The organism is Nocardioides anomalus (genome assembly GCF_011046535.1).
Taxonomy (GTDB): domain Bacteria; phylum Actinomycetota; class Actinomycetes; order Propionibacteriales; family Nocardioidaceae; genus Nocardioides; species Nocardioides anomalus.
In genome coordinates this window covers 4745203-4970984 of the sequence record NZ_CP049257.1, presented here as the reverse complement: position 1 = coordinate 4970984, position 225782 = coordinate 4745203, and the positions used below count along the sequence as shown (strand labels likewise).

The window sequence follows — 225782 nt, the reverse complement described above, 5'->3', positions numbered from 1 at the left end:
TGAAGATCAACATCGACCGCAACTACCTCGACCTGCACTCCGGCACCGCTCCGCCGCCGCCGGCCACGCCGGTCTCGCACTGCGGAGGCAAGCCCGTCGACCTCCCGAACTACCCGCGTCTCAAGGCCCCCACCCGGGGCAAGAAGCCGAACGCCGCCCAGGTGAGCGTGCTCAAGTGCTTCCTCAAGGAGTCCGGCACGTTCAAGGGCAAGGTCAGGGGCGCGTGGAGCCCGCGGCTGACCAAGGCCGTCTTCACCTGGCAGCAGCGGGTCGGGCTCAAGCGGACCGCGATGTTCTCGCGCACCGCGTGGATGACGCTGCTCGCCGCCGGCCCCACCCCGGTGCTCAACCTCGGCTCGTCCGGTGAGGACGTGCGCCGCGTGCAGCGCGCGCTCAACGCCGCCTCGCCGAAGACCGGACTCACGGTCAGCGGCAGCTACGACGCCGCCACCCAGGCCGCCGTCGCGGCGTACCAGGCCAAGAACGGCATCGGCGAGGCCGGCGTCGTGGGCGCCGGCACCTGGGCCGCCCTGCAGAGCGGCAACCGGTAGCGGGACACAGACGTCTGACCAGAGAGCGCGACGGGGGTCGCGCCCGGTCAGCGGGGAAGCGCCAGCCGGGTGAGGGACGGGGGTCCCTCACCCGGCACAGGCGTTGCGTGACAACGCCGGGGCCGCGAGGCTCGTCTACGGACCATGAACCCATCGACCCGCCTCGCCCCGGCGCTCGACGAGCGCCTGACCGGACTTCCTGCGGTGCCGCCCGAGCACTACCTCGGCGCCGGCCGCCGCGCCGTGCGCCGCCGGCGGGTCCGGCGGACCGCGGTGGCGGGCGTCCTCGTGGCGGGGGTGGTCGCGGCCGGAGCCGCCCTGCTCCCGGGCGGTGGCCCGGAGGCCGCCGTCGAGCGCCCGCCCGCGGTGGCGGCGCGCCCGGCGCCCGCCGGGCCGTCGTGGTCGACGCTGCGGGTCGAGGACGGCGTCGGTGGCATCGACAGCTTCACCACCAGTGCGATCCCGTCCTGGGCCTCGGAGTACGGGAACCACGGGCCCGCGGCCATCGCCCCGGACGGCCGGCTCTGGGTCGCGCCCGACGCCACCGTGGTCCGCACCATCGCCGACCCGGTCGTCGGTGACCCGGCGGTCACGCACTCCTACGCCGTCGAGGCGCAGGTCGAGGGCAGCCGCGTGTGGTCGTTCGTCTACCAGGAGGAGGGAGTCCCCGGGACCTTCGGCAGGCTCGACGACCCCGGCCGGTGGACCGTGGACTTCGGGATCTGGGCCGAGAACGAGGCCGCCGGCGTGACCGACGCTCCCGGGGTCGCCGAGCGGCTGGCGTCGTTCGCCGACACCCGCTCCGCCGACCTGGTCCCCGGCCCGGGCGTGACGATGGTGCGCCAGGTCGCGGGGGTCGCCCTGCCCGGGCGTCCGCTCCGGGCGCGGCGGGTCGCGGCGCAGGTGCTCGTCCAGGGACAGACCTGGTTCGTGCTGGGTGTCGGCAAGCGGGACGCGGTCGACTACTACGAGGCCTACGACGCGACGTCCGTCGGCGCGGACGACCTCGACGGGTTCGTGGCCTTCCTCAGCGAGGACGCGTGAACCGTGACGACGCGTCGTACGTCGAGTTCGTCGCCGCCTCCCAGGACCGGCTGCGGCGCATCGCCTACGCGGTGTGCGCCGACGACAACCGGGCCGAGGACGTGCTCCAGGAGGCGCTGGTGAAGCTGTACCTGGCCTGGCCGAAGGTGCGCGACCGCGGAGCCGAGGAGGCCTACGCGCGCCGGGTCATCGTCAACGCCGACCTGGACGACCGGCGCCGCCCGTGGCACCGGCGCCGGCAGCCGGTGGACCACGACGCGCTGCTCGACGTGCCCGCCGCCGCGCGCCTGCCCGTCGGCGAGCGGCTCGACCTGCTCGACGCCGTGCGCCGGCTCCCGGCGATGCAGCGGCGCACCGTGGTGCTCCGGCACTGGCTCGGGCTGTCGGTCGAGGAGACGGCGGCCGAGCTCGGGATCTCCGAGGGCACGGTCAAGAGCCACACCTCGCGCGGGCTGACCCGGCTGGGGGAGCTGCTCGACGACCCTCAGCGGGCGGAGTCGAAGAGCTGAGCGGTCAGCGAGGTGAAGAAGCCGAGCCCGTCGGTGCCGGCGCCGGTGAGCGCCTCGACCGCGTGCTCGGGGTGCGGCATGAGGCCGACGACGTTGCCGCGCTCGTTGGTGATGCCGGCGATGTCGCGCAGCGAGCCGTTGGGGTTGCCGTCGAGGTAGCGGGCCACGACCTGGCCCTCGCCCTCGATGCGGTCCAGCGTCTGCTCGTCGGCGACGAAGCCGCCCTCGCCGTTCTTGAGCACGATGGTGACCTCCTGGCCCTCGGCGTACGCCGACGTCCAGGGGGTGCGGTTGTTCTCGATGCGCAGCCGCTGGTCCTTGCAGACGAACTTGCGGTGGTCGTTGCGGATCAGCGCGCCGGGCAGCAGGTGCGACTCGCAGAGGATCTGGAAGCCGTTGCAGATGCCCAGCACGGGCAGGCCGCGCCCGGCGGCGTCGACCACCGCGCTCATCACCGGCGAGAAGCGCGAGATGGCGCCGCAGCGCAGGTAGTCGCCGTAGGAGAACCCGCCGGGCAGCACCACGGCGTCGACGCCGTGCAGCTCCTCGTCGCCGTGCCACAGCGCGACGGCCTCGTTCCCGCCGACCCGGACGGCGCGCTGCGCGTCGACGTCGTCGAGCGAGCCGGGGAAGGTGACGACGCCGACCCTCACGCCTCCACCCGTACGGTGTAGTTCTCGATCACGGGGTTGGACAGCAGCGTCTCGGCCATCTTCTCGACCTCGCCGAGCACGGCGTCGTCGACGGTGTCCAGCTCGAGCTCGAACCGCTTGCCCTGGCGGACGTCGGTGACGCCGGAGAAGCCGAGCCGGGGCAGGGCGCCGAGCACCGCCTTGCCCTGGGGGTCGAGGATCTCCGGCTTGGGCATGACGTCGACGACGACCTTCGGCACGCGAGGAGTCTATGCGGCTAGTCGGTCGCGTCGGGGTCGAGGATCGTCGCGTCGCCGTAGGACGCCGGCGGGCTGTCGGAGTCGGTGTCCAGCGACTGCGCCTGGACCGACAGGGCCAGCACCGCGGCCGACGCGGTCAGGCCGGCGGTGTGCAGGACGCGGCGGCGTCGGCGCGTGCGCTTGTCCTGCTCTGGGGGCTCCTCCACGCTCACACCCCTGAGGGTGACGGGTGATCCCAAAAGCAGGCTGAGAGCGCTCGCCGGGCCGTCCGGCAGACTGGGGCCATGAGCATGGGCACCCCCTCCGCCGGCCGGGCCGCCGCGTCCGCCTCGCCGCTCGGCCTGGACTTCCCGCAGTCACTCGCGGTCTACGACGACTACGCGGCCGCGCAGAAGACCGTCGACTTCTTGTCCGACAACAAGTTCCCGGTCGAGCAGTGCATGATCGTCGGCACCGACCTCAAGCGCATCGAGCGGATCACCGGCCGGCTCACCACGGGCCGCGTGGCCATCGGTGGCCTGGTCTCCGGCATCTGGCTCGGCCTGTTCGTCGGGCTGGTCCTGTCGCTGTTCTCCGACGGCTCGAGCTGGATCGCCACGGTGCTGGCCACCATGGTCTTCGGCGCCGCGTTCGGCGTGATCTGGGCCCTGGTCGGGTACGCCGCCACGCGCGGCCAGCGCGACTTCTCCTCGGTGACCCAGGTGGTGGCGACCAGGTACGAGGTGCTGGTCGAGCACAAGTCGGCCGCCCAGGCCCGCGAGCTGCTGGCCCAGCTGCCGGGCGCGCTGCCCGACCCGTTCGCCAACTGAGCGGGCGTGTCCGCCTCCCCTCCGCAGGACCCGGAGACGGCTGGCGGCGCTGTCCGCTACTTCGTGCGCACGCTCGCCGAGGACCTGGCGTGGATGCTGGTCCGGCTCGCCCTCGTCGCCGCGGCCGTCGCGGCCGGGGCGGTCGTCGCCGGCTGGCCGGGCGCGGCGGCGGGGCTCCTCGTGGGGCTCGTCCTCGTCGGGCTGGCCTGGGTGCTGCTGGTCGCGCGGGCGACGCGGCGGCGCTAGCCGGGACCGACGGCGGCGCCCAGCCGGGCGACCTCGCGCGCCAGCCGGCGGTCGACCAGCCGGACCTTGGCACGGTAGGCACCGACGCGCACCGAGGCGATGCCGTCCTCGGTCTCCACCGCACCACGCCGCCAGCGCCCGAGGAGCTCCTGGGGCCGGATCCCGAACCGGCCCAGTCGCAGCACGGCCACCTCGTCGGGCGTCACGACGTAGAGCAGCCGGGCGTTGAGGGTCTTGCCGGCCACCCAGGCGACGACCTCACCCGAGACGTGCGCCGCGCAGGCCTCGCCCACCGCGGCGGCGCTCGGCCGCGCGTAGAGGCCGGCCACGGCTCAGCGCTTCCCGCCGTACCGCCGGCGCTCGAGCTCGCTGGCCTGGGCGTCCTGGCGGACCCGCTGGACGATCGAGATCGGCAGCGCGACACCGAGGCCGGCCAGCACCGCGCCGATGACCGACCACGACGTGCTCGAGCCGTTGCCGGTCCAGCCCATGCCCGCGGCGGCGATGGCCACGCCGACCACGACGAGCAGCAGGGCGACGACGCAGCCGGCGACGCGGCCCGGGGTCACGACAGCTCGCGCTTGAGGATCTTGCCGGTGGCGGTCATGGGCAGGTTCGGGACGAACTCGACGACGCGGGGGTACTTGTAGCCCGCCATCTGCTCCTTGCCCCACGCGACGAGCTCGTCCTCGGTGATCGTGGCGCCGTCCTCGAGGATGACGAACGCCTTGACCTCCTCGCCGTGGCTCTCGTGCGGGACGCCGATGACCGCGGCCAGCGACACGTCGGGGTGCGACATCAGCACCTCCTCGATCTCGCGCGGGTACACGTTGTAGCCGCCGCGGATGATCATGTCCTTGGAGCGGTCGACGATGTAGTACCAGCCGTCGGCGTCGCGGCGGCCGAGGTCACCGGAGCGGAACCACCCGTCCTGGATCGCCTCCTCCGTCGCCTCGGGCCGGCCGTAGTAGCCCTTCATGATGTTGTGACCCTTGATCGCGATCTCGCCGACCGCGTCCTCGGACCACTCGACCTCGTCCCACGACTCGGGGTCGATCAGCTTCATCTCGACACCCGGCACGGGCCGGCCGATCGAGCCCACGCGCGGCTCCTCGCCGTACGGCGAGAAGGAGGCGACCGGTGACGTCTCGGAGAGCCCGTAGCCCTCGAGGATCGTCACGCCGAACTGCTCGCGGAAGTTCTTGTGCACCTCGACCGGCAGCGCGGAGCCGCCCGCCGCGGCGACGCGCAACGTGTCGCTGATCTTCTTGACGTCGACGGAGTCGCCCGCCTCCTTCAGCGCGCCGAGCAGGCCCCAGTACATCGTCGGGACCCCGGCGAAGTAGGTGATCCCCTCGCTCTGCACCAGCTGCAGCGCCGCGCCGGCCTCGAAGCGCGGCAGCATGACCACGGTCCCGCCGTACGCCGCCGCGCCGTTCTGGATGACGGTCTGGCCGAAGGAGTGGAAGAGCGGGAGGACGCACAGGAAGGTGTCGGGCTTCTCGGCGTCCGCGCCGAAGAGCGCCTCGCCGAGCTGGGCGTTGTCGCGCATGTTGCGGTGCCGCAGCTCCGCGCCCTTGGGCTGACCGGTGGTGCCGGAGGTGTAGAGGATGACCGCGGTGTCGTCCTCGTCGGTGGCCACCGTCTCGAAGGTGCCGTCCTGGCCGCCGAGGGTCTCGGCGAAGGTGGGCACGCCCTCGAACGGCGAGGCGCCGTCGAGGCCGGCGGTGATGACCACGAACGTCTCGCAGCCGTCGGCGCCCTGGAAGCCGGCGTACCCCTCCTGGCCGATGGGCAGCTCGGGGGTGCCCTCGAAGCAGAAGTAGGCCTTCGCGTCGGAGTCCTGGAGGTGGTAGGTCACCTCGCGGCCCTTGAGCAGCACGTTGAGCGGGACGACGGTGGCGCCGGCCTTGAGGATGCCCCAGTAGACGAGCGAGAAGTACGGCAGGTTGGGGCAGCTCAGCGCGACCTTGTCGCCGGGCTGGATGCCCTGGCCGACCAGGTAGCCCGCGACCATGTTGGAGACCGTGTCGACCTCGGCGTAGGTCATCCGGCGGCCCGTGGCCGGGAAGACGATCGCCTCGCGCTCGGGGTACTGCTCGGCGCTGTGCGTCAGCAGGATGGCCAGGTTGTACGACGTCACCCGGTCAACCTAGCCAACACCTGCGCGGCCCGCCGGAGGTCGGCGCCGACCGCCGGCCGCGACAGCCACGAGGCCACCGTGCCGACCGGGCCGAGGGCGTGGATGCGGAAGGAGTAGTCGACGTCGCACTGACCGTCGGGGGCGTCGAAGAACTGCAGGGTCAGGTCGGCGCGCACGAAGCGCCAGGTGCCGGACTCGCTCCACCGGGTCGGGCGGACCAGCTCGGTGGTGCGCATGTGGGCGTGCACCCCCGGCTTGGTCTCGTCGACCCAGCTCTGCCCGACGCGCGGCTCGCCCTCGACGCCGCTGACCCGGCGCAGCGAGGACTGCCACTCGGCCCGGTTGCGGGGGTCGACCAGGTAGTCGAAGGCGCGCTCCCGGCTGACCCGGAAGCGGACCCGTCCGCCCGCCATCAGAAGCGCTGACCGGTGAGCAGCTCGTAGGCCTCGACGTAGCGCTGCCGGGTGCGCTCGACCACCTCGGGCGGCAGCGGCGGCGGGGCCTCGCCCGACGACCGGTCCCACCCGGACTCCGGCGAGAGCGCCCAGTTGCGCACGATCTGCTTGTCGTACGACGGCTGCGCGCGGCCCGGGTGCCACTCGGCCGCCGGCCAGAAGCGCGAGGAGTCCGGCGTCAGCACCTCGTCGCCGAGCACCGTGGCCCCGTCCGGGCGCGCGCCGAACTCGAGCTTGGTGTCGGCCAGGATGATGCCGCGCTCGCGGGCCATCTCCTCCGCCCGGGCGTAGACCGACAGGGTCAGGCCGCGCAGCTCGGCGGCGCGCTCGGCCCCGACGGTCTGCTCGACCGCCTCGTAGGAGACGTTCTCGTCGTGGTCGCCCAGCTCGGCCTTGGTGGCCGGCGTGAAGACCGGCTCGGGCAGCCGGCTGCCGTCCTCGAGGCCGTCGGGCAGCCGGATCCCGCAGACGCTGTGGTCGGGCGCGGTGGCCCGGTAGTCCAGCAGCCCCGAGCCGGTGAGGTAGCCGCGCACGACGCACTCCACGGCGTACATGTCGAGGCGCTCGCAGACCACGGCGCGACCGCGGACCGCGTCGGGGACGTCGGTGGACAGCACGTGGTGCGGCACGATGGCCGACAGCTGGTCGAACCACCACAGCGACATCCGGGTGAGCAGCTCACCCTTGTCCGGGATCGTGGTGTCGAGGACGAAGTCGAAGATCGAGATCCGGTCGCTGGCCACCATGAGGAGCTGGCCGGCGTGCGGGCCCTCGGTGAGCTCGTAGAGGTCGCGCACCTTGCCCGAGTGCAGGTGGCGCGCGCCGGGGATCGTCGGGGCGGGTGGCAGCGTCACGGGCGGCACGTGGTCAGCCTAGGCTGCGGCGCCGGTGGCGACCCTGGGCGGGGTGTGAGCAGGGTCACCTGGCAAGGTGGCGGGCATGGCCGAGTCCGCCGATCAGGTCCATGCCCGCATCAGCGAGAGCGTCGGCGCGGGCGGGCGGCTGCCGGCACCGCCGCACGCGGAGTGGGACAACTTCCCGTGGGAGGTCGTCGACGGCGAGCTGGTGCCGCGGGTGCTGCCACCGGTCGCCGACGAGGCGCCGCGGGCGGGCCAGACGGCCGACAAGCCGTGCCCGTCCTGCTTCGGCGTGCCCGAGGAGCGCGTGGTCTGGGAGGACGCGTCGTGGCGACTCAAGCACTTCGGCAAGCCGAGCGGGCTGCCGCTCGTGCTCATCCTGGAGCCGCGCCAGCACCTCGACTTCGGCCAGCTCGACGACGACCTCGCCTCGCAGCACGGCCGGATCGCCAACCGGCTGGTGCGCATCATCGAGGGGCTCGACCACGTCGCGCGCTGCCACGTGCTGCGCTACGGCGACGGCAGCGAGCACGCGCACAGCTGGTTCGTGGCCCGCACGGCCCGGCTCACCGGCGTGATCGGCGCGGCCACCATCGAGTGGGACGACGTGCTGCCGCCCGGGCCCGAGGACGTCTGGCGCGCCGACCTGCACACCGTGGCCACCAAGCTGGCCAACTGGGGCGGCGAGGCCAAGGCCTGACCCCTTCGGGTCATTGTGCTCTAACCGGAGTCGTTTACTCTGGTATGCATGGCCCGGCCGCTCCGACCCGACTTCATCATCGTCGGGGCCCCGAAGGCCGGGACCACCGCGCTGCACTCCGCGCTGGCGCTGCACCCCGACGTCTTCACGACCACGCCCAAGGAGCCGAAGTACTGGCTCTGCGGTGACGCCCCGCCCCCGCACTGGGTCGGCCCGGGCGACGCGCACAGCCAGCAGGAGTGGGTCTGGCGGCGCCGCGACTACGAGGCGCTGTTCCGGCCCGCCGCCGACCGCCAGGTGCGCGGCGAGAGCACGCCGTTCTACCTGTGGAGCTACCCCGCGCACCGGCGGATCGCCGAGCACCTGCCCGAGGTGAAGCTGATCGCGGTGATCCGCGACCCCATCGACCGCGCGTACAGCAACTGGATGCACCTGTGGTCCGACGGGCTCGAGAAGGAGCCGGACTTCGAGCGCGCCTTCCACCTGCAGGCCGAGCGCATCGACCGCGGCTGGGCGCCGTTCTGGCGCTACAAGGACCTCGGGCTCTACGGGCGCCAGCTCGAGCACCTCTACCAGTACGTCGACCCCGCGCGCGTGCACGTCGTGCGCTACCGCGACATCGTCGAGTCGCCCGTCGAGACCACCGACGAGGTCTGCCGGTTCCTGGGCATCCGCACCGGGCTCGTGCACGAGGTGCCGCGCGACAACGCGCGCGCCTACGCCTCCCCGGCTGGCGCACCACCGTCTTCGGCCCGGCCGTCCGCGCCGGCGCCTGGGCCGGCCAGTTCGTGCGCCCCGAGGTCTGGCGTGCGGCCTCCGTACCGCTCATCAACCAGCTCCAGGCCGGCGGCGCCCACCGGCCCAAGCTCGCCCCGGACGCCCGCGCCCGGCTGCTGCCGCACTTCGCCGACGACATCGACCTGCTCTCGGAGCTGACCGGTCAGCCCTTCAGGCTGTGGCGCTCGGTGGACAGCCGCGGGTCCTTCCAGGAGCGGGCCACCGCGTCCTCCTAGGAGGCGAGCGCCTCCACCGCGGGCAGGTGCACGCTCACCTGCGCGCTCGTCACCATCCCGGGGCCGTGCGCGACCAGGTCGGCCACCGCCGTGGCCACCACGCTCCGGCTGGCCAGCTGCGCCAGCGGCCCGACGTACTGCGCCTCGAGCTCGGCCGGCAACCGGCCCACCGTGGTCGCCCCGATGAACACCGCCACCCCCTGCGGCGCCGCCGGGTCCCACGGGTTCGGCACCAGCCGGCAGTGCTCGTTCTCCAGCCGCGCGCCCTCGGCCGTGACCGTCGTGCCCGTCCGCGCGAAGACCTGGCCCACCCCCGCGACGTCGCCCGGCCCCAGCACCAGCTGAGCGGTCACCGACAGCGGCTGCCGAGCCGGCTCGTCCCGGCACGACGCGGCCACCGACGCGAACGTCGTGCCCGCCTGGCTGCCGACGTTCTGGTTGAGCCACGTGCCCACCGCGTTGAAACCCTTGGTCAGCCCGTCGGCCAGGTCGTTGGCCGCCTGGGTGACCTGCGCCCCGGTCTGCGAGCGCGGCGAGCGGTGCTCGGTCCAGGCCGCGCCGTCCCAGTAGCGGTACTGCGCGGGGTCCTGCGGGTCGGCGTACCAGCCGGCGGGTGTCTGCGTCACGGGGCCATCATCGCGCGGTCAGCGGACGACGGTCACCAGGTCGTGCGCCCCGTCGGGACGGGCCGCCTCCACGTAGAACCGCGTCCGGCCGTCGGGGAGCGGCACGGCGGTGGCGTAGCGGAAGGCGCCGTCGGAGTGCGGGCTGGCGATGGGCTCGTCGTCGAGCGGGACCAGGCGGGTGCCGTCCCAGCGGGCGACGCCGGTGGTCTCGTGCCAGTTGGAGGCGGCGTCGGGGCGGCCGTCGTACAGCACGGTGAGGGGGTCGGCGGTCAGCACGGTGGCCACGCGGGCGCCGCGGGCGTCCCAGTGCCCGGGGCGGCCGGCGAGGACCTCGCCGCGGTCGGTCCAGGTGAGGCCGTCGGGCGAGGTGAGGCGGCGGGTGGTCATCCGGTCCTCGTGGCCGGGGTCGGTGAGGGGGTGGCAGCACAGCCACATGACCCACTCCTGGCCGGGGGCGGTGGGGTGCTGGATGACCGGGTCCTTGACCGCGACGTCGGCCGAGCCGGGCAGCACGACCTGCTGGTGGCCGGCCGGCAGGGCGTCGACGGAGGCGGCGGTGAGGGAGTCGACCCACCAGTGCTTGGAGTCGTACGTCGCGCAGGACAGGTAGAGCCGCCAGCCGCCGTCGGGCAGCGGGGAGAGGACCGGCCGCTCGAAGGACTCGCAGCCGAACTGCTCGCGGCCGACCTCGGTCACCGGCTCGAAGTGCACGCCGTCGTCGGAGCGGGCCACGACCACGGCCACGCCGCGGCCCTCGGTGAGCGGGCGGCGGACCCGGTAGGTCAGCCAGAACACGCCGTCGTGGAGCACGGCGGACGCGGCGCCCGACCAGTTGCCGGGACCGGCGTCCGGGGCGGGGACGACCACCTCGGCGTCGCCGTACGTCGGCAGGGCGGGGGCGTCGACGGTCATGCGCGCATCATAGTCGACTGAAATGCTCTAGTTCGGCACCGACCCGCAGTGGCAGGCGCCGAGGGCCCCGGCGGCCGCGTCGAGGGCACGCTGGGCCTTGGTCTCGTCGACCTGGGCGATCCGGTCGGCCATGAGCGCGAAGACCATCTGGTTGCCGTCCTGGTCGACCGCGATGCCGGCCAGCGAGGAGACGTTGGTGAGGGTGCCGGTCTTGGCGCGCACGAGCCCGCGCGAGGTCGGGAACGGCTGGTCGAACCGGTTGGTCAGCGAGCCGCTGAAGCCGGCGACCGGGAGCCCGGTGACGATCGGGTCCAGCTCGGGGTGGGCCGGGTCGAGGGCGAGACGCAGCACGCCGACCAGCGCGGCCGGGGTGATCCGGTTCTCCCGCGAGAGGCCGCTGCCGTCGTGGACGGTGACGCCGTCGAGGGGCACGCCGAGCGCGCCCAGCGTCGACAGCACCCCGGCGGCGCCGTCCGCGAAGGTGCCCTTCCCGGCCACCGCCACGCCGACCTGGTGCGAGAGCACCTCGGCCCCCTCGTTGTCGGAGATCTCGAGGATGCGGGCGGCGATCTCGCGCAGCGGCGCCGACTCCACGCGGGTCAGCTCGGTGCCGCCCGAGGCCACGCCGCGGGTCGGGGCGCCGACCACGGTGATGCCGGCGGCGGTGAGCGCGGCGGCGAAGGTCTGCGCGGCGTACAGCGACGGGTCGTCGACCCGGCCGGAGCCGGTCGCGGGCCGGCCCTCGTCGACCCACAGGGCGGTGACCCGGGAGACGACGTGCTCGGGCAGGTAGTGCGCGGGCCAGGCCGGGTTGAAGGACGGCTCGGAGAACAGCGAGTCGTCGTACCCCAGCCTGACGCGGCTCCGCCCCTGCGCCTGGAGCGCGGCGGCGGTCTGCTGGGCGAGGGTGACGACGTCGGCGTGGGCCGGGTACGCCGTGGGCAGCGGCTTCGAGGCGAGGAACGGGTCCCCGCCGCCGACCAGCACGATCCGTCCCTTCCCGGCGGCGACGACGCGGGTGGCGAAGCGGGTCTCCGGGCCGACCGCGGACAGCGCCGCGGTGGTGGTGAGCAGCTTGGTGGTCGACGCCGGCATCGCCGCGCCCCCGTCGCCGACGGTGACGACCGGTTTGCCGGCCGCGAGGTCCTCGACCACGCCCGTGACGTGCGGGCCCAGGACGGGGTCGGTGACGAACGGCAGCACCGCCGCCTGCACGCTCGCCGCCCTGATCCGACCGGGCGGGTCGAGCGGGGTGTCGACGGGGTCCGGCGCGGTCAGCGCGGGCAGCTCGAGCCCGGGCGGCGGTGGTACGTCGGCCGGCCCGGTGGCCTGCTGCGTGCTGCCGGAGTCGCCGACCAGGTCGTCGTACCAGTCCAGGCGCCAGCCGGCGACGCCGGTGGCGACGACGGCCACCACGAGCAGGGCCGCGAGGGCGCGACCCAGCCACCCGCCCTCCTCGCGGGCGTGCGCCATCTCACCCGATCGCACCCGACCTCCTGACACCTGCACCAACCGCAGCCATTGTGCGCGAGGATGGTCACATGGAGTTCGACGTGCTCGTGGAGATCCCCAAGGGTCAGCGCAACAAGTACGAAGTGGACCACGTCTCGGGGCGGATCCGGCTCGACCGGACGCTCTTCACGTCGACGCAGTACCCGGCCGACTACGGCTACATCGAGAACACTCTCGGCCTGGACGGCGACCCGCTCGACGCGATGGTGATCCTGCAGGAGCCCACGTTCCCCGGCTGCCTCATCAAGTGCCGCGCCATCGGCATGTTCCGGATGACCGACGAGGCCGGCGGCGACGACAAGGTCCTCTGCGTCCCCGCCACCGACCCGCGCCTGGAGCACCTGCGCGACATCAGCCACGTCTCCAAGTTCGACCGCCTGGAGATCCAGCACTTCTTCGAGGTCTACAAGGACCTCGAGCCCGGCAAGTCCGTCGAGGGCGCCGAGTGGGTCGGGCGCACCGAGGCCGAGGCCGAGGTCCGCGAGTCCTTCCAGCGCTTCATCGACAACCCCGAGGAGGCCTCGGCCGCGCACCCGCCGCCGGCGGCCCAGCCGGGCGAGACGCGCTAGGGGCCGTCAGGCGCGCCGCACTCCGCGGAAGTACGCCATCGGCCCGGAGACCTCAACGGTCACGTCGGCCACGCCCTGGCGCGAGAGCCAGCGGCGCAGCTGGTCGGTGGTGCAGCCCGGGCCGAGCAGTCCGGCCAGCCGCCCGGCGCGGCGCATCGGCTCGTAGCGCAGGCCGGTGTCGTTCATCAGCGCGCTGCCGGTCAGCACACCGCCCAGCTTCATGACCCGCGCCAGCTCGACCACGGCGCGGGCCGGGTCCGGGAAGCAGTGCAGCCCGGTGAAGGACACGACCAGGTCGACCTCCTGGTCGTCGAAGGGCAGCCGCTCGACGTCGGCGACCCGCGTGGTGACCTGGTCGCCCACGCCGACCTCCTCGGCGACCCGCGCCGTGCGCTCCAGCATCCGCGCGGAGATGTCCACCGCCACGTAGTCCACGCCCTGGCCGGGGCGCAGCGCGCGGACGGCGACCCCGCCCCCGCACGGTACGTCGAGCACGCGCGCGCCGGCCCGCTGGCGGCCGATCTCCGCCGCGGCGTCGTACAGCAGGCCGAGGTCGCTCTGGATCCCCACCCGCCACACGGCGCCGCCGATCGTGCGGTGCTCGACGGTCCAGTCGTAGAACGAGCCCCACAGCGGGTCCTCCGACCAGCCCCCGAGCCCTGGGAGCGCCCTCATCAGGAGATGAGGTCCGGGGAGCGCAGCATCTCCTCGGGCACCCCGAACGCGTCGACCAGCTCGCGGGCCACCGGCCGGATCCGCCGACACAACGAGCCGATGCGCCGGCTGATCTCCTTGGAGCGGACGACGGTGAGCCGGCCGTGCTCCATGAACCAGGCGCGGTCGGCCTCGATGAGCGAGAGCGCGTGCAGGTCGCAGAGCAGGCCCAGCACGACCTTGTCGTCGCCCTCGGGCATGCCGCGGACCTTGTCCACGAACGCCTCGAGCACCAGCCGCTCGGTGTGCGCGCGGGCGGCGTGGATGACGTGGTCCTGGACGCGGGAGAAGACCTCACCGGGGTTCATGCCGGCGTCGATGCCGCGCTTGAGCCGCCGGGCGACGCCGGCCAACATGTGCTCCTCGCGGAAGCGCAGCATGGCCAGCTGGTAGTCGGAGTCGAGGACCCCGGCCTCCTGGTCCCACCGGTCGCCGCCGGGGAGCAGGTCGCGGACCCGCTCGAACAGCTTGTGCACGCTGGTCCGCTCGACCACGGTCTCCACCGCGAGACCGGCGACGAAGCGCACCATGCCGAGCTGGTCCATCTCCTCGAACTCGCCCGCGTAGTCGGTCAGCAGCCCCTTGGCCACCAGCTGCAGCAGGACGGTGTTGTCGCCCTCGAAGGTCGTGAAGACGTCGGTGTCGGCCTTGAGCGCGGCGAACCGGTTCACCGCGAGGTAACCGGCGCCGCCGCAGGCCTCGCGGCACTCCTGGATGGTCCGCGTCGCGTGCCACGTGCCGAGCGCCTTGGTGCCGGCCGCACGCGACTCCAGCTCGCGGCGGAACTTCTCGGCGGTCTGGTTGCCCGAGAACACGTCGTGGCACTGACCGGCCACGACCTCCTGGGCGAAGTGCAAGGCGTACGTCGAGGCGAGCAGCGGGAACAGCCGGCGCTGGTGCTGGCCGTAGTCGAGGAGCAGGTCCTCCTCGGTCTCGCTGGTGGCCTCGAACTGGCGGCGCCGGAGCGCGTAGCGGATCGCGATGGCCAGCGCCACCTTGCTGGCGTTGATGCCGCCACCGCCGACGCAGACCCGGCCCTGCACGAGCGTGCCGAGCATGGTGAAGAAGCGGCGGCCGGGGTTCTCGATGTCGGAGTGGTAGGTGCCGTCCTCGGAGACGTCGGCGAAGCGGTTGAGCAGCGCCTCCCGCGGCACCCGCACGTGGTCGAACCAGAGTTTGCCGTTGTCGACGCCGTTGAGGCCCATCTTGAGACCGTCGTCCTCGATGCGCACGCCCTCGGCGGGCTCTCCGTCCCTGCGGATCGGCACCACGAAGGCGTGCACGCCGTGCCCCTCGCCGGCCACCTCGAGCTGGGCGAAGACCACCGCGACCTCGGCGTGCGCCGCGGCGTTGCCGATGTAGTCCTTGTTGGCCCCGGGCTCGGTCGTGGTGATGACGAACTCGCCCGCGTCCGCGTCGTACGTCGCCACCGTGCCGAGCGCCTGGACGTTCGAGCCGTGGCCGGTCTCGGTCATCGCGAAGCAGCCCATGAGCTGGCCGGTGATGAGGTCGGCCAGGTAGGCGTCGTGGTGACGCTTGGTCCCCAGCTGGAGGATGGCGCCGCCGAACAGGCCGAACTGCACGCCGACCTTGACCAGCACGCTCAGGTCACCGAAGGCCAGGGTCTCGAAGGCCGCGAAGCTGGCGCCGACGTCCCCGCCGCCGCCGTACTCCTCCGGGAAGCCCATGCCGGTCTGCCCGGTCGCGGCCATCTCCAGCACGACGTCCTTGACCCGCTCGCGGAAGGCCGCGCGGTCCAGCGTCTCCTGCTCCTCCAGGATCGAGGCGTACGCCGCGAGGTTGGTGCGCACCAGGTTGCGCACGTCGGCGTACCTGCCGTCGAGCAGCGCGGTCAGGGCCGCGACGTCGACCTGCGGGACGGGGAACTTGTCGTCACCGCCGGGCGGCGTGGGCCGCGGCGCGGGCGGCGCCTCCTCGACGGTCTCGGGGGGCTCGGGAGCCGGGTCGGCGGGGGCAGCGGTGTCCGTGGCCACGGACGCACGGTATCCACCGCGACGCCTCGCCGGGCGTGAGTCGGCGCACAGGCGGCGGCCGGGTCAGGGGCGGGCGAAGTAGTTCGGGGTGATCCAGTAGTACATGGAGACCTCCTCCACGCTGCGGCCCGGCCGCGGCGCGTGGATCATCATCCCGTCGCCGACGTAGAGCGCGACGTGGTAGATCGAGCTCGGGCTCCCGTCGCCCCAGAACAGCAGGTCACCGGGCTGCAGGTCGCCGATCGAGATCGGTGTGGCGTCCTCGTACTGCGCGACCGAGTAGTGCGCCAGCGCCTTGCCGCCGGCCTCCCACGCGCGCATGGTCAGCCCCGAGCAGTCCCATGAGCTCGGGCCGGACGCGCCGTAGCGGTAGGGCTCGCCGAGCTGGGCCCGCGCGAAGGCGATCGCCGCGCCCGCGTCGCCGGACGAGGTCGGCGGCGGGGGCGGCGGGGGCTCGGTGGTCGGGGTGCTCGTCGGGGTGCTGGTCGGCGTGCTCGTCGGGGTCGGAGTCGGGGTCGGCTCCTCGGTCGGGGTCGCCGTGGGGGTCGGGGTCGGCGTCGGGTCGACCGTCGGCGTGGGGGTCGGCGTCGGGGTCGGCGTGACCTGCTGCTGCTCCTCCTGCTGCTGCTCCTCCTGCTGCTGCTGCTGCGCCGCGGCGGCGGCGTCGGCCGCGGCCTGGGCGGCGGCAGCCGCGGCGAGCTGGTCCTCGCGCTTCTCGGCCAGCCGGACCGAGACGTGCTGGAGGTCGGCCAGCTGGCCGAGGAGGCGGTCGCGCTCGTCGGCGTACCGGTCGGCCTCGGCGGCCGCGGCGTCGGCGGCGTCCCGGGCGGCGTCGCGGGCCGCGCGGGCCTTCGCGGTGGCGGCCTGGGCGTCGGCCAGCGCGTCGGCGGCGTCGGCCTCGGTGTCGCGGGCGGCGTCGGAGGCCTCGTCGTAGGCGTCGTAGCGGTCCTGCAGGGCGGTCTGGGCGTTGCGCAGCGCGGCGCTGCTCTCCAGCACGTCGGTCACGCCGTCGGCGTGGCTGAGCGCTCCGAGGGCGCTGAGCTGCGGCGACATCTGGTAGGCCGAGGTCACCGCGTCGGCGTACGCCGACCGCTGGCGCTCGAGGGTGGCCGCCGCGTCCGCGGCCTGCGCCTGGGCGGTGGCCGACGCGGCCGCGGCCTGCTGCGCGGCGTACCGCGCGCCGTTGAACCGCTCACCGGCCCGCGCCGCTCCGACCTGGGCGTCCTCGAGCCGCCGCTGCGCCTGGGCCAGCGTGGCCCGCACCGACGCGACGTCGGCGGCCTTGCGGTCCGCGGCGGCCTGCGCCCGGGTGACGTCCTTCTGGGTGACGTGCCCGTCCGGGTCGGCCGCTCGCGCGGTCGGCACCGCCAGCACTCCGGCGCACAGCAGCGCCACACTTCCCACAGCAAAGCCCCGTGCGCGCACGGTGAGGTCTCCTGAGCATGCTCACGACCGACTCCTTCCCCGAGCCGGTCTCGGCACGTGCACCGCCAGTCACACTTCCCACAGATGTCACTTCAAGCGCACGAGCATCAACCGTGACTGCTGTGACAGGAGACGTCAACCGGAACGGCGAAGTTTCTCGAGAACCCCGGCGTGTCGGCTTGACGAATGACAAGGGTGTCATTCGTTGGGGCGTACAAAACTCCCGGATCGGGCGTGAGTTCCGTACGCCAAGCGTGAGTTTCACCGGCCGGCCGGTGAAACTCACGCCGGCCTCAGTCCTTGAGGACCGGCACCGCGGAGGTCGTCGTGGTGGGGTGCGAGCGCAGCCCGCCGCGTTCGAACTTCTGCCCACTCGCCAGCCCACCGACGTAGAAGCTGACCAGCGCGATGAGCACGCCGGCGACGTCGTCGGCGATGTAGTGCCACCCGAAGTAGAGCGTGGCGATCGCGGTGATGCCGAAGTTGACCCAGACCGCGATCTTGAGCCACTTGTGGCGCATCGTGTACTGCACCATCAGCGCGACCAGCATGGTGATCCCGCAGTGCAGCGAGGCGAAGCCGGCCACGGACTGCACGGCGTTGCTGAGCGAGCCGGTGACGACGTAGTCGCGGGTGTTGTCCAGGGAGTCCATGAGCTGCTTGGACGGGGTGTCGGGCAGGTCGACGTAGAGCGCGACGTAGCGGAAGCCCGGGCCGAGCGTGGGCAGCGCGTAGTAGGAGATGGTCCCCAGCGTCCAGGCGATGCACTGCGAGGTCACGAACCAGTAGCCGTAGGACAGGTTGCGCGCCCACACCACCCAGGCGGTGACGACCAGCGGCACCATCGGCAGGAACCACAGGTAGACGAAGGACAAGACGTACGCCGCGATGCCGGTGCCGAGCACGCTGTGCAGCAGCGTGGCCGGGTCGTGGCCGAAGAGCAGCGCGTGGTCGAGCAGGTGCAGCTCGCGGTCGTACTTGGTCGAGATGACGAACGGCAGGAACGACTTGATGTTGCGGTAGGTCACGTAGACGACGTAGAAGCTGATGATGCCGAGCGCGACGAGGGTCCAGCGCTCCTTGGTCCAGTGCGTGCGCAGCCGGTTGCGCACCACGCTGGGGATCTCGCGGGGGCGCTTCCAGGAGTTGTAGACGGTCAGCGGCAGCAGGTCGAGCAGCAGGGCGCCGAGCAGGAGCAGCGGCAGCCGGATGTAGGACGGGCCGAGGAAGCTGCCCTCGGGGTCGATCAGCCGCTTGTCGAGGACCAGCGCCTCGATGACCGCCCAGGCCGCCATGCCCACGGCCAGGACGACCATGAGGACCCAGGCGCGGCGGAACACCCGCTCAGTGTAGGGAGCGTGTCGCGCGAGTCACGGACGCCCCACGACGGCCGTGCGCGTGGCGTCGAGGGTCAGCCGGACCGCCTGGCCGGGTCCGGTGGGCTGGCCGAGGGGGGCGACGGCGTCGACCCGGCCGGTGCCGTCCACGTCGACGACGAGCCGGGCCTGCTCGGGCGTGGTGCGGGCCTCGACCACGGTGCCGGTGAGCTCGCCCGCGGGGTCGACGCGGAACGCGCTGCGGCGCACGGCGCGCCCGTCGGGCAGCACCCGGGCGTAGCCGAGGAACAGCGCGGTCTCGGCGTCGACCGGGTGGCGCCAGACCTCGTCGATGCCGCCCTGCTGCACGATCCGCCCGGCCCGCATCACCGCGAGCCGGTCGGCCACGGTGAAGGCCTCCTCGTGGTCGTGGGTGACCATGAGCGCGGTCGTGCCCTCCGCGGTGAGGACGTCCCGCAGGTCCGTGGCCAGCCGCTGGCGCAGCCCGGTGTCGAGGGCGGAGAGCGGCTCGTCGAGGAGCAGCAGGCGGGGGCGTACGGCGAGGCAGCGGGCCAGGGCGACCCGTTGCCGCTCGCCGCCGGACAGGGTGGCCGGCAGGCGGTCGGCGTACCCCTCGAGGCCGACCAGGGCCAGCAGCTCCTCGACCCGCTCCCGAGCGCCGGCCGCGCGGCGCAGGCGGAGCGCGTAGCCGACGTTGCGGGCCACGGTGAGGTGGCCGAAGAGCTGGCCGTCCTGGAACATCAGCGCGAAGCCGCGCCGGTGCGTCGGCACGCGGGACAGGTCCTCGCCGTCCCAGGCCACCCGGCCCGAGGTGAGCGGCTCCAGGCCGGCCACCGCGCGCAGCAGCGTGGACTTGCCGCAGCCGCTGGGCCCGAGCACGGCCAGCACCTGGCCGTCGGGCAGCTCGAGGCTCGCGTCCTGGACGGCGGGCACGCCGTCGTAGGCCACGCCGACGTCGGTGAGCGCGAGCATCAGAGCACCCCGAAGCTGCGGCCGCCGACGCGGTCGACGACGAGGACGACCAGCGCGGTGGCGGCGGCCAGGACGACGGAGGCGGCCAGCGCCATGCCGAAGTTGTCGCTGCCCGGGCGACCGATGAGCTGGAAGATCACGACCGGCAGGGTCGGGTGCTCGTCGCGGGCCAGGAACGACGTGGCGCCGAACTCGCCCAGGCTGACCGCGAACGCGAAGCCGGCCGCGGCCAGGAGCGGTCGGCGCACGGCGGGGACGTCGACGGTCCAGAAGGCGCGCAGCGGCCCGGCGCCGAGCGAGGCCGCGGCCTGGCGCTGGCGGTCGTCGACGCCCTGGAGCACGGGCACGAGGGTGCGCACGACCAGCGGCAACGCGACCAGGGCCTGCGCGATCGGCACGAGCAGCGGCGAGGAGGTGTCGAGGGTGAGCAGGAAGCCGAAGCCGAGGGTCACCGCCGAGACGCCGAGCGGCAGCATGAAGAACGCGTCCAGGGTGCCGCGCAGCCGCCGCTCCCCCGCGCTCAGCGACCGCCGGCTGACGACCACCGCGATCAGCCCGCCGAGCAGCAGCGACATCCAGGTGGCGTCGACGGCCGTGCGCAGGCTGGTGGTGAGCGCGTCGGTGGCCGGGACCAGCAGCGCGCTGCCGTCGCCGGTCGTGGACAGGCGGCGGAAGTTGGCCAGGGTCCAGGTGCCGTCCTCGCGGAGCGACCCGGTCAGCAGGGTGAGCAGCGGGGCGGCCACGAGGGCCAGGGCGAGCAGCGTGACCACCACCGGCACGGTGTCGACCCCGCGGGGCCTCCGGGCCCGTGCGGTCCGTCGCGCGACGGTCGGGTCCGGCACGCTGCGCAGCCGGCCGGCGAGGACGATCAGCGCGGTGATGGCCAGCAGCTGCACGATGCTGAGCGCGGCGGCGGCGGGCAGGTCGAGCAGCTGGGTGGTGAGCAGGTAGATCTCGGTCTCCACCGAGGAGTAGCGCAGCCCGCCCAGCGTCAGCACCACGCCGTACGACGTGGCGCAGAACAGGAACACCACGCTGGCCGCGCTCACGATGGCCGGGCGCAGGGCGGGCAGCGTGACGGTGCGGAGGACCTGCGCCGGCGTCGCGCCGAGCGCGGCGGCCGCCTCGCCGGGCCGCGGGTCGAGCGACTCCCACGCCGCGCCGACCGCGCGGATGACGACGGCGACGTTGAAGAAGACCAGCCCGGCGACGATCGCGATCGGGCTGCCGTCCAGCGGGGTGTCGCGCACCAGCAGGCGGAAGGCCACGCCGACGACCACGGTCGGCAGCACGAACGGCACCAGCAGCAGCGCACGGACCAGGTCGCGGCCGGGGAAGCGCAGCCGGTGCAGGACGTACGCCGCCGGCAGGCCGAGCGCCACGCTCGCCAGCGTGGCCAGCCCGGCCGACCAGACCGTGAACCACACGACCCGGCGGGTCCGGTCGCGGCCGAGCACGTCGAGGACCTCGCCCGGGCCGTCGGCGAAGCCGCGGTGCACCATCGCGCTGACCGGCAGCACGAAGAAGACGGCGAGCACCAGCACCGGCCCCAGGGCGAGGCCGATGAGCGTGAGGAGCCTGGTGGTCCTCACTGGCTGACGAGGTCGCTCCACTCCCGGAGCCACGCGTCGCGGTTCGCGGCGATGTCGGCCGGGTCGACGCCGAACGGGTCCGGCGGCTGCACGGCGTACGTCGCCCAGTCCGTCGGCAGCGGCGCGCCGCTGTCGACCGGGAAGACGTACATCGCGTCCGGCAGGGCCTCCTGGAACTCCCGCGTCAGCATGAAGTCGACCAGCGCCTGCGCCCCCTCGGGGTTGGCCGCGCCGGCCAGCACGCCGGCGTACTCGACCTGGCGGAAGCAGGTGTCGAGCAGCGCGTGGGTCGTGCTCGTCCCGTCGTCGCCGATGGTGAAGGCCGGGCTGGAGTCGTAGGACAGCACGATCGGCCGGTCGCCCCCGCCGCCGCCCTGGGTGAAGTCGACCTCGTAGGCGTCCGACCAGCCCTGGGTGATCTTGGCGCCGTTGGCCAGCAGGGCCTTCCAGTACGCCGGCCAGTCGTGCGTGTTCGCGATGGTGGCCAGCAGGAAGGCCAGCCCCGGCGAGCTCGTGGTCGCACCCGGCGTCACGAAGAGGTCCTCGTACTGCGGGTCCAGCAGGTCGTCGAGCGTCTGCGGCTCCGGCACCCCCTTCGCCGCGAACCACGTGTCGTCGACGTTCACGCACACGCTGCCGGTGTCGATCGGCGTGAGGTCGTGGTCGTCGTCGCCCGGCAGGACGTACTGCTCCGCGCCCGCCGGCAGCTGCGCGGCGTACGGCGCGAGGACGCCCTCGTCCACCGCCCGCGAGCCGAAGGTGTTGTCGATCCCGAACACGGCGTCACCGGTCGGGTCGTCCTTGGTCAGCACCAGCTTGTTGGTCAGAGCGCCGCCGTCGCCCGAGGCCTTGATGACCAGGTCGTAGCCGCTCTCCTCCTCGAACTGCCGCTGCAGCGCCTTGCTCATCACGAACGACTCGTGGGTCACGAGCACCACGCGCTGGCTCGCGTCCGCGCCGCCGTCGTCGTCACCCCCGCCCACGAGCGAGCAGGAGGTGGTCAGCAGCACGGCCGCCGCGGCCACGCACACCGGGATGCGCCTCATCGTGTGACTCCCTACGCCGGTGCTGACCGGATCAGGTTCGGAGGGTCTGCGGCTCACCCGCACTCTCAGCACCGTCGCGGTGCTCCCCCTGTCTGTGGCCTCCACTCTAGCGATGACTCCGCGCGACCCGGACGGTCGGTCCGTCATGGACACCACGCACGAGGCAGCCGAGATCGAGCAGCTGGTCCGCGCCTGGGCGAGCGCCGTGCACGAGGGCGACCTCGACGCCGTCCTGGCCCACCACGCCGACGACGTCGTGATGTTCGACGTGCCCCCGCCCCACGACGGCGTCCGCGGGCTCGCGGCGTACGCCGGGACCTGGCCGCCGTTCTTCGCCTGGCAGGCCTCCGGCGCGGTGTTCGAGGTCGTCGAGCTCGACGTCACGGCCGGCGCGGACGTGGCCTACGTGTGGGCGCTGCTGCGGTGCGGCACGCCCGAGGAGCTCGCGGCCGTGCCCGAGCGGCGCCTGCGGCTCACCCTTGGCCTGCGCCGCGAGGACGGCGGCTGGGTGGTCGCCCACGAGCACCACTCGTTCTGCGACCTCAGCGGCTGAGCCCGACCTCCTCGTCGACGCGGCCGAGCTTGGCCGGGTTGCGCACGAAGTAGAGCCCGGTCACCAGGCCGTCGTCGATGCGCCAGGTGGCGACGGTGTCGAGGACGTCGTCGGCGAGCAGCCGCACGCCGACGTGGCCGTTGACGAGCACGGGCTCGGCGCGGGCCTCGACGTCGTCGGGGAAGACGGCGGTGAGGAAGCGCAGCACCTTGTCGGCGCCCTCGATCGGGCGGAGCGCCGCCTTCTTGATCCCGCCGCCGTCGGTGATGAGGACGACGTCGGGGGCGAGGACGTCCATGAGGCCCTGCAGGTCGCCGGTCGCCACGGCCGCCATGAAGCGGCGGGTGACGGCGTCGCGCTCGGCGCGGTCGGTCTCCACGCGGGGGCGGCGGGCGTCGACGTGGCTGCGGGCGCGGTGGGCGATCTGGCGGACGGCGGCCGGGGTCTTGTCGACGGCGGCCGCGATCTCCTCGTAGGGCAGGTCGAAGACCTCGCGCAGCACGAAGACCGCGCGCTCGGTCGGCCCGAGGGTCTCCAGGACGAGCAGCATGGCGGTGGAGACCGAGTCGGCGAGCTCGACGTCCTCGGCCACGTCGGGCGAGGTGAGGAGCGGCTCGGGCAGCCACGGCCCGACGTAGGACTCGCGGCGCCGGGAGAGGGTGCGGATCCGGTTGAGGGCGAGGCGGGTGGTGATGCGGACGAGGTACGCGCGGGGGTCGCGCACCTCGTCCGCGTCGACGTCGCTCCAGCGCAGCCACGTCTCCTGGAGGACGTCCTCGGCGTCGGCGGCCGAGCCGAGCATCTCGTAGGCCACCGTGAACAGCAGGTTGCGGTGGCTGACGAAGAGGTCGGTGCTCACCCGTGGGACGGTACGGCGAGCGGGAGCTCGCAGACGTCGGAGTAGCCCTGGCTCTGCAGGCCGGCGGCGGAGTTGAAGCGTGAGCGCATGTTCTCCAGCGCCACCATCTGGGTCAGCTCGACGACCGCGGGCGACCCGAGCCGGTCGACCAGCGAGGCGACCATCGCGTCGGTGACGGTGGGCGGGGTGAGGGTCATCGCCTCGGCGTACTCCATGACGTCGCGCTCGAGCGGGGTGAAGACCGAGGACTCCCGCCAGCGCGGGACCTCGCGGACCTTGGCCAGGTCGAGGCCGTCGTTGTGGGCCATGAAGTAGCCGAAGTCCAGGCACCACGAGCAGCCGATGACGCCGGCGCTGACGAGCTGGGCGTAGGACTTGAGCAGCGGGTCGAGCCGGTCCCACTTCGCGACCTTGCCCTCGAAGGACATCACGGCCTTGAGGACCGGCTTGTGGTGGAAGTAGACGTAGCCGTTGTCGGGGAACTCCCCGCCCAGCTTGGACCTGGCGAACAGGCGCATCACGGCGCCGTAGAGCCCGGTCACCTCGGCCTGGGGGATGCGGAACGTGCTGGTGGTGGTCATGCCCACGAGACACCGGCCGCCGCCGGGGTGTGACAGCGGCGGGTCAGTACGTCGGCTGGGTGTGCTGGACCTGCTTGGTCTGCTGCTTGAGCTCGGCCTCGATCTGGTCCTCGGTGGCCTGGAAGTCGTGGGAGACCTGCACCAGCCGCCCGGCCACGCTGTGCATCTCGCGGGCCGAGCCGGACAGCGCGCCGTCGAGCACGCCGTGCAGCGTCTGGTAGGCCGCGTAGTGGCCGGTCGCGCTCATCCCGATCCGGTCGTCGCGCGTCCAGACGCTGTCGCCCATGGCACCGTCCGCCTGCCCCGCCGCGGCCGACTGCAGCTCGGAGATGAGGTCGAAGCGGGCCGCGATCTCGCGCAGGTGCGGCATCAGCACCTTGATGTTCTCGCCGTCCTTGAAGTACTCGCCCCGGTTGTTCTCCAGGAACTCCGAGGGCTCGGCGATGTCGATGTACTCCGGGTGCTCGGCGAAGTACTTCGCGGCCTTGCTGCCGCAGTCGGACAGGCTCTGCTCCTGCTGGGTCACCGCCTTGTCCAGCTCGTCGCGCGACTTCCAGAGGCTGTCGATGATGGCGTCCGACGTGGAGCCGAGGACCGAGCCCTTGGGCTTGTCGGGCGGCGGCTGCTGGAAGGTGCCGATGATGCCGAGCACGGTGCTGGCCGCGCCGATGGCCGTGGCGCCGGCACCACCGGTGACGAAGAGCCCGGCGGCGGCGAGCGCGGCGCCGGCCACCTTGAAGACCGCCTCCCAGTCCGCGTGGTGCTCGGGCGCCGCCTTGAAGGCCTTCAGCGCCTCCCGGGCCAGGGTGAGCACGTCCTCCTGGGCGTCCTCCCAGATCTTCTGCTCACCGGCGATGAGCGTGCCCATCACGCAGGCCACGACGTGCTGGCCGGTCAGGGTCGGCCGCACCCGCGACGCGTAGTTGGCGTCGAAGGCGTCGATCATCAGGCCGTTGTACTGGTTGAGCTCGCCGTCGACGTAGTCGATGTAGTCGTTCAGGACGAGGTTGCCGCCGTCCACGGTCTGGTCCTCGCCCTTGCCGTCGGTGAAGGCGCCGCCCGCGTTGAGCTGCTTGGCCACCGCGCGCAGCGTGTCGACCTTGCCCTCGATGTCGGTCGGCTCGGGCACGTAGGTCCACCGGCCGAACACGGCGTCGATGCTCTTGCCCCACGACAGGTAGGTGACGGTCGCGTCGAACGGGACGTGCCATCCGTCCCGGCCCCAGCTGGTCTGCTCGAAGGGCACCCACTGCTCGGCGTACTGCGGGGAGAGGTACCACTTCCCGCCGGGGTAGGTGACCTTGATGTCCATGGGGACGAAGCCCATCGGGTTGTCCTCGCCGCCGGGCCCGAGCGTGCCCAGGTTGGCCGCACCTCGGAACGAGCCCTCCGCGCACGAGCCCTCGCGGTAGCCGGCCTCTCGCATCGAGGCCTCGATGGCGGCCTCGGTGATCTGGGGGATGAGGCCCTGCAGCTCGTCGACGAAACCCATGTGGGTGTTCCTTCCCGGCACCGGACCGGCGACAAACCTGTGGCAGATTGCAGCCCGTGCCCAGCCGCCGCCACGAGCTCCTGGCGTACGCCGTGCCGCGGCTGCGCCGCTCCCGCGAGCTCGACGACGTCGAGACCGAGCGCCGGCGGATCGAGGCGTGGCACGCGACGCTGGACCACGCGCTCCCGACGAGCGCGGTGCCGTTCTTCACCCGCCGCTACGCCGTGGTCCGCGAGGAGCTCGCACCCGGCTTCGCGTCGTACACCGTGAGCGACCGGCGCCGCCCGCCCACGCGCACCGTCGTGCACCTGCACGGTGGCGGGTTCGTGGCGCCGCTCGACCCCTTCCACGTGCGCTACGTCGCCAGGCTGGCCTCGAGCCTCGGCGCGCGCGTCGTGGTGCCCGACTACCCGCTCGCCCCCGAGCACACCTGGCGCGACTCCCACGAGGAGCTGGTCGCGCTGGTGCAGCGGCACCTGGCCACCGGCGAGGACGTCGTGCTGGCCGGCGACTCCGCGGGCGGCGGACTGGCGCTCGCCGTCGCGCTGAGCCTGCGCGACCGGGGCGGCCCGCAGCCGAGCCGCCTGCTGCTCATCTCCCCGTGGGTCGACCTCACCACCAGCACTCCGGAGACCTACGGCCTGGACGCGGTCGACCCGTGGCTGTTCGTGGGCAAGCTCGACGCGTACGCCGCGTGGTGGGCCGGCGCGCCCGAGGACCTCGGCCGCCCCGAGGTCTCGCCCGCGCTCGGCGACCTGAGCGGGCTGCCGCCGGCGCTGATGTTCTTCGGCACCCGCGACCTGCTCTCCCCCGGCGGCCGGCTGCTCACCCGCCACGCCCGCGAGGCCGGCTGGGACCTCACGTCGATCGAGGCGCCGGACCTGCTGCACGTCTACCCGCTGCTGCCGTTCGTGCCCGAGGCGGCGCGGGCCTGGCGCACGACGAAGGAGTTCCTCGCGTGAGGATCACCGCGGTGCCGTTCTCGGCCCTGGACACCCTGACGGCGTACAGCCTGTGGAAGCTGCGCCAGGACGTCTTCGTCGTGGAGCAGCAGTGCCCCTACCCCGACCTCGACGGCCGCGACCTCGAGCCCGAGACCCGGCACGTCGTGCTCGACGACGACCACGCCGTCGTCGGCTGCGCGCGGGTCCTGGACGACGTCGACGAGTGGCGCATCGGCCGGGTCGTGCTGCACCCCACCGTCCGCGGCAAGGGGATGGCCGACGCGCTGCTGCACACCGCGCTCCAGGTCTGCCCCGGGCGCGACGTGGTGCTGGACGCGCAGGAGCCGCTGGCACGGTGGTACGCGAGCTTCGGCTTCGAGGAGGACGGGGCGATGTTCCTCGAGGACGGCATCCCGCACGTGCCGATGCGGCTGCGTCAGCCGGCCTCGCCGGCCTGAGCGAGCGCGAAGCTCACCACGCCGTCGGCGTCGACCGACCGGGTGGCGACGCCGCGGGCCACGAGCAGCTCGAGGTGGGCCTTGGTCTCCATCGCGGCCATGCCCTGGCTGAACACGTCGAGCTCGTCGTACGGGTGCTCGTGGCGGGTCCACCCGAGCCGGGCGGCGACCTCGGCCGAGGTGCGCGCTCCGGCGGCGAGCGCGGCCACGCACTGGTCGAGCCGGTCCTCGTGGTGGGCCAGCAGCGCGTCGACCCGGGCGTGCGAGGACGGCGCGACCGGGCCGTGGGCGGGCAGGATGCGCAGGTCCGGCAGCGCGCGGACCTTGGTCAGGGAGGCCATGAAGTCGCCGAGCGGCTGGGGCACGGCCGGGAAGGTGAAGCCGATCGACGGCGTGATCGTCGGCAGCACGTGGTCGCCGGCGAACAGGACCTCGCCGGCCCGGTCGACGAAGACGTAGTGGCCCGGCGTGTGGCCGGGGGTGTGCACCGCGTCGAGGGTGCGGTGGCCGACGGGGATCTCGTGGTCGCCGTCGAGCCAGGTGTCGGGGTAGTCCCACCAGGCCGGGTCGGGCAGCTGGCCGTCGCCGACGTCGGTGCTCCAGGCCTCGGCCAGGTCGTGCGCGCCCGCCGTGCGCAGCAGCTGGGCGAACGGGCTCTCGGTCAGCTCGTCCAGCGCGTTGAGGGCGGTCATGGCCGGCTCCTCGCCGCGGCCGAGCGCGACGTCCACGCCGAGCTCGGTGCCGAGGACCCGCGCCATCGTGTAGTGGTCGCGGTGCACGTGGGTGACCAGGAAGCGCCGGATGTCGCCGAACCCGGCGCCGATCGAGCGCAGCGAGCGGTCGAGCAGCTCGCGGGCCTCGGGGATCGCCCAGCCGCCGTCGACCAGCACCAGGCCGTCGTCGGTGGTGAGCACGTAGACGTTGATGGCCTTGAGCCCGTCCATGGGCAGCGGCAGCGGGATCCGGTGGATCCCCTCGGCGACCGGCCAGGCGCCCTCGGCGGTCCAGTGCTCGCCCGAGTCCGGCGAGACGGCGTACGCCGTGGGGGTGGTTGACGAGGTCATCGGGGCGAGCCTACGGGCTGGGGCGTGTCGACTCGGGCTCGAGGTCGGGCAGGCCGAGGTCGAGGGTGGGCTGCTGGATGCCGCCGTCGATCTCGATGAGCTTGCCGGTGACGTACTGCCCGGCCCGGGAGGCGAGGTAGAGCACGCCGGCCGCGATGTCCTCCGGCTCGCCGACCCGGCCGAGCGGGGTCTTCCCCTCCAGCTGGTCCATGAGCTCGGGCTGGCCCGCGACGTACTCCAGTGCGCTGGTCATGATCGAGCCGACGTGGATGCCGTTGACCCGGATCCGGGGCGCGAGGTCCTGGGCGGCCAGCCGCGTCCAGTGCGCCAGCGCGGCCTTGGCCGTGCCGTAGGCCACGAAGCCGCGGTCGGCGGTGCGACCCATCATCGAGCTGATGGTGACCACGGACTGCTGACCGTCGGGACTCTTCAGCATGAGCGGGACCGCGGCGCGGGTCAGCGCGTGGGCGGTCGCGACGTTGAAGCTGAAGGCCTCGGTGAGGAACCGCGGGCTGGTGTCGAGGAAGGCCCGCGGGAAGGTGCCGCCGACGTTGTTGACCACGGTGTCGAGGCGACCGAGCTCGTCGTACGCCGTCCGGGCGAGCCCGGCGACCGCGTCGAGGTCGCTGAGGTCGGCCGGGACCACGACGGCCCTGCGGCCGGCGCCCTCGATCCGGCGGGCCACCGCCTCGAGCTGCTCGGCGGTGCGGCTGGAGATGACGACGTCCGCGCCGGCCTCGGCCAGGGCCACGGCGGTGGCGGCCCCGAGCCCGCGACCCGCGCCGGTGACGACGGCGACCTGGCCCTCGATGCCGAACCGCTCGAGGATGCTCACCGCGCGACCAGGCCGCGACCGGTGACCAGGGGCAGGTCGACGGCGCGGACGATGCCGGGCTCGGCGGCCACGACCGCGGGCAGCGCGTTGATCAGGCGCTGGGCGGTGGTGATCATGCCGCTGACGTTGTGGTCGCCGTGCTCGCCGTGGTGGGTGAAGTCGACCTGCATGAACGGCTCGCCGGTGATGCGCACCCGGTAGCAGCCGTCGGCGCCCTCCGGCGGCTTCTCCCACTCGGGGACCTGCTCCGGGTCGGTGCGGGTGATGTGCTCCAGCACCACGCGCGGGGTGCCGTCGACCTTGCCGACGACCTGGAAGCGGACGGCGCCCATCGTGCCCTGCTGCACGGCGCCGCTGACGCTGTCCACGTCCCACTCCGCCTCGCGGCGGTCGACCTCCTCGGTCAACGGCTCGTCGAGGGTGAGGTCCAGCCCGGCCGCGATCTGGCGGACCACGCTGCCCCAGGCCATGGACAGGATCCCCGGCGCGAAGATCATGCCGACCTCGTCCATCGGCTTGCCGAAGCCGAACAGGTCGTTCATCACCACCGGCTGGTAGTAGGTCGAGTAGTCGGCGATCTCGAAGACCCGGACCTCGTCGATGCGCTGCGACAGGCTGGTCATGGCCAGCGGCAGCACGTCGTTGGCGAAGCCCGGGTCGATCCCGTTCACGTGCATGCTCGCCCCGCCGCGCGCGCAGGCGTCCTCGATGGTCGCGATCATCTCCGGGGGCAGGATCTGCTCGGGCCACTGCAGCAGCACCGGCCCGCTGCTGGTCACGTTGATCCCGGCCGCCACGAACGCCGTGAGGTCGTCGATGCACTCGAAGACCCGGTCGTCGGCCATCGCGGTGTGCACGATCGCGTCGGGCGCCAGGGCGAGGAGCGCGTCGCGGTCGGTGGTCGCCCTGATGCCCAGCTCCCGGCCCATCTCGGCCAGCTCGCCGGCGTCCTTGCCGTCCTTGGCCGGGGTGCTCGTCCACACGCCGACCAGCTCGAGGTCGGGGTGCGCGTCGACGCCCGCGATCGCGTGCCGACCGATGGTGCCCGTCGACCAGACGACCACGCGCAGGGGCTTCTCCGGGATGACCTGACCCATGCGCCGCAGACTAGAACAGGTTCTAGTTCCGCGGAACCCTAGGCCAGTCGGCGTCGGGACTCGCGGGCCAGGTCGCCGACCTCGCGGGGCGTCAGGCCGGTGGCCAGCGCGATGTCCTGGAAGGTCCAGCCGAGCCGCCGCAGCTGCCGTACGGCGATCGCGGACTCGGCGCGCGCGGCGGCCACCTGCTCGGCCGCGTGGCGCTGCACCGCGTCGGCGCGGCGGATGGCCGCGACCGGGTCACCGACCTGGTCCCGGTCCCGCACGAGCCGACTGAGGATCTCCACGTCACCAGTGTCGCCGACAGGTGTGAACGACGCGTTGCATTTCCGGGTCCGGGCCGCGTCCGTCCAGACCGGGTCTAGGCCGGGTCGAGGACCACGCAGCGGGTGCCGGAGTAGATGGTCGGCATGCAGCGGTTGCAGTGGATGCAGGCGCCGCCGGTGCGGCGGCCGGCGGCGAGCTGGTCGACCAGGTCGGGCTCACGGAGCAGGGCGCGGCCCATGGCCACGAAGTCGAAGCCGTGCGCCATCGCGCGCTCCATGGTCTCCAGGCGGTTGATGCCGCCGAGGAGGGTCAGCGGCAGGGCCAGCCGCTCGCGGAAGCGCAGGGCCTTGTCCCAGAAGTAGGCCTCCTGGAAGGCGTACTCCTTGAGGAAGCGCCGGCCCACCGGCGTGCGCATGCCCAGCCGCACCGGGAGCGGCATCGAGGCGGCGAACTCGGCGACCGGGGCCTCGCCCCGGAAGAGGTACATCGGGTTCATCAGCGAGCTGCCGCCGCTCAGCTGGAGCGCGTCGAGGTGGCCGTCGGCCTCGAGCAGCGCGGTGGTCTCGAGGCTCTCGTCGGTGCTCACCCCGCCGCGGAAGCCGTCGCTCACGCTCACCTTCGCCGTGACCGCGACCTCGTCGCCGACCTCGTCCTTGACCGCGCGGGCGACCTGCCGGGCCAGGCGCGAGCGGTTCTCCAGCGAGCCGCCCCACCGGTCCTTGCGCCGGTTCAGCCCCGGTGCCAGGAAGGAGGAGACCAGGTAGCTGTGGGCCATGTGCAGCTCGAGGACGTCGAAGCCGGCGCCCACCAGCGTGCGCGCGGTGTCGACGTACGCGCGGGTGGTGCGGGTCAGGTCGGCCTCGCTGGCCGAGCGCACGAGCTGCATCGACAGCGGGCTCGGCATCCGGCTGGCGCTCAGCGCGTGCACGCCGTTCGACCGGCCGTTGGCCACCGGGCCCGCGTGCCCGACCTGCCCCGCGATCTTGGCGCCGGTCGCGTGCACCGCGTCGGCCAGCCGGGCCAGTCCGGCCTGCGTCGCCGGGCCGACCACGATCTGCTCACGGTGGGTCCGACCCTCCGGTGCGACCGCGAGGTAGGCGACCGTGGTCAGCCCGAGGCCGCCGCGGGCCACCGCGAGGTGGTAGTCGACGAGCGCGTCGGTGACCTGCCCGTCCGGCGTGCGCCCCTCGAAGGTCGCCGCCTTGATCGTCCGGTTGCGCAGCGTGACCGGGCCCAGCCGCGCGGGGGCGAACACGTCGGGCGCCATCGCAGCAGACTAGAACACGTTCCACTTTGCCACCACGCGATGATGACGCCATGGCCGCGCTCGACCAGATCAGCTGGATCGCGGTCGGCTACGCCCTGCTGGTGGCGCTGCTCGCGGCGTACGCCGCCTACCGGTGGCGGGCGCGCCCGCCGTGGCTGGCGTCGATGGGCTGGATGCTCGAGGCACTCCTCGTGCTGCGCGCGGTGGTCGGGCTCGGGGTCATCGCGGGCGGCACCCGGCCCGACGAGCTCAGCACCCACGTGGGCTACCTCGCGGCGTCGGTGTGCGTGCTGCCGCTCGCCCTGCGCTCGGTCGAGGACGACGAGGGCCCGTGGTCGCTCGGCGTGGTCGGCGTGGCCGCGGTCGCCGTGGCGGTCATCAGCTGGCGGATGGTGGCCACGCTGTGAAGCGCTCCGGGCCGCACCAGGTCCTGCTCCTGCTCTACGCGCTGTTCACCCTGGCCGCGGGCGCCCGCTCGATCGTGCAGCTGGCCACCCGGGCCGACGAGGCTCCGCTGGCCTACGCGCTCTCGCTGGTCGCCGCGGTCACCTACGCGCTCGGGTGGGTGGCCATCCGGCGCGCCGCCGACGGCGACACCGGGTTCGCGTCGCGGATGCTCTGGGTCGAGCTCGGCGGCGTGCTGGCCGTCGGCACGCTCAGCCTGCTCGCGCCGGACTGGTTCCCCGACGCCACGGTGTGGTCGGAGTACGGCGTCGGCTACGGCTTCGTGCCCGCCGTCCTGCCCGTGGCCGGGCTGCTCTGGCTGCGGGCGAACGACCCCGCCCACGCCCACGAGGACCCGGTCGTGACGGCGTTCCGCGTGGTCGCCTTCGCCGAGGCGGTCAGTTGGGCGGGGCTGCTGACCGGGATGTTCTTCAAGTACGTCGTCGACGCGGGCGAGCGCGGCGTCCAGGTCTTCGGCCCGATCCACGGCACGGTCTTCCTCTGCTACGTCGTGGTGACCCTGGTGGCCTGGCGCCGGCTGCACTGGTCGCTGCCCGTGGCGCTGGTCGGGCTGGCCGCCAGCATCCCGCCGTTCTGCACCGTGCTGTTCGAGGAGTGGGTCCGCCGGCGTTCCCGGACGTTCACCCGATCTGCCTAGCGTCGCGGCGTGGTCGACGCGACGCTGGTGCGCTTCGCCGTCATCAGCCTCGGCACCTACGCGCTGGACCTGGCCGTCCTCACCGCGCTGCACGGCGGGCTCGGCTGGCCGCTGCCGCTCGCGCTGAGCACCGGGTACGCCGTCGCGTTCGCCACGAACTACCTGCTCAACCGGGTGCTGAACTTCCGCTCGCGCGAGCCGATCGGCCCCGAGAGCCTGCGCTACGTCGTGGTGGTTGCGGTCAACTTCGCCGTCTTCCTGCTCGGCGGCACGACGCTGCTGGCCGCGCTCGGCGTGCCCTACCAGCCGGCGCGGCTCGTGGCCGGGGCGTGCGAGGGCGTGTTCACCTACTGCGCGATGCGGTGGTTCGTCTTCAGTCGGGATCGCTCCACGGGGTCCACGGCCGAGGCACCGGGGTCGCGTCGACCGACAGGTCGAGCCGCTCGGTGAAGAAGCAGACCAGGCCGCGCACCGACGTCGCGTCGACCAGCGGCTCCTCGTAGCTCCACGCGATCCGGCTCAGGGCCGGGTCGCCGGCGACCGACCAGTACGTCGCGACCCCCTTGTAGGCGCACGCCGTGGCCAGGTCCGGGTCCCGCTCGAGGGGCACGGCCACGTCCTCGCGCGGCAGGTAGTAGCGGGGGAACCCGAAGGTGCCCTCGAACAGCCACCGGGCCCGCGCGCTCTCGGCCAGGAGCCGGCCGGCGTGCTCGATGCGCACGGTCCGCGCACTGGGGAAGACGTCGATGCGGTGCCGCGGGTCGCGCGGGTGGCTGATCCGCGCGTCCTCCTCGTCGCGCCAGTCGAAGGCCGCGAAGTCGAGCACCAGGTGGTCGGCGAGGTCCGGGTCGGCCAGCCGGTACGCCGCGCCCACGGCCAGCCCGCCGTCCGGCAGCCGCAGGGACAGCACCTCGCCGGGCGCGGAGTGCACGGCGAACGGCACCCGCGGGTCGAGCACCGGGCGGCCGTCGTCGGGCGTGGCGGCCGGGCCGGGCTCGAGCGGCACGAGGACGTCGGCCTCCGGCACGGCGTACGACGCGACCGGGCGGCGCGGCTCCCAGACCAGCCGGGCACGGGTCGAGTCGACGACCACGGTGTCGCCGCGCAGGGCCCGGACGCGCTGCTGGAGCCTCTGGTGGCGCAGCTGCGGGAGGACCCGGCGGTCCTCGTCGTCGAGGTCGATGGCCATGATCGGCAGTGTGGACCTGGCGGCGAGCGACGTCGAGCGGCTGGTGGCGCGCCTGCGGGCGGCGGGCTGCGTCTTCGCCGAGGAGGAGGCGGCCCTGCTGGGCGAGGCGGCCGCGGACGCCGAGCACCTCGAGGCGCTGACCCGGCGTCGCGAGGCGGGCGACCCCCTCGAGCAGCTGGTGGGCTGGGTGGAGTTCTGCGGACTGCGGCTGGCGGTGGCGCCGGGGGTGTTCGTGCCGCGGCAGCGCACGGCGCTGCTGGTCGACGAGGCGGCCGCGCTGCTGCGCGCGGGCGACGTGGTCGTCGACCTCGGCTGCGGGGTGGGCGCGATCGCGGCCGCGCTCCGGGCCCGGGTCGAGGGGCTCGAGGTGTACGCCGTGGACGTGGACCCGGACGCGGTCGCGGTGGCCCGGCGCAACCTGCCGCCCGACCGGGTCCTCGAGGGCGACCTCTACGCGCCGCTGCCCGCACGGCTGCGGGGCGAGGTCGCCGTCGTGGTGGCCAACGCGCCGTACGTCCCCACCGCGGCGATCGCCGAGATGCCGCGTGAGGCGCGCGACCACGAGCACCGGGTCGCGCTCGACGGCGGCGCCGACGGCCTGGTCGTGCAGCGCCGGGTCGTGGCCGAGGCGCGGCGGTGGCTGCGGCCCGGCGGGCACGTGCTGGTGGAGACCGGGCGCACCCAGCTGGACGGCACCGCGGCGGCGCTGAGGGCGGCCGGACTGGCGGTCCGCGTGGTCACCGACGAGGAGTCGGGAGGGGTGGTCGCGCGCGGGACGGCGTACCCCATCGACGGTATGCCGGGACCCTCGGACACTGCATAGGATCCCCGGCAGCCGAGGGGCACACCCTCGGTCCGGCGACGGCTCCCATCCCCATGTCCGCCGCAGCCCCGGTGGGGGTGGCTGCGTTCGGGAGCCGTCGCCTCCGGGCCCGCCGTCAGTGCAGGCTGACCTGGCCCGGGACCCGCAGGGTGTCCTCGGAGAAGCCGGGGCCGGAGCCGTTCTTCTTCTGCAGGTACGCCGAGACGCGGAGCACGCCCGCGCCGTCCGGCAGGCAGCGGTCCGGCACGTCGACGCGGACGGTGCCGGTGGCCCGCGTGGTGGACACGTCGACCGAGCAGATGGCGGCGCCGACCGCGGTGCCCTTCTTCTGCTGGGGGTTGGCCAGGAGCTGGAAGGCGTCGCGCCCGAAGCTCACGGCGACGACCTGGTCGAAGGTCCGGCCGGCCACGATGCGGGCGATGGTGAAGGAGAACCGCACCCCGTCGCCGCGCTCCACCGCGGAGAAGGAGCGCAGGTCGATGCTGGTGCGCTGCCCGGTCGTCGGCTTGGTGCCGCCGCCGTCGAAGACCACGACGTCGCCGGCCGGGTCCGAGGCCCGCACCGGCAGGTCGGCGGCCCGGGCGTGGGCCGGTGCGGCGGCGGCGAGGGCGAGGGCGGCCACGAGAGCGGTGCCGGCGAGGAGAGCGGTGGCGCGCAGGATCACGCCCGGATGGTGTCAGGTCGCGAGCGCGTCGGCGAGCACCGCGACGAGTGGCGCGGGCACCTCGTCGTCGGCCAGCGCGTCGACCAGCATCCGCCCGTAGCGCACCTTGCGCCCCGATCCGGCCCCGAAGAACCGGTGCAGCTGCTCCTCGACCGACCACGTCCGCTGGACCGGCTGGCGCTGGAGGACCCGGAACGGCTCGAGGTCGCCGTGCGCGGCCAGCACCTCCTGCACGCGCTCGGCGCCGAGCGCGCGGATCAGCTCGTCCTCGAGATCTCTCTCGCAGCGGTGGAAGCCGGCCGTGGTGGGGCCGGCACGGGCGAGACCACCGACGACGTACCGCTCCTCCGCGGCGTCGTACAGCCCGACCAGCCGGTGGGTCGGGGCCAGCTCCGCGGCGTACCGGGCCAGGTTGGTGATGCCGCCCATGGCCCGCACGTCGGGCGACGCGCGGCGCCGCTCGGCCAGTGCCCGCACCGCCTCGGCGTCGCTCTCGCCCTCGACGAGGACGACCGTGGGGACGGCCACGGTGTCACCCTAGGCGGGTGGAGCCGGAGGAGCTCAGTGTCGCGCTGCCCGACGTCGACCTGGCCTGCCTGGCCTGGGGGCCGGCGGACAGGCCCCTGGTGGTGGCGCTGCACGGCTTCCCCGACACCGCGTGGACCTGGCGGCACCTCGGCCCACACCTGGCCGCGCGCGGGCACCGGGTGGTGGCGCCCTTCCTGCGCGGCTACGCACCCAGCGCGCTCGGGACCAGCCACCACGTCGGCGCGCTCATGGCCGACGCGGTCGGACTGTTCGAGCGGCTCGGCGGCGACGAGCGCGCCGTGCTGGTGGGACACGACTGGGGCGCGATCACCGCGAACGCCCTCGGGGCGCACCCCGACTCGCCGTACCGCCGGGTCGTGACCATGGCCGTCCCGCCGCTCGGCGCGATGGCCGGGGCGCCGCTGCGGCTGGCGCCGCGGCAGCTGCGGCTGAGCTGGTACACGCTCTTCCACCAGCTCCCGGCCCTCCCCGAGGCCACCGTGGACCGGTGGCTGCCGGCGCTGTGGCGGCGGTGGTCGCCGGGGCACGACGCACGCGAGGACGTGGCGCGGGTCCGCGCCGCCTGGCCCACCCGGGCGCACGTGCGCGCGGCGATCGGCTACTACCGGGCGCTGCGGGCGCCGTGGCGGCTCGCGCCCGAGCACCGGCGGTGGGCGCGCACCCTCCAGGGCGTGCCGACGGTGCCGGCGCTGGTGCTGCACGGGGCCGACGACGGCTGCCTCCAGGTGAGGTACGCCGAGCACGCGGCCGCGCGACTGCCGACGAGCGCGTCGTTCGTGCGGGTCGAGGGCGCGGGCCACTTCCTCCAGCTCGAGCAGCCGGCACTGGTCGACCGGCTGGTGGCGGACTTCCTCAGCCCAGCAGGTGGTGCTCCTCGATGACCTTGAGCGACAGCGTGCGGTAGCCGACGTCGTCGAACAGCACGGTGAGCCGGTCGTCCTCGACGTCGGTCACCAGGCCGCTGCCGAACTCCTGGTGGGCCACGCGCGCACCGACGGCGTACGGCCCACCGGCGGCCTCCGGCTCGGTGGCCACCCCGGCTCGGCAGTTGTCGCACTGCCCGCACAGCGAGCGGTCGGGCTCGCCGAAGTAGGCCAGCAGGAACTCCATCCGGCAGCGCCGGGTCTCGGCGTACTCCCGGACCATGTCGACGCGCGAGCGGTCCAGGGCCCGGCGCGCCTCGGCCAGCTGCACCACGGCGTCGACCGGGTCGGCCACGTCGGAGTGGAGCTGCGCCTGCCCGTGCAGGTCGAGGATCCGCGCCGCCTTCCGCGCTCCGAGTCCGGCGCGCTCGGCCACCGGACCGGGCTCGGTGGAGTCCAGCGCCTGGGCGGAGGCGAGCACCTTGGCCACGTCCTTCTCCTTGGGCACCCCGGAGGAGAAGAAGCGACCGAGGGCGAGGTCCTCGGGCCGGTGCACCAGCACCGCCGTCGCGGGCTCGCCGTCGCGGCCGGCGCGGCCGATCTCCTGGTAGTAGGTGTCCGGCGACTCCGGCGCACGGTGGTGGACCACGAAGCGCACGTCGGGCTTGTCCACGCCCATCCCGAAGGCCGAGGTCGCGACCACCAGGTCGAGCCCGCCGCCCTCCTCCATGAACGCCTCCTGGACCTGGGTGCGCACCTTGTCGGACAGCCCGGCGTGGTACGCCGCGACCTCGCGGCCGGTCCGCTCGGCCAGCGCCCCGGCCAGCTCGTCGGCCTCACGGCGGGTCCGGCAGTAGACGATGCCCGCCGCGTCCGCGGGCTGCTCGGCCACCAGGTCGAGCACCGCGTGGTCCTGGCCGGCGCCGTCGGCGACGTGGTGCACCGAGAGCGCGAGGTTGTCGCGCAGGAAGCCGGTCACGAGCAGGGTCGGCTGGCGCAGCAGCCGCTCGGCGATGTCGTCGCGCACCGGTGCGGCCGCGGTCGCGGTGAGCGCCACGGTGACCGGTCCGCCCACCTCCTCCAGCATCGGCCGCAGCCGCAGGTAGTCGGGGCGGAAGTCGTGGCCCCACGAGGAGACGCAGTGCGCCTCGTCGACCGCGGCCAGGACCGGCTCGGCCTTGGCCAGGCGCCGGCGCACCTCGTCGCGGGCCAGCTGCTCGGGGGCGAGGAAGAGGAACCGCAGCTCACCCGCCTCGGCCCGCTCGAGCACCTCCTCCTGGTGCTTCCTGCTCTCCGCCGAGCTGAGCCGGGCCGCGGTGGTCTCCGGGCCGAGCCCATCGAGGTGGTCGAGCTGGTCCTGCTGGAGCGCGAGCAGCGGCGAGACCACGAGGGTCAGCCCACCGGACGCGACCCCGGCGACCTGGTAGACCAGCGACTTGCCGGCGCCGGTCGGCGCCACGAGCAGCACGTCCAGGCCCTTCCCCAGGGCACGGATGGCCTCCTCCTGACCCGGGTGGAGGTGCTCGTGCCCGAACACCTCGCGTGCGATGCGCGCGCCTGACCGTCTCCCCACGGCGGCGACGGTTCCCCGTGCTCCGGGGGCGTACGCCCACCCCTAGGGTTGGTGGGTGGCCGAGCCTCTCGTCGTGGTGGTCGGCGGTGCCAACGTCGACGTCAAGGCCCGCACCACCGCTCCCCTGGTCGACGCGACCTCCAACCCCGGCGTCGTGCTGCGCTCCCCCGGCGGCGTGGGGCGCAACGTGGCCGAGAACCTGGCGCGCCTGGGCTCCCGGGTCGCGCTGGTCTCCACCGTGGGCAACGACCCGGACGGCGACTGGCTGCTCGCGCAGACCGCGGCGGCGGGCGTCGACGTCGCGCCCGTGCTGCGGGGTGGGGCCACGGGGCGCTACGTCGCCGTGCTCGACCACACCGGCGACCTCGCCGTCGGGGTCTCCGACATGGCCGCCACCGACTCGCTCGGCCCGGACGCGCTCGACCACGACCTGCTGCGCGCGGCCGACCTGGTCGTCCTGGACGGCAACCTGCCGGCCACCACCATCGACGCCGCGCTCGACGTGGCGGACCGGGTCGTGGTCGACCCGGTGAGCGTGGCCAAGGCCGCGCGGATCGCGCCGCTGTTCCGCCCCGAGCGGCCGGTGTTCGCGGTGACGCCGAACGCCCACGAGCTGCGGGCGCTCGGCTCGGTCGCCGCGCTGCACGGCCACGGCGTCGAGGTCGTCTGGGTGCGGCGGGGGGCCGAGGGGTCCGAGCTGCACCCGGCGTCCTCGGGCCCGGTGTGGCTGGCCGCACCGGTCGTGGACCCCGTCGACGTGACCGGCGCCGGCGACGCCCTGCTCGCGGCGTTCTGCCACGCGCTGCTGCGCGGCGTCTCGCTGGAGGACGCGGCGGCGTACGGCCACCGCGCGGCCGCGCTCACCGTGGCCGACCCGCACACCGTCGTGCCCGACCTCTCGGCGAGGATGGCGCGGTGATCCAGCTGACCGACGAGGTGCGCACGGCGCTCGAGGAGGGGCGACCGGTCGTCGCCCTGGAGAGCACGATCATCAGCCACGGGATGCCCTACCCACAGAACGTCGCGATGGCCACCGAGGTCGAGGGCATCGTCCGTGAGCACGGCGCCGTCCCCGCGACGATCGCGGTGCTCGGCGGCGTGCCGCGCGTCGGCCTCTCCCCCGACGACCTCGAGCTGCTGGCCAGCGACCCCTCCGTGGTCAAGGTCAGCGTCCGCGACCTGCCCACCGTCATCGCCCGGGGCGCGCACGGCGCCACCACCGTCGCCGCCACCATGCGCCTCGCGCACCTGGCCGGCATCCGCGTCTTCGTCACCGGCGGCCTGGGCGGCGTGCACCGCGGCGCCGAGACCTCCTTCGACGTCTCGGCCGACCTCACCGAGCTCTCGACCACCCCGGTCTGCGTGGTCAGCGCCGGCGTGAAGTCGATCCTCGACATCGGCCTGACCCTGGAGAAGCTCGAGACCCTCGGCGTGCCCGTGCTGGTCGACGGCGCCGACGAGTTCCCGTCCTTCTACTCCCGCGGCTCCGGTTTCCCCGCGCCCCTGCGCGCCGACGGCCCCGACGAGATCGCCCGCACCCTCGACGCCGCCTGGTCGCTCGGCCTCACCTCCGGCGTCGTCGTCGCCCACCCCGTCCCCGAGGCCGACGAGATCCCCGCCGACGAGATCTCGGCCGTCATCGACCGGGCCCTCGCCGACCTCGACGAGCGCGGCATCTCCGGGCGCGACGCCACGCCGTACCTCCTCGGGCGCATCGTCGAGCTCACCGACGGCCGCAGCCTGGTCGCCAACATCGCCCTGGTCCGCGAGAACGCCCGCGTCGGCGCCCGGATCGCCGTGGCGTACGCCGCGCTGTAGCGACGTGGTCCGCCGGCTGGTCGCGCTGCTCCTGGTCGCGGCCGGGCTGGTCCTCCTCGCGCTGCTGCCGCAGCTGTTCGAGCCCCGCGCCGACGTCGGCGCGGCCGGGGTCGGCGCAGGCACCTTCCCCGTCGTCGAGGTCGCCGGCCTCGGCTCGAACGGCAGCGGCTACGCCCGCCTCACCCGCCGGCTCCGGCACGACGGCGTGCGCGTCCTCGACTTCGACCCCGACCGCGCCGGCACCCAGCCGCTGCTCTACGAGCCCACCGACCCTGCCGCCGGCATCGCCGACCTGGCCGAGGACACGGTGGCGCCCGCCATCGCCGACGCGCTCACCCGCGCCGGCTACGACCCGACCACGCAGGTCGTCGACGTGGTCAGCCACTCCACCGGCGGCCTCGCCGTGCGACACCTGGTCGAGCAGGTGCCCGGCTGGGCCGAGCGCGTCGACGACCTGGTCCTCGTCGCCGTCCCCGACCACGGCTCCTGGGCGGTCTGGGCCGAGACCCGCGGCGGCGGCCCGTTCGACCAGCTCGGGGAGGACATGCGGCCCGGCTCGGGGTTCCTCGACGAGTTGGGCTACACCGAGCCGGACGGCGAGGTCTACACGACCTTCGGCGGCGACCCGTGGCTGCTGCGGCACGTCTGGCCCGGCGGCTTCGACGACCAGGTCCCGGCCCGGTCGCCGTTCCTGGACGGCGCGGCCAACAACGTCTACCCGTCCTTCCACGGCCGGCTGCTGCGCAACGAGGCGGTCGTGGACAAGATCGCCGCCACGCTCGCCGCCGACTGAGCGGGTACCGCAGCGCCATGCCGCGCACGAGCCTCATGGTCTTCACCCGCGACCTGCGGGTCCACGACAACCCGGCCCTGGTGGCGGCGGCCAAGGCCGACCGCGTGGTGCCGCTCTTCGTCCTGGACACGGGCGTGCTCAGGCTCGACTACACCAACGCCAACAAGGGTGCGTTCCTCGCCGGCTGCCTCGAGGACCTGGACGCGTCGCTGAAGCAGCGCGGCGGCGGGCTGGTGGTCCGGCGGGGTCGCTGGGTCACCGAGGTCACCAAGGTGGCCGAGGAGGTAGGCGCCGACGAGGTGCACGTGAACGCCGACCACAGCGGCTACGCGCAGCGGCGGCTCGAGGCGCTGGGCGAGCGCGTCGAGCTGACGGTGCACCAGGGCCTGACCGTGGTCGAGCCCGGGGCGGTGACGCCCGCGGGCAAGACGCACTACGGGGTGTTCTCGCCGTACTTCCGGGCCTGGGAGAAGGCCGAGCACCGCGAGCCGGTGGGCGCACCGCGCAAGCTGAGCGTGCCCCGGGTGGCCAAGGGCGACCTGCCGAGCCCCGACGACATCGCCAAGGGCGAGCGTGCGCCGGACCTGGCCGAGCCGGGCGAGACCGCGGGCCGCAGGCTCATGCAGGCGTGGCTCAAGGGCGGCATCGACGCCTACGACGAGCGCCACGACGACCTGCCGGGCGACGCCACGTCGCGACTGTCGGCGTACCTCCACTGGGGCTGCCTCAGCCCGGCCGAGCTGGTGGCCAAGGCCGGCCGCTCGGCGGGTGAGCAGGCCTTCGTGCGCCAGCTGGCCTGGCGCGACTTCAACCTCCAGCTGCTCGCCCACCGCCCGGAGCTCTCACACGAGGACCTGCGCCCCAAGGGCGACCGGTGGCGCCAGGAGGGCGGCGACTTCGACGCCTGGCGCGAGGGCCGCACCGGCATCCCGGTGGTCGACGCCGGGATGCGGCAGCTGCTGCGTGAGGGCTGGATGCACAACCGGGCGCGGCTCATCGTGGGGAGCTTCCTGACCAAGCACCTGTACGTCGACTGGCGGCTGGGTGCGGCACACTTCCTGGCCCACCTGCTCGACGGCGACATCGCCAACAACCAGCTCAACTGGCAGTGGATCGCCGGCACCGGCGCGGACTCGCGGCCCAACCGGGTGCTGGCGCCGCTGCGGCAGGCGCAGCGCTTCGACCCGCAGGGCGACTACGTGCGGCGCTACGTCGAGGAGCTGTCCGGTGTGGAGGGCAAGGCCGTGCACACGCCGTGGGAGCTGCCCGACGACGTGCGGAAGGACCTCGACTACCCCGACCCGCTGGTCGACCTGGACGAGGCGCGCAAGCGGTTCCTGGCCAAGCGCCAGTCCGGCTGAGTGGTCAAGACGGACGTTTGACCTCGGCCTCGGCGGGCGAGGCTGTGGGTCATGGGTCAGATGGTGATCAAGTACGAGACGCTGTCCCTCTCCCAGCAGGTGCTCGAGCGCCAGGAGGGGCACGCGCAGAAGCTCGCGGCGTACCTCCCGGCCCACGCCGACATCGGTGACTCCACCGGTGCCCTGCTGTCGATCTTCGACCCGCTGAGCAAGATCGCGGTCGAGGTCGGCAGCGACGCGGCCAGGGTGCTCGCCGAGCTGGAGCAGGCGATGGCCGGCGCGGTGGGCGACACCCAGCTCGACGTGGCCGACTCCGACGGCAAGGTGGGCGACGCGTTCTCCAAGCTGATGGGCCGCATCGGCGTCGGCGGCGCGGACGGCGACTACCCGGACCTCGGCGGTCCGACGCTGCCGGCGGCGGGCCAGAGCGCGCCGGGCGACTACGGCGGCGTCGAGTCCTACTTCTGGCAGAAGGGCGCGGCCGCCGTCGAGGCGGTCCAGGGCGGCGTCAGCGACGTGCAGGGCCTGATCCGCGACGTCGGCGACTGGGGCAAGAACCAGCCGGTGAGCGAGCTGGTGGACGCCTCGTCGTTCCTGGTGCCGGGCCAGGCGCCGGAGAACCCGGTCTCGGACCTGCGCTGGAGCGCCGGCGCGCTGCTGGGCAGCATCGACTGGGTCGCGGAGAAGTTCATCGGCTTCTCGATCCTCGACCGCTGCGTGTTCCACCCGTTCGCGGGCGACTGGCAGGGCATCTACAAGGCCTCCGAGGCGTGGAAGCACGCCGGCGACGCGGCCACGGGCATCACCCGCAACCACGTCGGCCTGGTGGCCGCCACCCCGGCCACCTGGGAGGGCCTCTCGGGCACCTCGTTCCGGGCCGCGATGACGTCGATCGCGGGCGCGACGTACGGCTTGAGCGCGGCCTACGCGTACGCCGGCGACCTGGTCAAGACGCTCTCCACCGTCACCAAGCTCGCCTGCAGCGGCATCGGCTCGCTGCTGAAGATGATCGCGGACAAGCTGATCAAGATGGCCGCCGAGGCCGCGACCCCCGTCGTCGGCTGGATCGCGGGCGCGGTCACGGCCTACGACGACATCCAGGACATCATCAAGTGGGTGCGCCGGGTCAACACCCTCATCGAGATGATCGCCTCGGCCATCCAGGACTTCGCCGAGGCGAAGGTGTCGATCGTGGACAAGGCCAAGCTCATCGAGGACCTCGCCCAGGGCGCGGCCGGCAGCGCGGCGGCGGCGTGAGCGCGCGCGAGGAGGAGCTGCTGCAGCGCGTCGAGGCGCTCATCGCCGAGACCCAGCGCGACGCCGAGCGGGTCGCCCGCCAGGACGCCGAGCGCGACCAGCGCCGGGAGGAGGCCGCCCGGTCGGGCGCGCTCGGGCCGGACTGGCAGGAGGTCCAGCGCCGCGTCGACGCCGGGGACACCACGCTCCAGGACGTCTTCGGCGGGACCGACACCACCCCCGCCGCCCTGCGCCTGCGCGAGCAGTCGCGGGCGACGATCGAGGCGACCGCGGCCGAGCTGCCGCTGGAGCTCCGGGAGGAGGCCGAGGCGGCCCAGCACGACCTCGACCGGATCGAGGGCCGCGCGTGAGCACGACCCCCATCGAGGTCGCCGACTGGACCAAGGAGGCCCAGGCCTTCGAGCCGGACATGACCGCGACCGTGGCCGCCGACGCGGCCACCGCCCTGGACGCGCTGGCCGCCGGGCTGGAGTCGCAGGGCTACAAGATCAAGGACCGGACCGGCAGCGGCTTCCGGGCCACCCAGCGCGACCTGGTCCGCGGTGCCCTCGGCATCATCACGATCAGCGACTTCGACATCCTCGAGCACACCACGATCGCCGTGGGCGCGGCGCCGGCTGACGGCGGCACCCTGCTCACCATCTCGGTCCAGGCCGGCGGCCAGCGCCGCTCGGGGCGCAAGCGCGGGCAGTCGGGACTGACCGCCGGGCTCCAGGAGCTCCAGCGCCGGGGCATCGGCGTGGTGATCACGCCGTGGCGCAAGGCGTGAGCGGGTACACCTCGGTCATGACCTCCACCCCGCGCGAAGCGGACCCCGCCGACGTGGCCGAGCGGCAGCGCTCGGTCGCGGACGCCGACGACGAGCGCTGACGTCCCGGCGGACGCCGTGGAGACCCTGAACGCCCGCTGGGCCGACCGCGTCGCCCGGGAGCCGGGCGCTGCCTGCCTGCTCTACTTCGACGGCCGGCTCACCGTGGCCGAGGTCGACCGCTTGGCGGCGAGCGCCGCCGCGGACCTCTCGGCGCGCGGGGTCGGGCGCGGGGACCGGGTGGCCCTGCAGCTGCAGAACACCCCGCACTTCCCCGTGCTCATGCTGGCCCTGTGGCGGCTGGGGGCGGCAGCCGTGCTGGTCAACCCGATGTACGCCGGCCGCGAGCTCCACGAGGTGCTCGCCGACTCCGGCGCGGTCGGGCTGGCCTGCCCGCACGCGCTGGCCCCGGCGGCCGAGGCCGCGACGGCGGGGACGGACGTGGCCTGGACGCTCGTGGTCTCCGAGCGCAGCTTCCAGCGGCGCGACGACCCGCGGGTCTTCGCCTCGCCCCGGGTCGAGTCCGACGACCTGGTCGCGCTCCCGGCCGCCGAGGCGGCGTACGCCGACGTCGGGCCGGACGACCCGGCCCTGTTCACCTACACCTCCGGCACGACCGGACCGCCCAAGGCCGCGCTCAACACCCACGCGAACCTGCTGGCCGTCTGCGACACCTACGCGCCCTGGGTCGGGCTGGTGCCGGGCGACCGGGTGTTCGCGATGGCGCCGCTGTTCCACATCACCGGTGCGGTCGTCAACGCGACCATCGCCCTGGTCCACGACTGCGCGCTCGTCCTCATCGGCCGGTTCCGCCCCGACGTGGCGATCGACGCCTTCGTCGAGCACCGGGTGTCGTTCACCATCGGTGCGATCACGGCGTTCAACGCGATCGCCGCGCTGCCGCACGCCGCACGCGAGCACTTCGCGTCGTTCACGTCGGTCTACTCCGGCGGGGCACCCATCCCGCCGTCGACCGTGGCGCGGTTCGAGGAGCGGTTCGGGGTCTACGTGCACAACGCCTACGGCATGACCGAGACCTCCTCGGCCGTCGTCGCCGTCCCGCGGGGCACCCCGGCGCCGGTCGACCCGGCGTACGGCGCGCTGGCCATCGGCCAGGCCCTGCCGTCGGTCACGGTGCGGGTGCTCGACGACGCCGGGCAGCCCGTGCCGCCCGGCACCGAGGGTCAGCTCGAGGTCACCGGAGCCCCCGTGGTCCCGGGCTACTGGCAGCGGCCGGAGGAGACCGCGCGCACCCTGCCCAAGGGGCACCTGCGCACCGGCGACGTCGCGGTCATGGACGAGGACGGCTGGGTGTTCCTGGTCGACCGGCTCAAGGACCAGATCAACACCTCGGGCTACAAGGTGTGGCCGCGCGAGGTCGAGGACGTGCTCTACCTCCACCCCGCGGTGCACGAGGCTGCCGTGGTCGGGCGGCCCGACGACTACCGCGGCGAGGCGGTCGTCGCCTTCGTGGCCGTGCGCGAGGGCGCCGAGCCGCCCGCCGACCTCGAGGCGTTCTGCCGGGAGCGGCTCGCGGCGTACAAGGTGCCGCGGGAGTTCCTCGTGGTCGACGAGCTGCCCAAGACCCAGACCGGCAAGATCCGCCGGCGCGAGCTGCGGGAGCGGCCTCGGCCCGGTCAGTAGGTGCAGGCCGCGCCCGAGGTGCCCGAGCCCACGACGTCGACCTCGTCGTCGTCGTAGGTCGCCCAGGCGCCGGAGTCGCGGACCACGCAGAACCGGTAGCTGTCGGCGTCCTCGCCCTGGACCTGGTAGCCCGTGACGTGGCTGCCCGGCGTCAGGGTCAGGCCCTGCCCGCCTAGCCAGGCGTCGTCCACCAGCGTGGGCAGGGCGTCGACGTCGTCGCCGTCGTAGTACTCGTCGATCGCGTCCGAGACGTCCCACGCGTCGTTCACGGCCGCCTTCATCTCCGCCTTCGCGTCGCCCGCGTCGGGCTGGTCGGCGACCGCACCGCACGCGCCGCCGCCCTTGGCCGCCGCTGCCGCGGTCGTGCGCCAGGTCTTGCCGGTCCACGAGTCGTGGAACCACCGGCGCCCGCCCGGCATCCCCGGCGCACCCGCTGAGGCGCAGTAGCCGGGCGCCGTGCCGGCCACCGACCGGTAGGTGAAGGTGACGCCCTTCGGCGCCTTCTTGGCCACGAGCTTCACGCCCTGCGCGTCCGCCGGTACGCCGCCCGCGTGCGCCGCGGCGTACTTGTCGAGCTTGCGGACCGCCTTGGCCATCGCGACCTTGGCGAGCACGCTGGGCGAGGCGGCCGACGCGGGGGCGGTCGGGGCGAGGGGGAGCACGAGGGCGGCCGCCGCCAGGGCGGCCGGCAGGACGAGCTTGTTCACGGTGGGGGTCCTTCGCATCGCGGGGGTTCGATGTGGGCTCGGACGAGCCGTCCTCAGGGTGCGCCGCGCGGACCACCGTGTCCCGGGAACAAGACAGGTCTGACCGATCGGTGGAGCCGCACGAACCGGCGGCGCCGAGGAGGGCTCCGCGCCTACCGTCCTCGCTGCGTCTTCTCGATGCGCACCCGTCGTGTCCAGGCGCCGCTCGCGCCGCGAGTGGGGTCGGCACCGGCTCACTGAGCCCTGGGCGCGACGGGTCGTGGCCAACCCGCCGTACGTCGGCGCCGGCGACCTGCTCGACCGCCTGCTCGCGCCCGGCTCACGTCTGGTGCAGGCCGACCTGGTCCTCCAGCACCAGCTGGCCCGGCGCCTGGTCGGCCGGTCCCGGCGCCACCGGCTCGAGGTGGTGGCGCGGCTGCCGCGCAGCGCCTTCGTGCCGCCGCCGCGGGTGGACTCGGTGGTGCCGCGGATTCGGCGCCGCTAGGACGTGGCCAGCCAGCCGCGGACGCGGTCGAAGACGTCGGCGCCGGCGTCCTGGCGCACGCCGCCGGCGAGGTCGGCGATGGTGACGCCGCGCAGCGAGGCGCGGTAGGCGTCCTCGGCCGCCCACATGGCGCGGGCCACGCCGCAGGGGCGCAGGCAGGCCTCGCCGGTGGCGGGGAAGGGGCCGTTCTGGCGGATCTCGGTGCAGCGGAACGCGGGCTCCGGGCCCTCGACCGCGAGCACGACGTCGAGGACGGTGATCTCGTCGGCGGGGCGGGTGAGTGCGTAGCCGCCGACCCGTCCCTCGGTGGAACGGACCAGCCCGGCCCGGGAGAGCTGCTGCAGGTGCTTGGCCAGGTAGGTGCGCGAGACGCCGTGGTACTGCGCCAGCCGTGGGGCCGGCACCGGCGCGGGCGCCTCGGAGAGGACCACGCAGCAGTGCACGGCCCACTCGACGCCGGCGGAGAGCTTCACGGTCGTGAGCATACCCGGATGACAGATGTCCGCGTTGTGTGCCACAGTGAGATCAACACGGACAACTGGTGTCCGAGTAAGCGAACAGGAGCACGACATGCGCATCGCCATCGCCGGCGCGACCGGCCTCATCGGCAGCAGGCTCACCGCCCTGGCCCGCGCCGAGGGCCACGACGTGGTCGAGATCGCCCGGGAGACCGGCTTCGACCTCATGGCCCCCGACCTCGAGCCCGTGGTCGAGGCCCTGGCGGGCGTCGAGTCCGTCGTCGACGTCACCTCGACCGGCGCGGTGCTGGACGAGTACGAGTCGCGCCGGATCTTCGAGACCGTCGCCACGCACCTGGGCGAGGCGGGCACCGCGGCCGGCGTGCGGCGCAGCGTCGTGCTCTCGATCGTGGGCGTGGACGGGGCCACCGACTACGGCTACTACCGGGCCAAGGTCTGGCACGAGACCGCGACCCGCGCGCACGCGCCGGGGGCGCGGGTGCTGCGGGCGACGCAGTTCCACGACTTCGCCCGCCAGATGGTCGAGTGGAACCGCGACGGCGACACCACCCACGTCATCGACGTGCCCACCCAGCCGGTCGACACCGGCGAGATCGTGCGGCTGCTGCTCGACCTGGCCACCGGCGCGGTGGACCACGACGTGGAGCTGGCCGGGCCGCAGGAGGAGCGGCTGGTCGACCTGGCCGAGCGGTACGCCGCGCACGCGGGGCTCGACCTGCGCGTGGTGCCGGAGCAGGCGCCGGCCAGCCTGGCCGCGGGTGCGATGCTGCCCGGCGAGGGCGCGCTGCGGCGCGGCCCGGACTGGGCCACGTGGCTGGCGGCCCAGCCGACGAGTCAGCCCACGACGGTGCGCAGCTGAGCCAGCGCCTCGTGCAGGGTCTCCTGCAGCGACAGTGTGCCGGGACCGGTGGCCCAGCGGTCGAAGCCGACACGGAAGACGGTGATCGCGGCCTCGGCCACCATCTCGGCCGCGGCCGGCGCGACACCACGCTGCTCGAGCGCGCCGGCCAGCGCCGAGGCGAGCATCGCCATCTTGGCCAGCTCGCGCTCGAGCAGCTCGGGGTTGTCGTGCAGCACGCGCTGCCGGCGGCTGGAGTGGTCGTGGCCGTCGCCGAACATCTCGGCGGCCACGTCCAGGGCGCGGCCGAGGGCGTCGAGCGGCGTGGCGTCCGCCGGGGCCGTGACCGTGGCCTCGACCATGCGGGCGACGAGCACGTCCGAGCCGGCGAAGAGCACCTCGCGCTTGTCGGCGTAGTGGCGGAAGAAGGTCCGCGCGGTCACCCCGGCCCGCTCGGCGATCTCGGCGACCGTCGTCTGCTCGTAGCCCTGGTCGACGTACAGGTCCAGGGCCGCGGCGCGCAGTCGACCGGCTGCGTCCGGCTCCCATCGGGCCATGCCGCCCATCATAGTGATGTCATGGTGTGACATGGGCGTGCTACGGTGATGTCACCATCTGACATCACTGGAGGAAGCATGCACGTCTTCGTCACCGGCGCCTCGGGCTGGATCGGCTCGGCCACCGTCCGCGAGCTCGTCTCGGCCGGGCACACCGTCACCGGGCTGGCCCGTTCCGAGGAGTCCGCGGCCCGCGTCGAGACCCTCGGCGCCACCGTGCTCCGCGGCGACCTCGGCGACACCGGCCTGCTGGCCGAGGCCGCCCGCGGCGCCGACGGCGTCGTCCACCTCGGCTACCACCACGACTTCTCGCAGATGGACCGGGCCGCCGACCTGGACCGCGCCGCCTGCGAGGCCATGGGCGCCGAGCTGGAGGGCAAGCCCTTCGTCTTCGCCTCCGGCCTCGTCGGCGTCCGCAGCGAGGACGACCGGCCCAGCACCGGCGCCCACCCGCGCGTGGCCAACAGCGCCGCGACCCTGGCCCTGGCCGAGCGCGGCGTCCGGACCGTCGCCGCGCGCTTCGCGCCGACCGTGCACGGCCAGGGCGACCACGGCTTCGTGGCCGAGCTGGTCCGGGTCGCCCGCGAGCGCGGCGTCGCGTCGTACGCCGGCGACGGGAGCAACCCCTGGGCCGCGGTGCACGTGAGCGACGCGGCCCGACTGGTGCGCCTGGCCCTCGAGGAGGCGCCGGCCGGCTCGGCCGTGCACGCGGTGGCCGAGGAGGGCGTCGCGACCCGCGACATCGCCGAGGCCATCGGCCGCGGCCTGGGCCTGCCGACCCGCTCCATCGCCGCCGACGACGCGATGGCCGAGATGGGCTGGATCGGGCCGTTCTTCGCCATGGACCTCGGCGCGACCAGTGCGCAGACCCGCATGTCCCTGGGCTGGGAGCCGACCGGCCCGTCCCTGCTGGAGGACCTGCCGCACTACACCGCCTGAGTGACCACCGAGCCGCGCCGGTGGTCGCGCGGGCTGACCCCGCGCTCGCGCTTGAACGCCGCGCTCAGCGCAAAGGGCGTGGCGTAGCCGACCTGCCGCGCGACCGACGCGATCGTGGCGTCCGGCTCGAGCAGCAGGTCGGCGGCCAGCGCGAGGCGCCAGCCGGTGAGGAAGGCCATGGGCGGCTCGCCGACCAGCTCGGTGAAGCGCCGGGCGAACGCCGCGCGCGAGACCCCGACGCGGTCGGCCAGCGAGCCGACGGTCCAGGAGTGCTCGGGGTGGTTCTGCAGGAGCCGGAGCGCCGGCCCGACGACGGGGTCGCCCTGCGCGGCGTACCACGCCGGCGGGCCGGACTGCGGTCGGTCGAACCACGTGCGCAGCAGGGTGATGAGCAGCAGGTCGAGCAGCCGGTCGAGGACCGCCTCCTGGCCGGGGGCGTCGCGCACGACCTCCTCGCCCAGGAGCTCCAGCAGCGGGGTGTCGAGCTCGGCCGCGCGCAGGACGACGGTGCGCGGCAGGGCGCGCAGCAGCCGGCGGCTGACCTCGCCCTCGAGCAGGTAGACGCCGGTGAGCAGCACGGTCTCGCCGGTCGCGCTGTTGCCCCAGCTGCGCACGCCCTGGCTCATCTCCTCGACCACGACGTGGCCGTCGACGGTGGTGCAGAGCTGGTCGGGGTGGATGAGGATCTGCGGCGGGGTGGTCGGGTCGTCGGCGATGGTCCAGTGCTCGCTGCCCACCCAGACCACGACGTCACCGGCCTCGAGGCGGACCGGCTCCTCGTCGTCGGGGCAGAGCCACAGGTGGCCCCGGACCACGTAGGTGACCGACAGCGGTGCCTCGTCCTGCAGGCGCACCGACCACGGGGCGTCGAGCAGGATCCGCAGCAGGAAGGCGCCGCGCGCCCGAGGTCCGTCGAGCAGGGCCGCCAGTCCGTCCACGCGCTGAACGTAGACGATCACGCATGTTGTGGCAACGATCAGCCATGGATCGTCCAGGGCAACGCGGTTTGACTGGGGCCATGACCACCACAGCCACCACGTCCACCGCGGGAGAGTCCGTGCTCACCACCACCCTGGCCACCGGCACCGCCCGCGGTCCCGTCCTCGTCGTCGCCGCCGTCGTCGCCGGCCTCCAGGCCGGCACCTTCTTCACCTGGTCCACCGGCGTGATGCCTGGCCTGGCCCGGGTCGACGACCGCACCTTCATCGACGCGATGCAGAACATGAACGTCGCCATCGTCAACCCGCTCTTCATCGCCACCTTCCTGGGCGCGCCGTTCCTGGCCGCGGCCGCCGCGGTCGTCACCCACGGCTCGGCCCGGAGGTGGGCCGTCGCCGCCACCGCGCTGACCGTCGCGACGCTGGTCGTCTCCTTCGCGGGCAACATCCCGCTCAACGACGCCCTCGAGGCGGCCGGCTCGGTCGACAAGATCAAGGACCTGGCCGCCGTCCGCGCCGACTTCGAGTCGCTCTGGGTCAAGCTCAACGTCGTGCGCTGCCTGACCTCGGCCGGCGCCCTCGGCGCGCTGGCCGTGGCCACGTTGCGGTCGCGGGCCTGAGCTCAGCCCTCGCCGGCCGCCTGGCGCACGGCCCGCTCGGCCACGGCGTGCTCGTCGACGCGCGCGTCGTAGGCCCAGAAGCTGCGCAGCCGGGCGGCCGTGAGGGCGACGCCGACCACGCAGGCGGCGCCGCCGGAGGCGATCGAGCCGCGCACCGACCACAGGTCGGCGGTGACGCCGGCGCGGACCTGCCCGCCGAGCGGGCCGACGGAGTAGGACAGCATCTCGATGCCGGCCAGCCGGCCACGCATCGCCTCGGGGATGGTCTGGCTCCACACCGTGCCGCGGAAGACGCCGCTGATCATGTCCGCCGCCCCGGCGAAGGCCAGGAACAGCCCGACCAGCCAGATCGACGGCATCACGCCGGCGAGCCCGATCATCGCGCCGTACGCCGCCGCGGCCAGCACGATGGCCCGCCCGTGGTGGTGCACGCGGCTGGCCCAGCCGCTGAGCGCGGTCGCGACCAGGGCGCCGACGGTCTCGGCGGAGTAGAGCAGCCCGAGGACCTGCGGCTGGGCGAAGACCTCCTCGGCCAGCGCGGGGAACAGCACGACCGGGAAGGCCAGCAGCATGCACACGACGTCGACCAGGTAGGTCCCGAGCAGGTCCTTGCGGCCCAGCGCGTAGCGCACGCCCTCGCCGATGCCGGCCAGCGAGGGCGGCGTGGTCTCGGCGCGGTGCGGGTAGCCCGCCATCCGCCCGTACATCAGCGAGGCCAGGCACAGACCGCCGATGTCGATGAGGAAGCACCAGCCGATGCCGACGTAGGCCACGAGCAGGCCACCCACCGCCGGCCCGACCAGCACCCCGAGCTGCATGCCCAGGCTGGTCAGCGCGTTGGCGGCCGGGAGCTCGTCGTGGCGCACGGTGCGCGGCATCAGCGCCTCGCGGCTCGGCCGCTGCAGCGACGACGTCGAGGCCAACCCGACGCTGACCACGAAGATGAGCCAGACGCTCGGGTCGTCGCGGAACGCGTTGACGGCGAGCACCGCGGTGCAGGCCGCCTGGGCCACGCCGGTGGCGACCAGCAGCCGGCGCCGGTCGACGTGGTCGGCCAGCGCCCCGCCGTACAGCCCGAAGACGACCAGCGGCACCAGCTCGACGATGCCGATCGCGCCGACCGCGAAGTTCGAGCCCGTCAGCGTGTAGACCTGGTAGGGGATGGCGACGTAGCTGACCATCGCGCCGAAGTAGAAGACCGTGCCGGCGTAGAGCAGGAGCCGGAAGTCGCGCGAGGTGCGCATGGGCGTGAGGTCCATGCGCAGGCCGCGCAGCCGCTCCCGCCAGGTCACCGGGCCATCATCGCGCGGGCCGGCCCCAGCCCGGGTGCTCGGCCAGCAGGGCGGCGTGCGCCGCCTCGACCTCGGGGGGCACGTCGACGTGGGCCAGGAACCCCCGGCCGCGCGGGCCGTACCCGTCGGCGTCGTCGCGCAGCCGCGGCACCTCGCCCACGACCAGGGCGACCCAGCGCTCGTGCGGCCAGGCGTACCGCCCCCGCCGCGGCCCCGGCCGGTTGACCGCGACCGCCTCCGGCCAGACCAGCCGGAACACCGCGTCCATCCGCCGCTGCATGGTCGGGTCCTGCACCAGCGCCACGGTCCGCGGCCTCAGCCCCGCGCGCTCGAGGACCTCACGCGCGAGGGTCACGTTGTTGCCGCAGTTGGTCGACTCCCGCTCGAGCAGGTCGGCGATCACGCCGTGCTCGCGCTGGAGGTACGCCGCCATCAGGTCGGCCTCGGTCCCGGCCGTCCCGTACGCCGCGCCGACCAGGTCGAACAGCGCGTCGGTGGTGTGGCCCCGACCGCCGACGAGGACCAGCGCCCCGACCCGGCCCTCGCGCACCAGGGCCGCCGCCTCGTCCCACGCGTCCGGCAGCGAGCCGCCGAACAGCAGCAGCACGTCGACGTGCTCGGGCCGGGGGTCGGTGAGGGCCAGCCAGTCGGCGATGACCTCGAGGGGCTCGCTCAGCGTCGCCGGACCCTGATCCTGGCCCCCTGCTCGGGCACGGAGGTGATGTTGCGGACCATGGGCTGGTCGTCGCCGCCGGGCCGCACGTCGACCTGGCGGAAGACCTCGCGGAGCACGGCGACGCCCTCCATCAGCGCGAAGCCGGCGCCGATGCAGCGGCGCACGCCGCCGCCGAAGGGGATCCAGGTGTTGGTCGGCGGGTTGTGGCCGAGGAAGCGCTCGGGGTCGAAGCGCTCGGGGTCGGGGTGGTTGTCGTCGCGGGCGTGCGCGATGAGGATCGAGGGTCCGACGGTGGCGCCGCGGGGGAGGTCGATGCCGGCGATGGTGGTCGGCCGCATGAGCGTGCGGACCACGAGCGGGATCACCGGGTGCAGGCGCAGCGACTCCTTGATGACCGCGTCCAGCCAGGCGTCGCCGTCGGCGTCGCCCGCATCGGCGGCGGCCTGGGTCCGGCGCATCAGCTCGGGGTCGCGGCCGAGCTCGTACAGCGCCCAGGCCAGCGCCGTGGCGGTGGTCTCGTGGCCGGCCAGCAGCAGGGTGACGAGCTGGTCGCGCAGCTCGGTGTCGGTGAGCGCGTCGTCGCCGGTGGACTCGCGGATCAGCCTCGAGAGCACGTCGGTGCGCTCGGCCAGGTCGGGGGCCGTGCGCCGCTCGCGGATCTCGGCGTACATCAGCTCGTCGAGCTCGACCTGGTTCTGCACCGCGTCCTTCCACGGGCCGAACCGGTGCAGGGCCGGGAAGGTCCACACGAGCAGCACCGAGGGGCTGACGTTGACGGTCTTGTTGACCCGCGGGCGCAGCGCGGCGAGCCGCTGCTCGTCGGTGACGCCGAAGACCACGCGCAGGATGACCTCCAGGGTCAGCGCGTTCATCCGGTCCAGCGAGCGGAAGGTGCGGTCGGCCGGCCAGTGTGCCACCTCGTCGCGCGCGATGGCGCTGACCAGGTCGGCGTAGGTGCGCAGGGCCTGGCCGTTGAACGCCGGCATCAGCAGCTTGCGGGCCCGCTTGTGCGCGGCACCGTCCTGGAGCAGCAGCGAGTGCTCACCCATGACCGGGCCGAGGATCGCGTTGCCCTTGCCGGCGTGGAACACCTCGGGGTCCCCGGCGAAGATCTCCTTGGCGTGCTCGGGCCGGGTGAAGAAGACCAGCGGGCGGCCCTTCGGCATGAGCCGGACGGTGTAGACCTCGCCGTACTTCGTGAACAGCCACGGGTGGAACCAGTGCCGGTAGCGCAGCGTGGCCACGGTCTGGAACAGCGCCGGCCACCGTGGCCCGGGCGGCAGCCCCTCGTAGCTGACCGGACCGAGCTTGTCGCCGCCGCTGCCCAGCGTCATCCGGTCGAACCGCTGCTGGGTCAGCGCGCGGGTGTCGGTGGGTTCCTCGAGGAGTGCCACGCCGTCGAGGTTACTGAGACGCGGTGTCCGCGGGCATCCGACCGCGGTCGGAGGTCGTCAGGTGCCGACGCAGGAAGTGCAGCTGGTGCTCGACCACAGGGCCGAACCAGTCGCGGCCGGGCCAGACGTCGAAGTGGTCGCACGGGTAGTGCCGAACCTCGGCCCGGCCCCTCTCGGCCGCCTTGGCCGCGGCGTGCGGCGGCGCGGAGCGGTCGAAGTCGGCGATCTGCACCAGCAGCGGCGCGCGGACGCCGGCCGCGTGCCGGACCGGCCGGTGCCGGCCGAGCTCCAGCCCGATGCGCGCGTCGACCTCGTTGCTCCAGGTCGGCCCGGCCAGGGCGGTGTACGCCTCGAGCTGGCCCGGCAACGTGAGGGCGCCGAGCTCGCCGGGACGCGCGACGACCGGCATCATGACCGGCCGCCCGACCCGGCTGCGCACACCGGCGGCGGTGGAGCGCAGCAGCGCGGACGGCGGGTGGTGCCGGGCCGCGAGCCGGCCCGCGGCCAACCCGTCCACCAGCGGGGTCAGGGCGACCACCGCCGCGACGTCGTCACGGCCGGACGCAGCGGTCAGCACGTGGCCGCCTGCCAGCGAGACGCCCCACAGCACCCGCCGGGACGGGTCGACACCGGGCAGCGAGGCCGCCGCGGCCAGGGCCGCGCGGTAGTCCTCGACCTGCCCGGCCAGGTCCACCCGCTGGCGGGGCTCGCCCCCGGAGGACCCGAAGCCGCGGTAGTCGAAGGCCAGCACGTCCAGGCCGCCGTCGGCCAGCGCCTCGGCGAACGGCTCGAGGCCGGAGTCCTTGGTGCCGCCCAGCCCGTGCGCCATCACCACGACCGGCCGTCCGGCCGGGCCGTCGAGGGCGCCGCCGCGACCGGGCACGTGGAAGGCGTCCAGCTCGACGCCGCCGACCGGGATCCTCACGCGCGGACCTCTCCGTGGATCGTGCGCAGCCAGATCGTCACCACGGCCCCGACCAGCCGCTCCCGGTCGAGCGGGCCACCGAGGGCGAGCCGCTCGAGCATCCGGTCGTTGAGCTCGAGCAGCACCGAGGCCAGCGCGGTGGCGTCCGCGACGCCGGGCCGCTGGGCCTCGATGAACGCCGCGACCACGGGCACGAACGACTCCCGGTCGGCGTCCCACAGCTCACGGACCGTCGCACTGGTCGCCCGCGCGTCGAGCGAGGCCCGGAACAGGTGCTCGTGCTTGTCCCAGGTCGAGAACAGCGCGCGCACCATCGCCTCGATGTTCTCCGCGGGCGTGCCGTCGCCGTCCAGCGCGGTCGCGGCCACGGCCGACTCGTCGTACATCTCGGCCATCAGGGCGGCGACGGCGGCGGCCTTGTTCTCGAAGTAGAAGTAGAACGCCGAGCGCGTCACCCCGGCGCGTCGGGAGATGTCGGCGATGTTCACCGAGTCCAGCGAGCTCTCGCGCAGGTGGTGGTCGAGCGACTCCAGGAGCGCCGTGCGACGCCGGTCGCCGCGGGGCTCGCTCACGCGGTGGCCCCGGCGCGCGCACGACCGGCCGGCAGCTCCCGGGTGCGCAGGTCGTGCTCGTAGACGAAGTAGTCGACCTGCTGGGTGTGCCGCGGCCGGTCGGTGACGTGGCCGAGGTAGAGCTGCTCGTCGGCGGCGATGACCCGCTCCATCTCGGCGGGGTCGGGCAGCGCGTAGGCGCCGACGGCGTACGCCGCGAGCAGCCGCGCCTGCGCCTCGACGAACGGGAACAGCGTGGGCACGGCCTGCGCGAACCCCATGAAGACCACGTCGTCCAGCCCGGGCTTGAACATCCGCTTGAACAGGTGGATCACGTTGCCCGGCGCGCTGAGGAAGCCCTCGTCGAAGAACGGGAAGGTGATGTTGTAGCCGGTCGCGTAGACGATCACGTCGAAGTCCGAGGACGTGCCGTCCACGAAGTGCACGCGCTCGCCGTCCAGGCGCGCGACGTCCGGCTTGGGCACCACGTCGCCCGAGCCGAGCCGCAGCGGCAGCTCGACCGACTGGGTCGGGTGGGCCTCGAAGAACAGGTGGTTGGGCTTGGGCAGGCCGTAGAGCTCCGGGTTCGAGCCGGTCATGAACTGCATCTTCTGGATCAGCTTGCGCTGCCAGGCGAGCGGGACGTGCGGCGAGGTGGCGAAGTACTTGTCCGCGGGCAGGCCGTACATGTACTTCGGCACGATCCACGCGCTCGACCGGGTGGAGAGCGTGACCTGGTTCTGCATGGCCCGGCCGGAGAGCTCGACGGCGATGTCGGCGGCGCTGTTGCCCAGGCCGACCACCAGGATCCGCTTGCCGCGCAGGTCGAGCGGCTGGCTCGGGTCGACGTAGTGGTGGGAGTGCAGGCTCTCGCCGGTGAACTCGCCGGCGAAGTCCGGCGTGCGCGGGTCCCAGTGGTGGCCGTTGGCCACGACCAGCAGCTCGACCTCGCGCGTCGAGCCGTCCTGGAGCTCCAGGGCCCAGCCGCCGCCGGGCTGGTGCGCGGCGTGCACCACGCCGTTCTCGAACTCGATGCGCTCCAGCAGGCCGAACGCGTCGGCGTAGGCGTCGAGGTAGGCCTTGATCTGGGTGTGGTGCGGGAAGTCCGGGTAGTCGTCGGGCATCGGGAAGTCCTTGAAGGACAGCCGGTGCTTGGAGGTGTCGATGTGCAGCGAGCGGTACGCCGAGGAGTGGCCGTTGGGGTTGCCGAAGGCCCAGTTGCCGCCGATCCGGTCCGAGGTCTCGAGGCACGCGTAGGGCACGCCGTAGTCGCCGAGCATCTTGCCGGCCGTCAGCCCGCTGATGCCGGCGCCGATCACCGCCGTGGAAGGTCGCCGCAGAGGCACCCCGCGACCGTAGGGGCGTCAGTTGACACGCGTCAAGAGTGGGTCAGGCGCCCCGGTTGACCTTCTTCCAGGCCTGGAGCACGAGCTTGACGTAGGTCTGCACGCCGGGACCGCGGCGGTCGCCGTACGGCCCGCCGGTCTCGTGGGTGCCGTCCTCGAGCAGCGAGGACAGGCCGGTGACCGGGTCGAGCGTCGGGTCGGCCAGCACCGTCCCGCGCCAGTCGATGACGTAGGTGTGCGGGCGGTCGTGGGCCAGGTCGCGCGAGTAGCGGTTGTACTCCTGGAGCACCGCGTCCTTGTCGGCCTGGAACTGCCCGGCGCGCACCACCATCATCAAGAACACGTTGGTCTGCTTCGGCAGCTTGGCGATGGCCCGGCGCAGCCGCGCCTCGCTCCACTCGGGGTCGTGGCAGCGGTTCGTGCCCAGGGCCATGATGAAGTTCTGCGGCGGGTCGTCGTGCTGGCGCAGGTAGGCGTCGATGTGCGACGGCAGCGTGCGGATCGAGCGGCCGCGGCGGTAGTCCAGCACCCAGTCGGGCTTGCGCTCGCTGAGCATCGGCGCGATCCGGTACGTCGTGGAGTCGCCGATCATGAACGTGCCCGAGAGCGCGGGCCGGGCGGCGCGGTGCGGCGCGGTGTCCGGCGCGGCGCCGCCGGCCGACGAGGCCGGGGCCACCGCACCCAGGAGGGCGAGCAGGGCCAGCGGCCCCGCGACGAGCAGCTTCTTCATCGCCGGACATCATGACGCCCGGGACGGTCCGACGCCGAACCGGCACGCCCCTTGACGCGCGTCAACCGGGTCAGCAGGCTCGGCGCGTGGCGGAGTCGGCGGGTCAGGTCGCGGTGGTGGTGGGCGGGGCGTCAGGGATCGGAGCCGCGTGCGCGGCCGCCTTCCGGGCGGCGGGCGACACGGTGGTGGTGGCCGACCTCGGGGCCGGTGCCGACGCGGTGTGCGACGTGACGGCCGAGGACCAGGTGGCCGCGCTGTTCGACGAGGTGGTGGCCCGGCATGGCCGCGTCGACGCCGTCGTCAACAGCGCCGGCACCTCGACGCTGGCCGCGGTGGTGGACCACGACCTGGCCGAGTGGCGCCGGGTGCTCGACGTGTGTCTGACCGGGGCGTTCCTGGTCCTTAAGCACGCCGGCCGGGTGCTGGGTGCCGGCGGCTCGGTGACGTCGCTGACCTCGCTCAACGCGCGGCAGCCGGGTGGCGGGCTGGCGGCGTACTGCTCGGCCAAGGCCGGGCTCGCCATGCTCACCGAGGTCGCCGCCCTCGAGCTCGCCCCGCGTGGGATCCGGGTCAACGCCGTCTCCCCCGGACTGGTGGCGACCCCGCTGACCGCTCCGGCGTTGGAGATCGACGGGATCGAGGCCGACTACCTGGCCAACACCCCGCTCGGGCGCGCCGGGACAGCGGAGGAGGTCGCCGAGGCGGTGCTGTTCTGCGCCCGCGCCGCGTGGCTGACCGGCGAGGTGCTCGACCTCAACGGCGGGGCGCACCTGCAGCGCTACCCCGACCTGTTGGGACACGTGGCGCGCGCGTTCTCCTAGCGCACGACGTCGTAGACCACGTGCGTGGCGTACGGCGAGGCGTGGACCTCCACGGGCCGGAGCTGCAGGTCCGGCAGGCCGGTGAAGACGGACTCGCCGCTGCCGAGCACGACGGGCGCGTGGTTGAGCATGATCTGGTCGACCACGCCGGCCGCGAGCCCCTGCCGCACGGCGCTGGCGCCGCCGGCGATGGTGACGGTCTCGTCGCCGGCGGCCTCGAGCGCGCGCTCCATGGCCTCCTCGAAGCTCGGCACGAAGTGGAACGTCGTGCCTCGGAGCTCCACCGGGTCGTGCGGGTGGTGGGTGAGCACGAACACCGGCGCGTGGTACGGCGGCTCCTCGCCCCACCAGCCCTGCCACATCTCCCCGTCGCCCCACGACTCCCACGGCCCGCGGACCGGGCCGTACATGTTGCGGCCCATCACGTAGGCGCCCCGCGGCGCCATGATCCGCTCGGCCATGGCGCGGTCGACCTCGTGGTCCGAGCCGCCGGGCATGTGCCAGAAGTGCAGCTCGTGGCCGCGGCGGCCGAGGGGGTGCTCCTGGCTCTGGTCGGGGCCGGCGATGAAGCCGTCGAGGGAGATCGAGACGTGTGCGGTGACCTGGGGCATGCCGGACAGACTGCCGCAGCCGGGCCCACTCATCGCTCAGCCGAGCAGGGAGCGCACCAGCAGCACCAGCGCGGAGGCGCCGCTCACCACCAGGAGGCTCGGGCGGACCAGCGACGCCGGGAGCCACCGGCGGCTGACCGCCCCGGCGAGGGCGCCGAGCAGCATGGCCGGGGCCAGCTCGAGGGCGGCCCGGAGCTGGGCGCCGGTGAGGTCGCCGGTGACCAGCAGGCCGGCCAGGCTGAGACCGGCGCCGATGAGGAAGTACACCGCCATGGTCGTGCGGATCTGCTGGGCCGAGCGGTGCTGGTAGAGCAGCGCGAACGGCGGGCCGCCGATCGACGTCGCGGTCCCGGTGACGCCGCCGACGAAGCCGGCCGCGCTCAGGGTGCCGCGGTTGACCGGGACCTCCACCACACGCCAGGTGAGGAGGACCATGAGCAGCACGACGAGCCCGACCACGACGCCGAGCTGGCGGTGGCTGAAGGCCGCGACCACCCAGACACCCAGGCCGGTGCCGACCAGCCGGGAGGGCAGCGACCAGTTCAGCCCCGGCCAGTCGATCTCGTCGTGGTCGCGCACGAGGGTGACCGCGGGCAGGACCAGGGCCAGCATGATGAGCGAGCCGGGCATGGTCCACGGCTCGAGCAGCGTCATCACCGGGGCGGAGAACAGCCCGATGCCGAGCCCGACCAGCGACTGGGCAGCGGAGCCGAGGAACACCGCCAGCGCGATGGCGAGATAGGTCCCCGGCTCCACCGGCTCATCCTGGCGGGCGGGCCGCCGGCGGCAGGAGGGCGGGGTCGGCGGCCGGGGCCGAGCGCGGGTCGGCGGGCAGCGCCTCGACCTGCTGGACGCACCAGGGGCTGACGTCGCGGGTGCCGGCCAGCACCTCGTCGCGGAACGCCGGCCAATCGACCCAGGCGACGTCCTCGACCTCGTCGGGGTCGGGCGCGACCGCGTCGGGCGTGGTGGCCACGAAGACCGGGCAGAGCTCGTTCTCGACCGTGCCGTTGTCCATCACCGCGCGGTAGCGGAAGCCGGGCAGCACCAGCGTCACGTCGTGCAGCGTCAGCCCGAGCTCCTGCTGGACCCGGCGGTGCACGGTGTCGGTGATGTCCTCGCCGGGCGCGGGGTGGCCGCAGCAGGAGTTGGTCCACACCCCGCCCCACGTGGGCTTGTCGACGGCCCGCTGGGTGAGCAGCAGCCGGCCGGCCTCGTCGAAGACGTAGCAGGAGAAGGCCAGGTGCAGCGGGGTGTCGGCGGTGTGCACCTCGGCCTTGGCGGCGGTGCCGATGGCGGTGCCGTCCTCGGCGAGGAGGACCACCTCCTCGGTCGAGCCGGCGGTGGGCGGGGTGGCGTGGGCAGTGCTCATGCGGGCCTCGCGAGCTGGTCGACGACACCGGCGAAGACGCGCGGCATCCGGGCGGCCATCGGGACGATCTGGCGGCGTACGGCGGGGTGGCGGGAGCCGCGCAGCAGCGCGTGGGTGAGCAGCTCGTGGCGGCGGCCGAGCTTGCGGTACGCCGCCTCGTAGCGCTCCGGGCGGTCGGCGGCCAGCGCCTCGACCACCGCGCGGGCCTGGGCCAGGCCGAGGGCGATGCCCTCGCCGGTGAGCGCGTCGACGTAGCCGGCCGCGTCGCCGACCAGCAGCACCCGCCCGACCACGCGCCGGCTCGAGCGCTGGCGCAGCGGGCCGGCGCCGCGGGTGCGCGAGAGCGGACGGCGGCCGAGCCGCTCACGCAGCAGCGGGTGCTCGGCCAGCAGGTCGTGGATCTGGCCCTGCCGCTCGGTGAGCACGGCGACGCCGACCAGGTCGTCGGCCACCGGGGTCACGTAGGCCTCGGAGCCACGCGCCCAGTGCACCTCGACGTACGGCGTCCAGGGCGCCATCTCGACGTGCACGCGCAGGCCGTGGCGCCGGTTGCCCTCGACCGGGCGGTCCGCGCCCACCATCCGGCGCACCGGCGAGTGCAGGCCGTCGGCGGCGACGAGGTAGCGGGCCGGCTCGCCGTCGACCAGCACGTGGTCGTCGTGGTTCTCGACCTCGCCGACCGGGAGCTGGCTCACGGTGATGCCGGCCGCCGCGACGGCGTCGCTCATGGCGCGGTGCAGGGTGGTCCGGCGCACGCCGCGACCGGATCCGTGCCGGAACGGGGCGTCGGCGCTGCGGCCGCCACCGAGGTAGCGGATGCCCTCCAGCGGGTGGCCGGGCGGGTCGATGCCGAGCGCGGCCAGGTCGGCGATCGCGCCGGGCATCAGGCCCTCGCCGCAGGCCTTGTCGACCGGGCCCGGGCGCGGCTCGCGGACCAGCACGTCCAGGCCGGCGCGGGCGGCGTGCAGCGCGGTGGCCAGGCCGACGGGTCCGCCGCCGGCGACGACGAGGTCACGCACGGGCGGGCTCCAGCGAGGCGAGCGCCTGGTTCTCCACCCGGATCCGGACGGTGAGGAGGACGGCGTTGAGGACGGTGAAGACCAACGCGGTGATCCAGCCCGCGTGCACCAGGGGCAGCGCGACGCCCTCGACGACCACGGCGACGTAGTTGGGGTGCGGCATCAGCGCGTAGGGACCGCGGCGCACGGGGGCGAGTCCGGGCACGACGATGACGCGGGTGTTCCACTGCGGGCCCAGGGTCCGGATGCACCACCAGCGCAGGGCCTGGGTGAGCACCACGACGACGACCATGGACCAGGCCAGCGCCCCCGGCACGTCCGGACGACGCACGTAGGCCTCGACCAGCGCGCCCACCAGCAGCCCGGTGTGCAGCACGACCATGACCGGGTAGTGCGAGAAGCCGGACTCCACACCGCCGCGGGCCATCGACCACGCGGCGTTCCGCTTGGACACGACGAGCTCGACCAGCCGCTCCAGCCCGACCAGGACGACGACGACGGTGAACGCGGTCAACGAGGTCATGCGGCCGCCCGCAGCAGGACCAGCTCGGAGCAGAAGCCCGGACCCATGGCCATGAGCATGCCGTGGCTGCCCGGGGCGGGCGGGCGCTCGCGCAGGGTGTCCTCGAGGACGTGCAGCACCGAGGCCGAGGACAGGTTGCCGATCTGGGCCAGCGAGTGCCGGGTGAGCGCGACGTCGTGGTCGCTGAGGCCGAGGGTGTCGCGCAGCGCGTCGATGACCTTGGGGCCGCCCGGGTGGCAGACCCACCAGCCGATGTCGTCCTGGGTCAGCCCGTGGTCGGCCAGGAAGCCGTCGACGTCCTCGCGGACGTAGCGGCCGATGACCGTCGGCACCTCGGCGTCGAGCACGATGCGCAGCCCGGTGGTGCCGACGTCGAAGCCCATGACGCGCTCGGAGTCGGGGTAGAGCCGGCTGCGGGTGGCCAGCACGCGGGCCGGCGACGAGTCCGCGTGCCGGTCCGCACCGGCCGCCACCACGCACGAGGCGCCGTCGCCGAAGAGCCCGGACGCGACCAGGTTGGGCACCGAGACGTCGTCGCGCTGCACGGTGAGCGAGCACAGCTCGACGGCGACCAGGACGGCCACGTCGTCGGGGTGGCCGACCAGGTAGTCGTGCAGCCGGGCGACACCGGCGGCGCCGGCCACGCAGCCCAGGCCGACGAGCGGCACGCGCTTCACGTCGGGGCGCAGCCCCACGCGGGCCGCGATCCGGGCGTCCAGGGACGGTACGGCGAGCCCGGTGACGGTCGCGGAGATGATGAGGTCCACGTCGTCGGGGACCAGGTCGGCGGCCTTGAGCGCGTCCTGGAGGGCGCGCGAGCCGAGCTCGACGGCGTGCTCGAGGAAGTGGTCGTTGGCGGCGGTGAAGCCGTCCAGCTCGCCGTACTCCTCGAGCGGCAGCACGGTGTGGCGGAACTCCACCCCGGCGTTGCCGTGGAAGCGGCGCAGCAACCGATCGTCGAGGCCGCCGCCCTGGGCGATGACGCGGGCGAAGGCGTCGGTGATCTCGGCCTGCGGGTGCCGGTGCGCCGGGAGCGCTCCGCGGACGGTGAGCAGCTGCATGTCAGGCCTTCCTGAGCCTCGAGCGGAGCTGGGTCGCACCCTTGCGTCCCAACCCGGTAACCAGTCCGGTGACGAGCCGACCGCTGATCCGGCCGTCGCCGAGACCCAGCTCGACCAGCTCGTCGAAGACTCTTCGGTCGCGGCGGGCCACACGGATGCCGCCGTCGACGATCACCGGGTACTCCGCCAGCCGGGAGGCGACGAAGGTGTGCTTGAGGTGGGTGCCCAACCGGGCCCGCACCGCGCCGCGGTGCAGGACTCCGGCGTCCTCGCCGGTGCGCAGCGCGCGGGCCGCGGCCTGGCCGGCGGCCACGCCGGTGGCGATGGCGTAGTAGATGCCCTCACCGGTCATCGGGTTGATGAGCCCGGCCGCGTCGCCGACGAGGAGGACGCGCCCGTCGGGCTGGTCCCAGCGCCAGCTGGACAGCGGCAGGTGGTGGCCCTTCCAGTCGGCGCCCTCGTAGCCCGGCAGCAGCAGCTCCAGCTGGTCGAGGAGCAGCTGGCGCGAGGGCGGCATGCCCTCGCCCTCGGCGGGCAGCAGCTCGCCGTACCCGACGTTGGACAGTCCGTCGCCGCGGTCGAAGGCCCAGGCGTACGCCGGCTGGCGGCGCTCGCCGTAGCGGATGACCTGGGTGCCACGCCGCTCCGGCGGGGTCGGGGCGTAGCCGCGGATGGCCAGCGCCCGGCGGCCCTGCGGCATCCCCAGGTGGCGGCGGACCACGGAGTGCGCGCCGTCGGCGCCGACGACCACGCGCGCGTCGAGCGACTCGACGTCGGTGACGCGCTCGCGGACGAGCGTCGCGCCGCGGTCGACGGCCCGCTCGACCAGCCGGGCGTCGAAGACCTGGCGCGGGATGACGTGGACCGGGCGGGCCATGGTCGCGGCCACGGACAGCTCGCCACGGGCCAGCTCCAGCTCGGTGAGCGGGGTCCAGCCGTCGGTGACGCCGGTGACGCCGATGCCGGCCAGGGTGGTGAGGCAGTGCGGGGCGATGCCGTCTCCGCAGGACTTGTCGCGCGGGAAGTCGGCGCGGTCGAGCAGCGCGACCCTGAGGCTCGGGTCGGCGTGCAGCGCGGCCAGCGCCGTGGTCGCGCCAGCGGGGCCGGCGCCCACGATGGCCAGGTCGTAGGCGGTCACCGGGCCCACACCAGCATCGCCACGTCCACCAGGGCCATCGCGACGGCCGCGCGGAACGGCGCCCGGCCGTGCGCGAGCAGCGCGACCGCGGCCAGCCCGGCCGTGACCAGCAGCGCGAGGGTGGCGACGGCGCCGGAGTCGACCGGTGCGCCGAGCACGATGACCAGCGCCGCGGCCACGAGGACCACCGCGGCCGCCATCGGGCTCCAGCGGCGGCCGAGCCGGTGCGGGAGCCCGCGCACGCCGGTGGCCGCGTCGTCGTCGAGGTCGGGCAGCACGTTGACCACGTGCGCACCGACGCCGAGCAGGGCGCCGGCCGCCGGCAGCCACCACGCGGGGGCGGTGTCGGGGTCGGCGGTGAGGGAGACGTACACGGGGAGTCCTCCGAACGCGACGGCGTAGGGCAGCCAGGAGAGGGGCGTGGCCTTGGCGCCGAGGTTGTAGACCCAGCCGGCGGCGACGCAGACCAGGTGGACGGCGCCGGCCAGCCAGCCGCAGGCCAGCGAGAGCGGCACGGTGGCCACCACGACGACCGCGCAGGCGGCCCGTGCTGCGGTGGGCGAGACGCTGCCGTCGACCAGCGGCTTGTCGGTGCGGCCGACCGCGCGGTCGCGGGCCAGGTCGACCAGGTCGTTGGACCAGCCGATGGACAGCTGGCCGGTGAGGACGGCGGCCACGACCAGCACGCCGGTGCCCGGACCGAGGTCGAAGGAGGCCGCGAGCAGCGCGGCCAGCACCGTGACCGCCAGCGCGGGGCCGGGGTGCGCGGCGCGGAGGAGGGTCACAGGGCCCGGATCTCGGTGACCTCGTGGTGCATGACGGGGTTCTCGCGCAGGGCCCGGCAGGTGAGCTGCTGCAGAGCCTCGCTGCGGGTGCTGACCACCGTGACGGCGTACTGGCGGTCCTCGATGGCGAAGACCGCGTCCGTGCGGGCCTCGTCGACGTCCCGGGACACGAAGCGGACGCCGTCCAGGCGACGCTCGTCGGTCCAGCGGCGCAGGGCGATCTCCGCGGCCTGCACCGCGGTGGCGTACGCCGAGCGGCCGCGCAGGTGGTCGAGGTCGACCTCGCCGGCGCGCAGCAGCCGGGCCATCCCGCGGGCGGTGTCGGGCTGGAGGCGGCCGTAGTAGAGGCCGTGCGGCAGGACCACGACGTTGGCCGCGAACCGGTCGCCGCCGACGTGGCTGGACTCCCAGGTCTCGTCCGGGAAGGCCTCGGCCAGCCCGGCCGCGACCGGGCGGCCGCGCTCGGCGCAGCAGGTGTCGTGCCGGCCGTGGGTGCAGACCGCGATGACGGGCTCGTCGTGGCGCTCGAGGCCGAGCTCGCGGCCGGCGGCCAGGGCGTCGAGGTCGAGGTCGTGCACCTGGGCCAGGTCGTCGAGGACCGTCGTCTCGAGCCGGGGCGCGGTCGGGTCGGCGTACGCCGCGAAGACGCGGACGCCCTCGGTCCGCCTGGACGCCCCGCCCGGGCGACGGATGAGCGCGGCCTTGATCCGCAGCGCCTTGGTGCGGGCGCGCAGCTCCGGGCCGATTCCGTCAGGCATCCGCGCGTCGGTGAGCGCGTCGACACCCCACGGGCCGGGGTGCTCGACCAGCAGGAAGGCCCGCACCTGCGAGGCCGTCCCGGCCATCGACTCGGTGCGCTCCTCGCTGGCGGCGGCGCAGCGGAAGGTCACCTGGTCATTGTTCAGGGACGGTCCTGAGCAGCCCCTCGCGGACCAGGCGCCGGGCCAGCACGACCCGGCTCTGCTCGTCCAGCGGCAGGTCGCGCGGACGGAGCCGGTCGTGGCTCCTGACCACCTCCAGGGCCTCGCGCAGCCGGGCCGGCACGGTGAGCGTGCGGTCACCGAGGAGGACCTCGAGCTGCTCGCCGCGGTCGACCAGCACGCAGGGTGCGCCCGGGCGTCGCCTCAGCAGGGTGTCGTCGTCGAGGTCGGCCACGGCCAGCCCGTCGACCAGCGCACCCTCCAGGCGCGGGGGGCGCGAGGTGAGGAACCGGCGCACCTCGCGCTCGGCCTCGCGGGCCGGGTCGATGTCGCGGAGCCGGTCGGCGATGTCGGAGAGGTGCCGTCCGATCTGGTGGGCCAGGGTCTGCGGGTCGTCGAGGTAGCCCGCCGGCAGGTGGTCGTCGGGGACCTCGTTGGCCAGCGACGCGAGCGCCCGCTGGACCAGGCCGCGCCAGGTGAGCTGGTTGATGCCGATGGTGACGTGCAGCGAGACGGTGTCCTGCGCGCGGGCCGCGTGCGGGGTGCCGGTGGGGAGGTACATGACGTGGCCCGGCTCGAGGAGCGGGTGCTCCTCCCCCTCGGGCGGGTGCAGCTCCCACTGCTTGCGGCCCGCGGTCTGGAGCACGAAGACGTCGTGGGTGTCGGAGTGCACGCCGAAGCCCTGCGAGCCCGGCGGCGTCAGGTAGGCGTTGGCCTGGCACGGGTGCCCGAGCTCGGTCTCGAGCTCGGCGATCAGCTCGACCAGCGGCGGGAACGAACGGTGCAGGCCCTGGAAGACCACCGTCGCGCCGTTGCGGAACTCCTCCACGGCCTTGCGCCCGTCGACCAGCCCGGTCAGCGCGCGCCCGGTGATGGTGGCGCCGCGGGTGTAGGCCGACTCCGGCAGGACCTCGCCCTGCCGCACGAGCCGGACCTCTGGGGTCCGGATCGCCGTCGACGTCAGCAGCCGGTCGGCGTCCTCGAGCGACAGGTACGCCGCGAGCTCGTCCGGGTCGACCTGGTGGTGGTGGACCCGCGACGCCCAGACCTTCTCGCGGAAGGTCTGGGCGTCACCGGTCAGTCGGTCGAGTGCGCTCAGGACGCGTCCGTCCCGTCGGCGTCGCCGCCGTCGGAGCCGTCGCCGTCCACGGTGTCGGTGGCGTCGCCGTCGGAAGCGTCGCCGTCCGAGCCGTCCGCGTCACCGGAGTCGGCCGGGCCCGTGTCGGGACCGGGTCCCGCGTCGACGCCGTCGGCGGAGCCGTCGCCGCCTCCGCCCTCGGTCGGGCTGGTCGTCATGTCGTCGTCGTCGAGCGGTGCGTCAGCCATGCTTCCTCCAAGGGTTCGGACGGGTGGGTCTGAGGACAGTGAAGTACCCGTGCCACCTGCCTGTACACCCCGGGCTCAGCCGAGCGGGGCGGTCAGCTCGACGTTGATGTCGTCGGGGTCCTGGAAGGACAGGATGGCCATCCCGGCGTCGTCGAGGTCGGTCACGTCACCGTGCGCGATCCCGGCCCCGGACAGCGCCTCGGCGGCGGCCTCGAGGTCGCCCCGGGAGGCCACCGCGAAGCTCACGTGGTCGAGCCCGGTGCGCTCGGAGTCGAAGGCGTCCGACCCCACCGGCCGCAGCCCGAACAGGGTGCCCTGCGGGGTCTGGTAGACGACGCCGCCGTAGAAGTCCTCCTGCGACTGCTCGACCCCCGGCTGCCCGGCCTTCTCGGACGCGTCGACCGCCGTGGGCCAGCCGAAGACCTGGTCGTAGAACGCCTTCGACCGCTCGATGTCGCGGACGGTCAGTCGGACGTGGGCGAAGCCGTTGCTCTCGATGAGTGCCATGGCTCCGAGGTACCCCAGGTCAGTCCAGCAACCCCCGCCGCCGCGCGATGGCGGCGGCCTCGGTCCGGCCGGCGGCGCCGAGCTTGCCCAGGATGTTGCTCACGTGCACGGACACGGTCTTGGCGCTGATGAAGAGCTGCTTGCCGATCTCGCCGTTGCTGCGGCCGTCGGCGACCAGCGCCAGGATCTCGGTCTCGCGCGGCGTGAGCGCGTCGGAGGCCGGGCCGTCGGCGGCGCGGGCCGGCGCCGAGCCCTGCGCGCGGAGCCGGTCCAGCAGCGGCTGGGCGCCGAGGCGGGTGGCGGCCTCCCGGGCGAGGTCGCCGAGCTCGCGGGCGCCGGCGGTGTCGCCGGTGGCGCGCAGGATCCCGGCCAGCACGGTGCGCACGGCGGCGGTCTCGTGGACGTGACCGAAGTCGGCGTACAGCTGCTCGGCCTCGCGCCAGGCCTCGACCAGGGCGTCCTGGGGCGGGGCGTCGACGCCGGCGAGCCAGCGGGCGCGCAGCGTCTCGGCGTCGAGGCGCTTGACCCAGGCGCGGCCCTCGGGTCCCCAGTGGCCGGAGGGGTCGGTGTACTTCTGCAGCACGGTGTGGCCCTCGCCGTGCAGGCGCGCGACCTCCCCGACGTACGCCGCGCGCTCGGCGGTCGGGACGCGGGGCAGCGCGTCGGCGACGGCGCCGGCGGCGAGGGCGGCCAGGCGGATCCGGGCGCTGAACCACGGGTGCCAGATCCGGCCGAGCAGCTCGACGACGTCGCGGTAGACGGCGAGTACGGCGGCGGGGTCGTCGGCGCGGGCGGCGTCGGCGAGCTCGGCCACGGCGGAGTGGATCGCCACCGAGCCCTCGAGCTCCCAGATCCGGCGCAGCGCGCGGGCGCGGTCGCCGACGGGCGCGCCGCGGCCGACCTCGACGAGCAGGGCGACGGACTCGAGCATGGCGGTCGGGATCGGCGGCGCCTGCTCGGCCGTGGTGTCGGTCAGCCGCAGCGCCTCGTCCCAGTCGCCGTCGACGGTCTTGATCCAGGCCAGCTGCCAACGAGACTCGAAGCCGTACGGCGCGTAGGGCAGCCCGGCGGCGCGCGCGGCCTTGATGGCGCTGCGGAACCACGTCTCGGCCTGCGCCCACTCACCCCAGTCCTCGAAGGAGCGCCCGAGGAAGTAGCGCGCCCGCAGCTCCGCGTGCACCGCACCGGTCTCCACGGCGCGCTCGACGGCCTCGACCAGCGCCGAGCGGAGCGCGTCCTTGGGCCCGGCCTTCTTGAGGTTGCTCATCGTGGTGATGACGTCGGAGGCCAGCTCGTGCAGGTCGAGCCGCTCGGCCATGGCCAGGGCCTCGAGACCGACGGCCTGGGCCTCGTCGAAGTGCTCGTACGCCGTGAGCACCCGCGCCTGGATGGCCAGCACCTGGGCCCGCAGCGCGCCGGCGTCCTCGGGCATGAGGGCGACGGCCGCGCGGACCAGCTCCGGCACGTCCTCCTCGTAGGCCTCGGTGAGCATCAGCGTCTCCGCCCGCACGGCGAGCAGCTGTGCGCGCGCGGCGGCCGGGGCGTCCTCGGGCAGCCGGGCCAGCTGCTCCCCGAGCAGCGCGGCGGCCCGGGTGGGCTGACCGGAGCTGGTGAGGGCCTCGGCGGCGCTGGCGGCGAGCGCCGCCACGTCCACGTCGGTGGCGCTGCGACGGGCCGGTTCCTCGAGCAGCTCCAGCGCCTGCTCGTAGTGGCGGGCGGCCTCGTCGGCGCCGGCCACGGCCATGGCCTCGTCGCCCGCGCGGATGCTGGCGTCGAGGGCGGTGTCGAGGTCGTGCGCGAGCCGGGCGTGGCGGGCCAGCTCGGCGGCGGTGCCGCGGCCGGTGCCGGCGCGCAGCGCCTCGGCGTACTGCGCGTGCAGCCGGACCCGCTCCCCGGGCAGCAGGTCGTCGTACACGGCCTCGCCGAGCAGGGCGTGCCGGAAGGAGTAGGCGCCGTCGCCGGGGACCAGGAGGTTCATCTCCACGGCCTGGCGCAGCCCCTCGTCCAGCTCGGCCTCGCTCAGCCCGGACGCCGCGACGAGCAGGTCGTGCGCCACCTTGCGGCCGGCCACGCTGGCCACGCGCACCACCTGGCGGGCGCCGTCGCTGAGCCGGTCCAGCCGCACCAGCAGCACGTCGGCCAGGTCGTCGGGCACCCAGCTGCCCGGCTGGCTGGCCGCGCCCACCAGCTCCTCGACGAAGAAGGCGTTGCCCTCCGCGCGCCGCACGATCGCGCTGAGCTCCCGCTCGCCGATCCCCTCGGTGGACAGGCTCGCCACCAGCAGGCGCACCTGCTCGTCGCCGAGCGGGGCGAGCGCGACCCGTCCGACGCCGCGCAGCCGCGACCACTCGGCCACCTGGCGGCGCAGCGGGTGGCGGCGGTGCAGGTCGTCGGAGCGGTACGACGCCACCAGGGCCACCGGGCCCTCGAAGGGCCGGGAGAACAGGAAGCTGAGCAGGTCCCGGCTCGACTGGTCGGCCCAGTGGCAGTCCTCGACGACGACGAGCAGCGGGGCGTCCTGGGCGCACTCCTCGAGCAGCGCGTGCACCGCGGCGAAGAGGGCGGAACGGTCGACCACGTCGCCGCCCGAGCGCCCGGGCGCGCCGTCCATGGTCCGGCGTCCCGGCTGCAGCCGGGCCAGGGCCGGGTGGGCGTCGGCCACCCGGCGCACCGCCTCGGGCAGCTCGGCGTCCAGCCGGCCGAGCAGCTCGGAGAAGGGCAGGTAGGCCAGCGCGCTGTCGCCGAAGTCCAGGCAGTGCCCGGCCACCACGCGCCAGCCCTCGGCCACGGCCAGGTCGCGCAGCTCGGTCAGCAGCCGGGTCTTGCCCACGCCGGCGTCCCCGGACAGCACGACGTGGGTGCGCTCGCCCGCTCCGGACGCGGACGACCGGACGCCGAGCAGGGAGGCGATCTCTCCCAGCTCGGCGTCTCGGCCGATCAAGGTCCGGGAGGTCGTGTGCGCCACGCCGGACATGATCGCGTGTTCTGTGGTCGTCCGCTCGACGGTTTCCGCGGCCACGAGGCTCGGGCCCCGCCGCTCAGGCGCCCTGGCGCGTGCGCGGCGCGGCCTTCCGCGAGAACGGCGACCGGACGCGGCGGTGACCCTCGATGTCGCGACGGATCTTCTCGCTGCGGTACTCGATCTCGGCCCGGTAGGTGTCGGGGGTGTTGAACATGGTGTGCTCCTCGGTCGGTTCGGCTGGTGATGACCAAGGTGCTCGCCTGAGGTAGCCCCCCACATCGGGAAGCCGCCCCATCTGGGGGCTGAGGAGGGCCGTCTGAGGTACCTCAGACGGGGCGTCCGGCCACCCAGGTGGCCGTCACGAGGGGTACGCCGGGCCGGTAGGCCAGGTGCACGGCGCTGGGCGCGTCGAGCACGGCGAGGTCCGCCCGGGCGCCGACGGTGAGCCGGCCGACGTCGTCCCGCCGCAGCGCCCGGGCCCCGCCCAGGGTGGCCGCGCGGACGGCCTCGGTGGGCGTCATCCCCATCTCCCGGACGGCCAGCGCGACGCAGAACGGCACCGAGCTGGTGTACGACGATCCGGGGTTGCAGTCGCTGGCCAGCGCCACCGTGACGCCGGCGTCCAGCAGGCGCCGCGCGTCGGGGTAGGGCTGCCGGGTGGAGAACTCCACGCCCGGCAGCAGCGTGGCCACCGTCCCGGAGTCCGCCAGCGCGGTCACGTCCGCGTCGGTCAGGTAGGTGCAGTGGTCCACCGCCGCCAGGCCGAGCTCGGCGGCCAGGAGCACGCCCGGGCCGGGGCCGAGCTGGCTGGCGTGCAGGCGCCCCTGCAGGCCGGCTCCCTCGCCGGCGTGCAGGACCGCGCGGGCCTGGTCCACGTCGAAGGCGCCGCTCTCGCAGAACGCGTCCACCCATCGCGCGTGCGGTGCCGCGGCCTCGAGCATCGGGCCGGTGACCAGGTCGACGTACCCGCCCGGGTCGTCGGCGTACTCCACCGGCACGACGTGCGCGCCGAGGAACGTCGTCTCGTCGGTGAACTGCCGGGCCACGGCCAGGCTGCGGGCCTCGTCGCGCACGGTCAGCCCGTAGCCCGACTTGGTCTCGAACGTCGTCGTGCCCTGGCGGAGCATCTCCTGGACCAGGCGCGCGACGTGCGCGGTGAGCTGCTCGTCGGTGGCGGCGCGGGTGGCGGCGACGGTGGTGCGGATGCCGCCGGCGGCGTACGGCGTGCCGGCCATCCGGGCCGCGAACTCCGGTGCCCGGTCGCCGGCGAAGACCAGGTGGCTGTGGCTGTCCACGAACCCGGGGACGACCGCCCGGCCGGCGACGTCGACCTCCTCGTCGGCCGCGGGTGCGCCTGCGCGCTCCCCGACCCACACGACGTGACCGCCGTCGACGACGAGCGCGGCGTCCGCGAGGACCGGCCGCTCCGCGTCGTGGGTCGTGAGCTCGGCGATGCCGCTGATCAGGACGGCCACGTGAGGTCCACCTCCCTGCCGCCGACCACCACGTGGGTGACGTCGGCCCCGGTCGCGGCGAAGACCGCGGTGTGCTCGTCCGCGCCCGTGTCGCTGGTCCGCGGCGAGCGGGTGTCGAGGGTGACCAGGTCGGCCGGCTCCCCCACCGCGATCCGGGCGCCGCGCGCGCCGATGTCGAGCAGCTCGGCCGCGCTCCAGTGCCCGCGCTCGCGGGTGGCCAGCCGCTCGTCCATCTCCAGCCCGCGCAGCTCCTCGAACGGGTCGACGACCGCGTGGCTGTCGCTGCCGATCGTGAGCCGGCACCCCGCCTCGGCCAGACGCCGGGCCGGGCCGATGCCGTCGGCCAGGTCGCGCTCGGTGGTGGGCGTGATGCAGACGTTGGTCCCGGTCGTGCCCAGCAGCTCGATGTCGTCGTCGGTCAGGTGGGTCGCGTGCACGACGGTCGTGGTCGGGCCCAGCAGGTCGGCCTCGTGCAGCAGCCGGGTCGGCGTCACGCCGTACGCCGCGAGGCAGGCCTCGTTCTCGGCCGGCTGCTCGGAGAGGTGGACGTGCAGCGGGTCCCGCCCGCGGAAGGCCGGCAGCGCCTCGCGCGGCACCGCACGGACCGAGTGGATCGCGGCCGGTCCGGCGCCGGCGCGCTCGGCCCAGCGCTCGACCGTGCCGTCGCTGTAGCGGACCTGGACGCCCTCGACCGGCGCCCCGAAGCCGCTGCTGAGGTAGCAGGTGTCGAGCAGGGTCAGCCGGATGCCGACCTCCTGCGCGGCCTGCTCGAGGGCCTCGCGCATGGCGTTGGGCTCCGGGTAGGGCGTGCCGTCCTGCTGGTGGTGCAGGTAGTGGAACTCGGTCACGCTGGTGTAGCCCGCCGCGAGCATCTCGCGGAAGACCCTCGTGGCCAGCGCGCGGTAGGTGTCGGGCTCGAGGCGGCCCGCGACGGCGTACATCTGCTCGCGCCAGGTCCAGAACGTGCCGCGGCCGCGCTGGGTCCGGCCCCGCAGGGCCCGGTGGAACGCGTGGCTGTGGTCGTTGACCAGCCCCGGGATGGTCAGGCCCGGCCGCGCATGAGTTTCACCGGCCGGCCGGTGAAACTCACGCTTGGAGTACGAAACTGGACCCCCCGGACGTGAGTTTCGTACTCCCAGCGTGACGCGAGTGATGTGTGAGGCATCGACCTCGACCAGCACGTCGTCGTGGACGACGCCGTCGACCCAGGCCCGCTCGCAGAGGTACGCCGTCACGAGGCCAGCCGTTCCAGCACGTCGGCCAGCGCCTCGACCCCGGCCAGGCAGTCGGCCGGCTCCGCGGTCTCGGCCGGGGAGTGCGAGACGCCGCTCGGGTTGCGGACGAAGAGCATCGCGGTCGGGATGCCAGCGGCCGCGAGGATGCCGGCGTCGTGGCCCGCGGCGGTGGGGATCACCGGGACGTCGAGCCCCAGGTCGAGGCCGAACGCCACCGCGCCGCTCACCGACTCCGGCGTGACCGTCAGCGTCGTGCCGTCCCGGCCGGCGCGCTCAGCGGCCTGGCGGGTGACGGCGTCCACGAGCGAGGCCAGCGCGGCCTCGGACGAGCAGCGGGCGTCGAGCCAGGCGGTCACGTGGGAGGGCACGGCGTTGGTGCCGTTGGGGGTGACCTCGAGCCGGCCGAACGTCGCGCGCTGGTCGGCCAGCCGCGCCTGCTTGTTGGCGGCCAGCGCGGTCATGGCGTAGGTGAGCATCGGGTCGCGGCGGTCGGCCATCCGCGTGGTGCCGGCGTGGTTGGCCTCGCCGGCGAAGTCGAAGCGGTAGCGCCCGTGCGGCCAGATCTCCGAGGCCACCCCGACGGGTGCGTCTCGGTCCACGAGGTCGCGGCCCTGCTCGACGTGCAGCTCGACGAAGGCGCCCACCCCCTCGAGCAGGGCCGGGCCGCCGCCTTCGACCACGTCGGCCAGCGCGACGCCGTCCCGGTCGCGCAGCCCGGCGGCCGCCGACCACGTGAGCGCGCCGGAGGCCAGGCGGGAGCCGAGGCAGGCCAGCCCGAAGCGCGAGCCCTCCTCCTCGACGAACACCGAGACGCCCAGCGGCCGCTGGGGCGCGAAGCCACGCGCCCGCAGCGCGTCGACCGCGGCGAGGGCCGAGACCACGCCGAGCGGGCCGTCGTACGCACCGCCGTCGAGGACCGAGTCCAGGTGCGAGCCGGTCAGCACACCCGCACCGGCGCCGGCGTCCCACCACGCCACGACGTTGCCCGTGGCGTCGGACTCCAGCCGCAGCCCGCGCGCCTCGGCCTGCTCGACGAACCACGCGGCCAGCTCGCGCTCGGCACTCGCGAACGGCTGTCGGAAGTAGCCACCCGACGACGCGGACCGTCCGACCGGCGCCAGGTCCGACCACATCCGCTCGAAGTCGTCGACCACGCCCCCATCCAACGCACCCGGCGCCGCCGGCGCCACCGACGGGCCTCGAGGTCGGTCTCGGATCCGAGAACGACAGACTGGGCGGCATGGAGTTCCAGGACGTCGTCCGCAGGCGGCGGATGGTGCGCGACTACAGCACCGACCCCGTCGACCCCGCGGTGGTCGACCGCGCGCTCGAGAACGCCGTCCGCGCACCGAGCGCCGGCTTCAGCCAGGGCTGGGCCTTCCTCGTGCTGGACACCGCGGACGACGTGCGCCGGTTCTGGGCCGCCACCGCCGACGACGTCGACCACCCGGACGCGTGGCTGGCCGGGATGATGCGGGCGCCGGTCGTGGTGGTGCCGTGCTCGAGCAAGCGGACCTACCTCGAGCGCTACGCCCAGGACGACAAGGGCTGGGCCGACCAGGACGAGGCGCGGTGGCCGGTGCCGTTCTGGCACATGGACGCCGCGATGGCCAGCCTGCTCATCCTCCAGACCGCGACCGACGCCGGGCTGGGCAGCGCCTTCATCGGCATCCCGCCGGACCGGGAGCCCGCCGTACGCCGGGAGTTCGGCATCCCCGACGACCACGACCCGGTCGGCGTGGTGACCATCGGGCACCGCGCCGACGGTGAGCGGCCGTCCGGCTCGCCTCGCACCCGCGCCCGTCGCCCGCTGGGCGACCTGGTGCACCGCGGCCGGTGGAACGCCGAGTCCTAGGACCGTCCTACGCTGGCCGGCATGGGTGAGGGAGCGATCAAGCACATCGGCGTCGTCGGCTGCGGCCTCATGGGCTCGGGCATCGCCGAGGTGAGCGCGCGCACCGGGCACGACGTGGTCGTGGTCGAGTCGAGCGAGGACGCCGCCAAGGCCGGGCTGCACCGGCTGGAGACCTCGCTGCAGCGCGCCGAGCAGCGCGGCAAGCTCGACGGTCCGGCCAGCGACGTGCTCGACCGCATCCAGGTCCTCACCGACCTCGACGCCCTGGCCGACCGCGACGTCGTGGTCGAGGCCATCGTCGAGGACGAGGCCATGAAGACCGACCTGTTCCGCCGCCTGGACGCGGTCGTGGAGTCCCCCGAGGCGATCCTGGCCTCCAACACCTCCTCGATCCCGATCATGAAGCTCGGCGTGGTCACCAGCCGCCCGACCCAGGTCATCGGCGTGCACTTCTTCAACCCGGTGCCGGTCCTGCAGCTGGTCGAGCTGGTCCCCTCGCTGATCACCAGCGACGACACCACCGCCCGCGCCCGCGCCTGGGTCCAGGACGGCCTCGGCAAGCAGGCCATCGACTGCCAGGACCGCGCCGGCTTCGTGGTCAACGCCCTGCTGATCCCGTTCATCCTGAGCGCGATCCGGATGTACGAGTCCGGCTTCGCCTCGGCCGAGGACATCGACCGCGGCCTGGTCCTGGGCGCCGCCCACCCGCAGGGCCCGCTGGCCCTCGCCGACCTCATCGGGCTCGACACCACCAAGGCCGTGGCCGAGTCGCTCTACGAGGAGTTCAAGGAGCCGCTGTACGCCGCCCCGCCGCTCCTGCAGCGCATGGTCGACGCCGGCCTGCTCGGCCGCAAGACCGGCCGCGGCTTCTACACCTACGACGCCCGGTAGCGGCCCCGCTGCGGCGAGCGCAGCCGCTAGCGTGCGCACATGACGGACGCCGCCCCCGACCTCCCGCGCGCGGTGGCCAAGCTCCAGGCGCTGGTCCGGATCCCGACGGTCTCCTACCGTGAGCCCGACCAGGTGGACACCGCGGCCTTCGAGGCGTTCGGGGCCGAGCTCGAGCGGCAGTTCCCGCTGCTGCACGAGCGGCTGGAGCTGACCCGCGTGCACACGCACGGGCTGCTGTTCCACTGGCGCGGGGCGAGCGCGGCGAGGCCGGTGGTGCTGATGGCCCACCTGGACGTCGTACCGGTCGAGGGGCCGTGGCAGCACGACGCCTTCAGCGGCGCGGTGGTCGACGGGCAGGTCTGGGGCCGCGGCACGCTCGACGACAAGGGCGCGCTGGTCGCGGTGTGCGAGGCCGTGGAGACGCTGCTGGAGCAGGGGTTCACGCCGGCCCAGGACGTGTGGCTGAGCTTCGGCTGCGACGAGGAGGTCTTCGGCGAGGCGTCGGTGCGGGCGGTCGAGCTGCTGCGCGAGCGCGGGGTGGCGCCGTGGTTCGTGGTCGACGAGGGCGGGGCGATCGCGCACGACGCGTTCACGGGCGTGGTCAGGCCGATCGGCGTCGTCGGGGTGACCGAGAAGGGCATCATGTCGCTGCACCTGACCGCCTCCGGCCGCGGCGGGCACGCGTCCACGCCGGCGCGGAACGGCCCCACGGTGCGCCTCGCCCGGGCCCTGGTCCGGCTGGACCGGAGCCCGATGGCCACCAGCCTCCCGGGACCGACGCTGGAGCTCTTCCGCCGGCTGGCCCCCCACGCGCCGCTGGCCCTGCGCCCGCTGCTGGGGAACGCCGAGCGCCTGGCCCCGGCCCTCCGCCGGGCCCTCACCGCGCTGGGCCCGGAGAGCGCGGCCATGGTCCGCACGACCTTCGCGGTCACGACGCTCCGGGGGAGCCCGGCCCTCAACGTCATCGCCGGCACGGCGACCGCGGGCGTCAACATCCGGATCATGCTCGGCGACACCGCGGCCTCGGTGGTCGAGCACGTGCGCCGGGTCGTCGCCGACGACCAGATCGACATCGAGGTGGTCGAGGCCTACGAGGCGAGCCCGGTCTCGCCGTACTCCACCGCGGGCCACCGCGACGAGGCCTTCGCGCTGCTGGAGGAGACGATCAGCGAGGTCTTCCCGGACGCCGTACCTGCGCCGTACGTGATGATGGCGGCCACCGACTCGCGCAACTTCGCCGAGATCAGCGAGCGGGTCTACCGGTTCGCGCCGTTCCGGATGACCAAGGCGCAGCGCGAGGCGATCCACTCCTACGACGAGCACATCGGGGTGGCCGACTTCCTCGACGGGGTGCGGTGGTACCAGCGCCTGCTCGAGCGGCTGCCCGCGTGAGCACCCGGGAGGCGCTCAGGCCGGTCCAGGGGATCGCGGCGATCGTCGGGTTCCTGGTCTGCGTCGAGCTGGCCAGCGGGGTGCTGCAGGGCTACTACACGCCGGTCTACAGCGACATCGCGGACCACCTCTCGATCGCCGACGCCGACGTCAACTGGTTCGAGGCCGCGCAGCTGGTGGTCTCGGCGCTGGTCGTGCCGCCGCTGGCCCGCCTCGGGGACCTGGTCGGCCACAAGAAGGTGCTGCTGCTCTCGACGGCGGTGACGGCCGTCGGGTCGTGGGTGCTGGCCGTCGCGCCGAGCTTCACGACGTTCCTCATCGGTTGGGCCGTCCAGGGCGCGTACGTCGTGTGGCTGCCCCTGGAGATCGCGATCATCCACCGGCGCACGGCGGGCACCGGCCGCCAGGCGCTGCTCACCCGACGGGCGGCGGCGATCCTGGTCGGCGCACTCGAGCTCGCCGTCATCATCGGCGCGCTCACCTCCGGTGCGCTGGTCGAGGCCACGTCCATGGGCGTCCTGCTGGCCCTGCCCGCGGTCGTGGTCACCGTCGTGCTCGTCGTCATCTGGTTCGGCATCGAGGACGACGCGGGCCAGGCCACCGGCGGCTACGACTGGGGCGGGCTCGCGCTCGTCACCGCGGCCATCGGGCTGGTCATGGGCGGGCTGATCTGCATCCGCGTGCAGGGCCCGGACTCCGTGCTGGCCTGGCTGCTGGTGCTGGCCGGACTGGTCGCCCTGGTGCCGTTCGCCCGCTACGAGGCCGCGCAGTCCGAGCCGATGGTCGACGTGCGCCTGCTGGCCACGCCCGGGCAGTGGCCGGTCCAGCTCACGGCGTTCCTCTTCGGCATGTCCGTGCTCGGCGCGCAGATCCCGCTGTCGACGTTCGCTCGCACCGATCCCGACACCGCGGGCTACGGGCTCGGCGCCGACGCGTCGTTCGTCTCGACGCTGATCGGCGTGTACGTCGTCTTCCTCGCCATCGGCGCCTTCACCCTGCCACTCACCTCGCGCGCGCTCGGGCCGCGCGGCGCGCTGGTCCTGGGCGCGCTGCTCGTCGCGCTCGGCTACGCGCTGTGGCTGCCGCTGCACGACTCCACCGGCCAGGCCCTGCTCAACATGGCCGTGGCCGGCGTCGGCTCGGGCGCCCTCGTGGCCGCGCTGCCCGCCACCGCCGCGGCCGCCGCGCCCCCGGACCGCACCGGCTTCGCGACCGGCATGACCAACGCGACCAAGACCGTCGGCGGCGCGATCGCCTCCTCGGTCTTCGCCATCTGCCTGGCCTCGACCGGCTCCATCGACGACCCGACCGAGGGCCACGCGCCGCTGTCCGGCTACCTCGCGGTCTGGGCGATCTGCGCGGTCGCCGGCCTGCTCGCCGCGCTCGCCCTGCTGCTGCTCCCCCGTCGCGCGACCGGGCAACCGGTCACCAGTTGACGGTTACCGTGGAGCCATGGCCGAGCCCTCCGAGGAGCGCACCCGGCCCGGCACGCGACCGGACGGGCGGGCCGCCGCCCGTGCGCGCATGGCCCAGCAGCACACCTGGGTCGACCTGCAGATCCGCCAGGCGATGGACCGCGGCGACTTCGACGACCTGCCCGGCGCCGGCAAGCCGCTGGAGCTCGACACCAGCCACGACCCCAACTGGTGGATCAAGAAGCTCGTCGAGCGCGAGAACGTCGCCGTCCTCCCGCCCAGCCTGCAGCTGCGCAGGGAGGACGCCGAGCTCGAGGACGTCCTCGACAAGCTCCTCACCGAGGCCGAGGTCCGCCGCCACCTCGAGGACTTCAACGCCCGCGTGATCGCCGCCCGCTACCGCCTCCCCGAGGGCCCGCCGCTGGTCACCATGCCCCGCGACGTCGACGCCGCGGTCGCGGCCTGGGGCGAACGCCGCGAGGCCCGCCGCGCCGAGGCCCGGGCCCGGGCCCGCGAGGCGCAGGCCGCCGAGCAGGCGGCGCCGAAGAAGAAGCGGGGCTGGTTCCGCCGGGGCTGAGTGTCAGATCGGTCATACCGCCGCGGTGGGCGGTCGTGGTCCACTTCGGCTCATGAGCGGCAAGAGCGCCAAGGACTTCTTCCGTCCGCTGGCCGTCGGGGCTCCGCAGCCGCTGCGCGAGATCCCCGCGCGGCCGAGCCGGGCCATCCACTTCTTCGACCCGAGCAACGCCAAGATGGCGGCCAAGGTCCCGGCCATGGTCGGCACGGTCGACGTGCTGCTGGGCAACCTCGAGGACGCGGTCAAGGCCGAGAACAAGGAGGCCGCGCGCCAGGGCCTCGTCGACATCGCGAAGGGCACCGACTTCGGGCCCACCCAGCTGTGGACGCGGATCAACGCCCTCGACAGCCCGTGGGTCCTCGACGACCTGACCACGCTCGTCACCGAGATCGGCGACCGGCTCGACGTGATCATGGTGCCCAAGGTCCAGGGCGCCGAGGACATCCACTACGTCGACCGGCTGCTGGCCCAGCTCGAGGCCAAGGCGGGCCTGGAGCGGCCGCTGCTCGTGCACGCGATCCTCGAGACCGCGCGCGGCGTGGCCAACGTCGAGGAGATCTGCGGCGCCTCGCCGCGCATGCAGGGCCTCAGCCTCGGCCCGGCCGACCTGGCCGCGGACCGGCGGATGAAGACCACGCGGGTCGGCGGGGGTCACCCGGGCTACCTGGTGCGCGAGGACCCGCCGCGGGTGGACGGCGTGGCCAACCTCGAGGCCCGGCGCTCGACGTACCAGCAGGACCTCTGGCACTACACGATCGCGCGGATGGTCGACGCCTGCGCGATGCACGGGATCTACCCGTACTACGGGCCGTTCGGCGACATCGCGGACGTGGTGGCGTGCGAGGACCAGTTCCGCAACGCCTTCCTGCTCGGCTGCGTCGGCACCTGGTCGCTGCACCCCCAGCAGATCGCCATCGCCCACCGCGTCTTCAGCCCGAGCGCGGAGGACGTCGCGCACGCGCGGCGGGTGGTCGCGGCCATGGGCGACGGCACCGGTGCGGTGATGCTCGACGGCAAGATGGAGGACGACGCCTCCCTCAAGCAGTGCCTGGTGATGGTGGAGCTCGCCGAGCAGCTCGCGGCGATCGACCCCGAGCTCAAGGCCCAGTACGACGCGATCGAGGTCTGAGCCGGTGGACGACTTCACGCCCCTGCGCAGCGTCCTGTACATGCCGGCCTCCAACGAGCGCGCGCTGGAGAAGGCCAAGACGATCCCCTGCGACGCGCTCATCCTCGACCTCGAGGACGCCGTCGCGCCCGACGCCAAGCCGGCCGCCCGCGAGGCGGCGTGCGCGGCCGCGGCGAGCGGCGAGTACGGCCGGCGCACCGTCACCATCCGCGTCAACGGCATCGGCACCGAGTGGCACGACGCCGACCTCGAGGCCGCGGCCCAGGCCGGCCCGGCGGCCGTCGTCGTCCCCAAGGTCGGCAGCGCCGACGAGGTCCGCACGCTCGTCGCGAAGCTGGAGGCGGCCGGCGCCCCCGACCACACCGTGCTCTGGGCCATGGTCGAGACGCCCCGCGCGATCCTCGGCGCGCTGGCCATCGCCACGGCCAGCGAGCGGTTGGGCGCCTTCGTGATGGGCACCAACGACCTGGTCAAGGAGCTGTACGCCGAGCACGTCCCCGGCCGCGCCCCGATCCTGCCCAGCCTGCACACCGCGCTCCTGGCCGGCCGGGCCGCGGGCATCGCGGTGCTGGACGGCGTCCACAACGACGTCAAGGACACCGACGGCTTCCTGGCCGAGTGCCGTCAGGGCCGCGAGCTGGGCTTCGACGGCAAGACGCTCATCCACCCGGGCCAGGTCGAGGGCGCCAACGCGGCGTTCGCCCCGAGCGAGCAGGCCGTCGAGGACGCCCGCGGCCTCATCCAGGCCTTCGAGGACGGTCAGGGCTCGGGCGTGGTCACCCACAACGGCCGGATGGTCGAGCAGCTGCACGTCGACTCCGCCCGCCGCACGCTCGCGATCCACGAGGCGATCGCGGCCCTCGGCTAGACCTGGGGATTGCACAGCGCCCCGACGGGGAAAGGAGGTCGCGTGACCTCGTCCTCACCTCGCCGTGCACTCGCGGCCTCCCTCGTCCTCGGCGTCAGCGGCGCCCTCCTCTCCGCGGTCGGCCCCAGCGCCGTCGCGGCCGACCCGCAGAGCAGCAGCGCCAGCACCGTGGCGGCCAAGCCGCACCACGGCGGCAAGGGTCACCACAAGCACAAGGGCAAGGTGACGTGGGACGTCACCAGCGTCACGGCCGGCACCGGCGCGGTCGTCGCCGCACACGGCAAGGTCCCGGGCCGCAAGGTCAAGGTCAAGCTCCAGGTCAAGGCCGGCAAGAAGTGGATCAGCTTCGGCAAGACCAAGTCGGACAAGAAGGGGAAGTTCGCGATCTCCGGCGCCCTGGACTGGTACGGCGTGCACAAGGTGCGCGTCTCGACCTCGGGTCGCAAGGCCTTCCACAAGGGCACCAAAGTGAGCGTCGCGACGCCGTACGCCCCCCGGGGGAACCCGGCCGACCACGCCTTCACGCTGTCCTCGCAGGGCCAGCGCTACTCCTTCAACCCGTGCAAGACCATCCGCTACGTCGTCAACGCCGACGACGTCGGCCCGACCGGGATCGCGCTGGCGCAGGCCGGCATGGAGCAGATGTCGATGGCGACCGGCATCGACGTGAAGTACGTCGGGACCTCGCACACCATCGCCACCGCCGACGGCCGCTGGCCCAAGCTGCCCAAGGGCCAGGACTTCCTCATCTCGTGGGCGACCGAGGCCGAGGTGCCGGAGTTCGTGACCACGCCGGCGATCGGCTTCGGTGGACCGCGGCTGGTGTACTACGGCCGCGACGCCCACGGCAAGCACGTCGGGCTCACCACCCAGGCCGGGATCGTGCTCGACACCGACGCCTACTTCAGCGGCGTCTACGACCAGAGCTACCTCGGCACCAAGCCGGCCTGGGGCGAGACGATCCTGCACGAGATCGGGCACGCCATGGGGCTCGCGCACTTCGAGGCCACCGACGAGATCATGTACCCGGGCGCGGGCCGCGGGGTCTACCCCGACGGCTACTTCCGGGGCCTGTACGGCGCCGGCGACCTCGCCGGGCTGGCCACCAACGGTCTCGACCAGGGGTGCATCACCAAGGCGAGCCGGCCGCGGGTGTCCGCGCGGATGGCCACGCCGCGCATGCAGTACTGATCTGGTAGAGATTCCACCCCAAGGGGTGGGCATCGGGGGCGGTCCGCCAGGGAACTGGACGCGTGCAGCCGCACCGGAGCCCGCCTCACGCAGCGTCGGGCACCACGCACCGCGCCGCACCCGCCACTGACGTCGTCCGCTCTGGTCGCCTCAGTCGCGGGTGCGGCGCAGCTGCTCGTCGAGCCAGAGCTTCGCGCTGCCGAAGAAGCCGGCCACGTCGTGGACCAGCTTGCCCAGCACGTCCTGCGAGGTCCGGAAGGCCTCGCTGTAGGAGTCGGCCGCCTGCTTGGCCGCCTCGCTCATGCTGGCGTCGCCGTCGTCCTCGCGGCGGGGGTAGCTGCCCGCCAGGATCGCGGTGTACTCGCCGGAGTCGACCCAGCGCCGCAGTTCGGCCGCGCGCACGACGGCGTACGGGTGGCTGGCCCGCTCGTTGAGCAGGATCTTGAGCACCGAGTCGCGCAGGTCGGTGGTCTCGAGGTACTCCTGGCCCTGGGCGAAGAACGACGTCTGGTCGAGCTCGCTGAGGTCGCCGGAGCCGCTGGCCAGCTTCATGTGCACGCGGAACGCGACCGACGGGTCCTGGGTGGCGAGCAGGCCGGCGCGGTCCGCGGAGAGCTCGGCCTTGCGCGACCACTCGTAGAGCGCCGCGATCAGCACGCGCAGCCCGAGCGCGCCACCCGGCACCGCGCTCCACACACCGGTCAGCCCCATCAGCCAGAGCAGCAGGGTGCGGTAGACCGCGTGCCCGCTCTCGGCGTGGCCGAGCTCGTGGGCGATGACGAAGCGCATCTCCTCCTCGTCGAGCAGGTCGAAGAGCGCGGAGTTGAGCACGATCACCGGTCGGTCCATGCCGATGGTCATCGCGTTGGTGTGCGGGTCGTTGACGACGTAGACCTCGGGCAGCTGCTCGACGTCCAGCACCCGTCCGACCTCGGCCAGCACCCGGTGCACGCCGGCGAACTGCCGCTCGTCGACCCGGATCCCGCCGCCCAGGAAGTCGAGCCGGATCCGCCGCTCGTTCATGAAGCCCGACAGCGTCCGCAGCACGGTGTCGAAGCCCTTGAGCTTGCGCAGCGCGACCAGCGCGCCGCGGTCGGCGGGGTGCTCCCACGCGCGCGAGCTGATGTCGGTGAGGGTGGCCCGGGCCCGCGTCGGTGAGGTCGTCACACCGCGAGCCTAGGCTCGTGCCGGTGGCCGCCACAGGGGATCGCGGCCGATGAAGCCGAGCATCCGCGTCTGCACATCTGCGTCCTCACCCACGTCGATCCGCGGCCCGTACTGCCCGCTCTGACGCAGCAGGTCGTCGATGGGCTCCATGCCGGACAGCATCGCCGCGCACCGCTCCGGGTCGAGCGTCGCGTCCTGGCCGGTCGCCCGCGCCAGGTCCCAGGTGTGCATGAAGACGTCGGTGCTGAAGAACCGGGTCACGGCCTCGCCCAGCGGCACGCCGCCGAAGTTGGGGTTGGTCGGCACCAGCGCCGCGCTGTCCGGATCGTCGAGCAGGTCCTGGACCCCGCGCTGGAACGCCGACCACGCGCCCGCCGGGTCGTCGTCCACCGACGGCCCCGGCGCCACGGCCACCGGCAGCCCGTGGGTCAGCGCCGGGAACCACTCCACCAGGTGGCGCACCACGTCGCGCGCCGTCCAGTCCGGCACCGGCGCCGGGTCGTCCCACTGCTCGGGCCGCACCCCGGCCACCACCTCCCCGAACCGCGCGGCGACCTCAGCGAACTCCTCGGCAGGTGTCATGCCTCATGGTGCCCCGGCTGCGGCCCCGCCGTCATGAACCGCCACACCAGCCCGTGCGCGGTCAGCACCAGCAGGATCAGCAGCATCGCCTCGACCTGGATGGCCTTGAGGTCCACCAGGGTGCCGATCTCCGGCACCACCCCCACCACGGCGATGAGCGCGTAGAGCACGAACGTCGCCACCCGCGTGGCCGTGTCGTCCACCTCCACCCGCCGGCTGTGCGGCAGCGCCCGCAGCGTGGTCAGCAGCCCCACGACCGCGATGGCCACGAAGCTGATCCGCCAGATGGTCGTCGTACCGCTGCCGCCCACCTGCGCGAACAGCCCCATCAGCGCCGGCAGCAGCAGGGCCAGGTAGACCCCGCCGACCGCCCGCCGCGTGTCCGGGTCGCGCAGCCAGTGCGGATTGCCCTGGAGCAGGTTCCACCAGAAGCCGAGCAGCGCGAAGCAGGTGGCGGAGAACAGGGCGTAGAAGGTGGTGATGTCCATCAGGGCTCCGGGCGCAGAGGTACGACGACCCCGTGCGCCCGACGGTAGTGCCCGACGGGCGGTCGGCGCGACGGTGATCTGAGACCACCGCGCCTGTTCCGCCCTCACCGGCGGCCCGGGGCCGAGGGCGTCAGCCCTCGGTCATCGGGATGCGCACGCCGCGCTCGGCGGCGACCTCGCTCGCCCGGTCGTAGCCGGCGTCCACGTGCCGGATGACCCCCATGCCCGGGTCGTTGGTGAGCACCCGCTCGATCTTCTGCGCGGCGAGCTCGGTGCCGTCCGCGACGGTGACCTGCCCCGCGTGCAACGAGCGGCCGATGCCGACGCCGCCGCCGTGGTGGAAGGAGACCCAGGTGGCGCCGGAGGCCGTGTTGACCAGGGCGTTGAGGATGGCCCAGTCGGCGATGGCGTCGGAGCCGTCGAGCATGCCCTCGGTCTCGCGGTACGGCGAGGCGACGGAGCCGCAGTCGAGGTGGTCGCGGCCGATGACGAGGGGGGCCTTGAGCTCGCCGGAGGCGACCATCTCGTTGAACTTCAGGCCGGCCAGGTGGCGCTCGCCGTACCCGAGCCAGCAGATGCGGGCGGGCAGGCCCTGGAAGTGCACGCGCTCGCCGGCCATGGTGATCCACTTGCGGAGCCGTTCGTTCTCGGGGAACAGCTCGAGGATCGCCCGGTCGGTGGCGGCGATGTCGGCGGGGTCGCCGGACAGCGCGGCCCAGCGGAACGGGCCCTTGCCCTCGCAGAACAACGGCCGGATGTAGGCCGGCACGAAGCCGGGAAAGGCGAAGGCCCGGTCGTAGCCGCCCTTGCGCGCCTCGTCGCGGATGGAGTTGCCGTAGTCGAAGACCTCGGCGCCCTTGTCCTGGAACTCGACCATGGCGCGCACGTGCGCGGCCATCGAGGCCTGCGCCTCCTTGGTGAAGCCGTCGGGGTCAGCCTCGCGTCGCGAGCCCCACTCGGCGAACGGCACGCCGACGGGCAGGTAGTACAGCGGGTCGTGCGCCGAGGTCTGGTCGGTGACGACGTCGATCGGGGCGTCCATCTCCAGCAGCTGGGGCAGCAGCTCAGCGGCGTTGCCCAGCACGCCGATCGACAGCGGGCGCCGCTCGTCGCGAGCGTCGACGGCCAGCGACACCGCCTCGGCCAGCGAGGCGGCCTGCACGTCGAGGTAGCGGTGGTCGATGCGGCGCTGGATGCGGGCCTGGTCGCACTCGATGCAGATGACCACGCCGTCGTTCATGGTCACCGCGAGCGGCTGCGCGCCGCCCATGCCGCCGAGGCCGGCGGTCACGGTGATGGTGCCGGCGAGGGTGCCGCCGAACTTCTTGTCCGCGACGGCGGCGAAGGTCTCGAAGGTGCCCTGGAGGATCCCCTGGGTGCCGATGTAGATCCACGAGCCGGCGGTCATCTGGCCGTACATCGTGAGCCCGAGCTCCTCGAGCCGGCGGAACTCGTCCCAGTTCGCCCAGTCGGGCACCAGGTTGGAGTTGGCAATGAGCACGCGCGGCGCCCACTCGTGGGTCCTCATGACGCCGACGGGCTTGCCGGACTGCACGAGCATCGTCTCGTCGTCGGCCAGCGTCTCGAGGGTGCGCACGAGCGCGTCGTACGCCTCCCAGCTGCGGGCCGCGCGGCCGGTGCCGCCGTAGACCACGAGCTCCTCGGGGTTCTCGGCCACCTCGGGGTCGAGGTTGTTCATCAGCATCCGCAGCGGCGCCTCGGTCTGCCAGGAGCGGGCGCGCAGCTCGGTGCCGGTGGCGGCGTGGATGGGCAGGCGGGGGTTGGACGGGTCAGTCATGCCAGTTCTCCGGTGACGGTCTCGACGGCGGACAGGACGGCACCCGAGGCGACCAGCTGGACGGCCGCCTCGATCTCGGGCGCGAGGTGGCGGTCCGGGCCAGGCCCGGGGACGCCGGAGGAGCGGAGCAGCGCGACGACGCCGGCGGTGGCCGGGGCCGGCTCGAGGGGCGCGCGCAGGTCGAGCGCGCGGGCGGCGGCCAGCAGCTCGACGGCGACCACCCGGGTCAGGCCGTCGACGGAGCGGCGCAGCTTGCGGGCGGCGTTCCAGCCCATCGAGACGTGGTCCTCCTGCATGGCGCTGGAGGGGATGGAGTCGACGGAGGCCGGTACGGCGAGCCGCTTGAGCTCGGAGACGATCGCGGCCTGGGTGTACTGCGCGATCATCAGCCCACTGTCCACGCCGGGGTCGCTGGCCAGGAACGGCGGCAGGTCGTGGCTGCGAGCACGGTCCAGGAACCGGTCGGTGCGGCGCTCGCTGATCGAGGCCACGTCGGCGGTGACGATGGCCAGGAAGTCGAGCACGTAGGCGACCGGGGCGCCGTGGAAGTTGCCGTTGGACTCCACCCGGCCCTCGTCGACGAGCACCACCGGGTTGTCGATGGCCGAGGCGAGCTCGCGGCCGGCGACGGTCGCGGCGTGCTCCACGGTGTCGCGGGCCGCACCGTGCACCTGCGGCGAGCAGCGCAACGAGTAGGCGTCCTGCACGCGGTGGAACTTGTCGTCGCGGTGGCTGGCCAGCACGCCCGAGCCCTCGAGCACGCGCGTCAGGTTGGCCGCCGAGAGCGCCTGCCCGACCTGGGGTCGCAGCGCCTGGAGCTCGGCGGCGAAGACCCGGTCGGTGCCCATCTGGGCCTCGACGCTCATGGCCGCGGCGATGTCGGCGGTGGCCAGCAGGCGGCGCAGGTCGGCCACGGCGAGCACCAGCATCCCGAGCATCCCGTCGGTGCCGTTGATGAGCGCGAGCCCCTCCTTGGCCACCAGCTCGACCGGCGCCAGTCCGGCCGCGGCGAGCGCGTCGGCGGCGGGGAGCAGCACACCGGACGCGTCACGCACCGTGCCCTCCCCCATGAGCGCCAGCGCGCAGTGCGAGAGCGGAGCGAGGTCACCGGAGCAGCCGAGCGAGCCGTACTCGTGGACCACCGGCGTGATGCCCGCGTTGAGCAGCCCGGCCAGCAGCTGCGCCGTCTCCCGGCGGACGCCGGTGCGGCCGGTCGCGAGCGTGGAGAGCCGCAGCAGCATCAGCGCCCGGACGACCTCGCGCTCGACCTCGGGGCCGGAGCCGGCGGCGTGCGAGCGGACCAGCGAGCGCTGGAGCTGGGCGCGCATCTCGGTCGGGATGTGGCGGGTGGCGAGCGCACCGAAGCCGGTCGAGATGCCGTACGCCGGCGTGGGGGCGGCCGCGAGCTCGTCGACCACCGCGCGGGCCCGGTCCACGCCGGCCAGCGCGGTCTCGCTCAGCTCCACCGCGGCGCCGTCGCGGGCCACGGCCACGACGTCCTCGGGGGCGAGCGGTCCGACGTCCACGGTCACGGGCGACATGCCGCCAGCCAACACCCGCGCGTGCGGAGCGGCCAGAGCGGCGCGCGCCGACGCGTCTCGGATCCGAGACGCGGCGACCTGGACCGGGGGTCAGCGCAGGACGCTGGTCCCGATCCCGTCGTCGTCGACCCAGTCCGCCTCGTCGCCGCTCAGCTCGCGGCGCCCGTCCTTGCGGCGCTTGGTCTCGTGGTCCCCTCCGGCGGCCCGACCGCCGGCGGCGTACGCCCCGCGACTCCCGGAGCCGCGCGTCCCGGAACCGCCGGAGCCACGACCGCCCGCCGCGGACGCACCGCCCCTGGCCCCACCGCCCGCGCCGCCACCCGTGGCCACCACGCTCGGCGGCCGTCCGACGCCGGCACCGGCCGCACCCGGCGACCCGACGCTCCCGGCGCCGCCGCCGCCGCCGAAGGCACCGAGCCCGCCGGCGACCGCACCGCCGAGGGAGCCGGCCACGGCCACGCCCGGCGCACCCAGCCCGGACAGGCCGCCCAGCCCGGGAACGCCGGCACCACCCACGGCCGCGCCCGCGAGCCCGCCCGCGGACAGCCCGCCCCCGAGCGAGCCGGGACCCTGCGGGACGCCGACCTCGGGGCCGACGCCGAGCGGGGACGGTCCGACCGGGCCTGCGGGCGTGGTCGGGCCGGTCTCCTCCGGGTCGTGGTGCTCCCCGGGGCCGGGGTCGTCGTCGAAGCCGCCCTTCGGGCCGTCCCAGCCGCCGGAGACCACGTCGGGGTCGCCGTTGCCGTGCACGGTCTTCATCTGCTGGATGGCCTGGTCGTAGGACGCCTGCATCCGGGCGGTGGCCTCGGCCGCCGCCTGCTCCTGCTCGGCGGACTGCTGCCGGTAGGAGTGCTGGTCGCTGCCGTACTGCGACAGCACCAGCACCTCCCGCCCCTCGCTCGAGCCGGGCGAGCGGCGCGGCGGTCGCGGCCGCTGCAGCGGCTGGTCCTCGATCTCCTCGTGGACCGCCCGCGCCCGCATCATGGCGGTGGCGGCGGTCTCGAGCGCGTCGGCCCCCCGCTCGAAGCGCTGCGAGTGCTGCAGCATCGCGTCCGAGGCGGCCCGGAACTGGGCGGCGGCCGCCGGGCCGGACTCGCCGCCGAAGGTTTCGGCCACGTTGCGGCTGCGGGCATCGAGCTCCTCGGCGACCGCCTGCAGCACCCGGGCGCAGACTAGCCACTGCTGGGCGGCGTCGTAGACCTCCTCGGGCTGCACGCCGGTGACGAACTTCTTGAGGCGGTCGCGCTGGTAGCGCCCCGGGCCGCCGCCGCCCGTGGCCACGAGCACGCCGACCTGCTGGCTCACTGCGCGACCCACTCGGTGGTCGGGTCGAGCGGGGCCGCGACGGCCTCCACCCCGGCCTGGTAGGGCCGGACCGAGACGGCCGCGTCGTCGTCGACCGCTTGGAGCCGCTGGGCGTGCTCGCGGACCAGGTCGCCGGTCATCCGCAGGTGCGCGTCGAGCTCGGCCAGGGCGTCCTGCATGACCTGGTGCGCCATGAGGGAGTGCCGACCCAGCGTGAGGCCGATGGTGGACTGGCCGAACGACATCGCCCCCGGCGCGCGGACGGGCGCCCGGCGCACCTCGCCGGCGGTGTCCTCCAGGACGGCCGCGATCTGGCTGACCAGCTCCGGCGAGAGCTGGAGCGTGCGCGGATCGACCTCGCCGCCGGGTGTCGTGCTGTCCACCATCGCCACGCCTCCTGCGCCGGTCCCCGTCGCCACGTACCCGTGTCGTGGCTGTCCGGTTCCTTCCCCTGTGTGGACGCGCGCGAAACGCCTGCGGTTCTCCGCGGTCCGCCGGTCTGGACCCTCCCGACCCGACCCCGCAGGCTCCGGTCTGGACGCGCTGTTGTTACGCAGGAGTAACCCAGGGCCTCATCGGGCAGTTGTAGTCAGCAGCCCACCGACCCAGGAGCACCCATGCGCGCCACCCTCCGTCCGGTCGCCGTCGCCGCGGCCGGCCTCGCCCTGATCGCCACCGCCGCCACGGCGCCCGCCGCCGTGGCGGCCGAGCCGCACGGCCACCACCACAACCAGGGCGGCAAGGACACCACGCCGTACGCCTTCCGCGCGGTGAGCTACGGGACCCGGATCCGCGGCGGGCAGCTGCCGGTCTCGTCGGGCACCACGTCCTACCAGGCCATCGCCTGCACCAACCGCCTCGGCACCGGCAAGGAGAACCAGGTCGCCACCGTCGAGCTGCCCGGGCTGGGCCGGCTCGACGGCGTCTACGCGACCACGGGCACGTCGGGCGGCGGCGACGACGTGGCGTCGTACTCCACGCACACGATCGGCAGCCTGACCCTGGACGTCCCGAACGTGCTGGGCCTGAAGATCAAGGCCATCCAGGCCAGCTCGAAGGCCTACCACGACGCCGGCGGCTACCACGCCGACACCGCGGTCTCGGTCGCGGGCATCACGCTCAGCGTGGCCGGCCAGGACCTGGTCAGCCTGCCGATCCCGAAGCCCGACGCCCCCGTCGAGGTGCCCGGCCTGGTGCGCATCTCGGTGGGCAAGGAGAAGAAGGTCGTCACCCCGGCCGGCGCGCAGGCCAAGGCCGAGGGACTGGTCATCCAGGTGCTGCCGACCGGCACCAAGATCCAGGTCGCGCACACCGCGGCCAAGCTCGACACCGGCATCCGGCGCGGCCTGTTCTACGGCAAGGCCAACGCCACCCAGGTCAAGGCCGTCGGCGACCTGGTCCGCAGCGGCCCGCAGCCGCTCGAGGTGATGCCCTGCCAGGGCACCGGCGGCGAGACCCGCACCAAGAGCCTGGCGTCGGTCTCCGTGCCCGGCGTGCTCCAGGTCGACGGCGCCGGCACCGCGGTGAACGGCCTGCAGACCGGCAAGAAGGCCGCCGGCTACACCACCGCCTCGCTCGCCCGGGCCAACCTGCTCAACGGCGCGCTGGTCATCGACGCGATCACGGCCCGGGCGCACGTGGTGCGCGGCCCGGGCGGGGTGCACGCCGACAGCGACGGCACCCAGATCGGTGGCGTCGTGGTCCAGGGGCAGTCGATCCCGGTCGGGGCGCTCGAGGGCCTGGAGATCCCGGGGGTGCTGCGGGTCGACACGAACGTGGTGACCAGGACCAACGGCGGCATCGACGTGGTGGGCGTGCGCATCACCCTGCTCGACGGCAGCGGCGCGGTCATCGACCTGGCCCACGCGGAGCTCAAGATCGCCGGGGCCGACCTGCCCAAGAAGTAGCGCCGGCGCGTCTCACGCCCGGCGCCACACGCGCCGGGCGGCGCCAGGGCGGCGTTGAATCGGCCGGGTGACGACGTACGCCGACCCCGCCGCCCGGGTCGGGGTGCGCCGGCGGTGGGCGATGCTCGCCGCGAGCACGCTGGCCCAGGCCGCGACCGCGGTGATGATCCACGGCCCGGCGTTCCTCATCCCCGCCCTGCACGAGCGCGGGCTGAGCCTGGCCCAGGCCGGGCTCGTGGCCGCCGCGCCGATGGCCGGGGTGGTGCTCGCGCTGGTCCCGTGGGGGCTCCTCACCGACCGCCGCGGCGAGCGGCTGGTGCTGCTCGCGGGGCTGGTCGGCGCCGCCGTCTTCGGCGCCCTCGCGGCCCTGTCCGGCTCGGTGCCGCTGCTGGCCGTCGGGCTCGGCCTGGCCGGGCTCTTCGGGGCGAGCAGCAGCGTGGCCAGCGGGCGCGTGGTCGTCGGCTGGTTCCCCGCCGGCCGGCGCGGCCTGGCCATGGGCATCCGCCAGATGTCGCAGCCCACCGGCGTCGGGATCGCCGCGGTGACGATGGCCGTGGTCGCCGATGCGGCCGGGCCGTACGCCGCGGTGTGGGTCCCCGTGGCCGCCTGCGCGATCGCCGCGGTGCTGGTCGCGCTGGTGGTCGTCGACCCGCCACGACCGGCCGGCGGCCCCACGGCGGCGCCGAGCCCCTACCGCGCCGACCACTACCTCCCCCGCATCCACGGCGTCTCGGTCCTGCTCGTGGTCCCGCAGTTCGTGGTGTGGACCTTCGCGCTGGTGTGGCTGGTCCAGGACCGCGGCTGGTCCCCGGCCGCGGCCGGCGTGCTGGTCGCCGTCGCGCAGGTCGCCGGCGCCCTGGGCCGGATCGGCGTCGGCCAGCTCTCCGACGTGGTGTCCAGCCGGATGCGCCCGCTGCGCTGGGTGACCGTGGCCGCGGCCGCCGTCATGCTGCTGCTCGGCCTCACGGCCGGCTGGGCCGTGCCGGTCGCCGTACCCCTGGTGGTCCTGGCCACCCTCGTGACGGTGGCCGACAACGGCCTGGCCTTCACCGCCGTGGCCGAGCGGGCCGGGCCGTTCTGGTCCGGCCGCGCCCTCGGTGTGCAGAACACGGCACAGTTCGTGGCCGCGACCGCCGTGCCGCCCGTCGCCGGGCTGGCCGTGGCGGCCTTCGGCTACTCGGCGACGTTCGCCCTGGCCGCCCTCTTCCCGCTCGCCGCGCTCGGCCTCGTGCCGGTGCGCCACGAGCGGGAGCTGTCCTGACCTCGCCTCTCAGTCCGCGGCCGGGAGTCGCCGTGGCCCGGAGAACATCAGCACCACGATGACGACGGTGAGCACGACACCGAAGCCGACGAGCGCCTTCACGGCCATGGGCACGTCGACGAAGAACGCCGGCAGACCGGTGAGCGTGATGACGATGATGGCGCCGGCGGCGATGCGGTGCGCCACCCGGTTGCCGCGCCAGGCCAGGATGGCGGCGACGAGTCCCACCACCCCGAGGAGGGTGTCGACCACCAGGATCGACAGGGGAGGACCCGGGTCGTCGCCGCTGTCGGCCGGGAAGAGGAACGACGGGATGTTGCTGAGGCTGTAGAGCGCGCACAGGACCAGTCCGACCTTCTGCGCGGTGCTCAGCGCGACGGTCGTGCGGGTGGTGACGGTGGTGCTGGACATGGTGGCCTCCGGTGGAGTCGTGGTCGGACGGCTCCACGCTCGGACCGCTGCACGTCCCCGCCCCAGAGCATCCCGTCCTGCGCCCTTCCCGACCAGACCCCCGACCCGGGGAACTTCTTCCCGGGCGCTGAGGCTCCGGGACCGCGATGATGGGACCGTGTCCATCCGCGTGCTGCTCGCCGACGACCACCCGGTGGTCCGGCGCGGGCTGGCCGCGCTGCTGGACACGCTGCCGGAGTTCGAGGTGGTGGGCGAGGCGGAGGACGGGGAGGCGGCGGTCCGCGAGACCCAGCTCACCCAGCCCGACGTCGTGCTGATGGACGTCCGGATGCCCGGCATCGACGGGGTCGAGGCCACCCGGCGCATCCGGAGCGCCGTGCCGGACACGGCCGTGCTGGTGCTGACCATGTACGAGGACGACGCCACCGTCTTCACCGCCATGAGGGCCGGCGCCCAGGGCTACCTGCTCAAGGGCGCGGAGCAGGAGGACATCGCCGACGCGATCCGCGCGGTCGCCCGCGGGCAGGCGATCTTCGGCCCGGGCATCGCGGCGCGACTGCTCGACCACTTCGCCCACCCGCCTGCGGGGCTCGCCGACGACCCGTTCCCCGAGCTCACCGGTCGCGAGAAGGAGATCCTCGAGCTCCTCGCGCGGGGTCTGCGCACCGCCGAGATCGCCGCGACCCTGCACCTGTCACCCAAGACGGTGAGCAACAACCTCACCACGATCTTCGTCAAGCTCGAGGTCACTGACCGCACCGCGGCGGTCATCCGGGCGCGCGAGCGCGGACTCGGCGGCTGACGTGGCCCTGGTGCCGCTCGTCGCCACCCTGGTGGCGGCGTCGTTCGGCGGCAGCGGTGTGGCCCTGCTGCTGCGCCGGTCCGCGCCCTGGTCGGCCAGCCTCATGGTGGTGGCCGGTCTCACCGGCGGGGCGGCGGTCGCCCTCGAGGTGGGGGGCCACCGCGACGCCGCGACGGCCGTGGGCATGGCGGCCGGCGCCCTGGTCGCGCCACTCGCTCTGGCGACGTACCCCCGGACCCGTGGGCGCAGCCCCGTCGACTTCGTCGCGCTGGTCGCGCTGGGCGGGTGCGGGGTCGTCACCGTCGCCTACCACGTCTCCGACGTGCTGTTCCTCATGGGACTGGTGCAGTCGACGGTGTTCCTCGCTCACACCTGGTGGCGCATCGAGACGGCCGGTGGGGCCGAGCGGCGGGCGCTCGTCTGGCTGGCGCTGGCCGCGTCCACGACGACGCTGGTGGAGTTCTTCGTCGCGTTCTCGGCTCCCGACGCGAAGGACCTCAACACCCTCAGCCTGCTGGTGTTCTGTGCGATCGGCCCGATGATGTACGTCGGCGCGACGCTCCCCGACCTGGTCGACGTGCGCGGCCTGGTCGTCGGTGCCGTCGTCACCGCCGTCGCGCTGCTGATGGTGATGGCCGTCTTCGTGCTGGAGCTCGCGCTGCTCGACGCCCTCGGCGCCCCTGGCCCGCTCAACTCCGGGGCCCTCGCGCTGCTCGCCGCGCTGGCGGCCGTCGCCTACCAGCCCACCCGCGTAGCGCTGCGCGGGGTCGTCGACCAACTGCTCTTCGGCGAGCGGCCCGACCCGCTCGGGGCCGCGTCGGCCGTGGCCGGGCGGATCGGCACCGACCCGGCGCTCGCCCTGCGCGCGATCCGGGAGGCGCTGCTGCTGCCGTACGCCGAGCTGCGCGTCGACGGCGTGCCCCTGGCCACCTCCGGCACGGAGACCACGCACACCCGGACCCTCGACCTCGACGGGGCGGGATCGCTGGTCGTGGGCCTGCGGCCGGGCGACCTGTCCTTCTCCCCCGGCGACGAGCAGGTGCTCCGGCTGACGGTGCCGCTGCTCGCCCAGACGCTGCGGGCGCGGGCGCTGGCCGAGGACCTGCTCGAGTCGCGGGGGCAGACCATCGCCGCGGTCGAGGAGGAGCGGCGGCGGCTGCGGCGCGACCTGCACGACGGGCTGGGGCCGCGCCTGTCCGGGGTGGCCTTCACCTCCGACGCCGCGCGCAACCTGATCCGCACCGACCCGGGGGCCGCGGAGGCGCTGGTGACCCAGCTGCGGGCCGACACCGTCACCGCGATCGAGGAGATCCGCCAGCTGGTCTACGCGATGCGGCCGCCCGCGCTCGACGAGCTCGGGCTGGTGCCGGCGCTGCGGCAGCAGGCCCAGGGCCTGCGCCACGGCGACGGCACGCCGATCGCGGTGGAGGTGCAGGCCCCGCTGCCGTTGCCCGAGCTGCCGGCCGCGGTCGAGGTGGCGGCGTACCGCATCGTCACCGAGGCGCTCACCAACGTGGCCCGCCACAGCACCAGCCCGACGGCGTGCGTGCGCCTCGACCCGGCGCCCGACGGGCTGCGCCTGGAGGTCACCGACACCGGCGCGAGCGGCACCTGGCGTCCCGGGGTCGGGCTGTCCTCGATGCGCGAGCGCGCCACCGAGCTGGGCGGCACCCTCGACGCCGGGCCCGGTCCGACGGGCGGGCGGGTGGCGGCGCTGCTGCCGCTGTGAGCGGGCCGCGTGTGCGCCCGCGCGCGGGGTACCGACCCCTCAGCGCGGGGGGATGAGGGAGGAGTCATGTCGGACACCGTCGCCACGATCCTGGTGGTCGCGGCCGTGATCCTGGTCGTCGCCGTGGTGGCGGCCGTGCTGATGCGCACCCGGGGCCGGGAGCGCCGGGCGCGGGAGGCGCAGGAGCTGCGCAGCACCGCCGCCGCCGAGTCCACCGACGTCGAGCACGCCCAGCGCGAGGCCGCCGCCCGCCGCTCGGCGGCCGAGGCCGCACGTGAGCAGGCCGAGAGGGCCGAGGCGCACGCCGCCGAGGCCGAGCGCGAGGTCGCCCACAGCGAGGCCCGGCGCGAGGACATCGTGCGCGAGGCGGACCGGATCGACCCGCAGGTCGACCACCGCAGCGCGGACTACACGCCGGGCGACGTGAGCCCGCCCAAGCACCAGGCCTGACCGCACGCGCCCCGCGGCGCCGCGTCGCCCTAGGCTCCTGGCGTGCCCCAGGTGCCCGCCGCGACGCGTGCGCTGCGGGTGCTGCGCTACCTGGCCAGCCAACCGGACCCGGTGCCGCTCGAGGCGATCGTGCGCGCTTGCGGGCTGCCGCGCTCCTCGGCGTACCACCTGGTCACGGCGATGGAGGCCGAGGGCTTCGTGGTGCACCTGGCCGACGAGCACCGCTACGGCCTCGGGGTCGCGGCGTTCGAGGTCGGCACCGGCTACGCGCGCCAGGCGCCGCTCCAGCGGATCGCCCGGCGGCCGCTGGCCGAGCTGGTGGACCGGGTCCAGCAGAGCGCCCACCTCGCGGTGCTGCACGGGCGCGACGTCCTCTACGTCCTGGAGGACCGCGCACCCGGTCGGCCCCCGCTGGTCACCGACGTCGGGGTCCGGCTGCCCGCCGCGCTGACCGCGAGCGGACGGGCGGTGCTCGCCCGGCTGCCCGCCGCGCAGGTGCGCGCGCTGTTCCCGTCCGCCGCGGCCTTCGTGGACCGGCACGGCGCCGGGCCGACCTCGCTGTCGGCGCTGCGGACCCTGCTGGCCGAGACCCGCCAGCGGGGGTACGCCGTGGAGTCGGGCGAGGTGACGCCCGGCCTGTCCTCGGTCGCCGTCGCGGCCCTGGACCACAACGAGCACCCGCTGGCCGGGGTGGCGGTGACCTACGAGACCGGGTCCGCGGACCCCGGGGAGCTGGCCGCGGAGGTGGGCCGCACCGCCCGGCTGCTCAGCGCTCGCTTCGGCGGCCGCAGCTGACAACCGTGGACAGCGGCCCGCGCGCTGCCTAGGTTGCGTGGATGCACGACACACGGGGAGAAGCAGGACAGGCGCGCCATCGACTGGTCTGGGCGGTGGTCCTGGCGGGCGCACTCATCGCCGGGGCGCTCGCGCTGCCGTCGTACGCCGGCCAGGGCGGCGGGCGGACCGGGTCGATGCAGTCGATCCAGAACCAGCAGAAGCAGCAGGCCCTGGGCAAGGTCATGAAGAACCAGATCTCGCGCGGCCTGGCCCTGGGCGAGGAGGGCGACGACCCGGCCACCGTGCTCACCAAGCTGAGCGGCACCGCCGCGGTCGCGCTGCAGCGCGAGATGAAGGACCCGGAACTGCGGAAGGTCCCGGTGATGCAGAAGCGGCTGCGCACGCCGCAGGACCGCTACGCGATGGCGAACGGCTGCTACCGGGTGGCCGGCCAGCCGGTCTTCTTCAAGCCGACCGACCTCGGGCAGTACCTCCTCTACACCGCGGGCGCGCGCTTCCTGGTCCCCGACGGCACCGCGGACAAGCCGAGTGACGCCACCGTGTGGACGGCGCAGCAGGTCGGCAGGAAGAAGCCCCGCTTCACCTTCACCAACGCCAGCGGCCGGCTCACGCTGGGCGGGACCTCGACGTTCCGGCTGCAGCGGACCACGGGCTGCACGGCGTACCCCGAGGCGGGCGTGGACATCAGCGGCCGCCCGGCGGCCGGTGTGACGAAGTACCAGGAGGTCCGCGGGTACGTCGACGCGCACACCCACGGCATGGCCTTCGAGTTCCTGGGCGGCGACGCGCACTGCGGCAAGCCGTGGGACCGCTTCGGCGCGCCGTACGCCCTGGTCGACTGCGTCGACCACACGCTGACCGGCGGCTTCGGCGGCGTGCTCGAGGACGCGCTGTCGGGCAAGGCCCACCACGACCCCGTGGGCTGGCCGACGTTCAAGGACTGGCCGGCGCCGGAGTCGCTGACCCACGAGGGGACGTACTGGAAGTGGCTGGAGCGCTCGTGGCGCGGCGGCCAGCGGATCTTCGTCAACCTGCTGGTGGAGAACAACCAGCTGTGCAACCTCTACCCGATCAAGCGCAACTCCTGCGACGACATGACCTCGATCCGGCTGCAGGCGCAGGACATGTACAAGCTGCAGGACTACATCGACGCCCAGTTCGGCGGGCCCGGCAAGGGCTTCTACCGGATCGTCACCAACCCGTTCCAGGCGCGCAAGGTCATCAACGCCGGGAAGATGGCGGTGATCATGGGCATCGAGACCAGCGTGCCGTTCGGCTGCTCGGTGAAGCTCGGGACGCCGACCTGCGATGCGGCCGACATCGACCGCCAGCTCGACGAGGTGCACGCGATGGGCGTGCGGCAGATGGAGCTGGTCAACAAGTTCGACAACGCGCTGTCCGGCGTCGCCGGTGACGAGGGCGCGGTCGGCCCGCTGGTCAACGCCGCGAACCTCCTCGAGACCGGCTCGTTCTGGGACATGCGGCACTGCGACCCGGCCGACGGCGAGAGCCACGACCGCAACCAGACCGGCAACCCGGCCATCGACCCCGAGCAGCAGGACGCACTGTTCGGCGCGGTCGCGCAGCTGGGGCTGCCCACCATCGCGGTGCCGCCGCTCTACCCCGCGCCCAACCACTGCAACGCCCGCGGTCTCACCACGCTCGGCGAGCACACCATCCAGGGCCTGGCCGACCGGCACATGGTCTTCGACCCCGACCACATGAGCGTCAAGGCCCGCAGCACGGCCCTCGACTACATCGACCGGATCGGCTACCCCGGCGTCGTCTCCTCCCACTCGTGGGCGACGCCGGACGCCTACCCGCGCATCTACGGCGAGGGCGGCTTCATCACGCCGTACGCCGGCGACTCGACCGGCTTCGTCGACAAGTGGCGCCGCCACGTCGGCTGGGCCGATCCGCGCTACTACTGGGGCATCGGGTACGGCGCCGACATGAACGGCCTCGGCGCGCAGGGCGACCCCCGCGGCGCCGCCGTGGCCAACCCGGTCACCTACCCCTTCAAGGGGCTCAACGGCGTCACCGTGAACAAGCAGACCGCTGGCCAGCGGACCTGGGACATCAACGTCGACGGCGTCGCGCAGTACGGCCTCTACCCCGACTGGATCCAGGACCTCACCAAGGTCGCCGGCGCCGACGGCGACGCCCTGCTCGAGGACATCGAGCGCGGCCCGGAGGCCTACCTGCAGATGTGGGAGCGCGCCGAGGGCATCGCCCCCGACTCCTGCCGCAACCCCGAGCTGCGCAAGAGCGTGCGCAAGGTCGGCAAGCTCATCGAGCCGGGCATGTCCACGCGCGCGGTGATGGCGGCCGTCGGCCAGCCCTACACGCGGCTGGGCTCGACGTACGGCTTCTGCGCGACGGAGGGGAAGAAGAACGTGCGCATCAAGGTGCGCTTCACCCCGGGCGGCAAGGTCGTGGCGCTGCGGCGGGCGCGCTGAGCGCCCGGCGCGAGAGCAGGGCCAGTGCGCTGACGACGAGCGGCACCGCCACGTGGCCGGCGGCCGACGGCACCACCGCCGCGGTGAGCAGGACGGTCAGCGCCGCGCAGAACCGGCCCCAGCCCCGCAGCAGGCGCAGGCCCGAGGCGGCCGCGAGCAGGTAGACCGCGACCACGAGGGTGGCCGGGACGACGACCAGCGTCTCGGTCCCCCAGCCGGCGCCGGCCGAGACGACGAGGGTGGCCGCGGCGGTGCCGGCGACGGCCAGCACCCCGCCCACGGGCACCCCGCCCCGGATGGTCGCCACGGGCGACGGCAGCCAGCCGCCGCGGGCCAGGCTGAGGCCGAGCCGGGACACGCCGGCCACGAAGGCGTTGGTCGTGCCCAGGCTGATGACCACGGCGACGGCGGCCGCCACCGGAGCCGCCGCCCCGCCCAGGACCCCTTGCAGGACCAGCCCGAGCGCGACATGGTCGACCGACGCCCCGCCGTAGGTCCCGGTGAGGACGACGGCCGCGGCGACACCGAGGTAGAGCGCGGTGACGACCAGGATCGTGATCGCCGTGGCCCGCGGGACGTCGCGGTCGGGGTCGCGGAACTCGCCGACCAGGTGGGCGACGGCCTCCCAGCCGGCGAAGGCGTAGAACAGCACGACCACCCCGGCCCCGATCGGTGCGACGCCGTGCGGGGCGAACGGCGTGAGCCGGTCGACCGACGCCTGTGGGACGGCCGCGGCCACCACGGCGATGAGGGCGACCGCGACCAGCCCGGCCAGGCCGAGCTGGACCGGGCCGCTGACCCGCACGCCGGCCAGATTGGCCACGGTGGCGGTGGCGAGGATCGCCGCGGCCACGGCGTACGCCGCGACGGGGCCGCCTCCGAGGGCGTGGGCCACGTAGTAGCCGCCGGTGAGCGGCACGACCGCCTGCCCGACCGATCCGGCCACGAAGTACCACCACCCCGTCACGCCGCCGGCCGTCCGCCCGAAGGCCAGCCCGACGTACGTGGCCACGCCGCCGGCGTCCGGCTGCCGTCGCGCCAGCGCCGCGAAGACCACCGCGAGCGGCACGCCCATGGCCGCGGCGAAGGCCCAGGAGAGCAGCGAGGCCGGGCCCGCCAGCGAGGCGATCTGACCGGGCAGCACGAGGACGCCGGCGCCGAGGAGGGCGCTGACGTAGAGCGCGGTGCCCTGGGCCGGGCCGATGCGGGGCGTCAGGGCGGAGCTGGGGGTGGTCACGGCTCCACGGTGCCGCCGCGTCGTGGCGTCGCGGGAGTGGCAGACTAGCCATGGTGAGCAAGGAATCGGACAGCCGTCACCGCGTGGTCCTGGTGGCCAGCCCTGGGGTCCCGCTCTTCGAGCTCTCGATCCCGGCCGAGGTCTTCGGCATCGACCGGCGCGAGCTGACCCCGCAGTGGTACGACTTCGCGCTGGTCTCGACCGACGAGCCGGGCACCGCCGTCGCCCACGGGCTCGTGGTCCCGGCCGGCGCGGGGCTCGCCGCGCTCGAGCAGGCCGACACGGTCGTGGTGCCGGCCTGCGCCGACGTGCAGGGCGCGCCGCCGCCCGCGCTGGTCGAGGCGCTGCGGGCCGCGCACGCGCGCGGGACGCGCATCGCGGCCACCTGCACCGGCAGCTTCGTGCTGGCCGAGGCGGGGCTCCTCGACGGCCGGCGGGCGGCGACGCACTGGATGCACGCCGACGCGCTGCGCCGCCGCTACCCGAGCGTCCGCGTCGACGAGCAGGTGCTCTACGTCCACGACGACGTGTGGACCTCCGCCGGGAGCGCCGCCGGCCTCGACATGTGCCTCGAGCTGGTCCGCCGAGACCTCGGCTCCGCCGTCGCCAACGAGCTGGCCCGGCGGATCGTCGTGCCGCCGCACCGCGGGGGCGGTCAGGCCCAGTTCATCCGGCCCAGCACCCGGACCGCGGGCCCGCGCCGGGACGTCCAGGAGTGGGCCCGTGCGCACCTGGCCGACGCCACCGTCGTGGCGATGGCCGAGCACGCGGGCGTCAGCACCCGGACCCTGCACCGGCAGTTCCTCGGGCGCACCGGCCAGTCACCCCAGGCCTGGCTGCAGGGCCTGCGCCTCGACACCGCGGCCGAGCTGCTGGAGAGCACCGACCTGGGCATCGGCGCGGTGGCCCACCGGGTCGGGCTCGGCACGGCCACGAACCTGCGCGCGCAGTTCGCCGCGGCGTACGGCGTCCCACCCTCGGACTACCGGGCGACCTTCCGCGGCCGCGACGCGTCCTAGGGGCGCTCGACCCGGTCCACCAGGACGCCGATCTTGTCGATGCGGTGCTCGGGGTTGCCGAAGCGGTCGTGCCAGAAGTTCCCGGCGGCGTGGTCCTCCGGCGTCGCGCAGGTCGACAGCGTGAGGTAGCCCCGGCGCGGCACCCGGCCGGGGTGGCCCGGCACCGGGGCACGCTGCTCGCGCAGCGACCGCGCCGAGCGGAAGGAGACCCAGCGGGTCTTGACGATGCGGTAGACGTAGCGCCACGGCCCGGCGTCGACGTACACCTCGTCGCCCTTGTCCAGCGTCGGCGTGCGCCGGAAGATCCCGCCGTGCGAGGTGCGGTGCGCGGTGACCTGGTAGTTGCCGATGCCGCCGGGGCCGGTGCCCCCGTGCGGGCCGTGTGGGCTCGCGGCGATGCCGCGGTCCTGGATGCGGGTGCCGGGTGCGTCGTCGGTCCTGCCGCGGTAGGCGACGACCCGCAGGTCGTGCACGCCGGCGCCGGGGACGGTGATGCGCGCGTCGCGCGGGCGGCCGTCGCTGGCCTCGACCGGTGCGGCGGTCGCGGGGGCGGCCGTCAGGGACAGGGCGGCCGCGGCGAGGAGGGCGACGGCGGTGGGTGCGGTGGGGGCCACGAGGCGGTGGTACCCAGCCGGCCCTACCGCGTGTGCGCCGGACCGGACAGCACCGACGCCGCCTGGTCGGCCAGGGTGACCGCGACCAGCCGCTGCTCGAGGGTGGCCCACACCGTGCGCGAGCTGGCGGTGATGACGAAGCGGCCGAGCGGTACGCCGCCCCGGGTGACCGGCAGCTCGAGCACGTCGTTGGTCGGGAGCCCGGAGCGGTCGACGTCGATGGGCGTGCCGTCGCGGCTGACGCTGCCGTCCTGGCCGAGCCGGGGGGCGGTGCGTGGGCGGCCCGGCGACGTACTCGCACCGGTCCACACCCAGCACCTCGGTGATCTGCCGGGCCACGAAGTCCAGGACCACGGGCGGCTCGGCCGCACCCTCGGCCACCAGGGCCGCCGCGCCGAGCACGCCCGTCAGGTAGCCCTCGCGCCGGCTCGCGCCCGCCTGCTGCCGGCGGCCCCACAGGGCCAGCTCGGTGACCAGCACGCCGGTCGCCGTGAGGAGCACCGCGGTCTCGACGTCCTCGCGCTGGTTGATCGTGAAGGTCAGGAACGGCTCGGTGAGGAAGAAGTCGAACCACACCGTGCCGGACAGCGCGGCCACGGTGCCGGCCAGCCGGGAGCCCCCGGCCGCGACCGCGACCACGACGAGGACCAGGACCAGGGCCGCGTTGGCGCTGTGCACCTGGTCGCGCAGGCCACTCAGGGCGGCCGCGACCGCCGGCGGGGCCAGCACCGCCGCGGCCAGGAGGAGAGGACGACGTGCCACTCCTCCATGAACGCTCGCGTTCCGGGGCCGGTCAACGGAGCGGGGTGGATCTTGACGCGATCCTGACGGTCCGGGCCGGGGACCGGTCAGTGGGCCGTCGGCCGGTAGACCAGCTCCACCGTGCTCCCGTCGAGCGTCGTGCTCTCGAGCAGCTCGAGATCGAGGTCACCGGCACCGGCCAGCACCGGTTCGACGCCGGTCGCCGCGGTGACGACCGGGAAGACGGTCACCTGCAGGCGGTCCACCAGGCCGGCGGCGAGCAGCGCCCAGTTGAGCGACAGGCTGCCGTGCGAGCGCAGCGGCACGTCGGACTCCGCCTTGAGCCGCCGCACGACCTCGACGGCGTCCCCGCCCGCCACCGTCGCGTCCGGCCAGTCCAGCGGCTCGCGCAGCGTGGACGAGATCACGGTCATCGGCGACTCGCGCATCGCCGTGACCCACGGGTCACGCACGTCGGCGCCCTCGCTGCTGGCCGCCAGCATGTCGACGAAGCCGCGGAACGTCGTGGCCCCGAAGACCATCCGCACCTCCTCGCCGTAGGTCTCGAGCCGGTGCCGGAGCAGCTCCGGGCCCTGCTTGCCCCAGTAGCCGCCCCAGTCGCCGGGCTCCTGGTAGGAGCCGTAGCCGTCCAGGCTGGCGAAGACGTCCCAGGTGCAGGTCGCGGTCATCGTGCTCTCCTCGGTCGCGGGTGGCCCCGTCGGCCACCCTCCACCGTGTCCACGAACAGCGCCAGAGCCGTACGACGCCCGTTCGGGGTCGAGCCGGTCAGCGCAGCTCGTAGGCGCCGAGGTCGGGACGGCCGACCAGCGGCCGGCGGCGCAGGCCCGCCGGGGCGGCGTACTCCCAGCGCGGGCGCCAGCGCGGCGGCACCCGGACGCCGCGGTCGACGGCCGGGGAGTCCGGCCGCAGCCGGAAGTCGTCGTGCGCGGGGTCGCGGAAGCCGTCGAGCCCGACCCGCCGGTCGCCTCGGCTCGAGGCGGCGCCGTCGGTCAGGTCGCCCGGGCCGACCAGCAGGTTGTTGCGCAGCCGGGCGTGGGCGCCGTCGGTCAGCCGGACGAAGGTGCCGGAGTCGCGGCGGTTGACGAAGGTGTTGTGCACGACCCACAGCTGGTTCGAGCCGGTGAGGCCCTCCTCGCCGTAGGCGATCAGGGCCGGGTTCTCCGAGGCCGGGCCCTGGACGATGACGTTGCCGGCCACGAGCGAGCGGCCGCCGTTGGGCAGGTCGATGGAGTAGCTGGCGGTGGCCGTGCCGTCGTCGAAGAGGTTGCCGACGATGGTGGTGCGGGCGGCGCGCGACTTGAGCTCGTGGCCGACCACCGCGCCGGCGAAGAGGCTGCCGGTGACGCTGAGCGAGCGGACGGCGCCGACGTACAGGTTGTGCGAGTAGCCGTCGCCCGCGCCGTTGCCGACGAAGCGCGACCGTCGGATGACCACGTCGCTGTCCGGCAGCGCGCCGGTGAGGATGCCCTCCTGGTTGTCGTGGAACGACGAGCGGCTGACGGTCAGCCCGTCGCCCTCGAGCCGGATGCCGGCGCCGTTCTGGTCCGGGACGGCCGCGCCGCTGAACTCGATGCGGTCCACCGTGGTGCGGTCGCCCGCGATCACCCAGATCGCCTTGCCCTGTGCGCTCTGCCCGTCGGCGGCCAGGTGGGCCCGGCCGCCGGCGCCGCGCAGGGTGAGGTCGTCCTGGGTCCACGTGGCCACGTCGCCGGCGTAGGTGCCGGCGTCGATGAGCACGGTGTCGCCGTCGCGGGCGACCGCGGCGGCCGCGCTCGGCGTGGTCAGCGCGCGGCTCGGCCCGACGTGCCAGGTCCGCGGCGCGGCCTGCGCGGACGGGGCGCCGAGCGGGAGGACCGGGAGCACCAGCAGGGCGAGGACGACGAGACGGCGCACCGGCCCAGTCTCGTGCAGATCCGGTCAGCGCGTGAGCACCACCAGCTGCGAGGTGGCGCGGGTCATCGCGACGTACCGGTCGACGGCGCCCTCCACGCCGTCGCCCCACCAGTCCGGGTCGACCAGCAGCACCAGGTCGAACTCCAGGCCCTTGCTCAGCACCGGGGTGAGGGAGCGGACCCGCTCGCCGTCGGGGTACGACGCGAGGCCGATCACGCAGCCCGTCCCGTCGGGGTGCTCGCGCAGCCAGGTCGCCAGCAGGTCGTCGAGCTCGCTCAGGGCGCCGTGGCGCACCGGGATGCCGCTGCGGCGCACCGACGTGGGCACGTTGGCGTCCGGGAGGGCGGCGCGGATGACCGGCTCGGCCTCGGCCATGACCTCCTCGGGCGTGCGGTAGTTGACGCTCAGCCCGGCCCGGGTGACCTCGACCAGGCCGACGCGCCCGAGCCGCTCCTCCCAGGTCTCGGGGAAGCCGTGCCGGGCCTGCGCGCGGTCGCCGACCACGGTGAAGCTGCGCGAGGGGCACCGCGCCAGCAGCATCTGCCACTCCGCGTCGCTCAGCTCCTGCGCCTCGTCCACCACCACGTGCGCGAAGGGACCGGCCAGCGAGTGCGGGTCGGGCGCCTCGCCGTCCTGCACCAGGGCGCCGCGCAGGTCGTCCCCGCGCAGCATCGACATGATCATGAGGTCGGAGTCGTCGGTGGCGATGAGGTGCTCGACGACGGCGTCCATCTCGGCCCGCTCGGCCTCGCGCTCGGCCCGCTCCCGCCGTGCGCGGCGCGAGGCGGTGGGGTCGCCGAGGCGCAGCCGGGCGGCGTCGAGCAGGGGCAGGTCCTCGGTGGTCCACGCCTGCGCGTCCTCGCGCTGAAGCAGCCGCACCTCGTCGGGCGTCAGCCAGGGCGCGCACCGGCGCAGGTACGCCGGCACCGACCACAGGTCCGCGACCAGGTCGGTGGGCTCGACGATGATCCAGGCCCGGTCGAACGCGGCGGCCAGCTCCTCGTCCCGGGCCAGGGCCCGCCGGACCATCTCGTCGGTGACGTCCTCGTCGTCGACCTCGAAGGCGTCGGTGAGGATCGTGAGCAGCTCGTCCCAGACCCGGTCGCGGGCCTCGTTGTGGGGTGTCCCGGCCGGCGCGGAGTCGAAGGCCTCGCGCCACTCCTCGGGGCCCACCCGCACCTCGCCCCACGGGGTCGGGACCTCGAGCGCCCCGCTCGGCGGCTCCTCGTAGAGGCGCACCGCCGGCTCGACCGCCCGCACCAACCCGGCGCGGCGCTTGAGCGCGGCCACCGCCGGGTCCGCCTCGTCCGGGGCGTCGGCGCCCTCGGGGAGCAGGTCGCGCAGCGTGCACGTCCGCACGCCGTCCTCGCCGAGGCTGGGCAGCACATCGGCGACGTAGCGCAGGTAGGGCCGGTGCGGGCCGACGAACAGCACCCCGCCGCCGCGGGCGCGCAGCCGCGCGTCGGCGTACAGCAGGTACGCCGCGCGGTGCAGCGCGACGACGGTCTTGCCGGTGCCGGGCCCGCCGTCGACCACGAGCGTGCCGCGCGAGCCCGCGCGGATGACCGCGTCCTGGTCGGCCTGGATGGTGGCGAGCACGTCGCGCATCTGCGCGGTGCGCCGCTCGCCGAGCGAGGCCAGGAACGCCGACTGGTCGTCGAGGGCGGCGTGGTCCTCGAGCCCGTCGACGGTGAAGACCTCGTCCCAGTAGTCGGTGACGCGACCGCCGGTCCAGCGGTAGCGCCTTCGGCTGAGCAGGCCCCGCGGGTCGCCGTGGCTGGCCGCGAAGAACGGCTCGGCCGCGGGCGAGCGCCAGTCGACGAGCAGCCGGCGGCCGGCTCGGTCGGCCAGGCCGAGGCGGCCGACGTACACCGGCTCGCCACCGTCGGCCGGGACCATCCGGCCCAGGCACAGGTCGAGCCCGAAGCGGCGCAGGGTGCGCAGTCGGCTGCTCAGGCGCTGCACCTCCTGGTCGCGCTCCAGCGCGGCGGTGCCGTGCCCGGCGGGGGCCCGGCGCTCGACCGCGAGCCGCTCCTCGAGGTCGCGGACGGTGTCGTCGACGGTCGCGGCGACGGCGGCGAGGTGGGCCCGGTCGGGGCCGATGAGGGCCGGGGTGGCCTTGGCGGCGAGGTGGTCGGGGAGCGAGAAGGGGTCGTCGTCGAGCGAGGGCACGCGGGCGTCTCCAGGGAGGGGCGACAGCAGGACGGTCGGCGATTCTGGGGCCTCCCCAGGGCCTTGCCGCAAGCCCCCACCTCCGCTATACCTTGGTAGTGGCGAGGGGTTCACCCCTCGCCTTCTGCATGTCGGCGCGGCGGTGTCGGTGGGCACGCCTAGGGTCGGGACGTGATGACCCGGTGAGCAAAGAGTCAGCCCTCCGCGCCATGCGCGAGGCCCGCTACGAGCGGCAGGCCGCCCGCCCGGCGACCACCCCGCGACTCCGACCACCGGTCGCGCCCACGACGCCCCCGTCGCCCCCGGCGGAGGCCGCCGCGCCGACCGTCGACGAGGGCCTGTGCGGCCACCGCTCCATGAACGGGCGCACCTGCACCCGCGAGCACGGCCACGCGGCCAAGAGCCACCGCTACGGCTGAGCCGGCCGGACGCAGCACCGCCGGCCGCCACGAGCGTGGCGACCGGCGGGCCGTGGGCGAGCGTGGGGTCAGAAGCTGCTGACCAGGCTGTTGAGCATGGTGCCGACGCCGGCGACGTACGGGTCGTCCTCGGTGATCCCCTGCTGGTAGAGCGCGAACGCGGTGGCGCCCGTGCCGTCCTGGGTGAGGAAGTAGTACGAGAAGCCCTCGATCGGCAACGTGCCGCCCTGCTGGCTGGCCAGCACGCCCTGGAAGCCGAGGAACGCGCACTGCACGACCGCCGACGACGGCACGTCCACCGTCTCGGGATCGCTGACCTGGAGGTCCTGGATGCCCAGGGCCTGCAGCCCGGTGAGGTTGTCGGTGACCATCGTCTGCAGGTCTGCCGGCGGCGGGGTGAGGGCGACGAAGAAGTAGCCGCCGTCGCCGTAGACGACCGCGAAGCCGTCCTCCTGGGTCTCGACCTCGTAGCCGGCCGGGAGCTGGAAGCCGTACCCACCGCCGAGGTCGACGGTGTCGCTGGCGCCGATGCCGCCACCGGGAGCCGGGCCGTCGGTGGTGCCGATGCCGCCGTCCTGACCGAGCAGCGCCGGCTGGATGCTGCCCAGCGCCTGGGTGATCGAGCTGCTCGTGGAGGGGGACGCGGTCGGCGAGGGGGCCTGCGAGGCGTCCGGCGTGGGACCGGGGACGGGCGCCGGCTCCGGCGCCGGGTCGGTCTGGGGGCCGGTGTCGGTCTGGGTCTGCAGGACGACCGGCGGGGTCGCCGGCTGGTCGCCGTCCGAGGCGGCGGCGGCCGCGGCCTGGCCGACGACGCCGGCGACCACGATGGTCGCGGCCACCGCGGCGACGACCAGGGCCGTGGTCTTGCCGTCCTGCGGGGCCACGCCGGCCGGTGTCGCCTTGAGGGTCGGCCGCACGGGCTCGGCCAGGGCCTCGGGGGCGGTGTCGTCGAGGCGGTTGCGGGCTCGGGTCACCTTGCTGGCCGCGCGGACCGACGTGCCGCAGGCGACGCAGAAGCCGGCGCCGTGCAGCAGCGGCATCTCGCAGGCCGCGCAGTACGCCGTGCCGTGGGCCGCGTCCCGGCCCTCGGCGCCGGTCACCGAGGCCTCGAGCGCGGCCTCGAGGACCGCGAAGTGGAGCAGGTAGCGCAGCCGGACGACGAGCGCGGCGGCGACGAGCGCGCCCCACACCAGCCCGACCACGGCGCCCGTGGTGCCCTCCAGGCGGGAGGCGAAGAACAGCCCGGCCTGGAAGACCACGTTGGCCGCGAGGGCCTCGACCAGGCCGCGGAAGTAGGCCGGCCGGAAGCCGTCGTACCCGGCCCCCAGGCCGGAGTAGCTGGCCACCGCGATGCCGGTGGCCGCGCCGTACACGATCGGCTTGACCACGGCGGCCGACAGGATGAGCGAGACCCAGAACCCGGCGTCGGGCGAGTCGACGTGGCCGAAGCTGCTGAACAGGCCGCGGTTGACCACGATCGTCTCGGCGGCGGCGTACGCCGCACCGGCGGCGACGCCGAAGGTCAGCCCGTCGATCATGTCGTCGAAGGCCGGCCGGCTGGCCAGCACGAGCGGACCGATCTGCTTGAGCAGCTCGCTGACCAGCGGCACCAGGACGACCAGCACGAGCAGGCTGCTCCACCGGATCCCGCCGGCGCCGTTGCCGTCGTAGGCGACCGGCGAGAGGTTGCCGCCCAGGATCCCGGCGTGCCACAGGAAGGTGAAGCCGACCGCGAGAGCCGCCGCGGCGCCGATCGCGCCCAGCACGACGGGGACCGGCTGGTCCTCCCACTGGTTGACGTCGTAGAGGTAGACGACGTAGACCGCCGGCACCACCACGGCCGCCGCCACGAACGCGAAGGCCAGGAAGCCGAGCGCACCGGCCACGACCGGGATGAGGACCCCGAGTCCGAGCGCCCACCGGTAGGTCTGCGGGGCCGTGCCCGAGGCCAGCGGCATCAGCGACGTCACCAGGTTGAACGACGCCACGGGCTCGCCGGGCTGGAGCGCGTAGCTCTGCCGACGCTCGCCGCCCGCACCGGCCCCGGCGCTGAGCTCGGCCCCGGTGACGGGATCGAACCGCGCGCCGGGCGGCGCGACCGGCGGGGTCGCGCCGGCGGGGGTCAGGGGTGTGGTCACGGTTCCTCCTGCGGTTCCGGGTCCTGCGTCACAGGGTGCTGATGAGGGTGTTGAGCATGACGTTGTAGCCGGTCACGAGCTTCGACTTCGGCTTGAGCGCGCCCTTGCCGTAGAGCGCGAACGCCGTCGCGCCCGTGCCGTCGGCGCGGATGAAGTAGTAGGCGAAGCCCTCGACCGGGATGCTGCCGCCCTGCTGGGTGGCGAGCAGGCCGCGGAAGCTGAGCGTGGCCGCGCCCTTGAGCCCGGTGACCGAGAGGGTCTGGGGCTCGCTGATCTCGAGGTCGGCCACGCCCATGTTCTGCAGGCCGGTCAGGTTGTTGGTGACCAGCTTGGCCAGCGTCGTCTTCTTGGGGTTGAGGTAGGCGAAGAAGTAGCCCTTGTTGCCGAAGACCTGGACGTAGCCGTCCTCCTGGTCCACGACCTTGAACCCCTTGGGCACGAGCATGAGCACGTCGCCGCCGACGGTGACGATCTGGTCGCCGCCCGCGGCCTGCGGCGCCCGGCCCGCGCCCTCGTCCAGCGCGCCGAGGCTGACCGCCGGAGCCCGGCTGAGGTCCTCGGAGCCGGAGTCCGGGTCGAGGGTGATGGTGCCGTCCTGCGGCGAGGTCGGCTGGTTGTCGCCGCCGGCGCCGGCCGCGGCCACCTGGCCGATCACGCCGCCGACCAGGATGGCGGCCACGACCGCGGCCACCACGACCGGGCTGGTGCGGGTGTCGCGCGGCGCCACGCCCGCGGGCTGGGTCCGCAGGGTGGGCCGGGCCGGCACGGGCAGGTCGACGTCCTCGGTCCGGTTGCGGGCCCGGGTCACCTTGCTGCCCGCGCGGACCGAGGTGCCGCAGGCGACGCAGAAGTTGGCCCCGGCCAGCAGCGGCATCTCGCACGAGGGGCAGTACGCCGTGCCGCGGGCGGTGTCCTTGAGGGCGACACCGGCGCTGCCCGCCTCGAGGGCGGCCTCGAGGACGGCGTAGTGCAGCAGGTAGCGCAACCGGACGACGAGCACCGTGGCGATCAGCGCGCCCCAGACGAGGCCGAGCACGGCGCCGCCGGTGCCCTCGACGCGGGCGGTGAAGAACAGCCCGGCCTGGAACAGGATGTTGGCGGCCAGCGCCTCGGCCAGGCCACGGAGGTAGCCGGGCCTGAAGCCGTCGTACCCGGCGCCGAGGCCGGAGAAGCTGGCGACCGCGATGCCGGTCGCCGCGCCGTACACCAGCGGCTTGACCACGGCGGCCGACAGGATCAGGGAGACCCAGAAGCCGGCGTCGGGCGAGTCCACCCGGCCGAAGCTGCTGAACAGGCCGCGGTTGACCACGATGGTCTCGGCCGCCGCGAAGGCCGCGCCGGCCGCGACGCCGAAGGTCAGCCCGTCGATCATGTCGTCGAACTTGGGCAGCCGGGCGAGCAGGATCGGCCCGACCTGCTTGAGGACCTCACCCACGACCGGCACCAGCAGCACCAGGACCAGGAAGCTGGTCCAGCGGATGCTGCCCGAGCCGTTGCCGTCGAAGTCGACCGGCGCCAGGTCGTCGCCGAGCAGGCCGGCGTGCCAGAGGAACGTGAAGCCGACGCCGAGCGCGGCCGCCGCTCCGACCGCGCCGAGGACCACGCCGACGGGCTGGTCCTCCCACTGGTTGACGTCGTACATGTAGACGACGTAGACCGCGGGCACGACCAGGGCGGCCGCGACGAAGGCGAAGGCCAGGAAGCCGAGCGCGCCGGCCACGACCGGGATGAGGATGCCGAGGCCGAGGGCCCAGCGGTAGGTCTGCGGCGAGGAGCCGGAGGCCAGCGGCATCAGCGAGCTGACCAGGTTGAACGACGCCACGGGCTCGCCGGGCTGCAGGGCGAAGCTGCGCCGGCGCTCGCCGGAGCCGCCCAGCTCGGCCCCGGTGACGGGGTCGAACCGCGCGCCCGCGGGCAGGTCGGGGAGAGGGGTGGTCTCGGTCATGTCATCGCACCTGTTCTGTGACGTAGGAACCGTCGGAGTTGCCGGCCACGTCCGCGACGACGACGCCCATGGTGAAGGGCGTGCCGGCGGGGAGGCGGGAGAAGGACACGGCGAGCTGGTCGCTCACCGCGATGGACTGGGAGGAGAGTTGGCTGGTGTAGCCGCTGAACGAGGCGGCGTAGACGTACGGCGTGAGCGTGCCGCCGGGCTCGAGGGAGACGCCCGCCGCGGACGCACCGCCGTTCGAGACGTCGACGACCTGCACGCTCTGGATGTCGCCCTCGCTGCTCAGCAGCAGCCGGACGGCCACGTCGGAGGTGTCGCCGTCGGGTGAGGTGTACTGCGCGAACAGCGACCCGAGCAGGCCGCCGGCCTGCGCCTGGTAGACCGAGGTCCCGGCGACCTCCTTCGTGCCGTCGGTGAGCACGGTGAGCGAGTAGTCCCACACGCCCTGGACCTGGCCCTGGCCGCCGGCGTCGAGGTAGGCCGGCAGCACCACGCCGAGGGCGTCGTCGACACCACCGATGCGGGTGACGACCTGCGTCTGGCTGTCGGTGACCTGCGAGGAGTCGCCCGAGCTGAGCTGGCCGGCGATCTTGATGCCGCTCTGGTCGGCCTGGAGCACGGTGGCCTGCTGGCTGGTGAAGCCCACGGCGCTGCCGGAGCCCTGGCCGCCCTGCTGCCGGGAGGACTCGAGGAACGCCTTCACGAAGTCGCCCCAGCCCTGCGGCGCGACGCCGGGCTCGAAGTAGTCCTGGGCGTAGCGCGCGTCCGCGGCGGTGGGCAGGTAGACGTTGAGACCGGTGGCCTGCTGCGTCCCGACGCCGGTCAGCTGGTGGCTGACCGCGTTGCCCAGGGCGGCGTACGCCGCGTCGCGGGCCACCGCCACGTCGTCGGGCACGTCGGTGAGGTGGCGCAGGAAGTCGCCGAGGTCGACCAGGTCGTAGGGGACGCCCCCGCTGTCGTCGAGGCTGGTCACGAACTCCAGCGCCGCGCTCCGGGCCCGAGCGACCTGGACCGCGATCTCGTCCATGTGCGCGACGGCCACGTCGGAGAACGACTGCAGCGCGGTGTCGAGCAGGGCCATCTGGTCGCCGTCGACGACCGACATCGCGGCGAGGTCGCGGATCTGCTGGCCGCCGGGCTGCTGGGCGAGCTGGTCGAGGTAGCGGCCGTAGCCGTCGACCAACGAGTCGGCCAGCGCCTGGGGGTCCGCGTCGTCAGCGAGCGGCAGCATCCCGTCGGCCGCGAGCGGGTTGGCGAACATCAGCTCCTCCGAGCCGGCCATGTACGTCGCCGCGGGGGCGAGAGCGGACGCGGTCTCGTAGTTCGACATCAGGCAGGCGGCGTGGAACAGCACGTCGAAGCGGGCGATGCCGGAGCGCTGGAGCCCGGAGAGCAGGCCCTCGCGCATCGCGGGGATGGTGAGGTTCTGGGTGCCGGGCGCGCCGGTGTCCCAGTAGCCGCCGTACCGGCCGCCGCCGTGGTCCATGAGGGTGAGCGCGTACTCGTCGGCCGGGAAGCGGTCGGCCGCCTCCTCGATGAAGTCCGAGAGCGTGTCGGCGCGGCCCATCGAGATCTCGCCGAGGTCGCGGATCTCGTTCCACCGGCCGTCGTCGAGCTGGAGCAGCTTGGCGGTCGTGAACGGCGCGAGGCCCGGCAGCGGCTGGCTCGGGTAGCCCGGCTCGCCCTGCTCCGGCATGTCGACCAGCGCGACCACGTTGACGCTGTCGGTGTCGGGGAGGCTGGTCAGCGACGCGAGGTCCTGGGTCAGCACGTCCGCGACGTTGTCGGTGTCGAGGACGCCGTAGATCATGAAGGTCCAGTCGGCCCCGCCGTCGGCGGCCGCCGGCGCCGGGGGTGCGGCGACCGTGCTGCCGCCGGCCGGGCCGGGCGCGAGCAGCACTGCCGCGGCCAGGGCCGCGAGCGCGATCGTCGTCGTTCCCCTCACCAGGTCCGTCTCCTCGTCGGGGGGCCGAGATCCCCGTGTGGTGCTGCCCGCCGGGTCGAGCGGGCAGCAGTCTGCTGATGGCCGTCACCCACCGCAATGGCTGAGTCGGGCCAGCCCCTTCGGACGCCGGGGTGTGCGTGGTGGTTCCCCCGCCGTCGGTCCCGGCTGCCGGCCACGGTGCGGGACCCGGGGTCCCGGCGCCGAGAGGCACCTGTCCCGAGCGCGCCGGGACCGGAGCCCGACGCGGGGCAGGTCGGGCGGCGCGAAGTTACCCGGAAGTAGGATTTGTCTCACCCGGGTCGTCCCGGGGGTGGGGACACGTAGGCTGCGGCTCGGCGGACGGCCCGGCGGGTCGACGTACCCGAGCGCGGTGGAGACCGCGGGAAGTAGGGACTGAGCAGTGGATCTGTGGGTGTTGGTCGTCGGGCTGGTCATGCTGGTCGTCGCGCTGCCGGTGGCGGGGCGTCGCGTGCTGTTCCTGTACCGGCTGATCACGAGCGGCAAGCCCGCCCCGGACCGGGTCGAGAACGTCACCGGCAAGATCGGGCAGGCGGTCAAGAGCCAGGTCGTCGAGGTCTTCGGCCAGAAGAAGCTGCTCAAGTGGTCGATCCCCGGCGCGGCGCACTTCTTCGTGTTCTGGGCCTTCCTCATCCTCGGTACGGTCTACCTCGAGGCGTTCGGGATCCTGTTCTCGCGCAACGCGGAGTGGGCGATCCCGCTCGTCGGGCACTGGGACGTGCTGGGCTTCGCCCAGGACTTCATCGCCGTCATGTGCCTGGTGGGCATCGTGACCTTCGCGCTCATCCGGCTGCGCAACAACCCGGAGAACCTGGGCCGCAAGTCGCGCTTCAAGGGCTCGCACCTCGGCGGTGCGTGGCTGATCCTCTTCATGATCTTCAACGTCCTCTGGACGCTGTTCCTCTTCCGCGGCGCCTCGGCCGCGGCGGACAACTTCCCCTACGGCGCCGGGGCGTTCGTCTCGCACAACCTCGGCAAGGTGCTGCCCGACTCCGAGGCGCTCGAGGGCGTCGGCCTGCTGCTGCACATCGGCGTGATGCTGGCGTTCCTCGTCATCGTGCTCAACAGCAAGCACCTGCACATCTTCGTGGCGCCGCTCAACGTGCTCTTCGGCCGCAAGCCGGTCGCGCTCGGCGCGGTCAAGCCGCTGACCTCGGAGGGCAAGCCCGTCACCCTCGACGACATCGAGGACATGGACGAGAACACCACCCTCGGCATCGGGTCGATCGAGGAGTTCTCGTGGAAGGGGATGCTCGACTTCGCCACGTGCACCGAGTGCGGCCGCTGCCAGTCGCAGTGCCCGGCGTGGAACACCGAGAAGCCGTTGTCTCCCAAGATGCTCATCATGAACCTGCGCGACCACGCGTTCGCGAAGGCTCCCTACATCCTGGCCGCGGAGGGCGACCGCGCGTCGCTGCCGCAGGCCGTGCTCGACGAGGCCGAGCGCCCGCTCGTCGGTGCGACCGAGGGGCTGGCGTGGGAGCCCGAGGGTGGCGCGATCATCGACACCGACGTGCTGTGGTCCTGCGTGACCTGCGGCGCGTGCGTCGAGCAGTGCCCCGTCGACATCGAGCACGTCGACCACATCGTCGACATGCGCCGCTACCAGGTGCTGGTGGAGTCCAACTTCCCCGCCGAGCTCAACCAGCTCTTCAAGGGCATGGAGCAGAAGGGCAACCCCTGGAACATGTCGCCCTCGGCGCGCATGGACTGGGCGCAGGGCCTCGACTTCGACGTCAAGGTCGTCGGCGAGGACGTGGAGTCGCTCGACGAGGTCGAGTGGCTGTTCTGGGTCGGCTGCGCCGGCGCCTACGAGGACCGCCAGAAGAAGACCACCCGCGCGGTCGCCGAGCTGCTCGACATGGCGGGCGTCTCGTTCGCCGTCCTGGGCAACGGCGAGACCTGCAACGGCGACCAGGCCCGCCGCGCCGGCAACGAGTTCGTCTTCCAGGGCCTCGCGCAGCAGAACGTCGAGACCTTCAAGGAGTACAAGGTCAAGAAGGTCGTCTCGACCTGCGCCCACTGCTTCAACACGCTGAAGAACGAGTACAAGGACTTCGGCGTCGAGCTCGAGGTCGTGCACCACACCCAGCTGCTCAACCGGCTCGTCCGCGAGGGCAAGCTGACCCCGGTGGCCCAGGGCGACGGCGCCCACCAGCGCAAGATCACCTACCACGACCCCTGCTACATCGGTCGCCACAACGGCGTCTACTCCCCGCCCCGCGAGCTCCTCCAGGTGCTGCCCGGCGCCGACTTCGTCGAGATGCCGCGCAACTCCGAGCGCTCCTTCTGCTGCGGCGCCGGCGGCGCCCGCATGTGGATGGAGGAGAACATCGGCACCCGCATCAACGTCACCCGCACGACCGAGGCCGTCGCCACCGGCGCCGACCAGATCGCCGTGGGCTGCCCGTTCTGCCGCGTGATGCTCTCCGACGGCCTCACCGCCGCCATCGACAAGGGCGAGGCCCGCGAGGAGGTCGAGGTCCTCGACGTCGCGCAGATGCTCCTGGCCTCGGTCAAGGGCGAGATGGCCACCAAGCGCGCCCCGGGCTCCGCCGCGGCCGCCACCGCGTCCGCCTCGGCGGGCGGCGGCACCGCGCTCAAGGAGCGCACCGAGGAGCGCACCGAGGAGACGGCCGCCGAGCCCGCGCCCGGCGACGACACCATCACCGAGGACACCGTCGTCGAGACCTCCGAGGCCTCCCCCGCGGCCAAGGCCTCCGGCGGCGGCTCGTCGCTGTTCGACACCCCGGCCGACGACGCCGCGGAGGAGGACGACAAGCCCGCCACCGCCGCCGCCGACCGCTCGCCCCAGGAGGAGGCCCAGGCCGCCGAGCCCGCCTCGTCCGGCGGCTCGCTCTTCGACCTGGGCGCCGACGTCGAGCAGTCCGACTCGCCCGAGGCGCCCGCCGCCCAGGCCGAGCCGGCCGCCCAGGGCGGCGGCTCGCTGTTCGACCTCGAGGCCGACGACGAGCCCGAGGCGCCGGCCGCGAAGGCCGGTGCCGAAGCTGAGGCGCCCGCCGCGAAGGCCGAGCCGGCCCCCACGAGCGGCGGCTCGCTCTTCGACATCGAGCCCGAGGAGGCGGAGACCCCGTCGGCCCAGGCTGTCGCCGAGCCGGAGCCGACCGCCGAGCCGGAGCCGAGCGCCGAGGTGGCGGCCGAGACACCGACCCCCGAGCCGGAGGCCACGAGGACGATCCCGTCCGGCGGCTCGCTGTTCGACATCGAGCCCGAGGAGCCGGCGGCCCCCGCGGCCCAGGCCACCCCCGAGCCCGAGGTCGCCGCGGAGACCCCGGCCCCCGAGCCGGAGGCCGCCGAGGCCCCCGAGGAGCCCGAGGCCCAGCCCGCGACCGAGCCGGCCCCCGAGCCGGCGGAGGCCGAGCAGGCCGTCGCCTCCAGCGGCGAGAGCTACTCCGGATCGCTGTTCGACATCGCCGCCCCGGACAACGTCGCCGACAACGTCGCCGACACCGCGCCCGCGCCAGCCACGCCCGAGCCGGAGGCCGCGGTCGAGCCGCCGGCCGAGCCCGAGCCCGAGCCGCAGGCGGAGGGCCTCAGTGGCGGAGCGGCGCTCAGCCAGGCGGCCACGTTCGCCCGCGACGACGAGGCCGCCGCGGCTGCGGACGAGCCGGAGGCCGAGGCCGAGGCCCAGGCCGCGGAGCAGGCCGATGCCCCGGCCGACCAGCCGGCGGAGGAGCCGGAGGCGCAGCCCGAGGCCGAGCAGGAGCCGAAGCCCGCGAGCAGCGGCGAGGCGCACACGCCGAAGACCGACGTCGACATCAACGAGTCGGGCTCGCTCTTCGACCTCTAGTCGCCCGACAGCCCGGGACCTCTCACCCCACGGACGTACCGTGGTGTGGGAGGTCTCGTGGATTTCGACGCGTACGTCGCGGCCCGCTACGGGCGGCTGATCGAGCACGCCGTGCTGCTCGGGGTGGCCGACGGCGAGGCGGGGACGTACGTCGACCACGTGCTGCTGCAGAACAAGAAGGCGATCCGCCGGGCCGAGGACCCGGACCCGCTGGTGCACGCGGCGCTGGACCGCGCGATCAGCGGGACGCCGGACCGGCGGGCGCGGACGGGGCCGTTCGTGGCCCTGGGGCTGGTGGCGCTGGCCGTCGCGGTCGGTCTGGCCCTGAGCTGGCGGCCGCCGCCGAAGGCGCTGCCGTCGTTGTTCGCGCTGCACGGCGACCAGGCGCAGGCGCTGCTGGAGGGCCAGGGGTACGACGTGGTGCTGCGGCCGGCGCGGGCGTGTGAGCCGAGTGGGCTGGTGCTGAGCTCGGACCCGCCGGCGGGGGCGCTGGCGCGCAAGGGCCAGACGGTGACGGTGCGGACGGCGGTGCCGTCCGGGGTCGGCTGTGACGAGGGGTTCGCGGACCGGGCGGTGGCGTGGCAGTTCCTGGCCTTCGCCCGGGGCGAGGGGCCGGCGCCGACGTTCACGCAGACGGTGACGGTGGTGGTGGACCAGCAGGACCCCTACCGCATCGACCAGGTGGCGGCGGTCTCGCGGGAGCGGTGGGGCGGGGTGATGGACCGGATCGCGCGGTCGGCGGCCGGCCGGGCGCCGACGACGTCGGGGATGCCGCGCCTCGCGGTCGAGGACGGGGTGCTGCCCAGCGACCTGTGCGGAGTGCCCAAGCCCGACGGCACCGGTGACCGGCGGGTGCTGCGACTGCAGGTGGACGCCCGCGCGGACGGCGACGAGAGCACGTGCCCGCTCACCGTCGACCTCTACCGCGACAGCGCGGGCGCCATCGACGGCGTGGTCGTCTACACGCCCAAGGACGCGCTCATCAAGCCGGCCGGCCGGCTGCGCGAGGCGTCGCCGGCCGGCGAGTAGGTCAGTGCCCGGCCGGGCGTCCCTCGTCGGCCGCCTCGACGTGCTCGGGCACCACGATCGGCCGCAGCAGCGCCCAGGCCAGGAACGCCCCGCCCACGACCACGAGGGCCAAGCCGGCCCAGAGGTTGGCGTTGACGTCACCGGTCTTCTGGTCGTCGGTGCTGGTCTCGAAGAACAGGCCGAGCACGACCAGGATCACGCCGTACACGGCGAGCAGGCCGCCGATGATGTTGCGGATGTCGAGCGCGCCGGCGGTGTGGCCGCCGGACCCGGAAGCAGTCTTGTCACTCATCTCAGGCTCCTCAGAACGCCACGTTCAGGATGATGACCAGGACCAACGCGATGCTGGCCAGCGGGATGGTTCGGCGGTACCACGGGTACGTCGCCTCGTCGGCGTCCACCAGGTCCTCGCGTGGGGTCTCGGAGTAGACCAGACCCTTGAGCTCCTCGACCGGTTTGGGTCGGGTCACCAGCGAGATCGCCACGCTCAGCGCGATGTCGACGATGAAGGCCACCGACGCGGCGAGGAACGACGCGCCCTGCCCGCTGAGCGGGATCACACCGACGCTGAGCCCGCCCAGGGTGCCGTCGCACAGGATCGCGGTGATGACGGCGGCGATGGTGCCCGACGCCAGGCCGATCCAGCCGGCCGCCGGGGTCATCCGCTTCCAGAACATGCCGAGGATGAACGTCGCGAACAGCGGTGCGTTGAAGAAGCCGAACAGCGTCTGCAGGTAGTCCATGATGTTGGAGAAGCTGGACGCCAGGCTGGCGGTGAAGATCGCCACGATGGTCGCGGCCAGGGTCGCCCACCGACCGACGCGCAGGTAGTAGTCGTCGGGCCGGTCCTTGACGACGTAGGTCTCCCACAGGTCGTAGCTCAAGACGGTGTTGAACGCCGAGATGTTGGCCGCCATGCCCGCCATGAACGCGGCCAGGAGCCCGGTGATCGCGACACCGAGCAGCCCGTTGGGCAAGACGTCACGCATCAGGTAGAGCAGGGAGTCGTTGAACTTCACGTCTCCCGACGCCCCTCCCGAGACCGTGTCCCCCGCCTTGGTCTTGGCGATCTCGGTGACGAGGACCGCGGCGATCATGCCGGGGATGATGGTGATGAAGGGGACGAACATCTTCGGGAAGGCGCCGATGATCGGCGTCTTGCGGGCCGAGGAGATCGAGTTCGACGCCATCGCGCGCTGGACCTCGACGAAGTTGGTCGTCCAGTAGCCGAAGGACAGCACGAAGCCGAGGCCGAACACGATGCCGACGACCGACCAGAAGTCGGAGGAGAAGCCGCTCAGCGCGTTGCCCGGCCAGGAGTTCAGCTGGTCGCCGGCACTGAGGCCGCCGGACTTGTCGTCGGCGGCGGCCTGGGAGATCTTGTCGGTCAGGCCGTCCCAGCCGCCGACGCGGTGCAGGCCGAGCAGGGTCAGCGGCGCGAGCGAGGCGACGATGACGAAGAACTGCAGCACCTCGTTGTAGATCGCGGCGCTCAGTCCGCCGAGGGTGATGTAGGAGAGCACGATCGCCGCGGCGATGATGAGCGCCACCCACAGCGGCCAGCCGAGCAGCGCGTGGATGATCGAGCCGAGCAGGTAGAGGTTCACACCGGCGATGAGCAGCTGGGCGACCGCGAACGAGATGGCGTTGACCAGGTGCGCGCCGGTGCCGAACCGGCGGCGCATGAACTCGGGGACCGAGCGGACCTTGGAGCCGTAGTAGAACGGCATCATCACCACGCCGAGGAACAGCATGGCCGGGATGGCGCCGACCCAGAAGTAGTGCACGGCCGGCAGGCCGAACTGGGCGCCGTTGGCCGACATGCCCATGATCTCGACCGCGCCCAGGTTGGCGGAGATGAAGGCGAGGCCGGTGACCCACGCGGGCAGCGAGCGGCCGGACAGGAAGAAGTCCACGGAGTCCGAGACCTGGCGCCGGGCCAGGACCCCGATCCCCAGGACGACGGCGAAGTAGAGGAAGACGATCACGTAGTCGACGGGCTTCGCGTCGATGATGGTGTCGGCCATGACCGTGACCTGCGAGGCCACTGCGGCTGCGGACATCGGCGTCCTTTCTGGTCCGGGCCCGAGAGAGCCACCGGGGGCGGTTCCCTCCCCCCTCGTCAGGCAAACCTTCCGCTCCTGACGCTCTCGTGACACCACCTCCGCACCGGGTGACATCACCAGGGGCTTGACGTGACGTCACGATGGTGTCACTGTGGTGCGCATGGACATCACGCCGTACGTCGACAGCCTCCGTCGCGATCTCCTCGCGGCCGCCGAGGCCGCCGGACCGGAGGCGCACGCCGCCGCCGAGCGGCTCAGCTACGCCCTCGACCCCGCCGCCCGACTCGCCCTGATGGAGGCCATCTCCCAGGCGGCCGCCGAGATCACCGCCGAGATGCCCGCGGGCGGCGTCGACGTCCGCCTCGACGGGCGCGAGCTGGCCTTCGTCGTCGACGCACCGGCCGGGCCCCCGGCCCCGCCCGCGCCGCCCACACCCCCCGCCGCCCCCCGGCGTCGAGGACGAGGAGGACGGCGGCGTCGCCCGGATCACCCTGCGCCTGCCGGAGTCGGTCAAGGCCAAGGCCGAGGACTTCGCCTCCCGGTCCGGTCACTCCCTCAACACCTGGCTGGTCAACGTCGTGCGCGCCGCGACCCGCGAGGGCGCCATCAACGTCGACATCGACCTGTCCAGCCTGCCGTTCATGGGCGGCCACGACCCGTTCGGGGGCCAGGGGCCCTTCGGCGGCGGCAAGCGCAACCGACGGATGACCGGCTGGGTCTAGGCCCCAGCCCCACCCTCAGCACCACTCAGCACCACGGACCGGCGCACCCGCCGGCCCGGCCGACGAGCACACCCTCACGACACCTCAGAGTTCAGGAGCCCAGCCATGCCGGAGTACCGCTTCGAGACCCACAGCCCCGTGAACCTCTCCGTGGAGATCAGCAAGGGCAACGTCCACGTGTCCTGCCTCGACACCACCGAGAGCACCGTCCGCGTCGAGGGCAAGCACGCCGACGACGTGGTGGTGGAGCAGCGCGGCGACACCATCAGCGTCACCGAGCCCGGTCGGGGCCGGATCTTCGGCGACAACGCGCTGCGCGTCGAGGTCGTGGTGCCCGAGCACAGCTTCCCCGCGGTCCGCACCGGCAGTGCGGACATCCAGCTCGAGGGCCGGGCCGGGCACGCCCAGCTGCGCAGCGGCTCCGGTGACTGCACCGTCGACGCCGTCGAGGGTCACCTGGTGGTCGAGACGGGCTCGGGCGACGTCAAGGTCGACGACGTGCGCGGCGACCTCAAGGTCAAGAGCGGTTCCGGGGACGTCGAGCTCCACCAGGTCGGCGGCGACGCCTCCGTCTCCACCGGCTCGGGCGACGTCAGCATCGACACGGCCCGCGGTCAGGCCACGGTCAAGACCGGCAGCGGCGACCTCAGCCTGCGCGAGACGCACGGCGACACCTCGTTCACCAGCGGCAGCGGCGACGTCCGCATCGGCCGGGTCCACCGCGGCCGGGTCCAGGTCAAGAACGCCTCCGGCGACGTCGCCATCGGCGTCCAGGCCGGCGTCCCCGTGTGGACCGACGTCACCACCGTCACCGGCGCCATCCGCTCGGACCTGCAGGGCGCCGGCCAGCCCCAGGACGGCCAGGACCACATCGAGGTCCGGGCCAAGAGCGTCAGCGGCGACATCGTGCTGTCCGAGGCCTGAGCCGATGAGCGTCCTCGCCACCCGCTGGCACACCACCCACGCGCGTCCCCTGGGCATCGCCAGGACCGCCACCACGGTCAAGCGGACTGTCGGTGGTCGCAGCAAGACTGAACCCACGACCAGACGAGGAGCACGGCCATGAGCACGTTGATCGAGATGCAGGCACGGCACCAGATCCAGGAGCGGGTCGCCCGCGCCTCCGCCCCCCGGATGCCGGCCACCAACCGGCGCCACCGGCTCGCCGAGCGGCTGCGCAAGGTCGCCGACCGCGTCGACAACTGACGCCGCGCCCAGGCCCGGGGCTCGCTCAGCCGCGCATCGACACCCCGCGCCGCCAGTAGCCCATGAAGGCGACCTGGCGCCGGTCGAGCCCGGCCTCGTTGACCAGGACCCGGCGCAGCCCGGTGACCACCTTGGACTCACCCGCGATCCAGGCGTAGAGCCCCTCCACCTCACCGGGCGCCGCCACGGGCTCGCCGGAGGACGAGTAGGCCGGGGTCTCCCACAGGTCCGGGTCGACCTCGCTGTCGTCGACCTCGACGTGGCCTCCGCCGAGCCCGAGGTGACGGCGCACCTCCTGCTCGAGCAGGCTGCCGAGCGCGGCGCCGTCGCGCGGGCGCCACACCACCCGCACGCCGGCAGGCGCGGTCTGCGCGGCGGCCAGGGCCTCGGCGTCCGCGGCGTGCGGCACCTCCAGCACCGCGAGGCCGCGGGCGTCGCGGTCGAGGCCCTCGAGGATGCTGCACACGGCCGGCACCGCGGTCTCGTCGGCGACCAGCAGCAGCTCGCGGGCCGCGCCGGGGGCGAACTCGATGCCCCCGAAGTCGTGGCCGCGCCGCGGCGCGATGGCCACCAGCCGGTCGCCCGCCGCGGCCCGGGCCGCCCACGCGCAGCCGGGGCCGAGGTCGACGCCGTCGCCCTCGGGGTGGAGCACGATGTCGACGACCAGCCGGCGCTCGGCGCCGGAGCCGCGGACGGTGCGCACGGTGTAGGTGCGCATGTGGCCGCGCTCGGCCTCCGGCTGCTCCAGCCAGCGGTCCCACCACGACTCGTCGGCACCGTCCAGGTCGGGCAGCCGCCCGGTCGAGCCCGGGAAGACCAGCTTGATGCGCTGGTCCCAGGACGGCTGCTCGCAGCCGAGGTCGGCCAGCGCCGGCCCCGCGAGCTCGAAGCGCGCGAAGCTGGGGGACAGCCGCTCCACCGAGGCCACCTCGACCTGGTCGAGGATCATCGTGGGCGTCGCCTGCTCCGCGGTGGTCACGGGAGGAAGGGTAGCCTAACCTTCCTTCGGACCGATCTCGGTGCGGTGGAAGTTCTGGAAGGACCGCGACGGCGTCGGCCCGCGCTGACCCTGGTAGCGCGAGCCGTACTTCTCCGAGCCGTAGGGGTGCTGCGACGGCGAGCTGAGCCGGAAGAAGCAGAACTGGCCGATCTTCATCCCGGGGTAGAGCTTGATCGGCAGCGTGGCCACGTTGGCCAGCTCGAGTGTCACGTGGCCCGAGAAGCCCGGGTCCACGAAGCCCGCGGTGGCGTGGGTGAGCAGTCCGAGGCGGCCCAGCGAGGACTTGCCCTCGACCCGGCTGGCGATGTCGTCGGGCAGCGAGACCACCTCGTACGTCGAGCCGAGCGCGAACTCCCCCGGGTGCAGGATGAACGGCTCGTCGCCCTCGGGCGCCACCTCACGGGTGAGCTCGGACTGGTCGGCGGCGGGGTCGATGTGGGGGTACTTGTGGTTCTCGAAGACCCGGAAGTAGCGGTCCAGCCGCACGTCGATCGAGCTGGGCTGGAGCATCGCCGGGTCCCAGGGGTCCATCACGATCCGGCCGGCGTCGATCTCGGCCAGGATGTCGCGGTCGGAGAGCAGCACGCCGGACAACCTACCGGGGCTAGGCTGCGGCCGAACCGGGCCGAGCGGCCCGCGATCGCCAAGCGAGGCGCACCGTGCAGATCATCGTCAACGGGCAGAGCTACACCCGCTGGGAGGACGTCCCCGAGGCCGTGCGCACCCAGCTCGCCGCCACGCTCCCCGACACCGACCACAACGGCGTGCCGGACATGCTCGAGGGCAACCTCTCCGGGCTCTCGCAGCTGGCCGGCCAGGCCCAGACCTTCACCTCCGTCTCCGTCGACGGCCAGCCCGTGAGCTCGCTGGGCCAGCTGCCGCCCGAGGTCCAGGAGCTGCTCCAGAAGACCCTCGGCCTCGCCCAGCCCGGCTCGGTCGCGGCCCCGCCGCCGGCTCCCGGCGCCGCCCCGGCCGCCCCGGCCACGCCGGCCACAGGCACGCCGGCGCCGCCGCTCCAGCCCGGTCAGGTGATGCTCAACGGCGTGCCGACCACGCCCGGCGACATCACCGAGCCCCGCAAGCCCTGGTGGAAGCGGCTCTTCGGCGGCTAGTCGTCCGACTCCATCTGCGGCGACCCGAGCGCGGCGCCGAGCGGCTGGCCGTGATGAGGTCGCCGTCGGTGACCACGCGCTCGTCGACGTGGTGCGCCAGGTCCGACCACATCCGCTCGACGTCGTCGACCGTCGCGTCCGGCAGCACGGTCAGGCCGCCCACCGTGCGCACCGGTCACGGATCAGCCCGACCGGCAGATGGGCGGCGGCCCGCGCGGCTGGGGTAGCATTCCCGCGCCGGTCCACCGGCACTGCGGATGTAGCTCAGTTGGTAGAGCGCGACCTTCCCAAGGTCGATGTCGCGAGTTCGAATCTCGTCATCCGCTCCACCCACGTCGTGGTCGCGCGAGCGCGACACCCTGCCCCCACGTCGATCTCACGAGTCGGAAGCTGGTCGTCCGCTCCCCATGGAGTCCACGCAGTTCACAGGCTTCCCCGCCGAGGCGCTCGACTTCTACGACGACCTCGAGGTCGACAACACCCGCAGCTTCTGGGAGAAGCACAAGGACGTCTACGACACGTGCGTGAAGGCGCCGATGGTCGCGCTGACCGGTGCGCTGGCCCGGGAGTTCGGCGAGGCCAAGGTGTTCCGGCCCTACCGCGACGTGCGCTTCGCCAAGGACAAGACGCCGTACAAGACCCACCAGGGCGCCTTCGTGCGGGTCGCCGACGCGACCGGGTGGTACGTCGAGGTCTCACCCCGCGGCGTGCGGACCGGGGGCGGCTTCTACCGGGCCGAGGCGCCGCGGCTGGCGGCCCTGCGGGTGGCGATCGCGCACGACACCTACGGCGCGGAGCTGGCCGCGGTCGTCGCGCGGCTGGAGAAGAAGGGCTTCGAGGTCGGCGGCGAGGTGCTGAAGACGACGCCGCGCGGCTACGACCGCGACCACCCGCGCATCGAGCTGCTGCGCCACAAGTCGCTGATCGCCAGCCACCACATCGGCTTCGAGCCGGTCATCCACTCCGCGGAGCTGCTCGACCTGGTCCGGCAGGACTGGCGCGCCACCCGGCCGCTCGTCGACTGGGCCGAGCGGCACGGGACCCACTGAGTCAGGCCGACCGGAAGCTCGCCATCGTGCGCTCGGGCTCCCAGTAGGCCTTCATCGAGGCGACCCGGCCGTCGTCGTGCACGACGTAGACCATGATCAGGTCGGTCGTGGTGCTGCTGCCGTCGGCGAACGACGTGCGGATCCGGCCGATGTTGGCGCAGGTGTCGCTGCCCGGGTTGGCGAAGCTGTCGGTGATCTCGAACTCGAAGCGGTCGATCGAGGCGATGGCCGCCTCCCAGAACGCGCGGAGCCCGTCGTGGCCGTGGTGGCCGCGGCCCTCGGGGTCGAACATCGACGGACCGACGGGGTCCTCGAGGACGCAGTCCTCGGCGTACACCGTCAACCACTCCTCCAGGTCGCCCTTGGCCACCGCGGAGTAGGAGCGCATCGAGGCGGTGCGGGCCGGGTGCTCGTCGTCGGGGGCGTCCCAGTGGATGGCGTCGGAGCTGATCGCCGCGGTGCTCATCCCGGCATCGTAGGGCCGAACTGGAACACGTTCTACTGCGCCCAGGTGTCACCGGGCGTCCGGACGGCGTTCACCGCGTCGTACGACGGGCCGGTCAGCCTGGGGACATGGCCAAGCAGGACGTGTACCTGATCGTCGGGCTCCCGCACGCCGGGGTCCCCGTGCTCACCACCGCCCTCGAGCAGCACCGCGACGCGCTCGCCCAGCGCGGCGTGCGGGTGCCGGCGCGCTCGAGCGAGGAGGCGTTCCGCGCGGCGGTCGAGCTGCGCCGCGAGCACAAGGCGTGGTCGCTGCGCCGCAAGGACGTCGAGGGCACCTGGGCCGGGATCTGCCGGCGCGCCCTCAAGACCAGGGACACCGTCGTGGTGGGCCACGAGCTGCTGGCCGGCGCGGCGCCGGACGAGATCGACCTGCTCGTCGACGGGCTGGCCGGCGCGCGCGTGCACGTCGTGGTCGTGGTCGGCCCCCCGACCCGCTGGTGGGGCTGGTCCCGAGCGAGCTGGACTTCGCCGACGTGGTCGGCCGCTGGACCCGCGCGGCCCGGGCGCCCGAGCGCGTCCACGTGCTGCTGGCCGACCAGGGCCCGGCCCGGACCTGGCACGAGCTCGGCGAGCTGGTCGGCTTCGACGCCGACGCGCTCCCGCTGCCGACCGGCGTCGACGCGGACGCCGGCCGCCTGGACGTGCGGACCCTCGGGCTGCTCGCCGAGAGCACCGCGGCCCTGCTCGACGACGACGAGCTCGAGGAGCTGGTCGAGCACTGGGCCAAGACCGCGGCCGAGGGCGGGTACGACGTGCGCGGGGACCTCAGCGCGCTGGGACCGCGGCCGGCCTCCACCGACGTACCTCTCGCGGCCCTGCGCGCGGCGCTGGCCGAGACCGTGGCCGAGGTCGGCAGGCTGCGCGAGCGGGTGGCCGAGCTCGAGGTCAGTGCGGCTGCCAGGCGTCCTCGTCTGCGGTCCTCGAGGTGACCGCCTTCGGCAGCTTGGCGTCGGCCAGCTGCTGGATGGACACCTGCTCGAAGACGTCGCGCAGCGAGCGGCGCGCGGCGATCCAGACGTGCTGGAGCACGCTGGCGGTCTCGTTGTACTCCACCGACTCCGGCCGCAGGCCGTAGACCGAGACCAGCGGCCCGTCCACGGCCCGGATCACGTCGGCCACCGACACGTCGTCGGCCGAGCGGCCCATCCGCCACCCGCCGGACTGGCCGCGCTGCGACATCACGATGCCGGCCCGGCGCAGGTCGGCCAGGATCGCCTGCAGGAAGCCGTGCGGGATCTCCTGCTGCTTGCCGAGCTCCTCGGCGCTGATCGCCTTGCCGTCGCTGCGCGAGGCCATCTCGATGAGCGCGCGCAACGCGTAGTCGGACTTCGCGGAGACTCGCACGAGGCCAGTGTGTCAGATGTGTTGATCGTTTCGGTGGTCTTAGTGGTCCTGGGGTGCGGCCGCTCCAGGGAGTGCCGCGGGAGGTCAGGCCCCGACGGGCGTCGCCGCCCGCGGGTCCGCGGGGTCGCGCGGCTGCTCGAGCTTGACCGCCCAGCTCGTCCACAGCACCCACAGCGTGAAGACGACGGCGGCCAGCAGCCCCTCGGTGGTCGCGGTGGCGTCGGCCCGGTCGGCCAACGTCTGCAGGTTGGTCAGCACGATGAGGCCACCCGCCGCGACGCCCAGCACGCGGGCCGGGAGGTGGCGGACCAGGAGCGCCGCGACCGGCGCGGCCAGGACGCCGCCGAGCATGAGCGCGAGCACGTAGCCCCACTCGATCCCGTGCGCACCGAGCCCGACCAGGAAGCCGAGCGAGCCGCCGGCGGCGACGACGAACTCCGCGGTGTCCACCGAGCCGACCACCTTGCGGGGCTCCAGTCGGCCCGAGGCGAGCAGCGAGGAGGTCCCGACCGGACCCCAGCCCCCGCCGCCGACCGCGTCGAGGCCGCCGGCGAACAGCCCGAGCGGCGCGAGGAAGCGCGCCCGTGGCCGGGGGCCGAAGCGCAGCGCGCGCGGCGAGAGGAAGCGGAAGGTCACGAAGGCGCCCAGCCCGATGAGCAGGGCGGCCACGACCGGTACGGCGACGTCGGCGTCGAGGTTGACCAGGACCGTGGCACCGGCGAAGGCCCCCACGAAGCCGGGCAGCGCCAGCACGCGCACGGTGCGCCAGTCGGTGTTGCCCAGCGTGTGGTGGGCGAGGCCCGAGACCAGCGTGGTGCCGAGCTCGGAGAAGTGGATGGCGGCCGAGGCCGCAGCCGGCGCGATGCCGGCCGAGACCAGCAGCGTGGCCGACGTGACGCCGTACCCCATGCCCAGCGAGCCGTCGACCAGCTGCGCCACGAGGCCGACGAGCGCCAGCAGCACCAGTCGTCGCACCGGACCTCCTCAGGTCGTTCTCCACAAACTGTACTCACATTGTGGACAAACGTCTTGGGAGACGGCCGTCACAGCCACCGGGGTGGGAGGTGGCGTTTTCTTGCGAGGTCCGCGACCCCTGCCTACGATGAAGTTACTCACTGGTAGAACCGACCAGTAATACAGCAGTCACGACGACGTGAGGGGCCCTCCGTGAGCCACTACAAGACCAACCTCCGCGACATCGAGTTCAACCTCTTCGAGGTCCTCGGCCGCGACGAGGTCCTGGGCACCGGCCCGTTCGGCGAGATCGACGGCGAGGCCGCCCGCTCGATCCTGGCCGAGGTGGAGCGCATCTCGCGCGAGGACCTCGCGGCGTCGTACGAGGACAGCGACCGCAACCCGCCGGTCTTCGACCCCGAGACGCACACCGCGCCGCTGCCGGAGTCGTTCAAGAAGAGCTACCGCGCCTGGATGGACGCCGAGTTCTGGCGGACCCAGATCAAGGAGGAGCTCGGCGGCACCTACGCGCCGTCCACCCTCAACTGGGCCATCGCGGAGATGGTGCTCGGCGCCAACGCGCCGGTGTGGATGTACGGCTGCGGGCCCGCCTTCGCCGGCGTGATCCACCGCAACGGCAACGAGCGCGACCAGGCCATCGCCCAGCTCGTCGTGGACCGTGAGTGGGGCACCACCATGGTGCTCACGGAGCCCGACGCCGGCTCCGACGTGGGCGCCGGTCGGACCCGGGCCACGGCCAACGAGGACGGCACCTGGAACATCGAGGGCGTCAAGCGCTTCATCACCAGCGGCGAGTCCGACCTGCAGGAGAACATCATCCACCTCGTGCTGGCCCGCCCGGCCGGTGTCGAGGGCGTCGGCGGCCCCGGCACCAAGGGGCTCTCGCTCTTCATCGTGCCGAAGTACCACTTCGACCTCGAGACCGGCGAGCTCACCGGCGAGCGCAACGGCGCCTACGTGACCAACGTCGAGCACAAGATGGGCATCAAGGTCTCGAACACCTGCGAGGTCACCTTCGGCGACCCGGCCATCGGCGGCGGCGAGCCCGCGCGCGGCTGGCTGCTGGGCGAGGTGCACGACGGCATCGCCCAGATGTTCCAGGTCATCGAGAACGCCCGGATGATGGTCGGCACCAAGGCCATCGCCACCCTGTCGGCGGGCTACCTCAACGCGCTGGACTACGCCAAGACCCGCGTCCAGGGCGCCGACCTCACCCAGTCCGGCGACAAGACCGCGCCGCGCGTCACCATCACCCACCACCCCGACGTGCGCCGCTCGCTCCTGGTCCAGAAGTCCTTCGCCGAGGCGATGCGTGCGCTGGTCCTCTACACCGCCTCGTGGCAGGACGAGGTGCAGCTGCTCGAGCACGCCGACCAGCTCGACACCGACGAGGCCAAGCTGGCCTCCGCGGTCAACGACCTGCTGCTGCCGATCGTCAAGGGCTACGGCTCGGAGCGCTCGTGGGTCCTGCTCGGGACCGAGTCGCTGCAGACCTTCGGCGGCTCCGGCTTCCTGCAGGAGTACCCCCTCGAGCAGTACGTCCGCGACGCCAAGATCGACACCCTCTACGAGGGCACGACCGCGATCCAGGGCCAGGACTTCTTCTTCCGCAAGATCGTCAAGGACCAGGGCCGCGCGCTCGGACACCTGGCCGAGCAGATCCAGGGCTTCATCGACAGCGAGGCCGGCAACGGTCGGCTCAAGGTCGAGCGCGAGCTGCTGGCCCAGGCGCTCGAGGACGCCAACACCCTCGTGGGTCACATGATCAACGAGCTGATGACGGCCCAGGACGAGATCCGCAACGTCTACAAGGTCGGCCTCAACACCACCCGCCTGCTGATGGTGCTCGGCGACGTGGTGTGCGGCTGGCTGCTCCTGCGCCAGGCCGAGATCGCGCTGCAGAAGCTCGGCGGCTCGCCCTCGCCCAAGGACCAGGCGTTCTACGAGGGCAAGGTCGCGGCGGCGCAGTTCTTCGCGCAGACCAACCTCCCGCGCATCAGCGCCGAGGTCGCCATCGCCCAGGCCACCGACCTCTCGGTGATGGACCTGTCCGAGGACGCGTTCTAGGCAGCACCTGTCGTACGACGCCCCGCCGGCCCCCGGGCCGGCAGGGCGTCTGCGTCAGGTCCGCAGGTGTGCGCCCGCGTGCCGGCGCACGGCGTCGGTGAGGGTGGTCAGGGTGGTGGAGTCGAGGCGCCAGCGCTGCCAGTAGAGGTGCACGTCGCGGTGGGTCCGGCCGCCGAGGGTGACCAGCCGGCCGGCGTCGAGGTCGGGCAGCAGCTGCGGCTCGGGGAGCATGCCCCAGCCGAGACCGCGGCGGACCGCCTCGTGGAAGTCCGCGCTGGTCGGGACCCCGTGGACCACGTCGGGCTGGGTCACGCCGCGCTCACGGAGCACCTCGTCCTGGAGCGCGTCCTTGGCGTTGAAGACCACGACCGGCATCCGCTGCCAGTCGTGGCTGCGGCCCTTGGCCCACCGCTGCGCCAAGGCCGGGGTCGCCGCCGGCCGGTAGCGCAGCCAGCCGAGGTGTTCGGAGCGGCAGCCCTGGACCGGGTGCGGCTCGTCGGTCACCGCGGCGAGCGCCTCGCCGCTGCGCAGCAGCTCGGCCGACCAGGCCTGGTCCTCGACGACCAGGCGCAGGGCCAGCCGCTCCTGCACCTCGGCGTCGGCCAGCACGTCGCGGAACCACGTGGCCAGCGAGTCGGCGTTGACGGCCACTGTGACCTCGGCCCGACCGACGTGGGCGCGCAGCGCGGCGCGCGCCTCGTCGTCCAGCAGCCGGGTCTGCCGCCCGAGCCGGACCAGCGCCGCGCCCGCCTCGGTGGGCACGCACGGCGATCCCCGGCGGACCACGACCTGGCCGACCTCCTGCTCCAGCGCGCGGATCCGCTGGCTCACCGCGCTCGGCGTGACGTGCAGCGCCCGCGCGGCCGCGTCGAAGGTGCCGTGGTCGGCGATGGCCACCAGCGCCTCGACGCCGGCAGCGTTGTAGGACATGAAGCCAGGCTAATGCGACTGCAGAATCCTTCGCTGGTCTAAGGGCGGTCCCGGTGCCTAGCGTGGTCGGGTGCTCGACTCGTCCGCCGCCGGCCTGCTCACGGGGCTGTCCCTCATCGTCGCCATCGGCGCGCAGAACGCGTTCGTGCTGCGGCAGGGGCTGGCCCGCGAGCACGTCGGCCCGGTCGTGGCCATCTGCGCGATCTCGGACCTGGTGCTCATCCTGGCCGGCGTGGCCGGCATCGGCACCGTCATCCGCCAGGCCGGCTGGCTGGTCGACGTGGTCCGGTGGCTCGGCGTGGCCTTCCTGACCTGGTACGGCGTCTCGTCGCTGCTGGCCGCGCGCCGCGCGTCCGCCCTGGACGTGGCCGGCCCCGAGCCGCTCAGCCTGCGTGCGGCCGTGCTGCGGGTGACCGCGCTGACCTGGCTCAACCCGCACGTCTACCTCGACACCGTGCTGCTGCTCGGCTCGGTGGCCAACACCCACGGCCACACCGGCCGGTGGTGGTTCGCGGCCGGAGCGTCGATCGCGTCGCTGCTGTGGTTCGGCGGCCTCGGGTACGGCGCGCGCTACGCCTCGCCCCTGCTGTCGCGACCACGCGCGTGGCAGGTCCTGGACGTGCTCATCGGCCTCACCATGCTCGGCATCGCGGCGATGCTGGCGCTGCGTGCCTAGAGCCCGAACCCGAGGCGGTTGAGCGGCTCGACGAGCTGGTCCTCCTCGTAGGTCAGGTGCGCGAGCAGCGTGGCCTCGAGGCCCTCCAGCGCGGCGGCCACGTCGACGACCCCGCGATCGGGCTCGGTGACCAGTGCGACGAGGGCCTGATCGAGGGCCTCGAGGCGGCCGTGCACGGCGTGGTGCTCCTCGAGCATCCGGTCGAGAGCCGGACCGAGAGTGGGCTCGGCGGCGCGCAGGCGCGGGTACATCGCCTGGTCCTCGATCGAGTGGTGCATGGTCACCACCCGGCAGTAGGTCTGGCAGTAGGTGCCGAGCGTCCAGTCGTTCTGCCGCAGCGTCATGGTGCTGATCGCGTGCCGGGCGTCGGCCGCGTCGCGGCGGCCGCGCTCGACCTCGCCGACCAGCTCGCGCAGCTGGGCCAGCTCGCCGCGGAGGTGGTCGTGGATCGCGACCAGGTGGTCCCCGTCGCCCATCAGCGCTCCCAGGCCAGCGTGTAGCGGAACCACATCCGGTGCCGGAAGCGGGAGCCCGGCAGCAGGCGGGTGGCGGCGGCGCGGACCTCGGCGTACGACTCGTGCGCGTCCTTGACCGGCACGTCGGCCGGCCGCGGCCCGCCGCGCTCGACGCGCGGGTGCTTGGCCAGGCCGACGAGCGGGTTGAGCGCGGAGCTGGCCAGGTCGACGCCGAGGTCGGTGGGCGAGGCGGTGCGGGCCAGGCCGATGACGAGCAGCCGCCCACCCGGGGCGACGAGGTCACGGGCGGCACGCAGGCCGTCCTCGAGCGGGACGTGGTGGAGGGTGGCGACGACCGTGACCAGGTCGTGCCGGCCGCGGGCGTCGAGCAGCGACTCCCGGCGCACGTCGGCGCGCGGGACCCGGACCCGGGCGGCCGCGACCATCTCGGCGTCCACGTCGATGCCGCTGACGTGGTCGAACGCGCCGGCCAGCCGGGCCAGCAGGCCGCCGCGCCCGCAGCCGACGTCGAGGGCGGAGCCGCGGCGCTCGGGGAGGTGGCGCAGCACCCAGCCGTGGAAGTGGTCGTTGTGGCTCCAGGGGTGCCGGGCGTTGAGCCGGTCGAGGACCGCGGCCGGGCCGGTCACGCCGAGCCGCCCAGCGGGAGCGTGAGCACGCCGTCGGCGTCAGCACCGATGCGGATGGGTACGCCCCAGTCCTGCTGGTGGATGTGACAGGCCGCGCCGTCGCCCTCGATGTCGCAGGACGCGGCGCGGGCGGCCACGTGCAGCACGCCCTCGCCCACCGACGCGTCGAGGACCAGCGTGCGGGTGAGCGCCGTGTCGCGGCCCTCACCCTCGCGCAGCAGCGCGGGCGGGGTGGCCTCGACCACGAGCTGCGAGGGGGGCCCGAACCGGTCGTCGACCTTCTGCCCGGGCGGCGGCTCGAAGGTCACCTCCAGCCGCAGCCTGGCCGCGACCTCGGTGACCGGGCGCTGGGTGGTGTGGCTGAACCCCTCGGTCCGGCTGGCGTGCCCGAGCGGGACCCGGGTCAGCCGGTGCGCGTTGCCCTCGACCACCACGAGCTCAGCCCCGGAGACGTACGCCGCCGCCGGCTCGGCCAGCCCGCCGGCGAGCGTGGTGACCTCGCCGGTGGCCGGGTCGTAGCGGCGGACCGCGCCGTTGTAGGTGTCGCACACCGCCACGCTGCGGTCGGGCAGCACGGTCACCCCGAGCGGGTGCTGGAACAGCGCCTGGTCGGCGGGGCCGTCACGGAAGCCGAAGTCGAAGAGCCCCTCACCGACCGCGGTGCGGACGACGCCGTCCTCGACGAAGCGCAGCGACGAGGTCTCGCTGTCGGCCAGCCACAGCCGGTCGCCGTCGGCCGCGAGCCCGGAGGTCTGGGCGAACCACGCCTCGGCCAGCGGGCCGTCGAGCAGCCCCTCGTTGGTCGTGCCGCCGGCCACCTCGACCGCACCGGTGGTCGGGTCGTAGGTCCACAGCTGGTGGATCCCGGCCATCGCGATCCACACCCGCTCGCGCCACCAGGCCACGGCCCACGGGCTGCTCAGCCGCTCGGTGCCGTCGCCCTGCATCCACTGCTCGCCGTCACCGGCCAGCACCCGCACTTCGCCGCTCCCGAGGTCGATGCTCGCGAGCTGGTGGTGCACCGTGTCCGCGACGTAGGCCGTGGCGCCGACCACGCACAGGCCGTTGGGCTCGGCGAACCCGTTCCACGAGCGCAGCTCGTCGCCCTCGGCGGACAGCTCGACCACCCGGTCGTGGCCGGCGTCGGCCACCAGCACCCGACCGTCCCCGAGCGGCGCCGCGTCGGCCGGGAAGCGCAGCGTGCTGGGCTCGATCTCCGGGGCGACGTACGGCGAGTCGCCCGGCTGGAGCGTGCCCCTGGCCCGGTGCTCCTCGACCAGCTCGCCGAGCAGCCGGCCGAGGGCGTGCGCGTGCCCCTCGCCGGCGTACTGCGCGACGACGTAGCCCTCCGGGTCGACCAGCACCAGCGTCGGCCAGGCCCGCGCGGTGTAGGCCTGCCAGGTGATGAGCTCGGGGTCGTCGAGGACCGGGTGCCGCACCTCGTAGCGCTCCACCGCCGCGGCCAGCGCGTCCGGGTCGGCCTCGTGCACGAACTTGGGCGAGTGGACCCCGACGACGACCAGCTCCTCGGCGTACTCCTCCTCGACCGGGCGCAGCTCCTCCAGCACGTGCAGGCAGTTGACGCAGCAGAAGGTCCAGAAGTCGAGCAGCACGAACCGGCCGCGCAGGTCGGCGATGCGGTACGCCGCCCCGCCGGTGTTGAGCCAGCCCCGGCCACGGAGCTCGGGGGCGCGCACACGTGCGGTCACCGGACCATTCTGCGGGGGCGACCCAGCCGCGGCACTACGGTGGCCGGGTGACCGACGACCGCGAGGAGCTGGCCGGCTACGTCGAGGTCTGGTGGCAGGCGGTCGACGACCTCGTGAGGCTGCTGGAGGAGCTGCCGGAGGCGGAGTGGTCGACGCCGACGGACCTGCCGGGGTGGGACGTGCGGGCGTGCGCGGCGCACACCGCCCACCTCGAGAGCGTCCTCGCGGGCCGGCCGGAGGAGACCGCGGACATCGGCGAGCCGCCGCACGTGAGGGGCCCGATGGGGCTCTACACCGAGATCGGGGTGGTCGGCCGGCGCGAGGCCAGCGCGGACGCGATCATCACCGAGCTGCGCGAGGTGACCACCGCGCGGCACACCCAGCTGCTGGCCGACCCGCCGACCGACGGCGACGCCACGCCGCCGGTGATCTTCGGCGGCGTGCCGTGGTCGTGGCGCACCCTGCTGCGCAACCGGCCGCTGGACGTGTGGATGCACGAGCAGGACGTGCGCCGTGCGGTCGGCCGCCCCGGCGGCCTGGACACCCCCGCCGCCCGGCACACGGCCGACTACCTGGCCGAGGGGTTCGGCTACGTGCTGGCCAAGAAGGCGCAGGCGCCGGCCGGGACGACCGCCGTGCTCGAGGTCGAGGGGCACGAGCCACGGGCGTTCTCGGTCGGCGACGACGGCCGCGGCCGGCCGGTGGCGCCGCCGGCGGAGCCGACGGTGCGCCTGCGGATGGACCGCGAGTCGTTCATCCGGCTGGCCGGCGGGCGGCGCGCGGCCGAGCCGGGCGCCGTCGTGGTCGAGGGCGACGAGGAGCTCGGCACCCGGGTCCTCGCGGTGCTGGCGACCACCCCGTGACCGACGTCTGGGGGCTGGCCGACATCCCGGACCAGGCCGGGCGCACCGTCGTGGTGACCGGCACGTCGGTCGGTGGCATCGGGCACGCCACCGCCCTGGAGCTGGCCCGCCGCGGCGCGCGCGTGGTCCTGGCCGGACGCAGCCCGGCCAAGCTGGCCGAGACCCGGGCCGCGGTCACGGCCGAGGTGCCGACCGCCGCGCTCGAGGGGCTCGAGGTCGACCTGGCCTCGCTGGCCTCGGTCCGCGCCGCCGCGGCGGACGCCCAGGACCTCGGACCGCTCGACGTGCTGGTCAACAACGCCGGCGTGATGGGCACGTCGCGCCGCAGCACCGAGGACGGCTTCGACCTGCAGCTGGCCACCAACCACCTCGGGCCGTTCCTGCTCACCGGCCTGCTGCTCCCCCAGCTGCTGGCCAGCAAGGCCGGGCGGGTGGTGACCGTCTCGAGCCTGCTGCACAAGACGGCCCGCCGCGCGCCGACGTCGTTCGCGCCGACGCGCGGTGTCTACCGGAAGTGGCAGGTCTACGGGCAGTCCAAGCTGGCCAACCTGCTCTTCACCCACGAGCTCGAGCGGCGCGCCCGGGAGAAGGAGCTGCCGGTGCAAGCCCTGGCCGCGCACCCCGGCTTCTCCGGGACCCACCTGGCCGCCAACGGCCAGTACGGCCGCTCCTCCGGCGGCCTCGCCTCCATCCTCGACGCGACCATCAAGGCGGTCTCCCAGCCCGCCGCGCACGGCGCCTGGCCGGTGCTCATGGCCGCGACGGCCGAGCTCCCCGGCGCGACGTACGTCGGACCCGGCGGGCTCGGCGAGGTCGCGGGCGCCCCGCAGGTGGTCACCTCCAGCGCGCTCTCGCGCGACCCGGACGCCGCCCGCCGGCTCTGGGCGCTGAGCGAGGAGGCCACGGGGATCAGCTACCCCTGACCAAAGTCGCGGGTGGGCCGACCTGAGCCCGATGTGACCATCCCGCGCGCTGCCTAGCGTCGGGGCGTGGCCACCGACCAGGTCTGGACGCTCGAGCACGACGGCCGGCGCCACCGCGTCGTGGCCGGCGGCTCGTTCGCCCACCAGGTGCGGTGGTACGTCGACGACGAGCTGCGCGCCGAGAAGAAGACCATGGACGACAAGGTCACCGTCGAGGCCGCCGGCCAGACGCTCCGCGTCGTCCACTCCGGCCTGGGCACGCCCCGGCGGGCCACGCTGTACGACGCCGGCGAGAGCGCCGGGGCGCTCACCGGGCTCGGCGGGACCGACCTGGTGCCCGCGCCGGGGAGCCGCGCCGCGGCGTACGAGCACCGGGTCCGCGAGCACCCGACGCGCTACGCCGCCCTGGCCGGCCTCGGCGGCGTGGCCAAGGTCGTGGTGCCGATCCTGCTCAGCGTGCTGGTCCTGCGGTTCGCGGTCAGCCTCCCGTGGCCGGACCTGCCCTCGATCCCCTGGCCCGACCTCCCGTCGATCCCCTGGCCGGACATCCCGTGGCCCGACCTCCCCTCACCGGACCTGCCCGACTGGTCGCTGCCGGGGTGGCTGCGCTGGGTGCTGGACCACGCGACGTACGTCTGGCCGGTGGTGCTCGCGGTGGTCCTGGCGCGCGCGGAGGTCAGGCGGCGCCGCGACCAGGACGAGAAGCGCCGGGCCGCTGAGGGAGACTGACGCCGTGGAAGAGCGCAACGTCCTGGGCGGCGAGCTGGAGCCGTGCGGCACCGAGCCGGTGACCGGCTTCTACCGCGACGGGTGCTGCGCCACCGGCCCGGAGGACCGCGGCAGCCACACCATCTGCGCGGTCGTGACCGCGGCGTTCCTCGAGCACCAGCGCGGCATCGGCAACGACCTGACCACGCCCATGCCGCAGTTCTCGTTCCCGGGGCTGGTGCCCGGGGACCGGTGGTGCGTGACCGCCTACAACTGGGCGCGCGCCTTCCAGGCCGGCGCGGCGGCGCCCGTGGTCCTGGCCGCGACCAACGAGGCGGTGCTCCAGATCGTGCCGCTCGAGGCGCTGCGCGAGCACGCGGTCGACGTGCCGGACGACCTCAGCGGTCTCTGATCCTGACCATCCCGCCCAGGGTGGCGACGTACGCCGAGCCGTCGGGTCCGAGCGTGACCGCGGCGTAGTGGTTGTTGAACAGCGTCCCCGTGCCGGTGCGCACCGAGAAGGCGGTGGCGCCGGTGCGGGCGTCGATCGCGGTGAGGTACCAGGCGCTGACCCCCCACCACGACGACCGCGTGGTGTAGGCGTAGACCAGCCCGGTGGCCAACGACACCTTGGCCACCGAGGTCGGCGCGACCTCGTCGGAGGTCCAGGCCACCGAGCACTCGCCGCCGTCGGCGTCGACCCGGGCGAGCCCACCCGCCGGGGCGCGGCCGACCACGGTGCTCCACGGCGCGGTGTAGCCGTGGTTGTTCTCCACCACGACGCTGGCGTCGCCCACGGCGACGAGGGAGTTGTCGGTCGCGCTGCGGTCGGCGCCGAAGACCGGAGCCTGGCAGACCAGCCGGCCGTCGGCACCGTCGTAGAACTGCACGTGCATGCGCGGCTCGGCGTTGTCGGTGATGGCGACGAGCCCGCCGGGCAGCACCGTGGGCGTCGTCCCGCTGCCGGCGCTGAGCTGGCCCGGCTTGTGCTCGCCCGCGTTCTCGTACGCCGTGCGCCAGAGCACCTGCGGCGCACCGGTGTCGTCGAGCGCCACCTTGACCAGCTCCGCGGTGGTGACGAGGTAGAGCCCGGTCTCGTCGACCGCGACCGAGTTGGCCACCTCGCCGCCCAGCTCCAGCGGCGCGGCGCCCTCCGTGGCGCCGGCGCGGCCGTCCTGGGTGACGTACCAGGTGTGGCCGGCCCAGTCCGGCAGCACGGCGACCAGGCAGTCGTCGTCGGGCACCCGGTCACCCAGGTCGGCCTCGTCGACCACCCGCAGCGACGGCGTCTCGACGGTCAGCACCCGGCGATCGGTCGTGGCCACGACGGCCCGGTCGTCGGCGTCGAGGTAGAAGTACGCGCCGCCGCAGAGGTCCTCCCACGGCCGCCGGTCCGACGGCTCGCGGTCGGGCAGGTCCAGGGTCGTGAGCGGACGCATGGTGTCCGGGTCCAGCAGGTGCAGGACCGGACCGCTGCGGTTGCCGCACAGCGCGACCAGCCGGTCGTCGCGGTCGAAGGCGAGGGTGGCGCACTCCTCGAGGCCGTACCACGCGCTGCTGACCTCGGGGTCCACCCCGAGCGGGCCCGCCCCGACGTAGCTGTCCGTGGCCCACGCGTCGTCGTGCATCGAGCTGCCCCCGTTCGGCGCGAGGTGCGGGTGCTGCGGCACCGTGCCGAGCTCGAGCGGCCGCGGTGTGGCCGCGTGCCCGACGTAGGCCGGCGTGACGAGCAGCCCACCGCCGGGCGGGATCGGCAGCCGGCCGTCCGGCAGCACGGCCACGGTGACGACTGCCGCGGCCCCGAGCACCACCAGGGCCAGCACGGTCCACCGGCGCGGCCGCAGCCGGCGGCGCACGACCGGCACGGCGAGTGCCACGACGAACAGGAGCAGCGACCACGGCCCGACGGCCAGCCACCCGGCGAGCAGCACCAGCAGGGCGGCGAGCAGCATCAGGCGTCGCCGCGCGGCCGGTGCACGGGCTCAACGTAGCGAGACGGTCTCCGTCCGGGCCAGCAGTCCCTCGCGCCGCGCCACCGCGCTCGCGGCCAGGATCGTGAGCACGATGCAGGTGGCGTTGGTGACCGGCACGACGACGGTCTTGGCCAGCACGAACGTGGTCAGCGGCTGGCTCAACAGCAGGATCAGCACGACGGTGGCCTTGCCCAGCAGCGCGGCCGCCCACAGCAGGGTGAGCCGGCGGAAGAGCCGCTGGATGCCGCAGCGCGCGTGCAGCTCGGCGGTCAGCGGGTAGAAGTCGCCGGCCAGCCGCGCGACCACCGGCCGGGCGGTCAGGGCCGAGGCCAGGAACGCCGTGCCGAGCACCAGGTCGGTGAGCACGGGCTGGAGGAAGTAGACGAACGTGCTGTCCGCGGCCAGCGCCACCAGCGTGCGCACCGTGAGGACGGCCGCGGTCAGCAGCAGCATCCCCGAGGGCCGGCGCCCGGTCGCCCAGCGCACGCCGATCGCGCCGTAGGACCACAGCAGCGCGCAGCCGATCGCCACCCACACGCCCGCGGTGACGAACAGGGTGAAGAACAGCACCCCCGGCACCACGCACGCGACCAGCAGGTTGACCCCGACCCGGCGCAGGACCGCCGGCAGCGAGGGGTGGACAGGCCCCTGCTCGACCCCCGCCGCGGGTTGCAGGGATGTCCCCGCGGGGAGGTCGAGCAGGGCCATGACGCAAGCAGACCCGACGCGGCCACCCGCCCGGGTGGCTTCGCGGTGACCCTGGGGTGGTGGTCCAGCGGTCGGGTCGGCCGCTCGGAGGAACCCGCCGCATTCCGCCCCGCGACCGACCGGGCCTCGCCTACCCTCCCCGGCCCACCATGATGGGCCCGTGGAGCTGAGTCGGACCTTCGCCTGGGAGGGTCGGCGGATCGCCTGGGACACCCGCGGCGACGGGCCCGCGGTGGTCTTCTGCCACGGCACCCCGTGGTCCTCGGCGACCTGGGCGCCGGTCGCCGACGCGCTGGCGACCGAGTACGCCGTGCACCTGTGGGACCTGCCCGGCTACGGCCGCTCGTCGAAGGACCCGGCGCACGACGTCCACGCCGGCGTGCACGCCCGGGCGCTGGCCGCGCTGCTCGACCACTGGGGCCTCGAGCGCCCACACGTGGTCGCCCACGACCTCGGCGGGCTGGTGGCCCTGCGGGCCCACCTGGTCGAGGGGGCGGCGTACGCCTCGCTGTTCCTGGCCGACGTGGTCGCGATCGGGCCGAGCGGCTCGCCGTTCTTCCGGTTCGTCCAGGAGCACCGCGGGGTGCTGGCCGGGCTGCCGGCCTACGTCCACGAGGCGGTGGTCCGGGCCTACGTCGGCGACGCGCTGCACCGCGACCTCGGGTCGGAGACCCTCGACGCGCTCGTGGCGCCGTGGCTTGGCGCGGAGGGACAGGCGGCGTTCTACCGCCAGATCGAGGACTACGACGTGGACCTCATCGAGGCCGACGAACGGGCCCTGCCGACCCTCGACCTGCCGGTGCGGATCGTGTGGGGCACCGACGACGGCTGGATCCCGCTGGCCACCGGCCGCCGGCTCGCGGCCCTGGTCCCGGGCGCGGAGCTCACCGAGATCCCGGGCGCCGGCCACCTGGTCCAGCTCGAGGCGCCGGGCGAGGTGCTGACCGCGCTGAGCGCGTGGCTCGCGCGCGGAGCATGATGACCCCATGGCCGACCCGCGCGCAGGACAGCCCGCCGAGCCGCAGGACCTGGTGGACCTGCCGCACCTGGTGACGGCGTACTACACCGGCATCCCCGATCCCGACGTCGCCGAGCAGCAGGTGGTCTTCGGCACCAGCGGCCACCGCGGGTCCTCGCTGGACACGGCGTTCAACGAGTGGCACATCGCGGCGACCACGCAGGCGATCTGCGACTACCGGCGTGACCAGGGCTACGACGGGCCGCTGTTCATCGGCCGCGACACCCACGGGCTGTCCGAGCCGGCGTGGGCGACGGCGCTCGAGGTGCTGGTGGCCAACGACGTGACGGTGCTGGTCGACAGCGCGGACCGCTACACGCCGACGCCGGCGGTCAGCCACGCGATCATCCGGGCCAACCGCGGCCAGCAGAGCGGGCTGGCCGACGGCATCGTGGTGACGCCGTCGCACAACCCGCCGAGCGACGGCGGCTTCAAGTACAACCCGCCCCACGGCGGGCCGGCCGACACCGACGCGACGAAGGTGATCGCCGACCGGGCCAACGAGCTGATCCGGGCCGGGCTGGACGGCGTGCAGCGGGTGCCGTTCGCGCGCGCCCGGGCCGCGGTGGAGGCGTACGACTTCCTGGGGACCTACGTCGACGACCTGCCGTCGGTCGTCGACCTGGCCGCGATCAAGGACGCCGGCATCCGGATCGGAGCGGACCCGCTCGGCGGGGCGTCGGTCGACTACTGGGGCGCGATCGCCGAGCGGCACGGGCTCGAGCTGACCGTGGTCAACCCGCTCGTCGACGCCACGTGGCGGTTCATGACGCTGGACTGGGACGGCAAGATCCGGATGGACTGCTCCTCGCCGTCCGCGATGGCCTCGCTGGTCGCGCAGAAGGACCGCTTCCAGATCGCCACCGGCAACGACGCCGACTCCGACCGGCACGGCATCGTCACCCCCGACGCCGGGCTGATGAACCCCAACCACTACCTCGCGGTCGCCATCCAGTACCTCTTCGGCGGCGCCCGCCCCGGCTGGCCCGACGGCGCGCGCATCGGCAAGACGCTGGTCTCCAGCTCGATGATCGACCGGGTCGCCGAGTCGCTCGGCAAGCCTCTGGTCGAGGTGCCGGTCGGCTTCAAGTGGTTCGTGCCCGGGCTGATCGACGGCTCCTTCGGCTTCGGCGGCGAGGAGTCGGCGGGCGCGTCGTTCCTGCGCACCGACGGCACCACCTGGACCACCGACAAGGACGGCATCATCCTGGCCCTGCTGGCCTCGGAGATCCTCGCGAGGACCGGGCGCAGCCCGAGCGAGCACTACGCCGACCTGGTCGCCGATCACGGCGACCCGGCGTACGCCCGCATCGACGCGCCCGCCTCGCGCGAGCAGAAGGCGAAGCTCTCGGCGCTGTCCGCCGACGACGTCTCCGCCACGTCGCTGGCGGGCGAGGAGATCACGGCCAAGCTCACCGAGGCGCCCGGCAACGGCGCGAAGATCGGCGGGCTCAAGGTCACCACCGAGTCGGCCTGGTTCGCCGCGCGGCCGTCGGGGACCGAGGACGTCTACAAGATCTACGCCGAGTCCTTCCGCGGCCCCGACCACCTGGCCGAGGTGCAGGCGGAGGCCAAGAAGGTCGTGGACGCGGCGCTCGGCTGACCTAGAGGTGGTCGGGCACGATCAACGCGTCCGGGTCCGCCCGCGGCGGCAGGGCCTCCAGCGCGGCGGTGACCAGCGCGACCCGCGCCTGGACCAGCACCCGGCCCTTGAGCCCACGCGCCGCGACGCCCGCGTGCTCCTCCACGGTGCTGCGGACCTGCGCCTCGGTGAAGGTCGGGCGCGTGCCCGGCGCGACCTCGACGTCCGGCAGCGCCACCAGCACCGGCAGCAGCTGGTCGCCGAGGCCGTCGAGGAGCTGGAACCGCTGGAACTTGCCCAGCGCCTCCCACGCCTCGTCCGGCGTACGACGGCCCTTGCGGACGTCCTTGTCCTGCGCCGCGAGCACGGTCTTGGCCGCGCCCTGCAGCGCGACGGTCAGCTCGCGCTCGGTGAACCGCATGCCCCCATTCTCCGATGAGTCCGTGCGCGACGCCGAGTCGGCAGGCTCATGACGATCTCCCCGCTGTACGGCGACCCGTCGGCCACCGCCCCCTCGTGGGCGGAGGTGGAGGCCCGGCTGACAGCGGCCCGGCTCTACTGGCTGGTCACCGTGCGCCGCGACGGCCGCCCGCACGCCGTCCCCCTGTGCGGCGTGTGGCGCGACGGCGCCTTCTTCTTCTGCACCGGTGACGCCGAGCAGAAGATGCGCAACCTCGAGCACGACCCGCACGTGGTCGTCGCCGCCGGCCCGCTCGGCGCCGACGGCTGGGCCCACGGCAAGGACCTCAGCGTCGAGGGCGTCGCCGCGCGGGTCGAGGACGAGGCGCTGCTGCGCGAGCTGACCGCGGCCTGGGAGGACAAGTACGCCGGTGACTGGCGCTGGGAGGTCCGCGACGGCCGGTTCTTCGAGCTCACCGACCAGGGCGACGGCACCCACGACGGCGCGCTGGTCTTCCGGGTGCCCCCGGACAAGGTGCTGGTCTTCGGCGACGAGCACGGCCAGACGACGTACCGGCCCTAGACGCCGATCTGCTCGCTGGCCCACAGCCCGACCAGCCCGCGGAAGTGGGCGAGGAACTGCTCCTGCTCGTGCGGCGGGTAGGTGGCCTCGACCGTCTCGCGCAGCAACCGGTCGAAGTCGTCGCCGGTGACCCACTCGAGCACGGCCTCCGACAGGTGGGCGAGGTGCTCGCCGCACCACTCCCAGTACCGGTCGGTCTCGAAGTGCTCGTCGGCCAGCGCGAGGTAGCGCTCGAGCTTGTCCTCGTAGGACAGCCCGGGGGTGTCGGCGATCTCGAAGTACCGGCGGGTCTGCAGGTCCACGTCGGTGGTGCGGCCGGTGACGACGCAGTACGTCGACCAGCGCACCAGCGCGGTGATGGCCCACGGGAAGTAGTAGTGCAGCGAGGTGACGGCGACGTCGGGGCAGGCGTTGGCGTAGTCGATCGGGTAGACGTCGTCGCCGACCACGAGCATCTCCGCGGAGTTGAACTCCCAGAGGAAGAACGCGTTCACGATCCGGCTGATCGCCACGGCCTGCTGGCCCGCGGACTCCGAGAGGAAGCCGTGGTTGACCGCGTAGCGCTGGTGCATCGGCTGGTCGGGCCGGAAGTCCATCACCATGGTCTCGGGCCCGATGGACAGCGCGCGGGCGAAGTGGTCGTAGTCCACGGTGGCCTGCAGGTGCATGAGCATCTCGCCGGACTCGTCGTACGCGCGGTGCAGGTCGCCCCGGTCGCCGATGCGCGAGACACCGCGCCAGGCGCCGCCGTCGAACGGCTTCATGTAGAGCGGGTAGCCGAGGTCCTGGGCGATGGCGTCGAGGTCGAACTCGCGGTTGTACTTCGAGGCGGTGTAGGCCCAGCGGACGTTGTCGACGGGGTTCTTGTAGGGCACCAGCGTCGTCGGCGGCACGTTGAAGCCCATCCGGACCAGCGCGCAGTACGCCGAGTGCTTCTCCATCGACTGGAACGTGAAGGGGCTGTTGAGCAGGTAGGTCCCGTTGACCAGCGCGGCCTTCTTGAGCCACTCGCGCGGGTGGTAGTACCAGTGCGCGAGCCGGTCGATGACCAGCTCGGTGCGGACCGGGTCGTCGAGGCGGAACGGCTCGATGGACAGCCGCTCGCTGGAGACCGTGTGGGTCTCGCCGCCGACGTCGAGCGGCCCGACCCGGCGCAGCACCTCCTCGAAGGCCCGGGGCCAGTCCTCCTCGGCGCCGAGCAGCAGGCCGATCAGGTGGTCCCGGTTGGTCATCCGTGGTCTCCTCCGAGCACGTCGATGCGGATCCGCTTGGTGGTCCTCGCCCTGACTCTGTGCCCGCAACGCGCTCCGCGCCAACCCCGCGCGCGGCCCCGCCGGGCGAAAGGTTCCTGAAAGGGTCCCGGTCCACCCTCGGGCCATGACCTCCTCCCGCACCCGCCGCCGCACCGCGGTGGTCCTCGTCCTCGCCGCTCTGTCCCTGCTCGCCGCCGTCGCCACCGCCGGCGGCGCGTCGTACGCCGGCACCCTGGCGAAGGGCGTGGTCGGCACCGCCCAGCTCAAGAAGGGCGCCGTCACCTCGGCCAAGGTCAAGGACGGCAGCCTCACCGCCGCCGACTTCGCCGCCGGTCAGCTCCCCGCCGGCCCGAAGGGGCCGGCGGGTCCGGCCGGGCCGACCGGGCCGAAGGGAGAGCGCGGCCCGTCGGACGCCTACGCGGCGAGCAGCGACGGCTTCGGGACCCAGCTCACCGTGATCGTGCCGCTGCCGGCCGGGACCTACGCCGTGACCGCCCGGGCCGACTTGTTCAGCGCGTCGGCGAGCTCCGGCTCCTGCAACCTGGGCAGCACCGGATCCGGCGGGGACCAGGCCTACGTCGCGGTGCCGGCCGGCCAGGAGGGCAGCGGGTTCCTGCAGGACGTGTTCGTGCTCGCGCAGCCCGGCTCGGTCACGCTCTCCTGCGGACCGGGCGCCGCCCAGAGCTGGGGTCGGGGCAGCGTCGTGGCCGTCGCCGTGGCGACGGCCCACTTCCCGCCCTCCTGAGCCTCAGCAGAACCGCGGCAGGTGGTGCGCGAGCTGCCTGGCCCACCAGTCCCAGTCGTGGGCGGCGTCGTGACCCCACACATCGAGCTCGTGCGGGATCCCCTTCGCGGCGAGCAGCGCGTCCATCGCGTGCGCGGCGGGCAGCGAGCCGGTCGGGTGGGTCTCCCAGGCGCCCTGGCCGACGGTGAGGACGACGTACAGCCGCCGGCGCAGCCACTCGAGGTGGTCGCCGCCGGCGTGGGCGAGGTGATCGGTGGGGTTGGTGAAGTACGCCGCGTCGCCGCGCTCGCCCCACGCGTGCCACGTCGAGGGGTCGTAGTTGCCGCTGAGGCAGAGCGCGACCGGGAACAGGTCGGCGCGGGTCAGGGACAGCTGGAGGGCGTGGTAGGCGCCCATCGAGCAGCCGGTGACCACGGCGTCGGAGGCGCCGGGGCTGTCGGCGCCGATGAAGGGCACGACGGCGTCGGTCAGCCAGCTCGTGTAGGCGCCGTGGCGGCGGGCGCGCTCCTCGAGCGGGAGGTCGCGGTTGGACCAGGACTCGCCGTCGAAGGAGTCGACGCAGTAGAGCTTGGCCCGGCCGGCGTCGACGAGGTCGGCGACCGCGTCGACCATGCCGTGGGCCTCCCAGTCCCAGGCGCGGCCCTGCTCGGCCGGGAAGACCAGGACCGGGCGACCGGAGTGGCCGTAGCGGATCACGGTGCCGGGCCGCCCGAACGGCGAGTCGAGCTCGACCTGGTGGCGCTCCATCAGCCCCAGGCCTTCGCGAGGAGGGCGCCGAGGTGCGGGTCGAGGCTGTCGCGCCAGCACATCCAGGTGTGCCCCTGCCGCACCTCGCCCCAGGAGACGTCGGCGCCGAGGTCGAGCAGGTGGGTCTGCAGCAGCCGGTTGTTGGCCAGGTTCTCCTCCGCGGTGCCGCACGTCATCGCCACCGGCGGGAAGTCGAGGGGCGTGCCGGTCGACTCGTGCAGCGAGGCCACGAAGCCGACGACCCGGTCGAAGTGGATGTAGCCCGACTCCTGCGGGTCCAGCACCGGCGTGAAGAACGACCCCGACTGGGCCGCGACGCCCGCGAACGCCTCCGGGCGCAGCCAGCCCGCGTGCACCGCCGCGAGCCCACCCAGGCTCTGGCCGAGGAGCACCGGCCTGCCGACGGTGGGGTACGCCGCGGCGAGGGCCGGCAGCACCTCGTCGACCAGCGCGTCGGCGTAGGCCGGGTTGGCGGCGTACCGCTCGTCGCGGTGCTCGCCCGGGCTCAGCAGCGCGACCCGCAGCGGGGTGGGCCGGGTCGCGGCGTAGTGCACGACGCGGCCCCACGCCTCCATCTCCGCACCGTCGTGGACCAGCAGCAGCGGCAGCGGCTCGTCCGAGGGCTGCCAGACGGCGACGTCGACGTCGGCGGCGCTCAGCTCGTGGCGCTCGCCGGAGCGCGGCTCGGCGTCCAGCCACGCCGGCGGCACGTAGCCGGGCATGGCCAGCCACGAGTGCGGCCCGAACGCGCCGTCGACCTGGTCGGGGTTGGCCGGGTCGGGCGCCATGTCGCCGTCGGCCACGAGGAGGTACTCCAGGCAGTCCAGGTCGGGGACCGGCAGCCGCAGCTCCCAGCCGCCCGCGACCGGCTCCAGCACGAGCGACTCCGGCCAGCCCGCCGGCGGCACCAGGTCCAGCCAGACCGTGACCTCGTGGTGGGCGTGGTCCTCGTCGGCCAGCCGGAACACGACCGCGTCCTGCTCGACCGCCGTGCGCATCCGGCCAACCTACCTAGGCCCTGCTGCCGTCCTTGAGCCCGCCGTTGGTGTCGATCGCGAACTGCGCGAGGACCGCGTCGTGGTCGGAGTACAGCAGGTCCACGAACTGGTAGCCGCGCATCGCCAGCTTCCGCTTGCTCCGGGTCCGGGCGTACTCGTAGATGTAGTCGATGTAGCGCCGCTTGCCGGACGCGCCGTGCGTGCCGCCGGGCTCGACCCCGAACGTCGAGTAGCACGAGCGCAGCTCCGGGCCCCGGCGCGTGCCGCCGTGCTCCCAGGCCATGAACGGGAAGCTCGGGTCCTTGACCCTGGAGTCCTTGACGTAGTCGATGTTGAGGTCGCCGGAGAGCACGACCTCGCTGCCGCCGAGGGCGTAGGTCGCCATCTTCAGCGCCTGGTCGATCTGGGCCTGGGCGCCGGCGACCCGGTCGTCGTGGAAGCGGCCGCCGGGGTGGCCGCCCTTCTCGATGCCGCGCTGGAGGTGCACGTTGAGGTGGGTGATGGTCAGCCCGGTGAGCTTCTCGCGCCAGATCGCGAAGGTGTTGTACGTCGGGTAGGGCTTGGTCGAGCCCTCGTCGCCCCACTGGTGGGCGTTGCCCTGCCCGACCGGGTCGAACATCGAGGCCCGGGCCAGCAGTGCGTTGGTCGAGCCGGGGCCGGTCGGCTGGTAGAGGTGCCAGCCGTTGAGCGCGGCCCAGTAGGCGAGCTCGTTGGGGTAGCGGAACGCCTCGTTGACCGCGAGCAGGTGCGCGCCGTACGCCGCGCGGCCGAGGTCGGTGGCCCACTGCTCCCAGGGCAGCCGGTAGCGGATGTTCGCGGTGACCACGCTGATCGAGCCGGTGTTGGCCGAGGCGGGCGCGGCGAGCAGCGGTGAGGCGGCTGCGGCGCCGAGGGTGGCGGCGCCGCCCAGGAGCAGGCTGCGGCGGGTGGGTCGGAGGTGGGTCACGGGATCCTCATCGGGTCGTCGGGTGCGTCACCAGGTGTGATGCCTCGGGGAGCGCTGCGGTTCGCAGCGGTCAGGACACCTGGGCGGCCGGCGCCATGAAGGTGTTGCACGCGCCGGGGGTCGCGGTGGCGTAGCCCTGGTCGGTCCAGTAGGCCTGGCTGGGCACCGAGCCGTGGTTGGCCACCTCGATGTAGCGCCAGTACTCCGGGTGCTGGGCGTAGTCGGCGAGGATCGGGTAGGCGTCGCGCTGCGAGGACAGGAACACGTTGCCCAGGCAGCTGGCCTGCAGCTCGGCGCGGCGCTCGAGGTTGCCGCGGTAGCGCGCGCCGATGGCGTCGAACATCCCGACCAGGGTCTGCACGTGGTGGCCGTACTCGTGGGCCAGGGTGTGCGTCGCCGCCAGCCTGATCGAGCCGTGCGCGTAGTCGTCGCCGGCGTAGGAGTTCCACGGCCCGACGATCTCGGCGTCGTACATGTAGATGGTGTGGTTGGCCGGGCAGTAGAACGAGAGCGCGCCCGGGGTGCCGCACTTCGTCCGCACCGAGCCGTCGTGGACCTTGAGCTTCGGCGCCTGGAACCGGTAGCCGGCCTTGCGCAGCTTCTTCCAGTCGCCCTTCCACGCCGCGTCGAGGCACGGCAGCACGGAGCGGTAGTAGGCGAGCAGGTCGGCCGAGGTGTCCAGCGGGACCGTCGAGGCGGCGGCGCAGCCGGCGCTCGTCATGGCCGGGAGCCGGTACAGCTTGTTGCGCTTGAGGACATCGGCGCGGGTCCGCCGCTCGGCCGGCGCGCCGGTCGTGGTCGCGGCCGGGCGGGCGGAGTCGGACGCCGACGGCGCGGCGCCGGCCGGGGCCGGACCGGTGAGGGCGAGGGTGCCGACGAGCGCGGCGGCGAGCAGCGCGGCACAGAGTCCGGGGAGGGTGCGACGGGCCATGGCGCGAGCCTCTCCCCCAACCGGCCGCCCGAAACGTCAAGGTGCCCTGCTGACAGCATGCTGGTGTGGACCAGGGGCCCGCCGAGGCGGAGGTGGCGCGGCTGCTCGCGCTGGTGGCGGAGGTCGACCCGCAGATCGCGTCGGTGAACGCGCTCGGCCCGGACGCCCTGGCCGAGGCGCGCGCTCTGGACGAGGAGGCCGCGGCCGGCCGCACCCGCTCGCCGCTGCACGGCCGGGCGGTGCTGGTCAAGGACAACGTCGACACCGCGGGGCTCGCGTCGACCGCGGGCTCGCTGGCCCTGGCCGGCGTGCCACCGGCCGAGGACGCGCCGCTGGTGCAGCGGCTGCGGGCGGCCGGGATGGTCGTGCTCGGCAAGGCCAACCTCAGCGAGTGGGCCAACATCCGCGACCCGCACTCGACTTCGGGGTGGAGCGCGCACGGCGGGCTGACCCGCAACCCCTACGCGCTCAACCGCACCGCGTGGGGCTCCAGCTCGGGCAGCGCCGCCGCGGTCGCGGCCCGGCTCGCGCCGTACGCCGTGGGGACGGAGACCGACGGCTCGATCTCGATGCCGGCCGCCGCCTGCGGGGTCGTCGGGCTCAAGCCGACGGTGGGCCGGGTGCCCACGTCGGGCGTGGTGCCGATCTCCTCGACCCAGGACGCGCCCGGCCCGATGGCGCTGACCGTGGCGGCGACGACCGCGCTCTACGACGTGCTGGCCGGCGCCACCACCGACCTCGGCGCCGTGGGCGCACCGGGCAGGCGGGTCGGCGTGCCGCGGAGCCTGTGGGGCTACAGCCCGGCTGCCGACGCGGCCGCGGAGCGCGCGCTCGGACTGCTGGCCGCCGCCGGCGTCGAGGTCGTCGACGACATCGCCCTGCCGGCCCTGGACGCCTTCGACCCCGAGCACGAGCTGACCCTGATGCTCACCGAGCTGGTCCCCGCGCTGGCGGCGTACCTCGCCGGCCGCGGCGCCGCGGTGCGCACCCTGGACGACGTCGTCGCCTTCAACCGCGCCCACGCCGACCGCGAGCTGTCGTGGTTCGGGCAGGGGCTCTTCGAGCGGGCGCTCGCCACCGACGGGCTCGACTCACCGGCGTACGCCGAGGCGCAGGCCGCCTGCCGCGCCGCAGGGATCGACGAGCTCGACCGGGTGCTGGCCGAGCACCGCCTCGACGCGCTGGTCGCCCCCACCACCGGCCCGGCCACCCCCCTCGACCTGGTCAACGGCGACTCCTTCTGCGGCGGCGCCAGCACCCCCAGCGCGCTGGCCGGTGCGCCGATCCTCTCGGTGCCGCTCGAGCTGGTCCACGGGCTCCCGGTCGCGCTGGCCCTGTGGGGCGCCCGCGGTGGTGAAGCCACCTTGCTGGGGCTCGGCGCGGCCGTCGAGGCCGGCCGCGACGGCGCCACCGGGCCGCTGCCGGAGCCGGCGTTCCCGGAGTGGATCTAGCGCCGACACTCCCGGTCCAGGACCCGAAGTGGATCGGCGTCGCCAGCTTGCCGTTGGTCAGCGCGGGCAGCCCGATCGCAGTCGAGCTCGTGCGTTGCATCTGCCAGCCGCTGGAGCCGGAGACGCCTCCCTCGTTGGCACACGCCGCACCGCTCTGGCTGTACGACGACTCGTTGTAGGCAGCCGACGCGACGAAGCCGTTGGTGGCGTCGGACTGCGAAGCGACGGGGACGAGCACCGATCCCCCACCTGTCGACGTGCAGGTCGCGGCCTTGGCGTAGATCGGGACGGCCGTCCCCCCGGTGAACAGGTACGGCGTCACCGCACAGTCGGCGCCGGAGAACTCGACCAGCCCCGTCGCCGCCAGCGCGCCGTTCCACGAGACCGCGATCGTGCAGTCCGACGACGTGCGGACGGTGGCAGACGTGCGGTCGACGCTGAGCACCGTCCCCAGGACGGCGCCGTTCCCGTCGAGCAGCGTCGTGCCCGCTCCCGGGGCTCCACTGGGTCCGGGCGGTCCGCTGGGACCAGCCGGACCGCTCGGGCCCGTGGAGCCGGGTGCCCCGCTCGGGCCCGTGGAGCCGGGTGCCCCGCTCGGCCCCGTGGAGCCGGGTGCCCCGCTCGGCCCCGCCGGTCCGCTGGGGCCTGGTGCGCCGCTGGGGCCCGGTGCGCCGCTGGGCCCGGGTGCCCCGCTGGGCCCGGGCGCACCACCCGGTCCCGCCGGACCGCTGGGCCCAGCCGGCCCGGCCGCGCCGACGGCTCCGTCCTGCCCGGGCGAACCCGCCTTGTCCCAGACGATGGACCTCTCGCGCTCGGCGAAGGGGCCGGAGATCCTGCAGGGGCGCTCCGGGGTCTCCAGCCGCAGTGTCTTGTCGGCCCCGTTCACGCGGGAGTGTGGCACGGGCTGGCCGGGTCGGCAGCCGGACGTGGGCTTGGTGGTGCGGACCAGCGGCGCGCAAGATGGACGGGATGAGCCCCCTCCGCCGACCTGCGCTCCGCGCCGCCGCGGCCGCCGCCCTCCTGGTGGGCTCACTCGGGGCGGGCTGCTCCGACCCCGCGGCGCCGACGGCCGAGCCGGCCGCGCCGAGCGCCAGCGCCGCCCCGAGCGCCCCGACGACGACTCCGACGACGACTCCGACGACGACTCTGACCCCCACACCCGACCCCGCCGCGCAACGCGCCGCGCGCAAGGCCGCGAAGCAGGCCGCCCGCGTGGAGGCCCAGCGCCAGGCCGAGCAGGCCGCGAAGAAGGCCCGCAAGAAGGCCGAGCGTGAGGCCCGCCGCGAGGTCTTCGCCGCTCGGCGGGCCAACCCCCTGGCCGGGCGGCCGTGGGGCAACTACTACGGCGACGGCGACCAGGCGTGGGCGCCGTACGAGCGCTCGTCGGGCGAGACCCGCGCGCTGCTGGGCCAGATCGTGCTGCAGCCGCGGTCGAAGTGGTTCGGTGGGTGGATCCCGGACGGGGAGATCGAGGAGAAGGTCCGCGGCTACATCGCCAACGCACAGGACGGCGACCCGGACAAGCTGGTGCAGCTGGCGACCTTCCGGATGGAGCCGTGGGAGCACGCGGCCTGCGGGTCGCTGCCGGGCCCGGCGCAGCAGGCGGGCTACCGCGCGTGGACCGACGCGCTGGCCCGCGGCATCGGCGACGCGCACGTGGCGATCACGCTCCAGGCCGACGGGCCGTTCGCGCTGTGCGCGCCGGGCGGCTCAGGCGTCTACAGCGACCTGATCCGCTACTCCGCGCAGCGGCTCGGCGCACTGCCGAACGCCGCGGTGTACATCGACGCGGGCGCCGAGGACTGGCTCAACGGCGACGTGGACGAGGCGCTCCGGCTGCTCGTCCCGGCCGGGGTGGAGTACGTCCGGGGCTTCTCGATGAACAACACCCACTACAACTCCACCGAGCGCGAGGTCGCGTTCGGGGCCGAGGTGGTGCGGGCGCTGGCCGAGCGCGGGATCGAGGACAAGCACTTCGTGGTCAACACCTCGTCCAACGGCCGGCCGTTCGCGGGCGGTGACTACGACGGCAGGGGCCACTTCGACAACGCCGACCTGTGCCGCTCGGTCGACGACACCACCTGCGTGACGCTCGGGATCCCGCCGACCACGCACGTCTCCGACCCGGCCTGGGGCATGTCGGAGCAGAACGGCCGCGACGCCGCGCTCTACTGCGACGCCTTCATGTGGATCGGCCGGCCGTGGCTGTTCATGCAGGCCGACCCGTTCGACCTGCAGCGAGCCCTGCAGCTGGTGCGGACCTGGCCCTTCAGGCAGTACGCCGACGCAGCTGCTGGTTGAGCCGGGCCTGCGCGGCGCGGCGCACCTTGGGGCCCTTGGCGGTCATGCCCCACAGCAGCTTGAGCTGCGAGCCGACGTTCTTGCGGTTGGTCGTGGCCAGCCAGCCGTTGGGCAGCGAGAGCCGGACCACCTTGTGCCAGGCGGAGTAGACCTGCTGCGGCATCGGGCGGCTGCAGTAGGTGAGGTCGTACTTCTCGAACAGCGCGCGGACCTTGGGCGCGATCTCGGCGTACCGGTTCGACGGCAGGTCCGGGAACAGGTGGTGCTCGATCTGGTGGCTGAGGTTGCCGCTCATCAGGTGCAGGAAGGCCGAGCCGGAGATGTTGGCCGAGCCGAGCATCTGGCGCAGGTACCACTCGCCGCGGGTCTCGTCCTCGGGGATCGCGTTCTTCTCGAAGGTCTCGACGCCCTCGGGGAAGTGCCCGCACATGATCACCGAGTGCGACCACAGGTTGCGCACGACGTTGGCGATCGCGTTCGCGGCCAGCGTGGGCAGGAAGCCGCCGAACGGCAGCGCGATGGCCGGGTTGACCACGTAGTCCTTGGTGGCCTGGTTGCGGATCTTCTTCAGGACCTGGCTCACCTCGGCCTCGAAGGACTCCGGGCGGCGGTCCTTGGGGATGCGCAGGTTGCGGCCGAGCTGGAGGTCGTAGGCCGCGATGCCGTACTCGAAGAAGCAGGCGTTGAGGAAGTTCCAGAACGGCTGGGCGAGGTACGCCGGGTGCCAGCGCTGGTCCTCGTCGACGCGCATGATGCCGTAGCCGAGGTCGTTGTCCTGGCCGACGATGTTCGTGTAGGTGTGGTGCACCTGGTTGTGCGAGTGCTGCCACTGCTTGGCGGGCGTGGCCATGTCCCACTCCCACGTCGTGGAGTGGATCTTGGGGTCGCGCATCCAGTCCCACTGCCCGTGCAGGACGTTGTGGCCGATCTCCATGTTCTCGAGGATCTTGGAGATCGACAGCCCGACCGTGCCGAGCACGAACAGCGGCGGCAGCGCCGAGCCGAGCAGCACCGCGCGCGAGCCGAGCTCGAGGCGGCGCTGGACGGCGATGACCCGACGGATGTACGCCGCGTCGCGCTCGCCGCGGTCGTCGAGGACGTCCTGGCGGATGGTGTCGAGCTCGATGCCGATCTGCTCGATGTCCTCGGGGGTGAGGTGGGCGATCGGGCTCTCGGGCTTCTTGGTGATGGTGGTCATCGGGTCTCCCTGATCTCGCAGGCACCGGCAGCAGCGCTGATGCAGGTCTGGATCGGTACGCCGTCGCGGCCGGTCTCGCCGGGGACAGCAGTGGTGACGGCGCCGTTGCGCAGGTCGCGCACGGCACCGGACGTCATGGGCACGACGCAGCCCATGCAGATGCCCATCCGGCACCCGCTGGGCATGAGGACGCCGGCGGCCTCGGCGGCGTCGAGGATCGGGGTCGCGCCGTCGGCCTCGACCTCCAGGCCGGAGGCGAAGGTGACGGTGCCCCCCCTCGCCGGGCTCGACGAGCACCGGGCGGAACCGCTCGGTGGTCAGCGGCAGCCCGAGCCCGGTGTGGTGCGCCTCGAGGGCGTCGAGCAGGCCGGCCGGGCCGCAGGCGTAGGTCAGCCGCTCGGCCACGTCGGGCACGAGGCCGGGCAGGGTGGCCACGTCGAGGAGGCCGTCGCGGTCGTCGTACCGCTCGACCAGGCGCAGGTGGCCGTCGCGGGCGTGAGCACGCAGCTCGTCGCGGAAGATCGCGGAGTGCTCGGTCTGGTTGACGGCGACCAGCACGATGTCGGTGGCCTGCGGGACGCGCCGGGAGTACAGGTTGCGCAGCATCCCGATCACCGGCGTGATGCCGGAGCCGGCGGTGACCAGCAACAGTTTGGGCGGCAGCGGCACGGGGAGGACGAACTCGCCCTCGGCCTGCTCGAGCTGGAGCCACTGGCCGGGGCGGGCGCGGTGCACGAGGTGCTGGCTGACGACCCCGCCCGGGATGGCCTTGACCGTGAAGCTGAGGAACCGGTCACCGCGCGGACCGTGGGTGAGCGAGTAGGTGCGCCACAGGCGGACGCCGTCGACGTCGACCCCGACGCGGACGTACTGCCCCGGCACGTGGCCGGCCCAGTCGCGACCCGGCTTGACCAGGATGGTGGCGGACTCGGCGGTCTCGGGCGTGACCGACACGATGCGGCCCTGGAGGGCGTGCCGACCCCGGCGCAGCGGGTGGAAGACGTCGAGGACGTCGCTGATCTCCAGCGGCGTCACCGCGGCCTCGGCCACCCGGCGCACGGCGTTGCGCAGCGATCCGCCCACGGCGGGGCCGCGGGTCGGGCCGGAGGCTGAGTAGGACGCCATGGGTTCCAGTGTGTTGTGTCCTGTGCCAGCATTCATGACCAGTGCACGTGAACGACCACGTCACATTTGTTCGCCGGGGACAAAACATGGGTGCTACCGACCACCGGGTGACGCTGTCACCCGCCGCCGTCAAGGAGATGCGGTCACAGCTGCCGCACCTGGCCGACGACATCGTCTCGGCCATCGTGCAGGAGGTCCCGGCCTACCGCGACGCCTTCAGCGGGCCGATGGGCCAGACCATCAGCAACGCCGTGCGCCTCGCGCTGGGCGGCTTCCTGACCCTGGCGGGGCGCAGCAAGGCCAGTGACCAGCGCACCACCGCGCTGGCCACCGAGGGGTCCTACCAGCTCGGCCGCGGCGAGGCCCGCAGCGGCCGCTCGACCGACGCCCTGCTCGCGGCGTACCGCATCGGTGCGCGGGTGGCCTGGCGCGAGCTGTCCTCGACCGGGGTGCGCCACGGGCTCGGCGCCGACGTGCTGGCCGACTTCGCCCAGCTGGTCTTCGCCTACATCGACGAGCAGTCCGCGGCCGCGGTCGCAGGGCACAGCGAGGAGACCGAGACCACCGGCCGCGTGCGGCAGCGGCTGCTGGACCGGCTGGCCGAGCTGCTCCTGGAGGGTGCGTCCGCCGACGAGCTCACCCACGCCGCCGAGCGCGCCGGCTGGCCCGAGCCGCGCACCCTCACCGCCGTGCTGGCGCCCACCGAGACGGTCAGGGCGGTGGTGGTCGGCCTGCCGCGCGAGACGCTGCAGGTGCCCGAGGCGGACGGCGACGGGCTGCTGCTGGTGCCCGACGTGCGCCGGAGCGGGCTGCTGCGCACCCTGCGCGACCACGACGCCCTGGCCGGACCCACCGTCGCCTGGCGCGAGGTGCGCCGCTCGGTGGACCGGGCCGTGCGCGCCCGCGCCCTCGGCGTCGAGCGCGACACCGAGTCCGCGCTCCCCCACCTGGTGCTGCACGCCGACGAGGACGCCCTGGCCGACCTGCGCGCCCAGGCCCTCGCGCCCCTGGACGCCCTCAAGCCCAGCGCCCGGGACAAGCTGGCCGACACCCTGCGCGCCTGGCTGCTCCACCAGGGCCGCCGCGACGACGTGGCCAAGGCGCTGTTCGTGCACCCGCAGACCGTGCGCTACCGGATGGGCCAGCTGCGCGACCTGTACGGCGACCGCCTGGAGGACCCCGACACCGTGCTGGCCCTCACCCTCGCGCTCGCCTGAGCGCACCGGCCGGACGACGGGGGTGTGACACGGCGGGGTCGGCGCTCATGCAGGGGGTGATGCGGGCCGTCGGTCCGCACCCGACGAAGGGTCACCCATGAGAAAGCCCAGCCCCGCTGTCCTCGTCTCCAGCGCCGCGCTGCTCGTCGCGCTCGGCGGGACGTCGTACGCCGCCGCGCAGATCAACGGCAGCCAGCTGAAGAACGGGACGGTCACCAGCGCGAAGATCAAGAACCAGACGATCCAGTCGCGCGACATCGCCAACGGCACCGTCAAGGCCAAGGACCTCAAGCCCGGCGTGCTGCCGACCGGCAGCCGCTGGGCGCTGGTCAACGCCCAGGGCCAGATCGAGGCGCAGTCCGGCGGCTTCTCCGTCGTCGCGGCCTACCCGACGCTGCCCAACACGCTCACGCCGCCGGCGGACAACAGCCTGCGGGCCAACGGCAACGTCTACATCAACGCCGGCGAGCCGCTGGCCAACAACGCGATCACCGCCACCGTGGTGCTGCAGAACACCGTCGACCAGAACACCGACGCCATCACGAGCGGCCGGGCCCCGGGCGACGACAGCAACCCGGAGTTCTCCGGCGAGATCTCGGTCAGCCAGTGCGGGACGCCGATCACGGCCTGCGCGCCTCCGGGAGCCGCTGTGAACAACGTGTTCGTGGTCAGCCCCCGGCTGAGCAACGGCTCGTTCACCGGCACCGACACCCGCAAGCGCTTCTACGTCGTCATCGTCGGCGACTCCAGCGACCGCACCAGCTGACCTGGGCCTGACTCAGATCGACGGCAGGTCGGAGCGCAGCACCGGCCTGCCGTCGGGGTCGCGCAGCTCGATGGTGTGGACGTCCGCGCGCAGCGGCGCGGCCTCGAACCGGCAACGCATGACCACGTCCGGCACGGCGCGCAGGGACCCGGCCCCGACGTCGCCGTCGGTGGTGCCGAAGACCACGTCGTACGCCGTGCCGGGCCGCAGGCCGCCGACGTCGAGCACCAGCTCGGTGCCCCACGCGTGGTGGACGAGCCCCGACGCGGTGACGTCCCCCTCGCCGGTGAACACGATCTGCTCCATCGGCGCCGCGACCGGCTGGTCCTCGCGCTCGGCCAGCCAGTAGCCCGCGACGCCGGCGATCCCGGCCACGCTGGCCGCCACCCCGCCGCCGAGCAGGAACCGGCGCCGTCCGGCACCCCTCCCCGCGCGCGCGGCCTGCGCGCGCACGGCGGCGACCCGCTCGGGCGACGGCTGCGCCCCGGGCTCGTGGCCCAGCGCCTCGCCGAGCTCGCGCAGGAGCCCCTCGTCGTCGTTCATGCGCTCAGCCCCTCCAGCTCCGCCCGCAGCCGCGCCAACGCCCGTGACTGTGCCATCCGGACCGCGCCCGCCCGCTTGCCGGTCAGGGCCCCCACCTGCTCGGCGTCGAGACCGGCCACCACCCGCAGCTCCAGCAGCTCCTGGTCCTGCGGCGAGAGCCGGTCGAAGGCCTGGCGCAGCAGCACGCGCTCCTCGGCGTCGAGCACCGCGTGCTCAGGTCCGGGGTGGGTCGGCGCCGCCCGCGCGGCCAGGGCGGCCGGGTCGGTCGCCCGCAGCCGGGACCCGGACCGGTAGCGCTCGAGCACCACGTTGCGCGCGATGCCGAACAGCCAGCCCTGCAGCCCCGCCGCACCGGGGCGGTAGCGACCGATCGCGTCCATGGCCCGCACCATCGTCTCGCTCACCGCCTCCTCCGCCTGCTCCTCGGTGACCAGCCGGCGCCGCGCGTAGGCGACCAGCCGCGGGTAGGCCCGGCGGTAGAGCTGCTCCCACGCGTCCGGGTCACCGCGACGGGCGCGGTCGACCAGGGCGCGCTCGCCGCCGGGCTCGTCCTCACCCGGTGCATGACCCATGCGGGCTGTTCGTCACCGACCGCCCTGCGGACTGGCCACCCGGCCTCAGGACCGGCTCAGAGGCCCTGCCACGCGGGCTTCGCGGCGTACACCTCGCGGTAGTGCTCGGTGCCCGCCAACCGCGACGCCGCGTCGGGGTCGAGCAGGACGGTGGCGTGCGGGTGCAGCTGCAGCACCGAGGCGGGGCAGGAGGCGGACAGCGGACCCTCGACGGCGGCGGCCACCGCCTCGGCCTTGCCGGCCCCGGTGGCGATGAGCAGCAGGTGGCGCGCGCGCAGGATGGTGCCCAGACCCTGGGTCAGCACGTGGCGCGGGACCTCGTCGACCGCGGCGAAGAACCGCGCGTTGTCGCGGCGGGTCTCCTCGGTCAGCGTCTTGATCCGGGTCCGCGACGCCAGCGACGAGCCGGGCTCGTTGAAGGCCAGGTGGCCGTCGCTGCCGATGCCGAGGACCTGGAGGTCGACGCCGCCCGCGGCCTCCAGCTCCGCCTCGTACGCCGGACCCGCGGCCTGCGGGTCGGCGGGGTCCGGGCCGTGCACCCGGTCGGCGGGCAGGCCGAGGTCGTCGGTGAGCTCGCGGGCGATGGTCGCGCGGTAGGACTGCGGGTGGCCGGGCGACAGTCCGACGTACTCGTCGAGCAGGAACGCCGTCACCGCGTCGTAGGCCGGACCGGTGCCGGCCCGGTGCCGGCCCACCAGCTCGGCGTACAGGGGGGACGGGCGAGGAGCCGGTGGCCAGGCCGAGCACGCAGGCGGGCCGCGCGCGGACCAGGGCCTCGACGGTGTCGGCGGCCAGGGCCGCGACCTCGGCGGCCGAGCCGAGGGGCACGACCTCCATCAGGGCCGACCGAGCAGGGCCGCCCCGATGGCCGCCACGGGCTGGTCGGCGGGGACCGCGCGGATCCGCGCGGCCAGGTCGAGCGAGGTGAGGAACGGCGACGCGGCGGCCTGGGCGCGCAGCGCGTCGGCGACGGCCTCGACCAGCGGCGCGCCGAGGTGCGCCACGCCGCCACCGAGCACGATCGTCGTCGGGTCCACCGACAGGCACAGGGTGCGTACCGCGTCGGCCACGCCGGCGGCGAACCGGTCGCGGACCGCGATGGCCTTGACGTCTCCGGCGGCGGCCGCGGCGAACAGCGCCTGGGCCGGCGGCTCGTCGCCGGAGGGCCAGGCCTCGGCCAGGGCGCGACCGGAGGCCACCGTCTCCAGGCAGCCGCGCTGGCCGCACTGGCACAGCGCGCCGGACGGGTCGATGGGCACGTGCCCGATCTCGCCGGCCGCGCCCGTGGCGCCGCGCCGCAGGGTGCCGTCGAGGACCAGGCCGGCGGCCAGGCCGGTGCCGATGGAGAGGTAGACCAGGTCGCGGATGCCGCTCAGCGCGACCGCCCCGAGGGTGGCCACGTTGACGTCGTTCTCGACCGCGACGGACACGCCCAGGCGCTGCTCGAGCTCGGCGCGCAGCGGCACCCACTCGCCGTCCACGCCGAGGTTGACCGCGTGCTTGACCGCACCCCGCTCCGGGTCCACGAGCCCGGGGATGCCGAGCCCGATCGAGGCCGCGGAGCCGAGGTCGGTGACGACCTGGGCTGCGGTGCGCAGGATGCCCTCGGGGCCGGGCTCGGTGGGCTCGCGGACCTGCTCGAGCACCCGGCCGTCGTCGTCCAGGCGGACGCCGAGGGTCTTGGTGGCCCCGATGTCGAGACCGATCGCCGCGCTCACCAGCCGGCTCCTCTCAGCACGTCGGCCACCGCGGCCGCGCCGGGCCGCGACCAGCCGCGGGCCTCGACGGTCGGCAGGTGGTCGGTACGCCGACCCGGCCAGCCCCACTCGACCACGACCGAGCCCACAGGCGCGGCCGCCAGCGTGGCCTGCACGGCGGGCTGGCGGTGGGCGTCACGGACCTGGAGGACCAGCGGACCGGGCGGCAGGTCGGTGGCGCCCGGCGCGACGACCACGTCGGCGGGCAGGCCCCAGGTGGTGTCGCCGACCGCGATGGTCGGCGCGGAGTCCACGCGGACGACGGTCGCCCCCCGCAGGTCCGGCAGCGGCCCGGTGACGGTGACCGGCGACGCGGCGGCACGGTGCAGCCCGTCGATCGCCTGGGCCGCCTCGACCAGCCGCTCCTCCGGCAGCCGCCCGTCGCGGACGGCGGTGACCACCGCGGCCTGGACCTCGCGGACCAGCGCGACGTCCTTGTCCGCGCCGAGGCAGAGCAGGTCCGCGCCGGCCGCGAGCGAGAGCACCGCCGCCTCGGGGATCCCGCGACCGCCGGAGGCGCCGGCCATGTCCAGGGCGTCGCTCACCACGACGCCGCGGAAGCCGAGCCGGTCGCGCAGCAGCCCGAGCACGACCGGGCTCAGCGTGGCCGGCCGGTCGGGGTCGAGCGCCGGCACGACGACGTGCGAGGTCATCACGGCGGCGACGCCGGCCGCGACCGCGGCCTCGAACGGCACCAGCTCGCGCGCGGCCAGCGTGTCGAGGTCGGCCTCGACGACCGGCAGGGCCAGGTGGCTGTCCACCGCGGTGTCGCCGTGGCCCGGGAAGTGCTTGGCGCAGGCCGCGACGCCCGCGGACTGCAGGCCGGTGGTCCAGGCGGCGACGTGCCGGGCGACCAGGGCGGGGTCGCTGCCGAAGGAGCGCGTGCCGATGACCGGGTTGTCCGGGTTGGAGTTCACGTCGGCGACCGGGCCGAGGTCGAGGGTGATCCCGAGCGCGGCCAGCTCGGCGCCGACCGCGCGGCCGGCGGCCCGGGTCAGGTCGAGGTCGTCGACGTGGCCGAGGGCCAGCGCGCCGAGCACCGGCGAGCCGTCCTGCCCGTGCAGCCGGGTGACGTCGCCACCCTCCTCGTCGACGGCCACCACCGCGTCCGGCGCGACCGCGCGGATCGCCGCGGTCAGCGCGGCCACGGCCTCGGGGCCGTCGGCGGTGTTGGAGCCGAACAGGCAGACCCCGCCCAGCCCGTCGGCCAGCAGCGCGCGCACGTCCGGGGCGAGCGTCGCGCCGGGGAAGGCCGGCAGCAGGACGCGCAGCGCCAGCGACTCCAGGCTCACCCCTTCACCGCCCCCGCGGTCAGCCCGCTGACCATCCGGCCCTGGACGATGAGGAAGAAGACGATGACCGGGATCGCGATGAGCGTGGAGCCGGCCATCACGCCGCCCCAGTCGATGCCGCGGTTGGCGTCGAGGAAGCCGGCCAGCCACACCGGCAGCGTCTTCTTGTCGTCGCGGGTCATCACCACGACCGCGAGCGTGAACTCGTTCCAGGCCTGGATGAAGCCGAAGACGCCGGTCGCGACCAGCCCGGGCGCGAGCAGCGGGAAGGTGATCTTGCGGAAGGCCTGGAAGCGCGAGCAGCCGTCCATCATCGCGGCCTCCTCGAGCTCGTAGGGCACCCCGGCCACGAAGCCGCGCAGGGTCCAGACCGTGAAGGGCAGCACGTTGGCGACGTAGACCAGCGTGAGCCCGGCGATGGTGTTGAGCAGGTGGAAGCCCTCGAGCATCTTGTACTGGCTGATGAACAGGCCCTCGACGGGGATCATCTGGATCAGCAGCAGCGCGAAGATGAACGACTTGCGCCCCCGGAAGCGGAACCGGGTCACGGCCAGTGCGGCCAGGAACGCGAAGGCCAGCGACACCACGACGGTGGCCACGGTGACGCCCAGGCTCATCCAGAGCGCGTCGAAGAACCGGCCGCCCTCGAGCACCCGGCGGTAGTTGTCCAGGGTGCCGCCGAGCGGGATGAACGTCGGGTCCGGCACGTTGATCTCGCGGCGCGGCAGCAGCGAGGTGTTGACCATCCAGTAGACCGGGAACGCACAGAGCGCGAAGACCACCAGGCCGGCCAGGTTGGCGCTCCAGCGGACCGTGGGCGACGTACGACGGGCCACGACCTAGTCCTCCTCGGCCTTGAGCATCAGGCGCACGTACGGCGCGGTGAGCAGCACGGTCAGCGCGAGCATGAACATCGCCACCGCGGCGGCCGTGCCGAAGTCGCCGCCGCCGATGCCGAGCCGGTAGATGTAGGTGCCGAGCAGGTTGGTGTCGCGGGTGACGCCGCCGGCCTTCTGGAGGACGTAGATCTGGGTGAAGACGCGCAGGTCCCAGATGACCTGGAGCAGCGCGATGACCAGCAGCACCGGCCGGATCGAGGGCAGCACGACGTGGCGCAGCCGCTGCCACGCGCCGGCGCCGTCGAGCTCGGCGGCCTCGGTGAGGTCCTCGCTGACCTGGGTGAGCGCGGCGTAGCTGGTGAAGGCCACGAACGGCACGCTCATCCACACCACGATCACCGTGGCCACGAAGAAGAACGACAGCGGCTCGAGCAGCCAGGAGTGGCCCTGGTAGTCGCCGCCGATGTGGGTGAGGGTCCAGTTCACGACGCCGTACTGGGTGTCGAAGAGCCACTGCCAGACCGTCAGCGACGCGACCACCGGCATCGCCCACGCCAGCAGCAGGCCCGCCTGCACCAGCAGCCGGACCGGTCCGGACATCAGCCGCATGAGCAGCGCGACGCCCATCCCGAGCAGCATCGTGACGCCGGCGTTGAACAGGCAGAAGACGACCGTTCGGAGCACGACGTTCCACAGGTAGGCGTCGCTGACCAGCGCCCGGTAGTTGTCCAGCCCGACCCACGCGGCCGGCTGGCCGAACTGCTGGGCCAGGCCGTACTCGTGGAAGGACAGCACCACCTGCCGGATGAGCGGGTAGGCCAGCGAGAGCGCGAGGAGCGCGGTGGCGGGCAGGACCAGCGCGTAGGGCAGCCGGCCCGCGCGGCGCCGGCGCGGCCGCTCCACGGGTACGTCGTCGGGCAGCGCCGGCGTCGGCGCCGGCGCGGTGGTCGTCACGGTCACCGCGCTCCTCCTCTCCTGGGTGCTCTGGGGTGATCATCGCCGCATGCCGCGGCCGGGGCGGTGGTGGTCGCAGGGACCGTCGCCCCGGCCGGGGTCACTCGTGCGGGTGGGACAGGGATCAGCCGCCGAGCTGCTCGGTGATCTTCTCGTCGGCGGCGGTGGCCAGCTCCTGGACGTCGCCGCCCTTGGCGATGTCGACGAACAGGTCCTCCAGGACCCGTGAGCCCTCGACCTCGGCCCAGCCCGGCGCGGCCGGGGTGAGCTTGGCGTCGGACGCGGCGGCGATGGTCGCCTCGGCGTACTCGTCGGAGCCGAGCTCGCCGGACAGCGAGCTCTTGGCCGGCGTCAGACCGGCCTCGGCCATCATCTTCTGGTAGTCGTCGCTGAGCATCAGCCCGACGACGTCCTTGGCCAGGTCCTGGTTCTGCGACTTGGCCGAGATGGCGATGTCGGAGCCGCCGAGCAGCACCGGGGCCGGCGAGCCGTCGGAGCCCGGGAGGGCGAAGACGCCGAGGTTCGCCACCATGTCCGGGCAGCCGGTCTCGGGGTCCTCGATGAGGCCCTTGACCCAGCCGGGAGCGGACAGCATGCCGACCTCGCCGGCGCAGAACGGCGTCTGCGGGTTCTCCTCGTTGCCGTCCTTGGGTGCGCCCGAGGCCTCGGTCATCAGCTTCTGCACGGTCTCAAGGCCGGCCACCGACTCGGGCGAGGAGAGCGCGCCCTGCCAGGAGCCGTCCTGCTCGGTGGCCAAGTCCCCGCCGGCGTCCCAGACGAACGCGACGCCGTTGCGCCAGTCCTGGCCGGGGAACCAGAAGCCGGAGAAGTTGGCCGGCTGCGGGTTGGCCTTCTTGAGGTCGATGGCGGCCTGGACGAATTCGTCCATGGTCGTGGGCACCTCGATGCCCGCCTGCTCCATCAGGTCCTTGCGGTAGAAGATGTACTTCGAGCCGGCGTAGTAGGGCACAGCCATGGCCTTGCCGTCGACCGAGGCGTTGTCCACGAAGCCCTGCAGCAGGTCGTCGCCGCCCCAGTCGGCCAGGTCGTCGCTGACGTCGGCGAAGGCGCCGGCGGCGGTGAACGTCGGGGCCTGGGTGTTGCCGACCTCGACCACGTCGGGGGTCTCGGAGTCGCTGGAGAGCGACGTGGTCAGCTTCTCGACCAGCCCCTCCCACTCCTGCTGCTCGATGGTCAGCGTGGAGCCGGGGTGCTGGTCCTCGAAGGTCTTCTTCAGCCAGTCGCGGGCCGCGTCCGGGGTGTCGGTGCCGTTGAGCCACACCCGGATGTCGGCCTTGTCGGGACCGCCGTCGCCCGAGGCGGCGTCCGCGTCGTCGTCCCCGCCGCAGGCGGTCAGACCGAGCCCGAGGGCCAGCACGCCGGCCGTGGCCACCGCGCCCGTCCGGAACACGTTTCGCTTGTTGGTGCGCACCCTGATTCCTCTCGTCAGGACTTTCACTTCACTGGTGGTGCCGGCGGGTCTGGTGCATGTCAGGACACCCCCAGCTGACCGGCCAGGACGAGGACCGCGGCACCCACGAGCACCACGTCTTCGCCCAGCGCGGACGTGCGGACCACGAGCTCCTCGCCGGAGACCGGCATGGCGCGCTCGCGGATCGTGCGGTCGACGGCCTCCAGGAGGGGGCCGTCGAGCAGCTCGAGCGGGCCGCTGAGGACCAGCTCGTGCAGGTTGAGGGTCCCGACCACGGGGGCCAGGACGACGCCGACCTGGACGCCGACCGCGGTGAGCCCGGCCGGTCCCTCGGCGTCCAGCCGCTCGCGCAGGTGCGGGGCGGCCAGCACGGTCTCCAGGCAGCCGCGGCGGCCACAGGCGCAGGCGGCGCCGTCGGGGTCGACGACCACGTGGCCGACCTCGCCGGCCGCCGAGCGGTGACCGTGCAGCAGCGCGCCCTCGAGCACCAGGCCCGCGCCCACGCCGGTGCCGACCCGGATGAGCATGAGCCCGCCGTCGCCGGCGTCGCCGAAGGTGTGCTCGCCCAGGACGGCGGTGTTGGCGTCGTTGGCCACGAAGACCGGGAGCCCGAACTCGTGGCGGAGAGCCTCCGCGAGCCCGGTGCCGTGCCAGCCCAGGTTGGGTGCGTCCACGACGACCCCGGCGGCGTCGACCACGCCCGGCGTGCCGACGCCGATGCCCAGGACCGGCTGGGTCGCCAGGCCGACCAGCTCCCGGACCAGGTCGTGGACCAGGTCCTGCGCGGTCTCGCCCCGGCGGCCCTCCAGGGGGCGGCCGCGCCGCTCCTGGACGTCGCCGGACAGGTTGAGCAGCGCCCCGGAGACCAGGCCGTCGGCGGAGAGGTCCACCGCCACGACCTGGCGCGACCCCTCGGCCAGCGAGACCAGCACCGGCGGCTTGCCCACCCGGCCCTGGGCCGTCGCGACCGCCTCGGTGAGCAGCCCCTCGGCCAGCAGGTCGCCGACCACGTCGGAGACGCTCACCTTGGTCAGGCCGCTGGAGCGGGCCAGGTCGGCGCGGCTCGCGGGTCCGTAGCGGAAGAGCAGCTGGAGCAGCAGCGCCCGGTGGTGACGGCGGGTGTCCTCGGGCAGCAGCCGGCCGCTGGGCCGCAGCGCTCGCCGTACGGGGGTGCTCGTCACGTTGGTTAGGAAACCTCACTTACTAATTAACCGTCAAGAGTCTCCACCAACTTTCCGCGCGATGTCGAGAACGCCGGGACGGCTCCGTCCCCGGGGCATGACACCGCACCAGATCGCCGAGGTCCTCGACCGTCCCCACAGCCGCGCGCTGCTGGCCCGCGACATCACCCGCCTGTCCTACGTGGCCGCCGACGGCACGCCGCGCTGCGTGCCGATCGCCTTCACCTGGAACGGGCGCGAGGTCGTGTGCTGCACCACCCGGAACGCGCCCAAGCTGGTCTCGCTGCGCCGCGACCCGGCCGTCGCTCTCACCGTCGACACCGAGGTGCACCCGCCCAAGATCCTGCTGCTGCGCGGTCGCGTGGAGCTCGACGACGTCGACGGCATCCCCGAGGAGTACCTGCAGATGAACGGCTCCTACGACATGAGCGAGGAGCAGCGGGTGGCCTGGGAGACCGAGGTCCGCTCGCTGTACGACGGCATGGTGCGCCTGGTCATCACCCCGACCTGGGCCAAGCTGATCGACTTCGAGACCACCCTGCCCAGCGCCGTCGAGGAGCTGGTCCGCCAGCGCGCCGAGCGCCAGCCCGCCTGAGAGGATCCGCCAGATGAAGTACCTGCTGCTCAAGCACTACCGCGGCGCGCCCACCGCGCCCAACGACGTACCCCTGGACCAGTGGACGGAGGAGGAGTTCGCGACCCACGTGCAGTACATGGCGGACCTCTCCGACCGGCTCCGCGCGTCAGGGGAGTTCGTGGAGGAGCACGCGCTGCTGCCGCGAGGCACCTTCGTGCGCTCCGACGGACCGGGGAAGCCGGCGGTGACCGACGGCCCGTTCGCGGAGACCAAGGACCTCATCGCCGGGTGGCTGATGATCGACGTGGACAGCGAGGAGCGGGCGCTGGAGGTGGCCGCCGAGCTCTCGGAGGCGCCCGGCCACGGCGGCCGGCCGATCCAGGAGTGGCTCGAGCTGCGCCCCGTGATGACCGGGTCGGAGCGCCCGGACTGGTGAGCGGGGCCTGGTGAACGAGCCGCTGCTGCGCGAGCTCGTGCCGGGCGTGATCGGCGTCCTCGTCCGGCGCGGGGCCGACTTCGCCTCGGCCGAGGACGCGGTCCAGGAGGCGCTGGTCCGCGCGCTGCACGTGTGGCCCGAGGACCCGCCGCGCGACCCGAAGGCGTGGCTGGTCACCGCCGCGTGGCGGCGGTTCGTCGACGCGACCCGGTCGGAGTCCGCGCGCCGCGACCGCGAGCTGGCCGTCGAGCTCGAGCCCGGGGCGGGGCCGGTGGCGGGCGCGGACGACTCGCTGTGGCTCTACTTCCACTGCGCCCACCCGGCCCTGTCGCCGGCCTCGGCCGCCGCGCTCACCCTGCGGGCGGTGGCCGGGCTGACCACCCGCCAGGTCGCGGCGGCGTACCTGGTCCCGGAGGCGACGATGGCCCAGCGGATCAGCCGGGCCAAGCGCACCGTGGCCGGGCGCTCGCTCGACGAGCCCGGCGACCTGGCCACCGTGCTGCGGGTGCTCTACCTGGTCTTCAACGAGGGGTACGGCGGGGAGGTCGACCTCGCCGCCGAGGCGATCCGGCTCACCCGGCAGCTGGCCGCGGCGGTCGACGACCCGGAGGTGGCCGGGCTGCTCGCGCTGATGCTGCTGCACCACGCCCGCCGCGCCTCGCGCCGCGGGCCGGACGGCCGGATCGTGCCGCTGGCCGAGCAGGACCGGTCCACCTGGGACACCGCGCTCGTGGCCGAGGGCGTCGCGATCCTGCAGGCCGCGCTGGCTCGGGACCGGCTCGGGGAGTACCAGGCCCAGGCCGCGATCGCGGCGCTGCACTGCGACGCGGCGAGCGCCGAGGAGACCGACTGGCCCCAGGTCGTGGAGTGGTACGACGAGCTGCTGGCGCTCACCGACAGCCCGGTGGTCCGGCTGAACCGGGCCGTCGCGGTCGGCGAGGCGTCCGGTCCCGACGCCGGGCTGGCCGCCCTGGCCCAGGTCGACGCCTCGCTGCCGCGGCACGCGGCGGCGCACGCCTACCTGCTCGAGCGCTCCGGCGACCTGGCCGCGGCCGCGGACCGCTACGCCGAGGCGGCGCGACTCGCGCCCAGCACCGCGGAGCGCGACCACCTGACCCGGCAGGCCGCCCGGGTGCGCCAGTCGCTCAGGGGGTGAGCGCCGGGTCGGACGGCAGCGCCAGCGTCAGCACGGCGTCCTCGATGGTCTGGTTCTGCTCGACGTCGGACTCGACCTGGCGCAGCCGCACGGCCAGGTCGGGCTCGCGGTCGTCGCCGGTGAGGTCGACGGCCGCGACGACGAAGAGCCGCTGGGGGCCGACGAACTCCAGGTGCAGGTAGGTGATCCGCTCGATGTCGGGGTGCGCGAGCATCCGGGTCAGGACCTGGCGCCGCAGGTCCTCGGAGTCACCCTCGCCGAGCAGGTAGTCCATGTTGCGGCGCATCAGGAAGATCGCCACCCCCGCCAGCAGCAGCCCGACCGCGATCGAGCCCAGCGCGTCGAACTCGTGCCGCCCGGTGAGCTGGTGCAGCCCGATGCCGCCCCCGGCCAGCAGCAGCCCGACCAGCGCCGCGGAGTCCTCGAAGAACACCGCGCGCAGCGTCGGGTCCGAGGTGCGCGTGACGTAGCGGAGCGGGTGCAGCCCGAACCGGCTGGCCTTGCCGTGCACCTGCCGCGAGGCCTGCAGGAACGACGCCCCCTCGAAGAGGAAGGCCAGGCCGAGCACCACGTAGTTGACGGTGTACGACGTCTCGCCCTCGCCGCCGCCCATCAGCTCGGTCACGCCGTGCCAGACCGAGACCACCGCGCCGGCCGAGAACAGCCCGAAGGCGGCCACCAGCGACCAGATGTACGTCGCGCGCCCGTAGCCGCGCGGGTGGTCGGCGTCGCGCGGGCGGCTGCCTCGCCGCTCGGCCACCAGCAGGAAGACCTCGTTGCCGGTGTCGGACCAGGAGTGCGCCGCCTCGGCCACCATCGCGGCCGAGCCCGTGATCACCGCCGCGACCGTCTTGGCCACCGCCAGCGCCCCGTTGGCGACCAGCGCGACGATGACCGTGATCAGCGAGGAGCCGTCCTCGAGTCCGGAGTCCTGCGCGTCCTCGGCGCTCTGGGTGTCGGCCACGTGGTGAGGTACCCGCTCACCGGCGGCTCCGTACCGTGGTGAGGTGCTCCTGCCCCGGGTCCTCGCGACCGCCCTGCTCCTGGCGCTGGCCGGCTGCTCGTCGTCCGACTCCTCGACCGACTCCTCCGGCGACGCCGGCGCCGACCCGACCTCGGCCTCCGCGACCGCGTTGGCCTCGGCGTCCGCCTCGACGTCGGCACCGGCCACGGCGGGCGCCGTCGGGACCTACGTCGCGCTCGGCGACTCCTACACGGCCGCGCCCGGCGTACCCGACACCGACCTGACCACGGGCTGCGCGCGCTCGGACCACAACTACCCGGCCCTGCTCGCCGCCGCCACCGGCGCCGAGCTCGTCGACGTCAGCTGCTCGGGGGCCAGCACGCTGTCGCTGATCGGGGTGCAGCAGAACGGCGGCGTCACGCTCCCGGCCCAGTTCGACGCGCTCTCCGAGGACACCGCGCTGGTGACGCTGGGCATCGGCGGCAACGACCTCGGCCTGTTCCAGACCATGGTCGGGACCTGCGCGCAGCTCGGCGCCGGCGACGCCGCCGGGTCGCCGTGCCAGGACCGGTTCGCGCCCGAGGGCGGCCCGGACCAGCTGGTCAAGCGGGCGCAGAAGATCGGCGACCGGGTCGGTGCGGCGGTGGCCGGCGTGCACGACCGGGCCCCGCAGGCACAGGTGCTGCTGGTCGGCTACCCGCAGCCGGTCCCCGAGAGCGGCACCTGCCCGATCCTGCCGCTGGCGGCGGGCGACTACGCCTACGTGCGCTCGGTGACCGAGGCGCTCAACGCCGCGCTCGAGAAGGCCGCGCAGGACAACGACGCGACCTACGTCGACGTGGCCGCGGCCAGCGCCGGGCACGACATCTGCGCGGGCGACCAGGCCTGGGTCAACGGCAGCCAGACCGACCTCACCCGGGCCATCGCCTTCCACCCGTTCGCCGAGGAGCAGCAGGCGGTCGCCGGGCTGATCGAGCAGCAGCTACAGGGCTGAGTGCACGACCCGGCCGGCCACCACGGTCAGGGCGACCTCGGTGTGCCGCAGGGCGTGACCGGTCGCCGCGCTGTCCTCGTGCCCGGCCAGCGGGTCGGCGTCGAGGAGGACCAGGTCGCCGGGTGAGCCGACACCGACCGTGGGCTGGCCGTCGACGGAGGCGGCCAGGGCCTCGGCCGGGGTGAGCGCCTGCTCGTCGTGCCAGGGGTCGCGGTCGTCGGCCGAGCGGTGCACGGCGGCGGCGATGGCCAGCCAGGGGTCGAGCGCCGAGACCGGGGCGTCCGAGCCGAGGGCCAGCTCGACGCCGTCGTCGAGCATCCAGCGGAACGCGAAGCTGCGCTCGGCGCGGCCCGGCCAGACCGCCTCGGTGAGGTCGCGGTCGTCGAGCAGGTGCGCGGGCTGGACGCTGGCGCGGACGCCGAGCCGGGCCATCCGCCGGACGTCCTCGCGACCGACGAGCTGGGCGTGCTCGATCGAGCCGGCCGCACCGGTGGCGGCGTACGCCGCGAGCGCCTCGGCCACCGCGGCGTCGCCGATCGCGTGCGTGGCCACCTCGAGGCCACCGGCGTGCGCGCGGGCCAGCAGGCCGCGCAGCTCCTCGCCGGAGAGGTTGGCCTGGCCGGCGGGGTACTCGAGCCGGTGCGCGTCGGCGTACGGCTCGCAGCACCACGCCGTGCGCGTGTTGAGCGAGCCGTCGCTGATGATCTTGAGCGGCCCCATGGTGGCCCGCTCGTCGCAGCCGGGCAGGGTGTCCCCGGTCCGCAGCCCGGCCTCGAGGGTCTCCTCCAGCGTGTCGGCGTAGGTCGCCCAGCGCACGCGCAGCAGGTCGCAGCCCTCGCCCCAGCGCTCGGCCCAGTCGGCCCGGCTGCCGCCGAACTCGAAGTCGACCAGCCCGACCACGCCGCGCGCCGCGGCCGCCTCCAGGGTGCGGCGGAACGCCTCCGGCGACGTCCCGTCGTTCCCGACCAGGCCGGCCAGGCGCGGGTAGACCGCGAACCACTCGGTCTCGCGCACCACCGAGTCGCGCACCGGCAGGGCCAGGTGGAGCAGCGCCGGGGTGTTGAGCCAGGCGTGGTGCCCGTCGCCGGCGATCAGCACGACCGGTACGTCGGTGGTGACGGCGTCGAGCTCGGAGACCGTGACGTCGCGGGTCCAGGTGCCAGGACGGTGGCCCCACCCGATGACCGGCACCCCGGGCAGGGTGAGCAGCCGCTCGCGCAGCAGCGCCAGCACGTCCTCCGGCGACCGCGCCGGCGCCAGGTCGAGCCGCTGCGAGGCCAGGGTCCACTGGCCGAGGTGCACGTGCTGGTCCCACAGCCCGGGCGCCAGCCAGCGGCCGTCCGCGGCGATCTCCTCGACGCCCGGCCGCGGGTCGAGTCGGCCGACCACCGCGGTGACCCGCCCGTCCTCGACCAGCACGTCGACCGGCTCCCGCGGCGCTGACGCGGTCGGTCCGATCGGCACGAGCCGCGCCGCGCGGATCATCAGCGTGGTCACCGGCGTCACGCTAGGTCACCCACCCGGGCCACGGCGCAATGACCCGGACGGGCCGTGGCAGGGACCCGCCGCCGGGGGTTCAGTGGGGACGGTGACGACCGATCCCGCAGGCCCCGCCGACACCCGCATGATGGGGATCGTCCACGGCGCCTTGCGGCGCGACCTCGAGCGGGCCCGACTCGTCCTGGAGGCGGGCGACGTCCCCGACACGCGCCGGGCGGCCCTGGCCGAGCACCTGGTCTGGGCGATGGACTTCCTGCACCACCACCACCAGGGCGAGGACACGGGCCTGTACCCGATGATCCGCCGCAAGGACCCGAGCCTGGCGCCGGTGCTGGACGCGATGGACGAGGAGCACCACGCGATCACGCCGGCGATGGACGAGGTGACGGCCGCCGCGCGGGCCTGGGCCGACGACCCCGGCCGGCAGGAGCGGGTCGCGGCGGCGGTGGCCGCGCTGCGCACGGTGCTCGACCCCCACCTGCGCCACGAAGAGGTGGAGATGATGCCGCTGGTCGAGCGCACCCTCACCCACCACGAGCACGAGGACTGGGAGCAGACGTACAACGTCAAGCCCAAGAAGACCACCCAGCTGGCCTTCGAGGGCCACTGGATCGTCGACAACGCGAACCCCGAGGACCGCAGCACGGTCCTCCACCTCGTCCCGCCGGTGCCGCGGTTCCTGCTGGTGAACCTCATGGGCCGCCCCTACGCCCAGCGTCGCGAGGCGCTGTGGGCCGGCACGCCCGCCGCCGACGTACCGCTCCTGACGCTGGCCGAGCTGGAGCGGAGGGGCTAGACCCGCTCCCGCAGCCCGGCGGCCAGCCCGGCCACCGTCGCCCAGTCGACCAGCCCGCCGGCGTGCTCGGCCAGCCAGCGGCGCCGCACGCCGCCGAGCCGCAGCCGCAGGTGCAGCCGGCTCCCGGCGCCCTCCGGGGTCAGGAGCAGGCACCACGACAGGTGCACGTGCCCCCGGGTCGAGGTGTGCACCAGGTGGTGGCCGGGCACCAGCTCGGCCACGGTGAACGTCTCGTCGCGGCCACCCCAGTCGGGGATGACGTCGCCCACGGCGAGCGAGAGGTGCGCCGGCTCGAGGTGCCGCAACCCGCGCCGGCTCGGCGGGACGAGGCGCTCGAACCAGTGCGGGAGGTACCACCCGGCCCGGCGCTTGCCGAGCTGCACGAGCCAGGGCCAGACCTCGTCGGGCGGGGCGGGCAGCGAGAACGCGCGGTCCATCACCACGTCGGCGGACGCGACGAGCTCGTCGCCGGGCAGGGTGGCCGCGCGCTCCGCTGCGCTCGGACGGGTCACGCGGCGCAGGCTACGGGCTCCTCGTCGTCGGCGTGCGCAGCCATCGGCTGGGGCCGCAGCAGGGTCCCGCCGACGACGGCCGCGAGGGCGGCGAAGACCGCGCCCACCGCGAAGGCCACCTGGAGCCCGCCGTGCAGGGCCTGGACCGGGTCCGACCCGGAGGCGGTCAGCGCCGCGGTGCGGGAGTCGGAGACCGCGACCAGCACGGCCAGGCCGAGGGCGCCGCCCATCATGAACGAGGTGTTGACCACGCCGGAGGCGAGACCGGCCTCGTGCGGCTCGACGTCGCCCATGGCCGCCAGCAGCACGGGGTTGAAGGCGATGCCCGCGCCGACGCCCAGCAGCAGCATCGAGGGCAGCACGTGGACCACGAAGGTGCCGTCGACCGGCGCGGTGGCGAAGAGGGCCAGCGACACCGCGGCCAGGCCGAGCCCGACGGTGAGCGGGGGGCGGATGCCGTAGGTCATGACCAGCCGGTCGGACAGCTTCAGCGAGCAGACCATCATCACCAGGCTGGTCGGGACGAACGCGAGGCCGACCTCGAGGGCCGAGTAGCCGAGGACCTGCTGGAGGTACAGCGCGGCCAGGAAGAACCAAGCGAACATCGCCGCAGCCCACAGCACGCCGACGACCTGCGAGACCGAGACGTTGCGCAGCGCGAACAGCCGCAGCGGCACCAGCGGCGCCGAGGTGCGGCTCTCGCGGACCACGAAGGCCACCAGCAGCGCGACCGCGCTGAGGAGCAGCCCGAGGGTGCGGCCCGACGTCCAGCCGGCCTCGTTGCCGCCGACCACGCCGTACACCGCGAGCATCAGCGCCGCGGTCACCAGCACCGCCCCGGGCACGTCCAGCCGGGTCGAGCCGGGCACCACGTCGTCGCCGGGCAGCACGGCCCGCGCGGCCACCACGACGGCCAGGCCGACGGGGACGTTCACCAGGAAGATCCAGTGCCACGACAGCAGCCCGGTCAGCACGCCGCCGAGCAGGACGCCCACGGCGCCGCCGCCGGACATCACGAACCCGAAGACGCCCATGGCCTTGGCCCGTTCCCCCGGCTCGGTGAACAGGCCCATGATCAGCGCCAGCGCGACCGCGGAGACCGACGCCCCGGCCAGGCCCTGCACGGCCCGCCCGACGACCAGGAACTCCGAGGTCGGGGCCAGCCCGCAGACCGCCGAGGCCACCGTGAACGACACCACGCCGCCCAGGAACACCCGCCGGTTGCCCAGCAGGTCGCCCAGGCGCCCGGACAGCAGCAGGAAGCCGCCGAAGGTCAGCAGGTAGGCGTTCACCACCCAGGCCAGCGACGCCTGCGAGAAGCCGAGGTCGGTGCGGATCGACGGCAGCGCGACGTTCACGATGCTCTGGTCGAGCACGATCATCAAGTCGCCCAGGCACAGCACGTAGAGGGCGAGCCAGCGGCTCTTGGTGGTCATCGGCTTCTCCTAGCGGTGGAGGGGTCTTCACCCTCTCCACGAACGGGGCGCGGTGAATTCGACAGACCCGCGCAACTTCCCGGACTCATCGCGCGTCCCAGCAGGCGTGCCCGGGGTCGGTAGGTTCACGCCCATGTGGTGGCGTGCGCTCGGGGTGGCCGTCGTGCTGCTCGCGGTGGGCGTCGCGGGCGGGTACGCCGTCGGCCAGCGCGCCGAGCCCGAGCGCCGCTCGGCCGCCGATCCCGCACCCCTGCCGGCCTCGCCGCTGCCGACGCCGGAGCAGTTCGAGGTGCTCCCGGACCCGGACGACCCGGCCCTGGAGCCCGGGCTGCCCGGCGAGGTGCGGGACCTGCGGCTGACCAAGCGGGGCGCCGGCGTCTCCATCCAGGCCCCGGTCGGCTGGACCGAGAACAAGCAGCCCAACAGCGACACCTGGACCTACATCGCGACCAACGTCAGCAACACCTACTCCCTGCGTGTCAACGTGCTCATCGGCCAGCACCAGTCGCCCGAGGTGGCCAAGACCGCCCGGGTGACGGCCCTGGAGTCCAGCGAGGCCGACGAGAACCTGCAGGACCTGCAGTTCACCGCCGAGACGGCCGACAGCCTGGAGGCGACCTACATCTTCGAGGGCCACCGGAAGGTGACCGCCGAGCGCTTCGTCGGCGACGACAACAACATCGCCATCGCGGACATCGCCGTGACGGGCCGGGTGGTCGACACGGAGGGCATCCGCGACCTGCTGGCCAAGGTGGCCGACTCGGTCACCTACCTCGAGCCGGTCCCCGAGGGCGAGAAGCCCTAGAGGCCTCGCGTCCGCACGCTGTCGAGCACGTCGTTGACCGTGCCCCGGTCCCTGGCCCGGACCTGGACCCAGAGCAGGGTGTTGGCGGTGACCAGCACGGTGCGCTCGGCGACGACCGTGCCGCCCGGGCAGTCGGAGTAGACCGCGGTCAGCGAGTCCTCGCCGTCACGGCTGTCCTGGATCGTGCGGCCGGCGCTGCCGCACTCGGGGTGGGCCGGCAGCTCCTCGGGCAGCTTGGTGCTGGCCAGCAGCCCGGCGAAGACGCCCTCGCCGTCCTCGCTCGAGGCCCAGTCCGACGTCGTGCCCGCCGAGACGGCGGACAGGCGCGGGCCGTCCTCGCCGTTGGGCGGCAGCCACCCGTCGGTGGCCTCCCTGTCCCAGGCCTCCGGCACGGTCACCGCGAGCGTGTCGTCGGTGACGGTGTGGTCCGTGGGGGCGACCGAGCGCTGCACGGCGTACCCGGCCCCGCCGCCGACCGCAAGGGCGACCACGCCGACCAGCGCCAGCACCGCTACCCGGCGGCCGCGGCGCCGGGGCGGCGGTGCGGCCGCACCCTCGGTGGGCCGCACCGTGGGCCGCACGGTCGGCCGCGGCCCCGGCTGGGTCAGCTCGGGGTCGCGGTGCAGCAGCGTGGCGGAGCCGTCGTCGGGCGCGTCGACGGCCGCGACCAGCGCGTCGACGAAGGCCGTGACGGTCCCGAAGCGGTCCTCGCGGTCGCGCGCGAGCCCGCGGCGCAGCACGGCGTCCACGTCCGGCGCGAACGGCCGCTCGGGTGTCGAGGCCGGCGCGACCTCGAGCGGGTGCATGGCGTCGGCCAGGGTGCCGTGGCGGAACGGCGGGCGGCCGGTGAGGAGGAGGTAGGCGAGGGCGGCGAGGGAGTACTGGTCGGCGCGGGCGTCGGGGGCCTCGGCGGCGGCCTGCTCCGGGGCGACGTACGTCGGGGTGCCGGCCACCATGGTCAGGCGCGAGGACATGTCCAGGGCCTTGCCCAGGCCGAGGTCGCCGACCATGGCGCGGACCGCCTCGCCGTCGGGGGTGTCGACGGTGCGGAACAGGACGTTGGCCGGCTTGACGTCGCGGTGCAGGATGCCGCGGTCGTGCAGGGCCTGGAGGCCGGCGCCGACCTGGCGGACCACCTCGACAGCCTGGACGGGCGTCAGCCCGTCGACCTCGAGCCGGTCGGCGAGGGTGCCCTGGTCGGCGTACGACATGACCAGGTACGGCCGGCCGTCGTCGAGCTCGCCGGCGTCGTACACGCTGACCACGTGGGGGGACTCCACCTTGCGCAGGTAGCGCCCCTCCTCGAGGAACCGCTGCCGGACCTGGTGGTCCTCGGTCCAGTTGTCCGCGAGCACCTTGACCGCGACCGGGGAGTCCAGCTGCTCGTCGTAGGCCAGCCACACCGTCGCGAACCCGCCGGACCCGATCCGGCGGCGCACGGCGTAGCGGCCGAGGTGGGCGGGCATGGACACCCGGGCATTGTGGCCTGTCGGGGCCTCGTCGCGACGATCCGGCACGTCAGGAGTCGGCGAGCTGGGACCGGTCCGGGCTCGTCGGGCTGAGCAGCCAGTCCTCGAAGAACCGCCGGTCCACGCCGGTCTCCTGCACCCACCAGTCGAGGAACTCGTCGCGGTCGGCGTTGGTCATCGGGTCCCGAGACGGCCAGTCGCGCACGACCTGCCAGAACCTCTCGTCGCCGATCCGCTTGCGCAGCTCGTCGTACATGACCGCCGGTCCGTAGTAGACGTTGGACTCGCCGAACTCGCCCTTCTCGTACGCCGCCGGCGGCCCGGACTGCGCGCGCAGCTCCCGCTCGTCGGCGGCGAAGCCGTCCATCACGCTCTCGAGGTCGACCCCGGCGTCGTCGGCCTGCCAGGTCCACTGGAGGTACATGGCCATGCCCTCGTTCATCCAGACGTCCCTCCAGTCGTCGGGCGTGACCTCGTCGCCGTACCACTGGTGCGCCATCTCGTGGACCAGCACCTCCGGCGACGTGGCGTAGTCGGTGAGGCCCAGCGTGATCATGGTCTGGGTCTCCATGCCGCTCTGGGAGTCGACGAGCAGGAAGCCGAGCGAGTCGAACGGGTAAGGCCCGAGGCGCGCCTCCAGCCAGTCGAGCCCGGCGGCCGCCACGTGCAGCCGGTCGGCGAGCCCCGGCCGGTCGCTGGGCACCCAGTAGGAGATCTCCACGCCGCTGCTCGAGGTGTTGGTGGTCCGCGTGTAGGCGCCGGTCGCCACCGTGACGAGGTACGACGCCGCGGGGCTGCTCAGGTGCCACTGCGTGGTGGTGAGGCCGCCGTCGTCGCTCTGGTCGACCAGCTCGCCGTTGGCCACGCCGACCCACGGCGAGGGGACGGTGACGCTGATGTCGTAGAGGGCCTTGTCGGACGGCTGGTCGTTGACGGGGTACCACGTGAACGCGCCGTAGGGCTCCTGCATGGTCCACGTCTCGCCGCTCGGCGTGATGGTCCAGCCGCTGGTGCTGAAGTCGCTGCGGGTCGTGGGCGCCGGGGTCGGCTCGGGGGTGCCGGCGTACTGGACGCCGAGGACGTAGCGCTCGTCCTCGGTCACGGGCGCGGTCACCACCAGGTGGTCGCCGTCGTGGGTGAACGGCACGTCGGCGCCGTCCAGCGTCACACCGTCGACCTCGAGCGGCGCGCCGAGGTCGAGCTGGAGGTGGTCGCCGGTCGCGGTCGAGCGCAGCTCGACGGTCGCGCGGCCCTCGAGGGTGCGGGTGTCCGGCGTCCAGGCCAGGTCGAGGTCATAGTGCAGCGCGTCCACGCTCGGGTCGCCGACGTCGGGGTAGTAGGAGTCTTCGGCCGGCTCGCTCAGCGCGACGTCGAGGGCCGGGTCGTCGGGGTCGGTGGCCGGGTCGTCCTCGGCCGGGAGCGAGGCGGTGCCGGACGGGGTCGCGCTCGCCGACGGGTCGGCGGTGCTGGTCGCCGCCGCGGTGTCGCGCCGCGCGTCCGCCGTACCGCTCGTGGCGTCGCAGGCCGCGAGGCCGGTGAGGCCGAGCGCCGCGGCCAGCAGGGCCGCGACGGGGGTAGTGCGCCTCACGCGGACCTCACGGGGATTCGGCCAGCATCGGTCGCACCAGCCGGCGGCCGTGGTGGATCTGCGCCTTGACCGTGCCGAGCGGCGCGTCGACGAGCCGCGCGATCTCCTCGTAGGGCAGCCCGTAGACGTCGCGCAGCAGCAGCGGCTCCACGAACTGCGGGTGCTCGCGCTCGAGGGTCTCCATGGCCTCGAGCAGGTCCAGCCGGGTCCCGGCGATGACGCTGGTCGTGCGCGGGTCGGGCCGCTGCATCGCCGGGGAGTCGGTCGGGTCGGCGGCGACGGCCTGGTTCTTCATCCGGCGGTACGTCGAGCGCGCGCTGTTGACCGCCACGACGTGCAGCCAGGTCGTGAACCGGCCGCGCTGGTTCCAGGTGCCGATCTTCTCGGCCACCTTGATGAGCGCCTCCTGGCAGGCGTCCTCGGCGTCGGGGGTGTAGGGCAGCACCCCGCGGCACACGTTGAGCGTGCGCGGGCGCACCGCCGCGAGCAGCTGCTCGAGCGCGTCGCGGTCCCCGTCCTGGGCGCGTCGAGCCAGGTCGTCGATCTCGTCCGGCGTGGCCGCCGTGTCTGTCATGTCCTCACCCTTCCCGGTGGGACCGAAGATAAGACAGGGCTGGTGACCCCGGCGCGCATCGCAACGCGATCGAGACCTTCTGCTCTGCGCTGAACCGCTGGTGTCGGGGTTGTGCCCCGCTCCGCGGCCGTGTGGGGTGAGCGCATGCGACTGCTGGTGCTCGGTGGCACGGTCTTCCTCTCCCGCGCGGTGACCGCGGCGGCCCTGGCGCGGGGCCACGACGTCACCTGCGCCGCCCGCGGCACCTCCGGCTCCGTCCCCGACGGCGCCCGCCTGGTGCCGGTGGACCGCGCCGCCGGGCTCCCCGACCTGGGCGGCGGGTTCGACGCGGTCGTGGACGTGGCGCGGCTGCCGTCGTGGGTGCGCGCCGCCGTCTCGGCGTACCCGGCCGCGCACTGGGTCTTCGTCTCCACCGTCAACGTCTACGCCGACGACGCGACCCCCGGCGGCACGCCCGACACGCTGCCGCTGGTCGACGCCCAGGAGGAGGACGCCGACCTCGCCGAGCACCCGGAGGCCTACGGTCCGATGAAGGTGGCCTGCGAGCGCGCGGTCCTCGAGGGCGCCGCCTCCGCGATGGTGGTGCGGCCGGGGCTGATCGTCGGCCCCGAGGACCCGACCGGCCGGTTCACCTACTGGCCGCGCCGGCTCGCCGCCGGCGGTGAGGTCCTGGCGCCGGGCGACCCCGAGGACGTCATGCAGGTCGTGGACGTGCGCGACCTGGCCGAGTGGATCGTCACCGCCTGCGAGCAGCGCACCACCGGCACCCACGACGGCGTCGGCGAGCCGCAGCCGATGCGCGAGCTGCTGGCCCGCTGCGCCCAGGGCGTCGACGCCGAGGTCTCGCTGACCTGGGTGCCCCAGGAGTTCCTGCAGGAGCAGGGCGTCGAGCCCTGGGCCGGGCCGGACTCCGTCCCGCTCTGGCTGCCGCGCCCGGAGTACGACGGCCTGCCCGCCCACGACGTGCGGCCTCCGCTCGCCGCCGGCCTCACCCTCCGCCCGCTCACCGACACCACCCGCGACACGGTGGCCTGGCTCGCGGCGGACCCGGACGCTCCGGTCACCGGGATCACCCCCGAGCGGGAGCGCGCCCTGCTGGACGCCTGGCGGGCGCGGGGCTGAGCCTCCACGCGGGATCACGCCGAGGTCACGCCGTGGCGAGGTCGAGCACCAGCGCGGCGAGCGCCGCGGCGACGTACGCCGCCACACCGGCGCGCACGACCACCAGGCGCCGGCGCTCGGGCCAGGAGGTCCGGGCCAGCAGCCAGGCCAGGGCGGGCAGGACGAGCACCGCGTGGAGGGTCACGCCGTGGAACTCCTTGAGGAAGCCGGTGACCGCGTAGGCGTGCGCCTCGCTGCCCGTCCGCATGGCCACCGTGCCGACGGCGATCATCGCGGCGCCGGCCAGCAGCCCGGCCACGAGCAGCGCGAAGCCGGCGCGCAGCGCCAGCCGCATGCTGGGCGCCGCGTCGGTGCGGCCGCGCACGGCGAGCACGGCGAAGGTGCCGAGGACCCCGATGAGCACGGCGCCGCCGAGGGCCAGGACGGTCGCGACTGCGGCGTCGGTCGGGGTCGAGCGGTTGAGGTGCGAGGGCACGCCGCGCCAGGCCTGGAGGCTCACCCCGGCCACCTCGACCACGCAGTCGGCCGCGAAGACGCCCAGCAGCCAGGTCCGGGTCCGCTCGCGCAGGCGCAGGTAGGACGTCACCCACACCACCGAGGCCAGCGTCACCCCGAACGACAGGCCGAACGTCGCAGGCTTGCGCCACGACACCGGCCCCGCCCACGGCCGGTCGTCCACGGCGAACACCACCAGGTGCACCAGCCCGCTCAGGACCAGCAGGGCGGCGACGGCCAGCAGCAGCCGGGCTCGCGCCTCACGCACCGCGTCTGACCCTCCGCGCGCCACCTCCGCACTCACTTGACGCGCCACACCAGCCGTGCCCTGGCCAGGTCCATACGCTTCTGCACCCGAATCATTCTAGAATGAAATCATTCCGTTCCGCAACGATGTTGCTGACCTGGGAGGATCGCTCCATGCCCCGTCCGACCGGTGTCGCCCTGCTGCTGTCGCAGGTCGGCGCGCACACCTCGGCCCGCTTCGCGCAGCGGGTGGCCGAGCTCGGCCTCACGCCGGAGCACGTCGCGGTGCTGCGCGTGGTGGGTCAGCACGCCGGGCTCAACCAGCAGGCCCTGGCCGCGCGCCTCGGCGCCGCACCGTCGCGCGTGGTGCGCCTGGTCGACGAGCTCGAGGAGGAGGGCCTGCTCGAGCGCCGGCAGAGCCCGCACGACCGCCGCCACCGCGAGCTGCACACGGTCGGCACCGCCGAGGGTCGGCTGATGAGCATCCTGAGCGCGGTCGGTGAGCACGAGCGGGAGATCACCCGCGCCCTCGACCCGGACGAGAAGCGCACGCTGTTCCACCTGCTCGACAAGATCGCCGCCGACCAGGGCCTCGACGGGGACGGCCACCCGGGGTCGGGCCGGTGAGGACCTGCGTGGTGAGCGGCGCGGCGTCCGGCATCGGCGCCGCCACCACCGCGCTGCTGCGCGAGCAGGGCCACCGGGTCGTGACCGTGGACCTCCGCGACGCGGACGTGGTCGCCGACCTGGCCACGCCCGAGGGCCGGGCCGCGGCGGTGGCCGGTGTCCGCGAGCGCGCCGACGTGGTGCACGGTGTCGTCCCGGCCGCCGGCATCGGCGGCTTCACCGGGACCGACCCGGCCCGGGTGGTGTCGGTGAACTTCTTCGGCGCCGTCGCGCTGGTCGAGGGCCTGCGCGAGCCGCTCGCCGCCGCGGGCGGCGCGGGCGTGGTGTTCCTGGCCTCCAACTCGATCACCGGCCAGCCGGGCTGGGCCGGCGACGTGGCGGCGGCCTGCCTGGCCGGCGACGAGGCCGCGGCCCGGCGCACCGCAGCCGCGCACGAGGCGGTGCAGGTCTACCCCGCGAGCAAGGCCGCGCTGGCCTGGTGGGCGCGACGCGAGGGCGTCCGGCCGGAGTGGCTCGGCGCCGGCGTCCGGCTCAACGCGGTCGCCCCCGGCAAGGTCGCGACCGCGATGACCGAGCAGCTGAGCGCCGACCCGGTCTTCGGACCGCTCTCCGAGGCCTACCCGAGCGCCCTGGGCCGCGACGGCCGCCCCGAGGAGGTCGCGGCGCCGATCGCCTTCCTGCTCTCCGACGCCGCCTCGCTGGTGGTCGGCTCGGTGCTCTACGTCGACGGCGGCACCGACGCGATCCTGCACCCGGTCGCCCCGGAGGGCTGGGACGTGGAGCTGCCCGCCCCGTGAGCCGCGAGACCGAGCAGCAGAACCGCCGCATGCTCCGCGCGCGCGACGCGATGGACCGCCGGTTCGCCGAGGCGCTCGACGTGCCGGCCCTGGCCCGGATCGCGCACGTCTCGCCGGCGCACTTCATCCGGACCTTCCGCGCGACGTTCGGCGAGACGCCCCACCGCTACCTGCAGCGGCGCCGGGTCGAGCGGGCCATGGCGCTGCTCGTCTCGACCGACCGCTCGGTCACCGACATCTGCATGGCCGTGGGGTTCACCAGCCTGGGGACCTTCAGCCGGACCTTCCGCGAGATCGTGGGCGAGTCGCCGAAGGCCTACCGCGGCGCCCACCCGCGGGTCGACCACGTCCCGACCCACTTCGCCATGGCCTGGACGAGACCGAGCAGTTTCGGAGAAGGACGCGGCCGGCGCTCCGAATAGCGTCCTCGCCATGTTCACCGACATCAACGTCTCCCAGATCTTCGTCCTCGACCAGGACGAGGCCCTCGACTTCTACGTGGGCACGCTCGGCCTGGAGGTGCAGACCGACCAGGACCTCGGGTTCATGCGCTGGCTGACCGTCAACGTGCCCGGCCAGCCCGGGCGGGCGATCCTGCTCGAGAAGCCGGGGCCGCCGGCGATGGACGAGGAGACGGCCGCCCAGGTCCGCGAGCTCGTCAGCAAGGGCGTGATGGGCGGCTGGGTCGGGTTCGTGACCGACGACTGCCGGCGGACCTGCGACGAGCTGTCGGCCAAGGGCGTGGAGTTCACCGACGGCCCCAACGAGCAGCCGTACGGCATCGACGCCGGCCTGCGCGACCCGTTCGGCAACAAGCTCCGCTTCGTGCAGCTCAGGGGCTGAGGCAGGACAGCGTCGCCGAGCTGAGGGCCGCCTTCACGTCCGAGTGGTCGGCGAGGTCGACGTCGGTGAAGGTGAGGTCGTCGTCGAACATGCCGATCTCGACGAGGTGGTCCAGACCCACCTGGTCGATCACCGACCGGGCCACGCACGCGCCCCGCTCGGCGTCGAGCCCGGGCTGGGTCGCGAAGGCGGCGCCCATGCTGGCCACCGCCGTCTCCACGTCGCCCGGGTCCGAGCCCGAGGAGCCCGAGGAGCCCGAGGAGCCCGAGGAGCCCGAGCCCGAGGGATTCGGGCTCGACGACGGGCTCGACGACGCGCTCGACGGGGACGTGGACCGCGAGGTCGGCGCACCGCCGTCGTCGTCCCGGGTCAGCGCGTAGGTCACCGCGGCCGCGGCGACGAGGAGCACCGCGACCAGACCGGCCAGGACCGGCCAGCGGCGACGCCGCGCCGGCCGTGGCGCCGCCGGCCGCACGGCCACCTCGGGCTGGGGCCCGCGCAGGGCGGCCAACCGGTCGCGGACCGCCGCCGCGGACGACGGGCGGTTGCGCGGGTCCTTGGCCATGGTCCGGCGCAGCACGTCGTTGAGGCCCCGCGCCAGCGGCGTGTCCTCGGCCAGCTGCGGCACGGGGTGGTCGCGGTGGGCGGTCACGACCTCGAAGTCCGAGGTCCCGGCGTACGGCGCGGCGCCGGTCAGCGTGGCCCAGAGCAGGCAGCCGAGGGAGTACACGTCCGAGGCCACGCCGGGGCTGCCGCCGGTGTGCAGCTCGGGCGCCATGTAGGTCGGCGTGCCGACCGTGGCCAGCGCCGTCCGCGTCTGCTCGGCGTCCAGGCGCCGGGCGATGCCGAAGTCGGCCAGGTAGGCCGTGTATCCGCCGTCGTCGCGGCGGCGCAGCAGCACGTTGGCCGGCTTGATGTCGCGGTGCACGAGCCCGGCCGCGTGCGCGTCGGCGAGCCCGCCCGCGACCTGGGTGACCAGGTCGACCGCCACCGGCGCCGGCGGCGGTCCGTACGCCGTGAGCAGGGTCCGCAGGTCGCCGTCCGGCACCAGCTGGGTGGCGATCCACAGCCGCCCCTGGTCCTCACCGTGGCCGTAGACGTGCACCACGTGCCGCGAGTCGAGCGACGCCTGGGTCTGCGCCTCGCGGCGGAACCGCTCACGGAAGTCCGCGTCCTCGGCCAGCTCCGGGGCGATCACCTTGAGCGCGACCGGGCGGTCCAGGGCGGGGTCGTGGGCCTCGAAGACCACCCCCATCCCGCCGCCGCCCAGCCGGCGCCCCACGACGAACGGCCCGATCGTCTCGCCCTCGCGGGGGTAGCCAGCCGTCACGACTGGCTACTACCCCGCGAGGCGCGGGTCGGAACTCCGGACCGGACTCAGAACAGCAGCGCGGACGCCGGGTCCTCGAGCACGCCGGCGACGTCGGCGAGGAACCGCGAGCCGGCCTCGCCGTCGATGTGGCGGTGATCGAAGGACAGCGCCAGTGTGGTGACGTGCCGGACCGCGATCCGGTCCTCACCGCCCTCGGTGACCACCCAGGGCTGCTTCTTGATGGCGCCGAAGCAGAGGATGGCCGACTCGCCGGGGTTGATGATCGGCGTGCCCGCGTCGACGCCGAAGACGCCGACGTTGGTGATCGTGAACGTCCCGCCCGCCATCTCCGCGGGCTGGGTCTTGCCGTCCCGGGCGGTGGCGGTGAGCGCGCCGAGGGCCTCGGCCAGCTCCGCCAGCGAGAGGTCCTGGGCGTCCTTGACGTTCGGGACGACCAGGCCCCGCGGGGTGGCCGCCGCGATGCCGAGGTTCACGTAGTGCTTGAGCACGACCTCGCCCGCGGCCTCGTCCCAGAACGAGTTCACGACCGGCGTGCGCCGCATGGCCAGCAGGCAGGCCCGGGCCAGCACCAGCAGGGGCGAGACCCGCAGGTCGCGGAACTCGCGGCGCGCCTTGAGCCGCTCCACGAACTCCACGGTCCGGGTGGCGTCCAGGGTGACCCACTCGGTCACGTGCGGGGCGGTGAAGGCCGACTGCACCATCGCGCCGGCCATCATCTTGCGCACGCCCTTGATCGGCTCGCGGGTCTCTCGCTCGCCCAGCGCGCGCCGGGCGGCCGGAGCAGCCGCGGGGGCCGGGGTGGACGCGGACGAGCCGGAGGCGGCCCGCTCGACGTCCTCGCGCGAGATCGTCCCGTTCGGGCCGGAGGCCTCGAGCGTGGCCAGGTCGACGCCGAGGTCCTTGGCCAGCTTGCGCACGGGCGGCTTGGCCAGCACGCGCACGTCGGACTCCGCCCGGGCCGCGGGCGCCTGGGAGGACGCCGGCACGGCGGGCTCGGGCTCCTCGGCCTCGACCATCGGCGAGGCCATCCCGGTCTCGAAGGCGGCCTGGGCCTGCATGTGGACGGCGGCCGCGCCCGAGGAGACCTTGCGGGCCCGGCGGGTCGGGCCGCGGTCGGCCTTCATCCGGCCGACCAGCGACTCGCCCTCGCCCGAGCCGGAGGCGGCCGGGTTGGACAGGTCGATCTCCATCTCGGGCGCCGGCGCGGCCGCAGCGGGCGCCGGCTCGGCCGCATCGGAGCCGATGGCGATGATCGGCGTGCCGACCGGGATGGTCTCGCCCTCGGGCGCCAGGATCGCCGAGACCACACCGGCGAACGGCGAGGGCAGCTCGACGATCGACTTGGCGGTCTCGATCTCGCAGACGATGTCGTTGATGGCGACGGTGTCGCCGACCTCGACCTTCCAGGACACGATCTCGGCCTCGGTCAGGCCCTCGCCCACGTCGGGCAGGAGGTACTCAGGCATCGCGACCTCCTCAGAAGCTCAGCGAGCGGTCGACGGCGTCGAGGACGCGGTCCAGGTCGGGCAACCACTCCTCCTCGATGCGGGAGGCGGGGTACGGCGTGTCGAAGCCGCCCACGCGCAGCACCGGCGCCTCGAGGGAGTAGAAGCACTCCTCGGTGATCCGGGCGGCGAGCTCGGCGCCCATGCCCAGGTTGACGTGCGCCTCGTGCACGACGACGGCGTGGCCGGTGCGGCGCACCGAGTCGAGGACCGGGCCCATGTCGAGCGGGCTCAGCGTGCGCAGGTCGATGACCTCCAGCGAGCGGCCCTCACCCGAGGCGGCCTCGGCGGCCTTCATGGCCGTCTTCACCGTCGGGCCGTAGGCCAGCAGCGTGGCGTCGCTGCCCGGTCGGACCACGCGGGAGGTGAACAGCGGCTCGGGGGTCACGGAGTCGTCGAGCTCGGCCTTGTCGGCGTGGTACTGCCGCTTGGGCTCGAGGAAGATCACCGGGTCGTCGCAGGCGATGGCCTGCTGGATCATCCAGTAGCCGTCGACGGGGTTGGAGCAGGCCACGACCTTGAGCCCCGGCGTGTGCGCGAACTGCGCCTCCGGCGACTCGCTGTGGTGCTCGACCGCGCCGATGCCGCCACCGAACGGGATGCGGATGACGATCGGCATCTTGATCCGGCCCTTGGACCGGAAGTGGATCTTGGCGACCTGGCACACGATCTGGTCGTAGGCCGGGTAGACGAAGCCGTCGAACTGGATCTCGACCACCGGCCGGTAGCCGCGCATGGCCATGCCGACCGCGGTGCCGACGATGCCGGACTCGGCCAGCGGGCTGTCGATGACCCGGTCCTCGCCGAAGTCCTTCTGCAGGCCGTCGGTGATCCGGAAGACGCCGCCGAGCTTGCCGACGTCCTCGCCCATGAGCAGGACCTTGGGGTCGTCCTCCATGGCCTTGCGCAGGCCGAGGTTGAGCCCCTTGGCCAGGGTGATCTTCTCGGTCCCGGCGCTCATGCGTGGCTCCCCTCGAAGGAGTCGAGGTAGGCCGCGAACTCGTCGTGCTGGCGGCGCAGCTCCTCGGTCTGCTCGGCGTAGACGTGCTCGAAGATGCCGAGCGGCTGCGGGTCGGGCAGGGCCTTGACCCCGTCGCGCAGGCGCGCGCCGAGCGCGTCGGCCTCGGCGGAGACGTCGGCGAAGAAGTCGGCGTCGGCCAGGCCGTTGCGCCGCAGGTAGGCCTCGACCCGCGAGATCGGGTCCTTGAGCTTCCAGGACTCCACGTCGTCCGACAGCCGGTAGCGGGTCGGGTCGTCGGTCGTGGTGTGCGCGCCCATGCGGTAGGTGTAGGCCTCCACGAACGTCGGGCCCTGGCCGTCGCGGGCCCGTTGGAGCGCGGCCTGCGTGACGGCGTACGTCGCGAGCACGTCGTTGCCGTCGACGCGGACGCCGGGGAAGCCGAAGCCCAGCGCGCGCTGGTAGAGCGGGATCCGGGTCTGTCGCTCGATGGGCTCGGAGATCGCCCACTGGTTGTTCTGGCAGAAGAACACGACGGGCGCGTTGTAGGACGCGGCGAAGATGAAGGCCTCGTTGACGTCGCCCTGCGAGGAGGCGCCGTCGCCGAAGTGGGCGATGACGGCCGCGTCGCGGTCGGGGTCGCCGGTGCCGACCGCACCGTCGCGCTGCATGCCCATGGCGTAGCCGGTGGCGTGCAGGGTCTGGGCGCCGATGACGATCGTGTAGAGGCCGAAGTTGACCTCCTCGGGGTCCCAGTCGCCGTGGTCGACGCCGCGGAACAGACCGAGCAGCTTCAGCGGGTCGAGCCCGCGGCACCAGGCCACGCCGTGCTCGCGGTAGGTCGGGAAGACGAAGTCCTGCGGGCGCAGCGCGCGGCCGGCGCCGACCTGCGCGGCCTCCTGGCCGAGCAGCTGGGCCCAGATGCCGAGCTCGCCGTGGCGTTGCAGCGCCGTGGACTCGGTGTCGATGCGCCGGACCATGACCATGTCGCGGTAGAAGCCGCGCAGCTGCTCCGGGCTGAAGTCGAGGTCGAACTCGGGGTGCTGGACGCGCTCACCCTCGGGCGTGAGCAGCTGGACCAGCTCGGGACCGCCGTCCTGCTGCGAGGGGCCGAAGACCTCGGCCAGATCCGGTCCGAACGCGGGTGGTGGTGCCGCAGGGTCAGTCACTGGGTCTCCTCGGGAGGTCACGGCCGGGGTCGGGGTCTCCGCCCACGGATGAGGGTGGCCCGGACACGGCGCCGCGGGGGTGGTGCGGGGCTGTGAGCCGGGTCACGATTCGTGCGGCGCCAATGTACCGAGGTCGGCGCGGCCGCCCCAACCCGGTCGGACCACCGGAGCACCCGTCGCGGTGGCGCGACCCCACCCGAAGGTGTGGTGAACGTCCGACCGGGTCGGAGGTCGACACCCCCCTGGGTACCTTGACGGGGCAGGCAGAACACCGACGGGGGGTGCTCACCGGCTGCACAGTGCTGGGGACGAGGCACGACCACGACATGGCCCACGCTGTCCTGGAACGACCGCGACTGACCGAGGAGGAGCGGCGGCAGCGCGCCGTCGACGCCCTCGGGCTCGGCGAGGACGTCCGCGAGGAGCGCTTCGACCGGATCAGCCGCGTCGCCCGCACCCTGCTCGGTGCTCGGATGAGCACGATCACCGTCCTGGACCGCGACCGGGCGTGCTACCCCGGAGCGGCGGGGTACGACGGCACCGCGATGCCACGCGAGCAGACCTTCTGCCACACCACCACGCTCCAGCGCTCGCTGCTCGTGGTGCCGGACGCCCGCGCCGACGGGCGCTTCCGCGACCTGGGGCTGGTCGCCGCCGGGGAGGTCGCGTTCTACGCCGGTGTCCCGCTCACCGACGCCCAGGACAACGTCGTGGGCGTCCTGTGCGTCTTCGACCCCGAGCCGGGCACGCTCGAGGGCGACCGGCTGCAGTCGTTCCTCGACCTCGCCGTGTGGGCGGAGCAGGAGCTGCTGGCCTCGACCGAGATGTCCGCGGCAGCCCGCGTCCAGGCCTCCCTGCTCCCGGCCCACCCGCTGCGGCTGCCGGACTGGGAGGCGGCCGGTGTGTGCCTGCCCGCCCTGGCGGTGGGCGGGGACTTCTTCGACTACGGGGTCAGCGACGGGGTCCTGCACCTCGGGCTCGGCGACGTGATGGGCAAGGGGACGGGCGCCGCGCTCGTCGGCGCCGGCGTGCGCGCCGCGCTCCGGGCGACGCACCTCGACGTGGTGGCCGGCGCCGACCTCGGCGCCAGCGCGACCGCGGTCGCGCGGAGCCTGCACCGCGACCTGGACCGCGCCGGCGCGTTCGCTGCCCTGGTCGAGGCCGCCGTCGACCTGGGCACGGGCGAGATCCGCTTCGTCGACGCGGGCCTCGGCCTCATGCTGGTGGTGCGTGCCGACGGCCGGGTGGAGCGGCACGTCGGGGCCGACCGGCCCTTCGGCCTGTTCGCCGACGACGACTGGACCGAGCGGCGGGCCGCGCTGGGTCCGGGAGACCGTCTGCTGGTCTTCACCGACGGCGTCCTCGACCTGCTCGAGGACCCGCTGCACTGGTGGGTGCCGGTGGGCGAGCTCGTAGCCGCGCACCGGGACCCGGAGAGCCTGCTCGCCGCGCTCAGCGCGCTCACCCGCGGCCGCACGCCCCTCGACGACGTCACCGCGTTGGCGGTGTACCGCGCACCCTGCGGGGACCGGTGACACGACGGCTGCTCCTCATCCGCACGGTCGTGGTGGTCACGGCCGTGCTCGGGCTCAACTACGTCGTCTGGCGCTGGCTGTTCTCGGTGCACTGGGCCGCCTGGTGGATCGCCGTACCGCTCGTCGTCGCCGAGACCTACAGCCTCATCGACTCCCTGCTCTTCGGGCTGACCATGTGGCGGCTGCGGGAGCGCGAACGACCGCCCGCGCCGGCGCCGGGGCTGAGCGTCGACGTGTTCATCACCAGCTACAACGAGCCGGTCGAGCTGGTGATGCGGACCGCCCGTGCGGCCAAGGCCATCGGCTACCCGCACGAGACCTGGGTCCTCGACGACGGTGACCGCGAGGAGATGCGGCAGGCGTGCGAGGCCGAGGGCATCGGCTGGATCACCCGCGGCACCCACTGGACCGGCCACGCCCGGCACGCCAAGGCCGGGAACCTCAACAACGCCCTGCTGGCCACCGAGGGCGAGTTCCTGCTCATCCTGGACGCCGACCAGGTCCCGCTCCCCGAGATCCTCGACCACACCCTCGGCTTCTTCGCCGACGAGCGGATGGCCCTGGTGCAGACCCCGCAGTGGTTCGAGAACGTCCCCGAGCACGACCCGCTCGGCAGCCAGGCCCCGCTCTTCTACGGCCCCATCCAGCAGGGCAAGGACGGGTGGAACGCCGCGTTCTTCTGCGGCTCCAACGCGGTGATCCGCCGTGAGGCGCTGATGCAGCTCGGGGTGACGGGGTACGTCGGAGAGGTCGAGCTCGGCGTGCACCGCGCCCTGCGCACCGCCAAGCGGGTCGTCGGCCAGGCCCGCAAGGAGCTCGGCCCCGAGGACGTCGAGGTGCGCCGCTCCCTCGACCTCATCCTCTACGACCTCGGGCGGGCCCGCCGCGAGCTGGCCCGCGGGGTCGCGCTGTTCGACGTGACCTACCGCTTCCAGCGCAGGGTCGCGGCGATCCGTCGCGAGCTGGTCGCCGCCGACCTCACCACCCTGTCCGCGGACCTGGCCGCCATCCGCGAGCTCGAGGGGCTCGCCGCCGACCCCGACGAGCGACTGGCCACCGTCGACGAGTCCGTGCTCGAGCGACTGGCCCACCGCTCCTACTCCCCGCTCGGCGCGGTGGAGACGGTGCAGGCCCTCGTCGACGCCGTCGACGTCGACCGGGCCGGCGAGGCCCAGCCGATCATGCCGCTGGCCACGATCTCGGTCACCGAGGACATGGCGACCTGCATGCGGCTGCACTCGCTGGGCTGGCGCTCGGCGTACCACGACGAGGTGCTGGCCCACGGCCTGGCGCCCGAGGACCTGGAGAGCATGCTCACCCAGCGCCTGCGCTGGGCCCAGGGCACGGTCCAGGTCATGCTCCGCGAGAACCCGCTGCGCCAGCGCCGGCTCTCCTGGGCGCAGCGGCTCATGTACTTCGCGACCATGTGGAGCTACCTCTCCGGCTTCGCCGCCGTGGTCTACATCGCGGCGCCGGTGGTCTACCTGCTCTTCGGCGTGCTGCCGGTGCAGGCGATCAGCGTCGACTTCTTCGCCCGGCTCGTCCCGTTCCTGCTCGTCAACCAGCTGCTGTTCTGGGTGGTGGCCGACGGGCGCAGGACCTGGCGCGGCCAGCAGTACTCCCTCGCGCTGTTCCCGGTCTGGATCACGTCGTTCACCTCGGCGTTCGGCAACGTCTTCCTCGGCCGCTCGCTGGACTTCGCGGTCACCCCCAAGGAACGCCGCGAGCAGACCGGCGGGCCGCCGTACCACCTGGTCAAGGCGCAGCTGGTCGCGATGGCGCTGCTCGCGGTGGCCGCCGTGGTCGGCCTGGTCCGGCTGCTGGCCTTCGACCAGGGCAGCCCGCTGGGCGTCTACCTCAACCTGTTCTGGGTCGCCTTCGACCTGGTGATCCTCTCCGTGGTCATCGAGGCGGCCCGCTACCGCGGCTCCGCTCCCCCGGTGGGGACCGGAGCCGGCCGACACGTGCGCGAGCCCGTGCACAGCGACCGAGGGGGTCCCCGATGATCGAGTTCGACGTCCGCACCGACGACCGCGGCATCGGCGTGGTGGTGCCGCGCGGCCGGCTCAACATGGTCAGCGCCCGGCGGCTGCGCGAGGTGCTGACCGAGCTGGTCGACGCCGGTACGACGCGCGTCGTGGTCGACCTGGGCGAGACCACCTTCCTCGACTCCTCCGGGCTCGGCGCCCTCATCGCCGGGCTCAAGTCCGCCCGCCAGGCCGGCGGCGACCTCCAGGTCGCCCGGCCCACCCCCGAGGTGATGAGCGTCTTCGAGCTCACCAACCTCGACAAGGTGCTGCGGCCGCGGGCCAGCGTGGAGGAGGCGTTCGGTGGCTGACGTCTCGGTGACCGCCGCCGTCGCGCCCGAGGTCGTCGACCGGGTGCTCGACGAGCTCGCGGCGCTCTGGGAGCGCTCGCCCGAGGTGGCGGTCGCGGACCGGACGCGCTTCGAGATGGGGGTGGTGGAGATCCTCGGCAACATCGTCGAGCACGCCTTCCGCGTCGACGACGGGCACGGCGTCGCGCACCCCGGCGGTCGCGAGCTGACCGTCGAGGTGACGGTCGACCCCGAGGCGCTGACGGCGGTGCTGGGCGACAACGGCCAGCCGGTCGAGCTCGACCTCGGCGACGTCACCATGCCCGACGCGGACGCCGAGTCGGGTCGCGGCCTGGCCCTGGCCCTGGCCGCGCTGGACCACCTCGAGCACCAGCGGGTCGACGGGCGCAACCGCTGGACCCTGCGGTGCGACCGGCACTGAGCAGGCCGGTCCGGGCGCTCCTCGCCGTCCTGGCCCTGCTGAGCCTCGTCCTGCTGCCCGGCGCCGCGCGCGCCGCGGACGGCGACCCGTCACCGGACCCGGTCCCGCGGGTGCCGCTCGGGAAGCCGTGGTTCGGCCCCGGCCTGGACTGGAGCGAGCAGCTGCCGGCCGACTACTCGGGCCGGCTGGGCCGCACCCCGTCGCTCTACGCGCAGCGTGTCGACTACCCGCTCACCGACCAGGACGCGACGTACCTCGAGCAGTTCGCGCAACAGGCGGCCAGCCAGGGTGCGGTCGCGGCCCTGACCCTCGAGCCCCAGCAGGCGCTGGCCGACCTCACCGACGCCGAGGCCGAGCAGCTGGCCGACGAGCTGGCCGACCTGCACCGCGAGTACGACTCCTTCTTCCTGGTCCGGTTCGCGCCGGAGATGAACGGCAGCTGGGTCACCTGGGGCCAGCAGCCTCGGGAGTACGTCGCGGCGTTCCGGCAGCTGGCGTTGGCCGTGCACGCCGCGACCGACCAGGCCGCCATGGTCTGGTCCCCGGCGTACGGCGCGGGCTACCCCTTCGGGAAGGCCTACGGGGCGGTCGACCCGGACAGCGCGCAGCGGACCCGCCAGCTCGACACCGACGGCGACGGCACCGTCGACGACGCCGACGACCCCTACGGCCCCTACTACCCCGGCGCCGAGGCCGTGGACTGGGTGGGGCTCTCCCTCTACCGGTTCGGCAGCCTGGACCAGACCCGGATCAGCGAGGACGACAGCGGCCAGCAGACCGGCGAGCAGTTCGACACCAACACCACCCCGCAGCCCGGAGAGCTCGAGAGCCGCTTCGAGGAGACCCTGGGCTATGGCCGGGACGTCGCGCGGACCTCGTTCTACGACCGCTTCGCCGCGCCCGACCGGACGCCGTTCCTCGTGGAGACCGGGGCGCTGTACAACCCGCACGTCGACGGCTCGAGTGAGCTGGACGTCAAGCGGTCGTGGTGGCGGCAGGTCTTCGCCGCCGTCGACGACCACCCCCTCATCGCCGCGATCAGCTGGCTCGAGCTGGACCGCCGCGAGGCCGAGGCGGACGACCAGACGGTGCGGTGGGGCGCGGCGCGGACCGGCACCCTGGCCCGCGCCCTGCGCCGCGACCTGGACCGCGCGCCCCTCACCCTCGGGCCGGTCACCCGGGTGCTCGACCTCGAGACCGGCAACGCCGCCACCGCGCAGGGCCGGCTCCCCGACGCCGACGACCAGAGCGCGGAGATGGGCTGGATCGTCCTCTGCGTCGCCCTGCTCGCCGTGGGCTTCCTCGTCGCCGGGCTGGTCGGGCGGTGGCTTCCGTCGTGGCGCTACCCGCAGGAGCACGACCCGCGCGACCAGCGGCTGGACCTGTTCCGCGGCTGGATCATCCTCACCGTCGTCTTCACCCACATCGAGGTCGCCGGCGTCTACAGCTACCTTAGCCTCAACGCCATCGGCGCGATCACCGGCGCGGAGATGTTCGTGCTGCTCTCCGGGATCGTGCTCGGGATGGTCTACCTCCCCGGCGTCGCCCGGATCGGCGAGTGGGCCATGGCCGTGACCATGCTGCGCCGCGCCCGCAAGCAGTACCTCGTCACCCTCGCCGTGGTCATCCTGGTCTGGCTGCTCGGCAAGGTGCCGCACGTCTCGACCGCCGTCGTCACGACGTTCACCGACCGCGGCACGGGCGAGAACGGCGAGACGGCGGCCGGCCAGGTATACGACCTCTACCCCAACTTCCCGCGGCTCTTCGACTACCCGCCCCCGTGGTACGCCGTGAAGCAGCTCCTGCTCGTGGAGATGGGCCCCTGGGTCTTCAACATCATGGGCCTGTTCATCGTGCTGAGCCTGGCCCTCCCCGCGCTCATGTGGCTGATCAAGCGCGGGCTGTGGTGGTTGCTGCTGGCCGGCTCCTGGGTGCTGTTCGTGGTCAACTTCCACGACCCGGTCCACCCGCTGCCCTCGCAGTTCGAGTACGTCTTCCCGCTGCTCAGCTGGCAGGTGCTCTTCACCCACGGACTGGTGCTGGGCACCTACCGCCGCCAGATCACCCGCGCGCTGACCTCACGTTGGGGCAAGCTCGCGTGCGGCGTCTTCGTCCTGACCTACGCCGCGGCGTTGGTCTACCTGTGGGCCGGCCACCACTTCGGCTTCCTCTCCCCGCCGTTCCCGGGCGACTCCTACGGCTGGCTCTACGCGCACGGCTACAACCGGGTCTTCCTCCAGCCGGGCCGGCTCGTCGACTGCGTGCTCATGATCATCTGCGCCTACGCCGTGCTCACCACCTGCTGGAAGCCGATCAACGCCGCCGTCGGCTGGCTGTGGACGCCCCTGGGCTCGGCCAGCCTCTACGTCTTCATCGTGCACGTGTTCTTCGTGATCGCGGTCGGCAACATCCCGCACCTGGACCGCACGGCCTTCTGGGTGGGCACGCTCCTCCACACCGTGGTCATGCTGCTGATCTGGGTGATGGTCAAGAAGAAGGTGCTCTTCTCGGTCATCCCGCGCTGACGCGGGTCAGTGCACCTCGCCGAGGTCCTCGTGGGCCTGGTGGCTGACCGGCTCGACCTGGAAGGTCGCGTGGTGCACGTCGAAGTGGTCGGCCACGCACCGGCTGAGCTCGTCCAGCGTGGCCCCGACGCCGCGCTGGGCCAGGCAGGCGTCGGTCACGGTGACGTGGGCCGACAGCGACGGGATCCCGCTGGTGATGGTCCAGGCGTGCAGGTCGTGCACGTCGGTGACACCGGGCACGTCGAGCAGGTGGGTGCGCACGTCGCCGAGGTCGAGCCCGGCCGGGGCGATCTCGAGCAGCACGACGGTGGCGTCCCGGGCCAGGGTGAAGGCCCGCGGCACGATGAGCACGGCGATGGCCAGGGTGGCCACGGCGTCGGCCCGGGTCCACCCGGTCGTCCAGATGACCAGGCCGGCGACCACGGCGAGCAGCGAGCCGACCAGGTCGGCCAGCACCTCGTTGATCGCGCCGCGCATGTTGAGCGAGCCCCGCTCGGCCCGCGAGAGCACGCCCATGGAGATCGCGTTGGCCAGGAGGCCGACCGCGGCGAAGGCCACCATCGGTCCGGCGTCGACGTCCTCGGGCGTGCCCAGCCGCGAGATGCCCGCCCAGAACAGGTAGGCGCACACCACGATCAGCACCACCGCGTTGACCAGTGCGGCCAGCACCTCGGCGCGGTGCAGTCCGAACGTCGAGCGCTCGCCGCCCCTCAGCGACGCGACGTACGACGCCCCGAGGGCGAGCACCACCGCCGCGGCGTCGGTGGCCATGTGGCCCGCGTCGGCGAGCAGCGCCAGCGACCCGGTGACCAGCCAGCCGACGACCTCGAGCACGAGGACGCTGGCCGTGACCAGCAGCACGATGCGCAGCCGGCCGCGGTCGGCGGCCCGGCCCGCGGCGTGGCTGTGGTCGTGGCCCATGCCTCCCAGCCTAGGAGGGCGGCCTGTCCTCCCCCGCCGACGAAGCGCTCCCCGGTCCGCGGGTCGACCGCGGTCTGCCCGGGCGGGAGGTTCGAGAGGTCCGGGGCGATGACGGTGCGCTCGACGCTGTCGGGCAGCCGCAGCCCGGTCGGCTTGCCGCCCCCGCCGACGAGGACGAGGTCGGAGGAGTCCCGCTTGGGCAGCGTCTCGCCGCGGAAGTACTCCGGGGCCAGGGCCTGCCACACGAACATCAGCACCGCCCCGAACAGCAGGGAGCCGATGCCGAGCAGGAACACGCCGCCGACGCCGCCGATGTGGGTGCCGCCCGCACCCCAGTCCGGCGCGGCGTACAGCTTGGCGGCCCACACGAACGCGACGAGCAGGATCGTGCCGCCGAGCAGCGGGAACAGTCCCTGCATGACGATGTCGCGCGGGCTCGACCACATGGTCTTGCGGTAGAACCACACGCAGGCGAAGCCGGTGAGGCCGTAGTAGAAGGCGATCATCAGCCCGACCGCCTCGATGGTGTCGGCGAGGATGTTCTCGCTGATCAGGGTGAGCCCGACGTAGAAGAAGATCGATACGCCGCCCATCCAGATCGTGGAGTCGGTCGGCGTGAGGTACTTCGGGTGGATCCGGGCGAACCGCGACGGCGCGGCCCTGAACACCGCCATCGACAGGCTGGTGCGCGCCGTCGGCAGGATCGTGGTCTGGGTCGAGGCCGAGGCCGAGGTCAGGACGGTGATGGCCAGGAGGTGGACCATGATCCAGCCGACCGCCCCGCCGCCGAACACGGCGTCGCCCATGGCGGCGAACACGTCACTGGCGTTGTCGAGGTTGCCCAGTCCGATGCCCTCCTCGCCGATGCCGGCGAAGGCGATGGTGGCCACCGCCACGAGGGCGTAGATGACCAGCAGCAGCACCGTGGAGATCACGGCCGCGCGGCCCGGCGTCGTGGCGGGGTCGTCGGCCTCCTCGTTGGTCGCGACGGCCGTGTCCCAGCCCCAGTAGATGAAGACGGCGATCAGCGTGGCCGTCACCAGCCCGGACGCCGTCAGCCCGCTGGGCGAGATCCAGTCCCACGACGGCTTGATCCCGACCGGCGCCGAGCCGGCGTACACCTTGACGATGGCGAACACGGCGAAGGCGACGAGGGTGACGATCTCGATGCCCAGCAGGCCGTACTGCAGACGCACCGAGACCTCGATGCCGCGGTAGCAGATGTAGGTCATGACCGCGATCCAGACGATCCCGGCCACCGTGCTCCAGAAGACGCTGGCGGCCAGCGAGTCGAAGCCGAACAGCGAGTAGGAGTAGGAGCCGGCGATCTGGGCGAGGTTCGCCATCACGATGATGTCGGCGATGATGATCGCCCAGCCGCCCATGAAGCCGGCGCGCGGCCCGAAGGCCCGGGCCGCCCAGGTGAACGTGGTGCCGCAGTCGGGCTCGGCCTTGTTCAGCTCGGCGTAGGCCACGGCTGTGAGGTACATCGGGACGAAGGCGAGCACCATGATCAGCGGCGCCTTGGTGCCGACGATCCCGGAGCCGTTCTCGGTGGTGACGACGAAGCCCAGGGTGGCGGCCAGCGAGTAGGCCGGCGCCGTGGACGCGATGCCCACGACGATGCTGCCCACGAGACCGATGGCCCCGAGCTTGAGCCCCTTGCTCGCTCGCTCTTCGGATTCCGTCGTCGTCAAGGTCTCTGCCTCCCGAATGCGTCGTCTGCCGACCGTCGTACGGAGGACACCGTAGGACGCAACCAGCGCGGGCGACAGCCCCTCGACGTCTCGGGCGCGTTACGAGTGACGACCAGCAGGCTCCGTCCAGACGCTCAGGTCCGGGCCCTGCGGCACGATGCCGGTCGGGTTGATGCCGCGGTGCACCGAGTAGTAGTGCGTCTTGATCTGGTCGAAGTCGACGGTGTCGCCGAAGCCCGGCAGGGCGAACAGGTCGCGGGCGTAGCGCCACAGGTTCGGCAGCTCGGTCAGCTTCTGCCGGTTGCACTTGAAGTGGCCGTGGTAGACGGGGTCGAAGCGGACCAGGGTGGTGAACAGCCGCACGTCGGCCTCGGTGACCGTCTCGCCCATGAGGTAGCGCCGGTCGGCCAGCCGCTCCTCCAGCCAGTCCATCGCGGTCCACAGGCGGTCGTACGCCGCGTCGTAGGCATCCTGGCTGCTCGCGAAGCCGCAGCGGTAGACGCCGTTGTTGACCTCGGTGTAGACCCGCTTCATCACCGCCTCCATCTCCTCGCGGAGCTCGGCCGGCCACAGGTCGGGTGCGTCCTCGCGGTGGAACTCGCGCCACTCGAAGAACAGGTCGTGGGTGATCCACGGGAAGTCGTTGGTGACCACCTGCCCGGTCGGCACGTCGACGACCGCGGGCACGGTGATCCCCTTGGGGTACGCCGGGAAGCGGGCGAAGTAGGCCTGCTGGAGGCGCTCGATCCCCAGCACCGGGTCCACCCCGCCCGGGTCGAGGTCGAAGGTCCAGCTGCGCAGGTCGTGGGTCGGCCCGCACAGCCCGAGGGAGATGACGTCCTCGAGGCCCAGCAGCTGCCGCACGATGATGGCGCGGCTGGCCCACGGGCACGCGCGCGCGGCGACCAGCCGGTAGCGACCGGCCTCGACCGGCCACAGCGGCACGTCGGCGGGCCCGTGCTCCGGGCGCCGCCCCTCGTGGGTGATCCGGTCCGGGATGTAGTCGGTGTCCCGCTCGAACGAGCCGCCCGTCTTCTTGCTGTCGTCCTCGTTCACAGCCCGGACGGTACCCGTGACGGTTGAAGCCTCAACCGTCCGACCGGGTGGCCTGGGCCGGGGCGGGCACGGTCCGCGGCAGCGCGGCCACGAAGTCGAGCTTGTCCAGCACCGGCGCCGGGATGACGAAGGGGTAGAGGTCGTCCTTGCCCATCGAGCGGTTGATCATGTTGAGCGCGATCGACAGCGGCACCCAGATCCCGGCCACCACGTCACGGAAGCTCGAGAACGCCGTCACCGGCGCGACCGCGGTGAGCCCGTACGCCGCGGCGGTCTCTACGGTGTCGCTGATGTGCAGGAAGTGCGCCCAGGTCTCGGCGAAGTCCTCGAAGGGGTGCATGGTCGCGTACGTGCTGATGTAGGACGACGCCCAGTCGGCGGGCGGGCCGTCGGCGTAGTGCCGGTCGATCGCGGCCTGGTAGTCGGCGGTCTCGTCGCCGAACAGCGCCCGCGCCTGCTCGATGAGGTCGCCGCGGACCAGCTGCCACTCGTAGTAGTGCCCGACCTCGTGCCGGAAGTGGCCGAGCATGGTGCGGTAGGGCTCCGCCAGGTCCTGCTGGACGCGCGCGCGGTAGGCGTCGTCGCTCTCGGCCAGGTCGATGGTGACGACCCCGTCGGCGTGGCCGATGGTCACGTTCTCGTGGACGCTGGAGAGCAGGTCGAAGGCCAGGCCGTTGTCCGGGTCGGTGTCCTTGCCCACGACCTGGAAGCCGAGGGTGTCCAGCTCGGCCAGCAGGTGCCGCTTGGCCCGCTCGGCGGCGGGGTAGTTCGCCAGCCCCTCGGGGTCCTCGTCGTTCGGTCGGGTGCGGGTCAGGTCGCAGGCGAAGCACTGACCGCCCTCGTAGCGCGACAGCCAGGTGCACCCGTGCAGCCCGAGGTTGCGGCACCGGTGCCACACCAGCCCGCTCTGGTCGAGGTAGCGCGAGAGGTGGTCGACCGGCACGATCGCCCGCTCCTCGCGGCTGTAGGCGAGCGCGGTCCCGCACGAGACGCACGAGGAGTTCTCGAAGTGCAGCGGGTTGTCGCAGACCCGGCAGCGGTAGGACCTCACGGGCGGCCCGGTACCCGGGGGGCCCGTGGGTACCGGCGGCCATGACCACGACACCAGGTGAGCCCCAGCCCGACCCCGAGGTCGTCCCCAGCGGCGACCCGGCCCCGATCCCGACCGAGCCCCTCCAGCCCGGCGAGGACCCCGGCGTGGCCCCGGACCAGCCCGAGATCGAGCCGCCGACCGACCCCCGGCCCTAGCCCCCGTCCCGGGCGAGCCCCAGCCGGAAGAACCGGCTGAACGGGTCGTCGCCCTCGTACGTCGCGAAGGCGCCGCACGGCGCGAAGCCGAACCGCTCGTAGAGCCGGTGCGCGGCGTCGAAGGCCGGTCCGTGGCCGGTCTCCAGCAGCAGTTCGTCGTACCCCCGCTCGCGCGCGGTCGCCACGATGCGCTCGAGGACGGCGGCGGCGACCCCCTGGCGCAGGTGGGTCGGTGCGGTGCGCATCGACTTCACCTCGCCGCTCGTGGCGCTCAACTCCTTGAGCGCTCCGCAGCCGGCCAGGTCGTCGCCGACCCAGGCCGACCAGAAGGTGACGTCCGGGCCCCGCAGCCCGGAGAGGTCCAGGGCGTGCACGCTCTCGGCCGGGCTGGTGGCGTGCATGCCGGCCAGGTGGTCGGCCAGCAGGGCCCGCACCTCCGTCCCCGTGAGGTCGTCGACGCGCACCTCCACCCGCGGCCGGCTCACAGCGGCGCCACGTCCACGCTGACCTCGAGGCTGGAGTCCGAGGCCTCGGTGACGATGACGCCCTTGACCGGGGGCACGTCGGAGTAGTCGCGGCCCCACGCGACCGTGACGTGCCGGTCGCCGACCTCGTGGTCGTTGGTCGGGTCGACCGCGAGCCACGCGCCGCCGTCCGGGCCGGGCAGCCACACCGCCACCCAGGCGTGCGAGGCGTCGGCCCCGACCACCCGCTCGCGGCCGGGCGCGGGCTCGGTCGCCAGGTAGCCGCTGACGTAGCGTGCGGCGAGCCCCTGGCTGCGGAAGCAGGCCAGGGCCAGGTGTGCGAAGTCCTGGCACACCCCGGCCCGCGAGGCCAGCACCTCGCGAACCCGGGAGGTCACCGTGGTCGCGGTCTTGTCGTAGTCGAAGTCGGCGTGGATGCGGTGGACCAGGTCGAGCACCGCGTCGCCGAGCGGTCGGCCGGGGGCGAAGGACGCGGCGGCGTACTCCGTCGCGGCCGGCACCTGGTCGACCGAGGCCGAGGGCAGCGCGAAGTCCGTGGCCCGCCAGGCCCCGGGCGCCGTGGGCACGACCAGGGGCCGGGCGGCCTCCCAGGGCTGGGCGAGCCGCGCCGGGTCGTGCTCGGGCGCCGTGACGTCGACCTCGCTGGTCGCCTCCACGACCAGCCGGTTGTGCGCCTCGGTGACCTGGAACCACGTCGCGGTGTTGCCGTAGAAGTCGGTGTCGTGGCGCAGGTCCGAGGCGCCGGGCCGGGTCGTCACGTCGTACGCCGCGACGTGCTGCCACGGCAGCGCGCGCGGCACCAGGTGGGCCACCCCGAGCGAATCGGTCACCTCATCGTCGTAGGTGTAGGTCGTGAGGTGGCGCACGCGGTAGCGCATCAGAACACCTCCCGGCCGGCCAGGGCGAGGGGACGCGGGGCGGGGCCGGACTCGAGGTACTGCTCGTGCACCGCGTCGCCGACCCGGCCCAGCGCGGTGAGCGTGGTGGCCAGGAACGACGCGAGGTGGGGCCGCTCGGCGCCGCCGAGGGCGACCAGGGTGCCGAGGTCGGTGCCGGCCACCTGCTCGGCCAGCTCCGAGACCAGGCGCTCGGGCCGGGTCGAGCCGGTGGACAGGGGCTGGGCGGCCAGGTGCCGGCCGAGCTCGGCGAGCGCGAAGGTGAGCGAGCGCGGGTTGTCGGGGTCCCTGAGCAGCAGCTCGAGGACGGGCGCGGGCCGGACGTAGCCGCGGTAGCGCCGGCGGTGGGTGACCGCGCTCTCGGCCACGGTGAGCACGCCGTTGAGCACGTCGCGGTCCACGTCGAGGCCGCGGCGGACGGTGGCCGTCGCGGCCAGGAGGTGGCACAGCTGGAGCGCGCGCTCGAGGTGGCGGCCGGCTCCGATGAGGTGCCAGGCGGGGTCGCGGATCATGTTCGCGGTCACGCCCTGGAGCGCGAGCACGCCGGTGAGCATCCGGCCGGCCGACTCGGCGACCTGGTGGCTGTGCCGCGAGCCCACCAGCGCCGCGGTGGCCCGGTCGATGGTGCCGAAGCCGCGCCAGGTGTCGCCGGAGAGCTGGTCACGCACGCCCTGGAGCGCGTCGCGCAGCTGGGCCAGCGCCTGGGCCGCCGAGCCGTCGCGGTCGGGGTCGAGCAGCAGCGAGCGGAACTCCTCGTCGAGGTCCTCCTGGCCCGGTCCGGCCAGCCTGCGGACCGCGTCGAGGAACACCTCGAGGCTCGCGCCACCGGCGCTGCGCGGCCGGGTGCGGTAGTCCTCGCTGTGCGCGTGCGCGGTCAGCACCAGCCGCAGCATGTCCTCCGCGCGCTCGGCGTAGCGCCCGAGCCAGAACATGTCCTCCAGCACCCGCGGCACCAGCACGCTGACCGAGCGCGCGCTGGTCATCGGCAGCACGTCGGCCAGCCCCTGGTCGGGGTCGGTGGGCGAGCCCTTGACCACCCAGACGTCCTTGCTGGTCCGCAGCTCGCCGAGGGTGGCGAGCCCGCCGGCCATCGGTCGGTACGCCGAGCCGTAGCGCAGCGTGAAGGTCCGCAGCGTGACCGGGGCGGGTGTGGCCTGGCCCGAGGTCCGACCGGCCTCGCCCCACACCGGGACCTGGGACAGGGGCAGCTGCTCCTGCCCGACCCACCGGTACGGCGCGGCGAGGATCCGCGTCTCCAGCTCCTTGCGGCTCGCCGCCGGCACCGGTCCGTCGATGGTCCGGACCCGCAGCCGGTCCAGCCGGCCCAGCACGTGGTCCAGCGAGTCGGGGTCGCCGCACCACCAGGTCCGCACCGACGGCAGCCGCAGCTGCTCGCCCAGCAGCGCCTCGCACACCGCGGGCAGGAAGGGCAGCAGGCCGGGGTTCTCCAGGACGCCGGACCCGAGCCCGTTGACGATGCGCACCCGCCCGCGGCGCACCGCCTCGACCAGGCCGGCCACCCCGAGCCGCGAGTCGCCGCGCAGCTCCAGCGGGTCGCTCCAGGCCGCGTCGACCCGGCGCAGGATCACGTCCACGCGCTCCAGCCGGTCGCCCGGCCCCTCCAGGTGGACCCAGCCGTCGCGGACGACCAGGTCGCTGCCCTCGACCAGCGGGAAGCCCAGCGCCGAGGCCACGAACGCCTGGTCGTACGCCGTCTCCGAGTGCGTCCCCGGCGACAGCACGACCACGCGCGGGTCGGCCCGGTCGCCCTGCGCGGACTGCAGCAGGGCCGAGCGCAGCGCGGCGAAGTAGGGCTCGACCCGGTGCAGCCCCGCGTCACGGTAGAGCTCGGGCAGCACCCGGGAGACCACCCGCCGGTTCTCCATCGCGTAGCCCAGCCCCGACGGCGCCTGCGCCCGGTCGGCCAGCACGCGCCACTCGCCGTCGGCGTCGCGGCCCAGGTCGGCCGCGCACAGCACGAGCGGCCGCGGGTCGACGGCCCCGGGCCGGGCCACCACCCGCGTGAACCCGGCGTGGCCCAGGACCACCGCGGCCGGCACCACGCCCTCCGCGAGCAGCCGCTGCTCGCCGTACAGGTCGACCAGCAGGGCGTTGAGCAGCTCGGCCCGCTGCGCCAGCCCCACCTCGAGCCGCGCCCACTCGGCCGCCTCCACGATGAGCGGCACCGGGTCGAGCCGCCACGGCCCCGGCCCCTCGCCCGGCCGCCCGTAGGTCACGCCGTCGTCGGCCAGCATGGCCACGATGTCGCCGTCCGCGCGCCGCAGGTCCGCCGCGGTCACCCGCACGACCGCCTCCGCGATGCCCTTCCACGCCGGCCGCAGTGTCCCGTCCGGCGCGACCACCTCGTCGTGGCGTGGCCGCTCGTCGCCGAGCAGCGGCTGCGCGAGCGCCGCGGCGTAGTCGCGCAGCACGGTCACGGGCAAACCCTGTCACGCCGCCAGGCGGCTACTTCCCGATGACCACCCCGACCGCCGTACCGGGCTTGACCTCGATCCCGGCTTCGACGGCCTGGGTGATGACCTTGCCGCGCAGCTTCGTGCCGGCGTGCTTCCTCGTGACCTTGCCGAGCGTGCACCCAGCGGCGGTCAGCGCGGCCCCGGCCCGGGCGGCACTCTTCTTCTTCAGGCTCGGCACCGTGCAGTACGTCGGGGCGGGGGCCGGCGTCGTGGTCGTGGGCGGCGTGGTCGGCGTGGTCGTGGGCGTCGTGACCTTCCCGCACAGGTCGTCGGTGAACGTGCCGTCGGTGGCGTTGCCGGCGACCTGGTTGCCGCAGGCGGAGTGGATCGTCCCCCCGGGCCGGTCCAGGCCGGTGTTGTTCAGGTACATCCGGGTGTTGCTCACCCAGGCCTCGGCCCCGGCGCCGACGCTGAGCGCGGTGTTGGAGCCGGTGATGGTGCTGCTGTCCAGGGCCAGCCGGACCGCGTGACCGGCCGCGGGCGCGAGGCCGATGCCGGCGGTGCAGTTGTCGTTGATGCGGGCATCGTTGACCGACAGGTCGAGGAAGGCGTCGACCGGGCTGTTGGCGAAGCTGCCGCCGACGGCCGTGGTGAAGCCGGCGATCCGGACGTCGTCGAGCCGCACGGACGCCGCGCCGATGATGTTCACCCCCGTCGTGGCGCCACAGGTCCCCTCCCCGGTGTTGGTCGACTTGATGTCGATGTCACGGAGCACGACCTGGGCGTCGGTCGGCGCGTTGATGGTCACCCCGGGGGTGCCCACGACCAGGATCGAGGCCAGGTGGCCCGTGCCGTCGATGGTGATGGGCTTGGTGATGGTGACCGCGCCGTAGCCGCCGTCGTCGATCACGTTGATGACCCCGCCCGACGCCGTCTTGCTGATCGCCCCGGCGAAGGTCTTGCAGGGCGCCGTCCGCGAGCAGGGGTTGACGTCGTCACCCACCCCGGAGACCCAGGTCCGGGTGGCCTGCGCCTGCGCGGCGGGGGCGGTGACGGCGAGGCCGGCGGCGGCGACGGAGAGGACGAGGCAGGCGCGGACGAGGCGCGGGATCGGCATGGGAGGAGTCTGCGGTCAGGACCGCCGTGCGTCGATGGTCCGTCCGGGCCATCACCCCTGCCTCACGACCGCAAAGAACTGTTTGCACACGTCTCTTTGCAAAGATATGGTGGCGATCATGGACACCAGCTCGATCACCCCGACACCGCAGCAGCTCCGGGCCCTCACCCACCCGCAGCGCCTGCGCATGCTGGGCATCCTGCGCACCGAGGGCCCGACCACCGCGACGGCGCTGGCCACGCGACTGGGGCTCAACACCGGCGCGACGTCGTACCACCTGCGCCAGCTGGCCCAGCACGGCTTCATCGTCGACGACGAGGGCCGCGGCAACGGGCGCGAGCGCTGGTGGCGCGCAGCGCACGCGTCGACCCGGACCGACTTCGAGATCCTGACCGAGCCGGAGGACCAGGAGGCGCTGGACGCCTACCTGCAGACGGTGGTCGTGGTCTACACGCAGATGCTCCAGCAGATGGTGGAGGAGCGGGCCACGCTCAGCGACGAGTGGCGCAACGCCAGCACGCTCTCGGACTGGCGCTGCCGGCTCGCCCCGGAGCAGGCCACCCGGCTCATCGAGCGGGTCTCGGCGATCATCGAGGAGTTCGAGGCCGAGGAGGAGCTTCCCGAGGACGACGCCTCCGGCGTGCCCTACACGATCATGTTCCACGGCTTCCCGCGCCCGGGCGGACCGGCGGGGGGTACGTCGTGAGGCGGCCGCTCTACGGCTGGCTGGCCGCCGAGGGCATGTCGCTGGTCGGGACGCGGGTCTCGATGGTGGCGCTGCCGTTCTTCGTGCTCACCACCACGGGCAGCCCCGAGAAGACCGGGCTCGTGGCGGTGGCCGAGATGCTGCCGCTGGTCGTGCTCAAGGTGCTCGGCGGGCCGGTGATCGACCGGGTCGGCGCGCGTCGGGTGGCCCTCACCTGCGACTGGGCCTCGCTGCTCGTGGTCGGCTCGGTGCCGCTGCTGCACGAGGCCGGGATGCTGTCCTTCCCCGCCTTCCTGGCCCTGGTCGCGGTGGCCGGCGCGCTGCGCGGTCCGGGGGATGCGGCCAAGGCCTCGCTCGCCCCGACCCTGGCCACCACCGCGGGCGTGCCCATGGAGCGCGTCACCGGGTTGAGCAGCACCGTCGAGCGGACCGCCTCGATGCTGGGCGCGGCCCTGGCCGGCGGCCTCGTCGCCGTCCTCGGCGCGGCCAACGCGCTGGCGGTGGACGCCGTGTCCTTCGGGGTCTCGGCCCTGCTGCTGGCCTGGGCGCTGCCGGCCGGCACCCGCGCCGAGGACGACCCGGACGCCCCGACCGACGACGCGCCGTACTTCGAGCAGCTGCGGGAGGGCTGGCGGTTCCTGCGCTCGGACCCGGTGCTCGTCGGCATCACCGTGATGGTCGCGCTCACCAACCTGCTCGACCTGGCCTGGTCGGCGGTCATGGTGCCGGTGTGGGGCGTCGAGCGCGCCGGCGGCGCGGCCGCGGTCGGGCTGCTCTTCGCGACCTTCTCCGGCGCCTCGGCGGTCGGCTCGCTGCTCGCGGCGGCGTACGGCGAGCGGCTGCCGCGCTACGCGACCTACCTGGCCTGCTTCCTGGTCACCGGGCTCCCCCGGTTCCTGGTCATGGCCTGGGACACCCCGCTCGTCGGCGTCCTCGCCGTAGCGGTGGTGGCCGGCTTCGCGGCCGGGTTCCTCAACCCGATCCTGGGCGCGGTCATCTACGAGCGGATCCCCCCGGCGCTGGTCGGCCGGGTGAGCTCGCTGTCCACCGCGGCCTGCTTCGCCCTCATGCCGCTGGGCGGGCTGGTCGGCGGCTTCCTCGTGGGCGGCGTCGGCCTCGGCGCGGCCATGGCCCTGACCGGGGTGGCCTACTTCGTGGTCACCATGCTGCCCGCGGTCGACCCGCGCTGGCGCGACTTCGACCGGCGTCCCGAGCCCGCGGTCACCGCCGGAGCCTCAGCTCAGTAACGAGCGCCGGCGACCTGCGCGGCCAGTCCGTCCAGCCGCTCGACCTCGTCGGCGGTGAGGTGGACGTCGAGACCGGCGACGTTCTGCTCGAGGTACGCCGTGCGCTTGGTCCCGGGGATCGGCACCACGTCGTCGCCCTGCTGCTGGACCCAGGCCAGCGCGACCTGGCCGGGCCGCACGCCGTGGGCGTCGGCCACGGCGCGGACCTCGTCCACGATCGCCTGGTTGGCCTCGAGGTTCTCCTCGTTGAAGCGCGGCATCCGCGCGCGGGAGTCGCGGCCCTCGAAGGACTGCCCGGACAGCGCGCCGGTGAGGAAGCCGCGCCCGAGCGGGGAGAACGGCACGAGGCCGACCCCGAGCCGGCGCGCGGTGGGCAGCACCTCGGGCTCGATGTCGCGGGTCCACAGCGACCACTCGCTCTGCACGGCGGTGATCGGGTGCGTGGCGTGCGCCCGCTCGAGCTGCTCGGCGGTGACCTCCGAGACGCCGACGTGGCGGACCTTGCCGGCCGCCACCAGCTCGCCCATCGCGCCGATGGTCTCCTCGATCGGGGTGTCCGGGTCGACGCGGTGCAGGTAGTACAGGTCGATCCGGTCGGTCCCGAGCCGCTCCAGCGACTCGTCGCAGCGGCGGTGGACGGCTTCGGGCCTCGCGTCGATCCGGAACCGGGTGGGCCCGTCCGGGACGATGCCCTCGATGCCCATCTTGGTCGCGAGGGTGACCTCGTCGCGGTGGTCGGCCAGCACCTGCGACAGCAGCCGCTCGTTGGCCCCGAAGCCGCCGGGGCCGGTGTCGCCGTACACGTTGGCGGTGTCCCAGAAGCTCACGCCGAGCTCGAGGGCCCGGCGCAGCGTGGCGAGCGAGGTGGCCTCGTCGGCCTCGCCGTAGGACTGGCTCATGCCCATGCAGCCGAGTCCCTGCGCCGACACCGTGAGCCCCTGACCGAGGGTGCGTTGCTCCATGTCCCTCACGCTAGGGACTGGAGTGCGCTCCGGGTCAAGAGCCGGCGGCCCGCCGGACCAGCGCGCGGATCGTCTTCTCCTCGGCCTTGCCGATGGCGGTCAGGGCGAACGACGTCGCCCACATCGACCCTTCGTCGAGCTGCGCGGCCTCCTCGAAGCCGAGCGTCGCGTAGCGGGTCTCGAACTTGCTGGCCGGCTTGAAGAAGACCACGACCTTGCCGTCGCGCGCGTACGCCGGGAAGCCGTACCACGTCTTCGCGGCCAGCTGCGGCGCCTCGGCCAGCACGATCGCGTGGATGCGCTCGGCCAGCTCCCGGTCCGGCTGCGGGAGGCCCTCGATGGTCTCCACGCACCGCTCGGCCTCGGCCGCCAGCTTGTTCCCGCCCTTGCTCGCGCGCAGCTCGGCCGCGCGCTCCTTCATCGCCGCCAGCTCCGCCTCGGAGAACCCGGAGTCGGACCGCTTCGTCTGCTTCGTCGTCATGACCAGAACGCTAGGAGCGCGGCCGGCTCCGGTGCTTCTCGAATCCTGATCAGTGCGGGAACGCGCGCGCCAGCTCGAGCAGCCGGTCGTTGGCCTCGACCTCGCCGATGGACACCCGCGCGCCCTCGGCGCCGAAGGGCCGGACCACGATGCCGAGCTCGTCGGCCGCGACCGCGAAGTCCGGCGTGCGCTCGCCGAGCGGGAACCACACGAAGTTGCCCTGCGACGACGGCACGTCCCAGCCGGCCTCGGCCAGCCCGGCCTGGACCCGGTCGCGCTCGGCCACCAGCGCGTCGACGCGCTCGAGCAGCGCGGCCTCGGCGTCGAGCGAGGCGATGGCCGCGGCCTGGGCCACGCCGGAGACGCCGAAGGGCAGCGACACCGCCCGCAGCGCGGCGGCGACGGGCTCGTGCGCGACGGCGTACCCGACCCGGAAGCCGGCCAGGCCGTAGGCCTTGGAGAAGGTCCGGAAGAGCACGACGTTCGGGTGGTCGCGGTAGGTGGCCAGCCCGTCGACGGCGTCGTCCATGCGGACGAACTCGACGTAGGCCTCGTCGACCACCACCAGCACGTCGGAGGGCACCCGCGCGAGGAGGCCGTCCAGCTCGGCCTGGGTCACCGACGGCCCGGTCGGGTTGTTGGGCGTGCACACCATCACGCAGCGGGTGCGAGGGGTGATCGCGTCGACCATCGCGTCGATGTCGTGGCGCCCGTCGGCGGTCACCGGCACCGCCACCGACGTCGCAGCCGCCGAGGTGATGGCGATGGGGTAGGCCTCGAAGGAGCGCCAGGCGTGCACCACCTCGTCCCCGGGCTCGCAGAACGCGTGGAGCAGCTGGTAGATCAGCGCCACCGACCCGGTGGCCGCGGCCAGGTCGGTCACGGGGACGCCGAGCCGCGCGGCGAGCGCGTCGTACAGCGCGCTGTTGCCCATGTCCGGGTAGCGGTTCATCACCTCGACCGCGCGGTGCGCGGCCTCGACCACGCCGGGCAGCGGCGGGTAGGGGTTCTCGTTCGAGGAGAGCTTGTACGACGTCATCCCGGGCCGCACGGTCGGCGGCTTGCCGGGTACGTAGGCGGGGATCGCCGCGACGTTGGGGCGAGGGGTGGGACCGGTCACCGGCCCAACCTAGTCACCGCTCCGGAGCGAGTGGCCAACGTCATGGTCCGGAGCTCTTGGAACGATCCAAAAGTGTGCGCACACTAGGGGTGTGAACACGATCAGCACCGAGCTCAGCGAGCTCCACGACCGCTACGTCGACGCGGTCAACACCGCCCTCGGCCAGGACGACGACGTCCGGGCCATGCAGCTGGCCGACGAGTTCGACGTCGAGGTCCTCGACGCCGTCCGCCGCCAGCTCGCCGCCGCCTGACCCCTACGACCCAGACCCGCTGACCCGGTAGCGGGTCAGCACCACGCCGTTCGAGAAGGAGCGGCTCTCCACCAGCTCCAACCGCGCCTCGAACCCGTCCGGGAACAGGCGCCGCCCCCGGCCCTGCACGGCGGGGAAGGTGAACAGCCGGTACTCGTCGACGAGCCCGGTCTCGATCAGCGCCGGGCAGAGCGTCAGGCTCCCGGTGCACACGACGTCCCCGCCGTCCTGAGCCTTGAGGTCACGGACGCGGTCACGCCACTGCGCACCCACCACCGTCGAGTTCGTCCACTCCGGGTCGCCCAGGGTCGTGGAGACCACGACCTTGTGCACCCGGTCCAGGTGCGCCGCGATGCCGCTGCGGTCGTCGCTCTGCTGCGGCCAGAAGCTCCGGAAGTCCTCGAAGGTCTGCCGGCCGAGCAGGAGGACGTCCTCGGCCTCGCTCTGGCGCAGCACCTCCTCGTTCAGGTCCGGCGCGTGGGACGTCGGGTCGAACCAGTCGCCGAGGAACTCCGGCGAGCCGTCCGCGGACAGGTTCTGGGTGATCGCGAGCGTGCGCATGCTGGGTGTCGACCGGCTCAGGACGGCGTACTCATCGGCTCCAGCGCCACGGGCGCACGACCGGCAGCAACACCAGCCCTGCCAGCACGCCGACGGCCGCGCCGGTCACGTTGTCGATGATGTCGGTGACGTCGCAGGCCCGGTCGATGCGCGCCGCGGCCAGCTGGGTGAGCTCGATGAGCGTGGAGTACGCCGCGAGCACGGCCAGCCCGACCGGCACGGCCACCCAGGCCCAGCGCCACCGCGCCGCGGTGAGGACCAGCAGCGCACCGGACGGCACGAAGACCACGGCGTTGAGCAGCCGCTGACCGCCGGGGAAGATCCAGAACCCGTCCGGGGCCGGTCCGCCGATGTCCCACGAGCACGAGTCGAGCCGGCCCTCGGCCGGCACGATGCCGGGCGCGCCGTTGGCCGGGATCAGGGTCAGCACGGCGATCACCACGAGCGACCAGATCAGCAGCCCGAGGAGCACCGCCCACGGCCAGCCGGACCAGCGCGCCACCAGGGAGGCGACCCCGGCCAGCACGAGCCCGGACACGGCGATGAGCAGGAGCATGACGCCCACGCCGCCGACCGGGAACACGCGGACGACGGTACGGGGCGGCGCCTCTGGGCACCTCCCAGGGATGAGCACCACCTCGGAAGCGGCGCCGGGGCTGCAGAAGGGGCTCCAGCAGCGCCACCTGACCATGATCGCCATCGGCGGTGTCATCGGTGCGGGCCTGTTCGTCGGGTCCGGCGCGGTGATCGCCGAGACCGGTCCCGCAGCGTTCCTGTCCTACGCCATCACCGGCGTGCTGATCATCCTGGTGATGCGGATGCTCGGTGAGATGGCCACCGCCCACCCGAGCACCGGCTCGTTCTCCGACTACGCGCGCTCGGCGCTGGGCGGCTGGGCGGGCTTCTCGGCGGCCTGGCTGTACTGGTACTTCTGGGTCATCGTCGTCGGCTTCGAGGCCGTGGCCGGCGCCGAGATCGTCCGGTTCTGGGTCGACCTGCCGCTGTGGCTGGTCTCGCTGGTCCTCATGGTGCTGATGACCGCGACCAACCTGGTCTCGGTGCGCTCCTACGGCGAGTTCGAGTACTGGTTCGCCGGCATCAAGGTCGCCGCGATCATCGTGTTCCTGGTCCTCGGCACCCTCTTCGTGGTGGGCCTGTGGCCGCACAAGGACTTCGACGTCAGCCTGATGACCAGCCAGGGCGGCTTCCTGCCGCTCGGGGTCGGCGCGGTGTTCTCGAGCATCGTCGTGGTGGTTTTCTCGATGGTCGGCGCCGAGATCGCCACGGTGGCCGCGGCGGAGTCCGAGGACCCCGAGAAGGCGATCGCGCGCGCCACCCAGTCGGTGATCCTGAGGGTGGCGACGTTCTTCGTCGGCTCGATGGTCCTGCTCGTGCTCATCGTGCCGTGGGACGACACCGAGCTCGGCGACTCGCCGTACGTCGCGGCCTTCGAGGAGATGGGCATCCCGTACGCCGACCACCTGATGAACGCCGTGGTCCTCACCGCGGTGCTGTCGTGCCTGAACTCCGGGCTCTACACGGCTTCGCGGATGGTGTTCGTGCTGGCCGACCGGCGCGAGGCGCCCGGCGTGCTGACCCGGCTGAGCGGGCGCGGCGTGCCGGCGTACGCCATCCTCACCTCGACCGTGGTCGGCTTCCTGTGCGTCATCGCGGCCTACCTCTCGCCCGACACCGTGTTCCTGTTCCTGCTCAACTCCAGCGGGGCGGTGATCCTGTTCGTCTACCTGCTCATCGCCCTCAGCCAGCTGGTCCTGCGCCGGCGCACGGACCCCGAGCAGCTGGTGGTGAAGATGTGGGCCTACCCCGTGCTCACGGTGCTGGCCATCGCCGGGATCCTGGCCATCCTGGTGCAGATGGCGCTGACCGACGACACCCGCTCGCAGCTGCTGCTGAGCCTGCTGTCGTGGGGCGTGGCGCTGGCCGGGTACGTCGCGACCCGGCGGGTGCGGTCGGGCTCAGACCGGCGGCAGGACGACCTGGCCGCCCCGGACCTCGGGTAGGTCGCGACCGACCTGGATGTCCACGGGGTTGGTCAGGCACCGGATGGAGCCGCCGCCCTTGTGGAACTCCGAGACGTCGACGAGCTCGACCGCGAAGCCCCAGGCCTCCAGCTGCTCGCGCACGTGGTCGGGCGCGGCCGGCATCACCACCGTGGCCGGGCCGCCGTCGGCCGAGGGCACGACGATGGAGTTGGCCGCGAAGGTGGTCAGCGCCTCCTCCTCGGTCAGCACCAGCGGCTCGGGGACCAGCTCCATGAGCGTCGCGGCCGAGCGCGCGTCGAGGGCGTCGGGGCAGACGATCGCGCGCCGCTCGTCGAGCGGGCAGAAGGCCAGGTCGAGGTGGTACATGCCCGGGTGGGTGATCCGCAGCCCGCGCACCCGCACGCCGAGGTCGGCGGACAGGTGCTTGAGCGCGAGCTCCTCGGTGCGGGGGCCGTAGCCCGAGATCAGCGCGTCCCCGAACGGGAAGACGTCACCGGACTCCAGGTGCGCCCCGACGCCGTGCCGGCCGACGTACGCCGTGGTGTAGCCGTGCGCGGCGAACCAGGGCTGCGCCGAGGCGGTCTCCATCCGCCGCTGCGGGTAGCGCATGTGCGACATGACGACGTGCGGCTCCAGGCCGCCGTCGCCGCGGCGCCGGGCCACGGCCAGCCCGAGGTTCATCGCGTAGACCATGTCGGGGGCGTCGGGGCGCTGCGGAAGGACGTCGACGGTGCCGCCCAAGCGCTCGATGGTCTCGACCAGCGTGCGCCACTGGGCCATCGCCAGGTCGCGGTCGGGCTGGTCCGCGGGATCCATGAAGGGGTTGATGACGTACTCGACCCGGAAGTGGCTCGGCTCGACCATCACGTAGTGGCGGCCCCAGGCCAGCGTCATGTGCCCTCCTCGGTGGTGCTCCGCGGCCCGGCTCGGGCCTGGCGAGATTGTCAGACAATCTGACAGCGCTAGTGTGACGCACGCACGCAGGCCCAGCAAGCCGACTGGCGCGAGGAGACCCGATGACGGCCACCGAGCCCTTCGGCACGCTCCACCTCGAGCACGCCTCGACCGTCGACCGGGTCGCGGCCGAGCTGCGCCGGGCCGTCTTCGACGGCGAGCTGGAGTCCGGTACGCCGCTGCGCGAGGTCGCCATCGCCGCGTCGCTCGGCGTCTCGCGCCCCACCGTGCGCGAGGCGCTGACCGTGCTGGTGGCCGAGGGCCTGGCCACCCGCGAGCCCAACCGCGGCGTCTCGGTGGCCACGCCCGAGGCGGAGTCGGTGCGTGACGTGTGCGCGGCCCGGCTGGTCCTGGAGGGCGCGGGCGTGCGCGGCTGGCGCGCCGCGACCGACGCCATGCGCGCGCACGTGCGGGCGACCCTGGACGCCTACATCGACGCGGTGGCCCGCGACGCGTCGTACCAGGAGCTCAACGAGCGGCACCTGGCCTTCCACGTCTCCCTCGTCGAGCTGACCGGCTCGCCGCGGCTGGTGGCCATGCAGCAGGCGCTCGCGGTCGAGCTGCGGCTGGCCCTGGCCCAGGTCGAGCGGATCCGGCGCAACGCCCACGACCAGGCCGACTCGCACGCCGCGCTGGTCCGGCTGCTCGAGCGCGAGGAGCTCGACGCGGCCTACGACTTCCTGGTCGCGCACCTGGCCGACGCCCAGGAGGAGATCATCCGCGCCCTGGCGCTGTCCTGACACACTGGTGCCGTGGTGCGGTTCCTGAGCTGGGTGGTCACGACGGCGATCGCCGTCGCGGTCGCCACGCTGCTCATCGACGGGATCTACTTCACCGGCCCGACCCACGGCCAGGACGAGATCCAGCACAAGCTGGTGCCGCTGCTGGTGGTCTCGCTCATCCTCGGCGTCATCACCTCGTTCGTGAAGCCGGTGCTCACGGTGCTGTCGATCCCGTTCATCATCATCACGCTGGGGCTGTTCCTGCTGGTCATCAATGCCGCGCTGCTCAAGCTGACCAGCTGGGTGGCCGACCAGCTCGACGTCGGCTTCCACGTCGAGGGGTTCTGGCCGGCGGTCGGCGGCGCGATCGTGATCACGGTCGTGACCTGGATCGTGGACGGGCTCATCGGGGACTCCCGCTGACCCCGGCGCCACCCCCGCCGCGGCACCCCGGGCACTACGCGATCGCGCTGGTCTGCCTGGGCAACATCTGCCGCTCGCCGATGGCCGACGTGGTGCTCACCCAGCGCGTGGACGACGCCGGCCTGGCCGGTCACGTCACCGTGGCCTCCTGCGGCACCGGGCACTGGCACGTCGGCGACCCGATGGACCAGCGCGCGGCCGCCGTCCTGCTGGCCCACGACTACGACCCCTCCGCGCACCGCGCCCGGCAGTTCGCGCCGCGCTGGCTGGCCGAGCACGACCTGGTGCTCTGCATGGACGGCAGCAACCTCGAGGACGTGCTGGGCGTCGAACCCCCGAGCCGGTCCCAGCCGACCCGGAGCGGGTCCGGCTCTTCCGGGACTTCGACCCCGTCGAGGCCGGCGGCGACGTCCCGGACCCGTACTACGGTGGTGAGCAGGGCTTCGAGGAGGTGCTGGGAATGGTGGAGCGGACCTGTGCCGTCCTCGTCGCCGGCCTCCAGCGGGTCCCCGGGCTGCGCCCGTGACCCGCCAGCCCGGCGTGGCCCGCCACGCCGAGGAGCTCCTCGGCACGGCCGTCGTGGCCACCGCCCCGGTCGCCGGCGGCGACACCTCCGCCGCCACCAAGCTCCGCCTCTCCGACGGCACCACCGCGATCATGAAGACCCACGCCCACCCGCCCGACGGCTTCTTCCCCGCCGAGGCCACCGGCCTGCGCTGGCTGGGCGAGGCCTCCGCCTCCGGCGGCGTCCGCGTGCCCGAGGTCCTCGCCGTCGACGACGGCTGCCTGGTCGTGCGCTGGGTCGAGCCCGGCAAGGCCACCGCCGACGCCGCCGCCGCCTTCGGCCACGCCCTCGCCGCCACCCACGCCGCCGGCGCCCCGACGTACGGCGCCGAGGCCGACGGCTTCATCGGCAGGCTCCCGATGCCCAACGGCCCCTGCGACTCCTGGCCGGAGTTCTACGCCGTGCGCCGCGTGCTGCCCTACCTCAAGCTGGCCCGCGACCGCGGCGCGGTCACCGCCGCCGACGCCGCCACCGTCGAGTCGCTCATCGGCCGGCTCACCACCCTCCTGCCCGACGAGCCCCCCGCCCGGCTGCACGGCGACCTGTGGAACGGCAACGTGCTCTGGGGCCAGGAGGGCACGGCCTGGCTGATCGACCCCGCGGCGTACGGCGGCCACCGCGAGGTGGACCTGGCCATGCTGGCCCTCTTCGGCCTCCCCCACCTGCCGCGCGTGCTCGAGGCGTACCAGGAGGTCGCGCCCCTCGCCGAGGACTGGGAGGACCGGGTGGCCCTGCACCAGCTCTTCCCCCTGCTGGTGCACGCGGCCCTCTTCGGCGGCGGCTACGGCTCGCGCGCCGCTGCGGTCGCCGCACGCTACGTCTAGCCCGGCTGCTCCCCAGACGCCCGCGGCGCCCAGGTCCGGCCCGACGCCCTTGTAACGCTCAGTTGTCGGATGTTCCGACCCGTTGCAACGGGTCGGAAGATCCCACAACTGAGCGTTACATGTTCTCGGCGGCGCCGGCCGCGGCAACCCGCACCGCACCTGCCCAACCTCAGTGAAGGCGGAGGCGACGGTGCCGCCGCCGAACCAGGCCGCCTGTGGGCTGGCCCGTCCCAGCCGGGCCGGGCCCGCCGCCGAGGGCTAGACCCGCGGCGTGGTGCACGCACACGAGACGCAACCACGCTGGAAGCAGCCGCGTGCAACACGGCGTCGGTTGTCCCTCGGCGGTGGGCCCGGCCCGGCTGGGACGGGTCAGTCCACAGGCGGCCGGACCCAAAGAGCCGCACCACGAGACGAAGCACCCAGAGACCTACCGCCTCGACCGCACCTTGCGGTACACCGCCTTGACCACGAGCTCCTCCGCCCCCACCGTCACCGTGACCTTGCGCTTCTTGGCGGCCTTCTTGCCGAGGTCGAGGCCCTTCCACTTCACGAACACGAAGCGGTGACCCTTGATCCGGTGGGCGCGGGGCGCGACGAGCTTGACGACGGTGCCGCGGGCGAGCTCGGTGCTCCAGGGCGCCTTGTGCCGCTTGCCGTCGACCTTGATCTTGACCTTGGCGGGCTTGGACTTCACGGTGAGGCCGGTGCCGCCGACGTGGTCGATGCGGTGCAGACCGCCGGAGCCCTGGACGTACCCGGCGTCGGTGAAGCTGCCGTAGTCGACGTAGTAGAGGTCGCCGCCGGGGCCGGGGAGGATGTCGACGGGCGAGCCGGCAGCCTGGACGAACGGGTGGATGTCGGCGGGGTTGGGCTGGCCGTTGGCGTCCTTGCCCATCCGCCAGAGGCAGCCGCGCAGGAAGTCGGAGAAGTAGAGCGCGTCCTGGTACGCCGCGGGCCAGTCGCTGCCCAGGGCGCTGAAGGCGATGCCGGACATCGAGGAGCTGACGGCGGGGCAGTTCTCGCCGGGGGTGAGCGGGACGGTGGCGGTGCGGTTGCCGTTGGTCGTGGGGTAGGCGAACACCGGGGCCTGGACCGCGCCGAGGCCCTCGCCGTACAGGCCGGTGCAGAGCGGCTTGCCCAGCGCCTGCCAGGCGGTGTTGACCTGCGAGCGGCCGGTGACGCCCTCGTAGCAGGGCCAGCCGCGGTTCACGAGCCCGGTGGTCGGGGCGTCGACGAGCTGGTTGATCTCCTCGAAGTTCGAGGAGCCCACGTCGACGCTCCAGAGCTGCTCCTTGCCCTGGCGGAAGGTGAAGCGCCACGGGTTGCGCTGCCCGAGCGCGACCAGCCACTGGTCGGCGGTGCCCTGCTGGACGTTGAGCGGGGTGTCGGGGTTGAGCCGGAAGATCGTCCCGTCGACGCTGAGCGGGTCGCCGCCGGTGCGCTGGTCCTGCGCGCGCAGCGAGCCGCCCTCGTCGGTGGGGTCGTTCGGGCACGCCGGTCCCTGCGGGTACGCCGGCGCGCCGGTCGGCACGTTGGCCTGGCCGTAGTCCTGGCCCTTGAAGCTGCCGCCGTCGCCCGCCGAGGCGTAGAGCTTGCCGTCGGGGCCGAAGGCCACGTCGCCGGAGGCGTGGCTCGAGAACTGCGCGCAGCCGTTCTGCACGAGGACCAGCTCGCTGCCGGGCTGCATGACCCAGCCGAGGGCGCCGCGGGTCGCGGTCAGCCGCGAGACCCGCACCTGCACGGGGCAGCCGCGCGTGGGCGGGCTGAGCGTGGCCTCGTTGGCGTCGTCCGGGCCGCAGTTGTCGTAGGCCTGGCCGGTGCCCCACGTGCCGCCGGTGACGGGGTCCTTGTCGTAGGTGTAGTTGACGTAGACGTACGGCCGGGCCGGGAACCGCGGGTCGACGGTGATCCCGGTCAGGCCGCGGTCGCCGTAGTTGTTGACCTCGGCGGTGAGGTCGGCGAAGTCCGTCGACGTGCCCGCGGCCTCGAACCCGCCGCCGCTGGGGTCGAAGGACTTGATCAGCCCGGTCTTGAGCGCGAGGAACGCCGTCCCGTCGGGCGCGAACGCCGCCCCCACCGGCTCGGACAGCCCGCCGATGGCCAGCACGTCCTCGAAGCCGGCCTCGGGCGTCGACCTCTCCGCACGCACCGGAGCGGAGGCAGGCGCGGACGCGGTCACCGAGGCGGACCCGGTCTCCGGCGTCAGGGCCAGCGACCCGGCCACCAGGGCCAGTGCTCCCAGCACGGCGGCGCGCACACGACGACGTTCCATGTCAGATCTTCCCCCCGGGTCTCGTGACAGGACTGCTGGACTGTAGCCGCCGGGTCACCGCCCGCGCCGGTAGACGGCGCGAATGGTGGTGGCCGCGTCCCACACCGTCACGTCGTGGGTGCGCGCACCACCGTCGGACCAGCGCACGAACACGTAGCGCACCCCGCCCTTGGTCTGGCGCTTCGGCGCGCTGACCCGCAGGGTGCTCCCCGCCACCAGCGTTCCGCGCCAACCCTTGGTCGTGGCCCCGGCCACCTGGACCGCGAGCCCACGCGACGCCCGGACGGTGAGCGCCGCGGCCTGCGGGTCCAGCCGCAGCTCGCGGCTCGCGCTCGCGCCCTGCGCGTCGGTGGCCGTGGCCACCAGGACCAGGTGCGCGGCGTACGGCAGCGCGGGCACGACGTACTGCCCGTTCTGCACGCCGGTCCACCGCCGCACCTCGGTGCGCGGGCAGCCCGCCTCGCAGTCCTGGCGGAACATGACGAAGGAGTACGCCGAGTCCGGCAGCTCCTGCTGTGCGTCCGTCGCGGCCGCGTCGAAGCCCAGCGTCTGCCCCACCGTGTAGCCGCCGGCCGGGTACGCCGTCACCCGGGTCACGGCCGGCGCGGTGTTGGTCGCGCTGACCGTCTTCGCCGTCGTTGCGCTCAGCCCGCCTGCGTCGGTCACCCGCAGCCCGACCGTCACGGTCCCGACCGGGTACGTCGCCCCCGCGGTCGCACCGGTGGCGTCGTCGTAGGCCCCGTCGCCGTCGAGGTCCCACGCGTAGCTCAGCGCCTGGCCGTCCGGATCGGTCGACCCCGAAGCGTCGAGTCCGACCGTGAGCGGCGCCGGGCCACTCGCCGTGTGCGGGTCGGTGATGATGCTCGCCACCGGGATCCGGTTGGCGTCGGCCCAGCGCGCGGTGTAGGTGGTCGCCGTCGCCGGCGCGGTGATGGAGTGGCTCCGTGCGCCGCCGTCGGACCAGCCGGCGAAGGCGTACGGCGACTGGTTGACCGTGCGCGTGGCCGCTGCGCTCACGGCGACGGCGCTGCCCGGGATCGTGGTCAACACGTACGGCGCCACCCGGTCCGTCCCGGCGACCGTGACGGTGCCACCGGCCGGGTCGGTCGCGACGGTCAGCGCGACGGTCCTCGGCTCGAGCTGCCGCGTCGCCGTGGTGCTCTGGCCCTGGCTGTCGGTGACGGTCAGCGTCAGGAACAGGTGCGACGGGTAGGGCAGCTGCGGCACGACGACCGCGCCCGACGGGCCCGTGCTGGTGCTGACCGTGCTGCGGGCGCAGCCGCTGGCGCAGTCCTGCCGCTCGACCTTCCAGGCGTACGCCGAGGCCGGCAGCGTCTCCTGCGGGTCCGTGGCCGCACCGGAGTAGGCCAGCGTCTGGCCCACCGACCACGTGTGTCGGCCGTCGGCGACATCGACGTGATGGTCGGCGCCTGGTTGCTGCCGACGGTGACCGTCGCCTCCTCGGCGTCGGTCGCACCGCGGGTGTCCGTCACGAGCACGCGGACGGTGCGCGAGCCGGCGGTCGAGTAGGTGACGCTCTGGGTCGCCCCCGTCCCGTCGTCGAAGGACTGGTCGCCGTCGAGGTCCCAGGCGTAGGTGAAGCCGCCGCTCACCCCGCTCGCGTTGGTCCCCGAGGCGGTGTAGACGACCGACAGCGGCGCGGTGCCCGAGGCGGGGCTGGCCACCAGACCGGCGGTCGGCTGCGTGTAGGTCGCGGTCAGCGTCGAGGGGCTGGTGCCGGGGTTGACGACGTGCGTGCGCGCCCCGCCGTCGGACCAGGAGCTGAACGCCGCGACGCTCGCTCCGCTGCCGGTCGTCGGGGCCGCGCTGACCGTGAAGGGCGCCTTCTGGATGAAGGTCTCGGTGTACGGCGCGGTGTGGCTCGTCTCCCCCACGGTGACTCCGGCTCCGGTCGGCGCGCTCGCGAACCCGACCGCCACGGTCTTGGGTGACAGCTCGACCGAGCGGGTGTCGGTGAGCCCGCCGGAGTCGGTGACGGTGACCGTGATCCCGAGCTTGGAGGGGTACTCGTGCGGAGGCGCGGTGAAGCTCCCCGAGGCGCCGGTGTAGGTGCCGAACGGGTGCGTGTGGCACACGTTGCTGGGGCAGTGCTTGATCTCGACCTGCCACGTGTAGGTGAGGGCTCCCGCCTGGGCGTCGGTGGCGTTCGCGCTGTAGGAGATGGTGTCGCCCGTCGCCCAGGTGAGCGAGGCGTCCGGGGTCACCGAGGTGAGCCGGGGGGGCGCTGTTGCCCGCCTGGACCTGCACGGTGGTCGTGTGGGTGTGGCCGTGCCCGTCGTTCACCTCGAGCTTGGCCGTGTAGGTGCCGGTGCCGTAGGTCTTGGTGGCCGTCGCGCCGGTGGCGTCCCACGTCCCGTCGTTCTCGAAGTCCCAGCGGTAGGTGAGGGAGTCGCCGTCCGGATCGGTCGAGGTGGCGCCGCTGAAGCGGACCGTGAGCGGAGCCGTCCCCGAGAGCTGGTCGGCGGTGATGCGCGCGGTCGGCGTGGCGTTGCTGCCGGTGTAGACGATGCGGTGCACGCCGGCGATGCCCTGGCCGACGTTCCCGTCCGCCGTGATGCCGTAGTCGACGTAGTACAGGTCGCCGCCCGGGCCGGTGAGCAGGTCGGTCGGCGTCCCCGCCGGCTGGACGAAGGTGCTGATCGACGTCGGGGCCGGCTCGTCGCCGGCACCCTTGCCCAGGACCCAGATGCAGGAGCGGGCGAAGTCGGAGAAGAACATCGCGTTGCGGTACGCCGCTGGGTAGTCGCTCTCGTTCTTCGGGTCCGTCCCCCACCGGTTGACGAAGGCGACACCGGAGACCGACGAGGTCTCGTTGGCGCAGTCCTCGCCGGTCACGAGCGGGCCACCGTCGCGGGTCTGGTAGCTGAAGACCGGCTTCTGCACCGCGGTGAGTCCCTGGCTGTACAGCGTCTCGCACAAGGAGAGGTTCTGCTCGTCCCAGCCGGGCTGGACCTTGGACTCCTGGTAGTCCCCCCTCGTAGCAGGGCCAGCCCCGGTTCACCGGGGTCGGCACCGCCGTGACGTCGCTGATCCGGTTGACCTCCTCGGCCTTGCTGGCGCCGACGTCGACCGACCAGAGCTGGTTGGAGAGCCCTGTGCCGTCCGCCTTGGTCCGGAAGGTCAGCCGCCAGGGGTTCCGCTGGCCGTAGGCGACCAGCCAGGACGAGGCGTTCTGCTGGGTCGGGACCACGCCGGTGTCCGGGTCCATCCGGAACACGCTGCCGTCGACGCCCAGCGGGTCGCCGGTGGACCGGTAGTCCTGGGAGCGCAGTGAGCCTCCCTCGTCGGCCGGGTCGCCGCAGGCGTTGGCGTACTGCCCGGAGTCCAGGGTGTTGAAGCTCGCGCCCTCTCCGGAGGAGGCGTAGAGCTTGCCGTCGGGGCCGAACGCCACGTCGCCGGAGGCGTGGCTGGAGAACTGGTAGCAGCCGCCGACCAGCAGCTCCTTCTCCGCGGCCATCCGCCAGGAGCCGGACGCCTTGCTCGCGGTGAGGCGGGTGACGCGGTCCTGGACGATGCACCCGGTGACCCTGGTGTCGTTCTCGTTGGCCGGGGTCGTGCAGTCGTCGTACGCGGTGCCCTTGCCCCACTTGGGGACCGTTCCGCCGGTGCCGTCGCGGGGGTCCTTGTCGTAGGTGTAGTTGACGTAGACGTAGGGCCGAGTCGGGAACTGCGGGTCGACCGCGATGCCGGTCAGGCCGCGGTCGCCGTAGTTGTTGACCTCGTCGGTCAGGTCCGCGAAGTCGGTGGCCGTGCCCCACGCGTCGGTGCCGGCGTTGTAGGCGGCGACCTTGATCTGGCCGGTCTTCAGCGCGATGAACGCCGTGCCGTCGGGGGCGAAGTCGGCCGAGACCGCCTCGCTCATCCCGGTGATCACCTTCTGGTCGGCGAAGCCGGTGGGCAGCGCAGCGGCCTGCGGCTGCGCCCCGTCGGCGGCCGCGGCCTCGGCGTTCAGGTGCGCCGCCTCCACGATGGAGTTCTGGAAGTCGCCCGCGTCGTGCTCGTGCGGCGCTGCCCCCTCCGCCTGCGCGGTCAGCGCGGCGCCGGCGCCGTGCGCCTGCCTCGCGTGCTCGCGGTCCCCCAGTGCGCTGGCGGCCGGCGCGACGACCAGGGCGCTGAGCAGCAGCGCCGAGGTCGTCGTCGCGGCGCGACGACGTACGTCCCCCATGAACGTGTTCCCCCATGATCCGTCCGAGACCGTCGGCCAGGGTAGGTGGCGCCGGGCAACAGGACGGTGACAGGGACCAGACCACCTCACCACCGGGCGGCGCGCACTCTCAGCGCAGGTTCAGCCGGCCCTGGCAGAGTGGGGCCGTGAGCGCCGCCCCGACCAAGCACCGCGTCCTCGTCGTCGACGACGACAAGGCCGTGCGCGAGTCGCTGAGGCGGTCGCTGGAGTTCAACGGGTACGACGTGGCGACGGCCTCCGACGGGGCCGAGGCGCTGGCGGGGCTCGCCGGCGGGGCCGGGTCGGCGCCGGACGTGGTCGTGATGGACGTGATGATGCCGCGCCTCGACGGGATCGAGACCACGCGGGCGCTGCGGGCGGCCGGGAACGACGTACCCATCCTCGTGCTGACCGCCCGCGACGCCGTGGGCGACCGGGTCGAGGGTCTGGACGCGGGCGCGGACGACTACCTCACCAAGCCGTTCGCGCTCCAGGAGCTGCTGGCCCGGCTGCGGGCGCTGCTGCGGCGGGCGACGGTGCCGGCGGGCGAGGAGGACGAGGTCTTGTCCTTCGCCGACCTGTCCATGGACGTCGCCACCCGCGACGTGCGTCGCGGTCGCCGGTCGATCGAGCTGACGCGCACGGAGTTCACGCTGCTGGAGATGTTCCTGCGCCGGCCGCGGCGGGTGCTCGAGCGCAGCTTCATCCTCGAGGAGGTCTGGGGCTACGACTTCCCGACCACGGCCAACTCGCTCGAGGTGTACGTCGGCTACCTGCGCCGCAAGACCGAGGCCGAGGGGGAGCCGCGGCTGATCCACACCGTGCGCGGGGTCGGCTACGTGCTGAAGGAAACGTGAAGCTCACCCCCGTCCTCGACGCCGAGGGGCGCTGGCACTACCGCCGATCGCTGGCCAGCCGGGTCACCATCCTCACGACCATGGCCGTGGGCCTGGCCGTCGCGATGGTCTCGCTGGGCGCGTTCATCACCGTGCGCATGCAGCTGGAGTCGTCGCTCGACGACACGCTGATGACGCGCGCCCAGGACACGGCCGCGAGCCTCGACCAGCTCTACAAGGCCAACGGGCCCGACGCGGTGGCCTTCCCGCTGTCCGACGCCCGGATCGGGGTCGTGAGCGCCGACGGGACGTCCGCCTTCTTCCGCGGCAGCGGGCAGCTGGTCGTGGACCAGCACGAGGTCGCCGTGGCGGCCGGTGACTCCGCCCGTTCCCTGCGCACGGTGCGGCAGGGCGGCGTCGACTACCGGGTGGCCGCCGTACCCATCCGGACCCAGCCGGGCAACGCCCTGGTCATCGGCCAGTCCCTGGACTCCCAGCAGCACCTGCTGGCCAAGCTCGGGCTGGTCACCCTGTTCTTCGGCCTGGCCGGGATCATCATCGCCGGCGTGGCCGGGTGGGCGGTGGCCCGCAACGGCCTGCGGCCGGTCCGCAAGCTGACGGCCGCCGCCGAGGACATCGCCCGCACCGAGCGGCTGGCCCCGATCCGGGTCGAGGGCGACGACGAGGTCGCGCGGCTGGCGTCGGCGTTCAACCAGATGCTCGCCTCGCTGGCCGGCTCCCGCGACCGCCAGCGCCGGCTCGTGGCCGACGCCGGTCACGAGCTGCGCACGCCGCTCACCTCGCTGCGCACCAACATCGACCTGCTGACCCAGGCCGGCATCGACCTGCCCGAGACCGCCCGCGAGGAGCTCCTGGACGACGTGCGGGCGCAGCTGGAGGAGCTCACCACCCTGGTGGGCGACCTGGTCGAGCTGGCCCGCGACGAGCCCACCCCGGCCGCGGTCGGCACCGTCGAGCTGCACGAGGTGCTCGACCAGGCCGTGGCGCGCGTGCGCCGCCGCGCGCCGTCACTGACCTTCGAGGTCGACGCCGACCCGTGGTACGTCGAAGGCGACGCCTCCGCCCTGGAGCGCGCGCTGACCAACCTGCTCGACAACGCCGCGAAGTGGAGCCCGCCCGGCGGGACCGTCGCGGTCGCCCTGCACGCCGGCGCCGTCACCGTGGACGACGAGGGCACCGGTATCGCCGACGCCGACCTGCCCCACGTCTTCGAGCGCTTCTACCGCTCCACCGACTCCCGGGCCATGCCCGGCTCCGGCCTCGGCTTGTCGATCGTGGCCCAGGTCGCCGAGCGGCACGCCGGCTCGGTCGAGGCCGGCCGCGCCCCCGGGGGCGGGGCGCGCCTGACCTTCCGCGTCCCCGGCGCGCCCGGGCCCAAGCCGGCGGCGCCACCCGCCGGGGTGGCGAGCGTCGCGGAGGAGCTGGCCCGCTGAGCGGCGGCTACTTCGCCTGCGCCTTGGAGTCGCGCCAGGAGCGCTCGAACGGCAGCCGCCACGCATGCGGCGCGATGAGCTGGTGGATCGCGTTGGGACCCCACGAGCCGGGGGCGTACGCGCGGACCGGGGGCGGGTTCTGCAGCAGCGGGATGCTCTTCTCCCAGAGCGTCTCGATGCCCTCCGCGGTCGTGAACAGCGTGTGGTCGCCGCGCATCGCGTCGAGGATCAGTCGCTCGTAGGCCTCCAGCACGCCGACGCTCGAGGCCGTCTCGTGGGTGGCGAACTGCATGGAGAGCTTCTCCAGCTGCATGCCCGGACCGGGGCGCTTGCCGTAGAAGCTCAGCGACATCCGGCTCTGGTCGGCGAGGTCGAAGGTGAGGTGGTCCGGGCCCTGCATCCCGGCGTTCGACCCGGCCGGGAACATCGAGAGCGGCGGCTCCTTGAAGGCGATGGAGATGATGCGCGCACCCTCGGCGAGCTTCTTGCCGGTGCGCAGGAAGAACGGGACCCCGGCCCAGCGCCAGTTGTCGATCTCGATGCGCAGCGCGATGAAGGTCTCGGTGTCGGAGTACTCCGCGACCTCCTCCTTGCCGCGGTAGCCGTTGTACTGCCCGCGGACCACGTCGTGCGGCTCGATGTGCTTCATGGAGCGGAAGACCTTGAGCTTCTCGTCGCTGATCGGTCCCGGCGCCAGCGAGGTCGGCGGCTCCATGGCCATGAAGGCCAGCACCTGCATGAGGTGGGTGACGACCATGTCGCGGTAGGCGCCGGTGCTCTCGTAGAACGCCGTGCGGCCCTCGAGACCGAGGGTCTCGGGCACGTCGATCTGCACGTGCTCGATGAAGTTGCGGTTCCAGATCGGCTCGAACAGGCCGTTGGCGAAGCGGAAGGCCAGGATGTTCTGGGCCGCCTCCTTGCCGAGGAAGTGGTCGATCCGGAAGATCTGCTCCTCGTCGAAGACCTGGTGCACCTCGTTGTTGAGCGCGACCGCGGTCTCCAGGTCGGTGCCGAACGGCTTCTCCATCACCACCCGGGCGCGGGCCACCAGCCCGGCCTCGTGGAGCTGGTGGATGACGTCGAGCGCGGCGCGTGGCGGCACCGAGAGGTAGTGCAGGAACTCCACCTTGCCCTCGGCCCCCAAGTCGGCC

General features: G+C 73.8%; 227 protein-coding genes, 1 tRNA gene, 4 pseudogenes and 1 riboswitch (2 of these 233 only partly in view). Of the genes and pseudogenes, 97 read left to right on the top strand and 135 right to left on the bottom strand.

Annotated elements, in window-relative coordinates; all coding sequences use genetic code 11:
• The 3 genes from G5V58_RS24800 to G5V58_RS24790 form a co-directional block, all read left to right on the top strand.
• On the top strand, window positions 1–551 hold the end of the coding sequence (locus G5V58_RS24800) for a glycoside hydrolase domain-containing protein (RefSeq protein WP_165238215.1). The gene continues 862 nt to the left of window position 1, outside the view; only the last 551 of its 1413 coding nucleotides appear in the window; its start codon lies beyond the left edge, outside the window; it ends in the stop codon at window positions 549–551.
• Window positions 552–695: 144 nt separating this feature from the next.
• Window positions 696–1595: a hypothetical protein gene (locus G5V58_RS24795; RefSeq protein ID WP_165238213.1), complete on the top strand. Its 900-nt coding sequence runs from the start codon at window positions 696–698 to the stop codon at window positions 1593–1595.
• Window positions 1592–2104, top strand: a complete 513-nt coding sequence (locus tag G5V58_RS24790; RefSeq protein ID WP_165238211.1) for a SigE family RNA polymerase sigma factor — start codon at window positions 1592–1594, stop codon at window positions 2102–2104. The genes G5V58_RS24795 and G5V58_RS24790 overlap by 4 nt, the downstream gene beginning before the upstream one ends.
• Here G5V58_RS24790 and purQ read toward each other — a convergent pair.
• From purQ to G5V58_RS24775, 3 genes are read right to left on the bottom strand one after another with little or no spacing between them, the layout of a single operon-like run.
• Entirely contained in the window at window positions 2080–2757 is a 678-nt protein-coding gene (gene purQ / locus G5V58_RS24785) for a phosphoribosylformylglycinamidine synthase subunit PurQ (protein ID WP_165238209.1), read from the bottom strand. The two genes, G5V58_RS24790 and purQ, sit on opposite strands and share 25 nt — an antisense overlap.
• The gene (purS, locus tag G5V58_RS24780; RefSeq protein ID WP_165238207.1) at window positions 2754–2996 is read right to left on the bottom strand and encodes a phosphoribosylformylglycinamidine synthase subunit PurS; all 243 of its coding nucleotides are present in this window, start codon (window positions 2994–2996) and stop codon (window positions 2754–2756) included. The genes purQ and purS overlap by 4 nt, the downstream gene beginning before the upstream one ends.
• A 17-nt stretch (window positions 2997–3013) precedes the next feature.
• Window positions 3014–3202, bottom strand: a complete 189-nt coding sequence (locus G5V58_RS24775; RefSeq protein WP_165238205.1) for a hypothetical protein — start codon at window positions 3200–3202, stop codon at window positions 3014–3016.
• A 78-nt stretch (window positions 3203–3280) separates the two neighbouring features.
• On the opposite strand from G5V58_RS24775, the gene G5V58_RS24770 reads away from it, so the two are divergent.
• Both G5V58_RS24770 and G5V58_RS24765 read left to right on the top strand, forming a co-directional pair.
• Window positions 3281–3805: a general stress protein gene (locus tag G5V58_RS24770; RefSeq protein WP_165238203.1), complete on the top strand. Its 525-nt coding sequence runs from the start codon at window positions 3281–3283 to the stop codon at window positions 3803–3805.
• A 6-nt stretch (window positions 3806–3811) separates the two neighbouring features.
• On the top strand, window positions 3812–4051 hold the full coding sequence (locus G5V58_RS24765; protein ID WP_165238201.1) for a hypothetical protein: 240 nt from the start codon (window positions 3812–3814) through the stop codon (window positions 4049–4051).
• On the opposite strand, the gene G5V58_RS24760 is transcribed toward G5V58_RS24765, so the two are convergent.
• Genes G5V58_RS24760 through G5V58_RS24740 form a run of 5 tightly spaced genes read right to left on the bottom strand, consistent with a single transcriptional unit; the run spans window position 4048 to window position 7512 of the window.
• Window positions 4048–4380 (bottom strand): hypothetical protein, encoded by a 333-nt coding sequence (locus G5V58_RS24760; protein WP_165238199.1) that lies wholly within the window; start codon window positions 4378–4380, stop codon window positions 4048–4050. The two genes, G5V58_RS24765 and G5V58_RS24760, sit on opposite strands and share 4 nt — an antisense overlap.
• Before the next feature lie 3 nt (window positions 4381–4383).
• The gene (locus G5V58_RS24755; RefSeq protein WP_165238197.1) at window positions 4384–4620 is read right to left on the bottom strand and encodes a hypothetical protein; all 237 of its coding nucleotides are present in this window, start codon (window positions 4618–4620) and stop codon (window positions 4384–4386) included.
• Window positions 4617–6194, bottom strand: coding sequence for a long-chain-fatty-acid--CoA ligase (locus tag G5V58_RS24750; RefSeq protein WP_165238195.1), 1578 nt, complete (start codon window positions 6192–6194; stop codon window positions 4617–4619). Before G5V58_RS24750 ends, G5V58_RS24755 begins: the two co-directional genes overlap by 4 nt.
• Window positions 6191–6607, bottom strand: a complete 417-nt coding sequence (locus G5V58_RS24745; protein ID WP_165238193.1) for an SRPBCC family protein — start codon at window positions 6605–6607, stop codon at window positions 6191–6193. Before G5V58_RS24745 ends, G5V58_RS24750 begins: the two co-directional genes overlap by 4 nt.
• A complete protein-coding gene (locus G5V58_RS24740) occupies window positions 6607–7512 on the bottom strand; it encodes a phosphoribosylaminoimidazolesuccinocarboxamide synthase (RefSeq protein WP_165238191.1) in 906 nt (301 codons plus the stop codon). The genes G5V58_RS24745 and G5V58_RS24740 overlap by 1 nt, the downstream gene beginning before the upstream one ends.
• 76 nt (window positions 7513–7588) lie before the next feature.
• On the opposite strand from G5V58_RS24740, the gene G5V58_RS24735 reads away from it, so the two are divergent.
• Together G5V58_RS24735 and G5V58_RS24730 are read left to right on the top strand one after the other, a co-directional pair.
• Window positions 7589–8206 carry a hypothetical protein gene (locus G5V58_RS24735; protein WP_165238189.1) on the top strand — a complete coding sequence of 206 codons (618 nt, stop codon included), beginning with the start codon at window positions 7589–7591 and terminating at the stop codon, window positions 8204–8206.
• Window positions 8207–8254: 48 nt separating this feature from the next.
• Complete coding sequence (locus G5V58_RS24730) at window positions 8255–9142, top strand: sulfotransferase family protein (protein ID WP_230486941.1); 888 nt, start codon at window positions 8255–8257, stop codon at window positions 9140–9142.
• A 73-nt stretch (window positions 9143–9215) separates the two neighbouring features.
• On the opposite strand, the gene G5V58_RS26285 is transcribed toward G5V58_RS24730, so the two are convergent.
• The 3 genes from G5V58_RS26285 to dacB are packed head-to-tail and all read right to left on the bottom strand — an operon-like array spanning window position 9216 to window position 12245.
• Window positions 9216–9845 (bottom strand): DUF2510 domain-containing protein, encoded by a 630-nt coding sequence (locus tag G5V58_RS26285; protein ID WP_230486940.1) that lies wholly within the window; start codon window positions 9843–9845, stop codon window positions 9216–9218.
• Between the two features lie 18 nt (window positions 9846–9863).
• Window positions 9864–10757 carry a hypothetical protein gene (locus tag G5V58_RS24720; RefSeq protein WP_165238187.1) on the bottom strand — a complete coding sequence of 298 codons (894 nt, stop codon included), beginning with the start codon at window positions 10755–10757 and terminating at the stop codon, window positions 9864–9866.
• 27 nt (window positions 10758–10784) lie between these two features.
• Complete coding sequence (dacB, locus tag G5V58_RS24715; RefSeq protein ID WP_165238185.1) at window positions 10785–12245, bottom strand: D-alanyl-D-alanine carboxypeptidase/D-alanyl-D-alanine endopeptidase; 1461 nt, start codon at window positions 12243–12245, stop codon at window positions 10785–10787.
• A gap of 53 nt (window positions 12246–12298) precedes the next feature.
• Between dacB and G5V58_RS24710 the strand changes: the two genes are divergently transcribed.
• Window positions 12299–12838 (top strand): inorganic diphosphatase, encoded by a 540-nt coding sequence (locus tag G5V58_RS24710; RefSeq protein WP_230486939.1) that lies wholly within the window; start codon window positions 12299–12301, stop codon window positions 12836–12838.
• 6 nt (window positions 12839–12844) lie between these two features.
• Here G5V58_RS24710 and G5V58_RS24705 read toward each other — a convergent pair whose 3' ends face one another.
• From G5V58_RS24705 to G5V58_RS24675, 7 genes are all read right to left on the bottom strand, one after another.
• On the bottom strand, window positions 12845–13513 hold the full coding sequence (locus G5V58_RS24705; RefSeq protein ID WP_165238183.1) for a class I SAM-dependent methyltransferase: 669 nt from the start codon (window positions 13511–13513) through the stop codon (window positions 12845–12847).
• Entirely contained in the window at window positions 13513–15546 is a 2034-nt protein-coding gene (locus G5V58_RS24700) for an acyl-CoA dehydrogenase family protein (protein ID WP_165238181.1), read from the bottom strand. The genes G5V58_RS24705 and G5V58_RS24700 overlap by 1 nt, the downstream gene beginning before the upstream one ends.
• Before the next feature lie 63 nt (window positions 15547–15609).
• The gene (locus G5V58_RS24695; RefSeq protein ID WP_165238179.1) at window positions 15610–16941 is read right to left on the bottom strand and encodes a C40 family peptidase; all 1332 of its coding nucleotides are present in this window, start codon (window positions 16939–16941) and stop codon (window positions 15610–15612) included.
• 323 nt (window positions 16942–17264) lie between these two features.
• Window positions 17265–18311 (bottom strand): phosphatase PAP2 family protein, encoded by a 1047-nt coding sequence (locus tag G5V58_RS24690; RefSeq protein WP_230486938.1) that lies wholly within the window; start codon window positions 18309–18311, stop codon window positions 17265–17267.
• A 30-nt stretch (window positions 18312–18341) separates the two neighbouring features.
• The gene (locus G5V58_RS24685) at window positions 18342–19280 is read right to left on the bottom strand and encodes an ABC transporter ATP-binding protein (RefSeq protein WP_165238177.1); all 939 of its coding nucleotides are present in this window, start codon (window positions 19278–19280) and stop codon (window positions 18342–18344) included.
• Window positions 19280–20872 carry an ABC transporter permease gene (locus tag G5V58_RS24680; protein ID WP_230486937.1) on the bottom strand — a complete coding sequence of 531 codons (1593 nt, stop codon included), beginning with the start codon at window positions 20870–20872 and terminating at the stop codon, window positions 19280–19282. Before G5V58_RS24680 ends, G5V58_RS24685 begins: the two co-directional genes overlap by 1 nt.
• On the bottom strand, window positions 20869–21918 hold the full coding sequence (locus G5V58_RS24675) for a thiamine ABC transporter substrate-binding protein (RefSeq protein WP_165238175.1): 1050 nt from the start codon (window positions 21916–21918) through the stop codon (window positions 20869–20871). Before G5V58_RS24675 ends, G5V58_RS24680 begins: the two co-directional genes overlap by 4 nt.
• Window positions 21911–22017: riboswitch (TPP riboswitch) on the bottom strand. (Overlaps the previous gene by 8 nt.)
• 46 nt (window positions 22018–22063) lie before the next feature.
• On the opposite strand from G5V58_RS24675, the gene G5V58_RS24670 reads away from it, so the two are divergent.
• On the top strand, window positions 22064–22471 hold the full coding sequence (locus tag G5V58_RS24670; RefSeq protein ID WP_165238173.1) for a YybH family protein: 408 nt from the start codon (window positions 22064–22066) through the stop codon (window positions 22469–22471).
• Here G5V58_RS24670 and G5V58_RS24665 read toward each other — a convergent pair.
• Genes G5V58_RS24665 through G5V58_RS24655 form a run of 3 tightly spaced genes read right to left on the bottom strand, consistent with a single transcriptional unit; the run spans window position 22461 to window position 25403 of the window.
• Complete coding sequence (locus G5V58_RS24665) at window positions 22461–23330, bottom strand: RNA polymerase sigma-70 factor (RefSeq protein ID WP_407939652.1); 870 nt, start codon at window positions 23328–23330, stop codon at window positions 22461–22463. The two genes, G5V58_RS24670 and G5V58_RS24665, sit on opposite strands and share 11 nt — an antisense overlap.
• Window positions 23327–23911 carry a carboxymuconolactone decarboxylase family protein gene (locus tag G5V58_RS24660; RefSeq protein ID WP_165238166.1) on the bottom strand — a complete coding sequence of 195 codons (585 nt, stop codon included), beginning with the start codon at window positions 23909–23911 and terminating at the stop codon, window positions 23327–23329. The genes G5V58_RS24665 and G5V58_RS24660 overlap by 4 nt, the downstream gene beginning before the upstream one ends.
• A 43-nt stretch (window positions 23912–23954) precedes the next feature.
• A complete protein-coding gene (locus tag G5V58_RS24655) occupies window positions 23955–25403 on the bottom strand; it encodes a hypothetical protein (RefSeq protein ID WP_165238165.1) in 1449 nt (482 codons plus the stop codon).
• 56 nt (window positions 25404–25459) lie between these two features.
• Here G5V58_RS24655 and G5V58_RS24650 point away from each other — a divergent pair, with 56 nt between their 5' ends.
• Window positions 25460–26365, top strand: a complete 906-nt coding sequence (locus tag G5V58_RS24650; protein WP_165238163.1) for an alpha/beta hydrolase — start codon at window positions 25460–25462, stop codon at window positions 26363–26365.
• A complete protein-coding gene (locus G5V58_RS24645; protein ID WP_165238161.1) occupies window positions 26362–26805 on the top strand; it encodes a GNAT family N-acetyltransferase in 444 nt (147 codons plus the stop codon). Before G5V58_RS24650 ends, G5V58_RS24645 begins: the two co-directional genes overlap by 4 nt.
• Here G5V58_RS24645 and G5V58_RS24640 read toward each other — a convergent pair.
• The 5 genes from G5V58_RS24640 to G5V58_RS24620 form a co-directional block, all read right to left on the bottom strand.
• The gene (locus G5V58_RS24640) at window positions 26784–27869 is read right to left on the bottom strand and encodes an MBL fold metallo-hydrolase (RefSeq protein ID WP_165238159.1); all 1086 of its coding nucleotides are present in this window, start codon (window positions 27867–27869) and stop codon (window positions 26784–26786) included. The genes G5V58_RS24645 and G5V58_RS24640 overlap by 22 nt on opposite strands.
• Window positions 27870–27879: 10 nt before the next feature.
• Window positions 27880–28704, bottom strand: a complete 825-nt coding sequence (locus G5V58_RS24635; protein ID WP_165238157.1) for an SDR family oxidoreductase — start codon at window positions 28702–28704, stop codon at window positions 27880–27882.
• Complete coding sequence (locus G5V58_RS24630) at window positions 28701–29801, bottom strand: NAD(P)H-dependent amine dehydrogenase family protein (protein ID WP_165238155.1); 1101 nt, start codon at window positions 29799–29801, stop codon at window positions 28701–28703. The genes G5V58_RS24635 and G5V58_RS24630 overlap by 4 nt, the downstream gene beginning before the upstream one ends.
• Window positions 29802–29839: 38 nt before the next feature.
• Complete coding sequence (locus G5V58_RS24625) at window positions 29840–30088, bottom strand: hypothetical protein (protein ID WP_165238153.1); 249 nt, start codon at window positions 30086–30088, stop codon at window positions 29840–29842.
• A gap of 74 nt (window positions 30089–30162) precedes the next feature.
• Window positions 30163–31335: an oxidoreductase gene (locus G5V58_RS24620; RefSeq protein WP_165238151.1), complete on the bottom strand. Its 1173-nt coding sequence runs from the start codon at window positions 31333–31335 to the stop codon at window positions 30163–30165.
• A gap of 50 nt (window positions 31336–31385) precedes the next feature.
• Between G5V58_RS24620 and G5V58_RS24615 the strand changes: the two genes are divergently transcribed.
• Genes G5V58_RS24615 through G5V58_RS24600 form a run of 3 tightly spaced genes read left to right on the top strand, consistent with a single transcriptional unit; the run spans window position 31386 to window position 32887 of the window.
• Window positions 31386–31742, top strand: coding sequence for a hypothetical protein (locus G5V58_RS24615; RefSeq protein ID WP_165238149.1), 357 nt, complete (start codon window positions 31386–31388; stop codon window positions 31740–31742).
• Window positions 31739–32437: a DUF3817 domain-containing protein gene (locus G5V58_RS26625; protein ID WP_329957547.1), complete on the top strand. Its 699-nt coding sequence runs from the start codon at window positions 31739–31741 to the stop codon at window positions 32435–32437. Before G5V58_RS24615 ends, G5V58_RS26625 begins: the two co-directional genes overlap by 4 nt.
• A gap of 9 nt (window positions 32438–32446) precedes the next feature.
• On the top strand, window positions 32447–32887 hold the full coding sequence (locus G5V58_RS24600; RefSeq protein WP_165238147.1) for a GtrA family protein: 441 nt from the start codon (window positions 32447–32449) through the stop codon (window positions 32885–32887).
• On the opposite strand, the gene G5V58_RS24595 is transcribed toward G5V58_RS24600, so the two are convergent.
• Entirely contained in the window at window positions 32811–33626 is an 816-nt protein-coding gene (locus G5V58_RS24595; protein WP_165238145.1) for a DUF427 domain-containing protein, read from the bottom strand. The genes G5V58_RS24600 and G5V58_RS24595 overlap by 77 nt on opposite strands.
• On the opposite strand from G5V58_RS24595, the gene G5V58_RS24590 reads away from it, so the two are divergent.
• Complete coding sequence (locus tag G5V58_RS24590; protein ID WP_165238143.1) at window positions 33625–34449, top strand: putative protein N(5)-glutamine methyltransferase; 825 nt, start codon at window positions 33625–33627, stop codon at window positions 34447–34449. The two genes, G5V58_RS24595 and G5V58_RS24590, sit on opposite strands and share 2 nt — an antisense overlap.
• 115 nt (window positions 34450–34564) lie before the next feature.
• On the opposite strand, the gene G5V58_RS24585 is transcribed toward G5V58_RS24590, so the two are convergent.
• Together G5V58_RS24585 and G5V58_RS24580 are read right to left on the bottom strand one after the other, a co-directional pair.
• Entirely contained in the window at window positions 34565–35113 is a 549-nt protein-coding gene (locus G5V58_RS24585; RefSeq protein ID WP_165238141.1) for a hypothetical protein, read from the bottom strand.
• A 12-nt stretch (window positions 35114–35125) separates the two neighbouring features.
• Window positions 35126–35641: an ATP-dependent endonuclease gene (locus tag G5V58_RS24580; RefSeq protein ID WP_165238139.1), complete on the bottom strand. Its 516-nt coding sequence runs from the start codon at window positions 35639–35641 to the stop codon at window positions 35126–35128.
• A gap of 17 nt (window positions 35642–35658) precedes the next feature.
• On the opposite strand from G5V58_RS24580, the gene G5V58_RS24575 reads away from it, so the two are divergent.
• Entirely contained in the window at window positions 35659–36543 is an 885-nt protein-coding gene (locus G5V58_RS24575; protein ID WP_165238137.1) for an alpha/beta fold hydrolase, read from the top strand.
• Here G5V58_RS24575 and G5V58_RS24570 read toward each other — a convergent pair.
• The gene (locus G5V58_RS24570; protein ID WP_165238135.1) at window positions 36515–38098 is read right to left on the bottom strand and encodes a RecQ family ATP-dependent DNA helicase; all 1584 of its coding nucleotides are present in this window, start codon (window positions 38096–38098) and stop codon (window positions 36515–36517) included. The two genes, G5V58_RS24575 and G5V58_RS24570, sit on opposite strands and share 29 nt — an antisense overlap.
• Window positions 38099–38153: 55 nt before the next feature.
• On the opposite strand from G5V58_RS24570, the gene G5V58_RS24565 reads away from it, so the two are divergent.
• From G5V58_RS24565 to G5V58_RS24530, 8 genes are all read left to right on the top strand, one after another.
• On the top strand, window positions 38154–39017 hold the full coding sequence (locus G5V58_RS24565; RefSeq protein WP_165238133.1) for a carbohydrate kinase family protein: 864 nt from the start codon (window positions 38154–38156) through the stop codon (window positions 39015–39017).
• Entirely contained in the window at window positions 39014–39916 is a 903-nt protein-coding gene (locus tag G5V58_RS24560; RefSeq protein ID WP_165238131.1) for a pseudouridine-5'-phosphate glycosidase, read from the top strand. Before G5V58_RS24565 ends, G5V58_RS24560 begins: the two co-directional genes overlap by 4 nt.
• Before the next feature lie 4 nt (window positions 39917–39920).
• Window positions 39921–40709, top strand: a complete 789-nt coding sequence (locus tag G5V58_RS24555) for an esterase/lipase family protein (RefSeq protein ID WP_165238129.1) — start codon at window positions 39921–39923, stop codon at window positions 40707–40709.
• Between the two features lie 17 nt (window positions 40710–40726).
• Window positions 40727–42070: a cryptochrome/photolyase family protein gene (locus G5V58_RS24550; RefSeq protein WP_165238127.1), complete on the top strand. Its 1344-nt coding sequence runs from the start codon at window positions 40727–40729 to the stop codon at window positions 42068–42070.
• A 51-nt stretch (window positions 42071–42121) separates the two neighbouring features.
• The gene (locus tag G5V58_RS24545; protein ID WP_165238125.1) at window positions 42122–43327 is read left to right on the top strand and encodes a hypothetical protein; all 1206 of its coding nucleotides are present in this window, start codon (window positions 42122–42124) and stop codon (window positions 43325–43327) included.
• Window positions 43324–43677: a hypothetical protein gene (locus G5V58_RS24540; protein ID WP_165238123.1), complete on the top strand. Its 354-nt coding sequence runs from the start codon at window positions 43324–43326 to the stop codon at window positions 43675–43677. Before G5V58_RS24545 ends, G5V58_RS24540 begins: the two co-directional genes overlap by 4 nt.
• Window positions 43674–44096: a hypothetical protein gene (locus tag G5V58_RS24535; protein ID WP_165238121.1), complete on the top strand. Its 423-nt coding sequence runs from the start codon at window positions 43674–43676 to the stop codon at window positions 44094–44096. Before G5V58_RS24540 ends, G5V58_RS24535 begins: the two co-directional genes overlap by 4 nt.
• A gap of 117 nt (window positions 44097–44213) precedes the next feature.
• Window positions 44214–45779, top strand: coding sequence for a class I adenylate-forming enzyme family protein (locus tag G5V58_RS24530; RefSeq protein WP_165238119.1), 1566 nt, complete (start codon window positions 44214–44216; stop codon window positions 45777–45779).
• Here the strand turns inward: G5V58_RS24530 and G5V58_RS24525 are convergent.
• Window positions 45773–46486, bottom strand: coding sequence for a hypothetical protein (locus tag G5V58_RS24525; RefSeq protein ID WP_165238117.1), 714 nt, complete (start codon window positions 46484–46486; stop codon window positions 45773–45775). The genes G5V58_RS24530 and G5V58_RS24525 overlap by 7 nt on opposite strands.
• Window positions 46487–46676: 190 nt before the next feature.
• Between G5V58_RS24525 and G5V58_RS24520 the strand changes: the two genes are divergently transcribed.
• Window positions 46677–46970, top strand: a complete 294-nt coding sequence (locus tag G5V58_RS24520) for an rRNA adenine N-6-methyltransferase family protein (RefSeq protein ID WP_165238115.1) — start codon at window positions 46677–46679, stop codon at window positions 46968–46970.
• On the opposite strand, the gene G5V58_RS24515 is transcribed toward G5V58_RS24520, so the two are convergent.
• The gene (locus G5V58_RS24515) at window positions 46967–47443 is read right to left on the bottom strand and encodes an RrF2 family transcriptional regulator (protein WP_165238113.1); all 477 of its coding nucleotides are present in this window, start codon (window positions 47441–47443) and stop codon (window positions 46967–46969) included. The two genes, G5V58_RS24520 and G5V58_RS24515, sit on opposite strands and share 4 nt — an antisense overlap.
• Window positions 47444–47540: 97 nt before the next feature.
• Here G5V58_RS24515 and G5V58_RS24510 point away from each other — a divergent pair, with 97 nt between their 5' ends.
• A complete protein-coding gene (locus tag G5V58_RS24510) occupies window positions 47541–48308 on the top strand; it encodes an SDR family oxidoreductase (RefSeq protein ID WP_165238111.1) in 768 nt (255 codons plus the stop codon).
• Here G5V58_RS24510 and G5V58_RS24505 read toward each other — a convergent pair.
• Window positions 48284–48844 (bottom strand): TetR/AcrR family transcriptional regulator, encoded by a 561-nt coding sequence (locus G5V58_RS24505; protein WP_165238109.1) that lies wholly within the window; start codon window positions 48842–48844, stop codon window positions 48284–48286. The two genes, G5V58_RS24510 and G5V58_RS24505, sit on opposite strands and share 25 nt — an antisense overlap.
• A gap of 78 nt (window positions 48845–48922) precedes the next feature.
• Here G5V58_RS24505 and G5V58_RS24500 point away from each other — a divergent pair, with 78 nt between their 5' ends.
• Window positions 48923–49783 (top strand): SDR family oxidoreductase, encoded by an 861-nt coding sequence (locus G5V58_RS24500; RefSeq protein ID WP_165238107.1) that lies wholly within the window; start codon window positions 48923–48925, stop codon window positions 49781–49783.
• On the opposite strand, the gene G5V58_RS24495 is transcribed toward G5V58_RS24500, so the two are convergent.
• Window positions 49771–50721: an AraC family transcriptional regulator gene (locus tag G5V58_RS24495; RefSeq protein ID WP_165238105.1), complete on the bottom strand. Its 951-nt coding sequence runs from the start codon at window positions 50719–50721 to the stop codon at window positions 49771–49773. The two genes, G5V58_RS24500 and G5V58_RS24495, sit on opposite strands and share 13 nt — an antisense overlap.
• An 80-nt stretch (window positions 50722–50801) precedes the next feature.
• Between G5V58_RS24495 and G5V58_RS24490 the strand changes: the two genes are divergently transcribed.
• Entirely contained in the window at window positions 50802–51341 is a 540-nt protein-coding gene (locus tag G5V58_RS24490) for an anthrone oxygenase family protein (RefSeq protein ID WP_165238103.1), read from the top strand.
• A gap of 2 nt (window positions 51342–51343) precedes the next feature.
• On the opposite strand, the gene G5V58_RS24485 is transcribed toward G5V58_RS24490, so the two are convergent.
• The 7 genes from G5V58_RS24485 to G5V58_RS24455 form a co-directional block, all read right to left on the bottom strand.
• Entirely contained in the window at window positions 51344–52633 is a 1290-nt protein-coding gene (locus G5V58_RS24485) for an MFS transporter (RefSeq protein ID WP_230486936.1), read from the bottom strand.
• 7 nt (window positions 52634–52640) lie between these two features.
• Complete coding sequence (locus G5V58_RS26515; RefSeq protein WP_165238101.1) at window positions 52641–53240, bottom strand: YdcF family protein; 600 nt, start codon at window positions 53238–53240, stop codon at window positions 52641–52643.
• Between the two features lie 65 nt (window positions 53241–53305).
• On the bottom strand, window positions 53306–54703 hold the full coding sequence (locus G5V58_RS24475) for a cytochrome P450 (protein WP_230486935.1): 1398 nt from the start codon (window positions 54701–54703) through the stop codon (window positions 53306–53308).
• Between the two features lie 10 nt (window positions 54704–54713).
• Window positions 54714–55628, bottom strand: a complete 915-nt coding sequence (locus tag G5V58_RS24470) for an alpha/beta hydrolase (RefSeq protein ID WP_230486934.1) — start codon at window positions 55626–55628, stop codon at window positions 54714–54716.
• Window positions 55625–56200 (bottom strand): TetR/AcrR family transcriptional regulator, encoded by a 576-nt coding sequence (locus G5V58_RS24465; RefSeq protein WP_165238099.1) that lies wholly within the window; start codon window positions 56198–56200, stop codon window positions 55625–55627. The genes G5V58_RS24470 and G5V58_RS24465 overlap by 4 nt, the downstream gene beginning before the upstream one ends.
• A complete protein-coding gene (locus G5V58_RS24460; RefSeq protein ID WP_230486933.1) occupies window positions 56197–57525 on the bottom strand; it encodes a flavin-containing monooxygenase in 1329 nt (442 codons plus the stop codon). Before G5V58_RS24460 ends, G5V58_RS24465 begins: the two co-directional genes overlap by 4 nt.
• Before the next feature lie 43 nt (window positions 57526–57568).
• Window positions 57569–58255: an SGNH/GDSL hydrolase family protein gene (locus G5V58_RS24455; RefSeq protein ID WP_165238097.1), complete on the bottom strand. Its 687-nt coding sequence runs from the start codon at window positions 58253–58255 to the stop codon at window positions 57569–57571.
• An 86-nt stretch (window positions 58256–58341) separates the two neighbouring features.
• Between G5V58_RS24455 and G5V58_RS24450 the strand changes: the two genes are divergently transcribed.
• Window positions 58342–59076 carry an SDR family NAD(P)-dependent oxidoreductase gene (locus G5V58_RS24450; RefSeq protein ID WP_230486932.1) on the top strand — a complete coding sequence of 245 codons (735 nt, stop codon included), beginning with the start codon at window positions 58342–58344 and terminating at the stop codon, window positions 59074–59076.
• Here G5V58_RS24450 and G5V58_RS24445 read toward each other — a convergent pair.
• The 17 genes from G5V58_RS24445 to G5V58_RS24365 all read right to left on the bottom strand — a co-directional run bounded on the left by G5V58_RS24445 (window position 59073) and on the right by G5V58_RS24365 (window position 75164).
• On the bottom strand, window positions 59073–59687 hold the full coding sequence (locus G5V58_RS24445) for a dihydrofolate reductase family protein (RefSeq protein WP_165238093.1): 615 nt from the start codon (window positions 59685–59687) through the stop codon (window positions 59073–59075). The two genes, G5V58_RS24450 and G5V58_RS24445, sit on opposite strands and share 4 nt — an antisense overlap.
• Window positions 59688–59723: 36 nt before the next feature.
• Window positions 59724–60443, bottom strand: coding sequence for a sulfite exporter TauE/SafE family protein (locus G5V58_RS24440; RefSeq protein WP_165238091.1), 720 nt, complete (start codon window positions 60441–60443; stop codon window positions 59724–59726).
• Between the two features lie 4 nt (window positions 60444–60447).
• Window positions 60448–61059, bottom strand: coding sequence for an isopentenyl-diphosphate Delta-isomerase (gene idi, locus G5V58_RS24435; protein ID WP_165238089.1), 612 nt, complete (start codon window positions 61057–61059; stop codon window positions 60448–60450).
• Entirely contained in the window at window positions 61056–62078 is a 1023-nt protein-coding gene (locus tag G5V58_RS24430) for an NAD(P)/FAD-dependent oxidoreductase (RefSeq protein ID WP_165238087.1), read from the bottom strand. The genes idi and G5V58_RS24430 overlap by 4 nt, the downstream gene beginning before the upstream one ends.
• Window positions 62071–62601: an isoprenylcysteine carboxyl methyltransferase family protein gene (locus G5V58_RS24425; RefSeq protein WP_196240537.1), complete on the bottom strand. Its 531-nt coding sequence runs from the start codon at window positions 62599–62601 to the stop codon at window positions 62071–62073. The genes G5V58_RS24430 and G5V58_RS24425 overlap by 8 nt, the downstream gene beginning before the upstream one ends.
• Window positions 62598–63662, bottom strand: coding sequence for a type III polyketide synthase (locus G5V58_RS24420; protein WP_165238085.1), 1065 nt, complete (start codon window positions 63660–63662; stop codon window positions 62598–62600). Before G5V58_RS24420 ends, G5V58_RS24425 begins: the two co-directional genes overlap by 4 nt.
• Before the next feature lies 1 nt (window position 63663).
• Complete coding sequence (locus G5V58_RS24415) at window positions 63664–64800, bottom strand: geranylgeranyl reductase family protein (protein WP_230486931.1); 1137 nt, start codon at window positions 64798–64800, stop codon at window positions 63664–63666.
• Entirely contained in the window at window positions 64797–65585 is a 789-nt protein-coding gene (locus G5V58_RS24410) for a UbiA family prenyltransferase (protein WP_165238080.1), read from the bottom strand. Before G5V58_RS24410 ends, G5V58_RS24415 begins: the two co-directional genes overlap by 4 nt.
• Complete coding sequence (locus tag G5V58_RS24405) at window positions 65582–66475, bottom strand: sucrase ferredoxin (RefSeq protein WP_165238078.1); 894 nt, start codon at window positions 66473–66475, stop codon at window positions 65582–65584. The genes G5V58_RS24410 and G5V58_RS24405 overlap by 4 nt, the downstream gene beginning before the upstream one ends.
• A gap of 4 nt (window positions 66476–66479) precedes the next feature.
• The gene (locus G5V58_RS24400) at window positions 66480–67430 is read right to left on the bottom strand and encodes a JmjC domain-containing protein (RefSeq protein ID WP_329957546.1); all 951 of its coding nucleotides are present in this window, start codon (window positions 67428–67430) and stop codon (window positions 66480–66482) included.
• Between the two features lie 170 nt (window positions 67431–67600).
• Window positions 67601–67831: a hypothetical protein gene (locus G5V58_RS24395; RefSeq protein ID WP_165238076.1), complete on the bottom strand. Its 231-nt coding sequence runs from the start codon at window positions 67829–67831 to the stop codon at window positions 67601–67603.
• Window positions 67832–67906: 75 nt separating this feature from the next.
• Window positions 67907–68338, bottom strand: a complete 432-nt coding sequence (locus G5V58_RS24390) for a VOC family protein (RefSeq protein ID WP_165238074.1) — start codon at window positions 68336–68338, stop codon at window positions 67907–67909.
• Window positions 68339–68357: 19 nt separating this feature from the next.
• On the bottom strand, window positions 68358–71303 hold the full coding sequence (locus tag G5V58_RS26620; RefSeq protein WP_165238072.1) for a helix-turn-helix transcriptional regulator: 2946 nt from the start codon (window positions 71301–71303) through the stop codon (window positions 68358–68360).
• Window positions 71304–71376: 73 nt separating this feature from the next.
• Window positions 71377–71514, bottom strand: coding sequence for a hypothetical protein (locus G5V58_RS24380; RefSeq protein WP_165238070.1), 138 nt, complete (start codon window positions 71512–71514; stop codon window positions 71377–71379).
• Window positions 71515–71626: 112 nt separating this feature from the next.
• Entirely contained in the window at window positions 71627–72775 is a 1149-nt protein-coding gene (gene hutI, locus G5V58_RS24375) for an imidazolonepropionase (protein ID WP_165238068.1), read from the bottom strand.
• A complete protein-coding gene (locus tag G5V58_RS24370) occupies window positions 72763–74010 on the bottom strand; it encodes a formimidoylglutamate deiminase (RefSeq protein WP_165238066.1) in 1248 nt (415 codons plus the stop codon). Before G5V58_RS24370 ends, hutI begins: the two co-directional genes overlap by 13 nt.
• Window positions 74007–75164 (bottom strand): allantoate amidohydrolase, encoded by a 1158-nt coding sequence (locus G5V58_RS24365; RefSeq protein ID WP_230486930.1) that lies wholly within the window; start codon window positions 75162–75164, stop codon window positions 74007–74009. The genes G5V58_RS24370 and G5V58_RS24365 overlap by 4 nt, the downstream gene beginning before the upstream one ends.
• An 86-nt stretch (window positions 75165–75250) precedes the next feature.
• Between G5V58_RS24365 and G5V58_RS24360 the strand changes: the two genes are divergently transcribed.
• Genes G5V58_RS24360 through G5V58_RS24325 form a run of 8 tightly spaced genes read left to right on the top strand, consistent with a single transcriptional unit; the run spans window position 75251 to window position 83328 of the window.
• Window positions 75251–75865 (top strand): nitroreductase family protein, encoded by a 615-nt coding sequence (locus G5V58_RS24360; protein ID WP_165238064.1) that lies wholly within the window; start codon window positions 75251–75253, stop codon window positions 75863–75865.
• A 21-nt stretch (window positions 75866–75886) separates the two neighbouring features.
• Window positions 75887–76756, top strand: a complete 870-nt coding sequence (locus G5V58_RS24355) for a 3-hydroxybutyryl-CoA dehydrogenase (RefSeq protein ID WP_165238062.1) — start codon at window positions 75887–75889, stop codon at window positions 76754–76756.
• Between the two features lie 39 nt (window positions 76757–76795).
• The gene (locus tag G5V58_RS24350; protein ID WP_165238060.1) at window positions 76796–78148 is read left to right on the top strand and encodes a M20/M25/M40 family metallo-hydrolase; all 1353 of its coding nucleotides are present in this window, start codon (window positions 76796–76798) and stop codon (window positions 78146–78148) included.
• The gene (locus tag G5V58_RS24345) at window positions 78145–79584 is read left to right on the top strand and encodes an MFS transporter (protein ID WP_230486929.1); all 1440 of its coding nucleotides are present in this window, start codon (window positions 78145–78147) and stop codon (window positions 79582–79584) included. Before G5V58_RS24350 ends, G5V58_RS24345 begins: the two co-directional genes overlap by 4 nt.
• Window positions 79585–79600: 16 nt before the next feature.
• Window positions 79601–80140 (top strand): DnaJ family domain-containing protein, encoded by a 540-nt coding sequence (locus G5V58_RS24340; RefSeq protein WP_165238058.1) that lies wholly within the window; start codon window positions 79601–79603, stop codon window positions 80138–80140.
• 52 nt (window positions 80141–80192) lie between these two features.
• Window positions 80193–81269: an HpcH/HpaI aldolase/citrate lyase family protein gene (locus G5V58_RS24335; RefSeq protein WP_165238056.1), complete on the top strand. Its 1077-nt coding sequence runs from the start codon at window positions 80193–80195 to the stop codon at window positions 81267–81269.
• Window positions 81270–81309: 40 nt separating this feature from the next.
• The gene (locus G5V58_RS24330; protein ID WP_165239616.1) at window positions 81310–82137 is read left to right on the top strand and encodes an HpcH/HpaI aldolase/citrate lyase family protein; all 828 of its coding nucleotides are present in this window, start codon (window positions 81310–81312) and stop codon (window positions 82135–82137) included.
• A gap of 42 nt (window positions 82138–82179) precedes the next feature.
• Complete coding sequence (locus tag G5V58_RS24325) at window positions 82180–83328, top strand: zinc metalloprotease (protein ID WP_165238054.1); 1149 nt, start codon at window positions 82180–82182, stop codon at window positions 83326–83328.
• A 150-nt stretch (window positions 83329–83478) separates the two neighbouring features.
• On the opposite strand, the gene G5V58_RS24320 is transcribed toward G5V58_RS24325, so the two are convergent.
• From G5V58_RS24320 to G5V58_RS24290, 7 genes are all read right to left on the bottom strand, one after another.
• The gene (locus G5V58_RS24320; protein ID WP_165238052.1) at window positions 83479–84495 is read right to left on the bottom strand and encodes a M48 family metallopeptidase; all 1017 of its coding nucleotides are present in this window, start codon (window positions 84493–84495) and stop codon (window positions 83479–83481) included.
• 9 nt (window positions 84496–84504) lie between these two features.
• A complete protein-coding gene (locus tag G5V58_RS24315; RefSeq protein ID WP_165238050.1) occupies window positions 84505–85077 on the bottom strand; it encodes a TIGR03086 family metal-binding protein in 573 nt (190 codons plus the stop codon).
• Window positions 85074–85565 carry a hypothetical protein gene (locus G5V58_RS24310; protein WP_165238048.1) on the bottom strand — a complete coding sequence of 164 codons (492 nt, stop codon included), beginning with the start codon at window positions 85563–85565 and terminating at the stop codon, window positions 85074–85076. The genes G5V58_RS24315 and G5V58_RS24310 overlap by 4 nt, the downstream gene beginning before the upstream one ends.
• Window positions 85566–85695: 130 nt before the next feature.
• Window positions 85696–87363, bottom strand: coding sequence for a urocanate hydratase (gene hutU / locus G5V58_RS24305; RefSeq protein ID WP_165238046.1), 1668 nt, complete (start codon window positions 87361–87363; stop codon window positions 85696–85698).
• Window positions 87360–88904, bottom strand: coding sequence for a histidine ammonia-lyase (gene hutH, locus G5V58_RS24300; protein WP_165238044.1), 1545 nt, complete (start codon window positions 88902–88904; stop codon window positions 87360–87362). Before hutH ends, hutU begins: the two co-directional genes overlap by 4 nt.
• Window positions 88905–88994: 90 nt before the next feature.
• On the bottom strand, window positions 88995–90209 hold the full coding sequence (locus G5V58_RS24295; RefSeq protein WP_165238042.1) for a hypothetical protein: 1215 nt from the start codon (window positions 90207–90209) through the stop codon (window positions 88995–88997).
• Window positions 90206–90595, bottom strand: a complete 390-nt coding sequence (locus tag G5V58_RS24290) for a hypothetical protein (protein ID WP_165238040.1) — start codon at window positions 90593–90595, stop codon at window positions 90206–90208. The genes G5V58_RS24295 and G5V58_RS24290 overlap by 4 nt, the downstream gene beginning before the upstream one ends.
• 231 nt (window positions 90596–90826) lie before the next feature.
• Here G5V58_RS24290 and G5V58_RS24285 point away from each other — a divergent pair, with 231 nt between their 5' ends.
• Entirely contained in the window at window positions 90827–92116 is a 1290-nt protein-coding gene (locus G5V58_RS24285) for a choice-of-anchor P family protein (protein ID WP_165238038.1), read from the top strand.
• A 67-nt stretch (window positions 92117–92183) separates the two neighbouring features.
• The gene (locus G5V58_RS24280; protein ID WP_230486928.1) at window positions 92184–93377 is read left to right on the top strand and encodes an MFS transporter; all 1194 of its coding nucleotides are present in this window, start codon (window positions 92184–92186) and stop codon (window positions 93375–93377) included.
• A gap of 9 nt (window positions 93378–93386) precedes the next feature.
• Here G5V58_RS24280 and G5V58_RS24275 read toward each other — a convergent pair whose 3' ends face one another.
• Window positions 93387–93788: a hypothetical protein gene (locus tag G5V58_RS24275; protein ID WP_165238036.1), complete on the bottom strand. Its 402-nt coding sequence runs from the start codon at window positions 93786–93788 to the stop codon at window positions 93387–93389.
• A 157-nt stretch (window positions 93789–93945) separates the two neighbouring features.
• Here G5V58_RS24275 and G5V58_RS24270 point away from each other — a divergent pair, with 157 nt between their 5' ends.
• The 5 genes from G5V58_RS24270 (at window position 93946) to G5V58_RS24250 (ending at window position 100026) form a co-directional block, all read left to right on the top strand.
• Window positions 93946–94590, top strand: coding sequence for a response regulator (locus G5V58_RS24270; protein WP_230486927.1), 645 nt, complete (start codon window positions 93946–93948; stop codon window positions 94588–94590).
• 10 nt (window positions 94591–94600) lie between these two features.
• Window positions 94601–96319, top strand: a complete 1719-nt coding sequence (locus G5V58_RS24265) for a sensor histidine kinase (protein WP_165238034.1) — start codon at window positions 94601–94603, stop codon at window positions 96317–96319.
• Between the two features lie 66 nt (window positions 96320–96385).
• Window positions 96386–96769 (top strand): hypothetical protein, encoded by a 384-nt coding sequence (locus G5V58_RS24260; protein WP_165227632.1) that lies wholly within the window; start codon window positions 96386–96388, stop codon window positions 96767–96769.
• Between the two features lie 42 nt (window positions 96770–96811).
• Window positions 96812–97564, top strand: a complete 753-nt coding sequence (locus G5V58_RS24255; protein WP_165238032.1) for an IclR family transcriptional regulator — start codon at window positions 96812–96814, stop codon at window positions 97562–97564.
• 41 nt (window positions 97565–97605) lie between these two features.
• Entirely contained in the window at window positions 97606–100026 is a 2421-nt protein-coding gene (locus tag G5V58_RS24250; protein WP_165238030.1) for an amidohydrolase family protein, read from the top strand.
• Here the strand turns inward: G5V58_RS24250 and G5V58_RS24245 are convergent.
• Entirely contained in the window at window positions 99983–101263 is a 1281-nt protein-coding gene (locus tag G5V58_RS24245; RefSeq protein WP_230486926.1) for an amino acid permease, read from the bottom strand. The genes G5V58_RS24250 and G5V58_RS24245 overlap by 44 nt on opposite strands.
• Window positions 101264–101316: 53 nt before the next feature.
• On the opposite strand from G5V58_RS24245, the gene G5V58_RS24240 reads away from it, so the two are divergent.
• Window positions 101317–102282, top strand: a complete 966-nt coding sequence (locus tag G5V58_RS24240) for a GlxA family transcriptional regulator (RefSeq protein WP_230486925.1) — start codon at window positions 101317–101319, stop codon at window positions 102280–102282.
• On the opposite strand, the gene G5V58_RS26265 is transcribed toward G5V58_RS24240, so the two are convergent.
• The 4 genes from G5V58_RS26265 to helR form a co-directional block, all read right to left on the bottom strand.
• Window positions 102279–103658, bottom strand: coding sequence for a DUF4118 domain-containing protein (locus tag G5V58_RS26265; RefSeq protein ID WP_230486924.1), 1380 nt, complete (start codon window positions 103656–103658; stop codon window positions 102279–102281). The two genes, G5V58_RS24240 and G5V58_RS26265, sit on opposite strands and share 4 nt — an antisense overlap.
• 86 nt (window positions 103659–103744) lie before the next feature.
• Window positions 103745–104326 (bottom strand): dihydrofolate reductase family protein, encoded by a 582-nt coding sequence (locus G5V58_RS24225; RefSeq protein ID WP_165238024.1) that lies wholly within the window; start codon window positions 104324–104326, stop codon window positions 103745–103747.
• 97 nt (window positions 104327–104423) lie between these two features.
• Window positions 104424–105551, bottom strand: a complete 1128-nt coding sequence (locus tag G5V58_RS24220) for a right-handed parallel beta-helix repeat-containing protein (RefSeq protein ID WP_165238022.1) — start codon at window positions 105549–105551, stop codon at window positions 104424–104426.
• Between the two features lie 24 nt (window positions 105552–105575).
• Window positions 105576–107723, bottom strand: coding sequence for an RNA polymerase recycling motor ATPase HelR (gene helR, locus G5V58_RS24215; protein ID WP_165238020.1), 2148 nt, complete (start codon window positions 107721–107723; stop codon window positions 105576–105578).
• Between the two features lie 182 nt (window positions 107724–107905).
• Between helR and G5V58_RS24210 the strand changes: the two genes are divergently transcribed.
• Entirely contained in the window at window positions 107906–108142 is a 237-nt protein-coding gene (locus tag G5V58_RS24210) for a hypothetical protein (RefSeq protein WP_165238017.1), read from the top strand.
• 68 nt (window positions 108143–108210) lie between these two features.
• On the opposite strand, the gene G5V58_RS24205 is transcribed toward G5V58_RS24210, so the two are convergent.
• Genes G5V58_RS24205 through G5V58_RS24195 form a run of 3 tightly spaced genes read right to left on the bottom strand, consistent with a single transcriptional unit; the run spans window position 108211 to window position 114176 of the window.
• Window positions 108211–110280, bottom strand: coding sequence for a hypothetical protein (locus G5V58_RS24205; protein WP_165238015.1), 2070 nt, complete (start codon window positions 110278–110280; stop codon window positions 108211–108213).
• A 28-nt stretch (window positions 110281–110308) separates the two neighbouring features.
• On the bottom strand, window positions 110309–112225 hold the full coding sequence (locus G5V58_RS24200) for a zinc ribbon domain-containing protein (protein ID WP_165238013.1): 1917 nt from the start codon (window positions 112223–112225) through the stop codon (window positions 110309–110311).
• 1 nt (window position 112226) lies between these two features.
• Entirely contained in the window at window positions 112227–114176 is a 1950-nt protein-coding gene (locus tag G5V58_RS24195; protein ID WP_165238011.1) for a clostripain-related cysteine peptidase, read from the bottom strand.
• A 400-nt stretch (window positions 114177–114576) separates the two neighbouring features.
• Between G5V58_RS24195 and G5V58_RS24190 the strand changes: the two genes are divergently transcribed.
• Window positions 114577–118005 carry a (Fe-S)-binding protein gene (locus tag G5V58_RS24190; RefSeq protein ID WP_230486923.1) on the top strand — a complete coding sequence of 1143 codons (3429 nt, stop codon included), beginning with the start codon at window positions 114577–114579 and terminating at the stop codon, window positions 118003–118005.
• Between the two features lie 57 nt (window positions 118006–118062).
• Window positions 118063–119034 carry a hypothetical protein gene (locus G5V58_RS24185; protein ID WP_165238009.1) on the top strand — a complete coding sequence of 324 codons (972 nt, stop codon included), beginning with the start codon at window positions 118063–118065 and terminating at the stop codon, window positions 119032–119034.
• Between the two features lies 1 nt (window position 119035).
• On the opposite strand, the gene G5V58_RS24180 is transcribed toward G5V58_RS24185, so the two are convergent.
• Window positions 119036–119326, bottom strand: a complete 291-nt coding sequence (locus G5V58_RS24180; RefSeq protein ID WP_165238007.1) for a hypothetical protein — start codon at window positions 119324–119326, stop codon at window positions 119036–119038.
• Window positions 119327–119336: 10 nt separating this feature from the next.
• Window positions 119337–121061, bottom strand: coding sequence for a sodium:solute symporter family protein (locus G5V58_RS24175; RefSeq protein ID WP_407939765.1), 1725 nt, complete (start codon window positions 121059–121061; stop codon window positions 119337–119339).
• Between the two features lie 617 nt (window positions 121062–121678).
• On the opposite strand from G5V58_RS24175, the gene G5V58_RS25670 reads away from it, so the two are divergent.
• The 3 genes from G5V58_RS25670 (at window position 121679) to G5V58_RS24160 (ending at window position 123028) form a co-directional block, all read left to right on the top strand.
• On the top strand, window positions 121679–121822 hold the full coding sequence (locus G5V58_RS25670; RefSeq protein ID WP_196240536.1) for a hypothetical protein: 144 nt from the start codon (window positions 121679–121681) through the stop codon (window positions 121820–121822).
• 105 nt (window positions 121823–121927) lie between these two features.
• A complete protein-coding gene (locus tag G5V58_RS24165; RefSeq protein WP_165238003.1) occupies window positions 121928–122746 on the top strand; it encodes a DUF4097 family beta strand repeat-containing protein in 819 nt (272 codons plus the stop codon).
• A 138-nt stretch (window positions 122747–122884) separates the two neighbouring features.
• Window positions 122885–123028, top strand: a complete 144-nt coding sequence (locus tag G5V58_RS24160) for a hypothetical protein (RefSeq protein ID WP_165238001.1) — start codon at window positions 122885–122887, stop codon at window positions 123026–123028.
• Window positions 123029–123053: 25 nt separating this feature from the next.
• Here G5V58_RS24160 and G5V58_RS24155 read toward each other — a convergent pair whose 3' ends face one another.
• A complete protein-coding gene (locus G5V58_RS24155; protein ID WP_230486922.1) occupies window positions 123054–124007 on the bottom strand; it encodes a siderophore-interacting protein in 954 nt (317 codons plus the stop codon).
• A gap of 15 nt (window positions 124008–124022) precedes the next feature.
• Complete coding sequence (gene dcd, locus G5V58_RS24150; RefSeq protein ID WP_165237999.1) at window positions 124023–124613, bottom strand: dCTP deaminase; 591 nt, start codon at window positions 124611–124613, stop codon at window positions 124023–124025.
• Window positions 124614–124687: 74 nt separating this feature from the next.
• Between dcd and G5V58_RS24145 the strand changes: the two genes are divergently transcribed.
• From G5V58_RS24145 to G5V58_RS24135, 3 genes are all read left to right on the top strand, one after another.
• A complete protein-coding gene (locus G5V58_RS24145) occupies window positions 124688–125140 on the top strand; it encodes a hypothetical protein (RefSeq protein WP_165227630.1) in 453 nt (150 codons plus the stop codon).
• A gap of 253 nt (window positions 125141–125393) precedes the next feature.
• A tRNA-Gly gene (locus G5V58_RS24140) sits at window positions 125394–125469 on the top strand.
• 78 nt (window positions 125470–125547) lie between these two features.
• Window positions 125548–126189 carry a DUF2461 domain-containing protein gene (locus G5V58_RS24135; RefSeq protein WP_165237997.1) on the top strand — a complete coding sequence of 214 codons (642 nt, stop codon included), beginning with the start codon at window positions 125548–125550 and terminating at the stop codon, window positions 126187–126189.
• Window position 126190: 1 nt separating this feature from the next.
• Here G5V58_RS24135 and G5V58_RS24130 read toward each other — a convergent pair whose 3' ends face one another.
• Window positions 126191–126655: a nuclear transport factor 2 family protein gene (locus G5V58_RS24130; RefSeq protein ID WP_165237995.1), complete on the bottom strand. Its 465-nt coding sequence runs from the start codon at window positions 126653–126655 to the stop codon at window positions 126191–126193.
• A gap of 32 nt (window positions 126656–126687) precedes the next feature.
• A complete protein-coding gene (locus G5V58_RS24125; protein WP_165237992.1) occupies window positions 126688–127101 on the bottom strand; it encodes a hypothetical protein in 414 nt (137 codons plus the stop codon).
• Between the two features lie 32 nt (window positions 127102–127133).
• Between G5V58_RS24125 and G5V58_RS24120 the strand changes: the two genes are divergently transcribed.
• The gene (locus G5V58_RS24120) at window positions 127134–127625 is read left to right on the top strand and encodes a hypothetical protein (RefSeq protein ID WP_165237990.1); all 492 of its coding nucleotides are present in this window, start codon (window positions 127134–127136) and stop codon (window positions 127623–127625) included.
• Here G5V58_RS24120 and G5V58_RS24115 read toward each other — a convergent pair.
• Window positions 127582–128040, bottom strand: coding sequence for an RrF2 family transcriptional regulator (locus tag G5V58_RS24115; protein ID WP_165237988.1), 459 nt, complete (start codon window positions 128038–128040; stop codon window positions 127582–127584). The genes G5V58_RS24120 and G5V58_RS24115 overlap by 44 nt on opposite strands.
• Window positions 128041–128124: 84 nt before the next feature.
• On the bottom strand, window positions 128125–129015 hold the full coding sequence (locus G5V58_RS24110) for a sulfite exporter TauE/SafE family protein (RefSeq protein WP_165237986.1): 891 nt from the start codon (window positions 129013–129015) through the stop codon (window positions 128125–128127).
• Between the two features lie 192 nt (window positions 129016–129207).
• On the opposite strand from G5V58_RS24110, the gene G5V58_RS24105 reads away from it, so the two are divergent.
• Entirely contained in the window at window positions 129208–131082 is a 1875-nt protein-coding gene (locus tag G5V58_RS24105) for an acyl-CoA dehydrogenase (protein ID WP_165237984.1), read from the top strand.
• 54 nt (window positions 131083–131136) lie between these two features.
• Here the strand turns inward: G5V58_RS24105 and G5V58_RS24100 are convergent, their stop codons facing one another.
• Window positions 131137–132012, bottom strand: a complete 876-nt coding sequence (locus G5V58_RS24100; RefSeq protein WP_165237982.1) for a LysR family transcriptional regulator ArgP — start codon at window positions 132010–132012, stop codon at window positions 131137–131139.
• Window positions 132013–132082: 70 nt separating this feature from the next.
• Here G5V58_RS24100 and G5V58_RS24095 point away from each other — a divergent pair, with 70 nt between their 5' ends.
• The gene (locus G5V58_RS24095; RefSeq protein ID WP_165237980.1) at window positions 132083–132688 is read left to right on the top strand and encodes a LysE/ArgO family amino acid transporter; all 606 of its coding nucleotides are present in this window, start codon (window positions 132083–132085) and stop codon (window positions 132686–132688) included.
• Here the strand turns inward: G5V58_RS24095 and G5V58_RS24090 are convergent.
• Genes G5V58_RS24090 through G5V58_RS24080 form a run of 3 tightly spaced genes read right to left on the bottom strand, consistent with a single transcriptional unit; the run spans window position 132685 to window position 135499 of the window.
• On the bottom strand, window positions 132685–133164 hold the full coding sequence (locus tag G5V58_RS24090; RefSeq protein WP_165237978.1) for a hemerythrin domain-containing protein: 480 nt from the start codon (window positions 133162–133164) through the stop codon (window positions 132685–132687). The two genes, G5V58_RS24095 and G5V58_RS24090, sit on opposite strands and share 4 nt — an antisense overlap.
• The gene (locus G5V58_RS24085) at window positions 133164–133790 is read right to left on the bottom strand and encodes a class I SAM-dependent methyltransferase (RefSeq protein ID WP_165237975.1); all 627 of its coding nucleotides are present in this window, start codon (window positions 133788–133790) and stop codon (window positions 133164–133166) included. The genes G5V58_RS24090 and G5V58_RS24085 overlap by 1 nt, the downstream gene beginning before the upstream one ends.
• A complete protein-coding gene (locus tag G5V58_RS24080) occupies window positions 133787–135499 on the bottom strand; it encodes a thioredoxin-like domain-containing protein (RefSeq protein WP_165237973.1) in 1713 nt (570 codons plus the stop codon). Before G5V58_RS24080 ends, G5V58_RS24085 begins: the two co-directional genes overlap by 4 nt.
• Before the next feature lie 47 nt (window positions 135500–135546).
• On the opposite strand from G5V58_RS24080, the gene G5V58_RS24075 reads away from it, so the two are divergent.
• The 4 genes from G5V58_RS24075 to G5V58_RS24060 all read left to right on the top strand — a co-directional run bounded on the left by G5V58_RS24075 (window position 135547) and on the right by G5V58_RS24060 (window position 138405).
• A complete protein-coding gene (locus G5V58_RS24075; protein ID WP_165237971.1) occupies window positions 135547–136362 on the top strand; it encodes a maleylpyruvate isomerase family mycothiol-dependent enzyme in 816 nt (271 codons plus the stop codon).
• The gene (locus G5V58_RS24070; protein ID WP_165237969.1) at window positions 136359–137285 is read left to right on the top strand and encodes an oxidoreductase; all 927 of its coding nucleotides are present in this window, start codon (window positions 136359–136361) and stop codon (window positions 137283–137285) included. Before G5V58_RS24075 ends, G5V58_RS24070 begins: the two co-directional genes overlap by 4 nt.
• A 66-nt stretch (window positions 137286–137351) precedes the next feature.
• Entirely contained in the window at window positions 137352–138014 is a 663-nt protein-coding gene (locus G5V58_RS24065) for a hypothetical protein (RefSeq protein ID WP_165237967.1), read from the top strand.
• A 4-nt stretch (window positions 138015–138018) separates the two neighbouring features.
• Window positions 138019–138405, top strand: coding sequence for a DUF2237 family protein (locus tag G5V58_RS24060; protein ID WP_165237965.1), 387 nt, complete (start codon window positions 138019–138021; stop codon window positions 138403–138405).
• Here the strand turns inward: G5V58_RS24060 and G5V58_RS24055 are convergent.
• Both G5V58_RS24055 and G5V58_RS24050 read right to left on the bottom strand, forming a co-directional pair.
• A complete protein-coding gene (locus tag G5V58_RS24055; RefSeq protein ID WP_165237963.1) occupies window positions 138392–139945 on the bottom strand; it encodes a hypothetical protein in 1554 nt (517 codons plus the stop codon). The two genes, G5V58_RS24060 and G5V58_RS24055, sit on opposite strands and share 14 nt — an antisense overlap.
• A gap of 30 nt (window positions 139946–139975) precedes the next feature.
• Entirely contained in the window at window positions 139976–140674 is a 699-nt protein-coding gene (locus G5V58_RS24050; protein ID WP_165237960.1) for a VC0807 family protein, read from the bottom strand.
• A 160-nt stretch (window positions 140675–140834) separates the two neighbouring features.
• On the opposite strand from G5V58_RS24050, the gene G5V58_RS24045 reads away from it, so the two are divergent.
• Both G5V58_RS24045 and pgm read left to right on the top strand, forming a co-directional pair.
• On the top strand, window positions 140835–141653 hold the full coding sequence (locus G5V58_RS24045) for an alpha/beta fold hydrolase (protein WP_165237958.1): 819 nt from the start codon (window positions 140835–140837) through the stop codon (window positions 141651–141653).
• Window positions 141654–141660: 7 nt separating this feature from the next.
• The gene (gene pgm / locus G5V58_RS24040) at window positions 141661–143295 is read left to right on the top strand and encodes a phosphoglucomutase (alpha-D-glucose-1,6-bisphosphate-dependent) (protein ID WP_165237956.1); all 1635 of its coding nucleotides are present in this window, start codon (window positions 141661–141663) and stop codon (window positions 143293–143295) included.
• 1 nt (window position 143296) lies between these two features.
• Here the strand turns inward: pgm and G5V58_RS24035 are convergent, their stop codons facing one another.
• The gene (locus tag G5V58_RS24035; protein WP_165237954.1) at window positions 143297–143695 is read right to left on the bottom strand and encodes a hypothetical protein; all 399 of its coding nucleotides are present in this window, start codon (window positions 143693–143695) and stop codon (window positions 143297–143299) included.
• Between the two features lie 48 nt (window positions 143696–143743).
• Here G5V58_RS24035 and G5V58_RS24030 point away from each other — a divergent pair, with 48 nt between their 5' ends.
• Entirely contained in the window at window positions 143744–144256 is a 513-nt protein-coding gene (locus tag G5V58_RS24030; RefSeq protein ID WP_165237952.1) for a pyridoxamine 5'-phosphate oxidase family protein, read from the top strand.
• Here the strand turns inward: G5V58_RS24030 and G5V58_RS24025 are convergent.
• Window positions 144253–145488: an ATP-grasp domain-containing protein gene (locus G5V58_RS24025; protein WP_165237950.1), complete on the bottom strand. Its 1236-nt coding sequence runs from the start codon at window positions 145486–145488 to the stop codon at window positions 144253–144255. The genes G5V58_RS24030 and G5V58_RS24025 overlap by 4 nt on opposite strands.
• Window positions 145489–145633: 145 nt before the next feature.
• Between G5V58_RS24025 and G5V58_RS24020 the strand changes: the two genes are divergently transcribed.
• Window positions 145634–146254 carry a hypothetical protein gene (locus G5V58_RS24020; protein WP_165237948.1) on the top strand — a complete coding sequence of 207 codons (621 nt, stop codon included), beginning with the start codon at window positions 145634–145636 and terminating at the stop codon, window positions 146252–146254.
• A gap of 3 nt (window positions 146255–146257) precedes the next feature.
• Here G5V58_RS24020 and G5V58_RS24015 read toward each other — a convergent pair whose 3' ends face one another.
• From G5V58_RS24015 to G5V58_RS24000, 4 genes are all read right to left on the bottom strand, one after another.
• Window positions 146258–147001, bottom strand: coding sequence for an esterase family protein (locus tag G5V58_RS24015; RefSeq protein ID WP_165237946.1), 744 nt, complete (start codon window positions 146999–147001; stop codon window positions 146258–146260).
• Window positions 147001–147999, bottom strand: a complete 999-nt coding sequence (locus tag G5V58_RS24010) for an alpha/beta hydrolase (RefSeq protein WP_165237944.1) — start codon at window positions 147997–147999, stop codon at window positions 147001–147003. The genes G5V58_RS24015 and G5V58_RS24010 overlap by 1 nt, the downstream gene beginning before the upstream one ends.
• 13 nt (window positions 148000–148012) lie before the next feature.
• On the bottom strand, window positions 148013–148945 hold the full coding sequence (locus tag G5V58_RS24005) for an endonuclease/exonuclease/phosphatase family protein (protein WP_165237942.1): 933 nt from the start codon (window positions 148943–148945) through the stop codon (window positions 148013–148015).
• A 70-nt stretch (window positions 148946–149015) separates the two neighbouring features.
• Window positions 149016–149876, bottom strand: a complete 861-nt coding sequence (locus G5V58_RS24000; protein ID WP_165237940.1) for a neutral zinc metallopeptidase — start codon at window positions 149874–149876, stop codon at window positions 149016–149018.
• Window positions 149877–149941: 65 nt separating this feature from the next.
• Between G5V58_RS24000 and G5V58_RS23995 the strand changes: the two genes are divergently transcribed.
• Together G5V58_RS23995 and G5V58_RS23985 are read left to right on the top strand one after the other, a co-directional pair.
• Entirely contained in the window at window positions 149942–151327 is a 1386-nt protein-coding gene (locus G5V58_RS23995; protein ID WP_165237938.1) for an amidase family protein, read from the top strand.
• A gap of 969 nt (window positions 151328–152296) precedes the next feature.
• Entirely contained in the window at window positions 152297–153628 is a 1332-nt protein-coding gene (locus tag G5V58_RS23985; protein ID WP_165237934.1) for a glycoside hydrolase family 6 protein, read from the top strand.
• On the opposite strand, the gene G5V58_RS26835 is transcribed toward G5V58_RS23985, so the two are convergent.
• Complete coding sequence (locus G5V58_RS26835; RefSeq protein WP_456237795.1) at window positions 153597–155951, bottom strand: fatty acid desaturase; 2355 nt, start codon at window positions 155949–155951, stop codon at window positions 153597–153599. The genes G5V58_RS23985 and G5V58_RS26835 overlap by 32 nt on opposite strands.
• Before the next feature lie 107 nt (window positions 155952–156058).
• Here G5V58_RS26835 and G5V58_RS23970 point away from each other — a divergent pair, with 107 nt between their 5' ends.
• Together G5V58_RS23970 and G5V58_RS23965 are read left to right on the top strand one after the other, a co-directional pair.
• Entirely contained in the window at window positions 156059–157168 is a 1110-nt protein-coding gene (locus G5V58_RS23970) for a PucR family transcriptional regulator (protein ID WP_230486921.1), read from the top strand.
• A 97-nt stretch (window positions 157169–157265) separates the two neighbouring features.
• The gene (locus G5V58_RS23965) at window positions 157266–157934 is read left to right on the top strand and encodes a hypothetical protein (RefSeq protein ID WP_165237928.1); all 669 of its coding nucleotides are present in this window, start codon (window positions 157266–157268) and stop codon (window positions 157932–157934) included.
• Between the two features lie 12 nt (window positions 157935–157946).
• On the opposite strand, the gene G5V58_RS23960 is transcribed toward G5V58_RS23965, so the two are convergent.
• The 9 genes from G5V58_RS23960 to G5V58_RS23920 all read right to left on the bottom strand — a co-directional run bounded on the left by G5V58_RS23960 (window position 157947) and on the right by G5V58_RS23920 (window position 166504).
• Window positions 157947–158477 carry a hypothetical protein gene (locus G5V58_RS23960; protein WP_165237926.1) on the bottom strand — a complete coding sequence of 177 codons (531 nt, stop codon included), beginning with the start codon at window positions 158475–158477 and terminating at the stop codon, window positions 157947–157949.
• Entirely contained in the window at window positions 158474–159049 is a 576-nt protein-coding gene (locus G5V58_RS23955; protein ID WP_165237924.1) for an RNA polymerase sigma factor, read from the bottom strand. The genes G5V58_RS23960 and G5V58_RS23955 overlap by 4 nt, the downstream gene beginning before the upstream one ends.
• 56 nt (window positions 159050–159105) lie before the next feature.
• Window positions 159106–159744 (bottom strand): glucosamine-6-phosphate deaminase, encoded by a 639-nt coding sequence (locus tag G5V58_RS23950; RefSeq protein WP_230486920.1) that lies wholly within the window; start codon window positions 159742–159744, stop codon window positions 159106–159108.
• Window positions 159745–159885: 141 nt separating this feature from the next.
• Window positions 159886–160767, bottom strand: coding sequence for an ROK family protein (locus tag G5V58_RS23945; protein ID WP_230486919.1), 882 nt, complete (start codon window positions 160765–160767; stop codon window positions 159886–159888).
• Window positions 160764–162098 (bottom strand): glycoside hydrolase family 3 N-terminal domain-containing protein, encoded by a 1335-nt coding sequence (locus tag G5V58_RS23940; RefSeq protein ID WP_165237922.1) that lies wholly within the window; start codon window positions 162096–162098, stop codon window positions 160764–160766. The genes G5V58_RS23945 and G5V58_RS23940 overlap by 4 nt, the downstream gene beginning before the upstream one ends.
• Window positions 162095–162934 carry a carbohydrate ABC transporter permease gene (locus tag G5V58_RS23935; protein ID WP_230486918.1) on the bottom strand — a complete coding sequence of 280 codons (840 nt, stop codon included), beginning with the start codon at window positions 162932–162934 and terminating at the stop codon, window positions 162095–162097. Before G5V58_RS23935 ends, G5V58_RS23940 begins: the two co-directional genes overlap by 4 nt.
• Window positions 162935–162937: 3 nt before the next feature.
• Complete coding sequence (locus G5V58_RS23930; RefSeq protein ID WP_230486917.1) at window positions 162938–163897, bottom strand: carbohydrate ABC transporter permease; 960 nt, start codon at window positions 163895–163897, stop codon at window positions 162938–162940.
• Window positions 163898–164015: 118 nt separating this feature from the next.
• Window positions 164016–165302, bottom strand: a complete 1287-nt coding sequence (locus G5V58_RS23925) for an extracellular solute-binding protein (RefSeq protein ID WP_165237920.1) — start codon at window positions 165300–165302, stop codon at window positions 164016–164018.
• Between the two features lie 80 nt (window positions 165303–165382).
• Entirely contained in the window at window positions 165383–166504 is a 1122-nt protein-coding gene (locus tag G5V58_RS23920; protein ID WP_165237918.1) for an ROK family transcriptional regulator, read from the bottom strand.
• Between the two features lie 97 nt (window positions 166505–166601).
• On the opposite strand from G5V58_RS23920, the gene G5V58_RS23915 reads away from it, so the two are divergent.
• From G5V58_RS23915 to G5V58_RS23905, 3 genes are read left to right on the top strand one after another with little or no spacing between them, the layout of a single operon-like run.
• The gene (locus G5V58_RS23915) at window positions 166602–167099 is read left to right on the top strand and encodes a pyridoxamine 5'-phosphate oxidase family protein (RefSeq protein ID WP_165237916.1); all 498 of its coding nucleotides are present in this window, start codon (window positions 166602–166604) and stop codon (window positions 167097–167099) included.
• A 13-nt stretch (window positions 167100–167112) separates the two neighbouring features.
• Window positions 167113–167517 carry a YciI family protein gene (locus G5V58_RS23910; protein WP_165237914.1) on the top strand — a complete coding sequence of 135 codons (405 nt, stop codon included), beginning with the start codon at window positions 167113–167115 and terminating at the stop codon, window positions 167515–167517.
• A 10-nt stretch (window positions 167518–167527) separates the two neighbouring features.
• Complete coding sequence (locus tag G5V58_RS23905) at window positions 167528–168673, top strand: RNA polymerase sigma factor (RefSeq protein ID WP_165237912.1); 1146 nt, start codon at window positions 167528–167530, stop codon at window positions 168671–168673.
• Here G5V58_RS23905 and G5V58_RS23900 read toward each other — a convergent pair.
• Window positions 168663–169637 carry a cation diffusion facilitator family transporter gene (locus G5V58_RS23900; protein ID WP_165237910.1) on the bottom strand — a complete coding sequence of 325 codons (975 nt, stop codon included), beginning with the start codon at window positions 169635–169637 and terminating at the stop codon, window positions 168663–168665. The genes G5V58_RS23905 and G5V58_RS23900 overlap by 11 nt on opposite strands.
• 43 nt (window positions 169638–169680) lie before the next feature.
• Here G5V58_RS23900 and G5V58_RS23895 point away from each other — a divergent pair, with 43 nt between their 5' ends.
• Complete coding sequence (locus G5V58_RS23895) at window positions 169681–170631, top strand: SGNH/GDSL hydrolase family protein (protein WP_230486916.1); 951 nt, start codon at window positions 169681–169683, stop codon at window positions 170629–170631.
• Here the strand turns inward: G5V58_RS23895 and G5V58_RS23890 are convergent.
• Complete coding sequence (locus tag G5V58_RS23890; protein ID WP_165237908.1) at window positions 170620–172128, bottom strand: amidohydrolase; 1509 nt, start codon at window positions 172126–172128, stop codon at window positions 170620–170622. The two genes, G5V58_RS23895 and G5V58_RS23890, sit on opposite strands and share 12 nt — an antisense overlap.
• 91 nt (window positions 172129–172219) lie before the next feature.
• Between G5V58_RS23890 and G5V58_RS23885 the strand changes: the two genes are divergently transcribed.
• Complete coding sequence (locus tag G5V58_RS23885; RefSeq protein ID WP_165237906.1) at window positions 172220–172927, top strand: hemerythrin domain-containing protein; 708 nt, start codon at window positions 172220–172222, stop codon at window positions 172925–172927.
• Here the strand turns inward: G5V58_RS23885 and G5V58_RS23880 are convergent.
• Entirely contained in the window at window positions 172924–173439 is a 516-nt protein-coding gene (locus G5V58_RS23880; RefSeq protein WP_230486915.1) for a hypothetical protein, read from the bottom strand. The two genes, G5V58_RS23885 and G5V58_RS23880, sit on opposite strands and share 4 nt — an antisense overlap.
• Entirely contained in the window at window positions 173436–174875 is a 1440-nt protein-coding gene (locus tag G5V58_RS23875) for a DHA2 family efflux MFS transporter permease subunit (protein ID WP_165237904.1), read from the bottom strand. Before G5V58_RS23875 ends, G5V58_RS23880 begins: the two co-directional genes overlap by 4 nt.
• Window positions 174876–175008: 133 nt before the next feature.
• On the opposite strand from G5V58_RS23875, the gene G5V58_RS23870 reads away from it, so the two are divergent.
• Window positions 175009–175680 carry a hypothetical protein gene (locus G5V58_RS23870; RefSeq protein WP_165237902.1) on the top strand — a complete coding sequence of 224 codons (672 nt, stop codon included), beginning with the start codon at window positions 175009–175011 and terminating at the stop codon, window positions 175678–175680.
• On the opposite strand, the gene G5V58_RS23865 is transcribed toward G5V58_RS23870, so the two are convergent.
• The 3 genes from G5V58_RS23865 to G5V58_RS23855 are packed head-to-tail and all read right to left on the bottom strand — an operon-like array spanning window position 175677 to window position 179311.
• Window positions 175677–177146: a serine/threonine-protein kinase gene (locus G5V58_RS23865; RefSeq protein ID WP_230487402.1), complete on the bottom strand. Its 1470-nt coding sequence runs from the start codon at window positions 177144–177146 to the stop codon at window positions 175677–175679. The genes G5V58_RS23870 and G5V58_RS23865 overlap by 4 nt on opposite strands.
• 52 nt (window positions 177147–177198) lie before the next feature.
• Complete coding sequence (locus G5V58_RS23860) at window positions 177199–178737, bottom strand: M1 family metallopeptidase (RefSeq protein WP_165237898.1); 1539 nt, start codon at window positions 178735–178737, stop codon at window positions 177199–177201.
• 7 nt (window positions 178738–178744) lie between these two features.
• Window positions 178745–179311 carry an RNA polymerase sigma factor gene (locus tag G5V58_RS23855; RefSeq protein WP_165237896.1) on the bottom strand — a complete coding sequence of 189 codons (567 nt, stop codon included), beginning with the start codon at window positions 179309–179311 and terminating at the stop codon, window positions 178745–178747.
• Window positions 179312–179455: 144 nt separating this feature from the next.
• Here G5V58_RS23855 and G5V58_RS23850 point away from each other — a divergent pair, with 144 nt between their 5' ends.
• Complete coding sequence (locus tag G5V58_RS23850) at window positions 179456–180433, top strand: NAD-dependent epimerase/dehydratase family protein (protein ID WP_165237894.1); 978 nt, start codon at window positions 179456–179458, stop codon at window positions 180431–180433.
• Between the two features lie 25 nt (window positions 180434–180458).
• Here the strand turns inward: G5V58_RS23850 and G5V58_RS23845 are convergent, their stop codons facing one another.
• The gene (locus G5V58_RS23845; RefSeq protein ID WP_230486914.1) at window positions 180459–181196 is read right to left on the bottom strand and encodes a hypothetical protein; all 738 of its coding nucleotides are present in this window, start codon (window positions 181194–181196) and stop codon (window positions 180459–180461) included.
• Between the two features lie 152 nt (window positions 181197–181348).
• Between G5V58_RS23845 and G5V58_RS23840 the strand changes: the two genes are divergently transcribed.
• The 4 genes from G5V58_RS23840 to G5V58_RS23825 are packed head-to-tail and all read left to right on the top strand — an operon-like array spanning window position 181349 to window position 183441.
• The gene (locus tag G5V58_RS23840; protein WP_165237890.1) at window positions 181349–181801 is read left to right on the top strand and encodes a MarR family winged helix-turn-helix transcriptional regulator; all 453 of its coding nucleotides are present in this window, start codon (window positions 181349–181351) and stop codon (window positions 181799–181801) included.
• An 11-nt stretch (window positions 181802–181812) separates the two neighbouring features.
• The gene (locus G5V58_RS23835) at window positions 181813–182598 is read left to right on the top strand and encodes an SDR family oxidoreductase (protein WP_230486913.1); all 786 of its coding nucleotides are present in this window, start codon (window positions 181813–181815) and stop codon (window positions 182596–182598) included.
• Window positions 182595–183020 (top strand): helix-turn-helix domain-containing protein, encoded by a 426-nt coding sequence (locus G5V58_RS23830; RefSeq protein WP_196240535.1) that lies wholly within the window; start codon window positions 182595–182597, stop codon window positions 183018–183020. Before G5V58_RS23835 ends, G5V58_RS23830 begins: the two co-directional genes overlap by 4 nt.
• A 10-nt stretch (window positions 183021–183030) precedes the next feature.
• On the top strand, window positions 183031–183441 hold the full coding sequence (locus tag G5V58_RS23825; RefSeq protein ID WP_165237886.1) for a VOC family protein: 411 nt from the start codon (window positions 183031–183033) through the stop codon (window positions 183439–183441).
• Here G5V58_RS23825 and G5V58_RS23820 read toward each other — a convergent pair.
• Genes G5V58_RS23820 through pdhA form a run of 4 tightly spaced genes read right to left on the bottom strand, consistent with a single transcriptional unit; the run spans window position 183431 to window position 188406 of the window.
• Window positions 183431–184771 carry a serine/threonine-protein kinase gene (locus G5V58_RS23820; protein ID WP_165237884.1) on the bottom strand — a complete coding sequence of 447 codons (1341 nt, stop codon included), beginning with the start codon at window positions 184769–184771 and terminating at the stop codon, window positions 183431–183433. The two genes, G5V58_RS23825 and G5V58_RS23820, sit on opposite strands and share 11 nt — an antisense overlap.
• 47 nt (window positions 184772–184818) lie before the next feature.
• Entirely contained in the window at window positions 184819–186240 is a 1422-nt protein-coding gene (locus tag G5V58_RS23815) for a dihydrolipoamide acetyltransferase family protein (RefSeq protein ID WP_165237882.1), read from the bottom strand.
• A gap of 10 nt (window positions 186241–186250) precedes the next feature.
• The gene (locus G5V58_RS23810; protein WP_165237880.1) at window positions 186251–187240 is read right to left on the bottom strand and encodes an alpha-ketoacid dehydrogenase subunit beta; all 990 of its coding nucleotides are present in this window, start codon (window positions 187238–187240) and stop codon (window positions 186251–186253) included.
• Window positions 187237–188406: a pyruvate dehydrogenase (acetyl-transferring) E1 component subunit alpha gene (gene pdhA / locus G5V58_RS23805; protein ID WP_165237878.1), complete on the bottom strand. Its 1170-nt coding sequence runs from the start codon at window positions 188404–188406 to the stop codon at window positions 187237–187239. The genes G5V58_RS23810 and pdhA overlap by 4 nt, the downstream gene beginning before the upstream one ends.
• A 326-nt stretch (window positions 188407–188732) precedes the next feature.
• Between pdhA and G5V58_RS23800 the strand changes: the two genes are divergently transcribed.
• The 5 genes from G5V58_RS23800 to opgC are packed head-to-tail and all read left to right on the top strand — an operon-like array spanning window position 188733 to window position 195225.
• Window positions 188733–189941, top strand: coding sequence for a PP2C family protein-serine/threonine phosphatase (locus G5V58_RS23800; protein WP_165237876.1), 1209 nt, complete (start codon window positions 188733–188735; stop codon window positions 189939–189941).
• Window positions 189938–191947, top strand: a complete 2010-nt coding sequence (locus G5V58_RS23795) for a glycosyltransferase family 2 protein (RefSeq protein ID WP_230486912.1) — start codon at window positions 189938–189940, stop codon at window positions 191945–191947. Before G5V58_RS23800 ends, G5V58_RS23795 begins: the two co-directional genes overlap by 4 nt.
• Window positions 191944–192279, top strand: a complete 336-nt coding sequence (locus G5V58_RS23790; RefSeq protein WP_165237874.1) for an STAS domain-containing protein — start codon at window positions 191944–191946, stop codon at window positions 192277–192279. Before G5V58_RS23795 ends, G5V58_RS23790 begins: the two co-directional genes overlap by 4 nt.
• Entirely contained in the window at window positions 192272–192700 is a 429-nt protein-coding gene (locus tag G5V58_RS23785) for an ATP-binding protein (protein WP_165237871.1), read from the top strand. Before G5V58_RS23790 ends, G5V58_RS23785 begins: the two co-directional genes overlap by 8 nt.
• Window positions 192685–195225: an OpgC domain-containing protein gene (opgC, locus tag G5V58_RS23780; protein WP_165237869.1), complete on the top strand. Its 2541-nt coding sequence runs from the start codon at window positions 192685–192687 to the stop codon at window positions 195223–195225. The genes G5V58_RS23785 and opgC overlap by 16 nt, the downstream gene beginning before the upstream one ends.
• A 6-nt stretch (window positions 195226–195231) precedes the next feature.
• On the opposite strand, the gene G5V58_RS23775 is transcribed toward opgC, so the two are convergent.
• The 4 genes and pseudogenes from G5V58_RS23775 to G5V58_RS23760 form a co-directional block, all read right to left on the bottom strand.
• Window positions 195232–196059 (bottom strand): cation diffusion facilitator family transporter, encoded by an 828-nt coding sequence (locus G5V58_RS23775; RefSeq protein WP_230486911.1) that lies wholly within the window; start codon window positions 196057–196059, stop codon window positions 195232–195234.
• A 401-nt stretch (window positions 196060–196460) separates the two neighbouring features.
• Window positions 196461–197765: pseudogene (locus tag G5V58_RS23770) on the bottom strand (APC family permease); the annotation flags it as partial.
• A 177-nt stretch (window positions 197766–197942) separates the two neighbouring features.
• Window positions 197943–198899 (bottom strand): glutathione S-transferase family protein, encoded by a 957-nt coding sequence (locus G5V58_RS23765; RefSeq protein WP_165237865.1) that lies wholly within the window; start codon window positions 198897–198899, stop codon window positions 197943–197945.
• 31 nt (window positions 198900–198930) lie between these two features.
• Window positions 198931–199950 (bottom strand): zinc-binding metallopeptidase family protein, encoded by a 1020-nt coding sequence (locus G5V58_RS23760; RefSeq protein ID WP_165237863.1) that lies wholly within the window; start codon window positions 199948–199950, stop codon window positions 198931–198933.
• 41 nt (window positions 199951–199991) lie between these two features.
• On the opposite strand from G5V58_RS23760, the gene G5V58_RS23755 reads away from it, so the two are divergent.
• Complete coding sequence (locus G5V58_RS23755; RefSeq protein ID WP_165237861.1) at window positions 199992–200147, top strand: hypothetical protein; 156 nt, start codon at window positions 199992–199994, stop codon at window positions 200145–200147.
• On the opposite strand, the gene G5V58_RS23750 is transcribed toward G5V58_RS23755, so the two are convergent.
• Genes G5V58_RS23750 through G5V58_RS23735 form a run of 4 tightly spaced genes read right to left on the bottom strand, consistent with a single transcriptional unit; the run spans window position 200144 to window position 205062 of the window.
• Window positions 200144–200632 (bottom strand): GNAT family N-acetyltransferase, encoded by a 489-nt coding sequence (locus tag G5V58_RS23750; protein ID WP_230486910.1) that lies wholly within the window; start codon window positions 200630–200632, stop codon window positions 200144–200146. The genes G5V58_RS23755 and G5V58_RS23750 overlap by 4 nt on opposite strands.
• The gene (locus G5V58_RS23745; RefSeq protein ID WP_196240534.1) at window positions 200629–201510 is read right to left on the bottom strand and encodes a transglutaminase family protein; all 882 of its coding nucleotides are present in this window, start codon (window positions 201508–201510) and stop codon (window positions 200629–200631) included. Before G5V58_RS23745 ends, G5V58_RS23750 begins: the two co-directional genes overlap by 4 nt.
• Window positions 201510–203966 carry a circularly permuted type 2 ATP-grasp protein gene (locus tag G5V58_RS23740; RefSeq protein ID WP_165237859.1) on the bottom strand — a complete coding sequence of 819 codons (2457 nt, stop codon included), beginning with the start codon at window positions 203964–203966 and terminating at the stop codon, window positions 201510–201512. The genes G5V58_RS23745 and G5V58_RS23740 overlap by 1 nt, the downstream gene beginning before the upstream one ends.
• A gap of 28 nt (window positions 203967–203994) precedes the next feature.
• A complete protein-coding gene (locus G5V58_RS23735; protein ID WP_165237857.1) occupies window positions 203995–205062 on the bottom strand; it encodes a PASTA domain-containing protein in 1068 nt (355 codons plus the stop codon).
• Between the two features lie 118 nt (window positions 205063–205180).
• Here G5V58_RS23735 and G5V58_RS23730 point away from each other — a divergent pair, with 118 nt between their 5' ends.
• Window positions 205181–205768: an ArsR/SmtB family transcription factor gene (locus G5V58_RS23730; protein WP_165237855.1), complete on the top strand. Its 588-nt coding sequence runs from the start codon at window positions 205181–205183 to the stop codon at window positions 205766–205768.
• On the top strand, window positions 205765–207015 hold the full coding sequence (locus G5V58_RS23725) for an MFS transporter (RefSeq protein ID WP_230486909.1): 1251 nt from the start codon (window positions 205765–205767) through the stop codon (window positions 207013–207015). The genes G5V58_RS23730 and G5V58_RS23725 overlap by 4 nt, the downstream gene beginning before the upstream one ends.
• Here G5V58_RS23725 and G5V58_RS23720 read toward each other — a convergent pair.
• The 3 genes from G5V58_RS23720 to hisC are packed head-to-tail and all read right to left on the bottom strand — an operon-like array spanning window position 207009 to window position 209578.
• Window positions 207009–207977: an aldo/keto reductase gene (locus tag G5V58_RS23720; RefSeq protein WP_165237853.1), complete on the bottom strand. Its 969-nt coding sequence runs from the start codon at window positions 207975–207977 to the stop codon at window positions 207009–207011. The two genes, G5V58_RS23725 and G5V58_RS23720, sit on opposite strands and share 7 nt — an antisense overlap.
• A 34-nt stretch (window positions 207978–208011) precedes the next feature.
• On the bottom strand, window positions 208012–208458 hold the full coding sequence (locus tag G5V58_RS23715; protein ID WP_165237851.1) for an iron chaperone: 447 nt from the start codon (window positions 208456–208458) through the stop codon (window positions 208012–208014).
• Window positions 208459–208507: 49 nt separating this feature from the next.
• Entirely contained in the window at window positions 208508–209578 is a 1071-nt protein-coding gene (hisC, locus tag G5V58_RS23710; RefSeq protein ID WP_165237849.1) for a histidinol-phosphate transaminase, read from the bottom strand.
• A gap of 91 nt (window positions 209579–209669) precedes the next feature.
• On the opposite strand from hisC, the gene G5V58_RS23705 reads away from it, so the two are divergent.
• Window positions 209670–209831: a hypothetical protein gene (locus tag G5V58_RS23705; protein WP_165237847.1), complete on the top strand. Its 162-nt coding sequence runs from the start codon at window positions 209670–209672 to the stop codon at window positions 209829–209831.
• Between the two features lie 3 nt (window positions 209832–209834).
• Here G5V58_RS23705 and G5V58_RS23700 read toward each other — a convergent pair whose 3' ends face one another.
• Both G5V58_RS23700 and G5V58_RS23695 read right to left on the bottom strand, forming a co-directional pair.
• Window positions 209835–210392 (bottom strand): dihydrofolate reductase family protein, encoded by a 558-nt coding sequence (locus G5V58_RS23700; protein ID WP_165237845.1) that lies wholly within the window; start codon window positions 210390–210392, stop codon window positions 209835–209837.
• Window positions 210393–210423: 31 nt separating this feature from the next.
• Window positions 210424–210975 (bottom strand): VanZ family protein, encoded by a 552-nt coding sequence (locus G5V58_RS23695; protein ID WP_165237843.1) that lies wholly within the window; start codon window positions 210973–210975, stop codon window positions 210424–210426.
• Window positions 210976–211018: 43 nt separating this feature from the next.
• Here G5V58_RS23695 and G5V58_RS23690 point away from each other — a divergent pair, with 43 nt between their 5' ends.
• Window positions 211019–212413: an amino acid permease gene (locus tag G5V58_RS23690; RefSeq protein ID WP_165237841.1), complete on the top strand. Its 1395-nt coding sequence runs from the start codon at window positions 211019–211021 to the stop codon at window positions 212411–212413.
• Here the strand turns inward: G5V58_RS23690 and G5V58_RS23685 are convergent.
• Complete coding sequence (locus G5V58_RS23685; protein ID WP_165237839.1) at window positions 212369–213289, bottom strand: dimethylarginine dimethylaminohydrolase family protein; 921 nt, start codon at window positions 213287–213289, stop codon at window positions 212369–212371. The genes G5V58_RS23690 and G5V58_RS23685 overlap by 45 nt on opposite strands.
• Before the next feature lie 122 nt (window positions 213290–213411).
• Between G5V58_RS23685 and G5V58_RS23680 the strand changes: the two genes are divergently transcribed.
• The 5 genes and pseudogenes from G5V58_RS23680 (at window position 213412) to G5V58_RS23665 (ending at window position 215883) form a co-directional block, all read left to right on the top strand.
• Entirely contained in the window at window positions 213412–214089 is a 678-nt protein-coding gene (locus G5V58_RS23680) for a GntR family transcriptional regulator (protein ID WP_165237837.1), read from the top strand.
• A gap of 12 nt (window positions 214090–214101) precedes the next feature.
• Complete coding sequence (locus G5V58_RS23675) at window positions 214102–214494, top strand: phage holin family protein (protein ID WP_230486908.1); 393 nt, start codon at window positions 214102–214104, stop codon at window positions 214492–214494.
• 80 nt (window positions 214495–214574) lie between these two features.
• Window positions 214575–214772, top strand: a pseudogene (locus G5V58_RS26510) (arsenate reductase/protein-tyrosine-phosphatase family protein); the annotation flags it as partial.
• Window positions 214757–215020: an arsenate reductase/protein-tyrosine-phosphatase family protein gene (locus G5V58_RS26505; protein ID WP_329957586.1), complete on the top strand. Its 264-nt coding sequence runs from the start codon at window positions 214757–214759 to the stop codon at window positions 215018–215020. The pseudogene G5V58_RS26510 and the gene G5V58_RS26505, both read left to right, overlap by 16 nt.
• Complete coding sequence (locus G5V58_RS23665) at window positions 215017–215883, top strand: fructosamine kinase family protein (protein ID WP_165237835.1); 867 nt, start codon at window positions 215017–215019, stop codon at window positions 215881–215883. Before G5V58_RS26505 ends, G5V58_RS23665 begins: the two co-directional genes overlap by 4 nt.
• A 427-nt stretch (window positions 215884–216310) precedes the next feature.
• Here the strand turns inward: G5V58_RS23665 and G5V58_RS23660 are convergent, their stop codons facing one another.
• The 4 genes and pseudogenes from G5V58_RS23660 to G5V58_RS26235 form a co-directional block, all read right to left on the bottom strand.
• Window positions 216311–218155, bottom strand: coding sequence for a PQQ-dependent sugar dehydrogenase (locus G5V58_RS23660; RefSeq protein ID WP_165237833.1), 1845 nt, complete (start codon window positions 218153–218155; stop codon window positions 216311–216313).
• A gap of 54 nt (window positions 218156–218209) precedes the next feature.
• Window positions 218210–219538, bottom strand: a complete 1329-nt coding sequence (locus tag G5V58_RS26790; protein ID WP_196240627.1) for a PKD domain-containing protein — start codon at window positions 219536–219538, stop codon at window positions 218210–218212.
• 936 nt (window positions 219539–220474) lie between these two features.
• Window positions 220475–220894 (bottom strand): annotated as a pseudogene (locus G5V58_RS26240) (PKD domain-containing protein); the annotation flags it as partial.
• 316 nt (window positions 220895–221210) lie between these two features.
• Window positions 221211–222038 (bottom strand): annotated as a pseudogene (locus G5V58_RS26235) (PQQ-dependent sugar dehydrogenase); the annotation flags it as partial.
• 449 nt (window positions 222039–222487) lie between these two features.
• Here G5V58_RS26235 and G5V58_RS23645 point away from each other — a divergent pair.
• Window positions 222488–223198, top strand: a complete 711-nt coding sequence (locus tag G5V58_RS23645; protein ID WP_230486907.1) for a response regulator transcription factor — start codon at window positions 222488–222490, stop codon at window positions 223196–223198.
• A complete protein-coding gene (locus G5V58_RS23640) occupies window positions 223195–224631 on the top strand; it encodes a sensor histidine kinase (RefSeq protein WP_230486906.1) in 1437 nt (478 codons plus the stop codon). Before G5V58_RS23645 ends, G5V58_RS23640 begins: the two co-directional genes overlap by 4 nt.
• A gap of 7 nt (window positions 224632–224638) precedes the next feature.
• Here the strand turns inward: G5V58_RS23640 and zwf are convergent, their stop codons facing one another.
• On the bottom strand, window positions 224639–225782 hold the 3' portion of the coding sequence (gene zwf / locus G5V58_RS23635; protein WP_165237825.1) for a glucose-6-phosphate dehydrogenase. The gene runs 317 nt beyond the window's last position; only the last 1144 of its 1461 coding nucleotides appear in the window; its start codon lies beyond the right edge, outside the window — the gene reads right to left on this strand; the stop codon is at window positions 224639–224641.

Bases quoted from the DNA above. Each gene is read 5' to 3' on its own strand.
- G5V58_RS24795 (WP_165238213.1), top strand. From the start codon at position 696: ATGAACCCATCGACCCGCCTCGCCCCGGCGCTCGACGAGCGCCTGACC.
- G5V58_RS24770 (WP_165238203.1), top strand. From the start codon at position 3,281: ATGAGCATGGGCACCCCCTCCGCCGGCCGGGCCGCCGCGTCCGCCTCG.
- G5V58_RS24745 (WP_165238193.1), bottom strand. From the start codon at position 6,607: ATGGCGGGCGGACGGGTCCGCTTCCGGGTCAGCCGGGAGCGCGCCTTC.
- G5V58_RS24735 (WP_165238189.1), top strand. From the start codon at position 7,589: ATGGCCGAGTCCGCCGATCAGGTCCATGCCCGCATCAGCGAGAGCGTC.
- G5V58_RS24730 (WP_230486941.1), top strand. From the start codon at position 8,255: ATGGCCCGGCCGCTCCGACCCGACTTCATCATCGTCGGGGCCCCGAAG.
- G5V58_RS24720 (WP_165238187.1), bottom strand. From the start codon at position 10,757: ATGACCGTCGACGCCCCCGCCCTGCCGACGTACGGCGACGCCGAGGTG.
- G5V58_RS24710 (WP_230486939.1), top strand. From the start codon at position 12,299: ATGGAGTTCGACGTGCTCGTGGAGATCCCCAAGGGTCAGCGCAACAAG.
- G5V58_RS24705 (WP_165238183.1), bottom strand. From the start codon at position 13,513: ATGAGGGCGCTCCCAGGGCTCGGGGGCTGGTCGGAGGACCCGCTGTGG.
- G5V58_RS24685 (WP_165238177.1), bottom strand. From the start codon at position 19,280: ATGCTCGCGCTCACCGACGTCGGCGTGGCCTACGACGGCGTGCCCGCC.
- G5V58_RS24675 (WP_165238175.1), bottom strand. From the start codon at position 21,918: ATGAGGCGCATCCCGGTGTGCGTGGCCGCGGCGGCCGTGCTGCTGACC.
- G5V58_RS24670 (WP_165238173.1), top strand. From the start codon at position 22,064: ATGGACACCACGCACGAGGCAGCCGAGATCGAGCAGCTGGTCCGCGCC.
- G5V58_RS24660 (WP_165238166.1), bottom strand. From the start codon at position 23,911: ATGACCACCACCAGCACGTTCCGCATCCCCCAGGCCGAGGTGACCGGG.
- G5V58_RS24655 (WP_165238165.1), bottom strand. From the start codon at position 25,403: ATGGGTTTCGTCGACGAGCTGCAGGGCCTCATCCCCCAGATCACCGAG.
- G5V58_RS24640 (WP_165238159.1), bottom strand. From the start codon at position 27,869: ATGACCTCGTCAACCACCCCCACGGCGTACGCCGTCTCGCCGGACTCG.
- G5V58_RS24630 (WP_165238155.1), bottom strand. From the start codon at position 29,801: ATGGGTCAGGTCATCCCGGAGAAGCCCCTGCGCGTGGTCGTCTGGTCG.
- G5V58_RS24620 (WP_165238151.1), bottom strand. From the start codon at position 31,335: ATGGCGCCCGACGTGTTCGCCCCCGCGCGGCTGGGCCCGGTCACGCTG.
- G5V58_RS24615 (WP_165238149.1), top strand. From the start codon at position 31,386: ATGGCCGCGCTCGACCAGATCAGCTGGATCGCGGTCGGCTACGCCCTG.
- G5V58_RS24590 (WP_165238143.1), top strand. From the start codon at position 33,625: ATGATCGGCAGTGTGGACCTGGCGGCGAGCGACGTCGAGCGGCTGGTG.
- G5V58_RS24595 (WP_165238145.1), bottom strand. From the start codon at position 33,626: ATGGCCATCGACCTCGACGACGAGGACCGCCGGGTCCTCCCGCAGCTG.
- G5V58_RS24550 (WP_165238127.1), top strand. From the start codon at position 40,727: ATGCCGCGCACGAGCCTCATGGTCTTCACCCGCGACCTGCGGGTCCAC.
- G5V58_RS24545 (WP_165238125.1), top strand. From the start codon at position 42,122: ATGGGTCAGATGGTGATCAAGTACGAGACGCTGTCCCTCTCCCAGCAG.
- G5V58_RS24510 (WP_165238111.1), top strand. From the start codon at position 47,541: ATGCGCATCGCCATCGCCGGCGCGACCGGCCTCATCGGCAGCAGGCTC.
- G5V58_RS24505 (WP_165238109.1), bottom strand. From the start codon at position 48,844: ATGGCCCGATGGGAGCCGGACGCAGCCGGTCGACTGCGCGCCGCGGCC.
- G5V58_RS24500 (WP_165238107.1), top strand. From the start codon at position 48,923: ATGCACGTCTTCGTCACCGGCGCCTCGGGCTGGATCGGCTCGGCCACC.
- G5V58_RS24490 (WP_165238103.1), top strand. From the start codon at position 50,802: ATGACCACCACAGCCACCACGTCCACCGCGGGAGAGTCCGTGCTCACC.
- G5V58_RS24455 (WP_165238097.1), bottom strand. From the start codon at position 58,255: ATGAAGAAGCTGCTCGTCGCGGGGCCGCTGGCCCTGCTCGCCCTCCTG.
- G5V58_RS24445 (WP_165238093.1), bottom strand. From the start codon at position 59,687: ATGCCCCAGGTCACCGCACACGTCTCGATCTCCCTCGACGGCTTCATC.
- idi (WP_165238089.1), bottom strand. From the start codon at position 61,059: ATGAGCACTGCCCACGCCACCCCGCCCACCGCCGGCTCGACCGAGGAG.
- G5V58_RS24425 (WP_196240537.1), bottom strand. From the start codon at position 62,601: ATGACCTCGTTGACCGCGTTCACCGTCGTCGTCGTCCTGGTCGGGCTG.
- G5V58_RS24420 (WP_165238085.1), bottom strand. From the start codon at position 63,662: ATGCAGCTGCTCACCGTCCGCGGAGCGCTCCCGGCGCACCGGCACCCG.
- G5V58_RS24395 (WP_165238076.1), bottom strand. From the start codon at position 67,831: ATGGCTGACGCACCGCTCGACGACGACGACATGACGACCAGCCCGACC.
- G5V58_RS24390 (WP_165238074.1), bottom strand. From the start codon at position 68,338: ATGGCACTCATCGAGAGCAACGGCTTCGCCCACGTCCGACTGACCGTC.
- G5V58_RS24380 (WP_165238070.1), bottom strand. From the start codon at position 71,514: ATGTTCAACACCCCCGACACCTACCGGGCCGAGATCGAGTACCGCAGC.
- G5V58_RS24360 (WP_165238064.1), top strand. From the start codon at position 75,251: ATGGAGTTCCAGGACGTCGTCCGCAGGCGGCGGATGGTGCGCGACTAC.
- G5V58_RS24355 (WP_165238062.1), top strand. From the start codon at position 75,887: ATGGGTGAGGGAGCGATCAAGCACATCGGCGTCGTCGGCTGCGGCCTC.
- G5V58_RS24350 (WP_165238060.1), top strand. From the start codon at position 76,796: ATGACGGACGCCGCCCCCGACCTCCCGCGCGCGGTGGCCAAGCTCCAG.
- G5V58_RS24340 (WP_165238058.1), top strand. From the start codon at position 79,601: ATGGCCGAGCCCTCCGAGGAGCGCACCCGGCCCGGCACGCGACCGGAC.
- G5V58_RS24335 (WP_165238056.1), top strand. From the start codon at position 80,193: ATGAGCGGCAAGAGCGCCAAGGACTTCTTCCGTCCGCTGGCCGTCGGG.
- G5V58_RS24330 (WP_165239616.1), top strand. From the start codon at position 81,310: ATGCCGGCCTCCAACGAGCGCGCGCTGGAGAAGGCCAAGACGATCCCC.
- G5V58_RS24315 (WP_165238050.1), bottom strand. From the start codon at position 85,077: ATGACACCTGCCGAGGAGTTCGCTGAGGTCGCCGCGCGGTTCGGGGAG.
- G5V58_RS24310 (WP_165238048.1), bottom strand. From the start codon at position 85,565: ATGGACATCACCACCTTCTACGCCCTGTTCTCCGCCACCTGCTTCGCG.
- hutU (WP_165238046.1), bottom strand. From the start codon at position 87,363: ATGACTGACCCGTCCAACCCCCGCCTGCCCATCCACGCCGCCACCGGC.
- hutH (WP_165238044.1), bottom strand. From the start codon at position 88,904: ATGTCGCCCGTGACCGTGGACGTCGGACCGCTCGCCCCCGAGGACGTC.
- G5V58_RS24290 (WP_165238040.1), bottom strand. From the start codon at position 90,595: ATGGTGGACAGCACGACACCCGGCGGCGAGGTCGATCCGCGCACGCTC.
- G5V58_RS24285 (WP_165238038.1), top strand. From the start codon at position 90,827: ATGCGCGCCACCCTCCGTCCGGTCGCCGTCGCCGCGGCCGGCCTCGCC.
- G5V58_RS24275 (WP_165238036.1), bottom strand. From the start codon at position 93,788: ATGTCCAGCACCACCGTCACCACCCGCACGACCGTCGCGCTGAGCACC.
- G5V58_RS24260 (WP_165227632.1), top strand. From the start codon at position 96,386: ATGTCGGACACCGTCGCCACGATCCTGGTGGTCGCGGCCGTGATCCTG.
- G5V58_RS24250 (WP_165238030.1), top strand. From the start codon at position 97,606: ATGCACGACACACGGGGAGAAGCAGGACAGGCGCGCCATCGACTGGTC.
- G5V58_RS24225 (WP_165238024.1), bottom strand. From the start codon at position 104,326: ATGACCGCGACCTGCACCTGGGACGTCTTCGCCAGCCTGGACGGCTAC.
- G5V58_RS24200 (WP_165238013.1), bottom strand. From the start codon at position 112,225: ATGACCGAGACCACCCCTCTCCCCGACCTGCCCGCGGGCGCGCGGTTC.
- G5V58_RS24180 (WP_165238007.1), bottom strand. From the start codon at position 119,326: ATGAGTGACAAGACTGCTTCCGGGTCCGGCGGCCACACCGCCGGCGCG.
- G5V58_RS24175 (WP_407939765.1), bottom strand. From the start codon at position 121,061: ATGGCCGACACCATCATCGACGCGAAGCCCGTCGACTACGTGATCGTC.
- G5V58_RS24165 (WP_165238003.1), top strand. From the start codon at position 121,928: ATGCCGGAGTACCGCTTCGAGACCCACAGCCCCGTGAACCTCTCCGTG.
- G5V58_RS24160 (WP_165238001.1), top strand. From the start codon at position 122,885: ATGAGCACGTTGATCGAGATGCAGGCACGGCACCAGATCCAGGAGCGG.
- G5V58_RS24135 (WP_165237997.1), top strand. From the start codon at position 125,548: ATGGAGTCCACGCAGTTCACAGGCTTCCCCGCCGAGGCGCTCGACTTC.
- G5V58_RS24130 (WP_165237995.1), bottom strand. From the start codon at position 126,655: ATGAGCACCGCGGCGATCAGCTCCGACGCCATCCACTGGGACGCCCCC.
- G5V58_RS24100 (WP_165237982.1), bottom strand. From the start codon at position 132,012: ATGTCCTACAACGCTGCCGGCGTCGAGGCGCTGGTGGCCATCGCCGAC.
- G5V58_RS24090 (WP_165237978.1), bottom strand. From the start codon at position 133,164: ATGGGCGACGGGGACCACCTGGTCGCGATCCACGACCACCTCCGCGGC.
- G5V58_RS24055 (WP_165237963.1), bottom strand. From the start codon at position 139,945: ATGCTGCTCGCCGCCCTGCTGGTGCTGCTCGCCGGGTGGCTGGCCGTC.
- G5V58_RS24050 (WP_165237960.1), bottom strand. From the start codon at position 140,674: ATGGCCCTGCTCGACCTCCCCGCGGGGACATCCCTGCAACCCGCGGCG.
- pgm (WP_165237956.1), top strand. From the start codon at position 141,661: ATGGCCGACCCGCGCGCAGGACAGCCCGCCGAGCCGCAGGACCTGGTG.
- G5V58_RS24035 (WP_165237954.1), bottom strand. From the start codon at position 143,695: ATGCGGTTCACCGAGCGCGAGCTGACCGTCGCGCTGCAGGGCGCGGCC.
- G5V58_RS24030 (WP_165237952.1), top strand. From the start codon at position 143,744: ATGACGATCTCCCCGCTGTACGGCGACCCGTCGGCCACCGCCCCCTCG.
- G5V58_RS24025 (WP_165237950.1), bottom strand. From the start codon at position 145,488: ATGACCAACCGGGACCACCTGATCGGCCTGCTGCTCGGCGCCGAGGAG.
- G5V58_RS24020 (WP_165237948.1), top strand. From the start codon at position 145,634: ATGACCTCCTCCCGCACCCGCCGCCGCACCGCGGTGGTCCTCGTCCTC.
- G5V58_RS24015 (WP_165237946.1), bottom strand. From the start codon at position 147,001: ATGGAGCGCCACCAGGTCGAGCTCGACTCGCCGTTCGGGCGGCCCGGC.
- G5V58_RS24010 (WP_165237944.1), bottom strand. From the start codon at position 147,999: ATGCGCACGGCGGTCGAGCAGGACGCGGTCGTGTTCCGGCTGGCCGAC.
- G5V58_RS24000 (WP_165237940.1), bottom strand. From the start codon at position 149,876: ATGGCCCGTCGCACCCTCCCCGGACTCTGTGCCGCGCTGCTCGCCGCC.
- G5V58_RS23985 (WP_165237934.1), top strand. From the start codon at position 152,297: ATGAGCCCCCTCCGCCGACCTGCGCTCCGCGCCGCCGCGGCCGCCGCC.
- G5V58_RS26835 (WP_456237795.1), bottom strand. From the start codon at position 155,951: ATGGCGTCCTACTCAGCCTCCGGCCCGACCCGCGGCCCCGCCGTGGGC.
- G5V58_RS23965 (WP_165237928.1), top strand. From the start codon at position 157,266: ATGAGAAAGCCCAGCCCCGCTGTCCTCGTCTCCAGCGCCGCGCTGCTC.
- G5V58_RS23960 (WP_165237926.1), bottom strand. From the start codon at position 158,477: ATGAACGACGACGAGGGGCTCCTGCGCGAGCTCGGCGAGGCGCTGGGC.
- G5V58_RS23955 (WP_165237924.1), bottom strand. From the start codon at position 159,049: ATGGGTCATGCACCGGGTGAGGACGAGCCCGGCGGCGAGCGCGCCCTG.
- G5V58_RS23915 (WP_165237916.1), top strand. From the start codon at position 166,602: ATGACACCGCACCAGATCGCCGAGGTCCTCGACCGTCCCCACAGCCGC.
- G5V58_RS23910 (WP_165237914.1), top strand. From the start codon at position 167,113: ATGAAGTACCTGCTGCTCAAGCACTACCGCGGCGCGCCCACCGCGCCC.
- G5V58_RS23875 (WP_165237904.1), bottom strand. From the start codon at position 174,875: ATGACCACCAAGAGCCGCTGGCTCGCCCTCTACGTGCTGTGCCTGGGC.
- G5V58_RS23870 (WP_165237902.1), top strand. From the start codon at position 175,009: ATGTGGTGGCGTGCGCTCGGGGTGGCCGTCGTGCTGCTCGCGGTGGGC.
- G5V58_RS23865 (WP_230487402.1), bottom strand. From the start codon at position 177,146: ATGCCCGCCCACCTCGGCCGCTACGCCGTGCGCCGCCGGATCGGGTCC.
- G5V58_RS23855 (WP_165237896.1), bottom strand. From the start codon at position 179,311: ATGACAGACACGGCGGCCACGCCGGACGAGATCGACGACCTGGCTCGA.
- G5V58_RS23850 (WP_165237894.1), top strand. From the start codon at position 179,456: ATGCGACTGCTGGTGCTCGGTGGCACGGTCTTCCTCTCCCGCGCGGTG.
- G5V58_RS23840 (WP_165237890.1), top strand. From the start codon at position 181,349: ATGCCCCGTCCGACCGGTGTCGCCCTGCTGCTGTCGCAGGTCGGCGCG.
- G5V58_RS23825 (WP_165237886.1), top strand. From the start codon at position 183,031: ATGTTCACCGACATCAACGTCTCCCAGATCTTCGTCCTCGACCAGGAC.
- G5V58_RS23815 (WP_165237882.1), bottom strand. From the start codon at position 186,240: ATGCCTGAGTACCTCCTGCCCGACGTGGGCGAGGGCCTGACCGAGGCC.
- G5V58_RS23810 (WP_165237880.1), bottom strand. From the start codon at position 187,240: ATGAGCGCCGGGACCGAGAAGATCACCCTGGCCAAGGGGCTCAACCTC.
- G5V58_RS23800 (WP_165237876.1), top strand. From the start codon at position 188,733: ATGGCCCACGCTGTCCTGGAACGACCGCGACTGACCGAGGAGGAGCGG.
- G5V58_RS23790 (WP_165237874.1), top strand. From the start codon at position 191,944: ATGATCGAGTTCGACGTCCGCACCGACGACCGCGGCATCGGCGTGGTG.
- G5V58_RS23755 (WP_165237861.1), top strand. From the start codon at position 199,992: ATGACCACGACACCAGGTGAGCCCCAGCCCGACCCCGAGGTCGTCCCC.
- G5V58_RS23745 (WP_196240534.1), bottom strand. From the start codon at position 201,510: ATGCGCTACCGCGTGCGCCACCTCACGACCTACACCTACGACGATGAG.
- G5V58_RS23735 (WP_165237857.1), bottom strand. From the start codon at position 205,062: ATGCCGATCCCGCGCCTCGTCCGCGCCTGCCTCGTCCTCTCCGTCGCC.
- G5V58_RS23730 (WP_165237855.1), top strand. From the start codon at position 205,181: ATGGACACCAGCTCGATCACCCCGACACCGCAGCAGCTCCGGGCCCTC.
- G5V58_RS23720 (WP_165237853.1), bottom strand. From the start codon at position 207,977: ATGGAGCAACGCACCCTCGGTCAGGGGCTCACGGTGTCGGCGCAGGGA.
- G5V58_RS23715 (WP_165237851.1), bottom strand. From the start codon at position 208,458: ATGACGACGAAGCAGACGAAGCGGTCCGACTCCGGGTTCTCCGAGGCG.
- G5V58_RS23700 (WP_165237845.1), bottom strand. From the start codon at position 210,392: ATGCGCACGCTCGCGATCACCCAGAACCTGTCCGCGGACGGCTCGCCG.
- G5V58_RS23690 (WP_165237841.1), top strand. From the start codon at position 211,019: ATGAGCACCACCTCGGAAGCGGCGCCGGGGCTGCAGAAGGGGCTCCAG.
- G5V58_RS23685 (WP_165237839.1), bottom strand. From the start codon at position 213,289: ATGACGCTGGCCTGGGGCCGCCACTACGTGATGGTCGAGCCGAGCCAC.
- G5V58_RS23680 (WP_165237837.1), top strand. From the start codon at position 213,412: ATGACGGCCACCGAGCCCTTCGGCACGCTCCACCTCGAGCACGCCTCG.
- G5V58_RS23660 (WP_165237833.1), bottom strand. From the start codon at position 218,155: ATGGAACGTCGTCGTGTGCGCGCCGCCGTGCTGGGAGCACTGGCCCTG.